Source organism: Rhizobium sp. BK251 (assembly GCF_004345245.1).
GTDB lineage: Bacteria > Pseudomonadota > Alphaproteobacteria > Rhizobiales > Rhizobiaceae > Rhizobium.
In genome coordinates this window covers 1-230,686 of the sequence record NZ_SLUQ01000005.1, presented here as the reverse complement: position 1 = coordinate 230,686, position 230,686 = coordinate 1, and the positions used below count along the sequence as shown (strand labels likewise).

The following is a 230,686-nucleotide window of genomic DNA, read 5'->3' as shown; positions in this document are numbered from 1 at the left end:
CGAGACTGTTGAGCTGGCCCTGTCGGCGCACCAGGGCGCCCCTTAGTCCTCCGTCCGACCCGAGACGATCTCGCGCTTTCCGACATGGTTTGCGGGACCGACCAGCCCTTCCTTCTCCATGCGCTCGACGAGCGAGGCGGCGCGGTTGTAACCGATGCCGAGCCGCCGCTGGATATAGGAGGTCGAGCACTTCTTGTCGCGCATGACCACCTTGACGGCCTTCTCGTAGAGGTCGTCGCCATCTTCCGCGCCCATGGCGCTCTTGTCGAAGACGGCGCCGCCTTCCTCGGCCTCTTCGTCCTCGTCCTCGTCGGCGGTGACGGTTTCGAGGTATTCCGGGCGCCCCTGCGTCTTCAGGTGCGCAACGACCTTCTCGACCTCGTGGTCGGAGACAAAGGGACCGTGAACGCGGGCGATGCGGCCGCCGCCCTGCATGTGCAGCATGTCGCCCTGGCCGAGGAGCTGCTCGGCTCCCTGTTCGCCCAGGATGGTGCGGCTGTCGATCTTCGAGGTCACCTGAAACGAGATGCGCGTCGGGAAGTTTGCCTTGATCGTGCCGGTGATGACATCGACCGAGGGGCGCTGCGTCGCCATGATCAGGTGGATGCCTGCGGCACGCGCCATCTGGGCGAGGCGCTGGATCGCGCCCTCGATCTCCTTGCCGGCGACCATCATCAGGTCGGCCATCTCGTCGACGATGACGACGATATAGGGCATCGGCGTCAGGTCCAGCTCCTGGCTTTCCTCGATCGGAATGCCGGTGCCCTTCTCGAAGCCGGTCTGCACCATCACATGGATCGTTTCGCCCTTCTCACGGGCAATGGCGACACGGGAATTGTAGCCGTCGATGTTGCGCACGCCGAGCCGCGACATCTTCCTGTAGCGGTCCTCCATCTCGCGCACCGCCCATTTCAGGGCCATCACCGCCTTCTTGGGATCGGTGACAACAGGCGTCAGCAGGTGCGGAATGCCGTCATAGACGGAAAGCTCCAGCATCTTGGGATCGACCATGATGAGTCGGCACTCCTCCGGCGTCAGCCGGTAGAGCAGCGACAAGATCATCGTGTTGATCGCCACCGACTTGCCCGAGCCGGTGGTGCCGGCGACGAGCAGATGCGGCATCTTCGCAAGCTCGGCGATGACAGGCTCGCCGCCGATCGTCTTGCCCAGGCCGAGCGCCAGCTTGTAGCTGCTCTTGGCGAAATCTCCCGATTCGATCATCTCGCGGAAATAGACGGTCTCGCGCGTCGCATTCGGCAGTTCGATGCCGATGACGTTGCGGCCGGGCACGACGGCGACGCGTGCGGAAAGCGCCGACATCGAGCGGGCGATGTCATCGGCAAGACCGATGACGCGCGAGGATTTGACGCCCGGAGCCGGTTCGAATTCATAGAGCGTCACGACCGGGCCGGGCCGGACATGGATGATCTCGCCCTTGACCCCGAAATCCTCGAGAACGCTTTCGAGAAGCCCTGCGTTCTGCTCCAGCGTCTCCTGCGACATGATCTCGCCCAGTCGCTCGACAGGCTCCTGCAGGAGTTCGCGCGGCGGGAATTCATACTCCGGCACCACGCGCTGAGGCGGGGCGACGCGCTGCACGGACTGGCGCGGCAAGGCGATGTCACGGCGCAACTGTTCCTGCTGCTGGCGTACCGCCGGCTCCGGTGGGGTTGCCTGCTCGCTCTTTTCGACCTCGAGGATGGCCGGCGGCAGCTCGACGACCGCGGGCTTCGCCTGAACCGGCGTTGAAGCGGCGGCACCCGGATCGCGTGCGACTGGAGCTGCGACAGGCTGAACCGGCATCGCGACGTTCTGGGATGGGCGGGCCTGCGCGCGGCACTCGACGATGCGGAAACGCGAGGCGATCGAGTCCGGCGCTATCTCGACACTGGGTCTCACGACGACCTGCTCGCGCCGCTGCGACACCGCTGGAAGCGGCTTTACCACCATAGACGGCTGCGGAGCTGTCTCGACTGTTCCGACATCGAGGGAGGCGCCTTCCCAGAAGGCAAAATCCGAGAGCCCGGCAAACGGTGATGTGTTGGACGTGGTGATTGGCATGTGAACTCTCGGCAAGGTTTCAGTCGGCAACGGCTGCGGCATGACGGCGACGGGCGGCGCGACCTCTGTCTTCGGTTGCGCCCTCTTCACGATGAGCCTGCGATCGTCGCTGCGGGGAGCGGGACGCGCGAGCGGGGCCTGCGCATCCATACGGCGGGCATCAAACGGGCCTTTGGCCGCCGCCTGCTGCGTATTGGTGGGCGGTGAAGTCACTGCGACCTGGGCAACAGTCGGCTCAACGTTCGACTTCGGTGAAACACTATCCTGATGCACCGAACCGGCCGCGGCTGCATCCGCCGCATCATGGTCGGCGCCCCGGCGCATTGCGATCTGGCTTTGCGGCGTGCGCGTAAAGCGGACATTCGGCGCCAGTGCGAAGGCGCGCTGCCAGGCGGGGGCGGCCGGATCGGCGAAGGGGTCTAGGAGCGGTTCCCCGTTGCCCGTCAGGGGGCGATCGGGCTCGAAGCCCTCGGGAAGGTCCGCTGAGTCGGTGTTGAAGTTGGTTCTTGGAAAACGCATGGGGCCGCCCGCATCTCGATCATGAAATTGGCTACCCCACTCGATTAGGAAAGGAAGGTTAATAAGTTCCTTCCGAACGCCCCATCACGGCACAAAGGCTGGCGCTGTGGCGCGACGCACACGCAGCGCCGCGCAACCAAAGATCCGTTATCATGCAGCGAACGCCACCAGCTTCTCCTTGTCACTCAAACGCACGAGAGACCCGTCCAGATCGGTGACTGCGCATAACAGTAGGAGATGCTGCTCGCGGTTTTCCGTTATTTTTCGGACGCGCTGTCATGTCATCGTCGTACACGGCCCTTACCGACGACGCGAACACTTCCGCTCACCCTAGGGCGTCGCATGAGATTGAAGAATCCAAAGATCGCCGTCATCGGTGCCGGTATACTCGGTTCTGCCATCACCTATAGCCTTGCCATTCGCGGCGCGGATGTGCTGCTGTTCGATGAATATCCCGAGCCGGGTTCTGGTGTCACCGGCCGCGCCTTTGGTTGGGTCAACGTCATCAATGGCACACCGACCCATTCCAGCTACACGCTCTGGCGCGAGGCTATTGCCGAGTATCAGCATCTAGAAGCCGCCCTTCCCGAAGCCCTGTCCGGCGCCCGCTCTGGTTCACTGGTATGGAGAGCGACGCCAGAAGAAACCGAGCAACTCGCCGATCTTCATGAGCGAGCGGGCGACGACGTCCAGTTGTTGAAACGGAGCGTCGTTTCCGAATGGGAACCGCGTCTACGCCGGGCGCCGGAATGCGCGGTCTTTTCACGCAATGATCTCGCTCTCGACCCGGCACGACTGGCCGGCAGCTACGTCGCAGCCGCCCTTGCAGCGGGTGCCTCGGTCCGGTTCAACGAAAAGGTCACCTCCATCGAAACCGCGAATGGTCGGGTAACCGGCATCCGGGTTTCGGACGGTATCGTCAACGCCGACATCGTTGTGATGGCTGCCGGAAGCGCCATTAATGCGCTTGCAGCGGAGATCGGTATCCACACTGGCGTTGAGACCTCGCCAGCGTTGTTACTCCGCTATAACTGTAGCTTGCCTGTCGTTAACCGCATTCTACGTGGTCCGCGTCTCGAAATTCGCCAGGCTGGTGATAACACGCTTCTTGTTGCGAAGTCCTATGTCGAGAACGGCGTAGAGAACGGTCCGCAGGCGATCGGACTGCGGACGTTGGCAGTGATGAGGGAGGAATTGGATTTGCCCGACAGCGTGACGCTTGCAAGTGCTGCTGTCGGAAAGCGCCCAGTCTTTGCCGACGGCCTGCCGCGACTCGGGTTCTTGCCACACGTCGACGGTCTCTACGTTGCGGTTGGTCATCCCGGTGTCATCCTGGCACCGCTGATCGGGCGCCTTGCCACAGAGGAAATTCTTGACGAACGCCGGAGCGACCTTATACCGGCTCCCAAGTGAGTCGCCTTGTGAGGGGCGGCTGCGCCTACCTCCCGGTCTTCACGCGCTTGAGACCTTGGCTTCATCGACTTCGGGTATGAGGTGAACGCTGGCATAAGCCAGTTTGGTGGCATTCGCTTCGCAATAGAGCAAAAATCAGTGCGCTTCGTCCCAGTTTGTCGCCGCACGTGCATCGACCTTGAGCGGCACGCGCATGTCGAGCGCGGGCATCGCGGCATTTTCCATCACGGAGACGATGATCGGCATCGCCACCTCGACGTCGGCATCCTCGACTTCGAAGATGAGTTCGTCATGGACCTGCAGCAGCATGCGCACGCGCTCGGCTAGGCCCGCCTTTTCCAGCGCCGGCTCCATCTTCACCATGGCGCGGCGAATAATGTCTGCCGCCGAGCCCTGGATCGGCGCGTTGATCGCCGCGCGCTCGTTGAAGGCCCGCACCGAAGGGTTCGACGAGCGGATTTCCGGATAGTTGATTCGCCGTCCGAAGATCGTCTCGACGAAACCCTTGTCGCGCGCCATCTGCTTGCGGCTGTCCATATAGTCGCGGATGCCGGGGAACCGTTCGAAATATTTCTTGATGTAGTCACCGGCCTCGGAACGCTCGATCGACAGCTGGTTGGCGAGTCCGAAGGCCGAAATGCCGTAGATGATCCCGAAGTTGATTGCCTTGGCGCGGCGGCGCACCTCGCTCGGCATGCCTTCGACAGGCACGCCGAACATTTCCGAGGCCGTCATCGCGTGGATGTCGACGCCGTCGGCAAAGGCCTGCGTGAGCTGCGGAATATCGGCGACATGGGCAAGCACCCGCAGCTCGATCTGGCTGTAGTCGGCCGAGATCAGCTTGTGGCCGGGCGTCGAGATGAAGGCGGTACGGATCTTGCGCCCTTCCGCCGTGCGCACCGGAATGTTCTGCAGGTTGGGTTCCGAAGAGGAGAGCCGGCCGGTCGAGGTCGATGCCAGCGAATAGGAGGTGTGGACGCGCTTTGTTTCCGGATGCACATAACCCGGCAGCGCGTCCGTATAGGTCGATTTCAGCTTGGTCAGCTGGCGCCAGTCGACGATCTTGCGCGGCAGCTCGAAGCCCGCGGCGGCGAGATCCTCCAGCACGCTTGCCGAGGTCGACCACTGCCCGGTCTTCGTCTTGCTGCCGCCGGCAAGGCCCATCTTGCCGAAGAGGATGTCGCCAAGCTGCTTCGGCGAGCCGATGTTGAAGCGCTCGCCGGCGAGCGTATAGATCTCGTCCTCCAGCCGTGCCGCGCCCTGCGCCAGCTCACCGGAAAGCCGCGACAGGATCTGGCGGTCGACAGTGATGCCGCGTTCCTCCATCCGCGCCAGAACCGGCACGAGTGGGCGTTCGAGCCGCTCATAGACCGATGTGAGGCCCGCCGCGGCCAACCGCGGCTTCAGCATCATCCAGAGCCTCAGCGTCACGTCGGCATCTTCTGCCGCATAGGTCGTTGCCCTGGCGATGTCGACGAGGTCGAACGTCACGTTGGCCTTGCCGCTGCCTGCGACCTCCTTGTAGGAGATCGGCGTGTGGCCGAGCCACTTCTGCGACAGCCCGTCCATGCCGTGGCCGTTGTTTGCGCCGCCGTCAAGCACGTAGGACATCAGCATCGTGTCGTCGAAGCTCTTCGCCTCGATGCCGTAGCGCTTCATCAGCAGGTAGTCGTATTTGAGGTTCTGCGCGGTCTTCAGGATCGCTGGATCCTCCAGCAGATCCTTCAGCCGCGGCAGGGCGTCGCGCATCGCGATCTGCCCCTCGGCGAGCCCACCGCCGAGCAGGTCGCCGACGCCGGTCTTGTGGCCGAGCGGCACGTAGGCGGCACGGATCAGCGTTCCTCTCGGATCGCGCGTGTTGTCGGCAATCGCCAGCGAGAAGCCGACGAGCTCCGCCTGCATTGCATCGAGCGAGGTCGTTTCCGTATCGAAGGCGACGAGGCCGGTCTCGCGGGCGTCGGCAATCCACTGGTCCAGCGTCGCGACGTCGCGAATGGTCGTATAACCTGCGATGTCGACCGGCGCAGAGGCGAAGAGCTCCGCCCGCGACTTGGCGAGATCGGCCGGCGCGGCCGCTTCCGTACCGGCGCGGAACTTGGCCTTTGGCGGCACGGCAACCGACGGACCCTGCACTTCGGCCGTGGCTCCGGCGACCAGGGGCTCGCCCTCTCCGACGTCGAGGTCCGGACCGTGGGCGGCAGCACCCCATTCAACCTTGACGACGGCCGCGTCGATCGCGCCGGCATCGCACTCGCAGGCTTCCGCCACACGCCGCGTCAGCGTGTTGAATTCCATGGCCTTGAGGAAAGCGATCAGCTTCGGGCCGTCTTGCCTTTCGAGCATCAGCGCCTCGAGCCCGAGTTCCAGCGGCACATCGGTACGCAGCCGTACGAGCTCGCGCGAAAGCCTTGCCATGTCGGCATTGGCGATGATCGTCTCGCGGCGTTTTTGCTGCTTGATCTCTTCGGCGCGGGAAAGCAGCGTGTCGAGATCGCCATATTCCTCGAGCAACTGGGCGGCCGTCTTCGGTCCGATGCCCGGGATGCCCGGCACGTTGTCGACCGAATCGCCGGTCATCGCCTGCAGGTCGATCATCTTTTCGGGCGGCACGCCCCATTTCTCGACGACGTCGGGAATGCCGATCTGCTTGTCCTTCATGCTGTCATACATGTGGACGGTCGGCGAGACGAGCTGCATCAGATCCTTGTCGGAGGAGACGATCGTCACGTCGGCGCCGATTGCCTCGGCCTGGCGGGCATAGGTGGCGATGATGTCGTCGGCCTCGAAGCCCTCGGTCTCGATGCATGGCAGGTTGAAGGCGCGCGTCGCCTGGCGGATCAGGCCGAATTGCGGGATCAGTTCCTCGGGAGGTGCGGAACGGTTCGCCTTGTAGGCGTCGTATAGGTCCTTGCGGAAGGTCTTCGACGAGTAGTCGAAGATGACGGCGAGATGCGTCGGCGTGTCCCCAACGGAGGTGTCGCGCGCATCGGTCAAAAGCTTCCACAGCATGTTGCAAAAACCCGCGACGGCCCCGACCGGCAGGCCGTCGGATTTGCGCGTCAGCGGCGGAAGCGCATGGAAGGCCCGGAAGATGAAACCGGAGCCGTCAACGAGGAAGAGGTGATCGCCTTTTTTCATGGTGGCATGGATAGCGTGCAGGCCCGCGAACGTCTATATAAAGTTCCAGCAGCGCTCCCCGGAGCCGGCATTTTCGCTTTCACCGAAACGTTACCAAATTGTAACGCGCCGGATTTGCACCTTCCCTTGAAAAACCACATTTGAAACCACAAATCATAGTCACCGGCGTTGATCGCGCCGCGGGTCTGAAGCCGGCCTGTCCCCCGCCTGCTCAGACTTGGACAAAGGCCTTATCCCCCTCTCCGGGCCTTTGTCCCCATTTTTAAGCCGCCATGGTCCACCTCCAGGCCATGGCGGTTTTGTTTTTTCACGGCTTCTTGACTTGCCTCTCCTGCCCTGCCGAAGCTCTATAGGCAGCGATGGATCGCCTGCGATTTACTTGTTGTGCGATCCCGGGTTTGGTCCTATTTCTAAAAACCATGGGATACAGTCGGATGGAGTCAGCGGCCTACCTCGCCGGCCAATTGGCGAAAGGTTTTTCCCGTTCGTTGCAGCAGCGCGCGGCAGGTCTCGGCTTTTCTCCCGGCCAGTTCCCCGTCCTCCTCGAACTCTGGGCCGAAGACGGCCTTACCCAGAAGCAGCTCCTCGAGCGGGTGGATATCGAGCAGGCCACCATGGCCAACACGCTCTCGCGCATGGCAAGGGATGGTCTCGTCGAACGCCGGGCCCATCCTTCCGACAAGCGGGCCCAGCTTGTTTTCCTCACCGAAAAGGCGACCGCAATGAAGGGCGATGCCGTGCGCGCCGCAATGCAGGCCGACCAGGATCTTTTTGACGGCTTCCGCAGCTTTGAACGTCAACTGCTGCTGGAATACATGCGACGCATTATTGAAAACGCCAAGAGGCCCTGACAAGCGGCCACCGCGACCAAGATTTTTCCCCTCCCGCGCCTCGAAACCACAGAAGCTTTCGTCTATGGTCCGCGCCCAAAATCATGAAGGAGTCGAAGATGACTGACTTAACGCCGGTGCTCGAGCGCGCGGACAAGAACCTGCCCTCCAGCCTGGACAACCTGTTCGAGCTCTTGCGGATCAAGTCCATCTCCACCGACAAGGACTACAAGGCGGACTGCCGCAAGGCAGCCGAATGGCTGGCCGCCTATCTGAAGACCGTCGGCTTCGACGCATCGGTCCGCGATACGCCCGGCCATCCCATGGTCGTCGCCCATCACGAGGCTGCGACGCCCGGCGCCCCGCATGTCCTTTTCTACGGTCACTACGACGTCCAGCCGGTCGACCCGATCGAACTCTGGGAGAACGATCCCTTCGCTCCTTCGATCAAGGATGTCGGCGACGGCCGCAAGATCCTGACCGGCCGCGGCACTTCGGACGATAAGGGCCAGCTCATGACCTTCGTCGAGGCCTGCCGCGCCTACAACGAAATCCACGGCGGCCTGCCCGTAAAGATCACCATCCTCTTCGAAGGCGAGGAGGAGTCCGGCTCACCCTCGTTGAAGCCCTTCCTCGAGGCCAATGCCGCCGAGCTCAAGGCCGACTACGCGCTCGTCTGCGACACGACGATGTGGGACGCCGAGACGCCGGCCATCGCCGCCTCGCTGCGCGGGATGGTCGCGGAGGAGATCGTGATCAGCGCCGCCGATCGCGACCTGCATTCGGGCTTCTTCGGCGGGGCTGCTGCGAACCCGATCCACATCCTTGCGGATGTGGTTGCCGGACTGCATGACGAAACCGGCCGCGTGACGCTCGAAGGCTTCTACGAAGGCGTCGAGGAGACGCCCGCCAACATCAAGGCTTCCTGGGACAATCTCGGCAGCACGGCCGAGAATTTCCTGGGCGAGGTCGGCCTCTCCATCCCTTCGGGCGAACGCGGGCGCTCCGTGCTGGAGCTGACCTGGGCGCGGCCGACTGCGGAAGTGAACGGCATCTGGGGCGGCTACACCGGCCCTGGCTTCAAGACAGTCATCGCGGCGATTGCTTCGGCGAAGATCTCCTTCCGGCTCGTCGGCCATCAGGATCCGGCTGCCGTTCGCGAGAGTTTCCGCGCCTACGTGCGCTCGAAGATCCCGGCCGACTGCTCCGTCGAGTTCCACGCGCATGGCGGCTCGCCGGCGATCCAGCTTTCCTATGATTCGCCGGTGCTGACGAAAGCGAAGAACGCGCTTTCCGACGAATGGCCGAAGCCTGCGATCGTCATCGGCATGGGCGGCTCGATCCCGATCGTCGGCGATTTCCAGAGAATGCTGGGGATGGAATCACTCCTCGTCGGCTTCGGACTTGCCGACGACCGGATCCATTCGCCCAACGAGAAGTACGAGTACAACTCCTATCACAAGGGGATCCGTTCCTGGATCCGCATCCTTGCCGCGCTCGCCGCCTAGGAAATTGAAAAGGGCGCGTCGCACAAGCGGCACGCCCCCGATAAACAAAAAGGCCGGAGAACGTCCGGCCTTTCGTCGTCTGCTTCCGCGCCATGCCAGTACATCCGTGGTCACGTGCAAAGCAGAGATTGCAGCCAGACTGATGGGGAAAGGTTAACCCTTCGTTAACAGCGCTCCCCGGTCAACCCTGGAACGGCAGCACCGCTTTGTGGCGCGCCAGCTTCCATTGCTGCAGAATTCGTTATTGGTGGATATCGGTGGCCGCCGGGGCGATTTCAAGAGCCCGGAGGAAATTCTTCCGTTCAAGCTGCGTTCAGGTAGGCTCCGCTACAACCCATTGAAAGAACGGAGAAATAGGAGCGCCGCTGTCAAAGCGTCGCAGCCGCTCCATGTACCTTTTGCAAGGCGGTACTCCATCCGTGGAGAAACCGCCATGTGGCGGGCGCCACATCAGATCTAGGGAGTGAAGACATGAAATACGCATATGCAGCGGCGGTCGCAGCGACCATGCTGGTGCTTGCACCGGCAATCGCCGAAGCGGCGGCCGGCTATTCGACGGCCAACGTCAACATGCGGTCCGGGCCAAGCACGCAATACCCTGCCGTCACCGTCATCCCTGCCGGACAATCGGTCGAAATCCACGGCTGCCTCGCCGACACACCCTGGTGCGACGTGTCGTTCTATGGCGGACGTGGCTGGGTGGCCGGGCGCTACGTGCAGTCCGCCTATCAGCAGCGCCGGGTCTATGTCGAGCCGCAGTACTACCGCCCGCTCGGCATTCCGGTCGTCACCTTCAGCGTCGGCAACTATTGGGATCGCTACTATCGCGGCCAGGATTTCTACCGCGATCGCGACCGGTGGGACCGTGACTACTATCGCCGTCCTGGCTATGACCGCCGGCCGGATTACGATCGCAGGCCGGACTACGATCGCCGACCCGACTACGGCCGCCGCCCGGATAATGATCCGCGCGACGCGCCGAGGGGATATCGGCAGCCGGATCCCCGCCCCGAGACCAGCAATCGGCCGGCCCGCAACGAACGGCCCCCGCGCCGACAGCCGGACCCCGTCCAGCTTGGCCGGGAGCCTTGCCCTCCGGCAAGGCCCACTTGCAACGATTGATGATCTGAATTCCGTGACCGGGCGGCCCCACGCCGCCCGGCATCCACCGGCGATACCGTCCCCTCGCCTAATCCTCAGCGCCAGCGCGGCGCGCGCTGGGCATTGTTCATCAATTCACACTCGGTCGCGAATGGCCCGAAAAGCTTCAGCAACCGGGCTTCCTCCTCCTTGTCGAGGCGGAAACGGCGCGCAAATTCGCTGACGTCCCAGACCTTTCGCGTCCCCTCCATCTCGACCTTAGGCGTCTCTACGTGCTCGCTCATTTACGCTCCTCCTCCATGCACTCCTATCACAGCTCATACTTTAGTAGAAGGCTCTAACATTGAGGTTAGGTAAACAAACTGGCCGGACACCGGGTTCCTTGTGCCAACGCACGAGAGCAAACACGCAAAGCCACGAGCTTCCCGCGGCCTTGTCTTGTGAGAGGAAGAGCTCGTGTCGCCGCCGCGCGGGTACCTATTCCGGATCCGCGAGCTCGGCCGCGGCGAAGGCCTTTCGGGCCGCGACCCGGTCGGCCTCAAGCATGTATTTCGCGAAGGAGTGGAAATCCTCGCTGTCGAAGCACATCATGACATGGCCCGATCCGCCGTCCTCGGTTGCGATCTCGAAGGTCAGCTTTATGCCACCGTTTGGGCCGTGGAAATGCGATTGTTCATAGCTGCTGATGAATACTTTGCCCTGGTGCTCCAGGGTCGCCTCCGATGCGGTGATCCCGCCGCGCCAGACTTCAGACCTTTCGAGAGGATACATGCTGCCTCCATCGCTAAACCCTGCCGGAATTCAACCGCCTATGCCGGCGCAAGGCAAGGGTTATTAGGCAATCGGAATAAGAAAACGCCGTGTCGGCGGCCGGCGACGGTCCGCCTCTCGCATTCTTAACGGCCCCTTAAATCGCCGCATTTAGAGTCCACCGCAACTGGCAATCCGCACGATCAGGTGAAGCGCGCAAAACAATCGGGAAGCAACCGCTCCGCAATGGCAGGCAAAGGCAGATCAGGTCAGAGAATTGAACCCTCCTTCGGCGACGACGAGCGCGACGAAGACGAGTGGTCGCTTGACGCCGACGATCGCGTCGCCGGCGGGCGCAGCGCGAGCAAAAGCAAGAGCAAGGCCGGAGCTCGCAGGAAAGGCCCGCCTGCAAGGAAAGCCAGGCGAGCGCCGCGCCGATCCGGCGGCGGCTTTTTCGGCTTCCTGCGTTCCGTCGTCTACTGGTGCATCGTGCTCGGCATATGGGCCGGCATCGGCATTGGCGGGCTTGTCCTCTACTACGGCGCCCGCATGCCGAGTGCCAGCACCTGGTCGATCCCCGACCGCCCGCCGAACGTCAAGATCGCCGCCGTCGACGGCACAGTGATCGCCAACCGCGGCACGACCGGCGGCGAGGCGCTCTCGCTCGAGAACATGTCGTCCTATATCCCCGAGGCGGTGATCGCCATCGAGGACCGGCGCTTCTATTCGCATTTCGGCATCGACCCCCTCGGACTTGCGCGCGCGCTCGTAACGAACGTCGTCAGCGGCCGCACCGTGCAGGGCGGCTCCACGCTGACGCAGCAGCTCGCGAAGAACCTTTTCCTTTCGCCCGAGCGGACGCTCGAGCGAAAGGTGCAGGAAGTCCTGCTCTCCCTTTGGCTGGAGCAGAAGTACACCAAGGACCAGATCCTTGCTATGTATCTGAACCGCGTCTTCTTCGGCTCGAACGCCTATGGCGTCGAGGCTGCGTCCCGCCGCTACTTCAATAAGTCGGCGCGCGACGTCAACCTCGGCGAGGCGGCCCTGCTTGCAGGTCTCGTCAAGGCGCCTTCGCGGCTTTCGCCGGCACGCGATCCGGACGCTGCCAATGCCCGCGCCCAGATCGTGCTGCAGGCGATGCGCGACCAGGGCTTCATCACCGACCAGGAGACGAAGACCGCGATGTCGCAGGCACCGTCCTCGGCGCGCAGCTATTGGTCCGGCGCCGAGCACTATGCCGCCGACATGGTCATGGACGAGTTGCCCGGCCTGATCGGCGATGTGAAGGAAGACCTCGTCGTCGACACCACGATCGACAAGGGGCTTGAAAAGGACGCCGAGAAGGCGCTCACGACGATCCTCGACAAGGATGGCAAGAAGCTCGCCGCCTCGCAGGCGGCTCTCGTGTCGGTCGACGGCACCGGCGCCATCCGCGCGATCGTCGGCGGCCGCGACTATGCCGAAAGCCAGTTCAACCGTGCCGTGAAGGCAAAGCGCCAGCCCGGGTCGTCCTTCAAGCCCTTCGTCTATGCCGCAGCACTCGAAATGGGCCTTACGCCCTATTCGGTGCGCAACGACGCGCCGATCAGGATCGGCGACTGGACGCCGGAGAACTACGAGAAGAAATACAATGGCGAAGTGACGCTCGCGACCGCCATCGCCCAGTCGCTAAACACGGTCGCCGCCCAACTCGTGATGGAGGTCGGCCCCGACCACGTCATCAAACTTGCGCATCGGCTCGGCATCGAATCCGACCTGCAGCCGAATGCATCGATCGCGCTCGGCACCTCCGAAGTCTCGCTGCTCGAATTAACCTCCGCCTATGCCTCGTTCATGAACGGCGGCTACAAGGCGACGCCGCATATCATCCGCCGCATCACCACGGCCGACGGCAAGGTCCTCTACGAGAACACCTACGACAATCCACCACGGGTGCTTTCCGAGCCGATCGTCGCGAACATGAACGCAATGATGATGGGCGTGATCGACGGCGGCACCGGCAAGAGCGCCAGGCTTCCCGGCTGGCAGGCCGCAGGAAAGACCGGCACGACGCAGAACTCGCGCGACGCTCTCTTCGTCGGCTTCACCAGCAACCTGACGACCGGCGTCTGGTTCGGCAACGACGACGGCAAGCCGATGAAGAAGGTCACCGGCGGCGGCCTGCCCGCAAAGGCCTGGAAGGACTTCATGGTCGCCGCGCACAAGGGGCTGTCGCCGGCGCCCATCTTCGGCAGCGGCCAGATCATCAGCGACGGACCGCCGGTCGCCGAACAACAGCCGGACCAGCCTGAGACCATCGGCAGTATCATCTCCGGCGTGTTCAGCGGCGAGCGCAGCGCCTATCCCCAGGCACAGCCCGGCGAACGGCCGTCACAGGACGGCTACGGCACGCCTCTTCCGCCCGGCGAAATCGACGGGCAGGCGGAAGCCGACATCATCCCGCCCGGCGAGATCGGCGAGCCTTCGAGCACCTCTGCCGTGCGCCCGCGCCGCACGACGCTTCTCGACCTGATCATGGGTCAGTGAGGCCGGATCCGTGGAGCACGATCAGCCGTTTGCGCACTCGCCTCGCAGAGGCAAAACCGATCGCGCACATGTCCTGCGCTCTGTTGGCGCAAGCCGCCCTCGCGCGGGGCTTGCAGATTTGTGCTACAGCATGTTTCATTTGCCAGATTGAGGTTCATTTCCTGCCTTGCAGTCGGTAAAACCGCTACTTATATACGCCGCATCCACCGCAGTCATGACTGCGCAATCTTAAAGACCATCCCGCTAAGGGGCTGTCAGGGAATGCCTACCGGGGTTCCGACAGCTTGCTTCAAGGAGAGAACGACATGGCAAAAGTAATTGGTATCGACCTTGGAACGACCAACTCCTGCGTCGCCGTGATGGACGGCAAGGACGCAAAGGTCATCGAGAACGCCGAAGGCGCACGCACCACTCCCTCCATGGTGGCCTTTACCGATGATGGCGAACGCCTCGTCGGCCAGCCGGCAAAGCGCCAGGCGGTCACCAATCCGACGAATACCCTCTTCGCTGTAAAGCGCCTCATCGGCCGCCGCTACGAAGATCCGACCGTCGAAAAGGACAAGGCTCTGGTTCCCTTCAAGATCGTGAAGGGCAGCAACGGCGACGCATGGGTCGAAGCCAACGGCAAGGGCTACTCGCCGGCTGAAATTTCCGCAATGATCCTTCAGAAAATGAAGGAAACCGCTGAATCCTACCTCGGTGAGAAGGTCGAAAAGGCCGTCATCACCGTTCCGGCATACTTCAACGACGCCCAGCGCCAGGCAACCAAGGATGCCGGCAAGATCGCTGGCCTCGAAGTTCTCCGCATCATCAACGAGCCGACCGCTGCGGCGCTCGCTTACGGCCTCGACAAGAAGGAAGGCAAGACCATTGCCGTCTACGACCTTGGCGGCGGCACCTTCGACATCTCGATCCTGGAAATCGGCGACGGCGTCTTCGAAGTGAAGTCGACGAACGGCGACACCTTCCTCGGCGGTGAAGACTTCGACATGCGTCTCGTCGAATATCTCGTCGGCGAGTTCAAGAAGGACACCGGCATCGACCTGAAGAACGACAAGCTTGCCCTTCAGCGCCTCAAGGAAGCTGCCGAAAAGGCGAAGATCGAGCTTTCGTCCTCGCAGCAGACCGAAATCAACCTGCCCTTCATCACGGCCGACGCAACCGGCCCGAAGCACCTGACGCTGAAGCTGACCCGCGCCAAGCTGGAAAGCCTCGTGGACGATCTCGTCCAGCGCACGATCGCTCCCTGCAAGGCGGCGCTCAAGGATGCTGGTGTCACCCCGGCCGAAATCGACGAAGTCGTTCTGGTCGGCGGCATGAGCCGCATGCCGAAGGTCCAGGAAGTCGTCAAGCAGCTGTTCGGCAAGGAGCCTCACAAGGGCGTCAACCCGGATGAAGTCGTTGCTCTCGGCGCAGCCATCCAGGCCGGCGTTCTGCAGGGCGACGTCAAGGACGTCCTGCTTCTCGACGTGACCCCGCTGTCGCTCGGCATCGAGACCCTCGGTGGTGTCTTCACTCGCCTGATCGAACGCAACACGACGATCCCGACGAAGAAGTCGCAGACCTTCTCCACTGCCGACGACAACCAGCAGGCCGTCACCATCCGCGTTTCGCAGGGCGAGCGTGAAATGGCTGCCGACAACAAGCTGCTCGGCCAGTTCGACCTCGTCGGCCTGCCGCCGGCACCGCGTGGCGTTCCGCAGATCGAAGTGACCTTCGACATCGACGCGAACGGCATCGTTCAGGTTTCGGCCAAGGACAAGGGCACGGGCAAGGAACAGCAGATCCGCATCCAGGCCTCCGGTGGTCTTTCCGACGCCGACATCGAGAAGATGGTCAAGGACGCAGAGTCCCACGCCGCCGAAGACAAGAAGCGCCGCGAAGGCGTCGAGGCCAAGAACCAGGCCGAAAGCCTGGTCCACTCGACCGAGAAGTCGCTCAAGGAATTTGGCGACAAGGTTTCCGAGACCGATCGCAATGCGATCTCCGACGCGATTGCTGCGCTGAAGACCGCTTACGAAGCCTCCGAGCCGGACGCCGACGACATCAAGGCCAAGACCCAGACCCTCATGGAAGTTTCCATGAAGCTCGGCCAGGCCATTTATGAAGCCCAGCAGGCGGATGCCGCCTCCGCCGATGCCTCTGCCGAAGGTGCCGACAACGTCGTCGACGCCGACTACGAGGAAATCAAGGACGACGACCGCAAGAAGTCCGCGTAAATCTAAACGCGGTAGGCTCAACAATGACTCCGGCTGCCGATGGCAGCCGGAACTACATTTTCCGGGGTTTGATCCTTTATGGCAAAAGCGGACTATTACGAAACTCTGGGTGTGGCCAGGACGGCAGACGACAAAGACCTGAAGAGCGCCTTCCGCAAGCTGGCGATGAAATTCCATCCGGACAAGAACCCGGATGACTCGGAAGCAGAACGCAAGTTCAAGGAAATCAACGAAGCCTACGAGACGCTCAAGGATCCGCAGAAGCGTGCGGCCTATGACCGGTACGGCCACGCGGCCTTCGAGCATGGCGGCATGGGCAACGGCGCGGGCGCAGGCTTTGGGGGCGGCGGCTTCTCCGATATTTTCGAGGACATTTTCGGCGAGATGATGGGCGGCGGCCGTGGCCGGCAGCGCTCTTCCGGCGGCCGCGAACGCGGCGCCGACCTTCGCTACAACATGGAGATTTCGCTCGAGGAATCCTTTACCGGCAAGACGGCGCAGATCCGTGTGCCGACCTCGATCACCTGCGACGTCTGTTCCGGCTCGGGCGCCAAGCCCGGTACGCAGCCGAAGGCATGCTCGACCTGCCAGGGCTCGGGACGCGTGCGCGCAGCCCAGGGCTTCTTTTCGATCGAGCGCACCTGCCCGACCTGCCACGGCCGCGGCACGATCATTCCCGATCCCTGCACCAAGTGCCATGGCCAGGGCCGCGTGACCGAAGAGCGTTCGCTCTCGGTCAACATCCCGGCCGGCATCGAGGACGGCACGCGCATCCGCCTTCAGGGCGAGGGCGAGGCCGGTGCGCGCGGTGGTCCCGCGGGCGATCTCTACATCTTCCTGTCGGTCAAGCCGCACGAGTTCTTCCAGCGCGACGGGGCAGACCTCTATTGCGCCGTGCCGATCTCGATGACGACGGCTGCCCTTGGCGGTACCTTCGACGTCGCCACCCTCGACGGCACGAAGTCGCGCGTCAGCGTTCCGGAAGGCACGCAGGCCGGCAAGCAATTCCGCCTGAAGAGCAAGGGCATGCCCGTGCTGCGGTCGAGCCAGACGGGCGATCTCTACATCCAGATCCAGATCGAGACGCCGCAGAAGCTCACCAAGCGCCAGCGCGAGCTGCTGCAGGAGTTCGAGCAGATCTCCTCGAAGGAGAACAATCCGGAATCGACCGGCTTCTTCGCGCGGATGAAGGACTTCTTCGATACGCTGAGCGACTGACGCCGGCGATCGAGGATCGGCAAAAGACTCACCACCGTCATACCGGCCTCGTGCCGGTATCCAGCGCGATCAAGTCCTTGAGCGCGAAAGACTCTTTCGCCGCGCAGACGCGCGGCGGGCTGGATTCTGGTTCAAGGCCGGAATGACGGATAACCAGGGTGCGCCGAACCACAAGAGGTTTGTCAGCAATCTTGAAGCCGGGAGCGGCAACGCTTCCGGCTTTTTCATATGCAGATCTCGGCTACGTTCGTAACCGTTCGCCATCTTTACCGTCTTGTCCTTTGCGCTAACCCCTACGGTTGTGCTTTGATCCCCCTGGAGCCCACCGATGGACCGAACGCCCGAACAGACTGCGCAGACCGTAAGTGCCGGAACATGGGTCGGCTTTGCCGCCATGTGCACCGGCATGTTCATGGCGATCCTCGACGTGCAGGTCGTGGCAACCTCGCTGCCGACGATCCAGTCCGCGCTTGCCATCCAGCCCGACCAGATGAGCTGGATCCAGACGGCCTACCTGATCGCGGAGGTCATCGCGATCCCGCTCACAGGTTTCCTCACGCGCCTCCTCTCCATGCGCTGGCTGTTCGTCGTGGCCGTCTCGATCTTCACGCTGTCTTCGGCCGGCTGCGCGGCAAGCAGCGGCTTTGCGGAACTGCTTGCCTGGCGCGTGATCCAGGGTTTTTCAGGCGGTACTCTCATTCCCGCGGTCTTCTCCGCCGTCTTCCTGCTCTTTCCGGTATCGCGGCAAAGCCTCGCCACGACGCTCGCCGGCGTGCTCGCGGTGCTTGCGCCCACCGTCGGCCCCATCGTCGGCGGCTGGATCACGCAGACCTATTCCTGGCACTGGCTGTTCCTGATCAACATCATTCCCGGCATTGCCTCCGCTCTCGTCGCCAGCCGGACGTTGCCGCGCGAGGCGATCCATCTTTCCGAGGCGCGCAGGCTCGATCTCTTCTCCCTGCTGATGATGGCCGCCGCTCTCGCGTCGCTGGAGATCGCGCTCAAGGAGGCGCCACAGCGCGGCTGGGTTTCCGGGCTGGTGCTCGGCCTCCTGGCGTTCTCGATCATCACCGCAACGGGCTTTGCGACGAGAACCCTGTCGGCCGTCCACCCGGTCGTCGATCTCGGCAATTTCCGTGACCGCAACTTCACGATCGGCTGCATATTGAGCTTCGTGCTCGGCATCGGCCTTTTCGGCTCCGTCTACCTGATGCCGGTCTTCCTCGCTTTCGTGCGGGAGCACGATGCCCTCGGGATCGGCACCATCATGCTGGTCACCGGCGTTGCGCAACTCTTGACGGCGCCGATCGCGGTTGCGCTGGAGCAGCGCGTGAATGCGCGGCTGCTTTCTGCAGCCGGCTTTGCCCTCTTCGCCGCCGGTCTTTCGCTCAGCGCCTTCCAGACGCCGGAGACCGACTACAACGAGATGTTCTGGCCGCAGGTCATCCGCGGCCTCGCCATCATGTTCTGCCTGCTGCCGCCGACCCGGCTTGCGCTCGGCAGCCTGCCGGAAGCGCGGGTGCCTGACGCGAGCGGCCTCTTCAACCTGATGCGCAATCTCGGCGGCGCGATCGGCATCGCCCTCATCGATACCGTCATCTATGGCCGTTCGCCGGTCATCGGAAAGGCGATCACGGATCGGCTGGAGGCAGGCGACGTAGACACGGCGAAATTCGTCGGGATCCCGCTCGACCTCTTCCTTTCGCGGCCCGCCGGCCCGATCGACGAGGATACCCGCGCGTTTCTCCAACCGCTCGTCGAGAAGGCGGCGCTTACCGAGGCGATCAACGAGGCCTGGACGATGATCGCACTGCTGACGGTCGCAGCATTGCTCTGCATACCCTTTGCCAGGAGAATAGCCGCGCCCGCCGCCCGGCCTACGCACTGAGGAGGCCGCGGCTTGTGCCAAATCGGCACGCTGTCCGAGGCAAAGTATATTAGCATTAAGGCCGCCTCTCGAAGCCGCTTGCCAGCCTGCGAAATCGCCGCACAATCCCGCACTCCATTGTCTTGGGAACAAACGGAGCTTTCGTCATGTCAATTTCGACGGATTCTGAACATCATGATCTCGATGTGCTCGCCGGTGCGCTTTACTCCTGGTGTGCGGAGCGCAACATCAAGCTTCACAGCCAACAAGGCCTTTCGGCCGCCAGCGCGGCGATCGACCTCTACGACGAGGGTCATCGCACGCAGGACGCGCTCCTGAGCGCGCTCCACAGCCGCGAACTCCACTAGAGCAATTCCAGCAAAAGTGCGACGCGGTTTTGCGTCCGGAATTGCGTAAGAACAAAGAGATAGAGCATTTCTGTGATTCGGAAGAAAACGGAAATGCTCTACCGCGGCTTCCGCGACCCGCCGATCCGCTCAGTCCTAGCCCGAAATCGCGATCTGTTGCTGCAGGCGCACGAAGGCGCCGGGACTGAGTTCGGCCGGCGGCCGGTAGGGATCCGAAAAGGCGTAGATGAAGAACAGGATAATGCCTGTGTAGGCGCCGAACATGGCGATCAGCATCAGGCTGCGCCGGTCGGGCTGGTAGGGGTAGTAGGCGAGCGCGATGAACACGACGCCGGAAAGCGCTGCCACCCAGAATATGCCGTTGATGGAGTCTCCGACCGTCGCCTCCCGTTGGATGCGTTGCTGCGAGATGACGTGGACCTGCTGCAGCATGTGGTCGCGCAGGCTCTCCTGGCGCTTGTTGGCGGGCGCAAGGTCGAGCACGGCCTGATAGGCCGCGTCCCACTGGTTCCAGGCGGCCTGGGACAGCCGTCTTTCGGTCGCCAGCGCCGGCCATTCCTCTTCGATCACGAGGCGCGCATATTCGCCGAGCGCCTTCTGGATCGGCAGTTTCGCCAGCGGGTCGTAGCGGCCGGCATCGAAATAGACGTCGGCCACGGCATCGGCCTCGGTGGCGCTCGCATATTTGAGTTGCTCGTACTGGAACATCTCCTGCGCGAAGACCAGCGCCAGGATCAGCCCGTGCAGGGCCGAGATGCGGAAGACGACGGAACTTGCGAGATCGCGGTCGACACCCTCAGGATCACCGCCGGTCACGCGCCGCATGAAGGAATAGGCGCCGAGCGTCGCCAGGATGGTGCCGCCGATGATGATGACGCCGACAAGAATTCCCCAGACCATCAGCTTTCTCTCCGCCCCGTGCACACCCTGCCGCCCATCGCGCAGGGCCATGTGATTCATAGCCCGCGCCCGCGAAAAAATGCAACTTGCATGCGTGGCGCACACTCGACAGGGCCAGGAAGGCCCGCGTGGGATGACGCGGCGCAACTATCGCGCTATAGAACATGCAGCGACCCATCAAGGAGGATCGTCTGATGAGAACAAGAGCCACACCTGACCTAGGCTGAACTGCAGCCCGCAGCGGACTGCACTTCCAGCCATGGCCATCAGACGAGATTGCCGCGTCCTGCGAAACATGCGAGGGCCGGCAGCGATTTCCCGAACCTGCGTCTAAACCGTCCCGAACACCGATCACGGTCTTCCGGTGATGCGCAAGCCCTTGGAGCGCCTTCATGTTTTGCTTTTTAGAGACGCTTGTCGATCCCTTTGCGCGCTCGGACGACCGCACGCCGCCTGCCGGTGTCTGGGCGTTCCTCGCCATGCATTTGCGTCCTTTCCGCCATGTCATGGCGATGAGCCTGTCGCTGACGGCTCTCGGCGCCATCATGGAAGTCTGGCTGATCGGCTTTTCCGGCCGGCTGGTCGATACGCTCGCCTCGACGACGCCGCAGCGTCTGTGGAGCGAGCATGGCACCGCCTTGCTTGTCGCCGCCGCCGTGATCCTGATCCTCCGGCCGCTGGCGGGGCTCCTGCGCGAGGGGCTGGACGACATCGCCTTCCGGCCCAATGCCGTCACGCTCATTCGCTGGCGGGCGCATCGACACGTGCTGCGCCAGTCCGTCGGCTGGTTCCGCAACGACATGGCGGGGCGCATCGCTGCACGCGTGAGCGAACTCGGCGAATCCGCAACCGGCGTGGCCTATCAGGTCGTCCACACCCTCTCCTTCGTGACCGTCTATGTCATCGGCTCGGTCTGGATGCTCGCGACATTCGACCTGCGGCTCGTTGCTCCGCTCTTCGTCTGGATCGCGCTCTACCTGGGCCTGATGGCCTATTCCGTGCCGCGGTTCCGCAGGGCCTCGGAGCGCTTCCAGGATGCCTATTCCGGGCTTACCGGGCTGTTGGTCGACAGCTACGCCAACATCGACACGCTGAAGCTCTTCGCCGGGCCGGGCGAGGATGACGCCGAGGGCCGGGAGGCGTTCGGGAACGCGCGGTCGGCCTTCTTCGCCGTGCAGCGCCTGGAAGTGACGGTCAACGCAAGCATGCTGTTCCTGTCGAGCGCCCTGATGCTCGGGCTCGTCGGCTATTCGATCGTCCTCTGGCAGGGTGGCAGCGCGCCGCTTGGCATCGTCGCGGCCTCCCTCGCGCTCAGTTTTCGCATCACGGCCATGGCCGAATGGCTCCTCGATGCCGTCTCCGCTCTGTTCAATCATGCCGGCGCGACGCGAGCCTCGCTGAAGACCGTCGCCCAGCCGATCGACATACCCGATGCGCCCGATGCGTTGCCGCTGCGCATCGGAGGCGGCGCCATCCACCTTGCCGACGTCAGCCATCACTACGGCCGGGGCCGCGGCGGGCTCGATGGCGTCTCGCTCGATATCGCCGCCGGCGAAAAGGTCGGCCTTGTCGGCCGTTCCGGTGCCGGCAAGTCGACGCTCGTCAGCCTGCTTCTACGCTTCTACGAGGTGGAAAGAGGAAGCATCGAGATCGACGGGCAGGACATCCGCTGCGTCACCCAGGAAAGCCTTCGCCGCCATCTCGCGATGGTGACGCAAGACGTTGCGCTGTTGCATCGTTCGGTGCGCGACAACATCGTCCATGGCATGCCCGACGCGAGCCAGGCCGCAATCGATGCCGCCGTGCGCAAGGCGGCAGCCGACGGCTTCATCCCTCTTCTCCGGGATCAGGCCGGACGGACCGGCTTCGACGCCCATGTCGGCGAGCGCGGCGTGAAGCTTTCGGGCGGCCAGAGGCAGCGCATAGCCCTTGCCCGGGCGATCCTGAAGGATGCGCCCATCCTCCTGCTCGACGAGGCGACCTCGGCGCTCGATTCAGAGGTGGAGGCGGCCATACAGGACACGCTTTACCAGGTGATGGAGGGCAAGACGGTGATCGCCATCGCCCACCGCCTGTCCACCATCGCCCGCATGGACAGGATCGTGGTGCTGGACGAGGGCCGCATCGCCGAGCAAGGCCGGCACGAGGCACTGCTTTCGCTGGGCGGCATCTATGCCGGCCTTTGGGCCCGCCAGTCGGGAGGCTTCCTCGGAACGGACACGCCGGCTAGCGGCGGATGACGTAGCGCACGCCGGCAGCGAGCGAGAAGGCGAAGAGCGGCCATATAGCCCAGAATATCCCATGCCAGGAGAGCAGATTGATTGCGACCAGGAACAGGCCGAGCACCACGAGGACGCCGAGGACGCGGTCGACCGAGTTCTGCCTGCGCACCCATCCAAGCGCCGCGACCATCAACATCACCAGAACCGGCCAGGAAGCCCAGAACTCCCCGTCCCAGGTCAGCAGATTGATGACGACGAGTGCTACCGATGCCACCCCGAAGAAATTCAGCCAGCGTCGGCGCGGTTGTGCCCGGTCGACCGCCATGGCAGCCATCGGCGACGGCGATGGTGACGGCGATGGTGACGGCGATGGTGACGGCGATGGTGACGGCGGTGGCGACGGCGGCGGTGGCGGCGATGGCGGCGGTGGCGCCCGCACGCCGTCGTTCCGTTGCACATATGCGGTGCGGTCGGCCGCCTCGCCGACGCGGATGGCATAGCTCGGCACGCCCTCGTCGACATTCTTCACCGCCAGCGGCCCGAGGAAATCGAAGCCGACGGCAACCTTGTTGCGCACCTGGTCGTAAACCGTGTTCGAGATGACGATGCCGCCGGCTGTCGCACAGGCCTGCAGCCGGGCCGCGATGTTGACGCCGTCGCCGTAGATGTCCTCGTCTTCGACGATCACGTCGCCAAGGTTGATGCCGATGCGAAAGAGCATCCGTCCGTCGCTCGGACGTGTGGCATTCAGGCCGGCAAGCTCGTTCTGCACATCGACAGCGGCGCGCACCGCCTCCACGACGCTCGGAAAATCAGCAATCAGCCCGTCGCCCCAGGTGTTGACGACGCGACCCTCATGGGAACGGATCAGTCGCGCCATGGCGTCGCGGTAGTGCTTCAGCGTGGCGAGCGTGCCTTCCTCGTCGGCACCCATCAGGCGCGTGTAGTCCTGCACGTCGGCGCAGAAGATCGTCGTCAGCTTGCGGCGCGTTTCAGTCATCTCGTCTGGCCCCTGTTGCGAAGTGACGCGTTGCCGATGCGGAATTGCGGTATAAGTTAACGCATCGGCAGAATTGCGCGACCATTACTTGGGCCTCGCGATCAGCGGGAGGAATGCGTCTTGGGCGAGCTGATAATAAAGTTGAATCATCAGGCATCAGAGGCCATGATAGCTTCCGGTGGAAAAAAACCAGAAGAAATCGCCCGCACGCTGCAAGATTTCAATGCCAGGCTCGTCGCACCGGTCCAGGCCGTAGGCGAATCCCGGCAGTATTTTCATGTCGAGGGCGTGAAGCCCGACAGGATCGAGGATCTCAGAAGACGAATGGCGCCTCTGGAGGGAGTGGAGGCCGCCTATATCAAGCCATCTGACGAGTTGCCCTAGGGGGAGCGGCAGCCGCGCTCCTCACCCATTGGAGGAGATGAGCAATGGCACAGCGACCTTCCAGACGCAGCCGGAACAATGCAGATGTGGCAGACGGCAAGGCAGTTCCTGCCTCCCCAGCCGAACTCGTGGTCGTCATGCATGCCGAGGCGAGCATGCGCGCTTCGGCCGGACGTTTCGAGGCGCTTTCGGGCGCCCCCACGGACACCCTGGCAAGCCTGCTCAGCGACTATGGCGCCGACATGCATCCGCTCTTCGGCCCGACGGAAGAGCGCGTCGCCGCGTTCAGCTACCAGTCCGCGGGCACTGCGGCCACGTCCGCACCCGAGGACCTCACAAGCTTCTATCTGGTGGATGCAGCACCTGATCGGATCGAGGCGCTGCAGTCCGACCTTCTGAAGCACGACCTCGTCGATGGCGCCTACGTCAAACCCGGCGCCGAACCCCCCGCCCTGCTGAACGACATGGCGCCGGCCGGCGAAGAGGCACCACCCGCCTCCCCGGATTTCAATACGCGCCAGGGTTATCTCGAAGCTGCACCGGGCGGCGTCGAGGCACGCTGGGCCTGGACGCAAGCCGGCGGGCGCGGTGCCGGCATCCGCATCATCGATATCGAAGGCGCGTGGCGCTTCACCCATGAGGACCTGACCGGCAACCAGGGCGGTGTCGTAGGCGGCACGATGTCCACCGACATCGGCTGGCGCAACCATGGCACCGCGGTCATCGGCGAGTTCAGCGGCGACGTCAACGCGATCGGCGTCGTGGGCATCGCCGCGGACGCCATCGTCAGCGCAATTTCCATCTTCGGCGGCACGGGGTCGGCGGGAGCGATCAATGCCGCGGCGGCACGGCTCGGGGCCGGCGACGTCATTCTCATCGAGCTTCACCGGCCGGGACCACGCTTCAATTTCACAAGCCGCACCGACCAGCGCGGATTTATCGCCATCGAATGGTGGCCCGACGACTTCGCGGCGATCCGCAATGCGGTCAATCGCGGCATCATCGTCGTCGAGGCCGGCGGCAACGGCGCCGAAAACCTCGACGATGCGATCTATCAGACCCCCGCGCCGGGCTTCCCCGCCGGTTGGACCAATCCATTCCGCCGCTCCAACCGGGATTCCGGTGCGATTGTCGTCGGCGCCGGCGCGCCGCCTCCCGGCACGCACACCCGCACACACGGCGCGGACCGTTCGCGCCTGGACTTCTCCAATTTCGGGGCGCTCTTCGACACGCAGGGCTGGGGCCGCGAGGTGACGACCACGGGATATGGCGACCTGCAGGGCGGCACCAACGAGGACCTCTGGTACACCGACACCTTTTCCGGCACCTCGAGTGCCTCGCCGATCATCGTCGGCGTCGCCGCCTCGCTGCAGGGCATGGCGCGGGCGCGGGGCCACGCGCCGCTCACCCCCGCCCAGTTCCGCAATTGCCTGCGCACCACCGGCTCGCCGCAGCAGGACGAGCCCGGCCGGCCCGCCACGCAGCGCATCGGCACGCGCCCGAACCTGCGCCAGCTTTCCGTCTGCGCCTTCGGCAAGGGCAAGGAACTGGCCAAGGAGGCCGTCAAGGAAGTCAAGGAAGTCGTCAAGGAGGTGAAGGAGTCCGCCAAGGAGCTGAAGGACGCCCGCAAGGAAGGCAAGGAACTCAAGGAACTGGTCAAGGAGACCAAGGAGTCCAAAGAAGCCATCAAGGAGCTGAAGGACATCCGCAAAGAGGGCAAGGAGCGGAAAGAGTTCAAAGAGGGTAAGGAAATCAAGGAATTCAAAGAAGGGAAAGAGTTCAAGGAAGGCAAGGAAAAGGACAAGGACAAGGACATCTTCGAGGGTGGCGGTGGCTTCCGCGACCGTCCTACGCAACCAACCGGATATGCCGCCCAGGAAAGCGACATCGAAGGCCGCCTTGCCGCGATCGAAAGCGCGCTTGAGGGGCTTATCCACTTCATCGGCACGGAGCTCAGGCCTGACCTTTCGTCATCCGCCCTCGGCGGTGGTGCCGGAGGCCTCGCGCAGGGCGACGAGCAGGCAAAACGCCTGAAAGACCAGAAGGACACTGAGGGCTTCTAGACGGGGCTTCGAGGCAGCACAGCAGGGCAAGCGGGAGTACGATCCGAGGTGATACTCATTCTGGCCGAAGCCGATGATTCCGACGCGCTATGGCTGCGCGCCGCACTTACCGAATGCGTGGAAACGCCGGTTAACGTGCTGACGCCGACGCAACTCGTCTGCGCCCGCTCCATCGTCCACCGCATGTCTTCGGACGGCGGCGACTTCGCCTTCGTCTTCGCGGACGGCAGTTCGCTCGGCGCCAGCGAGGTCCGCGGCCTCGTCAACCGCATGTCGAAGATGCCGACGGCCCATCTTGCCTTCGCCGCACCTGCCGATCGCGACTATGCGGCCGCGGAACTGCAGGCCTTCCTGCTCGGATGGCTCGCCTCGCTTTCCTGCCCGATGCTCAATCCGCCCGCGCCGGAATCGCTTGCGGGCGCCTGGCACAACGAAGTCGCGGCGCTGCATCTGGCGACGATCGCGGGGCTCCGGTGCCGGCCCGCCGGCATCGGTGCCGATGGTCCACTGCTCGCGCCACCAGACGCGGCAAACCTGAGGCACTTCATCGTCGACGGTCGCGTCATCGGACCGATCCTGCCTGCGGCCGAACGCGATGCGCTCGAGCAATTCTCCCATCTCTGGGGTGCGCGGCTGCTGCAGGTCGATACGGTGATCGAGGAAGGACGGCTAACATTCGTCGACGCCTCCGTCCTGCCGCGCTATCCGACCGGCGGACGCCCGCTTGTGCGCGCCATGGCGCAGGTGCTTTCAGCATGATCCTGATCATGGGTATACCCGACGAGCCACCTGTTGCCGCGGCCATCGCCGCGGCCGAGGAGTGCGGCATCGGTCACATCGTCTTCGACCAGCGGGAACACCTCGCCACCGGGCTTGCGCTGCGGCTCCATCCGGACGCCGGCTGGCAGGGCACGCTCTCGCCGCCCTCCGGCACGATCGACCTCCAGAAAATTTCCGGCGTCTATGTCCGGCTGATGGACGAGCGCTTCCTGCCTGACGTCTCCGGCCTTGCGGCGGATGCGCCGGAAAGGCAGCGCTCGGCGCGCTTTCACCTGCTGCTGCATACATGGCTGAACGTGGCGCCCATTCGCGTCGCCAGTCGGCCCCGCGCCATGCTCTCCAACATGTCGAAAACCTATCAGGCGGGCATCATCCGCCGCTGCGGCTTCGCCATTCCCGAGACCCTCGTCACCAACGATCCCGAGGCCGTCCTGGATTTCGTCGCCGGCTGCGCGGCGGGGGGCGACGAGGTGATCTACAAGTCCGTCAGCGGCACGCGCTCTATCGTCCAGACCTTTGGGCCGGAGGACCGGGCACGGCTTTCGCGCATCCGCTGGTGCCCGACGCAGTTCCAGCGCAAGGTGCGCGGCACCGATATCCGCGTCCACGTCGTCGGTAGCCGCACTTTCGCGACGCGGATCGAGAGCGAGGCCACCGACTACCGCTACGCGCGGCGCCAGTCGGGCGACGATGCGCGGCTCACGCCCATCGACCTTTCGCCCGGCCTCGAAAAAGCCTGCGTGACGCTCTCGGCCGCGCTCGACCTTCCCTTCACCGGCATCGACCTCAGGATCACGCCGGATGGCGGGGCTGTCTGCTTCGAGGCGAACCCCTGCCCCGCCTACAGCTACTACCAGTCCCGCACCGGCACGCCGATCGCCGACGCCCTCGTTCGCTGGCTTGCGGGAGGAGACCGATAGCCGCGTCGCTGGGAACTATCGCGCAAACCTGCGCGCACCGGCGACACAGGCGATGACAGCAACCGTGACGGCGAGCATCATCCAGGTGACCGGCTCATGCAGGAGGGTCGCCGCAAGCGCCAGCCCGAAGAACGGCTGCAGCAGTTGCAGCTGACCGACCGCAGCAATGCCGCCCTGTGCGAGACCGCGATACCAGAACACGAAACCGATCAGCATGCTGAAGAGGGAGACATAGCCGAGGCCAATGAGCGCAGGCGCCGCGATCCCCGAAAAGGTGGCGGGCATATAGAAGAACGCAGTCGCGAGCATGATCGGCAGCGACAGCACGAGCGCCCAGGAAATGACCTGCCATCCCCCCAGCGTCCGGGAAAGCCTTGCCCCTTCCGCATAGCCGAGGCCGCAGACGACAATCGCCGCCAGCATCAGCGCATCCCCTGTCGGCGAAGCCGCAAGGCCCTGCGTCAGGGCGAAGCCGGCCACCAGGGCGCTTCCCATTATCGAGAACAGCCAGAACGCCGGCTTCGGCCGCTCGCCGCCGCGAATGACGCCAAAGACGGCCGTCGAGAGCGGCAGCAGGCCGATGAAGACGATCGAATGGGCCGAGGTGACATGCTGCAGCGCCAGGGCGGTCAACAGCGGGAAGCCGACGACGACGCCCAATGCAACGACGCCCAGCGACGCGATGTCGCGCGAGGTTGGACGCTTCTCCCTGAAGAGAAGGAGCAGGCAAAGCGCCAGGATCCCGGCAATGCCGGCCCGCGCCGCCGTCAGGAACACCGGATCGAACTGCGCCACCGCCACACGCGTCGCCGGCAGCGAGCCACTGAAGATCGCCACGCCGACAAAGCCATTGAGCCAACCTGATGCTGTACGGTCCATGATGCACTCCGGAATCGATCCCGACCTTATCGATCAATCGCCGTGGCCTCGCCAGCCACAATCTGATACAGTTCTTCCAAACTGTTATGGTTGAGGTAGCAATACAGATGACAGAAGGCGGAGCAGCAGGCACCACCCGCGTGGCGATGGTCATGACCACGATCAGGCAACGGATCGCGGGCCGCAGTCTCACGCCCGGTGCGAAGCTGCCATCGGTCCGGGCGCTGGCGGCAACATTGAAGGTGTCGACCTCAACCGTCGTCGATGCCTATGAACGCCTTGTCGCCGAGGGTGCGATCCTATCCAGACCGGGGTCCGGCTTCTACGTCGCAAACCAGACCGCCCCGTTTTCGCTCTCCGAGGCCGGCCCGAGGCTCGATCGTGCGGTCGATCCGTTCTGGGTATCGCGGCAGTCACTCGAAGCGGGTGATGGCGGCCTCAAGCCGGGCTGCGGCTGGCTTCCTGCCTCCTGGCTTCCCGAGGAGGGCATCCGCCGGGCGCTTCGCTCCCTTTCCCGTCTGGGAATGCCCGCCCTGGCCGAATACGGCTCACCGCTGGGATTGCCGCCGCTTCGCCAACTCATCGCCCGGCGCGCCGCCGAGCGAGGCATCGAAGCCTCTCCGGACCAGGTCATGCTGACCGAGTCGGGCACGCAGGCCATCGACCTTCTGTGTCGGCTTTTTCTCGAGCCCGGCGACACGGTGCTGGTCGATGATCCCTGCTACTTCAATTTTCACGCCCTGCTTCGGGCCCATCGCGCCAGGATCGTCAGCGTCCCCTACACCCAATCGGGTCCGGACATCGAGGCCTTCGCGCAGACGGTCGCCGAACACCGGCCCCGCCTCTACATCACCAACTCGGCCATTCACAACCCGACCGGTGCGGTGCTTTCCCCCGTGACCGCTCACCGGGTCCTCAAACTTGCCGACCAGTTCGATCTGACGATCATCGAGGACGACATCTTCGCCGATTTCGAATACACGCACGCACCGCGCCTGGCTGCGTTCGACGGGCTGGACCGGGTCATCCATATCGGCAGCTTCTCGAAGACCTTGTCCGCCTCCGCGCGCTGCGGCTTTGTGGTTGCGAGACCGGAATGGATCGAGGGCCTGACCGATCTCAAGATCGCGACGTCATTTGGCGGGGGTCCGCTGATGGCAGAACTGGTCCTCAACGTCTTGAGCGACGGCAGCCATCGCAAGCATGTCGAGGGCCTGCGAAGCCGCCTATCCGAGACCATGGCCCACGTCTCCGCCCGGCTGAAGTCCATAGGTTTCACACCATGGCTCGAACCGCAGGCCGGCATGTTCCTCTGGTGCCGGCTGCCTGATGGCATCGACGCGGCTGACGTCGCGCATGCCGCACTGGAAAGGAACGTCGTGCTGGCACCCGGGAACGCCTTCAGCCTCTCGCAATCGGCAACAAGCTTCATGCGCTTCAACGTCTCCCAGACACTTGATCCCCGCATCTTCGACGTTCTGGCTCTGGCAATGAGGGCCGCCGGGAAGGTCGGGGAGAGCCGCGGCGAGGAAGCCAGCATAGAGCCACCGCTTCGGTGATCGGCCTGGATCCTCGGACCTGACCCGAGCATCCAGGCACAAGTGCGGGGACAATCCCGCGAGCCACCCCCAACAATCCCAATCGCTTAGGCGAATTCCCGCCTCCCTTCGTCCCCGTCCGGCAGACCCGTGCCTACACTTGCCGCGTCCCGTCATCGGATACACCGGAAGGTGTTCCGGCGAGGTGGGGCCGGTGCCGCAGGTCGGGGACGGACGCAAGAGCCGGCCTGTGGGGTCCGCGGAACATGGTCTTCCCCTGGCGACACGGGGCGCAGGCGAAAGGGCGTCGGACCGGCCCCTGCCTGCGGCTGCCCGTAACAGCGCGCCAGGCGCGCCTGTGTGGCGACAAAGGTTGGCGGGCTTCAAGGCTGCGTCGGATCGCATGTCCGACCGGATCTCGGGGTGCCGACGGCAAAACAGCCGGACGGCCTGCCGCTGCAGAAGGACCGAAGTCGCGGGCACAAACAGCCGAAGCGGGGCACGTCAGGGTGTCACTGTTTTATTCACTTGCCAGGCACTCGACGTGCCCCGGCCGAAACTCTTCAAGCCACGGGCCGAAGGGCCGCGTGAAGGCTCCCCGTGGGCAATGCATGGATGCCGCCCTTGCCATCGCCTGCCGCAGGGCTTAGCTCTCTGCCTCATTCGAATCCGGACACCCCATGCCGCACAAGGTCTCGCTCAGCCGCCTGAAGCTTACCGACTTCCGCAATTATGCGGCGGCGGCACTCGTGCTCGACGGACGGCATGTGGTGCTGACGGGGGAAAACGGCGCCGGCAAGACCAACCTCATGGAGGCAGTCTCCTTCCTCTCCCCCGGCCGCGGTCTGCGCCGGGCTGCCTATGCCGATGTCGCCCGCGTCGGCGGCTCCGGCGGCTTCTCCGTCTTTGCGGAGCTCGAGGGCATGGAGGGCGAGGTGGAGATCGGTACCGGCGTCGACACGACAGACGAAACGGCGGTGCGGCGGCTGCGCATCAATGGCACGGCGGCAAAGACCGTCGACGAACTCACCGACCACCTGCGCGTCCTGTGGCTGACGCCGGCCATGGATGGGCTTTTCACCGGCGGCTCCTCCGACCGCCGCCGTTTCCTCGATCGGCTCGTGCTTTCGCTCGATCCGGCGCATGGCCGCCGTGCCAGCGATTTCGAGCGCGCCATGCGCAGCCGAAACAAGCTGCTTTCCGAGAGCCGTTTCGATCCCTCCTGGCTGTCCGGCATCGAGGAGCAGATGGCGAGCCTCGGCGTCGCCATGGCGCTCGCCCGGCAGGAGATGCTCGGCCTGCTCTCGCGGCTGATCGAGGAACGGAGCGAGGCAACGCCCTTCCCCCGTGCGACGCTGGAGCTCACGGGCTTCTTCGATGGCGAATTCGGCCGTCCCGCTGTCGACCTGGAAGATGCCTACCGGCAAAGCCTGAGGGAATCCCGTTACCGCGACGCCGCCGCCGGCCGCACGCTCGATGGTCCGCACCGCGCCGATCTCCTTGTCGCTCACCGCGAGAAGGCGATGGAGGCAGCCCGCTGTTCGACCGGCGAGCAGAAGGCGCTGCTTGTCGGCCTAGTGCTCGCCCATGCGCGGCTCGTCGCCAATCTCACCGGCCATGCGCCCGTGCTCCTGCTCGACGAGATCGCCGCCCATCTCGACGAGGGACGGCGCGCAGCCCTCTTCGATCTGGTCGACAGCCTCGGCGGACAGGCCTTCATGACGGGTACCGACCGGTCGATGTTCTCCGCCCTCGGCGAGCGGGCGCAGTTCCTCACGGTCACCCACGGTAGCGTCGCACCCTAACGTTTCGTGTTCCCCAGCCCGCCGCGCGGTGCTAGCATATCCGCCATGGAACCCTTGAGCCCCGAAGAAATCGACCGCTACAAGCGCCACATTCTCCTGCCGGAGATCGGCGGCAGCGGGCAGCAGAAACTGAAGGCCGCCCGTATTCTCGTGATCGGCGCCGGCGGTCTTGGCGCACCCGTATTGCAATATCTGGCGGCGGCCGGCGTCGGTACGATCGGTATCGTCGACGACGACCGCGTCTCCCTCTCCAACCTGCAGCGGCAGGTGATTCACGATTCCGGCACGATCGGCGAATTGAAGACGCAGAGTGCAGCGGACGCCATCGCCCGACTCAACCCGCATGTGCGCGTCATCCGCTTCGAGGAACGCTTCACGGCCGAAACGGCCGAACGGCTTCTCTCCGGCTTCGACGTCGTCATCGACGGATCCGACAATTTCGACACGCGCTATGCCGTGGCCGATGCGACGGAAGTCGCGCGCCTGCCGCTCGTCTCCGGCGCGGTCGGCCGCTTCGACGGCTCGCTGACGGTGCTCAAGCCCTACGAGGCCGGCCCGGACGGGCAGCTCTACCCTTCCTATCGCGATCTCTTTCCAGCACCGCCGCCGCCCGGCCTCGTGCCCTCCTGCGCCGAAGCCGGCATCGTCGGCGCGCTGACCGGCGTCATCGGCACGCTGATGGCGATGGAGGCGATCAAGCTCGTCACCGGCGCCGGCGAGCCGCTCGTCGGTCGCCTGATGCTCTATGACAGTCTTTCGGCCCGCTTCGACACGATCCGCTATCGGCGGGCTCGCGAGGCCGCCGAATAGGCCGATGCATCTTGTCAGGCTCGATCAGACCTTCGACCGCTGGGACGAATTGCTCGACCTCATCCTGCGTTCCTTCGCCTATATGGACGGCCGGATCGATCCGCCGTCCTCGGCACTGCGGCTGACGCCGGCGACGCTGGTGGAAAAGGCAGGGCTTGAGATCGGCTTCGTCGCTCTCGACGGAGCCCACCTTGTCGGCTGCGTCTTCTGCCGTCCGGAAGGCGGATCGCTCTATATCGGCAAGCTCGCTGTCCTGCCCGAGACCCAGGGTAAAGGCATCGGGCGAAGGCTGTTGGCCGGGGCTGAAGAGACTGCACGCGACCTCGGCCTGTCGTCGCTGCGGCTCGAGACACGCATCGAGCTTGAGGAAAATCACGCGGTCTTCAGCGCCTGGGGCTTTGTGAAGACCGCGGAAAACGCCCATGCCGGCTTCGGCCGAACGACCTCGATCGAGATGCGTAAGCCGGTGCGGCCTGCCCCTCCCCTCAGCGCCACGGAAGAACCCGGTTCGGCGGCCGATGGCCGTCGATGAAGGCCCGGATGTTGATGATGACCTTGTCGCCCATGTCGATGCGGCCCTCGATCGTCGCCGAACTCATGTGAGGCAGGAGGACGACCTTGCCCTCGTTGGCAAGCTTGATGAGCTTCGGGTTGACGTGCGGCTCGTTCTCGAACACGTCGAGCCCGGCACCGGCGATCTTGCCCTCGCGGATGAACTTGATCAGCGCCGCCTCGTCGATGACGTCGCCGCGGGCGGTATTGACGAGATAGGCCGACGGCTGCATCAGCGCCAGTCGCCGCGCCGAAAGCAGATGAAAGGTCGCGGGCGTCGAGGGACAATTGACCGAGACGATGTCCACCCGGGCGAGCATCTGGTCGAGGCTGTCCCAAAAGGTCGCCTCCAGCTCGTCCTCTGTCGCCGGGTTGACACGCTTGCGGTTGTGGTAATGGATCGAAAGGCCGAAGGCCTTGGCGCGGCGGGCAACGGCCGTGCCGATCCGACCCATGCCGACGATGCCGATGCGCTTGCCGTGCAGGCGTCGCCCGAGCATCCAGGTCGGCGACCAGCCCGCCCATTCGCCGGGCTTGTCGGTCAGTATCCGCGCACCTTCGGCAAGGCGCCGCGGCACGGCGAGGATCAGCGCCATGTTCATGTCGGCCGTATCTTCGGTCAGCACGTTCGGCGTATTTGTGACGGTGATGCCTTTGCGTGCGGCGGCCTCCACGTCGATATGGTCCGTGCCGTTGGAGAAGCTCGCAATCAATTTCATCTGCGGGCCGGCCTCGTCGATGAGGGAGGCATCGATGCGGTCGGTCACCGTCGGCACCAGCACATCGGCGGCCTTCACGGCAGCCACGAGTTCGTCATGGGAGCGCGGCGTATCGTCGATATTGAGCTCGGCATCGAAGAGCTCCCGCATTCGCGTCTCGACCACATCGGGCAGTTTCCGGGTGATGTACACCTTCGGTTTTTTCTTCGTTGTCATGGCCGCTTTCGATGCCCTGTTCAGAGGTCCTTAACCAAGAAGCGAGATAGTTCTCCCGTTCCGGGCAATTTCTACCAGACCCGCACGCGAAGACAAACAAAACTCGTGGCGCCGCTGGCGGATCGTCAAGCCCTGAGCACGCAGGCCCTTGGGTGCCTGCCTGGAATTCGAGCGAACGGAAGCCGTCATGCGTAGCACAATCCTGAAGTCCTGCGTCGCGTTTGCCATGGGCCTCTTCATTGCGGCAGGCGGCGTCGAACTCGCCCATGCGCAGGCGGCAAAGGGGCCGAGCGGCCTGCCGCTGCCGCGTTTCGTCACGCTGAAGTCGAAGAGGGTGAACCTGCGCATCGGCCCCGGCACCGACTATGCGGTCTCCTGGCTCTATCTCAAGTCGGGCCTGCCCGTCGAAATCATCCAGGAATACGATAACTGGCGCCGCATTCGCGATGCCGACGGCACCGAAGGCTGGGTCAATCAGTCGCTGTTGTCCGGCCAGCGCGCGGCGATCGCAGCACCGTGGATGAAGGGCAAGGGCGAGTCGGTCTTCGTCAACATGCGACGCGAGCCGCAGCCTTCGAGCGCGGTGATCGCAAAGCTCGAGCCGGGCGTCCTGATACACATCGGCGAATGCAACGGCGACTGGTGCCTTGCATCCACCGAAGGCGGAGAGGGCTGGGTGGCGCAGTCCGAGATCTGGGGCGCCTATCCCGGGGAAGCCTTCAAATAAGACCGGCTGTCCGGCCGGCCTCGGCAAGCGACATCATCGGCCTCGGACCGATCTGCTGGATGACGATGCCAGCGGCAAGGCAGCCGAGCCTGCCGCAATCCTCGAGCGAGCGGCCCAGGGTGTAGCCGTGGAGGAAGCCGGCTGCAAAGAGATCGCCCGCCCCCGTGGTGTCGACCAGTTTCTCGATCTGGATCGCATCGACATAATGGCGCTCGCCGCCCTTCAGGATGACGGCGCCATGTTCGCTGCGGGTCACGGCGGCGATCTTGCAATCCTTGGCGATGCTGGTGAGAGCATGCTCGAAGTCGTCGGTCTCGTAAAGCGAGAGCACTTCCTGCGTATTGGCAAAGACGATGTCGACGGTTCCGGAGCGCATGAGATCCAGGAACTCGCCGCGATAGCGATCGACGCAGAAGCTGTCGGACAGCGTCATCGACACTTCGCGGCCGTTCTCATGGGCGATGCGGGCGCATTCGCGGATCGCTTCCTTGGCGCGCGGCGGATCCCAGAGATAGCCTTCGAAGTAGGTGACCTTCGCATCCGCCACGACGTCGGCTTCCACGTCTTCCGGGCCGAGCTCGACGCAGGCCCCGAGGTAGGTGTTCATCGAGCGCTCGCCGTCCTCGGTGACGAAGATCATGGAGCGGGCCGTCGGCGGAAAGGTGCCCTTCGGCTTCGTTTCGTAGTGAACGCCCTGGGCGCGGATATCGTGCGTGAAGATGCCGCCCAGCTGGTCCTCAGCGACCTTGCCGAAATAGGCCGACTTGCCGCCGAAGCTCGCGACGCCCGCTGCCGTGTTGCCGGCGCTGCCGCCGGAAGCCTCGAGCGCGGGGCCCATGCGTGCATAGAGCAGCTCGGCGCGTTCGGCGTCGATGAGGTTCATCGCTGCCTTGGTGATCTTGTTGTCAATGAGGAACTGATCATCGCAGCGCGAGATGATATCGACGATCGCATTGCCGACTGTCAGAACATCGAATCGAGTCATAAAAAGGAAGCCCCGGTTTTGTGATAGCCGGTGATTGGTATTAGCGGTTTTTGCGCGCTTTGGAAGGGAAAACCGAGCCAGGCGCAAAAAGCATGAAGCCAGGAGCGGCGTGGCTACGTCATTTGGCTGTTACTTTCCTTCTGTATTTCTTTACCATGCAACCGGCATGAGGAGCGGGGGAAAGTCCCGCCGCCGGTCGGGTGGGTATGATACCCTTCACCTCATTCGGATGCGACGCCGACCACGGATGAACTGGCGGCGTTGCAATCTGGACATATCCGGCGCGGCCGGATGCGGAAAAGCGGGCGTTGCCCGCTTTTTTTGTTGCAAGCCGTGCCAGTGTGTCGCATGCCTTGGGGCAAGCTATTTTCCCGCCGGTCGGGTTTCCGGCCAATTCCCCGCAAAAGCGCGCCCTCCCTGCATGTCCGAAATCCTGTTCGACGTCCTGCCGGTATTCATCCTGATCCTGATCGGGTGGCTGATCGTGCGCGTCGGCATTCTCGCCGCCCCTGTTGGAGACGCCCTCAGCGAATTCGTCTTCAAGATCGCCGTGCCGCTGCTCCTGTTCCGCACCATCGCCGAGGCCGATTTTCAGGGAGCATCGCCGTTTCGACTATGGATCGCCTATTTCTCGGGCGTTGCGATCACCTGGACGGCCGGCCATCTCGCCGCGACGCGGCTTTTCGGCCGCGAGGAGCGGATCGGCGTCCTCGCAGGCGTTTCCTCGGCCTTTGCCAACAACGTCTTCATCGGCCTTCCGCTCGTGGGGCGCACTGTCGGCGGCGACGGCATGGTGGCGCTCTCAATTCTTCTTGCCGTGCATCTGCCGGTCATGATGGTGGCGGGCACGGTGCTGATGGAGCACGCCGAACGCAAGCGGGCGGGCGAGCACCAGCGCGGCATCGGCCTGGTACTGAAGCAGGTCGGCTCCAATCTCGTGCGCAATCCCCTGGTGCTCGGACTTGCCGCCGGAATGGCCTTGCATCTGACGGGCCTGAAGATGCCGCTGCCGATCGACAACGTCGTCGAGCAGATCGCAGACATCGCAGGTCCGGCGGCTCTCATTTCTCTCGGAATGGCGCTGCGGAAATACGGCATCTCCGGCAATGTCGGCATTGCGAGCATGACGTCCGTCCTGAAGCTGCTTTTGCTGCCAGCCAGCGTGTGGACGGCCAGCCACCTCCTCGATCTCAGCGACGAATGGACGGCGGCGCTGGTCCTGACCTCATCTGTCCCGACGGGCGTCAACGCCTGGCTGATTGCCAACCGCTTCGGCGTCGGCCATGGCCTTGCGGCATCGACGATCACCATCACGACCGCTCTCGGCGCCATCTCCGTCTCGCTCTGGGCTTATTTCCTCGGATAGATAGCGCCTGCGCGGGATTGCCGGGCGGCTGTGGCGCAAATAGTCTATGCGCGCCCGGACAGCGCGGCTATGTTCCGGGCGGGAGATAGTTTGTCTGTTGGCTTCGCCGCCTTCCTGAAGCGGCGCAACACAGGATGGCCCAATGAACATCGCAGCGTCCTTTCCCGAAAATCCGGCTTCCGCCTATGCGCAGAAGGTATTCGTGCTCCAGGGCGGCGGCGCCCTCGGTTCCTATCAGGCAGGCGCCTTCGAGGCGCTCACGGAAAGCGGCATAGAGCCCGACTGGATCGCCGGGATTTCCATCGGCGCGATCAATGCCGCCATCATGGCGGGCAACCCGCCCGGCCATCGGGTGGAGAAGCTCAAATCCTTCTGGAACCGCGTGAGCGTCGAATTCCCGGTGGACTGGCTGATGCGCCGCGACGCCGAACCCAGCCGGCACTACCGCGCCGTCAGCTCCTGGTGGGCCGCGCTCCTCGGCGTTCCCGGCTTCTTCACTCCCCGCCAAGCCCTGCCCTGGTTTCAGAGACGCGGCTCGGCCGGCGCGACAAGCCTCTACGACACCATGCCGCTGCGGGAAACGCTGCTCGAGCATATCGACTTCGACCTCATCAACAGCAGGGCGGTCCGCCTCAGCCTCGGTGCAGTCAATGTGCGCACCGGAAACTTCGCCTTCTTCGACAACCGCGATACGAAAATCACGCCCGAGCACGTCATGGCGAGCGGCGCGCTGCCGCCCGGGTTTCCGGCGGTCGAGATCGACGGCCAGCACTACTGGGATGGAGGCCTCGTCTCCAATACGCCGCTCAGCTACGTGCTTGCCAAGGGTTCCGAGGTGAACACCGTCGTCTTCCAGGTCGACCTCTTCAGCTCCACCGGGTCCATGCCTGAAGATATCGAGGAGGTGGAGGAGCGGCGCAAGGACATCACCTATTCCAGCCGCACCCGGCTCAACACCGACATCTTCCTGGAACGTCACAAGCTGCGCCGCACTATCGCGGATCTCTATGCCCGGCTGCCGCCGGAAGCGCTGAAGGATCCGGCGATCCGCAGGATGAAGCGAAACTGCTCCGACTACGGCGTCACGATCATCCACCTGATCTACCGCAGCAAGCAGTTCCAGGCCCATTCCAAGGATTATGAATTCTCCGCTCTTTCCATGCACGAGCACTGGAACGCCGGGCTTCGCGACGCGCGCCAGTCGGTCAGCGCCGAGGACTGGCGGGTACCTCCGACGATCCAGGAAGGGCTTGCAGTCTACGACATGGACCGCTGCATGACCGGGAGCAAGATCGCGGCCGAATGACGGCCTGCATCACGGAACAGAGATGGCGGCAAAGAAAAAGCCCGGCTGAAACCGGGTTCAGCCTGCTGACAAACCTCTTGTGGTTCGACACACCTTGATTTTCCGTCATTCCGGCCTTCAGCCGGAAGCCAGCCAGCCGCGCGTCGGCGCGGCGAAAGAGTCTTTCGCGATCAAGGATTTGATCGCGCTGGATACCGACTCAAGGCCGGTATGACGGTGGTGGGTATTTGGGTGATCTCTAAGCCATCAATCGAGTTGAGGGCTTTGTCGGCAGTCTGAGCCCGGCTGAAACCGGGCTTCCGAAATCGTGCCTCTTGCCGTGCTTCTGGCAGCCCTTACTGGGTGGCGGTGGCCGCGTTCGGATCCGGCAGCGGCACCGGCGAATCGGCAAGGGTGTGCAGGTAGAGGATGACGTTGGCGCGATCGGCGTCCTTCGGCAGGCCCGCAAAGCCCATCGCGGTGCCCGGAACGTCCTTCTTCGGAGCCAGCAGGAACTTGTTGAGGTTCTCGAAAGTCCACTTCTCGGAAGAACCCTTGGAGAAGTCCTTCATGGCGGAGGAATAGCCAAAGCCCTCATGCGAGGCGATCGGGCGATCTACGACACCAAAGAGGTTCGGACCAACCTTGTTGGGACCTCCCTTGGTGCCGTCATGACAGGCCTGACACTTCTTGAATACGGTCTCACCGGCCTTCGCGTCAGCAGAAGCAAGCAGCTTGGCAATCGGCACCGCTGCTGGTGCAGCCTCGCCGCCGCCACCGCCGGCAGGGGCCTCCTCGGCGACGATCGCGAAGCCTTCCTTCTCCGGTGCCTCCGAATGAAAGATACCTTCCGACGCGATCGAAACCGACATGAGCACAAACAGAGTGCCCAGCAGCGCCCCCAACGCCATATTCATGTATGAATTCATCTGCAATGCTCCCCTTGCAGCCGGCAGATCTGAAACCGGGCCATCTTGAAATCGCGCGGAACCTATGTCTTTTGGCTGTTTGTTGCAACTGTCTAAATGCTCCAAGGCATGAGACTTTTTGACACTTTTCCGCCGGAGACAGAAGACCGAACAATGATTTATCCAAACTCAGATCAGGTGCTGGTACTCGTTCCGGCACGCATGGCCTCCACCCGCCTGCCGGGTAAGCCGCTCGCCGATATTTGCGGCCTTCCGATGATCGTCCAGGTTGCGAAGCGTGCCGCGGAAGCCGCGATCGGACGCATCGCCGTCGCCGTCGATGACGCCCAGGTTTTCGACGCGGTCACGGCTGCCGGCTTCGAGGCGATCATGACGAGCAAGGATCATCAGTCCGGCTCGGATCGCATCCACGAGGCGCTGCGGCTCCTCGACCCCCAGGGCAAGGCTGAGATCATCGTCAACGTCCAGGGCGACCTGCCGACGATCGACCCGCAGACGATTCGCGCCGCGTTGCGGCCCCTGGAGAACCCGGCCGTCGACATTGCAACCCTGACGGTCGAGATCACCGACGAGGAGGAGAAGACCAATCCGAACGTCGTCAAGGTGGTTGGCTCGCCCCTTTCCGAAAGCCGGCTAAGGGCGCTCTATTTCACCCGCGCCACCGCCCCGCACGGCAAAGGCCCGCTCTATCACCATATCGGGCTCTATGCCTACCGCCGGACCGCGCTGGAGAGCTTCGTGAGCCTGCCGCCTTCGCCGCTCGAGAGGCGCGAATCGCTTGAGCAACTGAGGGCGCTCGAGGCAGGCATGCGCATCGATGTCGAGATCGTTGACACGGTACCACTCGGTGTCGATACTCCCGCCGACCTCGAAAAGGCACGCCGCATCCTTGCCGGCGGCACTCTCTGACGGACGTTTCCAATGATTGCCAGAACCAACAAGATTGCCTTCCAGGGGGATTTCGGCGCCAATTCAGACATGGCCTGCCGCGACATGTTCCCGACGATGGAACCGCTACCCTGCCAGACCTTCGAGGATGCATTCATCGCCGTCGACAACGGCGAGGCCGACATCGCGATGATCCCGATCGAGAACACGATTGCCGGGCGCGTCGCCGACATCCATCATTTGCTGCCGGAATCGCGCCTGCACATCATCGGCGAGTATTTCATGCCGATCCGCTTCCAGCTGATGGTGCTGCCGGGCGTCACGAAGGACGAGATCCGCACCGTCCACAGCCACATCCATGCGCTTGGCCAATGCCGCAATATCGTGCGCGCCCATGGCTGGAAACCGGTGATCGCCGGCGACACGGCGGGGGCGGCAAAGCTCGTGAAGGAAACCGGCGACCGCACGATGGCGGCACTCGCCCCGCGCCTGGCCGCCGACCTCTACGGCCTTGATATCGTCGCCGAGAATGTCGAAGACATCGAAAGCAACATGACCCGCTTCGTGGTGCTCTCGCGGGACGAGGAATGGGCGCAGCGGACCAGCGAAGACGAAAAGATCGTCACCACCTTCGTCTTCAACGTCAGGAACATCCCGGCCGCGCTCTACAAGGCGCTCGGTGGCTTTGCCACCAACGGCATCAACATGACGAAGCTCGAAAGCTACCAGCTGGGCGGCAAGTTCATCGCCACCCAGTTCTATGCCGATATCGAGGGCCATCCGAACGACGCGCCGGTGCGCCGGGCGCTGGAGGAGCTTCGGTTCTTCTCCGAGAAGGTCCGCCTTCTCGGCGTCTACAAGGGCCACCCGATGCGCGGACAGCTCTAGGCGCATCCGAAAGCCGGATGCACCGCACGGTGCTCACTTGTCCGGCTCGCAGACCCGTAGCCGATGACCGTCCGGATCGAGCACGACGAAGGTCGGGCCGAAGTCCATTTCCGTGAGTTCCTGGGCGATAGGCAGTCCACGCCGCTGCCAGTCCTTGTAGTGGGCCGCGACTGCGCCCTCGCCTTCGACCATGAAGGCCACTTCGCCGCGATTGCCGATGGCAGAGGGCTGGGGCTGGACGCTACTGCGCCGCCAGAGGCCCAGGGTGAGGCCGCCATCGACCGAAAAGGCCGCGAAATTGGGAGCCGCGACCGAGGGCGGGCGACCAAGCAGATCCTGGTAGAAGGGAATGCTGTCGGCGGGGTCTTTCACATAGAGAATGATGAGGTTGGGGCTGATCATGCGCGTGCTCCGATGCGTTTCGCAAAGAGGATAAAATACGTCCGCCGCCCTGGGAGGCAGGCGGCGGAACGAGGGCCCGGCCGCTCACACGATTGCACGCGGCGCCGGGCAGAAAGGGCTATCAGCGAGGCAGGACGCCTTCGTAACGAGGCTCGCGCCCGTCCATGAAACCGAGATCGCGCTTCACGCGGTCCGGCATCGCATCGAGATCGAGTTGCGAAGAGTGGCCTGCCATGTGTTGCAGAGCGCCAATGGCATGGCGCAGGTGCCCGACCTGCTGGGAAAGCCATTCCTGCATATAGGCTTCTGTAGAGGGACGCTCGGTAACGTTATGCCTGATGAGATCGTTGCTTGCCATGATCGATCCTCCTTTGATGGAACCGATAATAGCTGCATCTGCTGACAGATTCTGGCAGCATTGATCAGACGTCCGTGGCCATTTCCTGTTGCTCCCGCCACTCCTTCAGCAGCACCGCGCGCCGGCGCGGATAGCGGGTGTCGTGGGGCACGATTTCGGCAATCCGGTCGGTCCTGAAATGTCGGAAATCCCGGCGCAATTCGCACCAGGCCATCAATAGGCGCGTGCGCTCGAAATAGCCGAGCGCAAACGGCCAGACGCGGCGCACGGAGATGGCCCCGGCCTCATCGCTATAGGTCAGCTCCAGCACGCGCTCCATGCGGATCGCCTTGCGGATCGCCGCAAGATCCGCCCTGTCCTCGGCATAGCGCTGCTTGACCACGATCGAGGTGGAGGTATCGATCTCCTCGCGAAGATCCGACGGCAGCACGGCGGCGATCTTGGCAAGCGCGTCCGAGCCGGCAACGGCAAGCCGCGGGTCAGCCGCCTTGGCGACCCAGCGCGAACCGAGCACGAGCGCCTCGATCTCGTCCTGGGAGAACATCATCGGCGGCAGCATGAAGCCGGGTTTCAGCACGTAGCCAACGCCGGCTTCGCCCTCGATCATCGCCCCCTGCGCCTGCAGGCTGGCAATGTCGCGGTAGAGCGTGCGCAGGCTGACGCCCGTCTCGCTCGCAAGCGCCGCCCCACTGACAGGCAGCCTGTGGCGCCTCAGCGTCTGGAGCAACGTCAACAGGCGTTCCGAGCGCGCCATGGCCGGTCCTAACTATTCCACTCCACCCAGTCGCGCATCAGGCGGTGGGCGATCGCGCCCTTGGGCGGTGATGTGTGCCCGGACGGAGCGGTGACCCGTTCGAGCATGGCGAGCGTCTCATCGCGGCTGAACCAGCGGCAGTCCTCGAGCTCCGCTTCGTCCCGCAGGATATCGACGGTCTTGGCCTCGGCATAGCAGCCGATCATGAGCGAATGCGGCATGGGCCAGGGCTGCGAGGCATGGTAGCGGACGCGCCCGATCTGAATGCCGGATTCCTCCAGGGTTTCGCGGCGCACGGCATTCTCGATCGTCTCGCCCGGCTCCAGGAAGCCGGCCAGGCAGGAATACATGCCCTCCGGAAAGTGCGGGCTGCGGCCAAGCAGACAGCGATCGCGCTCCTCGTCGATCGCCAGCATGATGACGACCGGATCGGTGCGCGGGAAGATGATGTGCTCGCAGGCGGTGCACACACGCTTGTAGCCGCCGATGCGGCTCTCCATCGGCGAACCGCACCGGCCGCAGAAGCGATTGTCGCCGTTCCAGCGGATGAGGCTCACGCCCTGGGCCACCTCGCCGAGAAGCATGTCGTCAAGCAGCATGTCGCGATAGAGCGAGCGGGCATCCGCGGGCTTGTACTGGCAGGCCAGTTCCTCGGCGTCGATGCGCACCGGCACCGCAAGCCGCGGCTCGCCGGTCTTGCGGTAGCCGAGCAGGATCGCCTCGTCCCAATCGGGATCGAGCTCCTGCAGCTCGTAGCGCGCAAAGAGCGGATCCAGCACCTGCCCGTCGTGCTTCAGCACCAGCTTTTCCTTGGTGAAGGCGAGAATATGGGTGCCGTCCCTCTGCAGCGCCTTTTCCACGGACTGTTCGTCGCGGTGTTCCGCTTGCCGGTCGAGATCGTTGCCGGCAAAGGCAGTGAGATTACTCGCTTCCTGATGCGGCGCATCGGAACTGAAGATCGAATGGCTCATGGCGAAAGGGCTTCCCGCAAACTTTCTATGAATCTACGCATTTCCCCAGGCTCATATGGCTGCGCCGTGCCATGGCCCCACACGGGACCGGGCCAATTCGCATCCCCCTCGAACCGGGCAATGACATGAACATGAAGCTGCCGGACCATATTGCCAAGAGCCCCGACATTGATTTTTGTCGCTCCGGTGGTTTGCTTCAGCGCGCTCGCAACCATGTTGGTTTCGAAGGTCAGCATGACCTGGTCGAGCGGCGTCAGCTCAAAGAGCTCGGCAATATCCGGCCGTCGCGGAACAAGCAGCAGCCACGGCCAGCGACTATCCCGCATCAGTCTCAATTCGCAAAGGCCGGTTACGGCCACCGGCTCGCTATCGGCCGCCAGGCGCTTGTCGAGCATGAATGCGCTCAAAGGTGCTATCCTCCAGTCTTTTCATAACGTTTAGCAGTTTTTTCGGGTCTTGGCTTGCTTTTGATGGCGATATTGCCGATATGTGCATCCGGGAGGTTGGTGGTGGACGAGCCACTCGCCAACCGGGTCAGGTCCGGAAGGAAGCAGCCCTAACGAGCCCCGGCACGGGTCATCGTGCCAGCCTCCCACCTTCTCTTCCGAAAAGCTCGTGAACCGGGCGACAAGCAGGGCGATGAGCGACACCGAGCGACAGTCACAAGATGCTGCCTCGACAGGCACCGGCTACCGGGTGCTGGCCCGCAAATACCGCCCCAAGGACTTCACGGATCTGATGGTCGGCCAGGAGCCGATGGTGCGCACGCTCACCAACGCCTTCGAGACCGGACGCATCGCGCAGGCCTACATGCTGACCGGCGTTCGCGGGGTCGGCAAGACGACGACGGCGCGCATCCTGGCGCGGGCACTCAATTACAAGACGGCCGAGATCGACAAACCGACGATCGACCTTCGCATTCCGGGCGAGCATTGCCAGGCGATCATGGAGGGCCGTCATGTCGACGTGATCGAGATGGACGCCGCCTCGCATACCGGCATCGACGATATCAGAGAGATCATCGAGCAGGTGCGCTACCGCCCGGTTTCGGCGCGCTACAAGGTCTACATCATCGACGAAGTGCACATGCTCTCGACGCAGGCCTTCAACGGGCTTCTGAAAACGCTCGAGGAGCCGCCGGAGCATGTGAAGTTCATCTTCGCCACCACCGAGATCCGCAAGGTGCCGATCACGGTGCTTTCACGTTGCCAGCGCTTCGACCTGCGCCGCATCAGCGCTTCCGATCTCGTGCATCTCTTCACCACCATTGCCGGCAAGGAAGGCATCGAGGCCGAGCCGGATGCACTGGCGATGATCGCACGCGCCGCCGAGGGTTCGGCCCGCGACGGGCTGTCGCTGCTCGATCAGGCGATCGCCCATGGCAGCGGCATCGTTGAAGCGGAAGCCGTGCGTTCCATGCTCGGCCTTGCCGACCGCGCCCGTATCGTCGACCTCTTCCAGCACGTGGTCAAAGGCGACGTGGCAAGCGCGCTCAACGAATTCCAGAGCCAATACGAGGCGGGCGCCAACCCGGTCGTCGTGCTGACCGATCTTGCCGACTTCACCCATCTGGTGACGCGGCTGAAATATGTGCCTGACGCCGCAGACGATCCTTCGCTGAGCGAGATCGAGCGGACCAAGGCCGGCGAATTCGCTCAGGGCGTCGCCGTGACGACGCTTTCGCGCATCTGGCAGATGCTGCTCAAGGGCATCGAGGAGACGGAAGGCGCTTCGCGCACGGCGGGGACTGCGGAAATGGTCTTGATCCGCCTTGCCCACGCCGCCCACCTGCCCGCGCCGGAAGATGCCGCACGCCGGCTTGCCGAATTTTCGGAGACGAGTGGCGGCAGCAAGCCCTCTGCACCGTCGGGCAATGGTGGCAGCAACGGCGCGACAGTGAACTATCAGGGCAATCTCGCGGCTAGGGCGACCGACGCGGTGCCGCGCCCACAGCCTTCCGGCCCGACCGCGATGCTGCGCGCCGTACCCAATCCCGACCCGCAGAGCATCCCTGTCGGCCGCATCGAAACGAGGCAGAGCGAGGCGCCGAAGCCCCTGGTGCCGGTCAATTCGATCGCCGATATTGCCAATCTCGCCGGCGAGAAGCGCGACGCGAAGATCAAGGCGCTGGTGCGCAATTTCGTGCGCCCCGTCCGCATCGAGCCCGGCCGGCTCGACGTCAGCCTGACCGAAGGCGCTCCCGGTACGCTGCTCAACGAGCTCGCGGTCAAGCTCAAGGAGTGGACGGGCATCCACTGGATCGTCTCGCTCAGCCGCGAGGCCGGCGAGCCGACAATGGTCGAGGCGGAAGCCAAGGCGCAGGAACAGCGCGTGAGCGACGCGCGCCAGGACCCCGACGTGGCGGCGATCCTCGCGCAGTTCCCCGGCGCGAAGATCATCGACGTGCGCGTGCGCGCCGGCGAGCCGGAAGAGGACGAGCAGGCAGCGCCGCCCGCGGCGGCAGAGTCCGAAGAGGGCGACATCCTGCCCGGCGACGACATAGAATTCTGAGACAAGACAGACGAACGAAGGGATACCGACTATGCGCGACATCATGGGAATGATGGGCAAGGTCAAGGAAATGCAGGCCAAGATGGAGAAGATGCAGGCGGAGATCGCCGAGCTTCACGCCGAAGGCAAGGCCGGCGGTGGCCTGGTCACCGTCCGGATCAGCGGCAAGGGCGAGCTTCTCGGCCTCAAGATCGATCCCTCGCTCTTCAAGGAAGACGATGTCGAGATCCTCGAGGACCTGATCGTGGCGGCCCATAAGGATGCCAAGGACAAGGCCGAGGCGCTTGCCGCCGAAAAGACCAAGGAACTGACCGCCGGCTTGCCGATCCCGCCCGGCTTCAAGCTGCCGTTCTGATCACTGCGCTTGCCGATCTAGCTATTCGCCCGGCGGATTAATGCACGGCCGATGGTTTTGGCTGGCTCGGCGCGCAGAACCAGCGATGTCGTGACCGCGCCGTAGCGGGCAATCGAATCGACAATGGTCTCGAGCTCTGCCGGCGACGGAACCAGCACCTTGAGAATGAAGCAGTCCTCGCCCGTCAGCCGCAGCACCTCCATGACGTGCGGCATTTCCGAGAACTGCTTCAGGCACGGGCGGATGAACTCATGGGTCGTCCGCAGCCGGATCACGGCCATCATCCCGAGCCCCAGGACGGCAGGATCGATGCGGGCGCCGTAGCCGGTGATGATGCCCCTCTCCTCCAGCCGCTTCAGGCGCTCGGAGGTGGCAGGTTGCGACAGGCCGATCTTGCGGCCGAGTTCGGAAACGGAAATCCGGCCGTCCTCCTGCATGATCTCGATGATCAGCATGTCGGTCGGGTCGAGCTGCTGGCCAGCTGTTGCAAGCATTTTGTTGGTCCACCTTCAATCCATCGGCGGCAGAAGCTTTCCTCCGATGGATCTGCATGTCAATCGGGCGCCACCTCAGTCATGTTTCTTCCGAGCATAGACGGATGGAAGGCGAGACATGAGCGAAGTCATCATCATGCCCGGCATCGGCGGATCGGGCGACAGCCACTGGCAGACATTCTGGGAAAAGGCTGACGGGCGCATGCGTCGCTTCCAGCCGAGAAGCTGGGACGAACCGGATCTTGCCGACTGGATCGACGCGCTGGAACGCGAGATCGCCCGCTGCGCAAGGCCGCCGCTGCTCGTGGCGCACAGTCTTGCCTGCCTGCTCGTCACGCATTGGGCTGCGCGCGGCACTGCAAAGATCGCCGGCGCTTTCCTTGTTGCCGTTCCGGACAGCAGTTCTCCTTCGTTTCCCGCGGAGGCGGCGGGCTTTGCCGAGCCGCCCATAGCGCGGTTTACCTTTCCGTCGATGATCGTCGCGAGCAGCGATGATCCCTATGGATCACTCGATCACGCATATCGCCGCGCCGGGGAATGGGGCAGCGCTGTCACCGAGATCGGCGCCCGCGGCCACGTCAACGCCGCAAGCGGCATCGGCGACTGGCCGGAAGGCAAGGCCCTCCTTGGGGATTTCGAGCGTGGGATTGCCGAGGCTAGCTTTCCAGCGCAGCCCTGAGCTTGCGGTGGATGGGTGCCGCGAGATAACGCGCCCTATCCTCGTCCGAGAGCTTCCTGCCGAAGCTCGCCATCATCTCCGGCATCGTCACCCCGGCGCCGGCGTAGGGCACGTATTCGACCGGCAATCCAGCCTCGACCGCGCCTCCGGCAAGGACACGGCAATAGACGCCCGGCCTGCCGGCCCTCGTGTAGCGCTTGACGAACCGGGGATCGCCCATCTTCGCGGCGAAGGTCGCGCAGGGGATGCGTGCCGACGTCGCCTCGAGCACGAGATTGCCGGCGATGAAACGATCACCGACGCAGACCTGCCGGTTGTCGAGGCCGTCGATAACGAGATTCTCGCCGAAGGCGCCGGGTTCCAGTGTTACGCCGAGTTCCTGCGCCCACCAGCTGAGCGTCAGTGAGCCTTCCAGCAGGATCGCCTGATCCTCACCGCCATGGTGCTTGCGGTTGCATATCGCGTCGCCGACGAGCCCTTCCTCGTCGATCAGGACCGCGCCGCCGACGGGATGCTTGTAGATGCCGGTCTTGTATTGCCTTCCCCGCAGCCTCTCCGGGCGTCCGAGGCAGACAGACAGTATTTTCATTGCAGCGACGTCCTTACGCATTTCCGTTTCGGCACGATATCGTCTAAAAGCCGCCTATGGCAAAGCGAGTCACCGGTCCCGAAATCGAGAAACTGATCCAGCTCTTGGCAAAAGTGCCGGGGCTCGGCCCCCGCTCGGCGCGGCGGGCAGCACTCCACCTCATCAAGAAGAAGGACCAGCTGCTCGGGCCGCTTTCGCAGGCGATGGGCGAAGCCTATGACAAGGTCAAGATCTGCTCGCGCTGCGGCAATGTCGATACCGTCGACCCCTGCACGGTCTGCACTGACGACCGCCGCGACCAGTCCGTCATCATCGTCGTCGAAGACGTTTCCGACCTCTGGGCACTTGAACGCGCCGGCGCGCTGAACGCCGCCTACCACGTGCTGGGGGGGGCGCTCTCCCCGCTGGACGGCATCGGCCCGGACGACCTCAACATCCGCGGCCTCATCGACCGCATCGGCGAAGGCGGCGTCCGCGAGCTGATAATCGCGGTCAATGCGACGGTCGAGGGGCAAACCACAGCACACTATATAACCGACCAGCTTTCCGGCTTCGACATGAAGATCACACGTCTCGCGCACGGTGTGCCTGTCGGCGGCGAGCTCGACTACCTTGACGAAGGTACACTCACGGCGGCGCTGCGAGCACGAACGGCAATCTAGGGAGGCAGCTTCATGGGCATTTTTGGCCGGCTTTCGATCCTCGGCGCGGCTCTCACGATCCTGTTGCATGGCCCGGCATCCGCCGCCCCATCGAAAGCCGATGTCGAGGCCCAGTTCGAAAGCTGGGTGCAGAACGATCTCTGGCCGGAGGCGCGCAAGAACGGCATCTCCGAGAAGACGTTCCGGGCCGCCTTTGCCGGCATCGAGCTGAACTGGGATCTGCCGGACCTTGCCCCACCCGGCTTTCCGCCGCCGAAGGAGCGCAAGCAGAGCCAGGCGGAATTCTCCTCGCCCGGCAGCTACTTCACCGAAGCACGGCTGCAGAAGCTTGCGATTACCGGCCGCGCCATGGCGAGCCAGCATGCCTCGACGCTCAGGCGGATCGAGAAGACCTACGGCGTGCCGGGGCCAATCGTGCTCGCCGTCTGGGGTCGCGAGACCGGCTTCGGTGCGGCGAAGATCCCCAATTCCGCGATCGAGGTGCTGGCCACCAAGGCCTTCATGTCCACCCGCAAGGAGATGTTCCGCACCGAACTGGTCGCGGCGCTGCACATTCTGGACGGCGGCGACGTCGCGCCCGCAAGCTTCAAGGGCTCCTGGGCAGGCGCGCTCGGACAGCCGCAATTCATGCCGACGAGCTACCTGAAATATGCCGTCGATTTCGACGGCGACGGCCACCGCAACATCTGGACCTCCGTGCCGGATTCGCTCGCCTCTATAGCCAACTATCTATCCAAGAAAGGCTGGCAGCGCGACCGCGACTGGGGCTTCGAGGTCTCGATCCCCGCCAATGTCTCCTGCGCGCAGGAAGGGCCCGACCTCGCAAAGCCGCTGTCGCATTGGGCCTCGCTCGGCATCAACAGGGTAACGGGCAAGGCCTTCCCTGCGGGCGAGATGAAGGCTCCGAGCATGATGCTGGTACCGGCGGGTCGCGACGGGCCGGAATTCATCGTCACGCCGAATTTCTACGTCATCAAGGAATACAACAACTCCGACCTCTACGCGCTCTACATCGGCAATCTTGCCGACCGGATCGCCCATGGCTCGGCCGCCTTCCAGGGCCGATGGGGCGATGTCGGGCACATGCTGCGCTCGGACGTGGCGACGATGCAGAAGGCGCTCGAGCGGCAGGGCTACGATGTCGGCGGATCGGATGGGCTGCCGGGCTACAAGACGCGGCGTTCGATCGGACAATGGCAGGAAAAGAACGGTCTGAGGCCGACCTGTTTCCCGGAAGCCTCGATGATCGGCAAGTTGAAGTAGCCGCCGCTCAGAGCGACAGCTTCAGCCCTTCGTGCGTCGCGACGAAACCGAGTTTCTCGTAGAAGCGGATCGCGTCGGCGCGCGCCTTGTCGGATGTGAGCTGGACCAGCCCGCATCCGCGGTCGATGCATCTGGCGATCGCCCAGCGGATGAACTCGGCGCCGAGCCCGCCGCCGCGAACTTCGCGGGCAACCCGCACGCTCTCGATCTGGCCGCGCCACATGCCGGTGCGTGAAAGGCCGGGTATGAACGAGAGCTGCAGGCAGCCAACGACACGTCCTGTCCCGTCGACCGCGACGGCAAGCAACTGGTTGGGGTCAGCCTCGATCGCCGCGAACGCCGCCCGGTAGCGCCCGTCCACCGGATCGCTGACCACCTCGCGGCTCGCGCCGATTCCGTCATCGGCAAGCAAACCAACGATCGCGGCGAGATCGGCGCTATCGGCCCTTCTGAATTCGTACATCGCATAATCCTAAGGGTCTTGATGGCTAATGATGCAGATCGACGGGCGTCTTGTGGAAGACGTCGTCGCTCGGCGGGATCGTCTGGCGCTCGATCATGCGATGCACATGCGGCCGTCCGGTGCCGCGATGAAGGGCGAGCAGCCTATCCGCATTTTCGGCATCGGCCTGGGTGCGGCGCTGATTGTGCCGGATATACTCGACCCAAGTCGCCGTATGATAGGTCTCCGTCCAGCACCCAGGATTTTCCAGGTCGCGCATCAGAGCCCAGTTTCCCGCTCCGTCTCGAATGCGGATGCGGCGGCGCTCAGTCATGAGCAACAGGAACTCGGGCACGTCCGTATCGGCGACCTCATAATCGACTTGAATGACGATCGGGCCGCTGCGCGGCTTGATATCGAGGCTGAGCGCCGGCTCGATGAAGCGGTTGAGCGGGTCGAGATTGAGGGAGGCAAAGGCCGGCATCGCAAAGCGCAACCCGATGATAATGCCGCAGAGCATGGCGACGGCCGAGGCGAGAAGCGCATTGGAGACGCCGTATCCGTCCGCGGCAGTGCCCCAGAGCCAACTGCCGGCCGCGATGCCACCGAAGGTCACTGTCTGATAGAGCGACAGCGCCCGTCCGACCACCCAGCGGGGCGTCGAGAGCTGCACGATCGTGTTGAACAGGGAAAGGGCAAGCACCCAGCAGGCGCCTGCAATCATCAGCCCGGCGCATGTCAGCCAGGGACTGGGGCTGAGGGCAGCGATGGCGGCGCTGAGCGCAAAGCCCGTAAAAGCATAGCGTACGATCGTTTCGCTCGAGAGCGTTTCCCTCAGGCGCGCGTTGAGGATGGCTCCGCCGATGGCGCCGACCCCGAAGGAGCCGAGCATGAGGCCGAAGGTCAGCGGCCCGCCGCCGACGAGATCGAGCGCGACGATGGGGAGCAGTGCCAGGATGGCGCTGGCCGTCAGGCCGAAAATGAAGCCGCGAAACAGCACCTTGCCGAGATTGGGCGACATCGCCACGTAGCGCAGTCCTGCCGAGATGGCGGCGCCGAGGTTTTCCCGCGGCAGCGTCGAAACCGGAAATTCGGGTCGCCAGCGCAGGAGCGCGTAGATGAGGGCGAAATAGCTGAGCGCGTTGACCGCGAAGGCGGCCGCAGCGCCCGCGAAGGCCACGATGATGCCGCCTACCGCCGGGCCGACGCTGCGCGTCATGTTGAAGCCCATGCTGTTCAGCGTCACCGCGTCGGGCAGGTCTGAGCGCGGAACCATGTCGCCCACCGACGCCTGCCACGACGGATTGTTGAGCGCCGTTCCGCAGCCGATCAGGAAGGTGAAGAGGAGGAGCAGCCAGGGCGTGATCCAGCCGAGCCACGCGCAGGCGGTCAGAAGCACCGAGACACCAAGCATCAGGAATTGTGCCGTCAGCATGACGCGGCGGCGGTCGAAACTATCGGCAAGCGCGCCGGAGACCAGCGAAAAGAGCATGATCGGCAATGCCGTCGAGGTCTGGACAAGCGCCACCATGTCCTCGGAGGACGAAATCATCGTCATCATCCAGGCCGCACCGACCGCCTGGATAAGGCCGCCGAAATTGGATGCCAGGCTTGCGAACCAGATCGTGCGAAAGGTTTCGTGGCGAAGCGGCGCCAACGTCGACAATGTCTGCGTCACCTATTGTTCTCTCCCGGCTTGATGTTCTCGTCCCCGGTGCCAATATATGCCCAACAGCTCGGCTTGCCAGTGCCCGCCTCGGGCCATGGAGCAGGAGAGCCGGACGCGATCCGGCAGAGACCTTGCAATCGGCGCCGGGAAAGCGTATATGGCCGATAAATTCTTGATCGTTCGATGAAGAGTGGGCCGCGAGGACCCGCTCTTTTTTATTAGCTCGATCACCAGTTATGAGAAAATTCGCAGGAGTGGACCGCTTGCCGGATCTGACAAACGCAGACAACGGAAACGAGCCGCGGCTGATCGTGGAGACCGGACTCGACCAGCGCGTTGCCGCTATCATCGAGCCTACTCTCGTCGGCATGGGCTTTCGTCTCGTTCGCGTTCGGCTGATGAATCAGAACGGCGCGACGCTGCAGATCATGGCCGAGCGCAACGACGGAACCATGACCGTGCAGGATTGCGAGGCCGTCTCGACGGCGATTTCGCCGGTGCTCGATGTGGAAGATCCGATCGATAAAGCGTATCATCTCGAAGTGTCGTCGCCCGGCATCGACAGGCCGATGGTACGCAAGTCGGATTTCGAGCGCTGGCAAGGTCATCTCGTGAAGTGCGAGACCTCGATCCTCGTCGACAACCGCAAGCGGTTCCGCGGCAAGATCGTCGAAGTCGGCAGTGACGGATTCACGCTTGAGCGCGATCAGGTGGCCTATGGCGAGGAGCCGCGCGTTACCGTTCCGTTTAGCGCGCTTGCCGATGCGAAACTGATCCTGACCGACGACCTGATCCGCGATGCGCTTCGCGCCGACAAGCTGGCGAGAGCGCAGGCCGCGAACCAGAACGACGAAGACGAAGAATAACCGATTAACGAACCGCCCAGAGGGACGGGAACCCCGCGGCGGGAAGACGGAGACATAAGACAATGGCAGTCAGTGCGAACCGGCTCGAACTTCTGCAGATCGCTGATGCAGTGGCGCGCGAAAAGGTCATCGACCGAGAGATCGTGCTCGCAGCAATGGCCGATGCGATCCAGAAGGCCGCGCGCTCCCGCTATGGCACCGAATCCAACATCCGGGCGGACATCAATCCGAAGACCGGCGAAATCCGGCTGCAGCGCCTGCTCGAGGTGGTCGAGAAGGCCGAGGACTATTCCACGCAGATCCCGCTGGAACTCGCCCGCGACCGCAATCCCGATGCCGCAATCGGCGACTTCATCGCCGACCCGCTGCCGCCGATGGATTTCGGCCGTATCGCCGCCCAGTCTGCCAAGCAGGTCATCGTGCAGAAGGTGCGCGAGGCCGAGCGTGACCGCCAGTACGACGAGTTCAAGGACCGCGTCGGCGAAATCGTCAACGGCACGGTCAAGCGCGTCGAATACGGCAACGTCATCGTCGACCTCGGCCGTGGCGAAGGCATCATCCGCCGCGACGAGATGATCCCGCGCGAGAACATGCGCTATGGCGACCGCGTGCGTTCCTATGTCTACGACGTGCGTCGCGAGCAGCGCGGCCCGCAGATCTTCCTGTCGCGCACGCATCCGCAGTTCATGGTCAAGCTCTTCACCATGGAAGTTCCGGAAATCTACGACGGCATCATCCAGGTGAAGTCGGTCGCCCGCGATCCGGGCTCGCGCGCCAAGATCGCCGTGATCTCGAACGATAGCTCGATCGATCCGGTCGGCGCCTGCGTCGGTATGCGCGGTTCGCGCGTCCAGGCCGTCGTCGGCGAACTCCAGGGCGAGAAGATCGACATTATTCCCTGGTCGCAGGACCCGGCGACCTTCGTCGTCAACGCCCTGCAGCCGGCCGAAGTTGCCAAGGTGGTTCTCGACGAGGATGCGGAGCGCATCGAAGTGGTCGTTCCGGACGAGCAGCTTTCGCTTGCCATCGGCCGCCGCGGCCAGAACGTCCGTCTTGCCTCGCAGCTGACCGGCTGGGACATCGACATCATGACGGAAGCCGAGGAATCGGAGCGCCGCCAGAAGGAATTCAACGAGCGCACCAACCTCTTCATGGATTCGCTCGACGTCGACGAGATGGTCGGCCAGGTGCTCGCCTCGGAAGGCTTTGCCGCCGTCGAGGAACTCGCCTATGTCGACCTCGACGAAATTTCGTCGATCGACGGTTTCGACGAGGATACCGCGCAGGAAATCCAAACCCGCGCCCGCGAATACCTTGAGCGCATCGAAGCCGAAATGGACGAGAAGCGGAAGGCGCTCGGCGTTTCCGACGAACTGCGCCAGATCGACGGGATGACCGCACAGATGATGGTCGCCCTCGGCGAAGACGGCATCAAGACGATCGAGGATTTCGCAGGCTGCGCCTCCGACGATCTCGTCGGCTGGACCGAGCGCAAGAACGGCGAGACGAAGAAGTTCGAAGGCCTGTTCTCCAAGTTCGACGTCTCGCGGGTCGAGGCCGAGCAGATGGTCGTGCAGGCACGCCTTCTCGCCGGCTGGATCACCGAGGAAGACCTCGCGGCCAGCGCTGAAGAGGCAGAAGAAGAAGAGCCCGAGGCCGAGCAGGAAGCATGATGAAGGCGCAGGTGCCGGACAGTCCCCTTGAAGACGACGATCTTGCAGGTGACGACATGAACGGCCGCATGTGCATCGTGACGCGCGAAAGCGGATCGCCGGACGAGTTGATCCGCTTCGTGGCAGCCCCCGACGGGACCGTGGTGCCTGACCTGAGGCGGCAGCTTCCGGGACGGGGCTGCTGGGTCAAGCCGGAGCGGTCCCTGGTGGACAAGGCGGTGGCGAAGAAGCTGTTTTCCCGAGCCCTCAAGGCGGAGGTGACGGCAAGCCAGGATCTCGGCGCCATGGTCGACCGGCTGCTTGCGGCCAATCTGGCCGGCATGATGAACCTGGCGCGCAAGGCCGGCCAGTTCGTCAGCGGGTCGTCGAAGGTCGATGGCGCCGTCAGGACCGGCGAGGCACTTGCCGTGTTCCACTCGGCGAGTGCTGCGGCAGACGGCGTCAGAAAGATAGATCAGGCCCGCAAGGCCTGGCACCTCGGAATGGAGACCGAGAACGAAATACCCTCCTTCCGCCTCTTTGCGGAGGCGGAAATGGAAGAACTGATGGGTCAGAATGCTTTTATCCATGCCGCAGCGCTTGCAGGGCAGGCGGGTGAGGGTGTAGTGAAGCGCGCAAAGCTGCTCGAACAGTACCGCAATGGCGGTCCGTCCCGGGCAACGGGCGGCGCTGGCCAGCAAAAACAATGACGCGGTCATCGGCAGCGGCCGGACGACCCCTCATTGATCGACAGTATTTGAACGACAGGGTCTGATGGACGTCATCCCTCCCTGTCCGAAGGAACGGGAACGGAATGACCGACAACAAAGACGACAAGACACTCAGCGTATCGGGAAAAAAGACCCTCACCCTCAAGCCGTCCGGGATGAGCCAGGGTACCGTGCGCCAGGACATGGGTCGTGGTCGCACCAAAGCGGTTGTGGTCGAGACCCGCAAGCGGCGTCCCCTGCGACCTGAAGACGAAAAGGCCGTGGCGGCAGCGTCGGCGGCACCGGCCGCGCGTGTGGCAGAGCCGGCGCCGGCCGTCCATCAGCCGCGTCCGCCGCAGCCACCCCAGCCGCGGATCCATCAGCCTGGCGGCCAGCAGCGCCCGCCCCAGTCATCGCAGCAGCCGCCGCGACAGGACAGGCCGCGCCCGACCGTGCTGAACGAGCTTTCCCCCGGTGAGATCGAAGCCCGCCGCCGCGCATTGCAGCTGGCGCAGGCGCGTGACGCCGAGGATGCGGTACGCCGCGCCCAGGAAGAAGCTCGCCGCAAGGTAGAAGAAGAACAGCGCCAGGTCGCCGAACGCGAGGAAGCCGCCCGCCGTGCCGCCGAAGAGGCGGAGCGCGGTCCGGCACCGGTCGAGGTCGTGGCTGAAGCCGCGCCCGCAGCAATCGAGGCGAAGGTGGAGGCTCCCCGGCCATCCCAGCCGGCGGCACCGGTCGTCCGTCGTCCGGACGGATCGGCCCAGGCCCCGCGCCCGGCAGCACCCGCTGGCGACGCTGCGGCCCGTGGCCGCCGCCTGAACAACGCGGAAGACGAAGACCGCGGCCCGCCCCGGGGTGCCCCGGCGCGCGGCAAGGTCGTCCGCCCCGAGCCTGCCAAGCCGGTCACCCGCCCGAAGACCGAAGACGAGCGCCGCCGTGGCAAGCTGACGGTCACCACGGCCGATGTCGACGGCGAAGGTGCCGAGGCTCGCGGCCGCTCGCTTTCGGCCATGCGCCGCCGACAGGAGAAGTTCCGCCGCAGCCAGATGCAGGAAACCCGCGAAAAGGTTGTTCGCGAGGTCATCCTGCCTGAGACCATCACCATCCAGGAACTGTCGCAGCGCATGTCTGAACGCGCAGTCGACGTCATCAAGTACCTGATGAAGGAAGGTCAGATGATGAAGCCGGGCGATGTCATCGACGCCGACCTCGCAGAACTCATCGCCGGCGAATTCGGCCATACCGTCAAGCGTGTTTCGGAATCCGACGTCGAACTCGGCATCTTCAACGTTGCCGACGAGGAAGGCGATCGCGTCTCGCGTCCGCCTGTAGTCACCATCATGGGCCACGTCGACCACGGCAAGACCTCGCTTCTCGACGCCATCCGCCATGCCAACGTCGTTGCCGGCGAAGCCGGTGGCATCACGCAGCATATCGGCGCCTACCAGGTCGAGCAGAACGGCCAGAAGATCACCTTCATCGACACCCCCGGCCACGCCGCCTTCACGGCAATGCGTGCCCGCGGTGCGCAGGCGACCGACATCGCCATCCTGGTGGTCGCGGCCGACGACAGTGTCATGCCGCAGACGATTGAATCGATCAACCACGCCAAGGCGGCCGGTGTTCCGATCATCGTTGCGATCAACAAGGTCGACAAGCCTTCGGCAGATCCGCAGAAGGTGCGCACGCAGCTCCTGCAGCATGAAGTCTTCGTGGAATCCATGGGCGGCGAAGTGCTCGACGTCGAGGTTTCGGCCAAGACCGGGCACAATCTGGACAAGCTTCTCGAGGCCATCCTGCTGCAGGCCGAAATCCTGGATCTCAAGGCCAATCCGAACCGCACCGCGGAAGGCACGGTCATCGAAGCCCAGCTCGACCGCGGCCGTGGTTCGGTTGCAACCGTTCTCGTCCAGAACGGCACGCTGCGTCCGGGCCAGATCGTCGTTGCCGGCGACCAGTGGGGCCGCGTACGCGCCCTCGTCACCGACAAGGGCGACCACGTCAAGGAAGCCGGTCCCGCGACCCCGGTCGAGGTGCTCGGTCTTTCCGGCACGCCGCAGGCGGGCGACAAGTTCGCCGTCGTAGAAAGCGAAAGCCGCGCCCGCGAGATCTCCGAATACCGCCAGCGGCTTGCCCGCGACAAGGCTGCTGCCCGCCAGTCGGGCCAGCGCGGCTCGCTCGAGCAGATGATGACGCAGCTCCAGGCCACGGGCGTCAAGGAATTCCCGCTGGTCATCAAGGGCGACGTGCAGGGCTCTATCGAAGCCATTGCCGGCGCGCTGGAGAAGCTCGGCACGGATGAGGTTCGCGCCCGCATCGTGCATTCGGCAGTCGGCGGCGTCACGGAATCGGATATTTCGCTCGCCGAGGCCTCGGGTGCCGCGATCATCGGCTTCAACGTCCGCGCAAACGCACAGGCCCGCTCGCTTGCCGAGCGCCAGGGCATCGAGATCCGCTACTACAACATCATCTACGATCTCGTGGATGACGTTAAGGCGGCGATGTCCGGCCTACTGTCTCCGGAACGGCGCGAGACCTTCCTTGGCAATGCCGAGATCCTGGAGGTGTTCAACATCACCAAGGTTGGCAAGGTCGCGGGTTGCCGCGTCACCGAGGGCAAGGTCGAACGTGGTGTCGGCGTCCGCCTCATCCGCGACAACGTCGTCATCCACGAAGGCAAGCTCAAGACGCTCAAGCGCTTCAAGGACGAAGTCTCGGAAGTCCATTCCGGCCAGGAATGCGGCATGGCCTTCGAGAACTACGAAGACATCCGCGCCGGCGACACGATCGAGTGCTTCCGCGTCGAGCACGTCACGCGCACGCTCTGATCGAACCGAGACTGGAAACTGGACGGGCGCCGGAACACTCTGTCCGGCGCCCGAACCATTTGGGGAAATAGAACAATGGCAACAAGACCTACGTCTTCGGCTCCCTCCCAGCGCATGTTGCGCGTCGGCGAGCAGGTACGCGCCGCAATCACCCAGGTCCTCCAGCGCGGCGAAGTGCGCGACGACCTGATCGAAAAGACCGTCATCTCGATCTCGGAAGTGCGCATGTCGCCCGACCTCAAGATCGCGACCGCTTTCGTAACGCCGCTCGGCGTCTCCGACCACGCCGGTGTCATCGCGGCGCTGAACCGCAATGCCAAGTTCATCCGCGGCAGGCTGGGACCTCAGCTCAGGCAGATGAAATACATGCCCGAGGTACGCTTCCGCGACGACACCAGCTTCGACAACTACAAGAAGATCGACGAGCTTCTCCGTTCGCCCGAGGTCAGGCGCGATCTCGATGACGGCCCAGACGAAGATCAATAACAGAAGAGACGAATGTCAAAACCACGCAAACCAAAGGGCCGTCCGATTTCGGGCTGGCTGATTCTCGACAAGCCGGTGGATTTCGGCTCGACCGAAGCCGTCTCCAAGATCAAGTGGCTCTTCAAGGCGCAGAAGGCCGGCCATGCCGGCACGCTCGACCCGCTCGCTTCCGGCATGTTGCCGATCGCGCTCGGCGACGCGACCAAGACCGTTCCCTATGTGATGGACGGACGGAAAATCTACGAGTTCACGGTCAGCTGGGGCGAAGAGCGCGCCACCGACGACCTCGAGGGCGAGGTGACGCAGAGCTGCGACATGCGGCCGACCGAAGAGCAGATCCGCGCGCTGCTGCCGAAATATACCGGGACGATCAGCCAGGTGCCGCCGCAGTTTTCGGCGATCAAGATCGGCGGCGAGCGCGCCTATGACCTTGCCCGCGAGGGCGAGACGGTCGAAATCCCCTCTCGCGAGGTCGAAGTCTTCCGGCTGACGCTGCTCGCCTGCCCGGATGCCGATACCGCGCATTTCGAGGTTGAATGCGGCAAGGGCACCTATGTGCGGGCGCTCGCCCGTGATCTCGGCCGCGATCTTGGCTGCCACGGGCATATTTCCGGCCTGCGGCGCAGCTTCGTCGCGCCTTTCGCCGAAGAGACCATGGTGCCGCTCGCCGACCTCGTCGAACTCGAGAAGATCGAGGACATGGACGAGCGCCTGGCGGCATTGGACGCCCTTCTCATCGATACCAGCGAGGCGCTCTCCACGCTGCCGCATCTGGTCGTCAACGACGATCAGGCGCATCGGCTGAAGATGGGCAATCCGATTCTGGTGCGGGGCCGCGATGCGCCAGTCGCCTGCCCGGAGGCCTATGCAACGGCACGCGGCAGGCTGATCGCGATCGGTGAAATCGGCGAGGGCGAGTTCCGCCCGAAGCGCGTCTTCGCCTGACGCTCATTTTGCCGGTCGCATGCGCGGCCGGTCATTGCCAAGCGACTGCAGTGCGATATGTCTTTCTCGGGCCATTGCGGCCCGAGAGGGGATCAGTATGAGCAAGACAGCAGTTGCGTTATTTGCATTCATTTCCTTGTTCGTTGCAGCCACGGGCGCCCAGTCCGCCGAGCGCTGGGCCGAACTTCCGGCTTTCCCGCCAATGCCGACGCCAAGAGTGAGCGGAATGGCTGATGTCAACGACATCAAGATGTATTACGCCGAGTATGGCGAGGGCGGTGACCCTATCCTCTTCATCCATGGGGGGCTTGGAAACGCCGATGTCTGGGGCAACCAGATCGCGGATTTCGCCAAGGATCATCTGGTCATCGTCGCTGACAGCCGCGGACACGGCCGCTCGACCCGAAGCGCGCAGCCCTTCGGCTACGATCTGATGACCTCGGACTATGTCGCACTGCTCAACTTTCTCAACATAGAGAAGGTCACGCTCGTCGGATGGTCCGATGGTGGCATCATCGGCATCGACATGGCCATGAAACATCCGGAGAAGCTGACCCGGGTCATCGCGCAGGCGGCCAACGTGACGACCGACGGCGTGAAGCCGGACGTGATGACCAACAAGACCTTCAGTCACTACATCGACGTGGCCGGCGAAGAATACAAGAAGCTTTCGCCGACGCCGAACGAGTATGACGCCTTCGTCAATCAGATCTCCCAGATGTGGGCGACCCAGCCGAACTGGACGGCGGCGGATCTCGCAAGGATAACTGTGCCCGTAACGATTGCCATCGGCGACCATGACGAGGCCATAAAGCTCGATCATACGGAGATGATGGCGAAGGAAATTCCAGGCGCCAAGCTCGTCATCCTGAAGGATGTGAGCCATTTTGCGATGCTGCAGGACCCCGCGGGATATGATGCGATGATCCGGGATGCGATGGCCGGCCGCTGAAAATCGGCCGTCGGAGACTCCCTCTTTCCATCGTGACTGATTTGGTTTATAGGCAGCGCCAGCATCGGGCGTGCCCGATTGCATTCGCGGCCAAGGCTGGACGGCATCCCGGCCTTTGGCGACTTTTCTTCCTCTCACCGAAAGGACCATCCGATGTCGATTACTGCTGAGCGCAAGGCTGCGCTGATCAAGGAATATGCAACCGTCGAAGGCGATACCGGCTCTCCGGAAGTCCAGGTTGCGATCCTGACCGAGCGCATCAACAACCTCACAGGCCACTTCAAGGACCACAAGAAGGACAACCACTCGCGTCGTGGCCTTCTGACGATGGTTTCCAGCCGGCGCTCGCTTCTTGACTATCTCAAGAAGAAGGACGAAGCCCGCTACAGCAAGCTGATTGCGAGCCTGGGCATCCGCCGCTAAAACTCTTCCGGCGGGCACTCGACGAGCGCCCGCCGGTTTTCTATTGGGGCCAGAGAGGCCTCGTTCGAAACGTTTCTTCTGCGCATTCACGCATTTTGCGCGGCACGAAACAAAACGGCAGACCGGATGAGCCGGACCTGCCAAAACCAACCGTTGACCTGTCATGGGGCAGGATTGCCGGATGCTTTGGTCAAGACAGATGTCTTGGCCCGGCCGCGAGAAGGTTCCGACCCGACCGAAGCCGTTATGCCGGATGAACGATTGTCCTCGCCGACGGCGCTGTTCGCTGCCGGCTTCGACACTCCGGAGAAGCCTCCCGTTGTCTTGCCCATGATGCGTCACATTTCGTGCGGTCGAAAGACATGCCCTGCCCTTCAAGGGCTGCGGCGCGTCTTCCCGCATCAGGCAAGGACAAGACATGTTCGACATTCACACCGTGGAAATCGAGTGGGCAGGCCGCCCGCTCAAGCTGGAAACCGGCAAGATCGCCCGCCAGGCTGACGGCGCCGTCGTCGCCACCTATGGCGAGACCGTTGTTCTCGCGACCGTCGTTTCCGCCAAGTCGCCGAAGCCCGGCCAGGACTTCTTCCCGCTCACCGTCAACTACCAGGAAAAGACCTATGCCGCCGGCAAGATTCCTGGCGGCTATTTCAAGCGCGAAGGCCGTCCGTCGGAAAACGAAACCCTCGTTTCCCGCCTGATCGACCGCCCTATCCGCCCGCTCTTCCCGGAAGGCTACAAGAACGACACGCAGGTCGTCGTCACCGTCATCCAGCATGACCTCGAAAACAACCCGGACGTGCTGTCGATGGTTGCGACCTCGGCTGCGCTGACGCTTTCGGGCATCCCCTTCATGGGTCCGGTCGGCGGCGCGCGCGTCGGCTATATCAACGGCGAATACGTGCTCAACCCGCATCTCGACGAGATGGACGAATCGAGCCTCGACCTCGTCGTCGCCGGTACGCATGATGCCGTCCTCATGGTCGAATCCGAAGCCAAGGAGCTTCCGGAAGACGTCATGCTCGGCGCCGTCATGTTCGGCCACAAGGGCTTCCAGCCGGTTCTCGATGCGATCATCAAGCTCGCCGAGGTTGCCGCCAAGGAGCCGCGCGACTTCCAGCCGGAAGACTATTCCGAACTCGAAGGCGAGATGCTGAAGCATTTCGAAGCCGAGCTTCGCGACGCCTACAAGATCACCCAGAAGGCTGATCGCTACGCTGCCGTCGATGCCGTCAAGGCAAAGGTGAAGGCGCATTTCCTTCCGGAAGAAGGCGAAGCCAAGTACACGCCGGAAGAGATCGGCGCGATCTTCAAGCACCTGCAGGCAAAGATCGTTCGCTGGAACATTCTCGACACCAAGAGCCGCATCGACGGCCGCGATCTCGAGACCGTTCGGCCGATCGTTTCGGAAGTCGGCCTCCTGCCGCGCACGCACGGTTCGGCGCTGTTCACCCGCGGTGAGACGCAGGCAATCGTCGTTGCCACGCTCGGCACCGGCGAAGACGAACAGTATGTCGACTCGCTGACGGGCATGTACAAGGAGCGCTTCCTGCTCCACTACAACTTCCCTCCCTACTCGGTTGGTGAAACCGGCCGCATGGGCTCCCCGGGCCGCCGCGAAATCGGCCACGGCAAGCTCGCATGGCGCGCCATCCGTCCGATGCTGCCGACCGCCGAACAGTTCCCCTACACGCTGCGCGTCGTCTCCGAGATCACCGAGTCGAACGGCTCCTCCTCGATGGCAACCGTTTGCGGCACCTCGCTCGCCCTGATGGACGCTGGCGTTCCGCTTGCCAAGCCGGTTGCCGGCATTGCCATGGGTCTCATCCTGGAAGGCGACCGTTTTGCCGTCCTCTCCGACATTCTCGGTGACGAAGACCACCTCGGCGACATGGACTTCAAGGTCGCCGGCACCGCCGACGGCATCACCTCGCTGCAGATGGACATCAAGATCGCCGGTATCACCGAGGAGATCATGAAGGTCGCTCTCGGCCAGGCACAGGGCGGTCGTGCTCACATCCTCGGCGAAATGGGCAAGGCGATCACCGAAAGCCGCGGCCAGCTCGGCGAATTCGCACCGCGCATCGAAGTCATGAACATCCCGGTCGACAAGATCCGTGAAGTCATCGGCTCCGGCGGCAAGGTCATCCGCGAAATCGTCGAAAAGACCGGCGCGAAGATCAACATCGAAGACGACGGCACGGTCAAGATCGCTTCCTCTTCCGGCAAGGAAATCGAAGCGGCCCGCAAGTGGATCCACTCGATCGTCGCGGAACCGGAAGTTGGCCAGATCTACGAAGGTACCGTTGTGAAGACCGCCGACTTTGGCGCGTTCGTCAACTTCTTCGGCGCCCGCGACGGCCTCGTCCACATCTCGCAGCTCGCTTCCGAGCGCGTTGCCAAGACGCAGGACGTCGTCAAGGAAGGCCAGAAGGTCTGGGTCAAGCTGCTCGGCTTCGACGAGCGCGGCAAGGTCCGTCTCTCCATGAAGGTTGTCGACCAGGCTACCGGTCAGGAGATCCCGAACGAGAAGAAGAAGGAAGACGCGGCCGAATAAGCCGCGCCTCCAAACCTTCATTCCGGGCGCGGGAGCATACCCCGCGCCCTTTTTCTATTCCGAACGCGAGAAGAGACCATGAGCCGCGAGACGCTGAAAACCCTGTTCCACCCCTTTGCCAGCGACACCGTCACGCCGCCCGGCGAAGGTGAGCGCGTGCTCTTCCTCGGTGCCGAGGCGGGATTTATGCTGCCCGAGGGCTTTGCGGCATCGCTGCATGCCGTCCAGGGGCTGAGGCCGCTCTACCGCCAGCTGGAGGCGCAGCGCGTCGCCACGACGCCGACGACGGAAGGCGACGACTATGATGCGGCTTTGGTGCTCTGCACGAAGCACAAGGGCGAGAACGAGGCCAATATCGCCCGCGCACTGGCGCGCGTGAAGGTCGGCGGCCTCGTCCTGATCGCAGGCGCAAAGGAGGACGGCATCCAGCCGCTGCGCAAGCGTATGGAGCAGCTCGGCCTCGATATCGAGCACATGCCGAAGTATCACGGCATCGCCTTCTGGTTCGGTCGACCGGAGGCAATCGACGACCTCGTCGCCAAGCTGGAAAAGGCACCCGTACGTGTCGACGACCGCTTCATGACGACGCCCGGCATGTTCTCCCACGATCGTATCGATGCAGGTTCCGAGCTTCTGGCTTCCCGCCTGCCGAGCGAGTTCACCGGCGATGTTGCGGATTTCGGCGCCGGCTGGGGCTATCTTTCCGCGGAACTCGCCCACAGGTCGCCGCAGCTTTCCCGCCTTGATCTCTACGAGGCCGACTTTGCGTCGCTGGAAGCCGCCAAGGCCAATCTTGCCGCGGACGCACCAGGCATCCACGCACGCTTCTTCTGGCACGACCTCGCCGGCGAGCCGGTCAAGGACAAGTACGATCTCGTCATCATGAACCCGCCCTTTCATGAGGCCCATGCCGCGGAACCTTCGCTCGGCCAGGCAATGATCAAGACGGCCGCATCGGCGCTTCGTGGCGGTGGTCGCCTGCTTCTGGTCGCCAATCGTGGCCTGCCCTACGAGCCGGTCCTTGCGGCGAATTTCAAGGAGAGCGGCGAGACCTGCCGCAATGCCCGCTTCAAGGTGCTCTGGGCGAAAAAATAACGGGGATGCAGCTATAATTCGTCGGACGGGCGATCGCTGAGGGCAACGTATTTCAGGACGCCGACAATCGACGCGCCCTTGTTCCCGCCGCCGTCCGACGGATGTGAAACGCCGTCATTGACGGGGATCTCGGCGAAGTCGAATGGACTCATGCCCTCGAGGCAGGCAACGTTGACGCCATATTGGCTCGGGTCCGAACGGCGCTGGTGATACGTGTAGATGCCGCATTTCGAGCAGAAATAGTGCTTCGCGGTCATCGTGTTGAACTGATAGAGCGTGAGTGTTTCCTCTCCGCTCAGCACCTCGATATCCCCAAACTTCGCTGAAACGGCGACGGCGCCGCGCATGCTGCAGTAGGAGCACGTGCATCTGCGTGCCGTGGCAAGTCCATTGGCCAACCGGACGCGGAAGCGGACCGTGCCGCAATGGCAGGCTCCGTTCAGTTTATCGCCTTCTCCGCCCACCGAACCTCCCAAGGTCATGCCTGCAAATCTGCGACATAGCCGCAAGGGACCAGCCGGCGCCTGCGCCGGCTGGTCCCACGCTACCATTTACTCGACATCGGCCTTACGCAGGGCTTCCAGCGTCGGCATGGAGGTGATGTTGTAGCCGGCGTCGACGAAGTGGATTTCGCCGGTGACGCCTTCGGAAAGATCGGAGAGCAGGTAGAGCGCGGAATTGCCGACCTGATCGATCGTTACCGTCTTGCGCAACGGCGAATTGAGCTGGTTCCAGGACAGGATCGCGCGAGCATCGGAAATCCCGGCGCCGGCCAGCGTGCGGATCGGGCCTGCGGAAATCGCGTTGACGCGAATGCCGCGCGGACCATAGTCGGCGGCCAGATAGCGCACGGAAGCCTCCAGCGCCGCCTTGGCGACGCCCATGACATTGTAGTTCGGAATGACGCGCGTGGAGCCGTTATAGGTCAACGTCAGCATCGCACCGCCGTCTTCCATCAGCGGCGCACAGCGCTTGGCTATTTCCGTGAAGGAGAAACAGGAGATCACCATCGTCCGGCTGAAATTCTCACGCGTGGTATCGGCGTAGAGGCCTTTCAGCTCGTTCTTGTCAGAAAAACCGATGGCATGGACAACGAAATCGAGCTTGCCCCAGCGCTCCTTGATTGCGTCGATCGTCGCATCGACGGAAGCGACATCCTCGACATCGCAAGGCAGGACGAAATCGGAGCCGACCTCGGCGGCGAGCGGCTTCACGCGCTTGCCGAGAGCATCGCCCTGATATGTGAATGCAAGTTCCGCGCCCTGGGCAGCGAGCGCCTTCGAAATTCCCCAGGCTATCGAATGGTTGTTTGCGACGCCCATGATGAGGCCGCGTTTACCCTGCATGATTGCCGTCATATTATTATCCGTTGAAGCGCTGGAATACGAGCGTGGCGTTGGTGCCGCCGAAGCCGAATGAGTTGGAGAGGGCAATGTCGATCTTGGCATTGTCGATGCGGCTGCGGACGATCGGGACGCCTTCGAATTCCGGATCGAGCGTGTCGATATGCGCGCTTTCGCCGATGAAGCGTTCCTGCATCATCAGGAGCGCGTAGATCGATTCCTGCACGCCGGCCGCGCCGAGCGAATGCCCGGTCAGCGACTTGGTCGACTGGACATGGGGCATCTTCTCGCCGAAGACTTCGCGGATCGCGCCGATCTCCTTGCTGTCGCCGACCGGAGTCGACGTTCCGTGGGTGTTGACGTAGTCGACCTCCCCTTTCACGGTCGCAAGCGCCTGGCGCATGCAACGTACCGCACCCTCGCCCGACGGAGCAACCATGTCGTAGCCGTCCGAAGTCGCGCCATAACCGATGATCTCGGCATAGATCTTGGCGCCGCGCGCCTTGGCATGCTCCAGTTCCTCGAGAACAAGAACGCCGGCGCCGCCGGCAATCACGAAGCCGTCACGATCGACATCATAGGCACGCGAAGCCCGGTCCGGCGTCGCGTTGAACTTGGAGGACATGGCGCCCATGGCATCGAAGAGGTTCGACATCGACCAGTCGAGATCCTCGTGGCCGCCGGCAAACATCACGTCCTGCTTGCCCCACTGGATCATTTCCGCGGCATTGCCGATGCAGTGCGCCGAAGTCGAGCAGGCAGAGGAAATCGAGTAGTTGACGCCGTGGATCTTGAACCAGGTCGCGAGCGTGGCCGACGCCGTCGACGACATGGCCTTCGGCACGGCAAACGGGCCAATGCGCTTAGGGCTGTGGTTCTTCTCGGTGATCTCCGCAGCTTCCACGATCGTGCGCGTCGAGGGACCGCCGGATCCCATGATGATGCCGGTCCGCTCGTTGGTGATGTCGCCTTCTTCCAGACCGGAATCGGCGATTGCCTGCTTCATCGCGACGTGGTTCCACGCACCGCCCTGCGAAAGGAAGCGCATCGCCCGGCGATCGACCATGTCTGCAAGGCTTGCCGCATCGAGCCGCGGCTTGCCCCATACCTGGCATTTGAAACCATGCTCGGCGAAATCCGGAGAGAAGGAGATGCCAGACCTGGCATCGCGTAGGGAGGCGGTGACTTCATTGGCATCGCTGCCGATCGAAGAGACAATACCCAGACCCGTGACAACTACCCGTCTCATATGTTGGACCTTTTCCTTGTTATCTTTGTCAGCACACCGGCCTGCCCAGGCCGGCGGCGATCACTCGGCCTTTTGCTGGAACAGGCCGACGCGCAGATCGGTGGCTTTGTAGATCTCCTCGCCGTCGGCCTTCATCCAACCGTCGGCAATGCCGAGCACGAGCCGGCCGCGCATGACGCGCTTGAAGTCGATCCCATATTCCACAAGCTTGGTCTTCGGGGTCACCATGCCGGTGAACTTGACCTCCCCGGTCGAGATCGCGCGGCCCTTGCCGGGTTCACCCAGCCAGCCAAGGAAGAAGCCCGTGAGCTGCCACATGGCATCGAGGCCGAGGCAGCCCGGCATGACCGGGTCTCCCATGAAGTGGCAGGGGAAGAACCAGAGATCGGGCGTGATGTCGAATTCAGCCCGGACGAAACCCTTGCCGTTAGGTCCACCATCTTCGGAAATCTGCGTGATGCGGTTGAACATCAGCATGGGAGGCAACGGCAGTTGCGCATTGCCCGGACCGAACATTTCACCCCGGCCGCAGGTCAGGATTTCCTCATAGTTGAAGCTGGATTGTCTCGTCGTCATTTAAACTCTGTTTCCCCCGTACAATGCCGATGGATGTGAACGTTTAGTCGAAGATCGGCAGAAAATGAAGCATAAGCATGGCTTACTTCATGGCCGCCACCGATAGTCAGTCAAGACTGCACGCCGCTATGTGGTGGTCGCATACAGGAAGGCCAAGGCCTCTTCCAGTGGCAAATGCGGCAAAAGCCCGAAATTCAGGCTTTTGGACGATCCTTGCGCTTATCGGCGCTATTGAAACACATCAAAGCAAAAGTTATATGGCTAAGGAAGGATATCTCTGTCGCGACGCGAAACCAGGAGTTCGTCTGCATGACGGCTGAAGCCAGGATCGGTATAGAAGCAAGGCTGCGCAAAGCAGGCCTTCGGCCGACAAGGCAGCGCGTGGCACTCGGCGACCTGCTTTTTGCCAAGGGCGATCGCCATCTCACCGTCGAGGAACTGCACGAGGAAGCGGTCATCGCCGGCGTTCCCGTCTCGCTCGCAACCGTCTACAACACGCTGCACCAGTTCACGGAAGCGGGGTTGATCCGTGTGCTCGCGGTAGAGAGCGCCAAGACCTATTTCGACACCAATGTCTCCGACCACCACCACTTCTTCGTGGAGGGGCACAATCATGTGCTCGACATTCCGGTCAGCAACCTGACCATCGACAACCTGCCGGAACCGCCGGAGGGCATGGAAATTGCCCATGTCGACGTCGTCATCCGCCTGCGCCAGAAGCGCCGCTGAACTCCACTCCCTTTATTTCATGACATCATCCGGGTGGCGTCCCGGCATGTGCTTGTAGGTCGGAAAAGTCCATCCGAACCATAGCGCGCCACCGCGCACGGCAAAAGCCGCGATGATACCGAGGCCCGACGCCAGGAAGAGCGGCATGCCGAGCGCATTTGCGCCGGTGAAGACGCCCGCGCCGATCAGCGCGGCAGTGATGTAGATTTCCGGCCGCAGGAGCACGGAAGGCTCGTTTGCCAGGAGATCGCGCAGCACGCCGCCGAAAGTCGCCGTCAGCGTGCCGGTCACGATCGCGATCGTCGGGGAGCCGGTGGCCGCCAGGCCCTTGGCCGCGCCCATGACGGAATAGGCGGCAAGCCCGACCGCATCCAGCCATAGCAGCAGGCGATAGCGCGACTCCACGAGATGGGCGGTGAAGAAGGCCACGACGCCGACGACGCAGCAGATGACGATATAGAGCGGGTTCAGCACCCAGAAGACGGGAACCCGCCCGAGAACGATGTCGCGCAGCGTGCCGCCGCCCGTGCCGGTCACTGCCGCGAAGAACAGAAATCCGATCAGGTCGAGCTGCTTGCGCGATGCCGCGAGCGCGCCGGTCGCCGCGAAGAGGGCGACGCCGGCATAATCGAGATAGGCAAGCAGGGACATGCGGGAACTCCGGAGGTCGGCGCGGGAGAAGGGCGATTTCGCCGGAAATGAATCATGACCGCAAGGGCGGCGCAAGCGCCATCGCCTTATATGCACGGCCAGTAAAGCCGCACCGACCACGCGGCCGCGCGCCACCTGAGGACATTTCCCGTGAAACCGCTCCTGACCGTCATCCTGAACGCCTTCCTCCTCCTCGCCTTGCCTGGCGTTTCGCCGGCACAGCAATCGCTGATCAGCGATCCCGAGATCTACGAGAAGAAGCATTTCCAGGAGCAATGCACGACGGCGGAATTCGGCAGCGGCTACGTGATCCGCCAGGACATCAACAATGATGGCATCATCGACGCGGTCGTGAACGAAGGCGTCCTGACCTGCGACGGCGAGAAAGGCCCGCAGTGCAACGATGACGGTTGCCCCTACAATTTCTACCTGCAGGTCAAGGAAGGCGGCTACTTCATGGTGGCGACGGCCCAGATCTACGGCTACGACTTCATCCAGCGCTTCGGCAACATGGTGCTGGTCCTGAAGATGCACCCGCGCTTCTGCGACCGGACCGACAGCGAGCCCTGCCAGATGACTGTACGCGTGCGCGGCACGAAATTCGTCACGATCTCCAGGAAATAAGCCGCCAACCGCCTATTGCGGATAGAGCGCCGACGTGCGGCCGGCGAAATAGTATCCGACCAGCCCCATCCATTCGCGCACGGCCGTCGCCATCAGCTGGGTGTTCAGCTGCGGCTGCGTGAAATCGAGACCGAGCCGGACGATGCCGCTCGTGCGATAATCGGTCGGCCAGGGCGTCACCTCGATGCCGAGCTTGCGGAACAGGCCGATCGAGCGCGGCATGTGAAAGGCCGAGGTGACGAGCAGGCAGTTCGACAGACCCTGGCTCGCCAGCAGATCCTCGGTATTGACCGCATTTTCGAAGGTCGTGCGCGACTGCGTTTCCTTGACCAGCCGATCCGGCGCGATGCCGAAGGCTGCAAAGAAGCGTGCCGAGGCGGCCGCATCCCCCTCGTAGCTGCCCGTGATCGAACCGTCGCCGCCGGACACGAGGATCCGCGACTGCGGGAACTTCTCCGCAAGCCGCAAAGCCTCGACGAAGCGGTCGGCGGCGCCGTTGAATTCGATGCCGCCGCGCGCGGTGGTCACTTCTGTCTCGAAGGCGCCGCCCAAGACGATCATGCAACGCACGTCGGCGGGATCGCCGGCAGGCCGCGCAATGCGCTCCTCGAGGCCCTGGAGGAGGTAGGAGCCGATCGTCGTGTAGAGCGTCAGGAACAGGATCACCGACGAGATGCCCGCAAAAACGACGCCTGTCGCCCGATAGCGGAAGAGCCCCGCGAGGAATGCGAGGAGCACGAAAAGGAAGGCAAGCGAGAGCGGCTGGCCGAATATCCAGACCAATTTTGATATCAAGAACAAAGACGGACCTCAGCAATCATCCCGACCGACCGGCTCTGCCTATCAGATTCGCAGCGACAATTGGCAGGAGTAATGCCTGCGCGAGGTCATTTTGCCTGTTGCAGGACGACCTTCCGAGGCGGAGCGCCATGGGCAAAGCGGCGCTCGAGCGGCCGGGGAATGAGGATCGTCGCGGCGGCCACGCCGAGCGTGACAAGCGCAACCACCCACAATGCGAGCGCGCCCACGAGGTGCGTCAGGATCGCGCCGATGATCGCACCCGTCAGCATACCCGTCCAGGGCACGATCTGGATCGCCCAGTCGACGCGGCGATCGCCGATGATCCAGCGCCCGATACCGCGCCCAAAGCGCGAGAGGGCGCCCGTGACATAGGTGAGGCCGATCGGCAGGCCCTCGATATGTTCCACTGCGGCATTCACCATGCCCATGGCCAGCACGATCATGTAGAACTGCGGCAGCAGCAGTGCCGGCCCATGCAGCATCGAGGCGACGAAAAGCAGCAGGCTGACGCAGCCGAGGACCACGAAGATGCGGCGGCGGGAGACATGCGCAAGCACGATGCCGAGCGCATTGCCGCCGATGAAGGTGGCGATCGCGCAGAGCAGCACGATCCCGTGCCGGTAATCCCCGGATCCGAAGGCAAGCGCGGCGCGCGTCGTGTTGCCGGTCATGAAGGACACGAAATCGCCCGCGAGCATCAGGCCCACGGCATCGGTCATGCCCGCGATGAAGGAAATGGCCGCAACCAGAGCCAGACCGGTGACCTTGCGTCTGGTCTTGATAATGCGGCGTCGTCTCTGTCTCGTCATGAATGCCAACCAGCGGAAGCGGCGCCGACCCATGCGCCGCCTGAAGTCTCTCGGCTTCGCAAGATATCGGTACCGCGCCCGCCGTCAAATCACATAGACGGCGGCGGCGAACAAACGCCGTGAGCGGGCCCGGCGACGGGCGGCCGAGGCCCCTCCAAGGCCACTACTGTCGGCCGAAATGGCGGCGCGCGCTCGCGATCTTGGACGGCATCGTGACGTGGCCCGAAAAATGCGACAGGAAGCTCTTCGTCCAGGCCAGAACGGTCGGCCGTCTGGAGAACCGCTCCCAGGCGGAGCCCTGCAGCGCGCGCTGGTAATAGGCCTTCATGGCGCGGTGCGGCCACGGGGGAATATCCTGCCAGGGTTTCTTCCTGCCGGTAAAATGGACGATAGCTGGCTTTCCGACGAAGGGCAGGATGCCGGTCTGGGCATTCCAGCGCAGCGGAAGCGCCAGCCAATTGTCCTCGAAAGCGATGTTGAGGACGTCCTGATCATGTGCGTCGAAGCGGTTCGGCTCCTTCTCGAAAGCCTCCCTCGCCCTTCCGACGAGATCCCGGTCGAGGCATTGCTGCCAGTCGAGGAGCAAGACGCCGGCATTGAAATAGCGCCCGCCCCGGCGAGTTCCGATCTTCTGCTGCCGCCGGCCGATCTTTTCGGGAAAGGCCATCAGGTAGTCGTCGACTGCGGCAAGGGCCTTGCCCTGCATGTCGACGCGGAAGAGTTCGTCGAGCGGTGCAACGGCAATCGTATCCGCATCGACATAAAGCAGGCGCTGGATATCGCGCGGCACGTGCCGGTCGAGATAGAGCCGGGCGAGAGTCGCCCGCGACCAGCGCCCGAAGGATTCCCTGTCATACTCCGCGGTCTTGTAGGGCAGTATCTCGATCGTCATCGCATGGAGCCGGCCGAAGGACTCGACTTCGGCGACCTGCGCCTCGCTGAGGTCGATTGCCAGGAGAAAGAGACGTGCGTCGACGGCGACAAGATTCTCATGCACGGACAACAGCGCGCAGCACGCGGCCGGCAGCATATTGGCATCCGAGCACGCTATCACGCCGAACGACGGCGGGTTCTGACCGGGGGCACTTTCAGACATCGTGGGCTCACTGGGTTTGACGCGTCCCGGCTTCGCCGGTCCAGGCCGGTGAACGCCGCATCCATGGTGTCGCCTTTCCCATTGAAGCAGGGGCGAGTCAAGCGGACGGCGGCCTGAAGTTCACTTGTCCTTCTTTGGCGCGCGGCCGAGGATCTGCCTGGCGCCTTTCGCAGAAAAGGGCTGGGCGAATTGGGCGAAGAAGCCCTTCGCGATCTTGCCGCTGATGCCGATATCGACCGGCGAAGGGCGTGGCGGATTGTGATAGGTGCCGAACAGCTGGTCCCACAGCACGAGGTTTTCGCAATAATTGGTGTTGCCCTCTTCCAGGCGCCTGGAATGGTGCCAGCGGTGCAGACGCGGCGTGCTCAGCACCCAGTCGAGCGGACCGGTCCTGACATCGATATTGCAGTGGGTCAGAAGCCCGATGAATGCGGTCACCGCGCCAATCCAGAGGAATACCGGCAGAGGAGCGCCGAGCAGATAGAGCGGTGTCTGGCTCATGGCGATCTTCAGCAACGAATCGACGAGATGGAAGCGGCCGGTGTTGATCACCCACAGGCGCTCGACGCTGTGATGCAGGGCATGGAACCGCCAGAGGGCGAGGTTTTCATGCGCCAGGCGATGGGCGATGTAGAGCCCCAGTTCCGCGATGGCCAGCCCGAGCACCACCTGAAGGAGGAGCGGCCAGAAATCCGGCCAGATGTGGAGCGGCGAGGTGAACGACGGCTGCACGACCGTCGCCAGCGCCATGGGAAAGGATGTTCCGATCGCCGCCGCAATCTGGACGACACCCTTGCTCAACAGCGTATGGGCAATATCGTTGAAGGTTTCGCCATCCTTCCGCAGCCATGTCTGCTCATAGGGCATGATGCGCTCGAAGATGGCGATGAGGATGACCACCGAGAGATAGACGACATTGAACCAGAAGAGCGACCAGTGCGTCTGGAAGGCAAAATAGCTGCCAAGCAGGCCGAGACAGAACAGCCCCGGCCACAGCAGGCATGAGGCAGCCATGTAGAGGCGCGAACCGCCGCGGACCGCCACGCCTCTATTTTCGGAATCTGCGATTGAATATTCCGTGGGCGCCATCTGACAACTTTTGAACGGAAAGACCCGCGCAGATTGCCGGGACGGCACGAGGCCGTCAATATGCTGCTTTGGGATGGGGACTTAGACGTACATGCAATCGAGGGGCCTTGAGCGGAGCCGCAATGCTAAGACTTGTGTCCGACCTGTGTAATCGAGCCGAGACGTTGGCGGAGATTATCTAAATACCAGCGCCGTAGTAGAGTCTCCGAAGAGAGGTTGATTCGAAGGTGCTGTAGTGGAATTTGACGACTACATTGACGCCACTGAAGGCAACTTCATGTTGCGACTTAGCCGGCTGACGTGAGCCGGCCAAGGGGGCGCTATCTTGAAATATCTTAGTGAGCTTTACCGGGCGGTTGGGGGCAGGCTCGTGGCCATCCCCGGCGCACTTAGCTTCCTCTTTGCGGCAACCGCCTTTCTACGGGGGCGCGTTCCGTTCCTATCGTGGCTTCCGGCCGTCCCCAGTGTTGACACAGTACCTCTATGGGTCTTGTTACTTCTCTCGCTTGTGCCTCTTTGCTCCTGGGCGCTGGTCGGCCTGACCGTCAACGCAGTACGCCTGCGAGAGCGGCTTGAAGCACTGGACGCCGCGTGGGACCGGAGCGGTCGTGACCTAGTGCCGTTGCGCGATGCGATGGAGGCCATCATCGAAAGCCTCAGCGACCAATGGGGACAGCAGCTTTCAACGGCGCAACGTCAGCGCAAGGCCGCAGCCAAGATAAGGCAGATCGGCCACGAGAACCAAATTCCGATATGGGGTCTCCAGTTGCTCGACGATGACAACAAGCAGGCGTTTCAGGAGCATCTGGTACAGATTCCGCCTCAAGCATGGAAGCGTATTATGGTGGATGTGGAAGCGGTTTTTGGTCGGGTCTCTACACCGGAGGCTCCCGTCCTTCAAACTGTCGAGGACCCCGCGTTTGCCCTGTCTGTCGATGTTCCCGAGCTATATGGCGACTTGAGAGTGAAGGCAGCCAGTATCAAGGCCGCCTTTCCCAAGTTGTAGAAGGGAACCGCCCCTATCTCACACGTTAGCCAAGATCGATTTCCCTTGCCGCTTCCCGAATACGCTGGTCTTGGAAGCCATGACTCGAGTTGAGAGCGCAGGCTGATTCCGGAGCTTGAACCACTTGCGTGCCGACGCGGGTGACGCTTGGTCAGAATGAAAATGAGTAGTCGCTGTAAAGCGTTGATCTAAAGGATCAAAGTTGACCATGGAGAATTTGGTGGAGCTAAGCGGGATCGAACCGCTGACCTCTTGCATGCCATGCAAGCGCTCTCCCAGCTGAGCTATAGCCCCATCGAAATGGTCCGGATCTCCCGGTCCTGGGACCCTTCGGAGCGTATTGCCCGTCGGGGTGGCGGCTTATTACTTCCGGTTTCTGGAGATAGCAAGCCGAAAAATGTCGGCCCGGGAAACTTTTCGTCGACCGGGCTGATGGATTTGTGGATCAGACTTCGTCGTCGTCGCCGGTGACGCCGATGATGTCGCTCATGTCGTCGTCATCATCGTCCTCGTCGGCTTCCAGGAATGTATCGTCGTCATCGCCGTCAAGCTCGACCTCGTCGTCGCCGATGTCAGGAATATCGTCGCCGGAGTTGCTTTCTTCAGCATCCTCGAGCGATACGAGTTCGACTTCCGTGTTTTCGGTATCGACTTCCGCTACATCCTCGTCCTCGGCCTTTTCAAGAACCGCCGCAGCCGAGCTTTCCTCAAAGAAGGACAAGGGCCAGGACTTTCCGGTATAAGGAGATACGACCGGATCACGGTTCAGGTCGTAGAACTTCTTGCCGTTATCCGGGTCTGTGCGTTTTGTTCCAAGTTCCGCTTTCGCCACTGTCAAAGCCTCTTGAATGGCCGAATGATCGTTCGGCAATGCCGTCTCAACCGGCGCTATAAGGGATTCATAAGGCGGTCCCCTTAATCGTTGCAGCTCCTTCTGTCAAAGCTAAACTTTACCAGCCTGCGACACAGCCAAGGATGATCTCCGATGGGGATTGTGCTAACCAGCCGAAAAATCCGCGCAGCCGCGTGCAGCGGCGGCCCGATCCGCATGAATTTGCCGAGAAACTGCCCCATTGCGAAGGAACCTGCCATGCCGAGCACCGGTGCGCCGAAACCCGCCACGTCGCGGATGTCCGCCAGCCTTTCCGGCACGGCGCGCGTTCCGGGCGACAAGTCGATTTCGCACAGGGCGTTGCTCCTCGGCGGACTCTCCGAGAGCGAAACGCGGATCGAGGGCCTCCTCGAAGGCGACGACGTGCTGCGGACCGGACGGGCCATGGAGGCGATGGGCGCCAGGGTCCGCAGGGACGGCAACCTCTGGATCGTCAACGGCACCGGCAACGGCGCGCTGCTTGCGCCGGAAGCGCCGCTCGATTTCGGCAATTCCGGCACCGGCTGCCGGCTGACAATGGGGCTCGTCGGGGTCTACGATTTCGAGACCGCGTTTACCGGCGACAGCTCCCTTTCCAGGCGGCCGATGGGTCGTGTCCTGGCGCCGCTGCGCGAAATGGGCGTGCAGGTCCACGCTGCAGAGGGCGACAGGCTGCCGTTCAGCCTGCATGGGCCGCACACTGCAAGCCCGATCAGCTACCGAGTGCCGGTCGCCTCCGCGCAGGTGAAATCCGCCGTCCTGCTTGCCGGGCTCAATGCGCCTGGTATCACGACGGTGATCGAACCGATCATGACGCGCGATCACACGGAGCGGATGTTGACGGCCTTCGGGGCGGCGCTCGCCATCGAGCAGCAATCCGACGGCAGCCGCCGAATTGCCCTTCAGGGGCGCGGCAGGCTGGTGGGGCAGGCGATCCAGGTGCCGTCCGATCCCTCCTCCGCCGCCTTTCCGCTGGTCGCGGCGCTCATCGTTCCCGGCTCCGACGTCATCATTCCGAACGTGCTGATGAACCCGGCCCGAACGGGCCTCATCCTCACGCTGCAGGATATGGGCGCAAATATCGAGATCAGCCGACAGCGCAAAACCGGGGGCGAGGATGTCGCGGATCTTCGCGTGCGCCATTCCGAGCTCAAGGGGGTGACGGTTCCGCAGGAGCGTGCACCTGCCATGATCGACGAATATCCTGTTCTCGCCGTCGCGGCGGCCTTCTCCGAGGGCGTCACCAGGATGCAGGGGCTCGGCGAGCTGCGGGTCAAGGAATCCGACCGTCTTTCCGCGGTCGCCGAAGGTCTCAAGCTCAACGGCGTCGACTGCGAGGAAGGCGATGACTGGCTCTCGGTCACCGGCCGTCCGGGCGGCAAGGGCCTCGGCAACGCGGCGGGTGATGAGGTGAAGACGCATCTCGACCATCGCATCGCCATGAGCTTCCTCGTGCTCGGGCTCGCATCGCAACATCCCGTCACTGTTGACGATACGGCCATGATCACGACAAGCTTTCCGCAATTCATCGACCTGATGCGAGGCCTCGGGGCCGATATCGAGCAGGCTTGAGAGGGAGAGAACAGATGTATCAGCCGCCGCATTTTCGCGAGGACGATCTTGGAACGCAACAGGCGCTTATCCGGCAGAATCCGCTCGGCCTGCTGATCACTGCCGGCGCATCGGGCCTGATTGCCAATTCGGTTCCCTTTCATCTGGATGCCACGGCGTCGGCCAAGGGCACGCTGCGGCTTCATCTTGCCCGCGCGAACGGGCAGTGGCGCGACATTGCCGGCGGCACGCCCGTACTTGCCGTCTTCCAGGGACCGAACGCCTATGTCACACCCTCCTGGTATGCGACGAAACAGGAGACCGGCAAGGTGGTGCCGACCTGGAACTATGCCATCGTACAGGCGAAGGGGCCGGCCCGGGTCATCGACGATGCGGAATGGCTGCTTGCCCAGATCGGCTCGCTCACCGGAGAGCACGAGGGCGTCCGGGAACGCCCGTGGGCTGTCGGCGACGCGCCGGAGGATTATGTGCGCTCCCAGCTCAAGGGCATCATCGGCGTGGAGATCGAGATCGCCGAAATCGAAGGCAAGTGGAAAGTCAGCCAGAACCGGCCGGTCGCCGACCGCCAAGGCGTTGCCGCCGGCCTCGGCGAGATGCCGGACCAGACCGAGATGGTCGAACTCGTACGCCGCTATGGCGACCTTGGAGCGGAATGAACTGCATGACCTTCATCATAGCCATCGATGGACCCGCCGCATCCGGCAAGGGGACGCTTTCGCGACGGATCGCCGAGGAATACGGCTTCCACCATCTCGACACCGGCCTGACCTATCGCGCAACCGCAAAGGCGCTCCTCGACGCCGGCTTGCCGCTTGACGAGGAGCCGGTAGCCGAAAAGGTTGCGCGCGAGGTTGAACTCTCGAGCCTCGACCGCAATATCCTCTCCAGGCACGACATCGGCGAAGCCGCCTCCAAGATCGCCGTCATGCCGGCGGTGCGGCGGGCACTCGTCGAGGCACAGCGGCACTTTGCCGAAAAGCTGCCGGGAACCGTGCTCGACGGTCGCGACATCGGCACCGTCGTCTGCCCCGCCGCACCGGTAAAGCTTTACGTGACGGCGTCGCCCGAAGTCCGGGCTAGACGCCGCTATGAGGAGATCGTCGGCAAGGGCGGCACTGCCGATTTCGATGCGATCTTCGACGATGTGAAGCGGCGTGACGAACGCGACATGGGACGGGCCGACAGCCCTTTGAAACCAGCGGATGATGCGCACTTGCTAGATACGTCGGAAATGAGTATAGAGGCGGCGTTTCAGGCGGCAAAATCGATCATCGAAGCAAGCCTGAGGCGTAATGCCTAAATAAAAGCGTGTTTTCGTGCTCTGACGCGATCCGCTCATGAAATAAGCCTGAAATTCCGTCCCCGCGCCGGATTGCCCTCGAAAAGAGGGCGGACTGGGTTCAGGTCCGTTCAACTCAAGCCAACCGGCGCAACCGTGTCCCCGAATACGGACACGCAGGAGATTTTATGTCTGTAGCTACCCCCACACGCGAAGATTTTGCGGCGCTTCTCGAAGAGTCCTTTGCCAAGCACGACCTGGCAGAAGGCTATGTCACCAAGGGTGTCATCACCGCCATCGAGAAGGACACCGCCGTTGTCGACGTCGGCCTCAAGGTTGAAGGCCGCATCGCGCTCAAGGAATTCGGCGCCCGTGCCAAGGACGGCACCCTGAAGGTCGGCGACGAAGTCGAAGTTTATGTCGAGCGCATCGAGAATGCACTCGGTGAAGCCGTTCTGTCGCGCGAGAAGGCTCGCCGCGAAGAAAGCTGGATCAAGCTCGAAGCCAAGTTCGAGGCCGGCGAGCGCGTCGAAGGCGTGATCTTCAACCAGGTCAAGGGTGGCTTCACGGTCGATCTCGACGGTGCGATCGCCTTCCTGCCGCGTTCCCAGGTCGACATCCGTCCGATCCGCGACGTCACGCCGCTGATGCACAACCCGCAGCCCTTCGAAATCCTCAAGATGGACAAGCGCCGCGGCAACATCGTGGTTTCGCGCCGTACGGTTCTGGAAGAATCCCGTGCCGAGCAGCGTTCTGAAATCGTTCAGAACCTCGAAGAAGGCCAGGTTGTCGAAGGCGTCGTCAAGAACATCACCGATTACGGTGCGTTCGTGGACCTCGGCGGCATCGACGGCCTGCTGCACGTCACCGACATGGCTTGGCGCCGTGTGAACCATCCGTCGGAGATCCTGTCCATCGGCCAGCAGGTCAAGGTGCAGATCATCCGCATCAACCAGGAAACCCACCGTATCTCGCTCGGCATGAAGCAGCTCGAGAGCGATCCGTGGGATGGCATCCAGGCCAAGTATCCGGAAGGCAAGAAGATTTCCGGTACCGTCACGAACATCACCGACTACGGTGCGTTCGTTGAGCTGGAGCCGGGCATCGAAGGCCTGATCCACATCTCGGAAATGTCCTGGACCAAGAAGAACGTTCACCCCGGCAAGATCCTGTCGACCAGCCAGGAAGTCGAAGTCGTCGTTCTCGAAGTCGATCCGGCCAAGCGCCGCATCTCGCTCGGCCTCAAGCAGACGCTCGAAAATCCGTGGGCGGCATTTGCCCGCAACCATCCGGCCGGCACCGAAGTCGAAGGCGAAGTCAAGAACAAGACCGAATTCGGCCTGTTCATTGGCCTCGACGGCGATGTGGACGGCATGGTGCACCTCTCCGACCTCGACTGGAACCGTCCGGGCGAACAGGTCATCGAGGAGTTCAACAAGGGTGACGTCGTCAAGGCCGTCGTTCTCGACGTCGACGTCGAGAAGGAGCGCATCTCGCTCGGCATCAAGCAGCTCGGCAGGGATGCTGTCGGCGAAGCTGCTGCTTCCGGCGAACTGCGCAAGAATGCGGTCGTTTCCTGCGAAGTCATCGCGGTCAACGATGGCGGCATCGAAGTAAGGCTCGTCAGCCACGAGGACATCACTTCCTTCATCCGCCGTGCAGACCTCTCGCGCGACCGCGACGAGCAGCGTCCGGAACGCTTCTCGGTCGGCCAGGTTGTTGACGCCCGCGTCACCAACTTCTCCAAGAAGGACCGCAAGATCATGCTGTCCATCAAGGCGCTCGAAATCGCAGAAGAAAAGGAAGCCGTCGCTCAGTTCGGTTCGTCCGACTCGGGTGCCTCGCTCGGCGACATCCTGGGTGCTGCCCTGAAGAACCGCGGCGGCGAATAATCGCCAGCCTCACGGCTTTAAGAATTGAAGAGCCCGCCGGAGCGATCCGGCGGGTTCTTCGTTTTCGGAGATGTCAAAGCGCCTAATCCCAGCCGGCCATGCGCTGGTAGAAGGCATAGGCTGGATCGACATCGTCGTTGAGCGCAGCGCCATCACGCCGCAGATCGCCGGCTTCCTCGCCAAGCTGATGAGGCGCATCGGGCTCGGGATCGTCTCCCTCCCCGGGTGCGGAGCCCTGCTGCTGCGGCTGTTCGTCACCTTCGGCCGGGTTGCGGTCGTTCCGTTCCGCCTCGTGCGCCCTGTCGAGGCCCCCGGCATCCTTCGCCGGAAGGTAGGGAAGTCCCGCATAGGGCATGCCCTCGCCTGCAAGGACGGGCATCCGCGAGCGTATCTCCGCGTTCTCAGATGGGGGCGGCAGGCGGTTCGCGTTTTCGGCAGGATTTCGCGCAGAAACGCGCGCCGTCGCATCATCGGTCTCGATGGCTGCGTTCTGGCGGTCGGCAGGCAAACCGGCACTACTGCCGGCCGCGGTCTGCGGCTTCGAGTCCGCGGGCTCGACATCACCGGCTTCGGGCCCTTGCGCCGTGGCGGCGGGTGCCGGTGCGTCCGGCTCGACCGGTATGGCATGTTCGGCCAGCAGCGTTGTCTTCACGAATTCGGAGGCGGCCTCCATCACTGTACCCAGAATCGCGACCCATCCACGTGGTACCGCCGCGGCAGCCGGCCTCTCGTTCAGCGGGCTGGGTGCCTGCTCGGCCGGGCGGTGGGTAAACGGTGCGCTCGCCGCCTCTCGAGGCAGCGTCTTCGACGCCGGCAAGGCTGCCGGTTCGATCCTGACCAGATGGGGCACTGTATCTGTCTTCTCGAGAGATGCCGGTCGCTGCGGTTCGGCATTGATTGACCGTTCGGCGCGGGGCGCAGACGAAGGCGAGGCCTCCTCGGCGGCAGGCGCAAGTTGGTGAGTCTCGGACGCAGGCTCCTGCCTCGGGGTGACAGGCGATTGGCGAACGGGCTCGGCGGGGCGCAGGGGCGACCCCTCATTCTGTCTATAGGAGCGGACAACCGCCCTTGCAGCAAGGTCGCGGTCCCGGGAATTCGCCGTCTCGATATGGGCCATCGCCTGAGCCGCCTCCGGTCCCTCCGGGCTCAGCACCGCCGCCGCAACGGTTCCGAGCGAGAGAGGCTGGCCTTCGGCCCGCATCAATCTTTCGGCGGCCGCCATCCGGGCGGGCGGTAGGCTTCGCACCGCTTCGGCGACACGGGCGGCATAGACAATGTCGGTTTCCCCATCATCCCGGCGCAGGCCGATGACCCTGCCGGCCGTCTCGATCGCGTCCAGAAGGCTGTCGATCATTCTCTGTCGGCTCGCCACAAGCAGGGCGTTAAGCCGTGCGGCGATCGCCGAACTCAGATCGGGGGACATGAGGCGCGTGGCGATCTCTGCGCCTGCAGGCGCCTGGCCAATGCCCTTTGCGGAGATGAGCGCCGCCTGCGGCTGGAAGGACATATCCGCGCTGGACGACGACCGAACCGGAGACAACATGGCATGCTCCTTTCTCTGACGATGAGATGGGGGAAGCAGGTCACATGACGGCCGCCTGCATGCGGCCCGCTGCATTCGCTGACAGACCCTCCTGTCCGCGCCGACGCAGCATCGCGTCGTCGAATGCTTAAAATTAAAGGAAATTTAAGCAGAATTTTCTTAACGAAACGTAACGCGGCCTTGCCCGCGCAATGCTGCGCGAGGCCGACCCCCTGTCGCGCGGCGACTAGCTGTGGGCGAAGATGTCCGTCTCTTCCCAGCCGAGCAGATCAAGCTTGGCACGCGTGGGAAGGAACGTGAAGCAGGCTTCCGCGTGTTCCATGCGGCCGTCCCGCACCAGCCGCTCCGTCAGCTTGTCGCGCAGCGCATGCAGATGGAGCACGTCGGAGGCGGCATATTCGAGCTGCGCCGGCGAAAGGACCGTGGCTGCCCAGTCCGAGGACTGCTGCGCCTTGGAGATATCGACGTCGAGCATCTCCTTCAGATTGTCCTTGAGACCGTGGCGATCCGTATAGGTCCGGCAGAGACGCGAGGCGATCTTCGTGCAGAAGACCGGCACGGTCGTAACCCCGAAGGTATGGAAGAGGACCGCAATATCAAAACGGCCGAAGTGAAAAATCTTCTGGCGCGCCGGATCGGCAAGCATTGCCACCAGGTTCGGCGCTTCCTTCTGCCCGGCGGCGATACGGATCACATCAGCCGTGCCGTCGCCCGGCGAAAGCTGGACGACGCAGAGCCGGTCGCGACGCGGAACCAGCCCGAGGGTTTCCGTGTCGATCGCAACGGCACCGGTATAGCGCCCGGCATCGGCTGCTGAGATATCCCCTTCATGATAACGAATGCTGGCGGCCATGAAACTCTCCGGGCTCCTCGTCTGTCGCTGCTAATTCCAACCCTTTCGGGCTATAGCCTAAAGCGCGGGCGGGGGATACCGCTTTCCGCCCGAGTTTGCCAGCACTTCAGAAGGTTGGAGGGGTATTGATCCAGATGAGAACCGTCTCGCCATCATGTCGGTTGCGCCAGGAATGGTATCGAGCGCTTTCGAAATAGAGGGAATCGCCGGCCGCGAGCTCGTAGAACTGATCGGCATCGAGGACCAGTTCGAGCCGCCCCGAAAGAACGTGGATGAATTCCTCGCCGTCATGCCGGTAGGCGCCCTCGCTGGTCGCACCCGGCGCCAGCACGAAACGATGGCAATCCATCACGTTGCCGCCCTCGGCGAGCAGTTGCACTGTCACGCCGGATCCCGATGTGGGCCAGGTGCGCCACTGGCCGGCACGCACCAGCGCCCGGGCCTCCTCGCCGTCCTCGCCGGAGAGCCGCGAGACGGTGGTACCGTAGTGCTCGGCGAGATCATGCAGCGTCTTGAAGCTTACGCCCTGAGAGGTGCGCTCGAGCGTTGAAAGTGCGGACGGCGTGATGCCCGTAGCGCTCGCAACCTGTTCAAGCGTCTTTCCCGCTGCACGGCGAAGGCTCCGCAGCTTCCGCCCGAGGTCCTGCGAAACGCCGTCCGCACCTGATGTCGCCTGGTGCCCTGCCCCGTCCTCGATCTCCAGTGTCTCCCTGATCGCCGCCGGATTGAGCCCCCGCCCCGTGCGGAACCAGGATATGCGCTTCAATCGGGCGATATCCGCGGCGGTGTATTGCCGATGGCCGCTGCCGGTGCGCGCCGGCACGACAAGACCCTGGCTTTCCCAGAGCCTCAGCGTCGACGCCGACACGCCGGCCAATCGCGCGGCCTCCGCCACCCTGTAGCGAACGGGCTCGGCCTTGCTCATCGGGAAACTCCCCATCCCTTCGTTGACATGACCAAAGACAGCATTGTCGGCGCAGCCCGCCGGCAAGGACTGCGACTTCAGAACGCCGTTGCATTCCTACAGAAAAAATGTAGGTTTTTTGCAAAACCTGCAACCATCATTTCGGGTGTCAGGCAGTTTCTACGAAATGGCGCGGATGCGGCCGGCAGGCTGCCCGCACCTCTTCCACTCAGGGAGCACAGCCATGCCCTTCACCGATGCCCTCATCAAACGGGTCGCCTCGACAACTTTCCTGCGCGACAGGGGCTACATCAACGGCGTCTGGACCGTCGGAAACGCGACGTCGACCTTCGACATCATCAATCCCGCAACGGGGGAAGTGCTTGCGGTGTTCCCCGACATGGGAGCCACGGAAACCAGAGCGGCAATCGACGCCGCCCACGCAGCGCAACCCGCCTGGGCCACACGGCCTGCAAAGGAGCGTGCCGCGATCCTGCGTAAGTGGTTCGATCTCATGGTCGCCAACGCGGACGATCTGGCGGCGATCCTGACGGCGGAGATGGGCAAGCCGCTCGCCGAGGCGAAGGGCGAGATACTCTATGCCGCGTCCTATATCGAATGGTATGGCGAGGAGGCCAAGCGCATCTACGGGGAAACCATTCCCGCCGCGCAGACAGACAAGCGCATGTTCGTGATCCGGCAGCCGGTCGGCGTCGTCGGCACGATCACGCCATGGAACTTTCCTGCGGCGATGATTGCCCGCAAGATCGCCCCGGCGCTCGCCGTTGGCTGCACCGTGGTTTCCAAGCCGGCGGAGCAGACGCCGCTTTCCGCAATTGCACTCGCAGCGCTCGCCGAACAGGCGGGCGTGCCGGCCGGTGTGCTCAACATCATCGTCGGCCAGGATGGGCCCGCGATCGGCCGCGAACTCTGCAGCAATGAAAAGGTGCGCAAGATCAGCTTCACCGGATCGACAGAGGTCGGCCGAATCCTGATGAAGCAATGTGCCGACCAGATCAAGAAGATGGGCCTTGAGCTCGGCGGTAACGCCCCTTTCATCGTCTTCGACGATGCGGACCTGGATGCAGCCGTCGAAGGCGCGATCGTCTCCAAATACCGTAACGCCGGCCAGACCTGCGTCTGCGCCAACCGGCTCTACGTGCAATCGGGCGTCTATGAGGCCTTTGCGGCAAAGCTTGCCGCCCGGGTGGAGCAACTTGCAGTCGGCGAAGGTTTCAGGGAAGGCGTGACGATCGGTCCGCTGATCGACGAACAGGGCATGGCCAAGGTCGAGGACCATGTGCGGGACGCGCGATCGAAGGGAGCGAAGCTGGTGACCGGCGGCTACCGCATCGAGGGACCCGGCACATTCTATGCGCCGACGGTTCTGACCGGAGTCGACCGCAACATGAAGGTGGCGAAGGAGGAGACTTTCGGGCCCGTGGCCCCGCTTTTCCGCTTCGAGACGGTGGAGGACGTCATCGCACAGGCGAACGATACCGAATTCGGACTTGCAGCTTATTTCTTTGCTGGCGACCTGAAGAAGGTCTGGCGCGTTGCAGAAGCTCTTGAATATGGAATGGTCGGTGTGAATACCGGCCTCATATCCTCAGAGACAGCGCCCTTCGGCGGTATTAAGCAGTCCGGCATCGGTCGCGAGGGCTCGCGACACGGCGCCGATGACTACCTGGAAATCAAGTACATCTGCATCGGCGACGTATAGCGAACTATACGTACGCCGCCTGCGATGCACGCTCTGCCACGGGACGGACGTAGCTTCTTTCCTGACGGCTGCGGCGGCGCCATGAATTCGGGCTCGTGCCGACGCTGCGACGGAACAGGTTGGAGAGGTGCGCCTGGTCGGACAGGCCGCAATCGAGCGCGATTTCGCTCAGCGACTTTTCCGTCTCCAGCATCAGGGTCTGGGCAAGCTCGACGCGCTTGCGGATGATGTAGGCGTAGGGTGTAACCTCGAAGCTGATCTTAAAGGCGCGGGAGAAGTGGCTCATGCTCAGGCGAACAAGCTTGGCGAGCTCTTCGACGCCGATATTTGAACCGAGCTTCTCACCGATGTGAGCCTCGACCTTGCGGCACTGCCAAGGGGTAAGGCCACCACGCGCAATGGTAGGCTCGGGAGCGGCCTGTTCGCGGCCGCGCAGCAGGGCGAAAGCCTGATTGAGAAGCTCGAGTGCCTGGCCCGGATTTTCACCCACCAGCCTCTGCGCATCGCTAAGGATGGCGGAGACACGTTCGCGGTTCGCGCTTTCGACACCGAGGAGAAGTGCGGCGGAAGCAGAGGTCGCAAGGCTGGGCTGCAATTCTGCACCGGCTGAGTGAGAGAACGTGGCGGACGACTGCATAAGCATAATCAGACCCTTTCGTATCTACATCTTGCGTTCCGGCTTTGCTTGTCCGGTGAGATGAGAGTGCATCCGACGAGGCCGATAAACCAGTTAATGGCTGCTAAACGGTGTTAAACGTGACGGGGTGGGGGCATGCGCGGAGTTAAGAGCCGAAGCAGGAAAAAGCGGAAAAAAGAAACGAATTCATGCCGGTAGGGAGAAAGAGGGGGGCTGCTCTCCGGAGGGGGGACGGAGAGCAGCCGGGGATCTGCGGGTAGGCGGGACAGATCCCAGGTCCCGGCTGGGCAGGGCCGGGGCTAGTTAAAGCGAGACTTGTGGGAGGCTTCAAGTCGTTCGCTATGTTTCGAGACTACCGGCAAAGGCCCGTGGAGGATTGAAGAAAAGCGGCATGAATTGCACGTCCCGGCCAACTTGGCCCCGGGCGAAATTGCCGCTGCCGATACTGCCTCCAAGGCCGCCAATCGACCCGCGTCAGCGCGAGAGTTCGGCGACCTTCCGCCCGAGATCTTCGGCGTAGGAATCGACTGAGAGCGGCGCGCCCGTGGCCTCTTCCAGAATCTCTCCCGGCGACTTCGAGCGGCCGTATCGATGCACATTCTCGTTGAGCCACGACCTCAGTGGGGCGTAGTCGCCGCCATCGAGGCCCCGTTCGACGGCTGGCACCGTCCGGGCCTTTGCAAAGAGCTGCGAGGACATGATGTTGCCGATCGTGTAGGTGGGGAAGGATCCGACCATGCCCGACGACCAGTGCACATCCTGCAGCACGCCGACCGTATCGTTCGGGACGTCGAGGCCCAGATAGTGGCGCATCCTTTCGCGCCAGATCTCCGGCAGGTCGGCAACCCGGATATCCCCCGCCATGAGACCGGCCTCGATCTCCGAGCGGAGCATGATGTGAAAGTCGTAGGTGAGTTCATCGGCCTCGACGCGGATCAGGCTCGGACGCGCGGCGTTGACGGCACGCCAGAATTCGTCGACGGACACATCCGAGAGCTGGTCGGGAAAGACCGCCCTGAGCTCTCCGAAATGCAGTTCCCAGAACTGGCGCGAACGTCCGACGCGATTTTCCCAGAGACGCGACTGGGATTCGTGCATGCCGAAGCTCGCCCCGCCTACGGCATAGAGATTGATGAAATCGGTTGCGAAGACCGACCGTGTAAACCGTTCGGCAATTCCCTGTTCATAGATGCCGTGGCCGGCCTCGTGCCAGACCGCGAAGAGCCCGCCGGGCAGCCAGGTCTCCCGGAAGCGGCCCGTAATGCGCACGTCCGAGCGCGTGAAGGAAATCTCGAAGGGGTGAACGGTGTCGTCCAGCCGGCCGCGACGAAAATCATAGCCGAAGCGCTCGGAGATGGTGCTCGAGAAGGCGCGCTGCTGTTCGACCGGGTAGGTGCGCTGCAACACCTCCTCGCGAACCGGCCGCGCGGCCTGGGCTTGCGCCAGCAGCGGAGCCAGGACGGAACCGAGCTCGCCATAAAGATCGCGAAGGCGTGCCCAGGTCATGCCCGGCTCATAGGTGCCGATCAGCGCGTCATAGGGATGGTCGGCATAGCCTATTGCGCCGGCGATCTCGCGCTGCATCTCCATGGTCCGCTCCAGCGTGGGCGCGAAGGCGGCAAAATCATCGGCAGCGCGCGCCTTGCTCCAGACGGCCTGCGCTGCGGTCTTCAGTTCCGTCGCCTCGGCGACGAGGCTGGCCGGGATGCGCGACAGCGTGGCGATTGCGGCGGCAGCCTGCTCCACCGCGGCCCGGCGCTCGGGATCGGCCCCGGCATCACCAAGTTCCCGCTTCGCCTTCTCGATCGCGCCCAGCATGGCATCGCCGGTCGCAATGTCACGGGCAAGACCGGCAAGCGTTGCAATCTGCTTGCCGCGCGCCTCGACGCCGCCGGGCGGCATCATGGTGCGCGCGTCCCAGGTGAGCAGGTTCACGGCGCAGAGAATGTCGTTGACCTTCGCCACCTCGCCTTCGAATGCGGAAAAGCTCATGATTTCATAACCTCATCGGATTGGATTGCGGAGGGCGCACCGAAATCGGGCAGATGACACGCGGCGCGACGGTTCGGTCCGCGCGCCGTCAGCGCCGGTCTTTCGACGTGACAACGCTCGAAGACGCGCGGGCAGCGGCTGGCGAAGGGACAGCCGGGCGGCAGATGAAGCGGGCTCGGCAGCTCGCCGCGGGCCGCTACCGTGCGGCTGCGGCGCGCCGGGTCGAGTTCCGGTGCTGCATCGAGGAGCGCTTTCGAATAGGGGTGGCGTGGCGTCGAAAACAGAGCCTCCGAGGGGCTTATCTCCACCACCTGGCCCAGATACATCACGGCGACGCGATGGGAGATGTGGCGCACGAGGCGAAGATCATGCGCAACGAAGATGACTGTCAGATGCAGTTCCTGCTGGAGCTGGAGCAGCAGATTGACCACCTGCGCCTGCACGGAAACGTCGAGGGCCGAGACCAGCTCGTCCGCCACGATCACTTCCGGCTCGACCGCCAGGGCACGCGCGATGCCGATGCGCTGGCGCTGGCCGCCGGAAAATTCATGCGGGTAGCGGTGGGCCGCATCCCGCGGCAGGCGGACGAGATCGAGGAGTTCGTCGATGCGGTGGGGGATCTCCTTCCTCGGCCGCATGCGATGCACGCCAAGCGCCTCCGTGAGGATCTGGCTGACAGTCATGCGCGGGTTGAGCGAACTGTAGGGATCCTGGAAGATCATCTGGACACGCCGGTTGAAGGCGCGCCGCTCGGAGGGCTTGAGCGCCGCAATGTCCTTGCCTTCGAAGCGGATGGCACCGCCGTCAGGCTCATAGAGCCGCACCAGGCATCGCGCCAGGGTGGACTTGCCGCAGCCGGACTCACCGACGATGCCGAGGGTTTCGCCCCGATGCACCTCGAGGCTCACATCGTTCAGGGCGTGAACTGCAAGCGGCGGCTTGCCGGAGATGCGCCGCAGAAGCGAATCGGGGCCGGCAAAGCGCTTGTACACGCCATCGACCGAAATGAGCGGGATCGGCGCGCTCATAGGATCGCCTCCGCCTTGGCCACTACTTCCTGCCTGAAACAGGCAACCTTTCTGCCCCTCGCGACAGTCTCCAGCGGCGGACGCTCCTCAAGGCACTGCGCAGCCGCAAAGCTGCAGCGTGGATGGAAGGAACAGCCCTGCGGAAGATTGGTGAGGCTCGGCGGCGTACCTTCGATCGACGAAAGCATCGTGCGGGCCACGTTCGATCTCGGGACCGAGCCGAGCAGGCCACGCGTGTACGGGTGGCGCGGACGGGCGAAGACCTCCGCGACGGTCCCCGTCTCGACGATGCGCCCGGCATACATCACGGCCATCCTGTCACAGGTCGCGGCAACCACGCCGAGGTCATGGGTGACGAGGACGACGCTCATGGAGAGCCGGTCGCGCAGATCGAGAAGGAGTTTCAGGATCTGGTCCTGGATCGTGACGTCGAGGGCCGTGGTCGGCTCGTCCGCCAGCAGCAGCTTCGGTGAACAGGCAAGCGCGATCGCGATCATGGCACGCTGGCGCATGCCGCCGGAGAACTGATGCGGATATTCGTCGAGCCTTCGCTCGGCCGCCGGGATGCCGACGATGTTCATCAGCTCGAGCGCCCGTGCCCGGCGCTCTCGGGCCGACAGCCGCGTGTGGGCCATCAGGTTTTCCTCGATCTGCAGTCCGACCGGAAGAACCGGATTGAGCGCCGTCATCGGCTCCTGGAAGATCATGGCGATCTCGCTGCCCCGGATGCGGCGAAGCTCCTCCTCGGGCATGGCGACCAAGTCACGGCCCTGCCACTCCACCCGGCCGCTCACCTTGCCCGGCTCGCGTATCAGCCGCATGATCGAGCGCAGCGTAACGCTCTTGCCCGAGCCGGATTCGCCGACGAGGCCGACGACCTCGCCCGGCGCCACGTCGAAATCGACATCGGCAGCGGCAATCGCGACCCCCCTCGATGTCTCGAAAGTCGTGGTCAATCCGCGCACGACAAGGCCAGCACTGTCGGTTGCAATCACCGTCATCGCCGCACCCTCAGAAGTTCCGCGATGCCATCACCCGCCAGGCTGAAGCCGAGGCCGGTGACAACGATCGCAATGCCCGGGAAGACCGATATCCACCAGGCGGTGTTCATGAAGTTCTTGCCGTCGGCGATCTGCACGCCCCATTCGGCCGCCGGCGGCTGTGCGCCGAGGCCGAGATAGCCGAGGCTGGAACCAAGCAGAATGGCGAGCGCCATGTCCGTCATCCAGTAGACGATTGCGGGCGTGATAGCATTCGGCAGCAGATGGCGGAAGACGATGCGCATCGGCGTATAGCCCATCACCCGCCCGGCGTCGGCGTAGTCAAGCCGCTTCTGGACCTTCACCTCCGAGGCGACGAGACGTGCATAGAAGACCCAGCCGACGACCCCGACCGCGATATACATGTTGCCGAGACCGGGACCGAGCACGGAGACGATCGCGATGACGAGAATGAGGAACGGGAAGGTGATCACGGCGTCGACCACGCGGCCGAAGAGCGACTCCGCCACGCCTCCGGCATAGCCGACGAGTGCGCCCACGATCGTTCCGAAGATAAAGGCGGGGGTCGTCGCGAAGATCGCTATCTGCATGTCGATCGTATAGGCGTGGATGACGCGCGAGAGGACATCGCGACCGAAGCTGTCGGTGCCGAAAGGATGCGCCCAGCTCGGGGCCTGCAGGAGAGCATTGTAGTCGAACGCGGCAGGATCGTAGGGCGCGAAGTAGCCAGGGAAGAAAGCGACCAGAAGGCTCAGACAGAGGATCGCGCCGCCGGAAAGCAGCGTGTTGGGCGGGCGGCGGAGTTTCACCTTCGAAAGGGCGGGGCGATCTGCAGCGAGGCTCATCGTGCGATCCTCGGGTCGAGCCAGGCCTGGACGATATCCGTGACAAGGAAGGTCAGGGAAACCAGGACGGCGAGCGAGATGGTGAGCCCCTGCAGGACAGGGTAATCCCGCCCGTAGATGCTGTCGATCATCAGTCGCCCGGCGCCGGGCACCGCAAAGACGGTCTCGGTGATGACCGCGCCGCCAAGCAGCGTGCCGATCTGCAGGCCGAAGAGCGTGACGGTGGAAATGAGCGCGTTGCGCAGCACATGCCGCAAAAGGATCACGCGCGAGCGGAGACCCTTTGAACGGGCGAAATCGACATATTCGGCATTGATGACGCCGATGATCGAGGCGCGCAGATTGCGCATCAGGACTGCCGAGAAACTGAAGGCTAGTGTCAGCGCCGGCAGGAAGAGGTGGTAGAGCTTGTCGGGCAAGGTATCGCCGTAGCCGCCGACGGGGAACCACTTCAGCTGCGCTGCAAAGAGGGTGAGGCAAACGATGCCGACATAGAAGACCGGCATGGAAAGCCCGACCTGGAAGACGCCGCGGATGGCCGTGTCAGGAATCTGCTCGCGCTTCAGCGCTGCGATGAAGGCGAGCGGCACGGCGAGGATGAGCGCGATGAGCGCCGACATGACCGTCAGCATCAGCGTCACCGGCAGCCGCTGCAGGATCAATGTGGTGACCGGAATTTTCAGGACGATCGAATTGCCGAGATCACCGGTCGCAACGCGCTTTACAAAATAGAGAAACTGGATTGGCATCGGCTGGTCGAGCCCGAGGCTTGCATTGATGCGCTCGACATCCGCATCAAGGGCGCGGTCGCCGAGCATGGCGCTGGCAGGATCTCCGGGCAGAAGCCGCACCAGCACGAAGGTGACGATCAGGATAAACACGACCGTCGGGATCATCTGGAGGATACGACGGAGAACGAAACTGAAAAGTGGCAAATCGCCGCTCCCGCACTTCCGGCATTGTCTGGAATAGGCGCGGCCCGCCCTAAGGGCCCGCGCCTTCGCAAGGTTCAGAGGACTATTTCTCGACCCAGGTTCTCGCGAAGATGTTGTTGCCGAGCGGGATCTGCAGAAAGCCGTGAACCTTCTTGCTGAGCGCCACCGGATACGGCGTCTCGTAAAGAGGCACGATCGGCCCCTGCGCATTGTAGATCTCCTGGATCTTGGCGTATTGCTCGGCGCGCTTGGCCGGGTCGATTTCCTTCTGCGAGGCATCGAACAGCTTGTCGGCCTCCTCATTCTTCCAGCCCGTGTGCAGCGCGTCGATCGTAGGCGAATAGACAAAATACGAGGTGATCTCGTTCGGGTCGGCGATATCGTCCGTCCAGGCCGCCTCACGCATCACGAAGGTGCCGTCGCGATACTGCTGGGTGCGGGTCGCATTGTCGACCTGCTGCAGCTCCAGCTTGACGCCGACCTGCGACCACATCTGCTGCAGGGCCGTGCCGATGCCGATCTCGTCCTGATTGCCAGCAAGGATGAGAATGCTGGTGCTGAAGCCGTTTTCGAAGCCGGCCTCCTTCATCAGGCTCTTCGCCTTCTCGACGTCATAAGGATAGAGCGGCTTGTCGCCGACGTGGAGCGGCGTTGCCGTCGACATGAACGAAGTCATCGGCGTGCCGACGCCGTGGGTGACGATCTGAATGATCGCTTCCTTGTTGGTCGCATAGTTCAGCGCCTGACGGACCTTGGGATTGGCGAGCGGATTGTCCTTGCCACCAAGCTGGGGCCGCACGTTCAAGGTGACATATTCTATGCGCGTCGACGGAAAGAGCTCCATATTCAGGTTGTCGGCCGACTTCAGCTCGGCCACGCGCGAATAGGGTATGAATTCCGCTCCGCCGATTTCGCCGGACGTGAGCTTCAGGATGCGCGTGGCATCGTCCGGAACGACTTCGAAGGTGATGCCATCGAGATAGGGCAGCGGCTTGCCGTCCTCGCCCTGACCCCAATAGTGCTCGTTGCGGACAAGTTTCATGGTGGAGCCGCGGTCCCAGGACTGCAGCACGAAGGGGCCCGAACCGACCGGATGCTCTGCGAAAGCCTTGGCCTTTTCCTCGTCCGTCGCGCCAGCGGAAGCTTCAAAAATCTTCTGCGGCAGGATCGCCGTATTGAAGACGGTGAGCGCGGCGAGGATTGCCGGGTCCGGATGCTTCAGCTTGAGGACGACCGTCTTGTCGCCTTCAGTCGTGACGTCATCGACCGAGGAAACCAGGAAGTTCCAGATGCCGTTCTTCGGATTTGCGGCGCGCTTCAGCGACCAGGCGACATCGGCGGGCGTGATCGGCGAACCATCCGAGAACATGATGCCGTCGCGCAGCGTCAGCGTCACGGTCATGCCGTCGTCGGCGACCTTCCAGTCGGTCGCGAGGCCGGCCTGCACGCCCTTGCCGTCGTCGGTGGGCAGGAGCAGCGTGTCGTAGAGGTTGGACAGGATCCAGATGTCGACATTCGCGTCGTTCAGGACAGGATCGAGAAACAGGCTATCGGCGTAGCGTCCATAGGTCAGGATGCCGCCTCGTTCGACGGCAAAGGCCGAAAGGCTGGTGCTGAGTAACAATGCGGCAGCAATCGCCGCCTTCGCGATTATTTTCATGACTGTTCCCTTTTTTTTCTGGCGCAACTGTCCTTATTGCTTAGGACGATTTCACGCGTTTGAGCGAGAGTCAACTAATTTGTCTGAGAGGTTCCGGTGCAGACTGTAACGGTTCTCGCTTGCCTCCCCTCCTTGCAAAGTATAATTGTAATAGTCGACTATAACAGCGCCGATCAAAGCTTCATGGAATTCTTCATCGACCGTGACCTACCGGTTCCGCTGCGCACCCAGCTGCAGGGCCTTATCGAATACGGCATCGCCTGCGGCGAGCTCGTACCGGGGGAGACTCTGCCTTCGGTGCGCGAACTCGCCGAGAAGATCGGCGTCGCGCCGATGACGGTGAGCCAGGTCTACGCGGACCTGAAGGCGGCGGGCCTGATCGATGCACGCCCCGGCTCCGGCACCTTCGTCACCGACAGCCTCCATGCCCGGCAGGCAGGGCGGCCGGACACATCGGCACTCCACCGCCACATAGACGAACTGATCGACGAGAGCCGGGCGATGGGCATCCGCTCGGCCGAGCTTGTCGCGATGGTGAGCTCCCGGGTCTTCTACCGCGACAGCATCGGCTCCCGGATGCGCATCGTCATGATCGGACTGTTTCCCGACGCGACGGCAAGCTATGCCCGTGTCATCGCCGCCCGGCTGGGGCGCGGCGCAACAGTCGAGCCGCTGACGATATCGGCGATCGAACGGAGCGCGGAGGCCAGAGCGAGGGCGAATTCCGCCGATCTCGCCATCACCTTTGCCAACAAGCATCGCGAAGTCACTACGCTCGTGCCGAACACCAAGGTCGTCAGCGTCAGCTTCACGCCATCGGAAGAGACGCGCATGGCGCTCGCCTCGCTCGATTCCCTTGCCTCGATCACCGTCGTGTCGCGCTTTCCCGATTTCCTGCCGATCATGAAGAGCGGCGTGCAGCGCTTTGCGCCGCATGTCAGCGAGGTCCTGGGCGCAACCCTGGACACACCCGGCCTCGACGGGCTGATCGCGCGTTCGAGAGTCGTCGTCTATGCCTCGGGTGCCGAGGAGATCGTCGCGCGGCTGCCGGACGGCATGCAGGCGATCGAGTATCGCCACGCACCCGACGTTGCCGACATCGAGCGCGTCGTCGTCCCCATCGTCCGCGATGCGGGCATGCTGACGCCGCCCGCGTCAGGCGACAGAACGGTCACAGACATCGAAGCATAAGAAAGGGAACCATCGTGAAAGTGTCCGAGACGAACTGGCAGCAGATAGAGGCCTATCTGAAGACCGACGACAGGGCGATCCTGCCGCTCGGCAGCACCGAGCAGCACGCGCAGCTTTCCCTTTCGGTCGATTCGATCCTTTCCGAGAAGGTGGCCTCCGATGCGGCCGAGCCGCTCGGCATCCCGGTGTTTCCGGTGGTTCCTTACGGCATCACGCCCTATTTCCTTGCCTATCCGGGCACGATCAGCCTGCGGCAGGAGACCTATATCCGCCTCGTGCGCGACATCCTCGATGGCTTGCGCCTGCAGGGCTTCCGCCGCATCCTCATCGTCAATGGCCACGGCGGCAACCAGCCGGCCGGCAGCCTCGCAATCGAATGGATGGCAGACAATCCGGGGACTGCCGTCAAGTTCCACAACTGGTGGAACGCGCCTCAGACCTACGCGAAGGTCCAAGAGATCGATCCCGTTGCCTCTCACGCATCCTGGATGGAGAACTTTCCCTGGACCCGGCTGGCGGGCACTACGCTGCCCAGCCAGCAGAAGCCGATGATCGACCTAGCGCGCATGCGGGTTATGGGTCCCGAGGCGGTGAAGGCCTATCTCGGCGACGGCAACTTCGGCGGCTATTACGAGCGGCCGGACGAGGAAATGCTGGCCATATGGGACGTCGCCGTCAAAGAGACGCGGGCACTCCTGGAGGGCGCCTGGGCATGAGCGGGCCGATCGTCATCTGGGGCGCGGGCGCGATCGGCGGATCGCTCGGAGCGGCCTTCATCCGTGCAGGCCACGAGGTGATCTTCGTCGACAGCGCCGCGGAGCATGTCGCAGCAATCAATGCCAAGGGCCTCAGGATCGACGGGCCGATCTTCCAGGATACGGTCAGGGCACCGGCCTTCCTGCCGGAGCAGTTCACCGGGATCCATGAGCGGATGTTTCTCTGTGTCAAGGCGCATCACACCGAGGCGGCAAGCCGCGCGCTCGCCCCGCATCTCGCGTCGGACGGCTATGTGGTGTCGGCACAGAACGGCCTCAACGAGCGCGTCATCGCCCCGATCGTCGGCGATCATCGTGTCATCGGCTGCTTCGTCAATTTCGGCGCCGACTATCTGGAACCCGGCGTCGTCCACTATAGCGGCAAGGGCGCCGTGGTCGTCGGCGAGCTCGACGGCAGGATCACCGATCGCATCGAGGAGATCCATGGCCTGATGCAGGCGTTCGAACCTCGGGCAGTTTTGACCGACAACATATGGGGCTATCTCTGGGGCAAGCTAATCTACGGTGCACTCCTCTTCGGCACTGCGCTTACCAACGACAGCATCGCCGACGTGCTGGCAAATCCCGCATGCCGACCGGTGCTGCGCCGGCTCGCGCTTGAGGTTTCGACGGTCGCCGCCGCAAACAACATTCGCCCGGAAGCCTTCGACGGCTTCGACCCGGCGGCATTCGGGCCACAGGCCGCGCCCGAGGATACCAATCGCTCCTTCGACGAAATGGTGGCGCATAACAGGAAGTCGCTGAAGTCCCACTCGGGCATCTGGCGCGATCTCGCGGTCCGCAAGCGCAAGACGGAGGTCGATGCGCAGGTGTTGCCCGTTGTCGAGATCGGACGCTCGCTCGGCGTGCCGACGCCGCTTGCGGCGCGGGTCGTGACGATGATCCACGAAATCGAGGACGGCCGGCGGCCGCTCGACCTCGCCAATCTCGAAGAGCTTGCTGGAGCCGACCGATGAACATCACCTTCGACGGCAAGACCGTCATCGTCACGGGGGCGGCGCATGGTTTCGGCAGGACGATTGCCGAAGCCTTTGCAAGCCGCGGCGCGACCGTCCATGCCTGCGACATCAACGAGGCGGGGCTTTCCGAAACGGTGCGCCTCTGCGGCAGCAAGGCTCGCGGGCATGTCCTCGATGTCGGCAATCGTGCAGCCACTCAAATGGTCATGGCGGAGATCGAGGCGGCATCGGGCTCCATCGACGTGCTGGTCAATAATGCCGGCGGCGTCCGCGGACAGGTCGGCCGACCAATCGAGGAGATATCCGAGGAAGACTGGCAAACGATCTTCGACGTCAACCTTTCCGGCGCGTTCTTCATGGCGCAGGCAGTGGCGCCGGCAATGAAGCGGCAGAAGTCCGGGCGCATCGTCAACATTTCCAGCGGCGCCGGCCTCGGCATCTCGCTCACCGGGATCCAGGCCTATGCGAGCGCCAAGGCCGGCCAGATCGGGCTCACGCGCCAGCTCGCGCACGAACTCGGCCCCTGGAACATCACCGTCAACAACGTTGCGCCGGGTTTCGTACGCTCCAACCCGACGACCGAGCGCCAATGGGAGGCGATGGGCAAGGACGGGCAGGAACGCCTCATGCAGAACATTGCGCTGAAGCGCCTCGGCAAGCCGGACGATATCGCGAGTATGGTCATGTTCTTCGCATCCGACTATGCAGGCTGGATCAGCGGACAAGTGATCAGCGTGGACGGCGGCAAATGACGACAGTGGAAGACTATCTCGAAAGCCATATCGGCGCTTCGGTCGAGATCCTGAAGGAATTCTGTCGCATCCCGAGCGTCAGCACCGATCCTGCCTTTCGCGCCGATATCCAGAAGGCCGCCCGGTTCGTTGCTGCGCGGCTAGCGGAAGCCGGCTTCGCCTCGGTGGAACTCCTCGAGACCGGCGGGCATCCGGCCGTCTTCGGCGAGATCATTGCGGACGAAAACAAGCCGACGATCCTCGTCTATGGCCACTACGACGTGCAGCCGCCTGACCCGCTCGACAAATGGACAACCCCGCCCTTCGAACCGACGGAGCGTGATGGACGCCTCTATGCCCGCGGCGTTTCCGACGACAAGGGGCCGCTGCTGATACCGATCCTCGTGGCGGAAGCCTATCTGAAGACGGTGGGCAGGCTGCCGGTGAACCTGAAGATCCTGATCGAGGGCGAGGAGGAATCCGGCAGCCCCCATTTCGAGGCCGCGTTGGAACGATACCGGGAGAGGCTTGCCTGCGACCTCGTCGTTTCCGCCGATGGGGCAATGTGGCGCCCCGACCGGCCGTCCATGACGGTTGCGAGCCGCGGGCTCGTGGCGCTCGAGGTCACCGTCACCGGAGCGGCCAAGGACCTGCATTCGGGGCGCCATGGCGGCAGCGCGCCGAACCCGATCCGGGCGCTGGCGCAGATGCTCGCCACCATGCATGACGCGGACGGGCGCGTCGTCGTGGCTGGCTTCGAGGATGACGCAAGGCCGCTCGATGCGAAGATCCTCGCGGCGATCGAGGCCGCCGATTTCGACGCGCATGCCTATTACCGCGAAATAGGTTCGCCAACGCCCGATCCGATCGACAGTGGCCGGGAGCTGCTCATCCGCCAGTGGCTGGAGCCGACACTGGAGTTCAACGGCATTTCGGGCGGATACCAAGGGGCTGGGACGAAGACCGTTATTCCTTCATCGGCAAGCGTCAAGATCACCTGCCGGCTCGTCGCTGGGCAGAAGCCGGAGAAAGTGGTCTCCGCGATCACCAAGCATCTCGAAGCCGGATTGCCCAGGGGATACACACTGCAGGTCGATACGAAGGAGCCGGGCAGCGAGGCCTTCTTCGTCGATCCGGATCTTCCGGCGCTGGCTGCGGCGGAAGCGGTGCTCGAAGAGCTTCTCGGGAGCAGGCCGCTCCGCGTCGCCATGGGCGCGACGATCCCGATCGGTGCCGCCTTCCGCAAGCATCTCGGCGTGGAGGCGATCTTCTTTTCCTTCTCGACCTCCGACGAGGACTACCACGCGCCGAACGAATTCTTCCGGCTGGCAAATTTCCGCCTCGGTCTCATAGCATGGTCGCGGCTGCTTCAGCGGCTGGGCGAACCAGCCAGCGCAGAAGGTGCTAATCAACTCTAGGCAGCGATGGTGGGCGTTGTGCAACACCTCCCCCGGAATGCGCCGAAGGGGCAATTTGATGCTTGAACCATGCGGCGGAATCGGCGAAGCTTAGGGTGCTAATCAAATTCTTTCGAACTGCCCGGGAGCGCGTTCGAACAATCAACCGGTCTGGAAAATACCGTGAGCAGCGATGCGTCTAGGAGCGCGACGAAGCCTTCGGCTTCGTTGGCGCACGTCAGTGCAGCAGGCTGGGGCAAAGGCCTCTTCACGCTGGTGCGCATAACCCGAATGGCATTTCGGCATCCGTGGCAGGTAAGTTTCGCGATGGGCGCCACGCTGGTCGCGAGCACCTTCCAGCTGATGATCCCGCGCCTTCTCGGACAGGCCGTCGACCATACCCAGGTGGCGCTGACCGGCGGTGCGGCGGGGCAGATCGCCCAGGACGCGCTTCTGACGACCGCGCTCCTGCTTCTCGGCGCGAGCGTACTGCGCGGTATCTTTACCATGGCGCAGAACTACTACAGCGAAGCCGTCGGCCACCACATGGCCTACGAACTGCGCCTCGCCTGCTACGAAAAGATCCAGCGCCTGTCCTTCAGCTTCCATGATGGCGTCCATTCGGGCGACCTCATCACGATCGGCATGCTCGATCTCGAAGGCGTGCGCATGTATTTCTCCACCGCCCTCGTCCGCATGCTGCTGCTGACGGTGCTTATCGGCATCGGCGCCTACATGCTGCTGTCGACGGATGTCGTTCTCGGACTTCTGGCGCTCAGCTTCGTGCCATTCGTGGCGTGGCGGTCATCGGTGACGCAGCTCCGGCTGCGCGCCACCTGGCTCGACCTGCAGGAGCGACTTTCGGTTCTCACCCGCGTCATGGAGGAAAACCTCGGCGGCATTCGTGTCGTCCGCGCCTTCGCGGCCCAGGACCACGAGATGGAGAAATTCGACAAGGCCTCGGAGAACGCGCTTGAACTCGCGCACCAACGCGTCGGAATCCGCGTCGCAAATACCAGCGCCATGACCTTCTCGTTCTTCGCGGCCATGGGGCTCGTGCTGTGGGTCGGCGGCGGAAAGGTGGCGGCGGGCGAGATGACGGTCGGCACGCTCGCCTCCTTCCTGACCTTCATGACCATATTGCAGATGCCGGTGCGCCAGCTTGGCCTGATGGTCAATGCCTTCGCGCGCGCCTCCACCTGCGGCTCACGGCTCTTCGGCCTGCTCGATCTCGACATCGCGATCAAGGATGCACCTGATGCGAAGCCGCTCAAGGTGACAGACGGCGTGCTGCGCTTCGAAAATGTCAGCTTTGCCTATCCGGCGGCGCCGAAGCGCCCGATCCTGCAGGGCGTAAGCTTCGAAGCACGGCGCGGAGAGACCATCGGCATCGTCGGGCCGCCCGGCAGCGGCAAGTCGACGATCGCCAACCTTATTCCGCGCTTCTACGACGTCTCCGGCGGCGCGGTGACGATCGACGGCCAGGATATCCGCAAGGCGACCCTGCAATCGCTTCGCCACGCGGTAGCGATCGTCCAGCAGGATTCATTCCTCTTCACCACGACGATCGAAAACAATATCGCCTATGGCGATCCCTGGGCGAAGGAACCGCGGATCGAGCGCGCAAGCGAATCGGCTCAGCTCCACAACTACGTGCTGGGCCTGCCGATAGGCTACCGCACCGTCGTCGGCGAGCGCGGTGTCTCGCTGTCCGGTGGCCAGCGGCAACGCCTGTCGATCGCGCGGACGCTGATGCTGAAGCCCGCGGTCATGGTCTTCGACGATTCGACAGCGGCGATCGATGCAGCAACCGAACAGCGTATTCGCAGCGCCATGCGGCGCTACGCCGCCGACCGCGTGACGATCATCGTGGCGCATCGGCTGAGCTCGCTCATGCATGCCGACCGGATACTCTTCGTCGAGGGCGGCCGGATCGTCGAGCAGGGAACGCACGACGAATTGCTGGCGCTCGGCGGACGATACAAGGCGCTTTACGATCTGCAGGTGCGACCGGGCGACGACGCTTTGAGCGCGTAAGAAACCGGCGCTGGAGGAAAGACATGGCCGAGGAAATGGAAACCGAGCGCTCCGACGTTCGCGAGGATGGGCGGCGGCCGCCGAGAGCGGTTGTCGGCTCGCATCGCGTCGAAGAGGAGATGTTCGGCAAGGCCTTCGACGGCAACGTCATCAAGCGTATCTGGGCCTTCGTGCATCCCTATCGCACGCAGATCATCTGGTCGGTCGTCGCCGTGCTGACCTTCACGGCCATGCAGCTCCTGATCCCGCTGATCATCCGCTATGCGATCGACCATGGCATGCAGGCCGGAGGCAACCACGAGGCGCTGATCTGGTCGATCGTCGCCTTCCTCATCGTGATCCTCATCAACTACGCTGCGAGCTATGCGCAGGAGACGCTAGTCGGCAATGTCGCCGAGGAGGTGCTCTTCGACATCCGCAGGGCGATGTTTTCCCACCTTCAGCGCGTCTCGCTGTCCTTCATGGACAAGACCGAGGTCGGACGCCTGATGTCGCGGCTCCAGGGCGACGTCAACTCGATGCAGGAGTTTCTCGAAACCTCCGTGCTTTCGGTCGGCGATATCGCGCTGCTCTTCGGCATCGTCTTCGTCATGCTCTATCTCGACTTCAAGCTCGGCCTGCTGACGCTTTGCGTGCTGCCGGTGCTGTTCGTCGTGCGCCTGTTCTGGCTGCCGCTGGCACGCAAGTCCTTCATGGCCGCCCACGAGACGAATTCGGTCGCGAACGGCGCGCTCGCCGAGGCAATTCATGGCGTGCGCGCCGTACAAGGCATGGACCGGCAGGGCGTCAACTTCATGCTTTACGACGACAAGGCGCATGCCAACCTGCTTACGCACCTGACGGCCGCCCGCTATGCGCAGGTGATGGTCCCGATCGTCGACAGCCTGACGGGCGTTGCCATGGCACTCGTGATCGTCGTCGGCGGCGCACGCGTGTTGAACCAGGCGCTCGATGTCGGCGTGCTCGTCGCCTTCCTCTTCTACATCCAGCGTTTCTTCGACCCGATCCGTTCGCTCACCCTACAATATTCGGTCATGCAGCGCGCCATGGCCTCTGGCCAGCGCCTGACCGAAGTGCTCGACGTGCCAGTCGACATCCGTGATGCTCCTGATGCCAAGGTGCTGTCCCCGCAGATGGACGGCTCGGTGGAGTTCCGTGACGTCGTCTTCGGCTACGATCCGAAGTATCCCGTGCTGAAGAATGTCAGCTTCAAGGTAAATCCGGGCGAGACGGTTGCTCTAGTGGGGCCTACGGGATCCGGGAAATCGAGCTGCATGGCACTGATCCACCGCTTCTACGACGTGCAGAAGGGTCAGGTTCTTGTCGGCGGGCATGACGTGCGCGAACTCACGCAGGATTCGCTCGGCCGCCAGATCGCCATGGTGCTGCAGGAGCCCTTCCTCTTCACCGGCACGGTCTTCGAGAACATCCGCTACCAGAAGGAAGAGGCGACACGCGAAGAGGTGATCGCGGCAGCAAAGGCCGTCGGCGCGCATGATTTCATCATGGGGCTTGCGGACGGCTACGACGCCATACTTGGCGAGCGCGGCGGCAACCTCTCGCTCGGCCAGCGCCAGCTGATCAGCTTCGCACGTGCCCTCGTGGCGGACGCCAAGATCCTCGTTCTCGACGAGGCGACCGCAAATATTGACAGCTACACGGAAATGTTGATCCAGAAGGCACTCGTCAAGCTTCTGGAGAACCGCACCGGCCTCGTGATTGCCCATCGGCTGGCGACCATCCGGGAGGCGGACCGCATCATCGTGCTGCAGAACGGACAGCTGATCGAGGTTGGCAATCATGAGCAGCTGATGGCAAACCGGAAGCTCTACTCGAAGCTCTACAATCTCAACTACGCCTCGTTCGACGACATTCCCGACACGGAGCTGGAGGCAGCGGTCACGACCGGTTCGAGCACCTGAGCGGCCGCAGACTGCCTGCCCGCTAGCTTCTGCGGGCAACCCGCAGAGTATCGCAAGCGATGCATTCCGTTAGCGAATCTGTGCTACAGATCGCCGCATCCTGCGATAGTCGAGAATGGGACGTGAGCGACGATCTTGTGCATATCGAACTGATCGCCGTCCTGGTTGCGGTAACGAGCGACCAGCCGCGCGTAATGACAATCCGGTCGGGCCACGCCCTGCCCTCCGGTCCGTTCGAACTCGGGCACAGATCGCTGCAAGCCGGCCTGCGCGACTGGGTGCGCGAACAGACGGCGCATCCGCTCGGATATCTCGAGCAGCTCTATACCTTCGCGGACAGAGACCGCGATGCGCAGGCGAACGGCGGGCGCACGATCTCGATCAGTTATCTGGGACTTGCGCGGGAAGAAACGGCCACCGTCGCCGACGCATCGGGTTGGCGCGGATGGTACGACTACTTTCCCTGGGAGGACCATCGCCAGGGGCTGCCGCAGATCCTCTCCGGCATCACCGAGCGCCTGCAGGCTTGGGCAAGGAGTGCGGATAGCGCAGCCCAGACAGAGCATCGGCTGCGCCGCGTCGCCTTCGCCTTCGGCCTGGACGGATCGGGCTGGAACGAAGATCTATGCCTTCAGCGCTACGAGCTTCTCTACGAGGCGGGGCTCGTCGCGGAATCCAATCGGCCGGAAATGGCGGGCAGCGGCACCGGCATGATCGCCGACCACCGGCGGATCCTTGCCACCGGCATCGCCCGGCTTCGCGCCAAGATCAAATATCGCCCGGTCGTCTTCGAACTGATGCCCGAGGATTTCACGCTGCTGCAATTGCAGCGGGCCGTCGAGGCGCTTGCTGGCCTCCGGCTGCACAAGCAGAATTTCCGCCGGCTGATCGAACAGCAGGATCTGGTCGAGGAGACCGGCGGCACGGAGAGCGATACCGGCGGCCGCCCCGCCAAGCTCTTCCGCTTCCGCCGCGCCGTCGTCGAGGAGCGCGCCATGGGTGGGACAAAATTGCCGCTCTTCCGCAATTGACTTTATGCTCAGCGTGAGTATATCTAGGACCATAGATATGCTCACAATGAGTATAAAGGTAGACCAGCCATGAACCATGTACCGTCGCTCTCTTCGCTCTATGACCGTGTCAGCCGTGTCGTGCCGAAAGCGGAATGGATGTTCTTCGAAGATGATGTGCGCGCGATCCTCGATCTCAAGCGCAGGCGCAATGCCGTCATCCTCGCGCACAACTACCAGACGCCGGAGATATTCCACTGCGTCGCCGATATCGTCGGCGATAGCCTCGCGCTTGCCCGCAAGGCCGTCGAGACCGATGCCGAGGTCATCGTTCTTGCAGGCGTTCACTTCATGGCGGAGACGGCAAAGCTGCTCAATCCGGCCAAGACGGTACTGATCCCCGACATGGGGGCGGGCTGTTCTCTGGCGGAATCGATCACGCCCGAGGACGTGGCGCTGCTGCGGCAGGCGCATCCGGGCGTACCCGTGATCACCTATGTCAATACGTCCGCGGCGGTGAAGGCGGCATCCGACATATGCTGCACGTCAGGCAATGCTAGGCAGATCGTCGAATCGCTCGGCGTGCCGCGCGTGATCATGATTCCGGACGAATTCCTGGCCCGCAATGTCGCCAAGGAGACCGATGTGGAGATCATCGCCTGGCACGGGCACTGCGAGGTGCATGAACTCTTTACCGCCGCCGACGTACGGCAGCTTCGGGAAAACCATCCCGGCGTCATGGTGCTCGCCCACCCCGAATGCCCGCCTGAAGTCGTTGCGGAGGCCGATTTCGCAGGCTCCACCGCTGTCATGTCGGATTATGTCGGCGCGCACCGCCCGGCCCGCGTCGTGCTGCTCACCGAATGCTCGATGAGCGACAACGTCTCGGTCCACCATCCGGATATCGAATTCATCCGCCCCTGCAATCTCTGCCCGCACATGAAGCGGATCACGCTGTCCAACATTCGTGAAGCGCTGGAACTCAACCGTCACGAAGTCACGGTCGATCCGGCGATCGCCGCCGACGCACGGCGTGCGGTCGAAAGGATGCTCGCCCTATGACGGAGATCATGCGCGGGCCGGCGGAGCGCGTCGTGATCGTCGGCAGCGGCCTCGCCGGGTTGATGACGGCGCTTGCGCTCGCGCCACGGCCGGTGCTGCTCGTCACGCGCTCGGCGCTCGGAACGGAGGCTTCGAGCCCCCTCGCCCAGGGCGGTATCGCGGCGAGCCTTGCCGCAGATGACAGCGCGGAGCTCCATCTCGCCGATACGCTCGTAGCCGGCGACGGGCTTTGCGATCCGGACATCGCGCGCGGAATCATCGCGGAGGCACCTGGCGCGATCTCCGCGCTGGAGCGTCTGGGTGTCCGGTTCGACCGCGACGCAAGCGGCGCACTCCTTTTCGGCCTCGAGGCTGCCCATAGCCGGAGAAGGATCGTTCATGCGGGCGGCGATGCCACCGGTGCGGCCGTCATGCGTGCCCTAGTCGCCGCGGTTCGCAAGACACCCTCGATCGCGGTCCTCGAAGGCTTCGAGGCGCGGCGGCTCGTCACCGAGGGATCTATCGTCACAGGCCTGCTCTGCGCGAACGGCACGGCCGCGCCTGTCCTCCCGACTGCAAGTGTAGTGTTGGCGACCGGCGGCCTTTGCGGGCTCTACGACGCGACGACCAATCCCGCCGGCAATATCGGCCAGGGCATCGCCCTTGCCGCCCGCGCCGGTGCGATCCTTGCGGACATGGAGTTCGTGCAGTTCCACCCGACCGCGCTCGATTCAGCGCGGAAGCCGCTTGCCCTGATCAGCGAAGCGGTGCGCGGCGAAGGTGCCCGGCTGCGCAACGAGAGGGGCGAGTTCTTCATGGAGAGGATCGCCGGCGGCGAACTCGCGTCACGCGACGTCGTCGCACGGGCGATCAGTGCCGAACTGGCCAGAGGCGGACGAGTCTATCTCGATGCCCGCGAAGCCCTGGGCAACCGTTTCCAGTCCCGCTTTCCGGCCATTGCAGCACTTTGCCATGAAGCAGGCATCGATCCCACCCGCGACCTCATTCCCGTTCGCCCGGCAGCGCACTATCACATGGGCGGTGTCGCGACGGACGCTGAGGGGCGCAGTTCCGTCCGAGGCCTCTGGGTGGCAGGCGAAGCGGCGTCGACCGGGCTCCACGGCGCCAACCGGCTCGCCAGCAACTCGCTCCTGGAAGCGGCCGTCATGGGATTGCGTGTCGCGCGCTCGATAGATGCGAGCGCCTATGCCTCCAGCGACGTGCCGGCTCTCGGCGCTCTTCCGACGGCGCCGGACGCCAGCGCCGTCCGCCCGATCGTCTCGCGCCATCTCGGTGTACTCCGCGACGCAGCGGGGTTGGAAAGCGCGATCGCGGCTCTGTTGGCGCTCGCGGAAGGCTGCTCAGCGGCTACCGATGCCGCCGCTGTTGCCCTGACAATGGCGGTATCCGCGCATCTTCGCACCGAGTCTCGCGGCGCGCACACGCGAATTGATTACCCGGCAAAAGATCTGCTTTCTCGTCGCCGGTTCATCACCCTTGCCGAGGCGCTCGACAGCGCCCACAGCCTCGCCACACCTCGCCTCGCCCGGAGCGCATAACATGCCCCTTTCCCCGCTTCCACGCATAATCATCGAACCGCTGGTACGCGCCGCGCTCCAGGAAGATCTCGGCCTTGCAGGCGACATCACGTCGATGGCCGTCATTCCTGCCGACCACCACTCGACGATGGTCTTTGCCGCCCGGCAGGCCGGCGTCGTCGCCGGGCTGGATGCCGCCGAGCTCGCGTTCCAGCTGGTCGATCCTGCAATCACCCTCACGCGCAAACTCGATGACGGTGCGGCCATTCTCCCTGGCGACATCATCGCGACGGTCTCCGGCCCGTCCCGCGGGATCCTGACCGGCGAACGCACCGCGCTCAATTTCCTCGGCCATCTCTCGGGCATTGCCAGCACGACGGCGGGTCTCGTCGCTGCGGTGGCCGGGACGAAGGCCGCAATCGCCTGCACCCGCAAGACGACACCCGGTCTCAGGGCGCTGGAGAAATATGCAGTGCGGGCGGGGGGCGGCATGAACCATCGCTTTGCGCTGTCGGATGCGGTGCTCATCAAGGACAATCATGTCGCCATTGCCGGCGGCGTCGCCGAGGCGATCCGCCGCGCGCGCGCCGGCGTCGGCCATATGGTGAAGATCGAAGTGGAGGTGGATACGCTCGACCAGCTTCGCGAAGCCATGGAAATTGGCGTCGACGCCGTGTTGCTCGACAACATGTCGCCGGATGAGCTGCGTGAGGCTGTCGGCATCGTTGCCGGCCGGGCAATCACCGAGGCGTCGGGCGGCATCACGCCCGACACGGTCGCCGCGGTCGCAGCCTCCGGCGTCGATCTCATCTCCGTCGGCTGGTGCACGCACAGCGCGCCAAGTCTGGATATCGGACTGGACGTCGTCGAAACGGCGGCGTGAAGGGGCGGCAGACGCCGCCTCGAAGACAACCGCTAGGCAGTCTCCGCTATGGCGGCGTACCACGCCTTCCGGTACGGGCTGAGATCGATCCCGTCCGCCCGGTACTCCGTCGCCCTCTCCGGCGGCGGAAACTGTGCGCCGGTCAGCATCGCTGCGCCATGCGCCGTACCGGTCGCGCCGGGCAGGCCGGTGACGGGGCGCCCGGTCAATGCTGCGAGCGCAACGAGATATTCCCGATTGGCCGCAAAAGGCCCTTCGACCAGCGATGTGCCCCCGGCGCCGATCAGCTCGAGGCACGCCTCCGTCATCAGCGCGGCATAGATCGATGCGGCGGCGTAGCGTTCCGCGGCATCTTGGGGCTCCTCCCCCAGCCACCGCATCTGCCTGCCGGGAAACGGTCCCGAGCCGGCAACGACATTCGGCAGGAGCATGATCTGCTTCACCACGACATTGCGAAATGCTTCCGTCATGGCCTCTGCCGAAGGTACCGGATGGCCATGCGTCAGCATCTCGAACTCGCGCCCACCCATGAAGCGCGAGGATGGCACGGCACGCCCATAGGCATCGACATTGGCGAGCGCGTCGCGCTTGGGGTCGAGATGATCGAGATCGCCACCGACGGCGAAATTGATGACCCAGGTACCCGTCGAAACCACGGCGAATGGCGCCTCCCGGCCGACGAGATGCGGCAGGAGCGAGGCGTTCGAATCATGGATGCCGCAATAGACGGGAACCGAGATGCCGATCTCTTCGGCGATCTCCGGCAGGACTGGGCCGAGTGTATCGAAGGCGGAACGGATCGGTGCCATGCGATCGTGGATGCCGAGCCTATCGACCAGCGAAGAATAGGTACCGGCCCTCGGATTCCAGAGATCGGTGTGGCAACCGAGCGAGGTGAGTTCGTTGGCGGTGACACCCGTCAGCCGCGCCGACCAGTATTGCGCATAGGTGAGGATCGTCCGGACTCTAGCGAACTCCGCGGGAAAGGCGGTTTTCTGATAGTGCAGCTGGGCGCCGACATTCAGCCCCATCGGCAGGCGCGGCGAGAAGGTTTCCGAGAAAGCAGGGCGAAGCGCATCGTAGGCGTCGCGGATAGCCTGCGGATACTCGTGCTCATAATCGATGACCGGCATGGCGAGCCTGCCATCGCTACCGAGCAGCGCGGCGGCCGCGCCGTGGGTGGTGATCGAGATCGCGTCGAAGCCGGGCGTTCTGGCGAAATCCTTCAGCGCGTTCAGCGTGAAGGCCCAGAGCGCCTCGATATCGTAATGCGGGTAAGGATCGGTTCTGATGACCGTGTTCGGCGTGCGCACGGCGGCGATTTCCGCGCCGGTCGCGCTGTCGATCACCACGACCTTGGCATTGGTCTTGCCGATATCGAGAACGGCGATGCGGCGATAATCGCTCATGGCATATGGAAGACGGTGACGAGGTCGCTTTGGACGGGTGAGTTATCCGGATTCGTCTCCATGATATCGGCCATGTGCGCCCACCATTTCTTCATGACGGGATGTTCCGGCAGGCTCGTCATCGTGTGATCCGCCGGGCGGGTCAACACGCCGAAGAGCGTATTCGTCTCGCGGTCGAGGTGGATGGAATAATCGCTGGCGCCCGACTGATGCAGCAGGTCAACCAACTCCGGCCAGATCTCGTCGTGCCGTTTCCTGTATTCGGCTTCCATGCCGGGGTTCAGCTTCATCTTGAAGGCGTGTTTTTCGAGCGTCATCGGGAACTCATGGCTTGGATGCGGCGTGCGATGATCGGGATCGCGATGGTGATGATGAGCAGCAGGCCGATGAAGATCGACATGACGATGCCCGGCACATTGAGCAGGCCGAGGCCGAAGGTGACCAGACCCATGACGAAGGCGGCGATGACGACGCCACCGATCGTGCCCGAGCCGCCGAGGATCGATATGCCGCCGAGCACGACCATGGTGACGACTTCGAGTTCCCACCCTTGCGCGATCGACGGACGCGTGGAGCCAAGACGCGAAGTCAGGCAGATCGCAGCGATACCGCTCATGACGCCGGTCAGTAGGAAGAGGATGAATTTGACACGCTCGACCGGGATGCCGGAGAAGCGGGCGGCAAAGTCGTTGTTGCCGATCGTATAGACCTGTCGGCCGAAATTCGTCGCGTGCAGCAGGATGGCAAAGAGGATCGCCAGCACGATGAAGAGCACGAATTCGAAGGAGAAGACCCAGACGACGTAGCCCTGGCCGAAATAGGCGAAATCGGCGGGATATTTGCCATAGGCCTGGTCGCCGAGCACGATGTAGGAAATGCCGCGGAAGAGGCTCATGGTGCCGATCGTGACGACGATCGAGGGCAGCTTCAGCACCGAGACGAGGAAGCCGTTGAACATGCCGCAGACAAGGCCGGTGCCGATGCCGATCAGGACAAGGCCCGGCGTACCCACACCGACCTGCGCGGCCGCACCCATGGCGGTCGAGGCGAGCGCGATGATGGCGGCAACCGACAGATCGATCTCGCCGGCAATGACGAGCAGCGCCATCGCAAAGGCGATCATCGCCTTTTCGGTAAAGTTGAAGGTGGCGTCCGAAAGATTCCAGGCATTCAGGAAGTAGGGCGACGCCAGCGAATTGAAGATGAAGATCGCGACGGCGACGCCGAAGAGCAGCACTTCCCAGCTCGACATGATGCGCTTGAACGGCGTGCCGAGCCGATCGGGAATGACGCGCTTTTCGGGAGTGGTGGAAACCATGCTCATGCCGCAACCTCCGCTGCTGCCCGGTCTCGCAGGATGATGCGGCCGCGGTTGCGCTCGCGCCGCGCGTTGAAGACGACGGCTAGGATGATGACGGTGCCGGAGATCGCCATCTGCGTGAAGGGCGAAATGCCGATGACGGGCAGTGCGTTCTTGATGACGCCGAGGAAGAGCGCGCCAAGCACGGTGCCCGCGACCGAGCCGACGCCGCCGGCGATGGAGATGCCGCCGATGACGCAGGCGGCCACGCTGTCGAGTTCGAAGCCGTTGGCGATGTCGACATAGGCGACCGCGTAGCGCGATACCCAGAGATAGCTGGAAAGGCCGGCAAGCGCGCCGGAAAGCACGAAAGCAAGGAATTTCGTGCGGCCGGTATCGACGCCCGCGTAGACGGCGGCGGTCGGATTGCCGCCCGTGGCATAGGCCGAACGGCCGAATTGCGTGTATTTGAGCAGCATGTACATCACGAGCACGATGACGATCGCTACCCAGCTCAGGACCGGCATTCCGAGAATGTTCGTGCGCGGCACGGAAAGGAAGGTCTCGGTCATCTGGTGCGCGTTCACCCAGGCGCCGCCCGAAAGCACGAAAGCCATGCCGCGATAGATGGTGAGCGTTCCGAGCGTAACGACGATCGGCGGGATCTCGAGCTGCCAGACGAGCAGGCCGTTGATCATGCCGAGCAAGGCGCCGATGAGGACAGCCGCCAGGATCAGCACCACGAGCGGCAGGCCGGGATAGGCAGCATTCATCATGGCGATCGCCATGCCGGTGAAGGCGAGGTTCGCAGCGACCGAAAGATCGATCGATTTCGTCAGGATGACCGTCATCTGCGCCAGCGCCAGGATGATCAGGATCGCGGTATCATTGAAGATGCCGGCAAGATTGGAAGGTGTGGCGAAGTCGGAGGCGCGCGTCGAGAAGACCGCGATCATCACGACGATGATGAGGAAGAGCAGGGTTTCGCGTTTTCTGATCAATCTGGCCATGCTCACCCTCATGCGTTTCCGGTCGCCGCGCGCACCAGCGCCTCCGGCGAAAGTTGATTGCGCTCGAAGAGCCCGGCCGAAAGCCCTTCCTTCATCACCAGCACACGATCCGACATGCCGACGATCTCGGGCAACTCGGACGAGATCATGATGATCGAGAGCCCCTCGGCGGCGAGTTCGCTGATGAAACCGTGGACGGCCGCCTTCGAGCCGATGTCGATGCCCTTGGTCGGCTCGTCCAGGATGATGACCTTCGGCATGGTCGCCAGCCACTTGCCGATGACCACCTTCTGCTGGTTGCCGCCCGAAAGAGTACCGACAGGCACGGAAAGCGCTGCCGCGCGAAGATCCAGTCTCTCGGCATATTTGCGGGCAAGCGCGAATTCGTTAGCCGCCTTCAGGAAGCCCTTGCGCGAGGTGCGCGCCAGCGAAGGCAGCGTCATGTTCTGGTAGATCGGCATCGGCAGCGCGAGCCCATGGCGGCCGCGCTCCTCCGGCACGTAGACGATGCCGGCGCGAATGGCGTCGTGGGGAGAATGGATTGAGACGTCCCTGCCCTCGAGCCGCAGCTGGCCCGACAGCGGCCGGGTGATGCCGAAGAGCGATTGCGCCAGTTCCGACCGTCCGGCGCCGATCAGGCCGTAAACGCCGAGGATTTCGCCCTTGCGGAGCGTGAAGGAAATGTCGCGGAATTCGGTGCGGTGACTGTAGGACTGGACCTCGAGAACCGGGCCACCGATCTTCACGTCCAGCTTTGGAAAGGCGTTCTCGACGTCGCGGCCGACCATCATGCGGACGATCTCGTCCTGCGGGGTCTCCTTCAACTTGCCATGGCCGATATCGCGGCCATCGCGGAAGACGACGAAATTGTCGGCGATCTCGTAGAGCTCGTCGAACTTGTGGCTGATGAAGAGGATTGCCTTGCCGCTCGCCTTCAGGCCCTCGACGATGCGGAAGAGATCATCGATCTCCTTGCGGGAGAGTGCGGCGGTCGGCTCGTCCATGATGACGATGCGGGCTTCGATCGAAAGGGCGCGCGCGATCGCGACGAGGTGGCGCTGTGCAATCGAGAGATCCTTGAGGCGGATCGTCGGATCGATGTTGCTCTCGAGCGAGACCAGCAGTTCGTGCGAGCGGCTGTTCATCAGCTTCCAGTCAATGGTGCGGTAGCGCGTGCGCGGCGCGTGGCCGAGGAATATGTTCTCGGCAACCGTCAACTCGTCGAAGAGCACGGTCTCCTGGTGGATGGCGGTCACGCCGGCGTCGATGGCCGCCTGCGCGCTCGCAAAGGTTACCGGATGGCCGTCGACGATGATCTCGCCCTCGTTCGGCCTGTAGATGCCGGTCAATATCTTGACGAGCGTCGACTTGCCGGCGCCGTTTTCACCGATCAGCGCAGTCACCTTACCCGGGTAGAGCGCGATACTGACGTTATCAAGCGCCTTCACACCGGGGAAGATCTGGGAAATGCCGCGCATCTCCAGGATGGCGGGCACTTCACCGGGCACTGCGGCCCTGACGGGTTTTTGAAGGACAGTGGTCATCTGCAAAACCATGAGAAAAGAGAAACCCGGCGGCGCGCCGCCGGGTGCCCAAGCAGTTCCGGAGATCAGAAAACCTTCGAGAACTGGTCAATGTTCGAGGCGTTGTAGACGAAGGGGTCGGCCATGGCCGCTTCGCTGTTTTCGCCAACCTTGATCTTGCCCATGCGGCCAGCTTCGATCTCGCTGCCCGGAGCGCCGTCCGTGTCACCCTTGACGAGGTGATAGGCGATCTGGGTTGCGGAATAGCCGAGGTCGATCGGGTTCCAGATGGCGAATTCCTTCGTAGCGCCCGACTTGATCGCGCCGGCCATTTCGGAGGGAAGGCCGAGGCCCGTCACGTAGACCTTGCCGACGAGACCCTTGTCCTCGACGACCTTGGAAGCGGCCAGAACGCCGACCGTCGTCGGAGCGACGATGACCTTGACGTTCGGGTTGGACTTCAGCAGGCCTTCGGCTTCACGATAGGACTTGTCCGAAAGGTCGTCGCCGTAGACGGTCGTCACGAGGTTGAGACCATCGAAGTCCTTGAGCTGCTTCTTCATCTGGTCGATCCAGATGTTCTGGTTCGTCGACGTCGTCGTTGCTGACAGGATGGCGAAATCGCCCTTGCCGCCGTCAAGGTGGTCCTTGACGAGCGTCAGGCACATCTTGCCGATCAGCTCGTTGGACGACGGGTTGAGCTGCAGGATGCGGCCTTCAGGAGCCACGCCGGAATCCCAGGAGATGACCTTGATGCCGCGCTGGGCTGCCTTCTTCAGGGCCGGAACGACGGCGTCAGGATCGTTCGCCGAGATCGCGATGGCATCGACGCCCTGGGCAATCAGCGAGTTGATGACTTCGATCTGGCCTTCGGCCGTTGTCGTCGTCGGGCCGGTGTAGATGACCTCGACGCCGCCGAGTTCCTTCGCGGCTTCCTGTGCGCCCTTGTTTGCGGCATCGAAGAAGCCGTTGCCGAGCGACTTCACCACGAGGCCGATCTTCATGTCGGCAGCGCTTGCCGCGCCACCCATCATGGCGACGGCGAGCGCGATGCCCACCGCGAATGTCTTTGCAAGTTTCATGCGTTTATCCTCCCACTAAGATTAGACTTCCACACCTTGCCGGCGCGTCATGCGACCGACGAGGAATCCTCCTTCGCGTCCTGCGACGCGGAATTTGCAATGATGAGCGCCACGCCGGCGTTTTCGATCATCCGCGCCGCTTCCTCCGGAATGCCCTCGTCGGTGATGATCGTCGAAACCCGCTCCAGCCCACAAAGAATGAGACTCGAGCGACGGTTGAACTTGCTGGAATCGACCATGACGACCAGTTCGTCGGCCTGGTGCATCAGCTTCTGTTCGCTCTGAATGATCTGCGCATCGGCTTCCATGATGCCGAGCGGGCCGACGCCCTGGGCACCGATGAAGAAGCGCCGCGCATAGAAATTGCGGATCGCGTCATTGTCGAAAGGCGAGAGAATCAGGCTCTGCTCGCGATAGATCACGCCACCCGGAACCGTCACAGTGTTCTTCGAATGCTTGACCAGATGTTCGGCGATGGCAAAGGAATTGGTCATGACCTGCATGCGATGGCCGGCCATGAAATGCACCATCTGGAAGGTGGTGGTGCCGCCATTGATGATGATCGCGTCGCCCGGCTCGCACAGATCGACGGCCCTGCGGGCGATTGCGCGCTTCTTATCGATATTGACTGATTCTGAAACGCGGAAGGGCCGGCCGGCGAGATTGCCGAGCTGCGGCGGATGCACCGCTTCGGCGCCGCCGCGCACACGCCTGATCTTGCCCTGCACATGCAGAGCCGCGATGTCGCGCCGAATCGTCGCCTCCGAGGCGTCCGTCAACTCGGAAATGTCCTGGATCGTGACGACCGACTTTTCCTGAACGGCGCTCAGAATGATGCGATGGCGTTCGCGTTCGTGCATGGGGCTCCTCCTGTGCCATACTTATTTCGTATCCACTAAATCCTGTCAATCAAAAACGATCATAAATCTTCATACTGCGCTGCAGCATAATCGAATTTGATCGTTTTCGATTGACAACGACAGATCTGATGCGCGATACCATCAGCGAAAACGTGCGGTTTACTGCCGCGCTTTCGAAGGAATTCCTAGGGAGGATGACATGGCGGCGAACGTCCGGCTTCTTGAAAACCGGTGGGATGATGGTTACGCAGCGGGCCTCGACGAGCCCGGCAAGCTGCTCTATCGCTCGAATCTTCTGGGTGCCGACAAGCGCATCACGAACTATGGTGGCGGCAATACCTCGGCCAAGGTCATGGAAACCGATCCGCTGAACGGCGAGAAGGTCAAGGTCCTGTGGGTCAAGGGTTCCGGCGGCGACGTCGGCACGATCAAGCTCGACGGTTTCGCGACCCTCTACCAGGACAAGCTGGAATCGCTGAAGAAGATCTATCGCGGCGTCGAGGACGAGGACCGGATGGTCGGCTTCCTGCCGCACTGCACCTTCAATCTCAATGCCCGCGCGGCATCGATCGACACGCCGCTGCACGGCTTCGTGCCCTTCACCCATGTCGACCACATGCATCCGGATGCGATCATTGCGATTGCCGCTTCGAAGAACTCGAAAGAGCTGACGAAGCAGATCTTCGGAAGCGAAATCGGCTGGCTGCCCTGGCGCCGCCCCGGCTTCCAGCTCGGCCTCGACCTCGAAGCCTTCGTCAAGGCAAACCCGAACGCCAAGGGCGTCGTGCTGGAAAGCCACGGCCTCTTCACCTGGGCCGACGATGCAAAGGCCTGCTACGAGCTGACGCTCGACATCATCAACAAGGCGATCAAGTGGTTTGCCGAGCAGACCGAAGGCAAGGTGATCTTCGGCGGCGCTGCGGTCGATAGCCTTCCAGTCGCTGATCGTCGCGCGATCGTTGCGCGGCTGATGCCGGAAATCCGTGGCCGCATCGGCAAGCAGGAGCGCAAGCTCGGCCATTTCGACGACCAGAATGCGGTGCTCGAATTCGTCAACTCCAAGCAGCTTCGCCCCCTCGGTGCGCTCGGTACCAGCTGCCCGGATCATTTCCTGCGCACCAAGATCCGCCCGCTGATCGTGGACTTCGATCCGGCCAAGCCGGATGTCGACGCAGTCGTCGCCAGCCTCGACAAGGCACTCGAAGACTATCGGGCCGACTACGCGCGCTACTACAACGACTGCAAGCATGACAATTCGCCGCCGATACGCGACGCGAATCCGGTCATCTTCCTGGTGCCTGGTGTCGGCATGCTCTCCTTCGCACGCGACAAAGCGACGGCCCGCATCGCGAGCGAATTCTACGTCAACGCCATCAACGTGATGCGCGGCGCCTCGACGGTTTCCGAATATCAGGGCCTGCCCGAGCAGGAGGCCTTCGACATCGAGTACTGGCTGCTCGAAGAGGCGAAGCTGCAGCGCATGCCGAAGCCGAAGAGCCTTGCCGGCAAGGTCGCCTTCGTCACCGGTGGTGCCGGCGGCATCGGACGTGCGACGGCTGCACGGCTGGCCAGCGAAGGCGCCTGCGTGGTGCTTGCCGACATCGATGCGGCAGCGCTTGAAACGACCGAAGCCGACTTCAAGAAGCAATACGGCGCCGACGCCGTGCGCACCGTGAAGCTCGATGTCACCAAGGAGGATGGTGTCATCTCCTCCTTCGCGGAATCCTGCGTCGAGTTCGGCGGCATCGACATCCTCGTCTCGAATGCTGGCATTGCCTCCTCGGCACCGATCGAGGCGACCGAGCTTTCGACGTGGAACAAGAACATCGATATCCTGGCGACCGGCTATTTCCTCGTCTCGCGTGAAGCCTTCCGCCTGTTCCGCAAGCAGGCGCTCGGCGGCAACGTCGTCTTCGTCGCCTCCAAGAACGGTCTTGCCGCTTCCCCGAATGCGGCGGCCTATTGCACGGCAAAGGCGGCGGAAATCCACCTCGCCCGGTGCCTGGCGCTCGAAGGCGCCGACGCCGGCATCCGCGTCAACACGGTCAATCCGGATGCGGTCCTGCGCGGCTCGAAAATCTGGAGCGGCGAATGGCGCGAGCAGCGCGCGGCCTCCTCGAAGATCGAGGTGGATGAGCTCGAGGAACATTACCGCAAGCGTTCGATGCTGAAACTCAACGTCTTCCCGGAAGACATCGCAGAGGCAATCTACTTCCTCGCATCCGACCTTTCGGCGAAGTCGACGGGCAACATCATCAACGTCGACGCCGGCAACGTGCAGAGCTTCACGCGCTAAGAACAGGCGGCGGGCTCAAGGCCCGCCGCAACCGATTTTCTGGGAGGAACCAATGGCTGAATTCAGGATTGCGCCGGATCTGGTCGCAGCGGAAAACGACAAGCGCGCTTCGGCGCTGAAAGCCGACTATGAAGCGCTAGGTGCAACGCTTGCCCGCCGCGGCGTCGACATCGAGGCGATCACCCGCAAGGTCGCCGAATTCTTCGTAGCCGTGCCCTCCTGGGGCGTTGGCACGGGCGGCACGCGCTTTGCCCGCTTTCCTGGCACCGGCGAGCCGCGCGGCATCTTCGACAAGCTCGACGACTGCGCCGTCATCAACGAGCTGACCCGGGCAACGCCGACCGTTTCGCTGCATATTCCCTGGGACAAGGCGGATGCGAAGGAACTGAAGGCGAAGGGGGACGCGCTGGGCCTGAGCTTCGACGCCATGAACTCCAACACCTTCTCGGACGCTCCCGGCCAGGCGCACTCCTATAAATACGGTTCGCTCAGCCATACGGATGCCGCGACCCGGCGGCAGGCGATCGAACACAATCTCGAATGCATCGAGATCGGCAAGGCAATCGGCTCGAAGGCACTCACGGTGTGGATCGGCGACGGCTCGAACTTCCCCGGCCAGAGCAACTTCACCAAGTCTTTCGAGCGCTACCTTGCCTCGATGGGTGAAATCTACAAGGCGCTGCCGGATGATTGGCGCCTGTTCTCCGAACACAAGATGTACGAGCCGGCCTTCTATTCGACGATCGTGCAGGACTGGGGCACCAACTACCTGATCGCGCAGACGCTCGGCCCGAAGGCCTATTGCCTCGTAGACCTCGGCCACCATGCGCCGAACACCAATATCGAGATGATCGTTGCCCGGCTCATCCAGTTCGGCAAGCTCGGCGGCTTCCACTTCAACGATTCCAAATATGGTGACGACGACCTCGATGCGGGCGCGATCGAGCCCTATCGCCTGTTCCTCGTCTTCAACGAGCTCGTCGATGCCGAAGAGCGTGGTGCCAAGGACTTCCATCCGGCACACATGATCGACCAGTCGCATAACGTGACCGATCCGATCCAGAGCTTGATTTCCAGCGCCAACGAGATCCGCCGCGCCTATGCGCAGGCGCTCATCGTCGATCGCAAGGCGCTTGCCGGCTACCAGGACGAGAACGACGCGCTGATGGCTTCCGAAACACTGAAGCGCGCCTACCGCGCCGATGTCGAGCCGATCCTCGCCGAAGCCCGTCGCCGCGCCGGCGGCGCGATCGATCCGATCGCGGCCTATCGAGCAAGCGGTTACCGGAAGAAGGTCGCAGAAGAACGCCCGGCATCGACGGCCGGCGGCGGCGGCATCGTCTGAGCCTCCCACACGCCGCCGGTAGCCAGGCGGTGGTTGCAATAAAAGCGCTTCTCATTCACCTTGTCAGCGTTCCGCACAATGGAACGGGATGGATGGGAGGCGCTTGCCATGAGCCGAAAATTCGACGCCATCATCATTGGTGCGGGCCAGGCCGGACCATCGCTTGCCGGCCGGTTGACGGCAGCCGGCATGACCGTTGCCATGATCGAACGCAAGCTCTTCGGCGGCACCTGCGTCAATACCGGCTGTATGCCGACGAAGGCGATGGTAGCCAGCGCCTATGCGATCCATCTCGCCAGACGCGGAGCCGATTACGGCGTTTCCATCGGCGGCGAGATCGCGATCGACTTTCCAAAGATGATGGCCCGCAAGGCAAAGGTGACCCTCGATTCCCGCACTGGCGTAGAGCGCTGGCTGCAAGGCATGGCCGGATGCACCGTGTTCAAGGACCACGCACGCTTCGAAAGCCCGACCGAGGTTCGCGTCGGCGATGAGATCCTTACTTCCGAGCGCATCTTCATCAATTGCGGCGGCCGCGCATCGGCGCCTGACTTTCCCGGCATCGATGAGGTCGACTACCTGAACAACAGCTCCATGATGGATCTCGCGGAGTTGCCACGCCATCTCGTCATCGTCGGCGGCAGCTATATCGGGCTCGAATTCGGTCAGATATTCCGCCGCTTCGGCTCTGAGGTGACGATCATCGAGAAGGCACCACGTCTCGTCGGCCGCGAGGATGAGGATGTCAGCGACGCGATCCGCAACATCCTCGAGGACGAGGGGATCGCATTGCGGCTGAATGCTGAATGCATCCGCTTCTCACGCCATCCTGAGGGCGTTGCCGTCGGCGTCGACTGCACTGCCGGGGCGCCCGAGGTCGTTGGCTCCCACGTATTGCTCGCGGTCGGGCGGCGACCCAACACCGACGATCTCGGTCTCGACAAGGCCGGTATCGAAGTCGATGCACGCGGCTACATCGTCGTCGACGACCAGCTTCAAACCAATGTCAAAGGCATATGGGCGATGGGCGACTGCAACGGCAGGGGCGCTTTCACGCACACGGCCTACAACGACTTCGAGATCGTCGCCGCCAATCTGCTCGACAACGACCCGCGCCGCGTCAGCGACCGGATCCCGACCTACGGGCTCTTTATCGACCCGCCGCTCGGGCGCGCCGGCATGACAGAGACGGAGGCGCGCAAATCCGGCCGCAAGCTGCTGATCGGAACGCGGCCGATGACGCGCGTCGGACGTGCCGTTGAAAAAGGTGAGACGAAGGGCTTCATGAAGGTCATCGTGGATGCGGACACGAAGGAAATCCTCGGCGCCTCTATCCTCGGTACCGGCGGCGACGAGGCGGTCCAAAGCATCCTGGACGTCATGTATGCAAAAGCACCCTACACGACGATCGAGCGCGCCGTCCACATCCACCCGACCGTGACCGAGCTGATACCGACCGTGATGGGCAGCCTTGCCCCGGCCTGACAAAGCCGGCGAAAGGCAAGTAACAGTTCCTTGATGCGCTTGATTGCCTGGACGGGCGAACCCACCTTGTATGGGTTTTCCGAGGAGCGAAGCGATGACATCAGAACGGCAGTTGAAGCTCGGCGCCTTCATGCGCCCCGTCAGCCTGCATACCGGCGCGTGGCGCTATCCGGGCGCTTACCCCGATGCCAACTTCAATTTCACGCATCTCAAGACATTCGCCCAGACGCTCGAACGGGCGAAATTCGACGCATTCTTCATGGCTGATCACCTCGCGGTGCTGAATATGCCGATCGAGGCCCTCAAGCGTAGCCATACCGTAACCTCCTTCGAGCCCTTCACGCTTCTGTCCGCGCTTGCCGCCGTAACAGAGCGTATCGGGCTCGTCGCGACCGCCTCGACGACATTCGACGAGCCCTATCACGTCGCCCGGCGCTTCGCCTCGCTCGACCATATCAGTGGCGGCCGTGCCGGCTGGAACATCGTGACGACCGCCAATCCCGACGCGGCGCTGAATTTCGGTCTGGACGAACATGTCGAGCATGACGAGCGCTACCACCGGGCGCGCGAATTCTTCGACGTCGTGACCGGGCTCTGGGACAGTTTCGCGGACGACGCCTTCATACGAGATACCGAGAGCGGCATCTATTTCGATCCCGAAAAGATGCATGTGCTGAACCACAAGGGAGAGAATCTCAGGGTGCGCGGCCCGCTCAACATCGCCCGTCCGCCGCAGGGCTGGCCCGTGATCGTGCAGGCCGGCCAGTCGGATGTCGGGCGTCAGCTAGCGGCGGAGACGGCGGAAGTCGTGTTCGCCTCGCCGCGCGACCTTCGAAGCGGTCAGGCGCTCTTTGCGGACATCAAGAGCCGGATGCAGCGCATCGGCCGCAATCGCGATCACCTCAAGATCCTGCCGGCCGCCTTCGTCGTGATCGGCGACACGGTCGAGGAGGCGCGGGCCAAGCGGCTTAAGCTCGACAGCCTGGTACACTACGACAGCGGCATCGCCTCGCTGTCGATTGCGCTGGGCCATGATGCGTCGCGCTTCGATCCGGACGGTCCCCTGCCGGAAATCCCGGAGACCAATGCCAGCAAGACCGGCCGCGAACAGGTGATCCGCCTTGCCGAGCAGGAGAAGCTGACCGTGCGCCAGCTCGCGCAGCGCTACGGCGGCTACTCCGGGCTTGCCTTCGTCGGCACGCCACAAAGCATTGCCGACGAAATGGAGCAATGGCTTTTCGAAGAGGGCTCCGACGGCTTCAACGTCGTCTTCCCCTTCCTACCGCAGGGCCTCGACGATGTGGCGAACCGGCTCGTTCCCGAGTTGCAGCGGCGTGGCCTCTTCCGCCGCGACTACGAGGGCGTGACGCTTCGTGAACATCTCGGCCTGCCGCGCCCGGAAAACCGATTCTTCGCCCAGGCCGGCGAGGCAGCACAATGACGCACGCCGCTTCGCTGGAGCGTGGCAAGGCGACGTGCTAAGCAGCGCGCATGAGCCACATTTCACAGATCGACTACGAAACCGCTTCGCCCGAAATCCGGGCCGAGCATGACGAAGAGGTACGGCTGCGCGGCCGCATGACCAACATGAAGCGGACATTGCTTCATTCGCCGGTCGCCCACCGCATCTATGCTGAATGGTTCGCGCTTCGCGAGGAGCTTCGTCCGGCGATCGACGACCGGGCCATCTGGCTTCTTTGCCTGGCGATATCGACCGAGAGCCGCTCTATCATCCCCGTCGGCTTCTTTCGCCGTGCGCTCATCAGTGCGGGTTTCAAACCAGAAACGATCGAGCCGAATGACGATGAAGCGCTGCTGATGGCATTTGGCAAGGCGATCGTCGCCGATTCCAACGCAGTGCCCGCAGCAATCTGGGAGCGGCTGAAGGCACGTTACGACGAGGCGACGCTTGTCAACCTCGTGGCCTTCGCGGGGATCATGATTGCGACGGCCGTCTTCAACAATGCCGTGGGCGTCGAAGCCGATGAGGAACTCCAGCCCTATCTCGAAGGGTTGTCGTTCCCCTCGATCGAGCGGTAGCGGCAAATGGCCCGGAGGTACGACGGTAAGTCTGAGCCTGGGCCCAAAGAAAAAGATTCCAAAATCGACAATATCTACGAAATAGGCTCTCTTATCAGGACGACTTCGCTGAGACACTGATACCCTGTCATGACGATGGAGTGTTCGATGGGAACCGTTTCGCAGCTTCACGAACGTGTCCGTCCAGCCGCACATCGCATCCAGAGCGATGAAGAGGCGCTCGAGATCGCCCGGACGCTCGCCGCCGGCTTCGCGAAGCATGCCAGTGATCGCGACATCAACCGAGTCCTGCCGCATGACGAGATGGATACCCTGTCGCAATCGGGCCTTCTCGGCATCACCGTACCCGCGGAATACGGCGGCCTCGACATTTCGAACGCCATACTCGCCGAGGTGATTGCGCTGCTTGCCGAGGGCGATCCTTCCGTCGGCGAGATTCTCCAGAACCACTTCCACGTCCTCGAAGTGCTGCGCGCCGATGGCTCGGAGGAGCAGCGGAAGTTCTTCTTCGGCCGGGCGCTCGCCGGCGACCGGTTCGGCAGGTCGCTTCCGGAGGCCGGCCCAGCGGCGCCGGACCGCACGGACCTACGCCTGACCCCGGAGGGACCGGGGCATCGCCTCAACGGGCGGGAACCCTATTCGACCGGCGTTCTCTTCGCGGACTGGCTGGCGATGTTCGCCCCGGATGCGAGCAACCGGCAGACGATGTCGCTCGTGCCGCGCGGAACCGAGGGCGTGCAGCTGATCGACGACTGGGACGGCTTCGGCCAGCGCACGACGGGCAGCGGCACCGCGGCCTTCCACAATGTCTACGTGGCGGCTGACGCCACAATCTTCTTCCAGGACAGACCGGCACGGGCAACCGTGGCTTCCGTCGGTCAGCTCGTCCACGCCGCAGTCGATCTCGGCATCGCGCGCGCCGCCTTTTCGGAGACGCTGACCTTCGTGAGGGACAAGGCACGTCACCCGAGGGGCGGCAGTCCGGGGAGCGTCGCCGAGGACGCGTTCACCGTTTCCAAGATCGGCCAGATCGCGATACGAATTGAAGCTGCTACGGCCATGGTCGAGCGAGCGGGCAAGAAAGTCGATGCCGCCCAGGTCGACGCGACCGATGCTCATATCGTCGACGCGACCCTTGCAGTGGCAGCTGCAAATGTGCTGACGACGGAAATAGCTCTGGACGCGGCGAACACGCTATTCGAACTGGCCGGAGCTGCCTCCACCAGGATCGGCCTCAACCTCGACCGACACTGGCGTAACGCACGCACCCACACACTGCAGGACCCTGTCGGCTGGAAATATCATGAGGTCGGAAACTATCACCTCAATGCAATCACGCTGCCGCACGACGACACACCGTAGCGACAAGCCACATCACGCATTGTCGGGTTCAACTCCGAGACCGAAAGCCAATTCTTAGCTGGCTATGGATTTTGTCTGCTGCTCTTCCGGCTCTTCCACGGAGCCGCCGATCGCAACGAACTGCTCCAGGGTCATGTTGTCGAGGATGGAGGCAATCGCATCCCTGACTTCCGTCATTGAGCGCCGCACGTGACAGGTCTCCGGATCGGCGCAGTCGTCGCATGCCTCATAAGCCGTGCGGCTGGCGCAGCGGATTGGCGCAAGCGGACCGTCAAGAGTGCGGATCACATGGCCGATGCGGATCTCGGAAGCTGGGCGCGAGAGGGAATAGCCGCCGCCCGGCCCCTTCTTGGAACGCAGAATGCCGACATTACGGAGCTCGAGGAGGATCGTATCGAGGAACTTCTTCGGAATGTTGTTCCGCTCGGCAACATCATTGATGAATGCCGTTTCGCCCGGGGCCAGCTGCGCCAGGTCGACGAGCGCCTTCAATCCGTATTTTCCTTTTTTCGTCAGCATGCGCGCCTGCTTTTCAGGATATGGGGAGACCGGCGGCACAAAAGGGAGCCGTCGAGCCGCGAATTGAGCCCAAAACACATCAAAACCCGCAGAGTTTTAGATAGCGCTGAAGTTGGCCCCAAACAAGGCGATAGCTCATAATTTGTATAGTTTAACTTGATGAAATCGCGTGCCTGTATCGCGCCTGCAACGCCGCTGCGTTCGGACATGCGTCTTTTGAAAAAGAAGGACGGCGTCGCAGATACTTCAGACTCAGATGGCCAGCGTCGCTCGCCGGCCATCTGGCTAAGAATCCGGGGTTATCGCTGAGAGTGCTCGGCCTCGGCGCTGCGCGAAGCCAAGGCGGCCAAATCGGCGCCACCATTGGCGTGCAGGCGTTTTCGCACTAGGACACCCATGACGCGCGCGGCGGTCTGGAACGTCATTTCGTCGAGAGGTCCTTCACCCTGCCAGGGCTTGGTCAATCTCTCTGTCACGCTTCCAACGACGTTGGCCGGCACGATATCGGTGCAGCCACGCATCGCCTCGAAAACGGCGCTGATCGGCAAGAACTTCCCTTCGAATGTCACGAAGGGCTCTGCCATTTCCGCATTCCATTCCTCAAACGCGTAAATCGCTTCGCGAAAAAGCTGCTGCAGGGTTATCGGGGCGTGCCCGTTGTGAAGTGGGGGCAGGGCATTCGTCATGTCTGTCTCCTCTCAGTTGAATTTAAGACCTCCTGCAACGGTCAGCATAGACGCGGGGCCGAATACAATGGCCCCTGCTACCGCATTACCCGACCGAGTTTATAGATTAATCGCGGTTTGGGAAGGCTTTTATCCCCGCTCCCGCGGCCAGCGTTGCCGAGAGCACCGTGCGCGGCGCCTCGCCGAACCCGAACACGGTCGCGACCGGAGGACGACATGGACCGGTCAGGTGGCTGAAAGTATGGGCAAAATTCCGACCGATGACGGCACTACAGTTCAGCCAGGAAAGACGAGAAGTAGACCGCTGGGAAAGACCGGTCCGGCGAGGTGTGATGACGCCCAGACGAGAGGCCATTTTCATCGCGCGACGTCGCCTAAAGCGAATCACGCATGGCAGTTCTTCATTCATTTGCGCTTCGCAATTCGCCGCACCGGCAGGCCAATGCCACCATGCGCATATGGCTCTCTCGTGGATCTCTGATCGGTGGATGAGACTTCGCCAATTAAGTATTGCTGAATCTAGCTCATCAGTGTCTCGTCAAGAAGCCGGATTATCGTTCGTAATCAGGAAAGCTACTGTTCAGGTGCAATCTCGAAACACGAAAGGATCACGTCATGCGAGTTTGGTTTATCACCGGTGCATCCCGCGGCTTTGGCGCGCTGATGACCAAGGAAGCTCTGGCAGCCGGCGACGCAGTGGTCGCTACCGCCCGCAACCCCGAGACCGTCACCGACGCGATCGGCAGCCATCCGAACCTGCTTCCCGTCGCTCTCGACGTTACCGATGAGGCTCAGGCCCAGGACGCGGCAGCGGCGGCCGTGAAGAAGTTCGGCCGGATCGATATCCTCGTCAACAATGCCGGCTTTGGCCTGCTGGGTGCCGTCGAAGAGGCCACGACCGACGAGATCGAGAAAATGTACGCCACCAACGTCTTTGGCCTGCTGAAGGTGACCCGCGCCGTGTTGCCCTACATGCGCAAGCAGCGCTCCGGTCATGTGCTGAACTTCTCCTCGATCGGCGGCTATGTCGGCCATGCCGGCTGGGGCGTCTATTGCTCGACGAAATTCGCGGTCGAAGGCATTTCGGAATCGATGGCTCCAGAAGTGGCGCCGCTCGGCATCAAGGTCACGGTCGTCGAACCCGGCTTCTTCCGGACCGACTTCCTGGCTGGAAACTCGCTCGTCGTCAGCCCACCGACAATCCCTGATTATGTCGACACGCCGGCCGGCGCCATGCGCGAGATCGCCAAGCAGGCCAACCACGCCCAGCCGGGCGACCCGGCCAAGCTGGCGGGGGGGATCATCGCGATAGTCAATTCACCGAACCCGCCGCTGCGCATGCCTTTCGGCAGCGACACGGTGGCTGCGATCGAAGCCAAGAACGCCCATGTCGCCGAAGAGCTCGCAGCCTGGCGTGAGCTGGCAATGAGCACCGACTTCCCGAAGGACGTCGCCTCGGCCGCCTAACCGCGCGGTGAGCGTCGGCCTCGCCGACGCTCCTGTTCGCCCGCCAGTCTGGTAGTAATGTCCTATCCGCCACAATCAAAGCGATCCCGAGGCCTCCCTCGGGATCCTCTGTATTTGGGCGAGCCCGACGATCACTCCGATTTCATCGCATCGATGACCGCCCGGAAGGCCGCCGAGATGTGGCGTCGGCTGGGATAATAGAGATAGAGATAGTCCTCCGGCTGGCACCAATCATTCAGGACCTGCACGAGTTCGCCGCTCATGATCATCTTCTCCGCGCGGTTTTCCCACACGTAGGCGAGCGCCACACCGCTTGCCGCAGCCTGCGTCATCAACTCCTGGTCATCCAGCGACAGAGGGCCGTTCGGCTGATAGGCGATCGCCTGCCCGTCCTTTTCGAATTCCCACGCGTAGCGCGCGCCGGAGGGATACATGTTCTGGATACAGGCATGGTCCTTCAGGTCGTGGGGCGTCAATGGCATGGGCCGCGTATGGAAATAGGCGGGTGATCCGACAACCACGAGGCGGAGGCGCGGCTTGATCCTGACGGCGATCATGCCTTCCGTTATGCGCTCCCCCAGCCTGATGCCCGCATCGAAGCCTTCGTCGACGATATCGACGAGCCTGTCGGTCGCAACGATCTCGAGTTGCAGATTTGGGTTCCTGACAAGCAGCGGGCCGATCACCCGCCCGAGAACGAAGGGCGTTTCCCGATACTGGTTCAGCCCCTCGAGCGCGGAGGTAATCTCGGCGAAGGCAGGGTCGAGATGCGAACGGAGGAGTTCGCCGGCCTCCGTCAGGGATACGCTGCGCGTCGTCCGGTTCAGAAGGCGAACGCCGATGCGATCCTCGAGGCCGAGCACCGCATGGCTGATCGCCGATGCCGTTACGCCCCGTTCCTCGCCCGCCTTGCGGAAGCTCTTGTGCCTCGCCACCGCGGCAAATGCGGCCAGTTCTGAAAGTTCGGTCGCCCGCATTGCTGAGCTTCATTCATCGCGCAAACAATAATGAAGAATCCTATACAGCAGCCGAGCCCATCAGTCACCTCGCCGGCCGCCGAGGTAGCCGGGCCTCCTGCCCTGCGAGACTGGCCTAAGCTGCTCGATGAGCTGGCTCGCGGCCAGGAGATCCTCGGTGTCGAAGCCCAGGGCGGAGCAGAGCGCGCCGACGACAAGGCCGTGTTCCGAAGGCGCCACGAGATCGACAAAGCAGATGCCGCCGCCGAAGCCCTCCAACGAAGCATGGACCGCCTCGAAGGACCGTCGCGCCCGATCCCCTCGGTTAAATCGTGCGATCGGTCGACAACCTGGTGCAGGGTCAAATATATCCGGCGGCCAAGGCGCTGGGGCCTTTACGGGCCGGGAACGGTCCGCGAAACGGTGCGGGCGATGGCATCGCGCCAGCCGGCGATCCTTGCCAGCCTTTCTTCGTCGCCCATGCCCGGCGCGAAGCGGCGACCGCAGGCCCAGGCCCGGCTGAAACTCGCCCTGTCCGGCCAGATCCCCGCCTTCGATCCGGCAAGCCAGGCAGCACCGAGCGCCGTCGTTTCAACCACGGCGGAACGATCGACAGGACTCGCGAGGATGTCGGCAAGCCGCTGCATCGTCCAGTCGGACGCCGACATGCCGCCATCGACGCGAAGAACGGTTTCCATCGAGTGGCTTCCCCAGTCCCTTCTCATGGCGATCAGAAGGTCGAGCGTCTGGTAGGCCACGGATTCGAGCACGGCGCGCGCAAATTCCGCTGGGCCGCTGTTGCGGGTCAGTCCGAAGATCGCGCCACGTGCTTCGGCATCCCAATACGGCGCGCCAAGGCCGGTGAAGGCCGGGACTATGTAAACCGACTGCTCGGGATCCGCATGCTCTGCCAGGACACCGGCATCCGACGCCTTGCCTATGATGCCGATTCCATCGCGCAGCCACTGCACGGCCGCCCCCGCGATGAAGATGGAGCCTTCAAGGGCATAGGTCGTCTCACCGTTCAGCCTGTAGGCGATCGTCGTCAACATCCGGTTCGACGAGAGCACGCGGTCAGGTCCGGTATTGAGCAGCGCAAAGCAACCGGTTCCGTAGGTCGACTTGACCATGCCGGGCTCGAAGCAGGCATTGCCGATTGTTGCGGCCTGCTGGTCGCCGGCGACACCAAGAATCGGGATATCGGCGCCAAGAAGGTCGGTGACGGTCGTGCCGAAATCGCCGGCGCAATCCTTAACCTCGGGAAGCATCGCAGCCGGAATGGCCAGGATGCCGAGAAGCTCGTCATCCCACCGGTTTTCGGCGATATTGTAAAGCAGCGTGCGCGAGGCGTTGGTCGCATCGGTCGCGTGAACCCGTCCACCGGTAAGATTGTAGATCAGCCAGCTGTCTACTGTTCCGAAGCAGACCTGGCCCGCTTCCGCCCGCCGGCGCAGGTCATCGACATTGTCGAGCAGCCAGCGCAGTTTTGTTCCGGAGAAATAGGGATCGAGAAGCAGGCCGGTCTTTGCGCTGAAGAGCTTTTCATAGCCGTCGACCTTCAGGCTGTCGCACATTTCCGACGTACGACGATCCTGCCAGACGATCGCCCGATGGAGGGGCTTTCCGGACGAACGGTCCCATACGACGGCGGTTTCCCGCTGATTGGTGATGCCGATCGCCGCGATCTCGGCAGGCGATATCCCCGCGGCGGCGATCGCCTGGCGGCTCGCTTCCAGAACCGTTCGCCAGATCTCGTCGGGATCATGCTCGACCCAGCCCACATGCGGGAAATGTTGGGTTATCTCTCGCTGGGCAGAAGCGACAGCACGCATCGTATCGTCGAAGATGATCGCCCGCGAGGACGTGGTGCCCTGGTCGATCGCAAGCACATAGCCGCTCATATGTTCCTCCGCTTTCGCGCGCCAGAGCCCGCCGCCGCTTGCAAGCGGCGGTTCAAAAGCCCTGTCTATTGATGAGGCCGACGCCCTGTCCGGCAGTGTCTCCGGTGCCTCGGGCGTGCAATTAAATCCGGCCGGGAGCCTCGCTCTCCCGGCCGGCGCGATAGCCGATCAGTTCGACTGCCAACTCTTGACGAGCTCGTCGTAGTTGATCGTTATCGGCTTTTCCTTCTCGTTCTCGATCTTTAGCTGCGGCGCGAGGTTGCCCTTGGAAACCGCATCCTTGTTCCAGAACTCGATGTCATGCTCTTCCGCCAGCTTCGGGCCGATGTCGCCCTGCACCTTGGCGCGTTCCAGGCGCTGCAGCACCTTTTCCTGCTCGGAGCAAAGCTGGTCCATGGCTTCCTGCGAGGTCTTCGCCCCGGAGGCCGCCTCGCCGATCGCCTGCCACCAGAGCTGGGCGAGCTTCGGATAGTCGGGCACGTTGGTGCCGGTCGGCGACCACTGGACGCGGGCCGGCGAGCGATAGAACTCGATCAGACCGCCGAGTTTTGGCGCGCGCTCGGTGAAGCTCTTGTCGCGGATCGTGGACTCGCGGATGAAGGTCAAGCCGACATGGCTCTTCTTCACGTCAACAGTTTTCGACACGACGAACTGCGCATAGAGCCATGCGGCCTTGGCGCGATCCGTCGGCGTCGACTTGAGGATCGTCCAGGAGCCCACGTCCTGATAGCCGAGCTTCATGCCGTCCTTCCAGTAGACGCCGTGCGGGCTTGGCGCCATGCGCCATTTCGGCGAACCGTCCTCCTTCACCACCGGCAGGCCGGGCGCGACCATGTTGGCGGTAAAGGCGGTGTACCAGAAGATCTGCTGGGCGATGTTGCCCTGGGACGGGACCGGGCCTGATTCCGAGAAGGTCATGCCCTGTGCTTCCGGCGGAGCATAGGCCTTCAGCCAATCGAGATATTTCTGCAGCGAGTAGACGGCAGCCGGGCCGTTGGTATCGCCACCGCGCGCAACGCAGGAGCCGACCGGCCGCGAGTTCTCGTCAACCTTGATACCCCATTCGTCAACCGGCAGACCATTCGGGATGCCCTTGTCGCCGTTGCCGGCCATGGAGAGCCAGGCGTCGGTGAATCGCCATCCGAGCGACGGATCTTTCTTGCCGTAGTCCATGTGGCCATAGACCTTCTTGCCGTCGATCTCGCGGCCGGTGAAGAACTCGGCGATATCCTCATAGGCCGACCAGTTGACCGGCACGCCGAGATCGTAGCCGTACTTGGCCTTGAAATCCGCCTTGTTCTTCTCATCGCTGAACCAGTCGTAGCGGAACCAGTAGAGGTTCGCGAACTGCTGGTCGGGCAGCTGGTAGAGCTTCTTGTCCGGCGCGGTCGTGAAGCTCGTGCCGATGAAGTCGGCAACGTCGAGGCCGGGGTTGGTGACATCCTTGGCTTCATCCGCCATCCAGTCGGTCAGCGAGCGGGCCTGCAGGTAACGCCAATGGGTGCCGATCAGATCCGAGTCGTTGACGTAGGCGTCATAGATGTTTTCGCCCGACTGCATCTGCGTCTGCAGCTTCTCGATGACGTCGCCCTCACCGATGATGTCCTGGGTGACTTTGATGCCGGTGATCGCCGTGAAGGCGGGCGCCAGCACCTTGGCCTCATAGGAATGCGTCGTCAGCGGTTCGGAAACCACCTTGATGTCCATGCCGGCGAAGGGTTTCGCCGCGTCGATGAACCATTGCATTTCCTTTTCCTGGTCGGCACGGGACAGCGTCGAAATATCGCCGATCTCCTTGTCCAGGAAGGTTTTCGCCTCGTCCATGCCGGCGTATGCGGCACCGGTCATCGCCAATAGAATGCTTGCAGTCGTCGTCAGTAAGTGCCTTCGCATGATATCCTCCCAGGGTTTGCGATAGCAGTTTCTTACGTCTTGAGGCGGCCAGTTACCCCCGGCCCTCCGTCATCACCTTGCCGTCACACGAAGCGGAACACGCCGATGGCGTAGACCACGGAAATGGCAAGAGCCCACCACAGGCTGAGCGGGACGAGGCCCAGCCATGCGAGATGAATGTATGCAGCACCCAGCAGCGAAACGAACAGCCGGTCTCCCCGCGTGGTTTCGAACCTGAGCAGCCCAACGCGCGGCGCGCCGCCGGGCGAAAAATACTCCCAGATGCTCATGCCGATCAAAAGCATGAGGATCGTCAGGAAGAACAGTGCCGTCGGCAGCGTCCACGCCATCCACGATAGGTTCATGTCCGTCCCTCCCCTTTAGACGCGGCCGAGCGCGAAACCCTTGGCGATGTAGTTGCGCACGAAATAGATGACGAGCGCGCCCGGCACGATGGTGAGCACGCCGGCGGCCGCCAGCACGCCCCAGTCCAAGCCTGACGCCGATACCGTCCGCGTCATGATCGCGGCGATCGGCTTGGCGGCGGTGGTCGTCAGCGTCCGCGCCAGAAGCAGTTCCACCCAGGAGAACATGAAGCAGAAGAAGGCAGCGACGCCGATGCCGCTGGCAATCAACGGCATGAAGATGCGCACGAAGAAACGTGGGAAGGAGTAGCCGTCGATATAGGCGGTCTCGTCGATCTCCTTCGGCACGCCAGACATGAAGCCTTCGAGAATCCAGACGGCCAGCGGCACGTTGAACAGGCAGTGCGCCAGCGCCACGGCGATATGCGTATCGATCAGCCCGATCGCGGAATACAGCTGGAAGAAGGGCAGCGCGAAGACCGCGGGCGGTGCCATACGGTTGCTGAGCAGCCAGAAGAACAGGTGCTTGTCGCCGAGAAAGCGATAACGCGAGAAAGCGTAAGCCGCAGGCAACGCCGCCACGACCGAGATCACCGTGTTCATCACCACGTAGATGATCGAGTTGATATAGCCGTTGTACCACGAGGGGTCGGTGAAGATGACGGTATAATTGCTCAGCGTCGGGTTCTGCGGCCAAAGCGAGAATGTACCGGTGATTTCGGCATTCTCCTTGAAGCTCATGTTGACCAACCAGTAGATCGGAAGGAGCAGGAAGATGATGTAGATCGTCGGCACGAGCCAGGAGAAACTGAGGGTCGATTTCTGCTTGTTCATCATATCTCGCCCCCTCAGTTCGCAGCGTCGCTGCTGGTCATCACGGTGTAGAACACCCATGAGAGCAGCAGGATGATCAGGAAGTAGATGATCGACATGGCGGCCGCAGCACCGAGGTCGAACTGGCCAACGGCCATCTTAACGAGATCGATGGAGAGGAACGTCGTCGAATTGCCGGGTCCGCCACCGGTGACGACAAAGGGCTCGGTGTAAATCATGAAACTGTCCATGAAGCGCAGCAGCACGGCAATCAGAAGCACGCGCTTCATCTTCGGAAGCTGGATGTAGCGGAAGACTGACCAACGCGAGGCGCCATCGATCTTCGCCGCCTGGTAGTAGGCGTCCGGAATGGAGGCGAGGCCGGCATAGCAAAGCAGCACCACCAGGCTCGTCCAGTGCCAGACGTCCATGATGATGATGGTAACCCAGGCGTCGAGCGGATCGCGCACATAGTTGTAGTCGAGACCGATCGCTTCCAGTGTATGGCCGAGAAGGCCGATATCGACGCGGCCGAAAACCTGCCAGATCGTTCCCACGACATTCCACGGAATGAGGAGCGGCAGGGCCATCAGGACGAGGCAGACCGGAACGCCGATGCCCTTCTTCGGCATGTTGAGCGCGATGAAGATGCCGAGCGGGATCTGGAGCGCGAGGATGATGAAGGAGAACAGCAGGTTGCGCTGCAGGGCTTCCCAGAAACGGTCGGAATGCAGCGTCTCCATGAACCAGTCCGTGCCGGCCCAGAAGAACTCGTTGTTGCCGAACGTATCCTGCACGGAATAGTTGACGACCGTCATCAAGGGAATGACCGCCGAGAAGGCGACCAGCACAAGCACCGGCAGCACGAGGAACCAGGCTTTATTGTTCCAGGTTCTTTCCATGATCAGCCCTCCCTGCCGACGCGCCATGAATCGGCATAGATGCCCACGGCAAGGGGATCGAAGGTAACGCGGGGTTCCGCGGGGATATCGGAATCCTCCGGAATGACGATCGCGATCGGCTGGCCCTCAAAGCGGGCACGCACGATCTTCTGCCGACCGATGTCCTCGATGCGCGCAATCGAGACGGGCATGCCCTCGCGGCCGATGCGAATGAATTCCGGGCGGATGCCGAGCTCGGTCTTGGCCGCGCCGCTGGTCCTGGGCGCATAGTCGAGCATGATCGTCTCCTCGCCCACCCGGACCGAATTGCCATCTATGTGGGCGGGCATGATGTTCATGCCCGGAGAGCCGATGAAGTAGCCGACGAAGGTGTGGCTGGGCCGCTCGAAGAGTTCGGCAGGCGTGCCGATCTGGACGATCTGGCCCTCGTACATGACGACGACCTTCTCGGCGAAGGTCAGCGCCTCCGTCTGGTCGTGGGTGACATAGACCATCGTGAAACCGAACTGCTTGTGCAGGCGCTTCAGCTGCGAACGCAGCACCCATTTCATGTGCGGGTCGATGACGGTGAGCGGCTCATCGAAGAGGATTGCGTTCACATCGTTGCGCACCAGGCCACGGCCGAGCGAAATCTTCTGCTTCTGGTCTGCCGTGAGCCGTTGCGCCTTGCGCTTTGCCCAGCCCGTCAGGTCGATCATCTCCAGGATTTCGCGAACCCGGCGATCGACCTCCGGTTCGGCAACGCCGCGGTTGCGGAGCGGAAAGGCTATGTTGTCGTAAACGGTCATCGTGTCGTAGATGACGGGAAACTGGAACACCTGGGCGATGTTGCGGGCCTGGGTGGAAAGGTCCGTGACGTCACGGCCGTCGAACAGGATCCGGCCATGCGAGGGCAGCAGCAGCCCCGAGATGATGTTGAGAAGCGTCGTCTTTCCGCAGCCGGAGGGGCCGAGCAGGGCATAGGCGCCGCCATCGTTCCACTCGTGGTCGACTTCCCGAAGCGCATAGTCCTTTTCGGATCTCGGATCAGGTCCGTAGGCATGGCGGATGTGGTCGAGCGTGATCCTTGCCATTCTATTCTCCATGCCCCGGCTGCGGCGCGAGGGCGATCGCGCGTCCCGACCTGTCGAAGGCCATCAGGTGGCGCGTGTCGACGAAGACCTCGATCTCGGTATCAGGGTCGATGTTGTGGATGCCGTGGGCCAGCATGACCCAGCGCACCCCGTCGTAATCCAGATGGACGAAGCTTTCGGAGCCGGTGATTTCCGACACCAGTGTCCTCGCGCGCAGCGGGGCGGCATTGGCGGTCTGCGGGCGCAGCCCGAGGTGATGCGGATGAAAGGCGATCGCCATAGGCCCGTCTGGCGTCGCGGCAAGATGCGCCGGTACCGGCAGCACGCCGGCGCCCTCGCGCCGGAACACGCCTTCGGACTTCGTGACTTCCACAAAGTTGAGCGGCGGATCGGCAAAGATCTGCGCGGTCACGAGATCGGCCGGCCGCCGATAGACGTCGATGGTCGGCGCGAACTGGGTGACGCGGCCTTCGCTGAGCGTCGCCGTGTTGCCGCCAAGCAGCAAGGCCTCGGAAGGCTCGGTCGTGGCGTAGACGAAAATCGCGCCCGACTGGGCAAAGATTTTCGGCAGCTCCTCGCGCAGTTCTTCGCGCAGCTTGTAATCGAGATTGGCGAGCGGCTCGTCCATGAGGACGAGATCGGCATTCTTCACCAGTGCGCGCGCCAGCGCCGTGCGTTGCTGCTGGCCACCGGAAAGACTGAGCGGCGTGCGGTCGAGATAGGGCGTGAGCCTCAGGAGTTCGGCAGCCTTGCGCACTTCCCTATCGATCGTGGCAGCATCCATGCGACTGATTCGCATCGGCGAGGCGATGTTTTCGTAGACGGTCAACGCGGGATAATTGATGAACTGCTGGTAGACCATCGCGACATTGCGCTTCTGGACGCGCACGCCGGTGACATCGACGCCGTCGAAATGGACGGAGCCGCTGGTCGGCCGGTCAAGGCCCGCCATCAGGCGCATCAACGATGTCTTGCCGGAGAGCGTCGGTCCGAGCAGGACGTTCAGCGTACCCCGTTTCAACAAAAGATCAGTCGGGTGAATATGGTATTCACCGCCCACCATCTTTGCGGCATTCCGCAATTCCAGCATTCCGGTTCCCGTGCCTCCTCATCGACGGGACCACATGCCGCTTATCCGGCCATCCTTGCCGGCAGCGCGGCCATGTACTCCTCCAATCCGCGTACTTCATCCTTTGAAAGGTGCAGGCCCTTCTTGGTCCTGCGCCACAGCACGTCCTCCACGCGCATGGCCCATTCCTGCCTGATCAGCCACAGCACTTCGCTTTCGTAGAGATCGCTGCCGAAATGCCGGCCGAGATCCGCCACCGCCTTCGCGTCGCCGAGAAGCGCCTGGGCCCTCGTGCCGTAGCGGCGGACAAGCCTGCGGGCATGCGCATCCGCCAGGAACGGATAGCGCCCCTTGAGCTTGGCGACCTCCGCATCGTAGCCCTGGACCGGAAAATCGCCGCCGGGCAGCGAACTCCCGGCCGTCCAGGGAGCGCCCTTGACGCCGATCGCCTCGCCAATCTTTTCCAGCGCATGTTCCGAAAGACGGCGATAGGTGGTGAGCTTGCCGCCGAAGACATTGAGGACCGGCGCTTCCGATCCGGCGCCCTCGACCTTCAGCACGTAGTCGCGTGTCGCCTCCTGCGCCTTCGAGGCGCCGTCATCGAAAAGAGGGCGAACTGCCGAATAAGTCCAGACGATGTCTTCCGGACGAACCGGCTCCCGGAAATATTCGCTGGCGGCATTGCAAAGGTAGGTAGTCTCCTCCTCCGATATCCTGACGTCCTTCAGGTCGCCGCCATAGTCGCGGTCCGTCGTGCCGATAAGCGTGAACTCTTCCTCGTAGGGAATCGCGAATATGATGCGGCCGTCCGGATTCTGGAAGAAATAGGCGCGCGGCCCTTCGAACTTGCGCCTGACCACGATGTGGCTGCCCTGCACGAGGCGAACATGGCGGGCCTCGTTCTGGCCGAGCGCGGCCCTGATGACATGGTCGACCCAGGGGCCGGCAGCATTGACCAGCATGCGGGCCCGGTGGCGCTCCTGCCGGCCCGTAATCGCGTCGATCGTCTCGATCGTCCAGGTTTCGCCTTCGCGGTGAGCCGACGTTACCCTGGTGCGCGGCATGATGTGGGCGCCACGATCGGCCGCATCGCGCGCGTTCAACACCACCATGCGGGCATCGTCCACCCAGCCGTCGGAATATTCGAATGCCTTCGTGAACAGGGCCTTGAGCGGCTTTCCGGCGGGATCCGTACGCATGTCGAGCACGGCGGTCGGCGGCAGCAGCTTGCGCCCGCCGAGGTGGTCGTAAAGGAAGAGGCCGAGGCGGATCATCCAGGCCGGGCGAATGCCGCCCTTGTGGTACGGCAGCACGAAGCGCAGGGGCCAGATGATGTGCGGCGCCATCGCCCAGAGCGTCTCGCGCTCCATCAACGATTCGCGCACAAGACGGAATTCATAGTGCTCCAGATAGCGCAGCCCACCATGGATGAGCTTGGTCGCCCCCGAGGACGTGCCGGACGCAAAGTCATCCATCTCCGCCAGCGCGACCGAATAGCCCCGGCCCGCAGCATCGCGCGCAATGCCGCAACCATTGATGCCGCCACCGATGACGAAGATGTCGTAGACGCCCTGGCTCACTTGCCCTCCGGAATAGGACTTTCGCATTGCACAAATTTTTCGGCAATGCGAAAGTGAAACAAGCTTAAAACGAAAATCTTTCGAATGTCAAACGAATGTTCTTCGTTCTCGGAGGATCACGGATTCACGCTTGGGACGTCTCGATCAGCTTCACATTGCTCTCGGCGCAGATGCGCTTTATCGAAGTCAGCGGACAGAAGTCGGTGATGAAGGTATGCACCTGCGATATCTGCCCGATGCGGACCGGGGCGGTGCGCTCGAACTTCGTCGAATCGGCAACCAGGATGACGTGCCGGGCATTGGCGATGATGGCCTGGGCAACCTTCACTTCCCGAAAATCGAAGTCGAGCAAGGCACCATCGGAATCGATCGCCGACGCGCCGATGACGGCATAGTCGACCTTGAACTGGCGGATGAAATCCACCGCCGCCTCGCCGACAATGCCGCCATCGGAGCTGCGCACCACGCCGCCGGAGATAACGACCTCGATGGCGGGAAGAAGCCTCAAGCGATTGGCGACATTGATATTATTGGTAATGACCATCAGTTCGTGATGGTCCAGCAGCGCCTCTCCCACGGCCTCGGTCGTCGTCCCGATGTTGATGAAAAGGGACGCGTTGTTGGGAATGAGACTGGCGGCGGCGACGCCGATCGCCTGTTTCTCGCGCGCGGCAATCTGGCGCCGCGCCTCGTATTTGACGTTCTCGGTACCGCTCGGAAAGGTCGCGCCCCCGTGGATCCTCGTCAGCACCTGCGCGTCGCAGAGATCGTTGAGATCCTTTCGGATCGTTTGCGGCGTCACTGAAAACCGGGTGGCGAGCTCTTCGACAAGCACGCGCCCGTTGGCCTTGGCAAGCTCGAGTATTTCCGACTGGCGTTCGGTGAGGAACATGGTTCGCCCCTTTTCGTTTTCCTTTCACTTTAACGCAAACGGAATTCGTCGCAACATCCGCGCTATGCATCGGCCGCGTTCTCTTTGCGCCCCTGAGGGCATGGCGCCCGCATCGTTTTCCGCAATATCCCCTCTTCTTTTCGTTTCTCTTACACACGCCCGACAATCGGACGTTGCCAAGTCGTTTGCCGTGTTGCATCCTCCCAGCAAGCATCAGACGTGATCAGTTTCAAAAAGCGCATCGATTGCAGCTTCTCCACCTGTGGGTTGCCATCGGGCGAATTGAGGGGAGGAAACTGTGAGGAGTGCGTCGGGACTGTTTGCTTGCGCTGTCGCTACGGCGTTTTTGATGGGCATGGAGATGCCCGCTCGTGGCGCGGATCTAGTCATCGCCATGCCGAACTGGCCCTCCGGCCAGGCCACCGCCAATATTCTGAAGGTCGGCCTCGCCAAGGAGTTCAACCTCGACGCCGAGGTTCGCGAGGTCGGCGGGCTCACCGCTTTCAAGGAACTTGAATCCGGCGACGTCGATATTTACGCCGAAGTGTGGCGACCCAATCTCGACAACCTCGTCAAAACCTACGTTACCGAAAAAGGCGCTGTCGCGCTCACCAAACGCGGCGTACCGGCCTGGCAGGGGCTCTGCGCCACGTCGGACGCGGCGGCACTGGGCATCAAAAGTGTCGAGGATCTTCTCGATCCGGCAAAGACGGCCGCGCTCGACACGGATGGCGACGGGAAAGGCGAACTGTGGATCGGCTCGCCGGCCTGGTCTTCGACGGAGATCGAGCGCGTCAAGGCGAACAGCTACGGCTATGTCAAGAACCTGACGCTCGTTGAAGCCGAGGAAGACGTCGCCATGGCAGCGGTCGACGCGGCGGTGGCAACCGGGCGACCCATGGTGTTCTACTGCTATGCTCCGCACCATGTTTTCGAGCTGCATAAGGTCGTGCGCCTGACGGAACCACCCTACGATCCCGAAAAATGGAAAATCGCATCGCGTGAGGATCCTCTCTGGATCAGCAAGTCGAGCGCACCGGTCGCCTGGGACGCAGCGCATTTCTACATCGCCTACTCCACCGCCTTCGGAAAGAAGCATCCCGAGGTTGTCCGCTTCCTCGAGCAGGCGGATTTCTCCCCCGACGAAGTCACCAACATGACATATGCGCTTCAGGTGGAACGGCAGGAGCCGCTTTCCTTCGCCAGATCCTGGGTCAACGCTCACGAAACACGCGTGGATAGGTGGGCAAAGCCATGACCGGAAACTCTAGATCGCCTCGTCCCAAACCTGGCCGCCATGCTGCCCCCGCAAGGGGCAGGAAGCTCCTGCTCGCCTTGATGGCAGCGACGCTCGCCCTCGGCGTGCCTGCGGCTCTCTACGCCCAGACCCAGATCTATGACGCGAAGACGCGGAAATGGGTCGACTACGACCGAAAGAAGGCGCGGCAATATTATGCCCGCAACAACCAGCCGCCCGAGGCCTTCAGGCGGCAGATCGTGCGGTTCCGCACCGCCGAGCAGCCGGGTACGATCATCATCGACGGCAACCAGCACTTCCTCTACCTCGTCCAGCCCGACAATCAGGCGATCCGTTACGGCATCGGCGTCGGGCGCGAGGGCTTCGGCTGGGCGGGCATCGTCCGCGTCGGCCGGATGGCAGAATGGCCGACCTGGACGCCACCGGCAGAGATGGTCGCACGCGACGAGAACGCAAGGAAATGGGCAGGCGGGATGCCCGGCGGCCCAGAAAACCCACTCGGCGCGCGTGCGCTCTATCTCTACGAAGGGGACAACGACACCATATATCGCATCCACGGGACGCCTGAGCCCTGGACGATCGGCCTCGACGTTTCCTCGGGATGCATACGCATGAACAATGACGACATCACAGATCTGCATGCACGCATCAACGTCGGCGCGAAGGTCATCGTGCTGATGCAGGGGGCCGCCTTGTACAAAGGGGTGTGAGGCGCAAATCGGGGGAGGGTGAGTTTGTCGAGTGCAAAGCTGAACCGTCATGGGGTCGCAACGGCCCTGCTATGTGCCGGCATCCTTGCCGGATGCCAGTCCGACCCCGGCCCAGACGCGCAGAATATGGCGCGAACGACGCTGCAGACCGCGCCTGCCGATCTCCAGCTCGTCTGTGCCAGCGCTGCGAGCAACGCCGCCGGGCAAGGCACCAAGGTGCTTCCGACGGGTTCCCAGCAGATCGACGCCAAGAGCTACAGCGTCGATCTCGATGCCGGCGGACGCAAGTTCCGCTGCGTGGTCGATGACCAGGGAACGGTGACATCGCTGCAGCCCGCATGACCGGAAGACGGGATGGGCGTAACGCGCCCGGCTCACCGGAAGGCGTCTAGCGCAACATGCCTCAGGTCGTGATTTTGCTTGCCAGCTGTTTTTCATCGCGGCCGGCACGAGTGTGGATCGATTCCGCCCACGAAACCGAAGGAATTCGCCAGCAATCGAAGAAGACGAATCCGCCCCTTGAAATTTTAGATCGTTTGCTCTAATTAATTTTGAAGCAATTGATCTAAAATGGAGCCGCGCCGTGGGCAGGTCGCGACAATTCAACGAGGACGAGGTTCTCGAGGCTGCGCAGAACGCCTTCTGGTCCAAGGGATACGAGGCGACGTCGACGCGCGACCTGACGGAGGCGATGGGTATTACGCCTGCGAGCCTCTACAATGCATTCGGAGACAAGCGACACCTCTATCTTCGTGCGCTCGATCACTATCTCGACCGCTCGCTGCGGGAGCGCATCAGGCGAATGGAGACGACGAAATCCCCCCATGCCGCGATCCCGGCCTTCTTTGCCGAAACCATCGAGCGATCGATCGCCGACAGCGAGCATCGCGGATGCATGTTGGTCAATTCGGCGCTGGAATCCCGGCCTGACGATCCTGAAGTACAGCGCGTCATCGCTGCCGAGAGCGAGGCGTTCGAAGCTTTCTTCCGACGCTGCCTCAACGCCGCCGCCGCAAACGGCGAGATAGAGCTGCGCCAACCGGCCGAAGATCTCGCCCGCCTCCTGCTTTCGACCTCGTTCGGCCTGCGGGTTCTGGCACGCATTCGGCCCGACCGCGCACTCCTCGAGGGCGTGGTCCGACCCGTGATGGCGATGATCGGCCTCCCGCCCCTCGAAGAGAGGACGGAGCGATGACGCCGCCGCTCGCAAGGCCCGGCGCGAGCGCGGTGTCGCCCTCCGGTCCGTAGCAACCCGCTCCCGCCTTTCCCTCAACAATCGACCGCGGCCTCTGGTCAAAAGACCGGAGCGGGGATGCGCTTGCCAATGGCATCGGCACTCCCTTCCACCCCTACAACTGCGCATGCACGGCTCCACGAGCCCCGAACCCGAAAGATCGACATGACCATCCAATCCGATCCCGTGCCCGATGTTCCGGCGCTGAGCAGTGCCGCCTGGTACGCCACCATCTCGGGCCTCAGCGGCAGCCTCGTGGCAATCGGCCTTGCGCGATTTGCCTATACACCGCTCATCCCCTCGCTCATCGAGCAGCATTGGTTTTCAGCCTCGGAAGCGGTGACGCTTGGCGCGGCAAACTTCGCAGGCTATCTGGTCGGTGCACTCGTGGGACGCCCGCTTGCGGCCGGGCTTTCGAACCGGAACGCCCTCAGGCTGCTGATGGCGCTTGCCACAGTTGCCTTCTTCGCCTGCGGCTTTCCGCTCTCCGCAAGCTGGTTCTTCGTCTGGCGCTTCCTTTCCGGGCTGGCCGGCGGCTCGATCATGGTTCTCGTCGCAACCAGCATCCTGCCGCATATACCGGCAGCACGACGCGGCTTTGTCAGCGGCATGATCTTTCTCGGCCTCGGACTGGGCATTGCCGCGTCCGGCACGCTGATCCCGGAACTCATGACGCTTGGCCTGAGGCAGACATGGATGGGGCTCGGCGTGGTCTCGCTCATCCTGACGGCAATCAGCTGGTTCGGCTGGCCGGCCTCCAACCCGCCGGCGCCGGTGGCCGCCAGCCACGCCGCCCATGCCGAGGCTCGCGCCCCCCGATCGCTCGGTGTCGTCTACGGCCAGTATGCCGCCAATGCGCTCGGGCTTGTCCCGGCAATGATCCTGCTCGTCGACTATGTCGCCCGTGGCCTGAACCGGGGTCCGGGAACGGGCGCTGTCTTCTGGGTCATCTATGGCATCGCCGCCATCGCGGGGCCCGTGCTCAACGGATACATGGCCGATCGCATCGGCTTCCGGGCCGCCTATCGCATGGCACTGGTACTCCAGGGTCTCGCTGCGCTGCTTCTGGGGCTCAGCGGCAATACTTACGCAATTGTCGCTGCAACCATCATCCTCGGCATCTTCACACCAGGCATCGTGCCCCTGGTTCTCGGCCGTATCCACGAAATCCTGCCGCATGGCCCAGCGGCACAGCGGCAGGCCTGGAGCCGCGCGACCACGGCCTTTGCGCTCTTCCAGGCGATCGGCGGCTACGGATATTCCTTCCTGTTTTCCTATTCGAAGGAGAATTATGCGCTGATCTTCCTTCTCGGCGCCACCGCCCTCGCCCTCGCCTTCGCGGCCGACTTCCTCGCGCCGAAGAGGGCGAGAGCGGTGCCGAGCATTTCGGGATAGACGGGCGGAGGCGGTCAGGCAGCCTCCGCCGCGACCGCAAAGAGTTCAGCCGGTTCCGAAAAACCCTTGAGCTGTTGCCGCCCGACCGAAACCGAGAGCCGAGCCGAAGTTCGCCAGAATGCCGAAGCCGAAGTTGCGGCGCACGAGCAGGCGCAGGTTCAAGAGCGGATGCGCGGTCTCGATCTCGATGCCTCGCCAGCTCGAGGCTGTGTTCGATGAGATGGAGAATGCGTCCACGCGCGCGTTCTGATAATCTGCTTATCTCGGGAAGGATCATCAACTCTCAGCGGATAATCGAGGGCATCAATGGATCGGCTGACTAGCCTGACAGTGTTCGGCCGCGTCGTGGAATGCGGAGGTTTTTCGGCGGCGGCGCGCCGCCTCAACATGTCCGTCACCATGGTCGGCAACCATGTGCAATCGTTGGAGGAAAGGCTCGGCGTGCGCCTCCTGAACCGCACGACGCGCAAGGTAAGCCTCACCGAAACCGGCAAATACTACTACGAGCGCTCATCGCAGATCCTTGCCGACCTCGAGGAGGCCGACCGGGCGGCCGGTGCGCTGACATCGACGCCGCGCGGCACGCTGAGGGTCTATGCCAGCTCCGCGATCGTGCGCTTCCTGCTGCCGGTCATCAGCGAGTTCATGGCGCAATATCCATCGATCTCGCTCGACTTCAATGTCGGCGAACGGATGATCGACATGATCGAGGACGGGTACGACCTCGTTATCCGCACCACACCGCCACCGGACTCGAGTCTTATCGTGAGGAAGCTGACGCCCTGGCGGCATATTCTCGTCTGCTCGCCCGAATACCTGGAAACGCATCAGGAGCCGAGGACGCCGGCCGAGATCTCCGAGCACAACTGCCTGCGCTACACCTATTATCCCTTTGGCGAGGAATGGCGCTTCGAGGACGAAAACGGCCAGCAGCAGAGCGCAAAGGTCGGCGGGAATGTTGTCTCGAACAGCGCCGAGACGCTGCGATACCTGACACTTACCGGGCAGGGCATATTTCTGGCGCCGAGCTTCGTCGTGTTCGAGGACCTCGCCGAGGGACGCATGGTGCGGATGATGCCGAGCTACAGGCCCGTGGAGTTCAGCATCAACGCCGTCTATCCGAACAGGAGCCACCTTCCGACGAAGGTTCGGCTGTTCATCGACCTGCTCGCGGAACGTTTTGTCGACCATCGCAAGTGGATGGCGTAGCGGCCGCTCGCCGCGGCAGGCCGATTGCCATCGGCCGGAAGCGGGCGATCAGGCGATCCGTCTTCCCTTCTCGTCGAGCACCTTTTCGCCGTCCTCCTTGGTGAATGGTCCCTTGTGCGTGTCGGGAAGGATTTCCAGGACGATTTCCGAGGGGCGGCAGAGGCGCGTGCCAAGCGGTGTAACGACGAAGGGACGGTTGATGAGGATCGGATGATCCAGCATCGCGTCCAGCAGCTGGGTGTCGGTCAGCGCGGAGTCGTCGAGGCCGAGCTCCGCATAGGATGTACCCTTTTCGCGAACGGCCTGGCGCACCGTCAGCCCGGCATCGGCAATCAGTTCCGCAAGCCGTTCACGGGAGGGCGGATCCTTCAGATATTCAATGACCGTCGGCTCGATCCCGGCATTGCGTATCATTGCCAATGTATTGCGCGAGGTGCCGCAGTCCGGATTGTGGTAGATCGTGGCATCCATGGTCATGTCCTCTCAGCGGCGGATTATGTGCATCGGGTGTTTCGGCAGTCCTATCAGGCATTGCTTCGACTGACGATCCAAAGGTTGTCGGTACCGCCTGGGGAGCCACCGTATCGCCTTCCTCCCACTAAAACTTCCAGCCCTCTTGTATTTATATAGGACTCCTATATATTGACGACATGGAAACGCCGAAGAACCCTACCTCGATCGAACACCGTATTCGCGAAGGCCTTTCGCGGCTGGCGACGGCCATGCGCTCCGACGACTGGGCGCGGGCGAAGGCGGCCGGAATCAATCCGACGCAATATGCGATCCTGGAACTATTGGAAGGGCGACCGCACGGTCTCGGGGTGAAGGAGATAGCGTTGTGGCTCGGCGTCTCCCAGCCGACGGCGACGGACTCGATCCTCGCGCTTGAGCGCAAGTCGCTCGTGGTGAAGCAGACTGCCGTCGAAGACCGTCGGGCGGCCCATGTGCTGCTGACAGAGCCCGGGCGTACAGCGCTTGCCGCCGGCGAGGCCGTCCACGGGACAGCCGAGATCGCGACCGAACCGCTTTCGTCGGCGGAACGGACAGGCCTGCTCATGACGCTGGTGACGATGATCCGCCAGTTGCAGGAAACGGGCGCGATCCCGATACAGCGCATGTGCGTCAGCTGCCGCCACTTCCGCCCGAACGTCCATCCGGGCGAGGCCAATCTGCACCATTGCGCCTTTATCGACGCAGCTTTCGGCCCGTCCGAGCTCCGCATCGACTGTCGAGACCATGAAATCGCAGATCCAGCGTTCCGGGCTGCCACCTGGGACGCATTCATCGAAGGATAGACCCCTCCAGGCAAAGCACGAAAGAAGGAGAATTGCACATGTTTCGGAAGTTCTTGACCGGCGCCCTCGTCGCCGGAACGGCATCGCTATGGCTTGGTTCCGCCGCAGCCCATTCCATCGAGGCAGCACCCTCGCAGACCGTAAAGGCCTCGTTCGACATCATCCAGACGACGATCGCGACGAAGGGCGATACGGCCATCTTCACGACGCGCGTGCGTGGCGAAGCGGGTGCGGAGAAGCCCGCTGCCACCGGCAAGTTCGAAGGATCGGACGTCTATGCCTATGTATGGCCGACCTCGCTCAACAGTGGCGACATCGGTTTCGAAAAGGACCAGGGGATCGTTGCGCTCGCCGTGACCTTCCATCCCGATTTCGACGACGCTGCCTACGGCGGCAAGAATCGTGACGTCTGGCATCCGCACTGGGTCGTTCTCGCCGAGGACAAGGCCTGTGCAGGCGGGCTGAAGGTCATCGACATTCCGGAAGGCGCAAAGCCGAAGGTTCCCCCGACCTGGCCGAACGTGCCGCTCTTGATCGACAGCCCGGATTATCCGACCACGCTCAAGGGCGGCAGCGTCGACGTCGCCATTCCCTTGGAACTGTTGTCGGGGATCAGCGACGCATCCTATGATGGGGTCACGGCCGGGCTGAAGATCAACGGAAACCTGCATGCGCCGCTTCTCTGCGTCGCGAACGTCTTCAAGGTCGCCTCAGGCAATCTCAGCCTTCCCGGCAAGGTCATGCCCGCAAAGTGAGACGAAGTCGCCGGTCCGGCAACTGCCATCACCGGACCGGCATATTCTTCCCTCCAGGCAAATAGAGAGAAAGAACATGACGAGGATTACCGCCACACGGGCGGCCAAGGCAACAGGTCAAGAAGGATCGGCGCGTCCCGAGACCCTCGTCCGCTTCGAAAGGAAAGAACATGCCTCGCAATGACGACAAGCTGGCGCCGGAGATCTCCGTAAGCCAATGGTTCAACACGCCAGCCCCCTTGAGCCTCGAGATCTTGCGGGGGCGGGTCGTGTTGCTGCACAGCTTCCAGCTGCTCTGCCCCGGCTGCGTGGCGGACGCCATACCGCAGATCCGCCGCATCGAGCGCGCCTTCGCCAGCACCGACCTCGCAATCATCGGCCTGCATACCGTTTTCGAGCACCATGAGGCGATGTCGCCGGTGACGCTCGCGGCCTTCCTGCATGAATACCGCATCCGCTATCCGGTCGGCGTCGACCAGCCGGGCGAGGATGGCCCTCTTCCGCTGACGATGCGCCGCTATGGCCTGCGGGGCACGCCATCCTCGGTGCTGATCGGTCGCGACGGCACCGTTCTTCACCATGCATTCGGCGTCGAGGACGATATCGCCGTCGGCGCAAGAATCGCTATGGCCCTTGCCCACCCGGCACCGGTAGCCGATTGTGAGGCCGACATCCGATCCGCCGACGGATGCGACAACGGCAGCTGCGTCATCCCATGACAGAGAAACACGCCTGAGGTTTGCCATGACGAAGATTGCGCTCGTGCTGAGGCACGTTCATTTCGAGGATCTCGGAACCTTCGCCGATCCGATCCGCGAGGCGGGCTACGAGATCCGATACAGCAATGTCGGCGACCTCGGCTTTCCGGTCGGGGATCCGCTGGAGCCCGACCTGCTCGTCATTCTGGGAGGACCGATCGGCGTCTACGAGGACGCGGCATATCCCTTTCTCGCTGCCGAACGCGCGTTCATCGAAAGGCGGCTCGCCACGCGGCGTCCGACGCTTGGTGTCTGCCTTGGTGCGCAGCTCGTGGCGGCGGCGTCGGGCGCCACGGTCTTTCCTTCGGGCGTCAAGGAGATCGGCTTCAAGCCTGTGACCCTCACGCCCGCCGGCAGCGATGGTCCGTTGCGGCATCTGCGGAATATTCCGGTCCTCCATTGGCATGGGGATACCTATTCGCTTCCCGCAGCTGCGATAAACCTTGCCTCAAGCGACCTCATCGAACAGCAGGCGTTTGCGATCGGCAGCAACATCCTCGGCCTGCAGTTTCACCCCGAGGCCGATTGCGGCGACGCATTCGAACGCTGGCTCGTCGGCCATGCGGTGGAACTCGCCGAGGCCCGCATCGATCTTCCAGCATTGCGGCGCGACGCGAAGGAGCACGGGTCTGCGTTGCAGCGCTCTTCACGCCTGATGATCGGCGAATGGCTCACCCGGTTGGAGAACCCCTGATGCAGCCGATCACACTTGCCGGACTGTTTACCGGAGAGATAAGCCCGCTTGGGCCGCGCGGCGTCCCGAGCGGCATCGCCAAGACGCCTGTCCGCGATACTCGATTCCTGACGTTCAACGGTCTCGAAGGCGACGCGCAGGGCGACCAAGTGAGGCATGGCGGGCCTGAAAAGGCAGTTCACCACTATCCTCTCGATCACTACCGGCTCTGGCAGCAGGACATCGGCGATCATGCCCTGCTCTCCGCGCCCGGCGCCTTCGGGGAAAACGTCTCGACGGAGGGTTTGACCGAGGCGTCGGTGGCTGTCGGCGACATCTTCAGGCTCGGCAAGGCGACCGTCGAGGTCAGCCAGGGGCGCCAGCCCTGCTGGAAGCTGAACGAGCGTTTCGGACGGCCCGACATGGCAAGGACCGTGCAGAGCACCGGGAGAACGGGATGGTACTATCGGGTGCTCGAGCAAGGCCCGGTTTCCCCCGGCGATCAAATCGTCCTCATTGAACGCAAATCGGCGGAATGGACGATCGCGCGTATCTGGCACGCTTTTTATGTCGACACCTTGAACAGGGAGGTGCTTGGCCGACTCGCCGAGCTGCAGAGCCTCGCCGAAGGCTGGCGCACCCACGCCGCCCGCAGGCTCGAAAGCGGAAAGGTCGAGGACTGGAACAAGCGGCTGACAGGGCTCGATTAGACGGCAGGCGGTTTTTCCAGACCGAGCTCCCAGCCCCGCCCTACCGCTTCCGAAGCCATCGGCAGGAAGGCTGCCGCGGGGGATGCCGATCGCCGCACCTGGAATTCTGATCTAATCAGTCTTGCAAGAAGGGTATTCTTTTTCCGTCATGGCGCAGGTCAGCGTAAATTTGCGTGTTTAATAACCAGTATTTTTATAGACAATATGGGCATTGATAAGCTCGTGAGGGAGAACCAGATGCCGAAGACAGAATCCAATCCGATCGATCTCGGCACAAAGGCCGCGGATTTCCTTCTGCCGGACGCGACCGGCAAGCTTCATCAGCTCGCCGATTTCAGCGACAAGCCCGCCCTGCTCGTGGCCTTCATCTCGAACCGCTGCCCATTCGTTCTTCTCATTCGCGAACATTTCGCCGCATTCGCCCGCGAGTACGCCGGCAAGGGTCTGCAGATCATCGCGATCAACAGCAACGACGAGGACGGCAATCCCGAGGAAAGCGTTGCGCGCATCGGCGAAGAGGTCGGTTATTCCTTCCCTTATCTCAAGGACGCATCGCAGGGGGTCGCAAAAGCCTATGGTGCCGCCTGCACCCCGGATTTCTTCCTCTTCGACGGCGAGCGCCGGCTCGCCTATCATGGGCAGTTCGATGACGCCCGGCCCGGCAACGGCAAGGATGTGACCGGCGCGGATCTTCGCGCTGCGGTCGATGCCGTTCTTGCCGGTGCCAAACCCTCCGCAAGCCAAGCTCCCTCGATCGGCTGCAACATCAAATGGACACCGGGAAATGAACCCTCCTGGTTTTCCAAGGCAGCCTGATCGCTTCAGGGCGGAGGCCTGGCGCCTCCGCCCTCTGTTTCCATCCTTGTAGAGATCCCCAAATGTCGCTGAAGCGTAAAGAGTTGGCGGGCAACGACGCGCTGCATCTGCAGGCGGACGTGCTCGTGATCGGTGGCGGCCCGTCCGGCGCCTGGGCTGCCCTTGCGGCCGCCGAAAACGGCGCGCGCGTGATCCTCGCCGACAAGGGTTATCTCGGCACGAGCGGCGCGACCGCACCCTCCAACACGGGGACCTGGTGCGTTCCGCCCGGCGAGAACCGGCAGCAGATCGTCGAGCGCCGATGGCAGCGGACGGGCGACCTCGCCGACCAGCGCTGGATGCTGCGCTGCGTCGACCGCGCCTACGAGAATCTCTTGAAGCTCGTCGAGTGGGGCTATCCCTTCCCGAACGACGATGACGGCAAGCTCTACATCGCCAACCTGCGCGGACCCGACTACATGGCGTTCATGCGCCGCCGCGTGCTGAAGGCAGGCGTGACCGTACTCGACCATCATCCCGCACTCGAACTCTATTCCGACGGCGAAGCCGTGACCGGCGCAGCCGGGATCGACAGGCAGCGCAACCGCGACTGGCGGGTGGATGCGAGCGCCGTCGTGCTGGCCACCGGCGGCTGTGCCTTCCATGAGCGCATCCTCGGCGCGGCCGCGCTCACCGGTGACGGCTATCTGATGGCTGCCGAGGCGGGCGCCAGCCTCTCCGGCATGGAATTTACCGGCAAGTATACGCTCGCCCCGCATGGCTCGTCGCTCAACAAGGGTCTGCCCTTCCGCTGGGCCTCGTTCTACCGCGAGGACGGCACGCCGATCCTCGACAGCGACGGCAATCACCTGATGAACGGGATCGGCGAGCGCGAGAAGGAAATCGCCCGCGCAATGATCGAGGCTCCGGTCTACGCAATCCTCGACCAGGCCGAGCCGGCGCTCCAGGGCTGGCTGCGACAGGGCCAGCCGAACTGTTTCGTGCCTTACGACCGGGCGCCGGTCGATCCGTTCAAGGACATGTTCCGCGTCGCCTTCAAGGCCGAAGGCACCGTGCGCGGCACTGGCGGCATCCGCGTTGCGACATCCGATTGCGGTACCGATGTCCCGGGTCTCTATGTCTCCGGCGACGCGGCGAGCCGCGAGGACATGACGGGCGCGGTGTCGGGCGGCGGCGCGGTCAACTCCTCCTGGGCGATCGCAAGCGGCTGGTGGGCCGGTCAGGGTGCGTCGACGCACGCCAGGCGCCGCGAGGGCAAGGCCTTCAGGGGCACCTCGAGGCCTCTCGGCGAGGCGGGACTGCGTGCGTCCGGCTCGGTGAAGAAGGATCTCGCCGCAAAGGACGTGATCGATGCCGTACGCGCCGAGGTCATCCCGCTCGAGAAGAACTATTTCCGCGAGGGAGGCCGCCTGCAGGCAAGCGCCGACAGGCTCGAGAGCCTCTGGAGCGACATTCGCAATCATCTGGCCGGGGAAGGCAGCGACCGGCTTCGCACCCGCGAGGCAGCGGCGATCGCCGCCTCCGGCCGCTGGTCGCTGACCGCGGCCCTCGCCCGCAAGGAAAGCCGCGGCATGCATCGTCGTGTCGACCTGAACGGCAACGACCCGGCCTTCGCCCGGCGCATCATCCTGACCGGCGTCGACGATATCCGCATCGGCGGCGAAACCGAAGACCGACGGGAGCTCGCATCATGATCGAGATCGTGTCGCAAAGCCGCTGCGTCGAATGCGATATCTGCGTCAAGGTCTGCCCCGCCAATGTATTCGACGCGACAGAGGCGGTCCCCGTCATAGCGCGGCAGGATGACTGCCAGACCTGCTTCCTCTGCGAGATCTATTGTCCGACGGATGCGCTCTACGTCGCCGAACGAGCGGATGGACCGATCGCCATCACCGAAGAAGAGGTCGAGAGCCGCAACCTCTTCGGCAGCTATTCGCGCGCGCTCGGCTGGAAGCGCGGCAAGCCCGGCGGCTCGGAGCTCGATCTCACTCACCGCATTCGCGTCGCCCAGGTATGATGAAAGAGACAACGACCATGGACCGCATCACAGTCACCGACGTCCACAAGACGTTCCAACTCAAGCCGGGCCAGTCCGTCAGGATCGACGGACGCGACTCCGATCGCGTGACCGTGCTGGACGGCGTCAATCTGGCGATCCGCAAGGGCGAGTTCATCACGCTCGTCGGGCCAAGCGGCAGCGGCAAGTCGGTGCTGCTCGACATCATCGGCGGGCTGACACAGGCAACCGAAGGCCTTGTCCAGATCGATGGCAACAGGATCGTAAAGCCGGACCCGAAGACGGGTTACGTCTTCCAGCAATATGCACTGTTTCCGTGGCGAACCGCGCTTTCCAACATCGAATATGCGCTGGAAGTCCACGGCGTCGCCAAGCGCGAGCGCACCGACAAGGCGCGCTACCTCCTTTCGCTCTTCGGCCTTTCCGGCTTCGAGGACCGTTTCCCGAACCAGCTATCCGGCGGCATGCAGCAGCGTGTTGCGATCGCACGGGCGCTGGCGACCGATCCGGAAGTGCTGCTGATGGACGAGCCCTTCGCAGCCCTCGATGCCCAGACGCGCGAGATCCTCCAGACCGAACTGCTGCGTATCTGGGAAAAGATCAACACGACCGTGGTCTTCGTCACCCACTCCATTGACGAAGCGATCTATCTCGCCGACCGCATCGTCGTAATGACGGCTCGTCCGGGGACCGTGAAGGAAATCATCGACATCGACCTGCCGCGCCCGCGCGACGGCGATATCCGCTCGAGCGTCGAATTCAACGCGCATCGCGGTCGCGTCTGGGAGGCGCTGCGGGACGAGGTCAACAAGGCACAGAAGGACTGGGCGCTATCGCCCGCCTACGCCCACTAGGATCGGGAGAAGCACATGGCATATCTGAGCGCGAAACCGGTTCCTGGAGTCGGATTCCTGTCGCTGGGGCGGGGCGGTGCAAAGGCGCGACCCGCCAAGGCAAGGCGCTATGGCGAACTGGGCACCTTCGTCTATGGCCTGCCGCTGCTGGTCGCCTTCTTTGCGCTCTGGGAGATCGCGCCACGGCTCGGCTGGCTGAACCGCATCTTCTTCCCGCCGTTGAGCGAGGTCTGCGAGGCCTGGTATGCAATGCTGCTTGACGGCACGCTTTCGGCCAACATCGGCATCAGCCTGCAGCGCGCCGCAATCGGCTTCCTGCTTGCCGTCGTCATCGCCGTTCCGCTTGGCTTCCTGATGGGCCGCTACACGATGTTCGAGAAGGTTTCCGACCTTCTGGTGCAGACGCTGCGCAATACCTCGCAATTCGCGCTCCTGCCAGTCTTCATCCTGCTGCTCGGCATCGGGGAAGCATCGAAGATCGCGATCACCTTCTATTCCTCGATCTTCTTCCTGCTCATCAACACGATCAGCGGCGTGAAGTCCGTCGACCCGCTGCTCCTCAAGGCGGCGCGCTCGATGGGAACGACTGATCTCGATCTCTTCCGCAAGGTCATCCTTCCCGCCAGCATTCCCTCGATCGTCTCGGGAGCAAGGCTCGCAGTGAAGTCCTCGATCTTTGCGGTGATCGGCGCGGAAATGCTGGCGGCCAAATCGGGCCTCGGATTCCTGATCCAGCAGTCGCAGCTCATGATGGAGACCGCCGACATGTACGCCGGCATCCTCACCATGACGGTGATCGGTCTGCTGGTGAACTACCTGCTCGTCTGGTTCGAGCGCTGGGCAACCGCCTGGAAGGGCAGCTCCGAAATCTCCCACATCTGATCTCACTTACACTGGAAGGGGAAACATCCATGACCAAGACCACTCTCACTCTGCTCCGCCGGACAATCGTCAAGGGAATCGCCGCCGCCGTGCTTGGGGCCAGCGCCCTTTCCGCACCGGCTCTTGCCGCCGACAAGCCGGCGGTCATCCGCATCGGCAGTACCGCGCCCGGCCATCTGAAATTCATCCTCGAGCGCCACAACGGCACGCTCGCCAAGGAATTCGAAAAGGATGGCATCGAGGTTGAGTTCATCGCCTTCACCAATGGCGGATCGGAGGCGACGACGGCTCTTGCCACCGGTGCGGTCGAGGTCATCTACACGGGCAACAATCCGGCACTGCGCGTCGCGGCCGCCGGTGCCGATGTAAAGGCGATTGGCCTGTCCAGCTTCGTCAAGGAGAACGGCTCGGCAATCATCGTGCGTGCGGATTCGCCGATCAAGACGGTTAGCGAACTCAAGGGCAAGAAGGTCGCCTATCTCAGCGGCACCGTCCGCCATTCGACCTTTGCCAAGGCGCTGAAGGACGCGGGCCTTTCGCTCGATGACGTCGAATCCCTCAATCTTGCCTTCGATGCGTCGGGCCCCGCCCTGGTGCGCGGCGATGTCGATGCGGTGGTCGAAAGCGGCGATGTCGCGGCAAAGCTCGTCGACACCGGCCAGGCGCGCGTCATTCTCGATGCCAACTCGCATCCGGAATGGTCGGCACCCTTCATCATCTCGGTCAACGGCGAGTTCGCCCGCAACCATCCCGATCTCGTCCAGCGCCTGCTGAAGGTCGACATCCAGACGGCGCGCTGGGCCGACGCTCATCCCGACGAGACGATCAAGATCTTCGTGGACGAAACGAAGTCATCCGAGAAGTCGGTCCGCCAGACCTACAAGAGCAACGTCTTCTACCAGGATCCGAAAATCACGCCGGAGGCGCTCGCCTCGCTGAAGGGCGAGGAGAAGTTCATGACCGAAGCGAAGCTCCTGAAGGGCTCTGTCGACTACGACAAGTGGATCGACACCAGCTTCCTCGACGCCGCCTACAAGGATGTCGACGCAAACCAGTAAGTCTCGCCGCACGACCATCGAGGGCCGCCACCGCGCGGCCCTCTGTCATTTCGCCAGACGCGATACCTCGGATGGTCAGAAGGGTTTTGTCGATCCCTTGGCGGGATCGGTAAACCAGCGCGGGCCATCTGCCGCCATGTAGATATGATCCTCGAGCCGGATCCCGAACTTTCCGGAAAAGACGATCATCGGCTCGTTCGAGAAACACATGCCGGCAGCAAGCGGCGTTGCGTTGCCGCGCACGATATAGGGCTCCTCGTGGATCTGCAGGCCGAGGCCATGGCCGGCGCGGTGAGGCAGGCCCGGCAGTCGATAGTCGGGGCCAAGGCCATGCTTGGCGAGCACCGCGCGTGCGGCATCGTCAAGGCTCGAGCAGGGAGCTCCCAGGCGGGCGGCGTCGAAGACGGCCTGCTGCGCCTCACGCTCGATCGCCCATGCCGCATCAAACTCGCCATTGCCGCCTTCGAGCATATAGGTGCGAGTGAGGTCCGAGTGGTAGCCGTCGATCTGGCAGCCAGTATCGACCAGAATGACGTCGCCGGCGGCCAGAACCTGGTCTCCGTCGGCGCCATGCGGCAGAGAGGTCGCAGTCCCGAAGGAGACGATGCAGAAGGTCGAGCCGCCGTCCGCGCCGGCCTTGCGATGCTGGCGATCGATGAAATCGACGACCTCGGAGGCCTTGATGCCGGGCCGCATCAGCGCATGCGCCTGCTTGTGAACGTCGAGCGTCAGGTTCATCGCGTATTGAATGAGCGCGATCTCGGCCGGAGATTTGATGCGTCGCTGTCCATGGATCAGCCGCCCGGCGTCGGCCAGCCCTTCGGCACCGAATTCGCGGACGAGCGCATGATAGAAGAAGAGCGGAAGGCCGTCGTCCAGCGCGATCTTGCCATCCTGCCCGGCGAGCCGCCGCACAAGGGCCGCGCTGTTTTCCTCCTCTTCCCAGACTACAATTTCGCCGGGCAGATGCGGCAGCGTTTCGACCCGGCTGCGCTCGAAGCCCGGAACGATGTAGTAAAGTGCGGACGGCGTCACCAAGGCGCCGAGGAATCGCTCGCTTTGATGCCAGACAAGGCCAGCAAAATAGCGAAGGCTGTCCGTCGGGCCGAGCAGCATCCCGGCAAGCCCTTCCGCCTCGAGCGCTTGCCTTAAACGCGAGAGGCGGACCTGCCTCTCATCCTCGGAAATGCGGGGCACGGGATGGGACCATGACATCTTGTCTTCCAATTCCTTTTGGCTTCAGCTTGTCTGCGATCGGCTTGCCGGAGGCGAAGCCGCTTGAACGAACATTAATGCCCTTGTAGGCAATATGTCGACAATGAAAATGCGATAGCGGAGAGACCGATGCTGCTCCATGAATACACGATCCCGGGAATGCTGATGCGCGACCACATGGTCGAGGTACCGCTCGACTGGTCGAAGCCGGAAGGCGAGACGATCAAGGTTTTCGCGCGCGAGGTCTGCGATCCGGTGAAGGCGCGCGACGACCTTGCCCTGCTCGCCTTCCTTCAGGGCGGGCCGGGCGGGAAGTCGCCGCGCCCCACCGATGGCGGGCCGCCCTGGCTCGCGGAGGCGCTGAAGACGCACCGCGTCATCCTGATTGACCAGCGCGGTACCGGGCGCAGCAGCCGGATCGAAGGCGCAACCATGGCTGCGTTCGCCGACGGCGAGGCGGCCGGCGACTATCTCGGCTTCTTCCGCGCCGACAGCATCATCGCCGACTGCGAACATCTTCGGAAGACTGTGTTCGGTGGTCGTCGCTGGGAAACGCTCGGCCAGAGCTATGGCGGCTTCCTGACGCTCAGCTATCTCTCGAAGGCGCCGGAAGGGCTTGCCGCCTGCTACGTCACCGGCGGCCTTGCCGGGCTCTCCGCAACCGCCGACGATGTCTACCGCCGCACCTATCCGCGTGTTGCCGACAAGAACGCCGCCTTCTACAGCCGCTACCCGCATGATGCCGGGCGCCTTGGCCGGATTGCCGACTACCTCGACGCCAACGATGTTCGCCTGCCGGATGGAGACCGGCTTTCCGTGCGCCGCCTGCAGACGATCGGCATCGATTTCGGCATGGCGCCGGGCTACGACAACATCCATTGGCTTGTCGACGAGGCCTTTTCCGGGCCGAAGGAAGATCGGCTTTCCGATCACTTCCTCGCATCGGTCATGGCGCTGACCTCGTTCGACGATAATCCGCTCTTTGCCGTCCTGCAGGAAAGCATCTACGGTCAGGGCGCGGCGGCAACGGCCTGGGCTGCCGAGCGCATTCGCGCTGAATACCCCGCCTTTGCGAGCGACCGCCGCCCGCTGCTTCTGACCGGCGAGATGATGTATCCGTGGATGTTCGAGGAAATCCGCTCGCTGCGGCCCTTCCGCGCCGGGGTCGAGGCGCTTGCCGCCCGGGAGCACTATGAACCGCTCTACGACCCGGCACGGCTTGCCGCAAATGACGTGCCGGTCGCGGCAATCGTCTATCACGACGACATGTATGTCGATGCCGGGCTGTCGCTTGAAACCGCCCGCCATGTCGGCAATGTCCAGGCTTGGGTAACGAACGAGTTCGAGCACGACGGCGTGCGCCAGTCGTCTTCCGTACTGAACCGGCTGATGAAGCTTGTCAGGGAGCGGGGCGGTCCCCTGCCCTCATGAGAAGGGCACGCCCGGCTCAGGAGATCTCGATCGCAACCGGGCGATCGAGATCGCGGGCGATATACTCCTGGATCTGGCGGACAATCTGCGCCGCATGATCGATCGCGAGCCGGTCGGCACGCGCAACGTCGCCGGCCTCGATGGCTGCGATCATCTCCTCGTGCTCGTCGACATACTGGCGCGGCAGGCGATCGTCGAAGGTCGAATAGTAGAGGCGCAGGATACGCCGCCCCTCATCGAGAAGCCGCGAGAAAAAGGCCGTGTAGTAGGGATTGCCGGCAAGCTCGGCGATCGCGACATGGAACTCGCGGTTCGCCTCGATCATCGCGAAGGCATCGCGGGCAGCCACGGCTTCGGCGAACTCCTGCTGCCGGGCGCGCACGCGCCGCATGATCTCGGCATCCTTCCGCCCCGCGGCACCGCGGGTCGTCACGCGATACATCAGTGTCAGCGCTTCGAAATAGGTCGGCAGGCTTGCGAAATCGATCGTGGCGACGATGGTGTTGCGGTTCGGAAGCGTCGTCACCAGCCCTTCGCCGGCAAGCCGGAGCAGCGCCTCGCGGATCGGAGTCCTCGACATCTTGAAGCGCTCGGAAAGCCGGACCTCGTCGAGCGGACTACCCGGTTCGAGCGCCATCGACAGGATTTCCCGGCGCAGCGCGGCATAGACGCTCTGCGTGCCCGAGCCCCGCACCCGCACATTCTCCGTCTCTTTCCGCATCCGATGTCCTTCTTCGAAACAAGCGTCTTAGTATTTCGTTTTGGTGGTTTTCAGCAATAGCGAGCGATCGCCGCAGATTTGCCGCTCAGTCGTCCTTGAGTTTTGTCGACAGTTTGTATATAACGCAACCACTTTCAATCGAGGACCCGAAAATGACGACAGGATGGAAGGGCGTATTCCCCGCCGTAACGACGCAATTCAACGAGGATCTCTCCGTGGATCTCGCCGCAACGCAGCGCGTCCAGGACGCGCTCGTCAACGACGGCGTCAACGGCCTGATCGTCATGGGCACCTGCGGCGAGAACAACTCGCTGGAGCCCGAGGAAAAGCGCACGATCCTGAAGGCTGCCGTCGAGGTGGTGAACGGCCGTGTTCCGGTCGTCACCGGCGTTTCCGAACTCGACACGCGCCGCGCCGTCGCCTATGCCCGCGATGCCGAAAAGCTCGGCGCCGATGGTCTGATGGTGCTGCCGGCCATGGTCTATGTGCCGAAGCCGGAAGAACTGATCGCCCATTTCCGTGCTGTCGCCGAGGCGACCTCGCTGCCGATCATGCTCTACAACAACCCGCCAGCCTATCGCGTCAACATCGGCGTCGACGTCCTGCAGGCACTCTCCGACGTGCCGAACATCAAGGCCGTCAAGGAAAGCGCGCCGGACCCGCGTCGCTTCACCGACCTCATCAATGCCTTCGGCGATCGCTTCGACATCTTCGCCGGCCTTGACGACGTCGCGCTCGAAGGGCTGATGCTGGGCGCCAAGGGCTGGGTCTCCGGCCTCACAAGCGCATTCCCGCAGGAATCCGTGCAGCTCGTTGCCGCTGCTGCGCGCGGCGACTGGGAAGAAGCCCGCCGCATCTATCGCTGGTTCATGCCGCTCCTTCATCTCGATGCCGAGCATGACCTCGTGCAGTCGATCAAGCTTGCCGAGCAGATCATGGGCCGCGGCTCCGAGCGGGTCCGCATGCCGCGCCTGCCGCTTTCGGGTGCCCGTCGCGCGGAAGTGACCGCCATGGTCGAGAAGGCGGCAGCCACGCGTCCGTCCAAGGTCCGTCAGGCCGCCTGATCCTGAAACAGCTAGAAGCCGGCAACTGCAGACATGCGGTTGCCGGCTTTTTCGTTTGCCGGCGGGACTCAGACCAGTGCCAGCGAGTGGCCAGTTACCGGGTCGAAGAGATGCATCTGGTTCATGTTGAACGAGAGCGGCATGGTCGACATTGGCCTGGGGCCACTTTCGGGATCGATGCAAGCGCAGAGGTTCGTGTCGCCCACGCTGAAGTAGACCATGGTCTCCGGGCCGAGCGGCTCGACGAGATCGATCTTCGCCTCGATGTCGGCATAACCCTGTCGCTGCTGACGATCGCTGATCGATTCCGGCCGGATGCCGAAGGTGACGGACTTGCCGGCGTGGCGCGCATAGTCAACCGCACGCGCCTCGGGGACGGGCAGCTCGCTGCCATCCGTCAAGCGCACAACCAGGCCCTTCTCCCCGAACACCAGGGTGGCAGAGAGAAAGTTCATCGCCGGCGAGCCGATGAAACCTGCAACGAACTGGCTGACCGGACGATGGTATAGCTCCTGCGGGGGACCGGCCTGCTCGATGACGCCACCATTCATCACCACGACGCGATCCGCCATCGTCATCGCCTCGACCTGGTCATGGGTGACATAAACAGTCGTCGTCGGCAGCAGCTGGTGCAGCCGCTTGATCTCGCTGCGCATCTGCACGCGCAGCTTGGCATCGAGGTTCGAGAGCGGCTCGTCGAAGAGGAAGACCTTCGGATTGCGCACGATTGCGCGCCCCATCGCGACGCGCTGGCGCTGGCCGCCTGAAAGCTGGCCGGGGCGGCGGCCAAGCAGTTCGCTGATATGCAGCGTCTCCGCTGCCTTGGTAATGCGTGCCTCGATCTCGCTTTTCGGCAGGTTCTGCTGCTCGAGGCAGAAGGAGATGTTCTCCCTGACCGACATATGCGGATAAAGCGCATAGTTCTGGAAGACCATGGCGATGTCGCGCTTGCCGGGACCGAGGCGATTGACGACCTGGTCGCCGATGATGATCTCGCCGGCAGTGATGTGCTCGAGGCCGGCGATCATGCGCAGGGTCGTCGACTTTCCGCATCCGGAAGGGCCGACGAAGACGACGAATTCGTTGTCCTCGATCTCGAGGCTGATGCCGCGCACGGCCTCATAGATGCCGTAGGACTTGACGACGCTCTTCAATTCCAATCGTGCCATCGTTTTCTCCTAGGCTTCGTGCAACCAGACCGCCATCGCACCGGCTTCGCGATTGGCCCAGAGATGATAGGGGATCGCCTTGAACGGCCGCTCTCTCAGAGAGGGCGGCGCGGTGCGATAAAGCACGTTCTCCCAGCCTTCGGTGCCGGCTTCGAGCGCAGTCCCTTCGAGCACGGTCGCACCGCCGAGTAGGTTGGCATCATAGCGCGGAGAGAGCTCGGCCGAGGCCGGCAGGCGCAGCCGCTGCGGTTCCCCGCCAAGGTCGGTTTCCTCGACGCAGTAGACGACCGGGCCGCGCTTCAGCGCAACGCGGCCGCCGTCTTCGGAGACGGCTGGATGCGCATAGATCCGATCGACCGGCATCGCGAGGGCGAGACGCACCTCGTCGCCATTCTGCCACTCGCGCTCGATTGCGGCATAACCGCTGGTCATGGAACGCTCGAGATCGACGGGCGCGCCGTTGACCGACAGTTCGGCATTGCGGCACCAGCCGGGAATGCGCAGCCGAAGCGTGAACCGGCTCGGCCGGTCGACGGCAAGCTGCAGCCGGATGTCACCATCCCAGGGATAGTTCGTCTCCTGCCTCAGGCGGACGAAACGGTTGCCAAGCGAAAGTTCGGCCGAGTTGGTGCCATAGAGATGGACCGCGAGCTCGTTCTCCCTGGTCGAGTAGAAATACTGACCGAGCGAGGTGATGAAGCGCGCGATATTCGTCGGGCAGCAGGGGCAGTAGTGCCATTTCCACCGGCGATGCTGCCCATGGCTCTCAAGGACATTCTCGTAGAAATAATGCTCGCCGTCACGCGAGATACCGGAGAGTGCGCCGTTGAAGAGCACGGTTTCCAGCTTGTCGGTGAACTTGGCGTCGAGATCGATCTGCGCCATGCGGTGCGTCCAGAAGCCGAGCGCGACGGCAGCGCAGGTCTCGGCATAGGCAGTCTCGTTGGGCAGGTCGAACTCGCGCGTAAAGCCTTCATTCGACGCCGAAGGACCGAGGCCGCCGGTCACGTAGAGCTGCCGGCCGGTCAGGTTGTCGAACAGGCGGTCGCAGGCTTCCTTCAGTGTCGGATCGTCATTCTCATGCGCAAGGTCCGCCATTGCCGAAAAGAGATACATGGCGCGCACGGCATGGCCGACGACCTGCGTCTGCTCGCGCACCGGCATGTGCGCCTGGCTGTAGGCATAGGTCGTGAAGACGTAGTCGGCGGGATTTTCGCCACGCTTCTTCGCTTCCTCGTCGTAGTAGGAAGGCATCTGGCCGCGCTCATCGACGAAATAGGTCGCAAGCTTGAGGTGCCGTGGATCGCGCGTTACGCGGTAGAGCTTGACGAGCGCAAGTTCGATTTCCTCATGCGCGTCGTAGCCGCGAAGCTTGCCCGGCTCGCGACCGAAGGTATCGATGATGTGGTCGACCGCACGGATCATCACATCGAGGAACCGGCGCTTGCCGGTCGCTTCGAAGTATGCGACCGCGCCTTCGAGCAGGTGGCCCATCGAATACATCTCGTGCAGGTCGCGCAGGTTGGTCCAACGCTTCTCCGGTTCGCGGCGGATGAACCAGCTGTTGAGATAGCCGTCTGCCATCTGGCCCTTTTCGAGCTTGGCGACAATCTCGTCGATCTGCGCCTCGAGCGCGGCATCGGGATGGGTCTTGAGGGTGTAGCTTGCCGCCTCGATCCACTTGCCGAAATCGGAATCGAAGAAATGCTGCATCGAGAGCCCGCTCGGCTGGATCGGCCGTGCCAGCGGGCCGGCCGGCTTGTCGAAATCGAGCACTTCCAGGAAGCCCTCCTCCTCCAGCCGCTTGTGCTGGGTGGGAATGGTCACGGTACGGACCGTTTCGGTCCAGCTCTGCCAGAAGCCGCCGTCGAACGTGACGCGGGAGTGATCGGCGGGCACATATCGCTGCGGTCCTGCCGGCCGGGCCGGTTGAATACGGGGAGAGGTGGACATGAGAACTCCTTGAGCGGGCTGGCCGCTGCTATTTCACCGCACCGGCCGTCAAGCCGCGCACGTAGTATCGTTGCAAGAGAAGGAAGAGCAGGATGCAGGGGACCATGGTCACGGCAATGCCGGCCTGCAGCGCGCCCCAATCGATGATGCCGTAGATGCCCGAGGAGACATTAACGAGCATGATCGGCAGGGTGAACTTGTTCTGGTCGGAGAGAAAGATCAGCGCCGCCAGGAATTCGTTCCAGGAATTCAGGAAGGCGAACATGGCGACCGTCGCGACGCCCGGCAGCGCGATCGGCAGCATGATCCGCCGCAGGATCGTCGCCTGCGATGCCCCATCGATTCTCGCCGCCTCGATCAACGCCTTGGGCACCGCATCGAAGGCATTGCGCATCATGAAGACAGAGAAGGGGAGCTGAAAGGTCACATAGATCAGCACCAGCCCGAAGAGATTGTTCTGCAGCCGGAACACCTTCAGGATCAGGAAGAGCGGCGTGAGGATCGACTGAAACGGGATCATCATCGTCGCCATGATCAGCACGAAGAGGAGCGACTGGCCGGGAAAACGGAACTTCGAGAAGCCGTATCCCGCGGGCACCGAAACCAGCACCGTCAACAGCACGGTTCCGACTGCAATCAGCACCGAATTGCCGGCGTAGACATACCAGCCGGCGCCGACATGCTCGAGGCGGCGGTAGTTTTCCAGCGAGAAGGTCTTGGAGAACAAGGCGGCCGGATTGGCGAGCGCAGCCGCGGCCGGCTTGAAGGAATTCGCGAAGGACCAGACGATCGGCATCACGAAGAAGACGGCAAAGACGAGCGCCGTCAGCACAAAGGCGAGAAAGCCGAGCCGCTCGCTCATCGGCTTGGGTGCAAGATTATAGTTCAAGCGGTCCATCAGCCCTCCTCCGGACGCTGGCGCAGGAAGACGAACTGGATGGTGCTAATCGCCACCAGCACGACAAGCAGCGCAAAGGAGATCGCCGAGCCATAGCCCAGGCGGTAAGACGAAAACGAGGCGAGATAGATCGAGAACACCGCCGAGATCGTACTGTTCGACGGGCCACCTTGGGTGATGATGAAGAACTGGTCGAAGGCAAGCATGGACGAGGTAACGTTCAGCACCAGCGCCAGCACTACCGAATTGCGCATCAGCGGCAGCGTGATCCGCCGGAAGCGGCTCCAGACATTGGCGCCATCGATCTTGGCCGCCTCGATGACATCGTTCGAAATGCTCTGCAGGCCGGTGAGCAGGATGATCATGGTGAAGCCCGCCGTCTTCCAGACGACCATCAGGATGACGACGGCGAGCGCCGGCCAGAAGCTTTCGAGCGGCCGCGGTGCGCTGTCGATCAACCCGCTGCCGCGCAGGATCTGCGCGAAGACGCCGCTGTCCGGATTGAGAAGCCACATCCAGAGCGTCGATGCCGCGCCGAAGCCGATGACGACCGGCATGAAATAGATGGTGCGGAAGAAACCCGCGATGCGCAGCGGCCGGTCGACCAGCAATGCCAGCGGAAAGGCTACAAGGAAAATCGCCGCCGTAACCAGCACGGTGTACAGCATCGTGAATCCCAGCGAATGCCAAAGCTGGGTGTCGTTGACGAGCTCTGCGTAATTGGCAAGCCCGACGAACTTGGTACGGCCGAGAAGCGGCCAGTTATAGAAGCTCATCCAGACCGTCATCACGAGTGGCACGAGGAAGAGCACGACGATGAACAGGAAGCCCGGCAGGATGAATGCGAGGCCGAGCCATCCTTTCGGCTCAGGCTCTCCGCCGGAGATTGCAGTCGCCTGGCTGCGACGCACCGAGAAATTCACGGCACCGCTCCCCTTGATGCTTGTTTGTCGACATATCCGGTGGCAACGGGGCGCGCTCGCCGCGCCCCGTTGCATTCACGGCCGAGGCTCAGTTCGGATTCGTCCGCTCGAGAATGCGGGTGAAATCCTCCTGCGTCTTGGCGATGGTTCCGTCGACATCGTCGCCGAAGATCGTGCCCTGGATCAGATTGAGGAAGGGGCCGGTGCGGCTGACGAAAAGCTCATCCGACGAGAAGGTATAGGGCGTGCGCGCCTTTGCCAGGATGTCGTAGGCGACGAGGTTGCGCGGATCGAACTTTGCATAGGCTTCCTTGGCAAGGTCGGTGCGCGAGGGCATGCCCGATTCCTGCGTGATATAGACCTGCTGTTCGGGCTGCATGTAGAAGTCGACGAAGTCGAGCGCGACCTTCTTCTTCTCCTCGCTGATGCCCTTGATGAGGGACAGCGTATCGCCGCCGGCAAAGCTCGATTCACCGCCCTTCGGGCCGGGGATCGGCGCGACATTGAACTTGACGTCCGGATATTTGCTGGTGAGCAGGTTCACGATGTAGGAACCGGTCATCAGGATGCCGACCTTGCCGGAGGCGAAGGCCTCAACCGCATTGTTGCCGTTGCCCGAGCGCGACGTCGGGTGGATAGCGCCGCCCTTCCACATGTCGCGATAAGCGGAGAGGGTTTCCCGGAGCGCCGGCGTGTCGACGGTTGCCGTGCGGCCATCATCGCTGAGGACATCGGCATCGGCGGCCCAGAGATGAGGCAGGAAGTCGTAGATCAGCCAGCTGCCGGAGTTCGCCACGAAGTAGAAGCCGTAGGTCTCGTTGCCGAGCGCGGCGATCTTCTTGGCATCGGCGGCAATCTCTTCGATCGAGGCAGGCGCCTTGTTGGGGTCGAGGCCGGCCTTGGTGAAGAGGTCGGTATTGTAGGCGATGATCGATGCGTCGGGCAGCGCCGGCACGCCATAAATCTTGCCGTCATAGGTGGCGAGGCGGATATGGGAGGGGCTGAGGGCCGAGGAATAGGGCAGGCCCTTGACGAAATCGGTGATATCCTCGAGGCCATCAGCCGCGGCGAAGGTTGGAAGATAGATGAGGTCGAGGACTGCGCCATCCGGCGCCGCACCACCGGCAAGCGCAGCACCGAGCTTCGGCACCATCTGCTCAGCGGTGATCTGGGTCACGTTGACCTTGTCGGAATGCGATGCGTTGTACTTGTCGGCCAGACCCTGGAGCACGGCACCGGACGAAGTGCGGACCCAAAGCGTGACTTCTTCGGCATTGGCAAGCGTCGTGCTGGCCAGAAGCGTGACCGCAGCAAGCGTCAACTTTAAATTGATCATGAACGTTCCCCTTTTCTTTGCCGCCAACAACCTCCCGGTGGCGTGACAGAAACGTTAGTCGACAATTTTTTAGTTGTCGACACTATGTGCGCAGCATTTTCGAAGGAATCTGATAAAACCTTTTAACATCACGATTTTTTCTGCTAAAAGGTTTTAGCACGATCGGAAGAGGCAAGCAATTTTGGTAGAGAAGGACACCCGCAGGCGGACGATTCACGACGTGGCCAAGGCGGCCGGCGTCAGCATTTCGACGGCCTCGAACGCGCTGAACGGAACGGGGCGCACGAATGCCGAAACGCGAGATCGCGTAAAACGTGTGGCAGAGGAGATTGGCTTTCGCCCCAACGCGCTTGCCCGCGGACTGTTGACCAAGCGCAGCCATGCAATCGGCATGCTGACGAACGACACCTATGGCAGGCTGACCCTGCCGATGGCTGCCGGCGTTTCGGAGGCGCTCGTCGACCACGGGCTTTCCGTCTTTCTCTGCGCAACCAACAACGACCCGCGCCTGGCGCGCCTGCACATCGAGGCGCTCATGGACCGGCAGGTCGACGGCATCATCTTCACCGCGACCCGCCTGGACCTGAAGCCACCGGTCGAGCTTTCCAAGCTGCCGATCCCCGTCGTCTATGTCTTTGCGGAGGGCCCGGCCGACAACATCAGCTTCTTTCCGGACGACGCGCAGGGCGCGCGCCTCGCTGTCGATCACCTGAAAGAACTTGGCCGCTCGCGGATCCTGCATATCACCGGCCCGGAAGACTATCTCGCAGTGCGCATCAGGGCGGCCGCCTATCGGGAGAGCTGCGGTGGAGGCGCGGAGGTGCTCTACGGCGACTGGACCGAGGAATGGGGCCATGAGGCGGTCGACACGGTCTTTTCCCGTGCCGGCGAGGGGCCCGATGCCATCTTCTGCGGCAATGACGAAATCGCCCGCGGCGTCATCGACCGGCTCCGCGACTTGAACATCGCCGTGCCGGACGATGTCGCCGTCGTCGGTTTCGACAACTGGGAAGTGATCGCGAAACAGACCCGCCCGCCGCTCACCACCATCGACATGGAACTCAAGGAGCTCGGCAGACGCGCCGGCCTGGCGATACTCGGCCTTTCGAAGGGGGAAGACATCCCCGGCGGGATCACGAGGCTTCCCTGCAGCCTCGTCGTGCGCCGCTCATCCGGTGCTTGATCGAGGCCATCGAGAGCTTGCCGCGACAACGGGGTTGCGGTCTGCCATGCGACGATTTGATCGCCTGTGCAGGCTTGCCTCGCTTGCGCGGCGTCCCGGGACTGCGCATGATGCCTGACCGCATCAGTTCCGTGTTCCCAGAATGACCCCAGAACCAGACATCGTTATCATTGGCGCGGGTGCTGCCGGCATCGGCGCTGCACGGCGTCTCGCCGGAAGCGGCCTGTCGATCCTGATGATCGAATCCCTGCCGCGTATCGGCGGCCGCGCATGGACCTTCAAGACACCGGTGGGCACCGTCGACCTCGGCTGCGCCTGGCTTCACTCGGCGGATCGCAACCCGTGGACACGCATTGCCGAGGAATCGGGATTTGCAGTCGAGCGGAGACCCAGCGCCTGGTCGCGGCAGTTCCGCGAGCTCGGCTTTTCAAGGGAGGAACAGGACGCCGCCCACCAAGCCTTTGCCGAATGGAGCGAACGGCTCGCCACGAATCCGCCCGCGAGCGATCGCGCTTCGGACGCGTTGGAGCCGAACGGCTCGTGGACCCCCTATCTGCAGGCCCTGAGCGGCTTCATCAGCGGAGACGAGCTGGAGCGCATCTCGGCCAAGGACTATGTCGCCTACGACGCCGCCTCTACCGCAACCAACTGGCGCGTGCCGGCCGGCTATGGAACGCTGATCGCGTCGAGCCTTCCGGGCAATGTCGAAGTTCATCTCGACACGCCGCTCAGATCCCTCGCGCTTGGCGGCACCGGCATCGAGCTCCAGACCTCGCGTGGCCCGCTTCAGCCTCGCGCCGTGATTTTGACGGTATCGACCAATGTGCTTTCGGGCGACACGATTGCGTGGCCGTCGGCGCTGGAGCCGTGGCGCGACGCCGCGGCCCGCCTGCCCCTTGGCGCCAACGAAAAGATCTTCCTCGAGATCGTCGGCGACAGCCCCTTCGTCCCCGAAAGCCACGTCTTTGGCAATCCCCACGATCCCGAGACGGGCACCTACTATATCCGGCCGCTGGGATCGCCGCTGATCGAATGTTTCCTGGGTGGCGCGGGCGCCCGATCCGCCGTGGCCGACGGCAAGGACGCCGCATTTGCGCGGGCGGTCGATCAGCTCGCCGCGCTCTTCGGCTCATCGGTGCGTGAATATCTTCGCCCGCTTGCCGCCTCCGAGTGGCGACGCGTGCCATCGATTGGCGGCGGCTACAGCCATGCCCTTCCGGGCCAGGCCGATGCGCGCATTGCTCTGGCGCGACCCTTCGACGATCGACTGTTCTTCGCAGGCGAGGCAACGCACCGAAGCGACTTCTCGACGGCGCATGGCGCTTATCAAAGCGGGGTGCGGGCCGCGGAAGAGGCGATGCACGCGCTGTTGCCGATGTCGAGGTGATAGTGCCGATCTATCGCGATGCGGCCGGGACCAGTCTGGCACAAAGAAAACTTCCAAGGCCGGCGATCGCGATGACGCAGGCCATCGGCCATGGCGTGCCGTCGGCGAAGGCGCCGACGAGCGCCGAGCCGAATATGCCGCTTCCATAATGCATCGCTCCCACGAGCGCGGACACCGCACCGGCGCGTTCCGGAAAGTCGGCAAGTGCGCCGGCGATGGAATTGGCGACGATCAGGCCGGACCACGAGACGAAGAGAAAAAGCGGCACAGCCAGACCCCAAAGCCCGCCCCAGTCCGTCCAGGCAGCGCCGGCGAGAATGATGCCCGACAAGGCAGCGCCTGATGTGCCATACGACAATAGTCGCTCGCTTCCGAAACGCATCACCAGGCGGGAATTGACGACGTTCGTCATCATGATGCCGACGATGCCGACTGCGAAAAGCAGGCCATAGAGCCCGGCGGGCACATGATGATAGGTGATGTAGGCAGACGGCGTGCCCGCGATATAGGCAAAGATCCCCGCATAGAAGAAGCCGCCGGCACCAGCATAGCCGAGCAGGCGCCGATGAGAGAGGAGCTTGCGGTAGCCGACCAGCGAGCGGCCGAGAGGCTCCGGATTCCTCCGTTCGGCAGGCAGCGTCTCGGGCAAGCTGAAAAGTGCGGCAAGGGTCAGCAGGCCGATGACCACCAATGTCCAGAAGATCGCCCGCCATCCGGCAAAGGCCAGGATCTGGCCACCGACGATCGGGCCAAGCAGAGGCGCGATCGCCATTACCGTCATCAGTGTCGATAGCATCTGCGCCGCACGATTGCCCGCATAGAGGTCGCGCACCATCGCCCGCGACAGCACGACGCCGGCACAGGCGCCGACCGCCTGCACGATGCGCCAGCCGACCATCGCCTCGGCACTCCCCGACATGGCGCAGCCTGCCGATCCGATGATGAAGAGGACAAGACCAATGGCGATCGGCAGACGACGGCCGTAGCGGTCACCGACCGGCCCCCAGATCAATTGCCCCAGACTGAAGCCGACGAGGAATCCCGACACCGTGAGTTCGATCGAGCCTGCCTCTGCGCCGAGTTCCTGCCCCATCACCGGCATGGCCGGAAGGTAAAGGTCGGTCGAGATCGACGCGAACCCCATCAGCGCGCTCAAGACAGAAAGAACGCGCCACCCGTGTTGCGCGGCGCCGTTCCTTGCGACGCCCTGCGCGGGCGCGGCCACTGCCGCCTCGTTCGCATTCTTCGAAAATCCGCAGTCTGCCAGAGCTTCGCCGGCTTCCGCTTCGCGCGTCTCGTCTATCGTGGTCGCTCCAAGCATCCGTTTTTATGCACCTGAGCCTGCTCAGGGTCCCTGCGGTCAGACATCGTGATGGCAGGAAGATACGGCGCGGGGATCATTTCGATTAGAGAGGATAATCCGCATGAGGTTATGGGTAAAATTCATGAGTGGGCGGTCTGGAGCCGAGAACGCCGGCGGGGTCAGGGCGAATGAGCGAGACCAGTCTCCTTATTCAGGCGGGCGGCGGCGTCACGGCCATGTACGGATCAGACACTCGACCGCCAAAGTTCGCTCGCGTTTTTCAGCGCCGCGCCTCGAGTACAACGGCCCCGGGTCGAAGGCTTAGTTCTTCAGGTAACTGATCACCGCATCCGCGATCATGCCGCGGTGCCGCCCCATCGTCCCGGGATCGGAGAGATCGCGCCGGAAGATCGTTCCGAAGGTATAGCGGTTCGAGACGCGGAAGAAGCAGAAGGCGCTGATCAGCATATGGATGTCGATCGGATCTGCCTTGCGCCGGAAGACGCCCTCCTCGAAACCGCGCTCCAGGATGCCGGCAATCGTCTCGATGACCGAGACATTGAGGTCGCGGATCGCCTCGGATCGCAACATGTGAGCAGCGTGGTGGATGTTCTCGATGCTGACGAGGCGGACGAAATCAGGGTTTGCCTCGTCGTGGTCGAAGGTGGTCGCGATCAGCGTGCGCAGCGCCTCCTCCGGCTGCAGATCGGCAAGATGCAGGTCGGCTTCCAGAGAGCGGATCTTGCGGTAGGACTGCTCAAGGACGGCAAGGTAGAGCCCCTCCTTGCTGCCGAAATAATAGTAGATCATTCGTTTCGAGGTGCGCGTCTTCTCGGCGATGGCGTCGACACGCCCGCCCGCGAGGCCGTGCGTTGCGAACTCTTCCGTCGCGACGAGCAGGATATCCTCGCGCGTCTGCTGCGGATCGTTCTTCCTGCCGTTTTCGCCGCGTTCCGCCATCTCTCCCGCCACGGTACACTTTAAGCTCTTGATTTTAGACGTCCAAGCTATGGCGACAGGCGGCATTGTCAACCGCCTGCATAGCCGCGCCTCCCAGTCATATTCCACGTCCGACGCATCTTACAACAGATTAACACTTGACATACTAACTAGTTCGTACATTTTTGAAAGCACCATTGCGGATGAGGAGTTCGGCGGTGGTTTACCGCTTGCCAGACGATGTGCCGAGTGTCTGATGCAAGGTCACGGCTGCCAGTCGGCAGCCACGCTTTGGGAGGAGCGAATGACCCGCATAATCGATTTCTACTTCCTTGTCCTCAAGGTCGCGATCGCACTGCTTCTGGCGGGTATGGTCGTGCTCGTCTTCGGCAATGTCGTGCTGCGCTACGCCTTCAACGAAGGCATCACCTCTTCGGAAGAACTGTCGCGCATCTTCTTCATCTGGCTGACCTTCCTTGGGGCGGTCGTCGCCATGCGCGAGCACAGCCACCTCGGCGTCGATTCCGTGCTGCGCCGTCTGCCACCGACCGGAGCCAGGATCGCCGTATTGCTCGGCCACGTGCTGATGCTCCTCGCCACCTGGCTGATGATCAGCGGCAGCTGGACGCAAACGCTGATCAATTGGCATGTGACGGCACCGGCCACCGGCATCTCAATGGCCTTCTTCTACGGTGCCGGCCTTGCCTTCGGGATCCCCGCCTTCCTCATCCTGCTCTGGGATGCCTTCGCGATCGCGACCGGCCGTATCGACGTGACGACGGCCGAGTTCGTCCGCGACAGCGAGGAACAGGCCGCACTCGACGAAAGACTCGAGCCGCCCCTTTCCGGCCTTGCCACGAAGCACTGAGGGAGATCGAGATGACCATTTCAATTTTCCTCGGCGCACTCCTCGGCCCCATGGCACTCGGCGTGCCGATCGCCTTCGCGCTCATCATCACCGGTGTTGCCCTGATGGCATTCCTCGGCACGTTCGACGCGCAGATCGTGGCACAGAACGTCCTGAACGGCGCCGACAGCTTTCCGCTGATGGCCGTGCCCTTCTTCCTGCTCGCCGGCGAAGTGATGAACACCGGCGGGCTGTCGAAGCGCATCGTCGATCTCGCCATGGCCATGGTCGGCCATGTGCGCGGCGGCCTCGGCTTCGTCGCCATCTTCGCGGCCTGTGTCCTTTCCAGCCTGTCCGGCTCGGCCGTCGCGGATGCAGCGGCACTCGGCGCCCTGCTCTTTCCGATGATGATCAAGTCCGGCCATGACCCTGCTCGCGCCGGCGGCCTGCTGGCTTCGGCGTCCATCATCGGCCCGATCATACCGCCTTCGATCGGATTCATCCTCTACGGCGTCATCGGCGGCGTCTCGATCACCAAGCTGTTCCTTGCCGGCATCGTCCCGGGACTGCTGATCGGCGCGGCGCTGTGCATCACCTGGCTGATCGTCGCCCGGAAGGAACAGTTCGTGCTGCCGCCCCGCCAGAGCGGCGCGGTCCGGCTGAAGGCCTTCGTCGACAGCATCTGGGCACTCCTCCTGCCGGTGATCATCATCGTCGGCCTGAAGTTCGGCGTGTTCACGCCGACGGAGGCGGGCGTCGTTGCCGCGGTCTATTCGCTCTTCGTGTCGATGGTCATCTATCGCGAACTGCCGCCTTCGAAACTTTTCCACGTCTTCGTCTCGGCGGCAAAGATCACCTCGGTCGTCATGTTCCTCGTCGCCTGCGCTGCCGTCAGCGCCTGGCTGATCACAGTCGCCGATGTGCCTGGCGATCTGGCGGCCCTCGTCGAGCCACTGATGGACAATCAGACGCTGCTGCTTCTCGCCATCATGGTGCTCATCGTGGTCGTCGGCACGGCGATGGACATGACGCCCACCATTCTCGTCATGACGCCCGTGCTGATGCCGATCATCAAGCAGGCGGGTATCGACCCGGTCTATTTCGGCGTCCTTTTCATCATCAACAATTCGATCGGCCTCATCACGCCGCCGGTCGGCACCGTGCTGAACGTCATCTGCGGCGTGTCGAAGCTGTCGATGGAAGACCTGATGAAGGGTGTCATGCCCTTCATGATCGCCGAGCTGATCGTCCTGATCCTGCTCGTCCTATTCCCGTCGCTGGTGACTGTTCCGGTCTCCTGGTTCGGGCACTGATGCCGTTGCCGGCGATGAAATTTCAACGTGGCCGCGGGGAGATAGCGGTCTCAATCTGGGAGGAAAGCATGCTGAATAAACTGACGAAACTGGTATTGGGGCTGGCCCTGCCGATCGCCCTTCTTGCGGGCGGTCCCGCAGCCGCCGAGATCCGCGAACACCAGCTCAAGTTCGCATCTGCCAACAACAAGGGCCATCCGCAGGTGATGGGGATGGAGAAGTTCGCCGAGATCGTGAAGGAAAAGAGCGGCGGCAAGATCGAGATCAAGCTCTATCCGGGCGGCGTTCTTGGCGGCGACGTGCAGACCCTTTCCGCCCTGCAGGGCGGCGTCGTCGAGATGACCGTGCTCAATGCCGGGATTCTCGCGAGCAACGTCAAGCAGTTCGGCGCTGTCGACCTGCCGTTCCTCTTCAACAGCGGCGAAGAGGCCGACAAGGTGATGGACGGCCCATTCGGCGAGAGCCTGATCAAGCTCCTGCCCGACACGGGCCTCGTGGGCCTTGCCTATTGGGAACTCGGCTTTCGCAACCTCACCAACAACCGCCACGCGGTCACCAAGCTCGATGACATCAAGGGCTTGAAGATCCGCACGATCCAGTCGCCGATCCCGATCGAGCTTTTCAACAGCCTCGGCGCCAACGCCGTGCCGCTGCCCTATACCGAGCTTTACACGGCGCTCGAGACCGGCACGGTCGACGGCCAGGAAAACCCGGCCGCCAACATCGTCAATGCCAAGTTCTACGAAGTGCAGAAGTACATGACGGTGACGCGTCACCAGTACAATCCGCAGATCGTCCTCATCAGCAAGAAGTTCTGGGACGGCCTCAACGATGAGGAGAAGGCCGTGCTGCAGGCTGCGGCGACCGAAGCCCGCGACTACCAGCGCAAGGTCTCGCGCGAGCAGGACGCCAAGGCAATGGCGGAGATCAAGGGGACCGGCATGCAGGTCGACGAGCTGAGCCCCGAAGAGACGCAGAAGCTGCGCGAAGCCGTGAAGCCGATGATCGACAAGTTCAGCGCCGAAATCGGCAAGGAGACGGTCACGGAACTCTTCCAGCAGCTGGACGCGGTGCGCAGCAACTAACCGATGACCGGCCCGCTCGCGAGGGCGGGCCGTTGCCCCTTGTAACCGACGGGATGCAGACGAAATGGCCGATACACTGCTGAAACCTCTGAAAGCCGGCCTGATCGGCACCGGTATTCAGGCGTCGCTGACGCCGGCGATGCACATGACGGAAGGCGCGGCCCAGGGGCTCGACTACAGCTACGAGCTGATCGATCTCAACCAGATCAACGCTTCACCGGACGACCTGCCGCGCCTGCTCAAGAATGCGGAAGAAAAGGGCTTCTCGGGTCTCAATATCACGCATCCCTGCAAGCAGCTCGTCATTCCCTGCCTCGATGAACTTTCAGCCGAGGCGCGCGCACTTGGTGCCGTCAACACGGTCGTGCTGAAGGGGGGCAGGCGCACTGGCCACAACACCGACTGGTGGGGCTTTGCCGAAAGCTTCAGGCGCGGCATGCCGGAGGCCGATCTTTCATCGGCGGTCCAGCTCGGGGCCGGCGGCGCCGGCGTCGCGACCGCTTATGCGATCCTCTCCCTTGGATTGAAGCGGCTGACGGTCTTCGATCGCGAGACCGATCGTGCCGTCGCCCTCGCACAGACGATGTCTGCCCTCTTTCCCGCCGCCTCGATTTCCGCGGGCGACGACCTGCAATCGGCCATGGCCGACGCGGCAGGCCTCGTCCACGCGACGCCGACCGGGATGGCGAAGTACCCGGGCATGCCCCTGCCTGCAGAACTCCTGGACGCCCGGCACTGGGTTGCCGAGATCGTCTACTTCCCGCTGGAAACCGAATTGCTGAAGCAGGCACGGAGCCGTGGCTGCCGCACGCTCGACGGCGGCGGCATGGCGGTCTTCCAGGCCGTCGGCGCTTTCCGGCTGATCACGGGCCGGGATCCGGACCCGGCGCGCATGCTCGCCCATTTCAAGGCCATGACGACCTAGCAATCGACAAGAAGCGATGAGGAGCGGCCCATGAAGACGTCCATAGCCACGGTATCGCTGAGCGGCGACCTGCGCGACAAGCTGGAAGCCATCGCCCAAGCCGGCTTCGACGGCGTGGAAATCTTCGAGAACGATTTCCTGATCTTCGACGAAAGCCCGCGCCAGGTCGGAAAAATGGTGCGCGACCTCGGCATGGAGATCACGCTGTTCCAGCCCTTCCGCGATTTCGAAGGCATGCCGGAGCCGATGCGAAGCCGCACGTTCGACCGAGCCGAGCGCAAATTCGACCTGATGCAGGAGATGGGCACCGATCTCGTACTCGTCTGCTCGAATGTCTCGCCTGCAGCGCTTGGCGGTATCGACCGCGCAGCCGCCGACTTTTCCGAACTCGGCGAGCGGGCAGCCAAGCGGGGGCTGCGCGTCGGCTACGAAGCGCTCGCCTGGGGCCGGCACATCAACGACCACCGCGATGCATGGGAGATCGTCCGGCGCGCCAACCATCCGAATATCGGCGTCATACTCGACAGCTTTCACACGCTCTCGCGCAAGATCGACGTCAACTCGATCCGCTCCATTCCCAAGGAGAAGATCTTCATCATCCAGCTTGCCGACGCCCCCGTCATCGACATGGACCTGCTCTACTGGAGCCGGCATTTCCGCAACATGCCAGGCGAAGGCGACCTGCCGGTGCTGGATTTCATGCAGGCAGTCGCCGCCACCGGCTATGACGGTTACCTCTCGCTCGAGATCTTCAACGATCAGTTCCGTGGCGGCTCGCCGAACGCCATTGCGGTCGATGGCCGTCGCTCGCTCATTTATCTCGGCGACCAGGTGAAAAGGCGAGAGCCGGAAAGTCGCCTGCCGGTACCTGTCATGCCGCCGCGGGCGGCGGTCGAAGGCATCGCCTTCATCGAGTTCACGGCCGACAAGGACGACTCACCGGAGCTCGAGGTGCTGCTGGCAACGCTTGGTTTTCGAAAGACGGCCAAGCACCGGACCAAGAACGTCACCCTCTTCCGCCAGGGTGATATCAATCTGGTCATCAATACGGACCAGCGCGGCTTCGCCAATGCATCTTACGTCGTGCATGGGACGACGGCCTATGCCGCCGGCCTGATGGTCGATGACGCAAAGGCCGCGCTCGACCGGGCGATCGCGCTCGGCGCGGAACGGTTTCAGCAGCCGCTCGACGTCGGTGAGATCGAGATGCCGGCGGTGCGCGGCGTCGGTGGCGGGCTCCTCTATTTCCTCGACCGCAAGACCGATCTCGGACGCATCTGGGAGATTGAATTCGAGCCGATCGAGGACGGGCAAAACCTGGCGGACGCAGGCCTGCTCTCGATCGACCATATGGCGCAGACGATGAAATACGAGGAGCTGTTGACGTGGCTCCTCTTCTACACCTCGATCCTCGACACCCGCAAAACGCCGATGGTCGACATCATCGATCCCTCGGGTGTCGTGCGCAGCCAGGTGGTGGAGAACGAAGAAGGATCGCTGCGCGTCACCATGAACGGAGCGGAGAACCGCAATACGCTCGCCGGCCATTTCATCGCCGAGACCTTCGGTTCCGGCATCCAGCACCTCGCCTTCAAGACGGACGACATCTTCGCGACCGCCAAGGCGCTCGCCGCAAACGGCTTCGTCTCGCTGACGATATCACCGAACTACTACGACGACCTCGAGGCGCGCTTCGGGCTCGATGCGGACTTCGCCGAGCGACTCAAGGCGAGCAACATCCTCTACGACCGCGACGACCATGGTGAATATTTCCAGCTCTACAGCCCCACCTATGGCGAAGGCTTCTTCTTCGAGATCGTCGAGCGCCGTGGTTACCGCGGCTACGGCGCGCCGAACGCGATCTTCCGAATCGCTGCACTCAGGAAGCATTTGAGGCCTGCGGGCATGCCGCGGGACGTCTAGAACCCGACAAATGCAGCCCTTTTCCTGAAAAGTGCCCCTTTGATGCAACAGGTGGCGCCTGAATTTAACCCAGATTGCAGCGAGTGCCGGCGCTTGAGTTGACCTCGAATGACTCGGCAGACATATTCGGCACGCTTGATTTGTCATAGTTCCGCTGAAACGGAGAATGCATGCACATTCGGTATCGCCTGCCAGGACGGTCAATCGCTGCTTCCCGTTTGTTGGATTTCGCGTTTTCGCCGCACATGATGGCGGGCCTGATGGCCATGCTGCTTGCAGGCGCCACGCAAGTGCAGGCACAGGAAGCCACGACGACCGCACCGGCGACGCAACCGCGGCAGCCCAGCCAGTGGATCATCACGCTCGGTGGCAGCGTCGAATACAGCCCCGACTATGAGGGCTCGAAGCACTACTCCGTAAGCGGGTTGCCCAACTTCGACATTCGCCGCCTCGGCGAACCAGCCGAACAGGATGTGCCGGACGACAATTTCGACCTCACCGTCTTTACCTACAAGGGCATCGAGCTCGGCCCCGTCTGGGGCATCCGGAGTGGCCGGTCGAGCTTTGACGACTGGCGCCTTGAAGGGCTGAACAGAATTGACTGGAGCCTGGACGCCGGCATATTCGTCCAATACTGGCCGATCGAAGACAGGCTTCGGTTGCGGGCCGAAGCCCGCCAGGCCCTTTGGAACGGTGGCGGCCTTGTCGCTGACCTGGCTGCCGACTGGTTCCAGCCGATCACGGACGGCCTTGTGGTTTCCGTCGGCCCGCGCCTGACGCTCGGCAATTCGACCTTCATGAGCCAGAACTTTGGCGTATCGGCGAACGAGGCCACCAAAAGCCGCTTCCCTGAATTCGATGCCGGTGGCGGTGTGAAGTCCGTTGGCGTGACAGTCGCTGCGACCTACACGATCAACCCGCAATGGAGCGTGCAGGTCTATAACCGATACGACCGTCTGGTGAGCGACGCCGCCGACAGCCCGATTACGAGCCAGATCGGCAGCAAGAACCAGAATATAGTCGGCTTTACCCTCAACCGGTCGTTCCAGATCGGCTTCTGACGTCGCTTGTGCCGTCGACGAGATAGTCGCGCGTCACCGGCACGATGTCGTTGCGCTTGCTGATCTGGATCTGGAACACCACAAGATCCTCGTAGCGGAAAGCGGCTTCGGCCGTCGATAGATAATACTCCCACATCAGGCAGAATCGCTCGTCATAGAGGGCGGCCGCCTCGGCCCGGCGCGCCATGAAACGTTCTCGCCAGCTGGCAAGCGTCCAGGCGTAATGCAGCCGCAATATCTCGACATCGGTGATGACGAGGCCGGCCGCCTCGATCTCGGGGACGATTTCGGAGAGCGACGGGATATAGCCACCGGGAAAGATGTACTTGTCGAGCCAGGGCGTGGTGAAACCCGGGGTCGCGGAGCATCCGATGGTGTGAAGCACCATGACGCCGTCCTCGTCCAGCAGGCTTGCGCATTTGCGGAAGAACTCGCGATAGGACGAGCGGCCGACATGTTCGAACATGCCCACCGAGACGATCCTGTCGAAACGGCCCTCAAGGCTCCGGTAGTCCTTCAAGGCGAAGCCAACCTCCGCCGCGTTCAGACCAGCGACGCTCGGCCGGCGCTTCGACGCATAGTCGAACTGCTCCTCCGACAGGGTGACGCCGAGAACATTTCCGCCCGGTGCATGCTGGGCGAGATGACGCGCGAGACCGCCCCATCCACACCCGATGTCGAGAATCTTGTTGCCCGGCTCGATGAGCAGCTTGGCGGCGAGATGCTTCTTCTTTGCCCGCTGGGCATCCTCCAGGCTCTGGCCCGGGTACTCAAAATAGGCGCAGGAATATTGCCGGTCCGCATCGAGGAACAATCCGTAGAGCCCGCCGTCGAGATCGTAATGATGCGCCACGTTGCGCTTCGAGCGACCAGGCAGGTTCCGTTGGCGAAAGATGCGCGACCGCGTCCTGATATCGTCGATGAGCCTGGCGACAAACGGATGCGTCTGGTTCTGCGCTTCCCGCAATATCAGGGCCACGAAATCATAGAGCGAACCGCGCTCGACGATGAAACGACCATCCATGTAGAGCTCGCCGAGCCTCAGATCGGCATCGATCAGAAATGCCCATTGCGCGCGGTTGTCGGTAAAGCGGACACGAACCGGCATGCCGCTCCGGTCGCCGAAGGCAAGGACGCGACCGCTCGCGGTGACCACCTCCAGCGAACCGCGCGTCACGATGCGCGACAGTGCGCGCTTCAGGACATAGTCCACCAGCATCGACATGCCGAAGCGTCGGCGATTCTCGGCTTGCTGCACTGTCATAGTATCCCCTTTGGTGTTTGTTGGCGGCGCGGTGCCAGCCGTCCTCGAAATGTCTTCTTGTGCCTCCCCGCCAGCCCCCGCGATCAGCCAGACGCCCGACAGGATCAGGCCGCTGCCGATGATCTGCAGGGCAGCGACAGGCTCGCCGAAGGCAAGCCAGCCACTGGCGACGATCAGCACATAGCCGGCGCCGGTCAACGGGAAGGCCTTGCTGAGATCCAGCTCCGACAGGATGTTCATCCAGATGAAAAAGCCGAGTATCTCGGTAAGGATCGCGGCCAGTATCCATGGCGAGGCAAGTGCGGCGTCGAGCCAGCCGAAGCCGGTGGGCGTGCTCTCCAGGCGGACGGCGCCGTACTTCAGGAAGACCTGGTACAGCGTGTTCAGCACCGGAATCGCAATCCAGGACATGTGCATCATCTTCATGAGGAGGCCTCGTCAACGGAGAAGAAGCCCGACACGCGCCGCAACAGCATTTGAACGAGCGGGTTGCGGTGGCGGAAGAACATCAGGTTCGGGGTCAGCTTGCTGCCCAGCCGCACCTTGTTCTCGTAATGGGCCTGGCCGCTGAGGTAGCGGTTCATGCCGTGATCGAGGCAATAGGCAAGGTTCGTGAACCAGCTGAGGAAATAGAGGTTGTAGGGCCGACCAGCTTCTCCATCCATGCAGAAGAACTTGTCGACGAACGTGTGTCCGTTATGGACAACGAGATTTGCGGCGAGCAGCCGGTCGCCGACGAAATAGAGCATGCAGAAGGATCGCCCCGGCATGCGTTCCAGCAAGCCGGCAAAATAGCCCGGCGTGAGCTCTTCGAACTGCAACTCGCTGCGATTGCGCGTATCATGGTAGAGAGCCATGATACGCGGTAGCCAATCGCCGATATCCGACCGGATCTCGACGCGGACAAGCTGCGCGGATTTCAGTTTTCGCCGCATGTCCTTGCGAGTGCCCGGCGACAACCGTGCCAGATAGCTGTCGATGCTGTCAAAATCGATGTCGAGCCAGGCAGTCGGCAGGCCACCGACCGCCGCATAGCCATGCTTTTCGAGCGGTGCCGCGAGTTTGATGGCAGTCGGTTCGTCGATATCCTTCAGACCGACCAGCGTGCAGCTCTCGGCTTCGGCATGACGCTCGAAGGCTGTAAGCAGTTCGGAAAACAGCGCCGCGCGCCGCGTCGCCGGAACCTCCGGATGGAATCCGACGGCGCCCGTTTCCGTGCAGGGCGAACCGAGGCAGGCAAGCCGCAGGGAGAAGAACCGGGGAAAAGCCTTTCGGATCCGGCGCACCAGCCGACGCGGCATTCCTTCGTCCATCGTCGTGTCCAGAGCATACCGGCAAAGAAATGCCGGCATCGCGGCGCAGATGCGCCCGTTCTCGGTGACCGTCACATACCGCCATTCAAAGCCGGCGATACCGGCCTCTTCGATGGCGAGCAGGCAGTCGTAATCCTCGACCTGATCGGGAAAGCAGGCGTTCCACGCGTCGCGTCCGATACTGCGGATACTGTCGGCCACATGGGTTTCGAGGCCGCCGGCAAGGACGCTCAGCCCGGCCTGTCTCGTCCCGGGATGGTCAGCAACGAGTTGAAGCATGGGGCGCCTCGAAGAATTCGGCCGTGAAGTCGGCAACCTGTCTGTGTTGTCGGTCCACGTGGATCATGTGGTAGCTATCCTTGATCCAGCGCAGCTCGTGCGGTCCGCCAATATTTGCGGAGATGTAGCGCGCATGCCTGGGATTGCTGAGATCGTCTTCGAGGGCATGCAGGATGAGGGTAGGTGTCTGCAGATGCGGCAGCCTGTGCTTGAGCGCGTTGCCGAGCCTGCGCATCTCGACGATGCCCGTGCCGGGAAAGCTCTCGAGAACGCCTTCGGTCGCCATTGCGCCGATCTTCTGTCTCAGACGCTCGTCCTTGATGCCGAGCGAAGAGGTTTCGCGAAAGTTCAGCCGATCGAGAAACGGAACATGTGCCAGCCAGCCCACATGCGGCGACAGCAGCTGATAGGAGACCGGCACGTTCCATCCGTCATAGCCGAAGCACGGAGAATAAATGGCGACGGCCTTCAGTTCTTCCGGGCTGCGATCCGCCGCCAGCATGGCGAGCTTGCCACCGACGCAGATCCCTGCTGCGAAGACAGCATCCGTCCGCGACCTGAGCAATTCAGTCCCTTCCTGTACGCTCTCCAGCCAATCCTGCCAGTGCGACCGCCGGAAAGTGTCGACATCGGCGCCGTGGCCGGCAAGCAGCGGCGCGTAGACGCTGTATCCCCGGCGATGGAGGTGGCGGGCAACCAGCCGCATCTCCGCCGGTGCGCCCGTGAGGCCATGGACCAGGAGGACGCCCCTGCCATTGGTGCCCTCGAGAAAGAAGCTCATCTCATCAGGCGTCATGTGAGGTCTCCGTCCGGCTGCCGTCGAAGGCAAGGTTCTCCTTGGCGATGAAGCCGAGCGCGTGGCAGGTGCTGATCACATGCACGCCGGCCTTCTCCTGCTCCTCGTGAATCTGCTCATGCAGGGTGCGGAGCTTGGTCCAGTGGGTGCGTGGACGGTAGTGATGCTCGGCGTGATAGCCGTTGCCGAACCAGAGCCAGTTGTAGAACGGCTTGTGGCTGCTGACCCCCCAGGCGATCGGCTCGTCCGGATCGCCGTGGAGGTGCTCGTAGTAGCCGTTGAGCGACGACAGGCAGTTGCCCAGATAGTAGAAGGGCACGTAAAACAGCAGCGCCTTCCAATCGTAGACCAGTGCAGCGAGCGCAAGGGCGAGGAAGAAATAGAGTTCGAACCGGCCCCATTTGGCTTCGAAGGGCCGTGTCCGCGCGATCGCCTTGTGAATGTCGCCGATGCTGTCGCGGAAGAAGCTCAAGAATGTGTAGGACCAGACGTTTTCCGGCTCGCCGTTTCCGCCGTAGCGGTAGATCGACAGCAGATCGATGGTTTCGCCCTTCTCGTCCGGCCTGTCGCTATTGCCGGAGTGATGACGCATATGAACCCAGTGATAGTAGGTCTGGGAGAACCCGATCGCGACCGATTCCAGCAGGCTGAAGGCGTAGTTCATCCAGCGCGGCTTGAAGTAGGGCGTGTGGATGAAGTTGTGGGATATGCTGTTGATATTCCACGAAATGGAGATGGCATAGAGTGCGCCGAGAGCGGCCGACAGCCAAAACGGCCGGCTTTCGAAACCCACGATCAGGTAAATGTCGAAGGCGAGATGCGCTATGGCAGCCAATACCGGTGCTGCATCCCAGCGTGTGTGCGCGAATATCTTCATAATCCGGTTACTCCGACGCATGCCACACCGGCGGCTACGAGAAACACTCCGGCCGCGTGGCGCAGGTTGACTTTTTCACGAAAGATCACCGCCCCGGCGAAGACCACGATCACATAGCTCGAGGCCATCAGCGGAAAGGCGATCGAAAGCGGGACCCATTCGAGCACGATGGTCCAGGCCAACAGTTCCACGGCCCAGAACACGATCCCCAGCCATATCAGCGGCTTGACGAGGAGCGACAGGTAACCGCCGTCGGCAGACTTCTTGAAGCAGACCTCCATCGCCGTCTCCGCGAAGACGCAGAACAGGATCAGGCCGATCATCGTGGGCGTCAGGCTTCCGCTCATCCCATCATCTCCGAGAGAACCTCGAGCAGCGCATGGTTGGCCGCGGAATTGATATTGCGTGCGGCGGCCGGCTTCAGGCGCATGCGCGGTTGGTCGATGAGGATCTCCGCTTTCTTCGCGACCTGCGTCCAAAGATTGCCGGCATAGTGCGGAGCCGAATAATCGCCGATGACGTCGGCGCCGATGATGCGGCAGCGCCTGCCGATCTCGGTGATCAGGCTCAGGACATAGGGAAGGCGCATCCGGCCCTGGTCCCAGTTTGTGACCGCGTCGTCGGGCGCGAGAACGTCCTTGTCGATCGTGATGTAGACGGCCTCGGTCTCGATTCTGTCGAGAAGCCAGTCGATGAAATTCTGCTCGCCGAGGTCCGCGATCGACCTCCAGTGCACGGCACCCGCATCCTGATGATGGCTGGCGCCGCGGCCATAGTCGGCGCCGACGCGGCTTGGCGGGTGGGTGTAGGGATAGAGTTCCAGCTTGCCTTCCGACAACAGCTTCAGATTGCCGCCCTTGCGTTCCGGATTGCGCAGATCATCGCTGCAGACGCCGAGGGTGATGACCTTCGGGACATTCTGGTTGTCGAGTGCGCAGTTGATCCACGATCCGCAATGCATCCCGCCATTGAACCTCACCCAATCCGGATGGTTGTCGAAGTGGATCAGCGTCGTGGGAGCCGGATGCCGTTCCAGCGCGCGCGCCAGCAGCAGCGCCGATACATGATGGAAATCGCCGGACCCCAGAAAGCAGAGCGGCGCTTCCCTGCCTGCGGATGGCAGGCTTTTGTCGAGGGTGCGGCCGAGATCGTCGAGCGCCCGCCATTTGCTCCAGAGCCGGATCGCCCTGCCGCTCTTCTTGTCGGAAACCTCGTGCGCGCCTGCGTGCAAGCAGGCGCGCACGAAATCTGGCTGCAACTCCAACGCATCATCGAGATGAAGAAGCAGCAGTTGCACGTGCTACCTCCGGACGGCGCGGGTGAAGAGCTGGTCGAGCAACGTCAGCGCCAGGTCGATCTCCTCGTAGGTGATGAGCAGGTTTGGCGCGAGCGTGATGACGTTCTTGTGGTAGCCGCCGACATCCAGCACCAGGCCGTACATCTGCGTTCCGACCTGAAGATCGCCCTTCATGCCTTCGTCGCAGAGCCAGTCCATCGTCGCCTTGTCGGGCGTGAAGCCGTCCTCCTGGCAGATCTCCGCCCGGAGGGCGAGGCCCAGTCCGTCGACGTCACCGATGATGGCATGGCGTTTCTGGAGCTGCTTCAGCCCGTCAAGGAAATAGGCGCCCTTTGCCATGACCGTTGCGCCAAAGTCTTTTTCTTCCAGCATCTTCATGGTCTCCAGCGCTACCGCGGTCCCCATTGGATTGCTCGCAAATGTCGAGTGCGTCGACCCCGGTGGGAAGATGTCGGGGTTGATCATCTCTTCCCTCGCCCATACGCCGGACAGAGGATTGAGGCCGTTCGTGATCGCCTTGCCGAAGACCAGGACATCGGGCTGCACGCCGAAATGCTCGATCGACCAGAGCTTGCCGGTGCGGTAGACGCCCATCTGGATCTCATCGACGACGAGCAGGATGCCGTGCTCGTCCAGCACCTTTTTCAGCTCGGAGAAGAAGTTCATCGGCGGAATGACGTAGCCACCGGTGCCCTGGATCGGCTCGACGTAGAAGGCGGCATATTCGGCCTTGCCGGCTTTCGGATCCCATACGCCGTTATATTCGCTCTCAAACAGGCGAGCGAACTTGCGGACGCATTCGTAGCCGTATTCTTCCTTCGACATGCCCTTGGGGCCGCGAAAGTGATAGGGAAACTCGACGAACTGCGCCCGTTCGCCGAAATGACCGTAGCGGCGGCGATAGCGATAGCTCGAGGTAATCGCGGAGGCGCCGAGCGTACGGCCATGATAGCCGCCTTCGAAGGCGAACATCAGGCTTTTGCCGCCGGTATAGTTGCGCACCAGCTTCAGCGAATCCTCGATAGCCTGCGAGCCACCGACGTTGAAATGGACGCGGCCCTTGCGCCCGAACTTGCGCTCGGCATCCTGGGCGATCATGGCCGCGAGCTCGACTTTCTCACGATGCAGGTACTGGGAGGCGACCTGCGGCAGGCGGTCAAGCTGGCGATGGGCGGCCTGGTTCAGGCGCTCGTTGCGATAGCCGAAGTTGACGGCGGAATACCACATCTGCAGATCGAGAAAGGGCGTGCCCGTCTTGTCGTAGAGATAGGATCCATCGCATTCCTCGAAAAACTTGGGCTCCGGGGAATAGTGGACCGTGTCGCCATGCGAGCAGTAGGTCTCCTCGAGGGAGCGCAGCTCAGCCTCGCTTCGGGCCAGCGGTGGGCGTACGCCGCCCGTGATTTCAACAAGGTTGGTTCTCATTGCGCGCCTTTCGTCTATGTCAAACGATGGTGGAATAGGACATGACGTGGTCATGCCGGGTGATATCGGGCAGTACTGACTTGAATGTCTGGAGGAGGTCGGTGAAGTCGGTAAAGCCGTAGAACGGGATGCCCTGCTCGATGCAGTGATCCACCAGTTTTCCCTTGGCAAAGACGATGCTTGCCTTTGCGGAAACGCAGAAGTCGCTGCGGCCATCGCCGATATAAATCTGCCGCGCCGTGCCTTCGATGACCGCACATTTGCAGACACCGGCGTCGGCGGTGCAAGTGGGGCTGCTGAAGGGAGCAGTCAGCGAATAGACGGTGCCGCCCTCGCCCCGCAGGCTGACCAGCCTGTTTGCGATGATCGGCAAGACACCGATGCCGTTATTTGCGAGGATGCGATGAATGAAATAGTCGACGCCGTCGCTGACGATGCTCACCGGCAGGCCGAGGCCCGCGCAGACATCCAGAAAGTCGCTGAAGCCGGGATCGATCGGGACCGTGTCCAAGAGGTCGTCGAGTTCGCGCTTGCTGGCGCGGATAAGGGCGATCTGTCGACGCATGCATTCGGCCGAACCGATCAGCCCTTGCTTCCATTGACCTTCGATTGCTTGCCACTCCGAACTGGCGAAGCGGGACAACACCACATCCGTTGCATCGTCGACGGAAATCGTACCGTCGAAATCACAAAATACCCGCATGCAACGCTCCTAAACCGTATCATGGGAGATTGTTTATCAAGCGTCGATGATTTCGACCTGAGGCGGAGATGAAGCGAAAATGAAAAGTGCTTATTATGTGCTTCTCGCCAGCAGCAAATCGATCTGCAGTCCGTTTCCCCAGCTCGGCGTCGCCAGGGTAATCGCCGCCGAGAGGCGATCGGCGATATCAGCGACGATCGCGAGGCCAAGCCCGCTGCCTTCGGTCTCGAGCGTATCGAGCCTGTAGAAACGTTGAAAAACCGCGTCGTACTGGTGGGGCGGAATCCCGGGACCACTGTCGCGGATCGACAGCCTGCAGGATGCCTGCTCGGAGGCGACCACGACCGCGATCCGCCCCCCGACGGGTGTATACTTAAGAGCGTTGTCGACGAGATTGCTGAACATCATGGCCAGCAGCAATTCGTCGGTCTTCACGTACGCATGCTCGTCGCCCTCCAGGGACACGTCCATTCCGCGGTCGCTGATGACGTTGCCGAACTGTGAAAGCACCGTGGCCGCCAGATCGTAGAGATTGACCGGGGCAAGTTCGATTGCGTGGTGGCTCACCCGTGCCAGGCGAAGCAACTGCTCGATCATGTGCATGGCGTGCTCGTTGCTGAGCACGAGATCTGAAATGATCGCACGGCGCTCGTCTTCGCTGTCGGCCCTGTCGAGCAACTGCAGCAGCAGCTTCATGGCGGCCTGCGGGGTGCGAAGCTGGTGCGCCGCAAGATCGGAGAACCGCCTTTCCAGCGTCAGCGAGTGGGCGAGCTTGTCGAGAAGGTGGTTTATCGAATTGCCGAGCGGCAGGAGGTCGCGCGGCAGGCCGTCCACGGGAATTGCCGAGAGATCGTCAGGCGAACGGCTGCGTATGTGGCGCACCAGTCCGCGGATGGTGCTGAGGCCATTGTTGATGCCGAGCCATATCAGAAAGCCGATGATCGGAACGAGCGCGACCAGCGGGAAGAACAGATTGAGCAGGATATTGGCGACGAGCTTCTCGCGAACCGAGACCTTTTCGCCCACCTCCATCGTGATCGCCGTATTCGGCAGAGGAGCGGAATAGATCCTCCACATATCCCCCTTGTAGGGTACAGTCGTAAAGCCTGCCTTCTGCTCGGGGAAGTTTTCCAATGGTGCATTGTTGCTGTATACGGCGACGTGCCCGTTGACCCAGCCGCGAAACATATGGGCATCCGCGTACTCGTCAGCGTCAGGACTCAACGCTGCCTCATTGCCCGTGGTGAAGTCGATATCCGGAATTTCGCGCGGGACATGACCGTTCGGCCTTTCGAGCGAGCGGCGCAGCAAAGCCAGAAGAACGTCCGTATCATTGACGAGCTGGGCGTCGTAGATCTTGTTGATCTCGCGCGTCGCGCTGTTGAACGCAAAGACCGCGATTAGCGCGATCGTGACTGCCACGACAGGCGCCACCCGGAAGAAAAGCCGGCGCGTCAGTGTCGAATTGATCATCGCTCGATCAGGTAGCCGACGCCCCGGATCGACTTGATGAACTCGGTCCCGAGCTTCTTGCGAAGATTGTAGATGGTGACCTCGGTGGTGTTGCTTTCCACCCCGCTATTGGCGTCATAGAGCGCGTACTCGATGTCGCTCTTCGTCACATACCGGCCACTGCGCTCCATCAGCAGCTTGAGCATGTGAAACTCCTTCGCAGTCGTGTGGATCTGTATACCGTCCTTGCGCACGACCATGGCGGACGGATCCACTTCGACGCTTCCACATTTCAGGACCGTCTCCGTTCGACCTTCGCGGCGGCGGATGACGGCCCTCAGCCTGGCCAGCAGCTCGTCCAGATCGAACGGCTTGACCATGTAGTCGTCGGCGCCTTCATCAAGTGCCGCGACCTTCTGGCGCACCGTATCGAGCGCAGTCAGCAACAGCACGGGCACGTGGTCGCCTCTCTCGCGCAGGCCCCTCAGCACGTCCATGCCGCTTAGCTGCGGGAGGTTGATGTCCAGGACGACCGCACCGAAATGAAGGGTCTCCAGGCACAGCAGCGCCGATTGCCCATCCCGCATCCAATCGATGCCGTAGGCATGCTTCTCCAGCGCTCTCTTCAACGTCGAGCCGAGGATTTGATCATCTTCGACAAGCAGTACGCGCATGACTCACCTCATTTCATGAATAGCAAGCGTGTGGACGGCGACCTGCGATCGCCTTCACGACTCGGTAGAGCGCAATCCACTCCCGACACCGCCGTTCTTCCGTGGCCGGCGGCAAGAAAGCTGCCTTCAATATGGTTCACTGGTCGATCTGGCAGCTCCAGCCTTGCGAATGTCGGTTCATCGCTTTCGCTTGTGTCAGCTAAGCGCTCTTCAGCGGATTTGGACTAGAAGACTTCTGCGGTTTTTTTCGGATTCATGGAGAAAGCAGCTCGTGGCTACGGCTGTGAGCGGTTGGCTCTTTCCTTGGGCATAATTTTGGACTATTCAGTCTAAAACACAGGAGAAGCGTTATGAGAAGCATTGTAATGAACGGGCCTGGCGCCCCTGATGTCATGGAGTTGGCCGAGCTGCCCGATCCCGTCGCAGGGCCGGGCGAGGTTGTCGTGGAGATCGCGGCGGCCGGAGTGAACTTCATGGATATCGGCGCGCGCCGCGGTCTTATCTGGGCCGACATGCCGAACCCAAAGGTCCTTGGCGTCGAGGGAGCCGGCCGCGTCATCGCTGTTGGAGATGGCGTCAATAGCGTAAGGCTCGGGGAACGTGTCTCCTGGGTCTATGCGCCTGGCAGCTATGCGGAACGGCTGGCGATTCCAGCGAGTGCGCTCGTACGCATACCGGATGCGATCGACGATCGAACCGCTGCAGCCGTCATGATGCAGGGCCTTACCGCCAGCCACTTCACAACCGATTTCTACCCCGTGCAGCGCGGCGATATCGCGCTCGTGCACGCCGCCGCAGGTGGCCTCGGCCTGCTCATGACGCAAATCATCAAGCTCAGAGGTGGCAACGTCATCGGCCGCGTTTCATCGGCCGAGAAGGTTGCCGTGGCGAAGGAAGCAGGCGCCGATCACGTTATCGTCGATGCCGAAGGAAACTTCGCCGAAGAGGCGATCCGCCTGAGCGGCGGCGAGGGCGTCCATGTGGTCTATGACGGTTCGGGCCCGAAGACGTTCCAGGGCTCCCTCGATGCCCTGCGCCGCTGTGGAACCTTCTGCTGGTATGGCCCCGTGCTGGGCGGCCCGGGACCGCTTGACATCATGAGCCTGCCGAAGAGCATCAAGCTCGGCTATGCCGTCTTCCTGGACCACATCCACACGCCCGCATTGCTCCGCGCCCATACCAAACAGCTGTTCGACTGGATCGAGGATGGTTCGCTGAAGGTCAGGATTGGAGCCACATACCCCCTCGCCGAAGCGGCGGCGGCGCATGCGGCGATGGAGAGCCGCGCAACCACCGGAAAGCTGCTGCTCATCCCGTGATCGCCGAAAGTCGATCGGAGCCGCCGATTCTCGCTCCGGTTTGACCTCCTCCGCCAGATTGATGCGACCGCAGCCGATAGCGGTCGCGCCCATCGGGCTATTTCCTCGGTGCCGGCGCGTTTTCGGCGAAGGCTGGGATCGCCTCGAGATTAGTTACGATTTCCGCGATATTCGGCCATTGGGCCAAGTCGAGACCAAGGCGACGGGCGGAGACAGACTGCGGAAACAGGAAGATATCAGCGACGGAAGGCTGGTCTCCGACGGCAAAGTCGCCACGCCGGCCACCGGCGATCCGATGCTCGACCGCAGCCATACCCTCTTTGATCCAGTGCCGGTTCCATCCGGCAATGGTATCGGCGTCGGCCCCGAAGCTCGCACCGAGATGCAAGGCAATGCGAGGCGTCACGAACGCGTGGATCTCGGAGGCGATGGCAAGCGCAATCGAACGTGCCTGCGCTCGCTCTTCGAGTGTCCGCGGCAGCAGCGCCGGCTCGGGCTGGAGTTCATCGAGATACTCGATGATGGCCAGCGACTGGGTGACAAGCACCCCATTGTCGGTCAACAGTGCCGGCACCAGCCCCTGCGGATTGATGTTTCGATAGGCCGCCTGGCGACTTTCCGCCTCTGCGCCAAGGATACCCACCGACTGCACTTCCACCGTCAGCTCCTTCAGGGCAAGGGCAATGCGGACGCGCGATGTCGCCGAGGAAATTTCGTTCAGGTAGAGCTTCATCACTTTCTCCGTGGCGGCTTCAGACTAGACGTTACTGCGAAGGCAGGCCGGAATGGGGTCGCAGCCGTGCCTCCGGCTGAAATGCATAGGGACCGGAGGAGGCAGCGACAAGACCCGCCAGTGGCGACGGCTCTCGCGAGGCCACGTCGTAGACACAGGGCGCGGCGAAGACGGCCGCGCCAAGCATGCAGATGATTAGCAGTTTCATTCGATCCTCCTTCGACGCGGCACGCGCCACGTCATGTGCGTTGGCGATCTGAGAGTTGGCCGCCCGACGTATCCTGCGTGTTTCCGAAATCGCCCGAAGTGTAACAAAGCGTAGTGCCCGCGAGACGAGACATCATTGCGGGCGGCGTCGCCTTGAAAACAAACGGGATTTACGTCAGCGAATGGTGATCTCCGCCGCCAGCCCGCCGCCTCTGCGATTGTAGAGCTTGAGCGATCCGCCGATCGCAGTCGTCAACTGCTGTGCGATCGCCAGCCCCAGCCCCGTCCCCCCGGTTTCGCGGTTGCGGGATTGCTCCAGCCTGAAGAAGGGCTGCATGGCCGCCTGGAGCAGGTCTTCCGGAATACCGGGGCCGCGATCCATGACGGTGATGACGATATCCTGCTCCCTGCGCTCGACGCCGATTTCCGCGGCGCCGGCGAACTTGAGAGCATTGTCGATGAAATTCGACAGGATGCGCCGAAGCGCATGCGGCTTGGTGGAAACGGTGCCGGCGATCGTGCTGACTACCGAGACAGGTTTCCCCGTGTCCTGATAGTCGTAGGAGAGGCTGTCGATGAAGGATGCGAGGTCTATGCGGGAAAACTTTTCGCCGTTGCCGTGCGCACTTCGCGCATAAGCTATACCATCCTGGACGAGACGCTCAATTTCGGCGAGGTCCAGCAGGAGTTTATCCTTTTCCGCCGAGTCATCGGCCACGTCGGCCCGCAGGCGCATGCGGGTGATCGGCGTCTGCAGGTCGTGGGATATCGCCGCCAGGATCTGAACGCGCTCGTCGAGATACTGTCGAATTCGCTCTCGCATAGCGTTGAAGGCCCTTGCGGCGTGCGCAATCTCGCTAGGCCCCTCCTCGCTCAGTGCCGGGCCTTTCCGCTCCGGATCCAGGGCATCGGCCGCAGCCGCGAAATGAGTCAACGGGCGGATCGCCTGGCGCACGGCGAGCCAGGTGCAAAGCACCAGAAGCATCATCTGGATCGCAAATACATAGGGCAGCCATCCCGCTATCGGCATGACACCTCGCGGTGTCACATCGATCGTCAGCGGGTTGCCGTCGCTCAAGGTCAGGTGCGCCTGAAGTCTTTCCGTTTCGCCGGGTATTGCCACGACGGTGAGCGGAAAGCGATGCCCGACCGCCTCTTCGATCTTTCCGGCAATCTCCGATCCTCGTCCCGACGTATCCGGCACACCGGGCAGACCAGGGCCGAGCACGAAATGATAAGCGCCGCGGCTCAGTCGCTCGAGCCATTCCGGCCGTTCACTCGCCGGAAGCCGGTCGAGAATGGCGATCGACGTTGCCAAATCGCTCTCGAGCGTGCCGAGCATCACCGCCTTGGCCGACATGTAGCGTTCGACATAGAGGACCGTGAAGGACAACCCGTAGGCGACGGCGAGCCCCACCAGGAGGATGAAGAAGAGCCGGACACGCAGGGTGCTCGGCCAGAGCCGCCGCAGATGGGCCTTGGCGCCTGCGCTCATCGGCGCGGCTCCGAGATCTCGACCGGAACGGAGAAGACGTATCCTTCGCTGCGCACCGTCTTGATATACATTGGCTCGCGCGCATCGTCCCCCAGCCGCTGCCTGAGCCGGCTCACAAGCAGGTCGATGGAGCGATCGAAGAGTTCGGCGTCACGCCCTTGCGTCAGATTGAGCAGTTGGTCGCGGTTGAGCACGCGCTGCGGATGGTCGATGAAGACGCGCAGCAGTCGGTATTCGGCTCCGCTCAAGGCAACCGCAACCCCCTCCTTGTCGAGAAGGTGGCGGGCAACCGTATCGAGCCGCCAGTCGCCGAAGGTCAGCAACTGGCCGGCCTCGCTGACCTGAAGGTTCGGCGGCAGCATGCGCGTCCGCCGCAGCACCGCCTTGATGCGCGCGAGCAGCTCCCTGGCGGCAAACGGCTTCGGCAGATAGTCGTCCGCCCCCATCTCGAGCCCGATGATCCTGTCCATTTCGTCGCTTCGCGCGGTCAGCATCAGGATCGGCGTCGCCTTATGCTTGCCGGCGCGCAGTTCGCGGCAGAGCACCAGCCCGTCGTCGCCCGGCATCATCACGTCGAGCACGATCAGGTCGACGGAATTTGCCTCCAGGAAGCTGCGCATCTGGCGGCCATCCGCGGCGACGGTCGCCTTCAGGCCGTTCTTCGTCAGATAGCTCGACACCAGTTCGCGGATTTCGCGGTCGTCATCGACGATCAGTATATGGTCGACATGCTCCATCTCTCGGCCCCTGGATCCTCTTTCCATATCGCGAATGCACCGCCTGCCATTCTTAGACGCTGATCCGGCCGCCGCGAAGCAGAGAAATGTCCCCGCAGCAGCCGCTGGCCGCTAGAACCGCGCTGCGTCCAGAACCGCCTGCGCAAATGCCTGGGGCGCCTCTTGCGGCAGATTGTGGCCGATGCCGCCGGTAATCGTCCGGTGCTCGTATTTTCCCGAGAACTTGCCCGCATAGGAGGAGGGGTCAGGATGAGCTGCTCCGTTGGCGTCACCCTCCATCGTGATCGTCGGCACCGAGATCATTGGCCCACCGGCAAGCTTCTCCTCGTAGGCATCATAACGCGCTTCGCCTTCAGCGAGACCGAGCCTCCAGCGATAGTTATGGATGGTGATTTCGGCGTGATCGGGATTGTCGAGGGCCTTTGCCGAGCGGTCGAACGTCGCGTCGTCGAAATTCCATTTCGGCGATGCCGTTTGCCAGATCAACCTTGCGAATTCCCGCGTATTTTCCCGGTAGCCAAGCTCTCCCCGTTGGGTCGCGAAATAGAACTGATACCACCAGGCGAGCTCGGCTTTCGGCGGCAGCGGCTTCTTGTTGGCTGCGCGGCTGCCGATCAGGTAGCCGCTGACCGACACCAGCGCCTTGCAGCGCTCGGGCCAAAGAGCCGCCATGATGCAGGCGGTGCGCGCGCCCCAGTCAAAGCCGGCGACGATGGCCTTGTCGATGCCGAGCGCGTCCATCAGCGCGATCATATCGGCGGCCGGCGCAGACTGCTGGCCATTCCGAGGCGTATCAGTTGCAAGGAACCGGGTCGTTCCGAAGCCGCGCAGATAAGGCACGATCACCCGATAACCGGCCGAAGCGAGCAGCGGCGCGACGTCGGCGAAGCTGTAGATGTCGTAGGGCCAGCCATGCAGCAGCAGCACAACGGGCCCATTTGCGGGGCCCGCCTCGGCGTAGCCGATATCGAGCACGCCGGCCCTGGTCTGCTTCAGCGCCTTGAAGGACGTATTCGTCCCGGGTCTGACAGGGGGCATAGGCGCCGGGGAGGCCTGCGGCGACTGGGCATGGGCGGCACCGGTTGCGCCAAATTCGACGGCCGCGACGGCCATGGCGGCAACGCCGAAGAAACGGCGGCGTTGGCGGTTGATTTCGTCGGGCATCGATCTCTCCTGTCAATTGGTCACGAGGCCAAGAAGACCGGCGGCATGTATCGCGGATGTGTCGCACGCCGTCAGCTTTTGCATGAGGATGTAGCTTTCGCGGCTGCCGATACACTCCGATACAATTCAGCCGCGCCCGCCTCATCGCGGATTGACGATGCCGGTCCGCAAAAACTGCCTCGAGCATTTTGTGTCGCTCTGTAGCGATCCCGGCCGTTTCCTACATTTCGATACCTTTTCCACGAAAGCCGGACACATCGGGGATACCTGGCCCCGACCAGATTGGCCCGTCGCTGGTCCAGGCAAATCGCCGGCCAGAGCCCGATCAACCGGTTGAAAAGGAAACAATGATGGCGCTTCTTGTCATTGCCTATCTTGGAGGTGCGCTGACCATCCTCAGCCCGTGTATCCTCCCCATCCTCCCCTTCGTCTTTGCGCGTGCGGGGCAGCCTTTCGTCAGAAGCACTCTGCCCATGCTCGCGGGCATGGCCGGCACCTTCGCAATTGTCGCGACGCTCGCAGCCGTCGGCGGCAGCTGGGCCATCCAGGCAAACGAATACGGCCGCATTGCTGCGATCATCCTCCTTGCAGTTCTGGGCGCCAGCCTGCTTTCGCCGCGTATCGCAAGCCTGCTCACCCATCCCGTCGTCGATTTCGGCAACAGGCTGGTGAACGCAACCGACCCGACGCGCTCGGCGCCGACGGTGATCAACTCGCTTGTCCTTGGCGTCGCAACCGGAATGCTCTGGGCACCCTGCGCCGGACCGATTCTGGGTCTCGTTCTGACCGGCGCGGCGTTGCAGGGTGCAAACCTTGAAACGACATCCCTCCTCCTCGCCTATGCGGCCGGCGCGGCAACCTCGCTTGCCTTCGCGCTGCTCGTCGGCGGAAAGATCTTCGCCGGAATGAAGCGTCACCTCGGCGTAAGCGAACGGATACGCCAGGTTCTCGGCGCCCTGGTGCTGGCCGGCGTCGGCACCATCGCGCTCGGCCTCGATACGGGCCTGCTGTCTCGCCTGTCCTATGCCAGCACGGCGTCCTTTGAACAGGTGGTTCTGGACCGGTTCCACGCAATGACTGCCGTCGGGGCACCATCCGAGGTCGCCGACAACAGCATGATGATCGCGGTCGCCGATACAAAGCGGCCGTTCCGCAGCAATCTACCCGTGGAAGGCCAGGCTCCCTCGCTCGGCGGTGCAGTACAGTGGCTGAATTCGCCGCCGCTCAACACGGAGCAACTGCGTGGAAAGGTGGTGCTCGTCGATTTCTGGACCTACTCCTGCATCAACTGCATCCGCACCATTCCCTATGTCCGTGCCTGGTCGGAGAAGTACAAGGACCAGGGCTTTGTCGTAATCGGCGTGCACGCCCCGGAATTCGCCTTCGAAAAGAAGGTCGACAATGTCAGCAAGGCGATGGCCGACTTCGGGATCGACTATCCGGTCGCCATCGACAATGACTACCGCATCTGGCGCGCGTTTGAGAACAGCTATTGGCCTGCCCACTACCTGATCGATGCCAAGGGCCAGATCCGCTACCACCACTTCGGCGAAGGCAACTACCAGGAGACCGAGCAGGCAATCCAGGATCTGCTGCGCGAAGCGGGCAGCGAGATGGCCGCTAGCGATCCGGTCAAGCCCGACGCGAAAGGCGCGGAGGTCAGCCCGGACCTCGCCAATATTGGTTCCGGTGAGACCTATGTCGGCTACCAGCAGGCGCAGAATTTCGTCTCGCCGGAGAGGCTGCAGCCGGACACGGCAAGCAACTATTCGATCGCCGAACCCGGCCTCAACGAATGGGGCCTGTCCGGGACCTGGACCATCGGCGCAGAGGAAGCGACGCTCGATCAACCCGGCGGCGGTATCGCCTATCGCTTCAGCGCCCGCGACCTTCATCTCGTGCTCGGCCCCGCAGCCGGCGGAAAGCCGGTGCGCTTCAAGGTGACGGTCGACGGCAGGGCTCCGGACAGCGACCATGGAGCGGATATCGATGCCGATGGGAACGGCATCGTCACCACGACGAAGCTTTATCAGCTCGTTCGCCAGTCCGGCAGCGTCCAGGCGCGAAACTTCGAGATCCGCTTCCTGGATCCCGGTGTACAAGCCTACGCCTTCACATTCGGTTAGGGAGCGCGAACGCAACTCGAGGACAGAAGTCGGGACCACCAAGGTGGTCATGGTCGCCGAAACAAGATAAATTGAGTACATGCGGGGGCATTTTCAAAGCATGCAGAACGTCGAGACGCTGTGGCGGCAGCCAGGCGGATAGCAAAGGCAACGATCGAGTTCTACGGGCGCAACCGTCCTTGTTCTGCTGACCAGGGACGGTTTCGCCCATCAGGAGGGCGCTTGGTGCAGATCGGCATTCATCGAGAAGTCGAATCGGTTCGTTTGCACGCATGGCTCTTCGCAGGGCGACCGCAAGCGAGCTTCAATTCGCCAGGGCTGCGTTCTACCCGATACGACAGTGCGCCGATCGTCGAGAATTTACGCGGCCTGGCGCTGCTGTTCATCTCCTCTCCAAGGCACAACCCTCTCAGCCAGCCGGCGCCGCGTCATCGGCGCCAAACGCTACGCAATCTCATCACTCTGGACCTGTCGAGGGTGTCATGGATACGAAACCAATCCCGCTGAAGGTAACTGGCGTTCGCTTTGCGCAAGCAGTGAAGAACTTCGCCAGCTCCGAGGTCGGTGGCAAGGCCAGAATGATGTTTGCCATGCTCGTCGCATTGTTGTGCGGCGTCAGCGGCCTGAATGTGGTCAACAGCTACGTGGGACGAAACTTCATGACGGCGATCGCCGATCGCCAGACGGCTGAATTCATCCGGCAGGCGGTGTTTTACATAGGCGTGTTTGCATCATTGACGATCGTTGCCGTCGTCGCCCGCTTCATCGAGGAGCGCCTTGCGCTGCTCTGGCGAGAATTCCTCACCCGGCGGGCGGTCAATTTCTATCTCGCCGATGGAACATACTATCATCTTGGCGTCTCGGGCCAACTCACCAACCCCGACCAGCGGATCGCCGACGACATTCGTGCGTTCACGGTTACCACGCTCTCCTTCATCCTCATGCTGCTCAACAGCACTCTCACGATCCTGGCCTTTGCCGGCGTGCTCTGGTCGATCAGTCCGCTGCTGTTCGTGGTGGCTGTCCTTTATGCCGCTTGCGGCTCGTATTTGACGATTGCGCTGGGACGCCCGCTCATCAGCCTGAACTACAACCAGCTCGACAAGGAAGCCAACTTCCGATCCGGCTTGATCGAGGTTCGGGAAAACGCAGAACCCGTCATGCTGGCGCGAGACGAGCAGCGCCAGACGGCGCGCCTGATGCAGCGGCTCGACACGGTGGTCGCCAATTTTCGCCAGATCATAGCCATCAACCGCAATGTCGGCTTCTTCACCACCGGATACAACTGGCTGATCCAGATAATTCCGGCCCTGATCGTGGCTCCTGCCTACATCGCCGGGAGCATCGGCTTCGGCGTGATCACCCAATCAGCCGGGGCCTTCGCTTTGCTTGTGGGCGCCTTTTCGCTGATTGTGACGCAGTTCCAGTCGCTCTCTACGTTCGCCGCGGTCGTCGCCCGGCTCAGCTCCCTGCTGGAGGCCATCGAACAGTCGCGAACGCCGCCGGGTTCGGGCGTCGAGATTGTCGAGGAAAAGGATCGGCTCGCCTATGAGGACTTGACCGTGCTGTCATCGGCAAACGGCACGCCCCTCTTCAAGGACCTGTCGGTATCGATCCCTTGCGGGTCGCGCGTCCTGATCACTGGATCGGCGCCGGCTGCGGGCACGGCGTTGTTTCGCGCGACAGCCGGAATCTCCGTCAACGGAACCGGGCGCACCATCCGTCCGCCTCCTGGCGACATATTGTTTGTCCCGCAACGGCCCTACCTGCCGACCGGCACCTTGCGCCAGGTTCTCGTGCGCGGTGAGAACAGGGACAAAATATCGGACGAACACATTGTCCAGCTGCTGCACGAGCTCGGCCTCGAACAGGTGCTTGAGCACGCGCTTGGCGGATTGGACACCGAGACCGACTGGGAAATGGTGCTTGCGCTTCACGAGCAACAGCTTCTGGCGCTCGCCGGCCTTCTTCTCGCAGCCCCGCGGTTCGCCTTCCTGGATCGGGTCAACACGACACTGGGGCCGCAACAGCTTGATAAGATCCTGCAGATGCTTTCCGCACGTTCGATCGGCTACATCAACAACGCAGGCGCCGAGGAACCGCGCGATATCTACGACGCGGTCCTGGAATTCCGTGAGGATGGTAAGTGGACATGGACGCCAAGCCGGGCATAGCGCATGATTTTCGAAATCGGAGCCCATTTCGGGGTTGAGCTCTGAGTTCCATTGGATTTTACTGTGTGCCAGACACGTTTGTGCGAGTATGCGGCCGCGCATTGGAACCTTGGCGCGAAACCGCAACCAATCGCGGGATGAAGCATGGAGAGCCAGGCGCGTGGAGGACCGAGCTTCGCAAATGCGGATTGTATCGGCGCCCTCGACCCTGGCATCGGCCTGAAAAATCAGAATATTTTGCCTTGGAAGATCTTACCGTAGCAATCTGGGCTCGAGGGAGGAGACCATGGTTTCGCTGAAGACGGCAAGCAGTGCGGAGAACACCGAAGCGGACAATGCCTGAGCAAAAGGCCGAGCGAATGGAGGTTCCCGTGCCAGCAGACGCTGCCGAGACGGTTCGACATGATAGCGTTGCGGGGCCGACTCCGGGGTCCGGCGTCGCCCTGCTTTCAAACGGCAGCTACGGTGTCCTGCTGACGGCCGCGGGTGCCGGCTACGGCGCCTGGCGGGGCATCGACGTAACTCGGTGGCAGGAAGACGTCACGCGCGATTGCTGGGGGCAGTTCTGCTACGTTCGCGATCTCGGCGATAACAGGCTGTGGTCGATTGGCAGGCAGCCGATTACCGAACCTGTCGATCTCTACGACAATGCCTTTCATGGGGATCGGGCCGAGTTCCGCTGCCGCGCCGGCGACATAGAAATAGCCTGGAAGGTCTGCGTCGCCGCCGACGCCGACGCGGAAGTGCGCGCGCTGACAATCAGCAATCATGGTGCGAACGAACGCACCCTCGAGCTGACCAGCTTCGCCGAAGTCTGTCTCAACAACCGTCGCGCAGACAGGGCGCATCCAGCCTTTGCCAAACTCTTTGTCGAAACACGGTATGACGCAGAGACCGGCGCCCTGTTCGCGCGTCGCAGGCCACGCGACGCGAAGGAGACGCCGGCCTGGGCCGTCCATGTTTCCGCATCGAGCCAGCAGACCCGACAGAAGCCCGAATACGAGACCGATCGGTTCCGCTTCCTTGGACGCGGCCGCACGGCCGCCAATCCCGCAATGCTCGACGCAGGCGCATCGCTTTCCGGAACGACCGGCCCCGTCCTTGATCCGGTCTTCTGCCTGCGGCGAACGGTCCGTCTCGGCCCCGGCGCTAAGGCCCAGGTCGTCTTTGTGACAGGAGCCGCGGACAACCAAGCGGCAGTCGAGGCAATCGCCGAAAGATACGCGACGATGGACGCGGTCGAGCAAGCGTTTTCCGGCGCATTGAAGAGTTTTGAGCGCGAGCTTGAAGAGTGCAGGCTGACGCCCGAGGATGTCTCGCTGTTCAACCACCTTGCCGGGACCATGGTATTCGCCGATCCGGCCATGCGGCAGGCGAACGGATTCAAGCAGGCTCGTTTGGATCGGGCCGCGCTCTGGGCGCACGGCATTTCCGGCGACCTACCGATCGCCTTGGTTCGTTTCGATATGACGCGCGATGAAGCCCTCCTGCGCGAAGTAACGAGGGGCCACGACTTTGCCCGCCGCCGGGGTCTGGCATTTGACCTCGTGCTGTTTGATGAGCGCGGTGAAAACGGCGCTGACCAGCTGAAAGGCACGTTCCTTTCAGGTCCGCAGGCAGAAATGATCGGCAAGCCGGGCGGTATATTCTTCCTTTCCGATACCGGCACCTCGAAGGAACATCTGGCGACAATCGCCGCCGCGGCCCGTCTCGTCCTGTCAGGCGGCGGCAAGCTCGCAGACCACCTCGACCGAAAATCCCCTGCCGCATCACCTCCCTTGCGGATGAGGACCGTTCGGGCAAGCGAGAACCGCGCGGAAACGCCTCCTGCCCCGACCGAGGATCTGCATTACTGGAACGAATTCGGGGGCTTCACCGAAGGCGGGCACGAGTATGTCGTTAGGGTGGACGGCATCAAGTCGCATCCGGCGGGCTTGCCACCGGCACCCTGGACCAACGTCACCGCGAATCCGAACTTCGGTTGCCTGACGACCGAAGCCGGCCTTGGCTACACTTGGTCGGCGAACAGCCAGATGAACCGGCTCACGCCGTGGTCGAACGATCCGGTCTCGGATCAGCCTGGGGAGGTCGTTTACCTGCGCGACGAAGAAACCGGAGAGGTCTGGACGCCGACACCGCTGCCGCTCGGACAGCATGCGCTCGTGACAGTCCGCCACGGCCGGGGCTACAGCCGGTACACCAATCAGAGCCGACAGCTCAAACAGGAGATGACGGTCTTCGTTCCAAGGCAGGATCCGGTCAAGATCATCCGCCTGAAACTCAGCAACGAGGGCTCCCGAAACCGCCGCCTCACGGCAACATACTTCGTCGAGTGGGTACTTGGAACGCAGCGCGCAGATGCCGCCATGCAGGTCGTGTGCGAGCGCGACGCCGAGTCGGGCGCGATCGTGGCGAGGAACCCCTGGGCCGGCGACTTCTCGGGAGAGCTGGCTTTCGCTGCCGCGAGTCCGGCGGCGACATCAACGACATCCGACCGCACCGAGTTTCTCGGCAGATACGGATCGATATCCCGTCCGGCGGCCCTGAAGCGAACCAATCTGGCGGAACGCTTCGACCCGCTGCAGGATCCATGCGCCGCATTGATGGTCGATCTTTCAATACCGCCGGGAGAGACCAGGGATGTCGTCTTTGTCCTCGGGCAGGGCGCTGACCTCGAGCAGGTGCGCAGGCTGGTTCGCGAGCATGCCAATGCCGATCGGGCGCAGCAAAGCCTTTCGGACGTATTGCACCAGTGGAATGACGTTCTGGACACTATCCGCGTGGCGACACCGGACCCCGGCATGAACTTCATGATAAACCGCTGGCTGTTGTATCAGGTCCTCGCCTGCCGCCTCTGGGCGCGCACATCCAACTATCAGTCGGGCGGCGCTTACGGTTTCCGGGATCAGCTCCAGGACGTGATGGCGCTGGTTCATAGCGCACCGAACGAGACTCGCGCCCAAATCCTTCGCGCCGCTGCGCGGCAATTCGAGGAGGGGGACGTCCAGCACTGGTGGCACCCGCCCTCCGGCGTCGGCGTGCGCACCCGGATCACCGACGACCTCTATTTCCTGCCCTTCGTCGTTCATTATTATGTTTTGACGACCGGCGACGTTCAACTGCTCGACGAAATGGTGCCCTTCATCGAGTCACCGGTGCTGCGAGACGATCAGGAGGAAGACTTCAACCGGCCTGCAATCAGCAATCAGGCCGGCACGATCTACGAGCACTGCGTCCGCGCGATGGAACACGGCTATCGGCTGGGCAGCCACGGCCTTCCCCTCATGGGAACGGGCGACTGGAACGATGGCATGAACAGGGTCGGCGCCGAAGGCAAGGGCGAGAGCGTCTGGAACGGCTGGTTCTTTCTGACTGTCCTCAAATCATTCGCCACGATCTCAGCGTCGCGTGACGATCAGGACCGCGCCGCCTGGTGCCGCGAACGGGCCGAGGCCCTGCGCACAGCCCTCGAGGACAACGCATGGGACGGTGGCTGGTATCGCCGGGCATATTTCGATGACGGCACTCCGCTCGGCTCGTTCTTGAACGACGAATGCCAGATCGACGCCATCCCGCAAGCCTGGGCGGTCATTTCAGGCGAAGCGGATGCTGAGCGGGCGTCGCGGGCGATGCGTGCGGTCCGCGACCGGCTTGTCCTCGAGAAGGACAAGCTGATCAAGCTCTTCGATCCACCCTTTGACAAGGGCTCCCTGCAACCGGGCTACATCAAGGGCTACGTCCCAGGCATCCGTGAAAATGGCGGGCAATACACCCATGCGGCAACCTGGGTCGTCTGGGCGACCGCATTGCAAGGCGACGGCGATCTCGCGCTAAAGCTCTGGAACCAGATCAACCCGATCTACCACGCGTCGACGAGAGACGAGGTCGAACGCTACAAAGTGGAGCCATATGTGGTCAGCGCCGATATCTATGGGGCCGTTCCGCATACCGGTCGGGGCGGCTGGACCTGGTACACCGGATCCGCCAGCTGGCTCTATCGTGTGGGGCTCGAGGCGATCCTTGGTTTTCACCGGCAAGGCCAATTTCTGCGGTTCGAGCCATGCGTTCCGGCAAGCTGGCCGGGCTATGAGATCACCTACCGATACGGATCCGCGACCTACCATATCCGTTTCGACAACTCCAAGGGCGCAGGCAGGGCCGTGCAGTCCGTGGCGCTCGACGGGAAAGCCGTGGCGAACGAAAGCGTGCTGCTCACGGACGACGGACGCACGCACGACGTCCACGTCATGATTGGTTAGAAATCATGTCTGAAATGCTCTCGACAGACCAAGATCTCGACCGCTTGCCGACGGAGCAGGATCTCGGTCGGCTGCAGTTCACCACCCTGTTGTACTATCTCCACTGCACGAACCCTGACAACGGGCTGGTGCGCGACAAGACGGAACCGAATGCTCCGGCAAGCATCGCGGCAATCGGCATGGCCTTGGCGACCATCCCCGTCGTCGTGGAGCGGGGCGTCATCATCCGCGAATTTGCAGCGAAGATGACCCGCAAACGCCTGAGCTACCTGATGGCCTGTCCGCAAGGACCCGAGGCCGATTCATCCGGCTACAAGGGATTCTTCTACCATTTTCTGGACATCGAAACGGGGCGCCGGGTCTGGCAATGCGAGTTGTCGACGATCGACTCGGCTTTCCTGTTCGCGGGCGCCCTTACGGTCGCCACCTATTTCGATGGCGACACCGCCGACGAAGCGGAAATCCGCCAGCTTGCCATGGCGCTTTACGAGCGGGCAGACTGGAACTGGGCGCGCGATGGGGGCGCTACCCTGACACACGGCTGGCGTCCGGAGAGCGGCTTCATTCCCTATCGCTGGCGCGGCTACGACGAAGGCCTGCTGCTCTACATCATCGGCCTCGGCTCGCCAACGCACCCATTGCCGCCCGAGAGCTTTGCTGCCTACACCGAAACCTACGAATGGAGGAACATCTACGGCCACGAACTCCTGTATTCAGGGCCCCTGTTCACCCACCAGCTGTCGCACATGTGGATCGACTTTCGCGGCATCCGCGACGAGTTCATGCGCGACCACGACAGCGACTATTTCGAAAACAGCCGTCGCGCGACGTTCGTGCAGCAGCAATACGCTATTCGCAATCCATTGGGCTTCGCGGGCTATGGGGAACATTGCTGGGGCTTCACCGCAAGCGACGGACCGGGCTGGGGCAAGCGAACGATCAACGGCGTGGAGCATGAATTCTTCGACTACATCGCGCGCGGCGCCCCATTCGGGCCGGATGACGGCACGATCTCGCCTTGGGCTGTCATCGCTTCATTGCCCTTCGCGCCGGAGATCGTCGTGCCGACGGTGAGAAACTTTGCGCGCAAGGATCTCGGCATGACCCGGCTTTACGGCTTCAAGCCGTCGTTCAACCAGACATATGGCGTGGAGACCAGTCCGACGGGATGGTGGGTAAGCCCCTATCACTTCGGGATCGACCAGGGACCGGTTGTGCTGATGATCGAAAACTATCGGACTGGGCTGCTCTGGGACATCATGAAACGCTGCCGCCCCGTCGTGAGCGGATTGCGCCGCGCGGGGTTTACGGGAGGCTGGCTCTAGATTGATTGCCGCCACGCCTAACCCACGGCCCAAATCCTCGCTTCCACGCAGGCGTCCAGAAACGCCATCCGAACGGCCTCGGAAGAGGCCATGCCCTTGTCAAAATGGTAGCAAGCCCGCAATGCGCGCTCATGCAGGACGCCGCCCTCGGTCGGCCACCGGTCCAACAGGATCTCGGCAGCCTCGCGACCACAGGTGATTTGGCGTCTGGTTCCATCGGGAAATGTGATGACAATCGCATTGGCCCAATACCGATTGAGCATGATCCTCCCCGCGTCTTTTATTGTGGTCGAGAATAGGTGCTTACAGGTGCTGCCGCAACGTGAGGCCCATCCCATTAAGGGCACGGCCGATCACAAAAACGTCAGGCACGCTGTGATCCGAAACGAACGTCCGGCCCTCGTCAGCGTGCATGCGCGAGCGTTTGAAGGGTTCAGATCGCTGACGCCATAATGATCATGAACACGAGAACCAGACACGCGAGCACCAGCGATGCGATGACGCCCCAATAGGTGAAGCTGAGCGCGCCGCAGCCGACGCCCGCGATAAACGAGAGCCATGAGACCGCGTTCACACAAGCAGGAGCCAGCGTCGCCCGCTTCGTGAGCACGTGAGCAAGCGATTGCCCGAGGCCGAAGAGCGAGCCTGTTATGAAGCTCTTGCCGGCGTCCGTGCCGGAAATATCGCGGTGCATGACATTCTGCATGCCCATCATGCCCGCAACTAGAGTCAGGGCGTGCGTCGGAAAGCCAGCTGTTGCCAGAAGGATCGCGGCGACACAAAGCACAACCTCTCCCATAAGCAAGACTCGCAGCGATCTCGAGGCTCCGTCAGATATCAATGTGCCGGCGAAAGCGCCAGCAACGAAGGCGAAGATGATGTAGCCGGCATGGGCCGCTTCCACCCACTCGCCGGCCGCGAACGCCATGCCAAAATGCGTGCTGTTGCCGCTCATGAACGATACGTAGAGGTGATTGAGCTGCTGGTACCCGACAGCGTCGAGAAAACCGGCCAAGGCCGTGGCGAGCGATGCGAAGAGCAGGGGCGAAGCGGGCCCCGCGCCTGGCGCGTCCGCGGCAGATTTCGGAAGATTGTTGATCATGAAGCTTCGCCCTCGCGGAAAAACGCCCGCGACGTCCGTCCCACATAGCTCGTTCAGACGCCAAGGGGCCGAGGCAAGCCTGAATGAGCCATGTGACGACGACTGGGCACGGTCACCCGGGCGCGACCGATCCGCCGCGTCCGGGACGTTCTGTCGTCACCTGACGAGATCGAAACGATCGGCGTTCATCACCTTGGTCCAGGCGGCAACGAAGTCGTTTATGAACTTCTCCTGTGCATCGGCCTGGCCGTAGACTTCGGCGATCGGCCTGAGCTGGGAATTAGAGCCGAAGACGAGGTCGACGCGCGTTGCGGTCCACTTCAGGTCGCCCGACTTGCGGTCGCGCCCTTCGAACGCATTCGTCGAGTCTGCCACTGCAGTCCAGACCGTACCCATGTCGAGAAGGTTGACGAAGAAGTCGTTGGTGAGCGTCTCCGGATGCGCCGTGAACACGCCATGCTGGGACTGGCCGACATTTGCATTCAATACGCGCAAGCCTCCGATGAGAACCGTCATTTCAGGCGCGGTCAGCGTCAGCAACTGCGCCTTGTCGATCAGCAACTCCTCGGGCGAAAGAACGTGATCGCCCTTCTGGTAGTTGCGGAACCCGTCGGCGGTCGGCTCGAGAAAGGCAAAGGACTCGACGTCGGTCTTTTCCTGTGCCGCGTCCGTGCAACCGGGCGTGAACGGAACCCTGACGTGGTGGCCACCGTTCGCCGCGGCCTTTTCAATGGCTGCGGCGCCGGCCAGCACGATCAGGTCTGCCAGCGAGACCTTCTTGCCGCCGGTCTGGGCATCGTTGAATGCCTTCTGGATCCCCTCGAGGGTCGCCAGCACCGTTGCCAGTTGCGCCGGCTGGTTCACGTCCCAATCCTTCTGCGGGGCAAGACGGATGCGCGCACCGTTTGCGCCGCCCCGCTTATCGGAGCCTCGGAAGGTCGAGGCCGATGCCCAGGCGGTCGAAACCAGCTGTGAGATGGGCAATCCCGACGCGAGAATCCTGCCTTTGAGATCAGCGACGTCCTGCTCGTCGATCAAGACGTGGTCGACATCCGGGATCGGATCCTGCCAGATCAGCTCCTCTTGCGGAACATCCGGACCCAGATAACGGACGCGCGGGCCCATGTCGCGATGGGTCAGCTTGAACCAGGCCCGGGCGAACGCATCGGCGAACTGGTCGGGGTTTTCGTAGAAGCGTCTTGAAATCTTCTCGTAGACCGGATCGAACCGTAAGGAGAGGTCCGTCGTCAGCATGCTCGGCGCATGATGCTTGGACGCGTCGGCTGCATTCGGAATGACGTCGGGGGCGTTCTTGGCGACCCACTGGTGCGCGCCCGCCGGGCTCTTCGTCAATTCCCATTCGTAGCCGAACAGGTTCTCGAAGAAGTAGTTGCTCCACCGCGCCGGCGTCTGGGTCCAGGTGACCTCAAGACCGCTGCCGATCGTGTCGCCGCCCTTGCCGCTTCTGAAACTGCTCTTCCAGCCGAGGCCCTGCTCCTCGATGCCGGCAGCTTCGGGTTCGGGGCCGACATGGGAAGCATCGCCGGCGCCATGGGTCTTGCCGAAGGTGTGTCCGCCGGCAATGAGGGCGACCGTCTCCTCGTCGTTCATCGCCATGCGCGAGAAGGTCTCGCGGATGTCACGAGCAGCGGCAAGCGGATCGGGGTTGCCGTTTGGACCTTCCGGGTTGACGTAGATCAGGCCCATCTGAACGGCTGCGAGGGGGTTTTCAAGGTGACGATCGCCGGTATAGCGCTTGTCGCCAAGCCAGGTATCTTCGCTTCCCCAATAGACGTCTTCCTCTGGCTCCCAGACGTCGGCGCGGCCGCCGGCGAAGCCGAACGTCTTGAAGCCCATCGACTCCAATGCAACGTTGCCGGTGAGGATCAGCAGATCGGCCCAGGAGATCTTGCTGCCGTATTTCTGCTTGATCGGCCAGAGCAGGCGGCGCGCCTTGTCCAGATTGACGTTGTCCGGCCAGCTGTTAAGCGGCGCAAAGCGCTGCTGACCGGCTCCCGCGCCGCCGCGACCGTCGCCGATGCGGTAGGTGCCGGCACTGTGCCATGCCATGCGGATGAAGAGCGGGCCGTAGTGACCGAAGTCCGCCGGCCACCAGTCCTGCGAATCCGTCATCAAGGCATGGAGGTCCTTCTTGAGGGCCTCCAGGTCGAGTTTCTTGAACGCCTCGGCGTAGTCGAACGCCTTGCCCATGGGATTGGACAGGGAGGAGTGCTGGTGGAGAATCTTGAGGTTGAGTTCGTTCGGCCACCAGTCCCGGATAGACCTGCCGCCGTGGTTCGTGTGGGCTACCGGACACGTGCCCGCGTTGTCGACTTTTGTGTCCATATCTGTCTCCATCTGTTACGTGAATGGCGCCATGCAGCGGAAGAGTGTGGTTGATCCCATGAAATATCTCACTCGCTCTGACCGCGACGAAAACCGCCCAAAAGACGCAGCGTCCGAATTCCTCGCACTTGCCACGCGCTGCAAGAACTATCGCGCCATCGCAGGATTTGGGGAACAGGAATCTGCCGCCATTTACTCAACCTCTCAAGTGCGTCGATTTCGGATACCAAGGCGCAAAACTATGGGAGGGATGCAGCGATAAAGATTGTTGATTCATCTCCTCACCAGCCTGCAGCTTTGGCGCAGACGGTGGATGGGGCATTTGGCCGGCCTCTCCAAATTCAAGCCGATTATCGCAAACCATTGAAAGCAGGCAATGTGACATCATCGTCGATGACGATCGAGCGCCTATCTTCCATGAAGTGCGGAGCCAGGGATGGGTCTGCAAAAGACCTTCGGCTGTGCTAAAAAGGCGTTAAGGCGTTCAGAACACAAACTTTCAAGCCATGAGCTGTATCGCGAATGGACGGCTTGGATTGTGCGGGTGACGACAGTGAGAAGCGGTGAAACGATCTCCTTTGGCCCCTTCCGCTTGCTTGTTGTCGAGCGGCTGCTCCTCAAGGATGGGATAAATGTCGCCGTCGGTGGCCGCGCTCTTGATATCCTGATCGCTCTTGCCGCCCGGGCTGGCGAGATCGTGAGCGAGCGAGAGCTGACACATGTGGCGTGGCCGGGGCTTGCAGTCAGTTCGACAAGCCTTCGTACCCAGATATCGACACTGCGCAAGGCGCTGGGGGAGCGCAGGGAGGGTTCGCGATACATCGTCAACGTTCCAGGTCGTGGCTACATCCTAGTCGCCCCCGTCAAGCGTACTGCCGCGTCGGGCGCCGACACTGCCGTCACCAGGACTACCCGCAGCCGCAACCTGCCGCCACCGCCAAAACTGCTTGTCGGCCGCAAGGAAGCCATCGCAGATCTGTCCTCGCTGCTCCTCTCGCGGCGTTTCATAAGCGTTGTCGGGCCGGGTGGCATAGGAAAGACCACCGTTGCAGTGGCAACGGCGCACGCGCTGCGTCAGCAGTTTGGAGAGGACGGACTTTGCTTTGTCGATCTTGGCTCGCTTAGCGACCCGAGAGATGTCCCAAATGCACTTGCATCGGTTCTGGATCGGGCTTTCCAGGGCGTTGACCCTGAAACCTACATGTGTGCCTTTCTTGCCGACAAGCGCATCCTCATCGTCCTCGATGGCTGCGAGCATGTCATTGGAGCCACGGCCACTCTCTGTGAGCGGCTATTGCCCAACGCGCCCTCATTGCATCTGCTGACGACCAGCCGCGAGGCTCTGCGCGTTGAAGGCGAGAGCGTGCATTTGCTTCCGCCTCTCGACAGCCCTCGCGAAGAGACGCCCTCGGCTGCCCAGGCGCTCGCCTCGCCGGCTGTGCAGCTCTTCATGGAGAGGGCGTCTTCCGGCGGGTATAAAGGCGAGCTGACCGACGCCGAAGCTCCTGTTGTCGCCAGCATTTGCCGCAGGCTCGACGGAATCGCGCTGGCGATCGAGCTTGTGGCCAGCCGCGTGGGCGCCTACGGGATTCAGGGAACCGCCGACCTTCTCGAAAGCGGCGCGGAATTGCTCCTGCAGGGCCGGCGCAGCTCATCGCCGCGTCACCGGACCTTGCAGGCCATGCTCGACTGGAGCTTCAAGCTCCTGTCTGCCGACGAACAAATGGTCCTGCGCCGGCTATCCGTATTTGTTGGGCAGTTCACGCTGCCCGGAGCATATGCCGTCGCTGCGGCGACCGACGGCGAGAGGTATACAGTCCCGGACGCATTCGCCCGATTGGTCGACAAATCGCTCATCTGAGTTTCCTTGTCAGGCGCCTCCGTCTCCTACCGACTGCTCGACACGACGCGCGCCTACGCTGAAGCCAAGCTTGCTGAATGCGGTGAGGAGGAGGCCACCGCCAGGCGGCACGCCTCCTATTTTGTCGCCTTTCTCAAGTCTCAGGCCCGCGAGGAACTGGTCTTCAACGGCGGCAATTTGGCGACCTATGCACCGCACATGGGCAACATCCGAAGAGCCCTGACGTGGAGCTTTTCCGATTTGGGTGATGAAGCCATAGGCATCGAGCTGACAATCCAAACAGCTCCCCTCTTCCGGGGGCTCTCCCTGATGGACGAATCCCGACAATGGTGCCTGCGAGCCATTGGCGCGCAGCGTGAAGCGGACCGCGGTACACGACAAGAGCTGGCGCTTCACGAGGCCCTTGCGATGTCATCCATGTACACCAGGGAAAATGACGAGGAGGTGCTGGCTGCTTTCGGGCGGAGCCTGGAATTGTGCGAGGCTTTGGGCGACAGGCAGCATCAGCTCTATCTGCTCGGCGGCCTCAAGGATTTTCTTACGCGTCGCGGCAATTTCGCCGGCGCCTTGGCGGCGACCAAGCGCGCCGCTCCCGTCGCAGAGAGCACGGGAGGAGCGGCCGAAAAGGTATTGATCGAATGGATGCTGGGGAACGCGTTCCATCTTGCCGGAGACCATGCAGCCGGGTTCCGCCACACTCAGCTCGGGTTCCATCTTGCTCGGGATGTTCCCGCAGCACAGCTCGATCACTTTGGCTATGACCACCAGGTGAGAGCGCTGGTTACCCTCGCGCAAACCTTATGGCTGTGCGGTTTTCCGGAGCAGGCTTGCGACGTTGCCCGTCAGAACATCGAAGAAGCGGCGCAATACAACCATCCCATTTCGCATTGCATCGCTCTCGTCTACTCGATCCCTGTGCTCCTATGGAGCGGCGATCTCGAGGGGGCGGCAGGGGCCATCGAACTCGCCATTGCACAGGCAACCAAGTATTCACTCGCCCCCTACCATGCCGTCGGCCTCACACTGAAGGGCGCGCTGATGCTCGCCCGCGGCGACGCATTTTCAGCGGTGGGCCTTCTGCGGCAGGCGCGCGAGGCGATGAGAGTTGAGCAATATAATATCGTGGCAATCTGGGCTTCGTGCCTGCTGGCCGAAGCGCTGTCCCGCTCCGGCGACACGGATGAGGCATATCTCACAATCGAGAATGCCTTGGCCCGCGCCAGGCAGTCCGGCGAGAAGTGGTGGTTGCCCGAAGTCCTGAGGATTCGCGGCGAGATTCTCCTGGCGCGTCCTCTGCTATCGCCCCATCCGGACGCAACGGCGACATCATCGCCCTCATTCAGGCCGATTCTCTGCGGCACCAGATCCCAGATCGCCTGAACGGTGCCGATAATCTCAGGACGCATCGTGATCGGTGTCGCGATATCGGCGTATTCTCGGAAATAGTCGTCCACGAGATCTACGTCGGAGCGGCGCATACCGTATGCTTTCGCCTGGACCAGCATCCTATCGGTCTTGATGTCGGGAAACGGGATTTCCTCCGGAACCAAAGTCTTCCCGTATTCGTCCAAGCGTGCAGCTTTCCTGTTGCATCTCCTTCCCATCCCGAAGAAGTATCCCGCGCCGTGATCCACGAAATCTCCACTTGCGGAGCTAACACGTGTGCGTGACGCTGGGGCAAAAAGAGGTTAAATTCGCTGGCACGCGCCAAAGCTCAATAGATTGAGCCTTGGATACGTTCGGCCAAATGCAGTTCGGCGCAATTCAGAACAGCACGTTCACGACGCGGTCATTTGAGGGTGCATGGAACGATCCGGCAAATCAGATGGCAAGACATATTGCTTCGGTGACTACCGGTTCATTCCGGACCGGCAATTGCTGACGCTCCGCGACAACCCGTTACATGTCGGAAGCCGGGCTCTCGATCTGCTCCACGTGCTCGTCAGCCACGCGGGGGAAGTCGTCGGCAAGGACGAGCTGATCCGTTTCGCCTGGCCGGACACCTTCGTTCATGAGAGCAACCTGAAAGTCAACATCGCCGCATTGCGCCGTGCTCTTCCACGAACGGCTTCGGGCCTGTCGTGCATTGCCACCGTGACCGGGCGGGGCTACCGCTTCGTTGCGCCGCTGCGCATCTATGGAGGAGACGAGCGGCAACTCTCCTTCGATCCGGCCAAGGCTTCCACCGGCGAGTTGCCTCGCCTGCCGCATGTGGTCGGTCGCGACGACGTCGTTGCGGAGCTTGCCGCCAAGCTTCAGGAAAGCCGATTGCTGACGGTTGTCGGACCGGCCGGGGTCGGCAAGACGACTGTCGCCGTCGCCGCGGCAAAAAGCCGTCTGGACCGCTATCAGGACGGTGTTTGTTTCGTGGATCTCTCCGTCATCGGCGATCCCCAGCTTGTGGACGCGACGATAGCGGCGGCGCTGGGCATCGGCGGCAAATGGGCGAATACGCTCGCCGGTATCGTAGAGGCATTTCGCAGTCATGAAATGCTGCTCGTGCTCGACAACTGCGAGCATGTTCTCAGCACCGCTTCGGCGATCGCGGACCACCTGACGCTGGCGCTTCCGGGTCTTCACATCATCGCCACGAGCCGGGAGCCGCTTCGATCGCGGTCGGAGAGCGTCTATCGCTTGTCTCCGCTCCCGTATCCAGAAGAGCACAGCGGCGGAAACCGCACGGACGCCTTGGCCTTCCCAGCCGTCCAGCTCTTTGTTCGGCGGGCAAGCGAGGCCGACGGCTACCAATTCGATGACGCGGACGCGCCCGTCGTGGCAGCCATATGCCGGCGTCTCGACGGAATTGCACTCGCAATCGAACTCGCCGCGTCGCGGCTGCCGGATTTGAAACCGGCAACGCTGCTCAGTCTTCTCGAACACAGTTTCGAGCCACTCGTCGCCAGTTCCGGCGCAACTCCGCCACGACACCAGACCCTGCTCGCGACCTTGGACTGGAGCTATCAGCTTCTGTCCAAGGATGAGGCCCGACTTCTGCGCCTCCTGTCGGTTTTTTCGGCAAGCTTCTCTGTCTCCGATGTCATCGGCGTGGCGGACCACATCGGCCGAAGCATCGAGGAGATCGCGACTTGCACGGAAAGCCTCGCGGCGAAATCGCTTTTGTCGGCCGCGCACGACGCCGGGGGGCCACGCTATCGCCTGCTCGACAGCACTCGCAGCTTCGCCGCCGAACGGCTGGACATGAGTGGCGAAGCCGCCGACGCCCGATCCAGCCACGCGCACTATCTTCTCCGCCTGTTCGAGCAATCCGAAGCGGAGTGGCAATGGCAACCGAGGAGCGAATGGACCGCCAGCTACGCACCGCGAACGAACGACTTGCGCAAGGCGATCAACTGGACTTTTGGCGATGGCGCACAGCCAGAGGTTGGCGTGCGCCTCGCCAGCGCTGCAATCCCACTTTGGGACGAATTGTCGAACGTCGCCGAAAGCCGGCGATGTGTCGAACGCGCGCTGCAATCCACGGAAGCTCTGTCGCGCTGCGCCCCCGCCGTCAAGATGAAGCTCATCGCGTCCTATGCTTCAGGTCTCAATTTCTCCGATCATCTCGGTCCCGAAGCCGACGTGGCGTGGACGGAAGCCAACCGACTGGCGCGCGAGATCGACAATGTCGATTATCAGCTTCGCACCTTGTGGGGCCTTGGCATATTGCAGAGCTTCACCGGACGGCACAGGCAGGCGATCGCGACGCTCGAGCAGTTTGCCCAACTCGCCGGCCGGGAAGACGAACGGCTGGCTGTCGCGGAGGGAGAACGGGTCAGGCTGACGGCCGTCTTCTATCGCGGCGATGTCCGGCGGGCGCACGATGACCTGAAGCGGCTCGCGCGCGACCATGCGACGACAGCGAAGCGCTCGGGCGTCGCCCGCTTCCAGATGGACCGGTTCGTGTCGATCCGGGTGGCATTGGCGATGACGGCCTGGGTGGCGGGCGATCGCGGCGAAGCGACGGCCGCACTCCGGGACGCGCTCGACCATAGCCTCGCGCTCGACCATACGGTCTCGCATTCCAACGCTCTGGCCCAGGCGGCCCTACCTATCGCCTTCTGGTCCGGGGAGACCGAGATCGCTCGCCTGCATGTCGCAGCACTTGCCCGAAATCTTACCCTGCGTGAAATTGCGATCTGGCGGCCGGTCTGCCGCTTCTACGAAGGCGCCCTCGCAAGCATGGACGGCGACCCCAAAGGCGTCGACACGATGCGCCTCGCAATCGAGCAACTCGTCACCAACAACTTCCTCGTTCGGGTGCCGATCTATCTTGCCATCCTCGCGGAAACTGCCTTGAGCCAGGGGCGCATCGCGCTCGCCCGCGACAGCCTGAACGCCGCCTTCGATCGTGCCGACCGGCAGGGCGAACACTGGTCCCGGCCGGAACTGCTGCGCGTACGCGGAATGCTGCAGCGGCTGGATGGCGATCTGTCGGGTGCCTCGGAAACCCTGCTGCTCGCCGCAGAAACCGCGAGGGAAAGCGGTGCGCTCTTCTTCCGGCTTCGCGCGTCGACGGCCTTGGCCGAACTTTGGGCGGAAGCCGACCGGCACGTGGCAGCGGCCGAACTGCTGTCGCCCATCTGCGCTGAGTTCGATGACGTGAAACCCTGCATGAACGTGGTGAAGGCGCGTCAACTGCTCGAAGTTCTCGGGCGCGGGAAAACAGGCCTGCACACTAGCTCATCCTGAACCGCTCTAGCCATTCTTGCTCGCGACCAGAGCAGGGTCGAGGACAAAGGCACTCCGTTCGGCGAGGTCGTGGATGCTGGACAGGTAACTCTTGAAATGCGACGTCTCGCGGTGCGCCGCCACCGCGGCGTTGTCGATATAGAGTTCATCCAGAACATAGCGGTCGGCTTTCGCCTGATCCCGCCAGACATCCCATCGTAGATTGCCAGGTTCCATCCTGCAGTGGGGCGCCATGCCGAAGAGGAGTGCCTCAAGCTCCTCGGCCTTGCCCGGCCTGGCAAGCAAGGTGGCCATGATCTTGACATGCGATGACATGGTCGAAGTCCTCCAATCTTGCGGCTCGACGCCAACTCAAGGCTGCGGCACCGGCTCCGTCACCACTTCACTATCGAGGAACTCCCGGTTTACCGCTTCGGCTGACGACCCGATTGCGTGATCGTCTCAGGCTTTGACGAGCTTCCGGTCCAACGCAGCGATCAGGGCCGCAGCGATCGGATGGTCCGAGCGCGGGTTCTGCCCGGTGATCAACTCACGATCCTCGATCACGTAGGGCTCGAAATCCGGACCGACCGTCGTTTTGGCGCCTGCCAGGTCCAAAGTTTCGGGCATGTGGAAATAAAGCTTGCCGTGGAGGATGTTGTCCTCGATTGGTTTTTCCTCGCTGCCTGAATAGACAGTCATCCGGTAGCCGGCATATTGCCATCCCTTCGCGAGTTCGGCTGCCTTGGCGCGGTCACCCTGGATTAGCGCCGCGCGAAATTCCTTCGCCCGAGGCATGGCCGAGATCGAGACGATCGGACCGTGGCAGAGCAGCGCGGTGGGCTTTCCGGCCGCATGGAAATGCCGAAGAATCTCGCCCGCGTCGGGATCCTGCATCAAATCGACGACCGGCCCTTGACCTCCAGGGGCGAATACGCCCGCATAGTTATCCAGCCCCTCCTCGACCACCGATCGCAATGTGCGGCCTTGGTTCGTCGAGGGATCGTTGGCAAAGAAATCCTTGCCACGCCGATACGCCGCGTCGTCGCCACCGAAATGCTGGACCGCATCGGACACCGGGTCGATGTAAGGCTTAGCACCCGAAGGAGTGGCGAGCAGAACTTCATAGCCTGCCCCGACGAGCGCCATCATCGGTACCACTGTCTCATTGAGATACTGTCCCGTCGGCCCGGTGCCGCCTCCTTGAATCTCGATACGTGTGGCGTTCGAACCCAGCACCACCACTTTTCCCTTGCTCATGAAAGCCTCCTGATGTTGCGCTGTGGACGGCGGACCGAAGCCGGCCATCCGGGGAACTGTGGAGACGATATCGTGGCGACCGCGGGACGGCTGGTTAAATGAGGTAAAAACCGAAGTGGGTCGTAACGGTTGGGATCGGCCGGCGACGCTACGCGAGTGGCTAGGTTTTCCGGAGCGGATAAGGCCCCAGGAAAAGAATCACTGTCGCGCCGGCGATAAGCAGCAGCGCACAGGCTTCGAGGATTCCCGAATAGGTGCCCGTGCTGTCGAATGCGTAGCCAAACAGGCTGGGCCCTACGAAAGCGCCTACCACGAAGATGCCGTACAAGGTTGCATAGGTCGTGGCGTAGCTCCGCATCCCGAGATAGCGGGAAACCAGATAGGCCATCAGGTCGAATTCCACGCCAGACACGAGCCCGAGCAATAGAATGGCGATGCAAGCCATGGAGAAGCTGACATCATCAAGCGAAAGGATAAGGCAGGCGACCGCGCCCAGCGTCAAAATGGCCGTGCCAACCGCGGGTGCCCAGAACCTGTCGACCAGAACGCCGCCAAGCAGCCGACCGGCGACAGCCGCTATTCCGACGAGCGAGGCGAGCTGCACGACTTCAGTTGGCGACAGGCGCAGCGAACGAAGTATGTTCTCGATGTTGGGAAGCGGCGCCGCGACGGCGAGCGACATCGGGATGAAGACGATGGCCAGTAGCCAGAACGAGCGTGAGCGGAAGGCCTCGCGTGCGGTCATGCCTTCCAACGCCGTCCCCGGCGTCGGTCCCGCGTCCATATTCCTGCTGCGCAATCCGGCAAAACCCCAAAGAACCATCGGGCATGCGACGAGTATCGGCATTGCGCCCACTACGAGGATCGCGACACGCCAACCACCGGTCTCGATCAACAATTGAGCCAGCGGCTTCACCACGAAGGCGAACAAGCCCGCGCCGGATAATGCGATGCCCAGGGCAAGACCCCGGCGCTCCTCGAAGGCACTGTTGATCACCCGCGTGAAGACGACCGGCGTCGCTCCCAACCCGAAGATCGCAATAGCCAGCCACGAGAGATAATATTGTCCAATCGAGCCGTTCGATGCCGCGAGCGTCATATAGCTCAGGCCCAGGCACGGCAGAGAGGTCGATGCCACCAGGCGCGCTCCGAACTTGTCGATCAACGTCGCGAAAAATGGCCCGATAATTAAAACCGAACCGGCCAACAGCGACAGGCCACCAAAAATTGCTGCGAACGACCAGCCGAATTCTTTCGCTAATATCGGCGCAAAGACGCCGATCGTGTAGAACGGAATGGCAGGCAGGCCCAAGGCCGTTCCGAGAAGGCCGGCCAGAACAATCTGCCAGCCGTTCCTGAACTCGGCGAAGTCCGTTCCCGTCACTAAAGACTTCCTTTCGTCGAAACCGATAGCTGAGCAATCGCATCACTGCGCAAACATGTAGGCCCAACGTATCGCTGTCAGCAACCCATGCAAGGTTCACGACAATCCCAACACCAGCGGATAGTATCCGACGGTGGCGGCCACCGATAAAAAACGTGCCGTCTCTGGAATGCCCGCTTCCAGGATGCGCAGGATGCGATTGCTGCCAAGTCGAATACCAAGAAGGGGCGCTAAGCCGTCCTTCAGTGACCTGATCGACTACGTCTGCTCTGGCCGGCAGCGGTCATCCTCGCGCTTGGCAGAATAATCGGCTACAGGCTTGAGCAACGAAAGAATTCAAGGTTTCAAGCCGTGACGAGAAACGTGGAACATACGGTCTTCCAGGGACGCGCAGGTGACCACAACGATTTGGCCATGCCAGGTGCAAAGGCTATTGGCGAAGAATTACGGCGTCGAACCGGTATTCCCCCGACCGTAATCGGCACCCCGGAGCCAGCTCTGAATATCGGGTGGCGCGAGGAGTTGGATGCAGCGCTTCCGGCGCTTAAAGAGGTACAATCCCGATTTGATGACGTGCTCGCCAGAGGTGCCGTATCGATTGCCGCGACGAGCCGCTGCGCCGTCTCGCTGGCGACGCTTCCGGCCGTGGCCAAGCACCATCCGTCGGTATGCGTCGTGTGGTTCGATTCCCACGGCGATCTAAATCCCCCCGAGGCAACTACGACTGGATATCTCGGCGGGTTGGCCTTGGCAGGGCCGCTCAGCCTCTGGGATTCCGGGCTGGGAGCAGGTCTGAACTTGGACCAGGTCGTTCTCGTCGGTCAGCGTGACCTCGATCCATACGAACTGGATTTAATTGAGCAGTACAGCATCCCGCATATCAAGCCGGGAGCTAACTTTGCGACCGAGCTTAAGGCCGCGATCGCCGGCCGTCCGGTCTATGTGCATCTGGATTGCGATGTGTTGGAGCCCGGCATTGTCCCAACCGACTACAAGCACGACGGAGGTCTTTCCCTGGACGACCTGCGTGTCTGCTGCGAGGTGATTGCGGGCCACAAATTCATCGGGATCGAAATTGCGGAGTTCCAGAATTCGTGGGAGATCGATGGCCCGCCAGTATCGCCCAGCGCATTGATGGATGCTCTGGAGCCAGTCTTGAGAACCACCTCCATTTAAACCAAGCGTCTGATTGGCGCCACAGGCGAGCATGCCCATCATCTGGCAGGGAGCGGGGTAAATGATGGGCCTCGCGAAAGTGGAAGTCCAATTCCGAATCCGTCTACACCGACGATGCCCGCTGACCAGAGCCCCATTGGCCCGTATGCCGGTGAGCGGTTCGCAGCGTTTCGGACGGCAATTCCCCGTAGCTTGTCTGATAATACCTTGCGAAAGCGCTCAGATTTCCAAATCCGCAGTCGAAGGCAACCGATGTCACAGTCGTGTCCTCGCCCGGGGCAACCAGCCTCGCTCGCGCCTCGGCTAGCCGGACCCGTCGGGCGAATGCGATCGGAGATATGCCGCGCGATCGCCTGAAGGAATGAAACAAGCTTCTGACGCTCGTGTTGACGACCGCAGCCAGTGCCTCGATCGTCAACGGTTTGTACCAATTGGCCCGGATGTATTCCTCAGCGCGCAGAACCTGCCACGGCGCAGCCTCTGCTACCCCTTCAGATAGCCGTTGACTGTAGTTGTGCTGCGAGTTGCAGAGGTAGGCGACCATCATTGCCTGCACCAATTCCGATAGCAGAATGGGCGACAAAGTAGTGCTGGGTCGGCCCAGTTCTCCAATTAGAAAATCAAGAAACCTCAACTGCACGTCATTCGAGACGATGCCTTCTTCGATGTGCAACGGTGGATCGACCGGGGCACCTATCAGACTTGATAGCTTCCGGGTCAGACCGAGAGGGTTGATCCGCACAATGAGATGTTCGAAGTCGGATGAATACCGGATTTGTAGTCGCGCACCTGGCCCTCCCATGATCCCTCTTTCGCGGGATAACGTTCCCGATGCTCGCCCAACCACTGCGTCGCCCCCACCTCGCAGCGGAAATCCTTGTAGGAAGTAGTCGGACTGATCAACCAAGACATTCATGGCGGCACCGTATCGCGCATAGGTCAAGCCAACATCTTCAATCTGGCAATGATTGAGGCGAGCGTCGAAGCGGTGGCGTTCATCCGGAAAATCTATCGACCGGACAGAAAACAGACCTGAGATACGAGTCAACAGTTCGTCCGGGTCCGTGGTTGCAAGTTGGGGAAAGTGGCCAAGCGGATGGGACGTGACGGTGTCCATAATGAATCCGTACTCCTATTGCCCAATCGGCTTTCAATAACGAGTGGCACTCTGCGGCTGCTCGTTGCAGTAATCAAGTAGCGCCTACTTCATCAATAAAATACGCTTCCGGGTAGTGTTGCGACCGATCGTGATTGCTCACGACCGATCGCAATCGAGGAGAATTGCCGGAGGAGAAAGTGATGGACGGGCGCATCGACGAAACTCAGGCTGTCAAAGGCGACTTGACCCGCAGGGGCATTACCCGCCGAAGCCTCCTGCTGCTTGGGAGTACCGCACTCGCCGCGTCCGCGATCCCGTTGCCGTCCCTGGAGCGGTCCGCCAAGGCACAGACCACCACAAGGCCTCCGAACATCCTCATTCTGTGGGGGGACGACATCGGATACTGGAACATTAGCGCCTGTAACCAAGGAATGATGGGCTACAAGACGCCCAACATCGATCGGATAGCGAAAGAAGGCGGACTGTTCACCGACTACTACGGACAGCAGAGTTGTACGGCTGGCCGCGCAGCCTTCATCACCGGCCAGTCGCCTTATCGCACAGGCCTGCTAAAGGTCGGGCTGCCTGGCGCTAAGGAAGGAATGCAGGCGGAAGACCCGACCCTCGCTGACCTCCTCAAGCCCCATGGCTACATGACGGGTCAGTTCGGCAAGAACCACCTTGGCGACCTCGACGAGCATCTGCCAACTGCACACGGTTTCGACGAGTTCTTCGGCTCGCTCTATCATCTCAATGCCGAAGACGAGCCGGAACATCCGGATTATCCGAAAAATCCGGAGTTCAGGCAGAAGTTCGGCCCGCGCGGCGTGCTCCATTCCTATGCCGACGGGCGGATCGAGAATACCGGGCCGCTCACGAAGAAGCGGATGGAGACGATCGACCAGGAGGTCACTGACGCCGCGATTGATTTTTTGAAGCGCGCCAAGGAACAGGACAAGCCATTCTTCCTGTGGTGGAACTCGACGCGCATGCATGTGTGGACAAGGCTGAAGGCGGAAAGCCAAGGCAAGACTGGACTTGGCATCTATCCGGACGGTATGGTGGAACACGACGAAATGGTCGGCCAGATGCTGAAGGCACTGGATGATCTCGGGTTCGCCGAAAACACGATCGTCATGTACTCGACCGACAACGGCGCGGAAAAATTCACCTGGCCGGATGGCGGTCAGTCACCCTTCCGCGGGGAAAAGAACACCAACTGGGAAGGTGGGTTCCGCGTGCCTTGCGCCGTGCGCTGGCCCGGCACGATCGCACCAGGGACGATCTACAACGATGTGATCGCCCATGAGGACTGGATTCCGACGCTCGTTGCTGCTGCTGGCGAGCCTGACGTCAAGGAGAAGCTGCTGCAGGGTTTTGCCGCCGGTCCCAAGACCTACAAGGTCCACCTCGACGGCTATAATATAACCGACTACCTGGCAGGCCGCGGGCCGGACCCCCGACGGGAGTTCATCTATTTCGTGGACGACGGAACGCTGGTGGGCCTTCGATATGATCAGTGGAAAATCGTCTTCGCCGAGCAACGTGCCGAAGGACTCGACGTGTGGCAGGAACCTTTCGTCCCGCTGCGCCTGCCGAAACTGTTCAACCTGCGTTCCGATCCGTTCGAGACCGCTGACCACGAAGGTATGGATTATGAACGGTGGCGCGTCGAGCACCTGTTCGTGATGGTACCGGCACAGGCTTACGTCGCCAAATTCCTTGAGACCTTCAAGGAGTATCCGCCGCGGCAGAAGCCCGGAAGCTTCTCAATCGACCAGGTGATGCAAAACCTGCAGAACTCTCCGGGGGGCGCAAACTAGACTCGGGTGAACCGACAACGATCGCGTTTTGACTGAGAACGAGGCGCCGTCGTTGAACCTGGGGCAGACGGACCCAAACAATGACCGCATTGGGCCGATAGGCGGCGAAGAGCACAGCTGGAATGCGTCTCAAGCTCGCGCTGGCAGGACCCCGCCTTGCCAGGGCAACCCGATAGCCCGCAGCCTCAATCGATATTCAAGTCTAACCCATCTGCCCAGACAATGCTTTCTATTCGATAGTGTCAGCGTACTTGGCCGCTATGTTGCGGCGGGTCGTCAGGTCTTGGGCAACAATCAACACGAGGGGTATAGCTATCGCAATCAATGCGGTCGTTCTCGTGCATGGCACTTTCGCAGCCCGTTGTCATCGCGGACTTTGTCGCAAAGGCGGCATCGTCGCTTTAGGGTGGGCAGAAAATTGGGGTTTCCAAGGAGGCCCGATTTCCAGATCGACAAATTCTTACACCACTGCCAACGGGGAATGATTTCCGCTCTTTCGGGCGACGACTTTGCAATCCCCGGCCGGATCTATGAATTTTCTTCGCATATCCTGGGAAGCTCCAGTGACTACCGGTCGTGACCCACCTCCTCTATCTCTATATCCGACACGGTCTTGACGTGGTTCACACAAGCCAGATCGAAAGGATAAGATGATGACTCTCAAGGATATTCTGCCGAGCAAGCTCGGTTTTGGCGCAGCCCCGCTCGGCAACATGTTTCGCGATATTCCGGAGGAAGAGGCGTTGGCAACCGTCGAGGCCGCCTGGAACGATGGTATTCGCTATTATGACAACGCGCCGTTCTATGGCGCCGGCCTCGCCGAGATCCGCATAGGCCAGGCGCTTGCGAACAAGCCGCGCGACCAATATGTGATCAGCACCAAGGTTGGCCGGGTCATCCTCGATGAGATCGAAGATGTCAGCGCCCGCGACCTCGGCGAGAAGGGCGATGTCTTCAAATACGGACGCCCTAACAAGATCGTCAACGACTACTCTGAAGACGGGACCCTGCGTTCGATCGAGGATAGCCTCAAGAGGCTCAACACCGATCACATCGAACTCGCCTTCGTGCATGACGTCGCCCAGGATTTTTATGGCGACGAGTGGCTCAGCGTTTTCGAAAGCGCGCGCAAGGGCGCCTTCAAAGCACTCGACCGGTTGCGCGACGAAGGCGTGATCAAGGCCTGGGGCCTTGGCGTCAACCGGGTCGAGCCGATCGAACTCCTGCTCGCGCTGGAAGGCCCGCGCCCGGATGGCTTCCTGCTCGCCGGCCGCTACACGCTGCTCGACCATGACCTTGCCCTTCAGCGCGTCATGCCGAAGGTTGCCGAACGTGGACTCGGCATTATCGTCGGCGGCCCATACAGTTCCGGCGCGCTGGTGGGTGGCCCGAACTTCGAGTATGCCCCGGCAACGCCTGTAATTCTTGACAAGGTGGCGCGGATCAAGGCAATCGCCGATCGACATGGTGTGAGCATGAAGGCGGCTGGGCTGCAATTCTCGCTCGGCCACCCCGCCGTTGCCGCCGTCATTCCGGGCGCGAGCAAGCCGGGGCGCATCGCGGAGGATCGCGCTGCTCTCGAAGAGGTGATCCCGGCGGATTTCTGGCGCGAGATTCGTCAGGCCGGCCTGGTCAATCCGGATGCCCCTCTTCCCATCGCGGGCTGAGGCATAGATTTCTCGAAAGAGCCTCGCCTATCCGACCATGGGCGAGGCTTCTGTCGTCGGATCGGCGGCGAGAAATTTCTGCATGCGCGGCACCGTGAAATCGAGGAAGGCGCGCACCCGCACCGGCATCAACTGCGCTCCCCGGTAAAGCGCATGGATGTCGTCGAAATCCGACACCGTGCTGTCAGCGAGAAGTTCGACCAGTTCTCCGCGCGCGATCGGGCCACGGACGTGATAGTCCGCAATGCGCCCTATCCCCACTCCTGCAATCGCCATTCGTCGGATCGTTTCGCCATTGTTGACCAGTAGCGAACCGCTCAGCATGCGCTCAACGATACGGCCGCCCTCCCGCATCGGCCAGACCGGATTGGCGCGGCGAAAGTTGAAGCCGAGGCAGTTGTGCTTGAGCAGGTCTTCGGGCGCCTCGGGCATACCCCACTTTTCGAGATAGGTAGGCGAGGCGACGATCCGCCGCCGAGTTGTACCGATCTTCCGAGCCATGAGATTGGAGTCGGGAAGCTTGCCCACCCGGATCGCAACATCGGTCCGGTCGAGATAAAGATCGACCGTTTCGTCCGACAGCGAGAGATCGACGACGATGCCGGGATAAGCCTCCCAGAAGGCCGGGAGGATTGGCTCGAGCGCCGCGACGCCAAAGGTGACCGAGGAACTGACGCGGATCATCCCCTCTGGCTCGGCGCCCCCTTGCGCGATCTGTTGTTCGGTTTCGTCGAGATCGGCGAGAAGCCGCTGGCTTCGCTCGTAGTAGAACTGTCCCTCCTTTGTCAGCGCCAGACGTCGCGTCGAACGTTCGACGAGCCGGATGCCCAGCCGGCTTTCAAGGCGGGCGACGAGTTTCGAAACGGTGGAGGGCGTCATGAGCAGCAGCCGCGCGGCTTCCGAGAAACTGCCGGCCTCCACGACCTGAACAAATACCATCATCTCGCCCGCACGATTGTCCATGACGTCATCCCGGATCTGAATTCACCAATGATTGGCATCATACCGCCGCATGGCCGGACTGAAAGCACCAATCTGTGAATTTACTTCTCAGATGATGGGAAGTCTGGATGTCTACTGATCCTTGGCTCGATGTGAGATTCAATCATCAGAGCAGCACGCCGGACTTGAGTTCCTCGAAGCGACTGTTCTCCACCCAGTCGAAAGGACCATCGTCGTGGCCATCACCTCTGAAGCTCAAGTCTACGTTCCCGCGCCGACCGGTGGCGCCGTGCGCTCGCAAAATCTGACACTGCTTGCGCTGGCGCTCGGTAGCTTCTCTATCGGGACCTCCGAATTCGCCAGCATGGGCATCATCCAGCTCTTCTCTGACAGCCTCGGCATTAGCGTCCCCGAGGCCACCAATGCGATAACCGCCTATGCCTTCGGTGTCGTTATCGGCGCCCCGTTGGTGACACTCGCCGCCGCACGGCTCAATCGCCGCACGCTTCTGCTCTTCCTCATGGGCCTGTTTATCGTCGGCAACGTGTTATCAGCATTCGCTTCGAACCTGGGCCTACTGATGTTGGCACGCTTCGTCAGCGGTCTGCCCCAAGGGGCATATTTCGGCGCCGGCGCCGTGGTCGCTTCCTACATCGTCGGCCCTGGCCAAGCGGGCAAGGCCTTCGCCATTGTCATGACGGGCCTGACCGTCGCGACGATCGTCGGCTCGCCGCTCGCCACCTTCCTCGGCCAGACGATCGGCTGGCGCCAAACCTATCTCGCTGTCGCGGCCGTGTCGTTGCTTGCATTCGGCGCCATCTGGCAGTGGGTGCCGCGCACCAAGGCGCTTGACGGTGTCCCGGTCATCCAGGAGCTCTCCGCCCTGCGCAAGGGCCGGGTCTGGGGTGTGATGGTCGTTGCGGCTCTTGGTGTCGCCAGCATCTTCGCGGTCTACACCTTCATCGCCCCGCTTATGACCGACGTCGTCAAGGTCACGCCCGAAATGATCCCGGTCGCCCTTGCGCTCTTCGGCGTCGGCATGACGGCCGGCAATGTCTATGGCGGCAAGCTCGCCGACCTCTATCCGGCCCGCGGCATAGTGCTCGGCTTCGGCAGCGCGCTCGCCATCATGGCAGCGCTGGCTGTCGGTGGCGCCAGTCCTTGGGTCTTCTTCCCGGCCATGTTCGGCGTGGGTGCCGCGATGATGGCCGCCATTCCGACGATCCAGGTGCGCCTCAGCCGTTTCGCTCCAGAAGCCCCGAGCCTGATGGGCGCCATGAACCTGGCCTCGCTGAACGTTGCGAATGCGGTCGGTGCCTGGGCGGGTGGTGTCACGATCGCGGCAGGTTATGGCCTCCTCTCTGCCGTCTGGGCGGGCTTCGCCCTCACTCTGATCGGGCTCGTCATTTTCGGTCTCACGCTGATACCAAAGGAAAGAGCCGCCTAAGCGGCTCTTTCCTGCGTCAAAACTCGTCCGACGTCGGCGGCTTCTATCGATGACGCCCCGTCGTTGCCTTCTTCGGATTCGCTCAGAAGCAATTGTTCTTAGATCAGGCCGTGAGGTCTGCTTCGGGGCCGGAAGGAGACTGGCCGCTTCCGGAGAAAGACCTGGAAATGCAGACTGAGGTTAGCGCTTCGTTCGAGCCAAGCAGTTGCTGTTCGAATCTCGCCCGGATCGAACCCATGGCGGCGCGACGACTTATCCCGGCTTGTTCATCGATTAGGCCAACTTCTTCAGGGCGGCTACCAGCTCCTTTGCCAATGGTCCCGCAGAGGCAGGATTCTGACCGGTGATGAGGCGGCCATCGACGACGACATGGGGCTCCCAGTTGGGCCCTGACGAGTACTCGGCGCCCTCAGCTTTAAACGCATCCTCAAGCTCGTAGGGCACGTCATCGCGTGCGTAATCGTACTCCTCCTTTTTTGAGAATGACGTAAGCCTCTTGCCGCGCACGAACGGTGTTCCGTCTCCGAGGTCCACGCCGAGTAGAGCACATGGACCGTGACAAACAGCGGTCACGAGTTTACCGGTGCTCCAGGCGCGCACAACAGCTTTATGGACATCCGCATTGCGCTGGATATCAACCATGGGTCCGAGGCCGCCCGGCACCAAGATGGCGTCGTAGTCGGCGGCGTCCACTTCGGACAACTTGCGGCTGCGATTCAATCGGCGAAAGGCTTTGCTCTCGAAAAATTCCTTCTGGGCAGAATCCTTCTCGTCGTACGCGTCATAGGGCGTCCATCCCCCAGCGGGTGAAGCGAATTCAATTGCGATTCCTGCTTTGTCGAGCACATCGAAAGGATGGGCGACCTCCGCAAAAAAGAAGCCGGTTTTGCGATTGTGCGGGCCGATTACGGCTGCGTTGGTCACGATGAACAGAACGTGTTGGGTCATGGTTCTCTCCTTGATTGAAAATGATGCGTTCAAAAACCAAATTCACCTGCGCAAGAATTTCGTCTGATTAGATGTAAGCCATCGAGAGGTCCTGAAGGACAACGGCCTTCCAAGCTCGTGCAGATCTCCATGACCGAGCCGGTGGGGCCTTGCGGCTCGACACAAACCGAGAGTGCTTGGGCGGTCCTGCTGCGGCCCATCACGACGCTTGCGGTTCTCACCGTACCGCGATGGTTTCACACAACCATCAGTGCGCGATAAGCACCATCTTCTGGTTCACCAACTCCTTGATGCCAGCGCCCGCTAGTTCACGGCCATAGCCGGATCTCTTGACGCCACCAAACGGAAGCTCCGGTCCCGTAAAGGAAGACGTGTTGATCCACATGGAACCGGTTTCGACCTGCGAAGCGAGGGTCTTGGCGCGCTCGATGTCGGCGGTGAAGATGGCACCGGAAAGTCCGAAATTCGAGTCGTTCGCAATTCTGACGACGTCCTCATCGCTCTTGACAACATGGACCTGCGCCACTGGACCGAAGAATTCCTCGAAGTAGGCGGGATTGTCCCGCGATACATTGGTGAGGATTGTAGGTTTGTAGTACGCGCCGGGCCCCTCGATCACGGCCCCACCGACGAGAACCTTGGCGCCGGCCTTTACGGCGCGCTCGACCTGCCCCGCGATATCGTCGCGGGCTCCGACGGACGACATCGGCCCCAGCCCGACGGTTTCGTCCATGGGGTCGCCGATCTTGGTGTTGGTGAACTTGTCGGCAAGTTTCTTCACGAACTCATCGGCGACCTTTTCGTGGATCAGGAATCGCTTGGCACCGTTGCAGACCTGGCCGCATCCACGGAGTCTGGCTTCCACGCCGACGGCGACGGCCTTGTCGATGTCAGCATCATCGAGAACGACGAAGACATCACTTCCGCCGAGCTCCATCACCGACTTCTTGAGGTTCCTGCCCGCGTTGGCCGCCACGATGCTGCCCGCGCCCTCGGAACCTGTAAGAGCCACGCCCTGAACGCGATCGTCAGCGATGAGCTTCGAGATCTGGTCGCCCGTCGCGAAGATATTTGTCCATGCCCCCTCCGGCGCACCCGCCTCCGCCAGGAGCTCCTCGAAAGCAACCGCGGCCTGCGGCACCATGCTCGCATGTTTCGCAAGAACGGGGTTCCCGATCGCCAGGTTTGGTCCTGCCACCCGGATCAACTGGTAGAACGGAAAGTTCCAGGGCTCGACAGCGACGACGACACCGATCGGATGATACTCGAGCCAGGCGTCACCCTTCGACGTCACCACCTTCTCGCGCGCGAGAAAGGTTTCGGCGTTGTCGGCATAGTATTGGGCGATGTCTGCGGTGATGCGCACTTCGGTGCGGGCTTCGTTGATGCGCTTGCCCATTTCCAAGGTCAGGATCCGAGCCAAGTCGTCGACGCGACCGTTCACTAGCTCGGCAAATCGGCGCAAGACTTCGAGGCGGGGAGTCCTGTCCCTCTTGCACCACGGCGACTTGTAGAGGGAATGCGCCTGGGTGAGCGCCCTTTCGATTTCGTCGTCGCTGTGGTTGTTGAATGTCTTGAGGACCTTCCCGGTCGCCGGGTTTACGCTCTGATACGCCATGTCACATTCTCCTTTCAATTTCGGGTCGCGAAAGACCGGCTCTGAAAATCTGGACACTCGGCCGCGCGAAATTGATCGCCCGATCAGAACTCCTGTGCCGTCGGACGCAGCACGATCTCGTTGATGTCCACGTCCGCCGGTTGCTCGATGGCAAAAGTGATCGCTCTGGCAACAGAGCTGGCGGGGATCGCTGACTTGTAGAATTCCATGACCGCGCCCTGCGACGTGCCGCTTGTCGTGTGCTTGAGATCGCTCTCCACAGCACCGGGTTCGATCGAGGTCACCTTGATCTTGCTGCCGATCTCCTGGCGCAACCCCTCGGAGATGGCCCGGACGGCGAACTTGGTGCCGGAATAGACTGTGCCGCCCGGCGCGAAGACTTTCACGCCCGCGACGGAGCTGATGTTGATGATGTGGCCGGCCTCCTGCTTGATGAACATCGGCAGCACCGCGGCGATGCCATAGAGCGTGCCCCTAAGGTTGACGTCGATCATCGCGTCCCATTCATCCGTATTCACTTCCGCCATCGGACGGATCGGCATCAGCCCGGCATTGTTGACCAGGACATCCAGCTTGCCAAAATCGGATGCCACCGCGTTCGCGACTGACTGGAACTGGCCCCTGTTTGCTACGTCGAGCTCATAGGCTTTTGCCTTGCCGCCCGAGGACACAATATTGGAAGCAACCTCGTCGAGCTTGCCGCGCCGACGGGCGGCGATCGCAACCTTCGCTCCCTTCGAGGCGAGCATCTGGGCGGTCTCCGCGCCCAGGCCCGTGCCGCCACCGGTGATCAGCACGACTTTTCCTTCGATATTGGCTGTCATCTTCCTTGCTCCCTTCTTGAGGTGTCGGATTGCCTCTCTTGCTCGAGTTGCGCGTCCATCGCGCACACGCCGGCCTGAGCGACAGCGATGTCTTGCTCCACCGAGCCCGCGCTTGCTCCCACGGCGCCGATCAACCGTCCCCCACGGACGACGGGGAGCCCGCCGCCAAATATGATGACGTTGCCGTCGTTACTCTGATGAATGCCGAAGAGCGGTTCGCCGGGCTGGGCCAGTTTTGCCAGATAGTCCGTCTTCTTGTCGAAGAGCCGCGCCGTGACCGCCTTCTTGATTGCCAGATCGATGCTGCCGATCAGCGCGTCGTCCTGCCGGACGAAGGCAATCAGATGTCCTCCTGCATCGACCACTGCGATATTGTAAGCGATGGCAAATTCCGCCGCCTTTGCTTCAGCCGCTGACAGCATCAGTTTGGCGTCATCCAAAGTAAGGGTCGTTATAAGCCGGGTCATCTCAGATCCTCGGGTATCTGATGACGGCTGATCGTTCTGCCGCACATTCCGTATCCATTGGAGCTATTCACACCGTTCGGGCGACGCTTTCCGTCGCTTTCGTTGGATGGAAGCTACCATCTGTTCCTGGCGCTGCGTGTAAAGGTCGGTAAACGCGCGTTAAATCTGGCATTCACCAATATTGCGCGATCCCTCGGCATCCCCCGAAAACGAAACAAAGGCAGTTGACCAACTCGCGCCAACCATGAGGCTCGACCAGCGTCCGAACAGCACAGCCGTGCAAGATTCCCTGAATTTTGCGAGGATACGCATCTTTTAACCTGCAGCCCCGACCGATCACGATAGGCTTCTCGTGGAGCATTTCTTGCTGAACGGTATGGCAAAGCGTACGCTCGCACTCAGGAGAACAGATGTCACAATCCTGCGCACATACGCTCGGCCTCTCCCGCGTCGTTCCCCAGTCCCTTGGATGTGAGGAATGCCTCGCATCTGGCACCGCATGGGTGCATCTGAGGCTGTGCCGGACGTGCGGGCATGTCGGCTGCTGCGACAGCTCGCCCGGCAAACACGCGACCGCGCATTATCGTGCCACGGCTCATCCGATTATCGAAGGCTATGATCCGCCGGAAGGATGGGGCTGGTGCTATGTTGACGAGCAACTCGTCGAACTTCCCGACAAAACGCCGCAACGCGGGCCAATACCGAGGTACTTCTGATGGTCGACGAGGGCGACGTCAGCACTGCCAGCAGCCCGATCTCTGCTACGCTAGGCGAAATCCCAGGCGAAGCATTTCCGCGCCTGACCTCGGAAATGGTGGCACGCGTTGCCCATTTCGGGCGAAGCGATCATTTCGACGGCGGAGATTACTTGTATGAAGTTGGTGATCGGGAAGTCGATTTCTTCGTCGTTATGGAGGGCGCCGTCGATGTGTTCGAAAGCGACGGACGAGCCGGACACGTGCTTATCGCCACGCACCGCCAACATCAGTTTACCGGAGAGCTACATCATCTAAGCGAAAGAGCGGTGCTGGTCTGCGCCAGGGCCCTTGTTCCGACCTCAGTCATCCGCCTACCCCGCGCCGCCCTTCTCCAATTGGTCCGCGCAGAACCGGATATAGGAGAGATTATCCTTCGCGCATTCATTCTCAGGCGTGCTCGCCTTCTGGAACACGCCGAAGGCGGCACGGTGGTCGTGGGCGATTGCCACGCCGGAGATACCGTCCGCATTCAGACTTTCCTGGAAAGGAACGGGTACCCATATCGTTGCCTGGACACTGACGCCGACGACGACGCACGAGCGGCAATGGAGTCTTTTCATGCCGACGCCGGCAACCTGCCGATCGTTGTACTGAATGGTGCCAAGGTCCTTACTCAGCCCACAAACCGCGACCTTGCAGAGGCTCTGGGAATAACCGAGCGGCTAAGTCCCTCCCATGTATATGACGTGGTTATCGTTGGTGCCGGGCCATCGGGTCTCGCCGCAGCAGTCTATGCCGCATCCGAGGGCTTGGACACAGTGGTCATCGAGGCGGTCGGCCCCGGTGGTCAGGCAGGCACCAGTTCCCGGATTGAGAATTATCTCGGCTTTCCGATGGGTATCTCGGGACAGGACCTTGCTCGGAGAGCACAAATACAGGCTCAGAAGTTCGGCGCGCGGTTCGTCGTCGCCGATGCGGCGTTGCGTCTCGACTGCTCGCGCTATCCATTCGGAGTGCATCTCGACGGAGGCGGTGTTGTCTTTGGCCGGTCTGTCGTTGTGGCGACTGGCGCAAGATATCGAAGGTTGGATATTCCCGAGTCTCAGCGCTTCGAAGGCAAGGGAATTCACTACGCGGCCACGTCAATCGAGGCGCAGCTTTGCGAAGACGCTGAAGTCGCGGTCGTGGGCGGTGGAAATTCCGCCGGGCAAGCAACGATCTTCCTGTCGTCACAGGCCCGGCACGTGCATCTGCTTGTTAGAGGCGATGGACTTTCGGACACCATGTCTGACTATCTTGTCGGTCGCATAGTCCAATCTCCCAGGATCACCTTGCACACCCGCAGCGAGATCACCTCACTCTTCGGCGAGAGTTGCCTTTCGAGCATCCGATGGCGACAACGCGGTAAAAATGAGTTCGAACATGCCGTCTCGAACCTTTTCCTGATGATCGGGGCCCTCCCGAATACCGACTGGCTTGACGGTTGCGTGGAACTCGATGATCGGGGCTTTATCCTGACTGGCGCCGATGCATCGAACAGTTCGCCCTATGCGACAAGCATCCCAGGAATATTCGCGGTTGGCGACGTTCGCGCCCAATCCGTGAAGCGGGTCGCCTCGAGTGTCGGCGAGGGCTCAGTCGTGGTGCATTCGATCCATGGCTGGCTGGCGAAAAACCCGGTGATGCCGGACGCTAGCGGCCGTAGGACGGTCGGTTGAGTAGTGCTGGTGTCGATTTGCCCTGAGAATTTACCTCTCAGGGCCAATCGACACACACAGATCGCCTCGAAAGAAACAGGGTCGCTCCCGAAGGTCTTTGGCCTGGCAGCGCCAAGCAGCATCTTGCGACTTGCTGGATGCCATCGCCGCATAACGCAAACCAGGCGGCCTCTGGTATCGCCCCGCGATCAATCGGTGAAAAGTTGTCAAACCTTTAAAGCCATGGATATCTGGCCGCGCCTGCTTTGGCGTCCATCCTGGTAGCGATTTTCCCGATCTTTAACCAGCTTTGACTGTCCACCTGCGCCGGACCCTCTAGCATCGGTGGCCTTGCACCCGATTGACGTGTCTGGATGACGTTCTGATGGAACTGCGCCCAGCGGGTTCACCAGACCGGGCGCCCCTCAGTTTACGCACGGCGTCCTGGAGTTCGATCGTCAGGCGACACTTACTAGGTTGCTCCAATACGGAGCGAATTTTTGAACTGGCTTCCAAAGTGGCGTGCTCCGTGGACGTGTAACAGTCTCAGGTCGGCCCGTCGTCTTTTGTCACGGCATCTCCGTGCGTTTGCCGGCCAGGATCAAAAGCCAGCGAAGGACCAGACGATGAAACTCAAGGAACTTCTCCCAGGGAAGCTCGGCTTCGGCGCTGCACCGCTCGGCAACATGTTCCGCGACATTCCCGCCGACCTTTGGCGCGAGCTGCGCAATGCCGGTCCTGTCGATCCGCTAGCACCGCTGCCGATCGACAATTGAGCACTGCCCCAGGCTTCTTCACCAGCGGAGGCTGGTGACTCCTGTGGCCTTAGATCTTGCCAACTGCCGCAACTTGCGGCCCGAAACACGATTGGAAGAACGATGCTGAACCAAGGATACGATGCTCAGATCAACGCGCTTGGCGTTCATTGCACCGATGCCCGGCAAAGGCGGATGTGTGGATTCACGCTATTTTCCCTTGCGCTCGGCAGCTTCTGTATCGGGACGTCCGAATTCGCGAGCATGGGGATATTGCAGCTTTTCTCTCAGTCGCTCGAGATTAGTATTCCAGAGGCTACCAACGCCATCACGGCCTACGCGTTAGGAGTGGTCGTCGGGGCGCCCCTGGTAACACTCGCAGCGGCTCGGCTCAATCGCCGTACCCTGCTCCTTGGTCTGATGGCGCTCTTTGTCGTGGGAAACGTGCTTTCCGCGAGTGCGCCAAATCTCGCAATGTTCGCTATCGCGCGCTTTGTCAGTGGCCTTCCCCAGGGCGCTTACTTCGGTGCAGGAGCCGTGGTCGCCACATACATCATGGGGCCTGGACGTGGGGGAAAGGCATTTGCTCTCGTTATGATGGGGTTGACCGTCGCCACCATCATCGGATCGCCCCTGGCAACCTTTCTCGGTCAGACGATAGGATGGCGGAACACATATCTCACCGTTGCTGCCGCGAGCGCGGTGTCGCTTGCGGCCCTGTGGGCCTGGGTCCCGACGACCCCCGAACTCGATGGTGGATCAATTCGGCAAGAGCTGAAAGCTCTTCGCAGGTTCTCCGTATGGGCAATGATGTTGGTTGCGGCTCTTGGGGTCTCCAGTATTTTCGCGATCTACACATTTGTCGGGCCGTTCGTGACCGACGTTGCCATGCTTGATCCGGAATGGATCCCAGTTGCCCTTGCCATCTTCGGCATCGGAATGACAGTCGGCAATTTTATCGGCGGACGGCTAGCCGACGCATATCCCGCACGCGGGCTCGTTCTGGGATTTGGTATCGCCTTGGTCGTCCTAGCCGCCTTGGCAACGCTTGGTGCGAACATCGCTGTAATGATGGTTGGACTATTTGGCATTGGCACGACAATGTTCATTGCTATACCCACAGTCTCAGTTCGCATGACCAAGCTCGCTCCAGATGCACCGACATTGATGGGTGCGATGAGCCTCGCGGCCTTTAACGTATCGAACGCCATAGGCGCCGCAGCAGGTGGGTTCACGATTGGCGCGGGTTATGGGCTTCTTTCAGTGGCGTGGGCGGGGTTCTGCCTCACCTTTGCTGGTCTCGCCGTCTTCGCGGTCACTATGCCACGCGGCCGGCAACTGGCGGCCGCTTAGCTCTCTATCTCCGGACTGGCGATACTGTCTTAATTCTAAGAGCTAGATCCAGTCGCAGCGCGCAAGCGGCATGGGATCAGTAGCGACGAGAGGGGCAGTGTTCAGTGCCGACGCACTCGAACGACCGCCCGGGACGGTAGGGCCTAACAGATAAAAATCACAGACCTTGGCTTTCCGCTTGTAGATGCCGGCATCACTGACGCCGCGCTTCCCACAATGTTCGGAGACCGGCGTGGCCGCCTCATGCTCCTCCAGAATCGCGATGCTCTGTTCGTCCGCAAAACGATTGCGCTTCATTCCCCGGTCCTCTCAATGGGCCAGAACTTGCGTCAAAATGGCTCATTTCGATGGGCAAGGTCGCATTCCGCGCGATTGCTAGGCCCCGCCCTTGCACGAGGTGCTTGTGCACTTGGCCGGTCTGGATGTTTGGGGCATAAATGCAAAAAAGCCCCTTTGAGGGGCTTTGTCGGGATCATGGGAAGATTGGTTGCGGGGGCAGGATTTGAACCTGCGGCCTTCAGGTTATGAGCCTGACGAGCTACCGGGCTGCTCCACCCCGCGTTACCAGGTTTTT

At 62.5% G+C, this 230,686-nt stretch carries 204 protein-coding genes, 2 tRNA genes, 1 other RNA gene and 2 pseudogenes (1 of these 209 cut by a window edge); 109 read left to right on the top strand and 100 right to left on the bottom strand.

Translation table 11 applies throughout. The features are described from left to right. A protein-coding gene (locus EV286_RS13885) for a GrpB family protein (RefSeq protein ID WP_132957732.1) crosses the window boundary here: on the top strand, window positions 1-46 show its final stretch. It extends 473 nt beyond the left edge of the window; the window shows 46 of its 519 coding nt (coding positions 474-519); its start codon lies off the left edge, out of view; it ends in the stop codon at window positions 44-46. On the opposite strand, the gene EV286_RS13880 is transcribed toward EV286_RS13885, so the two are convergent. Beyond that, on the bottom strand, window positions 43-2,580 hold the full coding sequence (locus EV286_RS13880) for a DNA translocase FtsK (RefSeq protein ID WP_132957731.1): 2,538 nt from the start codon (window positions 2,578-2,580) through the stop codon (window positions 43-45). The two genes, EV286_RS13885 and EV286_RS13880, sit on opposite strands and share 4 nt — an antisense overlap. A gap of 237 nt (window positions 2,581-2,817) precedes the next feature. Here EV286_RS13880 and EV286_RS13875 point away from each other — a divergent pair, with 237 nt between their 5' ends. Continuing rightward, entirely contained in the window at window positions 2,818-3,993 is a 1,176-nt protein-coding gene (locus EV286_RS13875) for an FAD-dependent oxidoreductase (RefSeq protein WP_132957730.1), read from the top strand. A gap of 135 nt (window positions 3,994-4,128) precedes the next feature. On the opposite strand, the gene polA is transcribed toward EV286_RS13875, so the two are convergent. Beyond that, on the bottom strand, window positions 4,129-7,131 hold the full coding sequence (gene polA, locus EV286_RS13870) for a DNA polymerase I (RefSeq protein ID WP_132957729.1): 3,003 nt from the start codon (window positions 7,129-7,131) through the stop codon (window positions 4,129-4,131). Between the two features lie 434 nt (window positions 7,132-7,565). Here polA and EV286_RS13865 point away from each other — a divergent pair, with 434 nt between their 5' ends. From EV286_RS13865 to EV286_RS13855, 3 genes are all read left to right on the top strand, one after another. Further along, window positions 7,566-7,982, top strand: a complete 417-nt coding sequence (locus tag EV286_RS13865; RefSeq protein ID WP_132957728.1) for a MarR family transcriptional regulator — start codon at window positions 7,566-7,568, stop codon at window positions 7,980-7,982. A gap of 98 nt (window positions 7,983-8,080) precedes the next feature. After that, the gene (locus EV286_RS13860; RefSeq protein ID WP_132957727.1) at window positions 8,081-9,469 is read left to right on the top strand and encodes a M20/M25/M40 family metallo-hydrolase; all 1,389 of its coding nucleotides are present in this window, start codon (window positions 8,081-8,083) and stop codon (window positions 9,467-9,469) included. 471 nt (window positions 9,470-9,940) lie between these two features. Then, the gene (locus EV286_RS13855; protein ID WP_132957726.1) at window positions 9,941-10,591 is read left to right on the top strand and encodes an SH3 domain-containing protein; all 651 of its coding nucleotides are present in this window, start codon (window positions 9,941-9,943) and stop codon (window positions 10,589-10,591) included. A 74-nt stretch (window positions 10,592-10,665) separates the two neighbouring features. Here EV286_RS13855 and EV286_RS13850 read toward each other — a convergent pair whose 3' ends face one another. Then, a complete protein-coding gene (locus tag EV286_RS13850; RefSeq protein WP_132957725.1) occupies window positions 10,666-10,854 on the bottom strand; it encodes a hypothetical protein in 189 nt (62 codons plus the stop codon). Window positions 10,855-11,047: 193 nt separating this feature from the next. Beyond that, a complete protein-coding gene (locus tag EV286_RS13845) occupies window positions 11,048-11,341 on the bottom strand; it encodes a hypothetical protein (protein WP_132957724.1) in 294 nt (97 codons plus the stop codon). Between the two features lie 225 nt (window positions 11,342-11,566). Here EV286_RS13845 and EV286_RS13840 point away from each other — a divergent pair, with 225 nt between their 5' ends. From EV286_RS13840 to EV286_RS13820, 5 genes are all read left to right on the top strand, one after another. Continuing rightward, entirely contained in the window at window positions 11,567-13,846 is a 2,280-nt protein-coding gene (locus tag EV286_RS13840) for a transglycosylase domain-containing protein (RefSeq protein WP_132957723.1), read from the top strand. A gap of 305 nt (window positions 13,847-14,151) precedes the next feature. After that, entirely contained in the window at window positions 14,152-16,065 is a 1,914-nt protein-coding gene (gene dnaK / locus EV286_RS13835) for a molecular chaperone DnaK (RefSeq protein WP_132957722.1), read from the top strand. Between the two features lie 78 nt (window positions 16,066-16,143). Then, window positions 16,144-17,283, top strand: coding sequence for a molecular chaperone DnaJ (dnaJ, locus tag EV286_RS13830; RefSeq protein ID WP_132957721.1), 1,140 nt, complete (start codon window positions 16,144-16,146; stop codon window positions 17,281-17,283). A gap of 328 nt (window positions 17,284-17,611) precedes the next feature. Then, complete coding sequence (locus EV286_RS13825; RefSeq protein WP_132957720.1) at window positions 17,612-19,171, top strand: DHA2 family efflux MFS transporter permease subunit; 1,560 nt, start codon at window positions 17,612-17,614, stop codon at window positions 19,169-19,171. Between the two features lie 146 nt (window positions 19,172-19,317). Further along, window positions 19,318-19,518, top strand: a complete 201-nt coding sequence (locus EV286_RS13820) for a hypothetical protein (RefSeq protein ID WP_132957719.1) — start codon at window positions 19,318-19,320, stop codon at window positions 19,516-19,518. 135 nt (window positions 19,519-19,653) lie between these two features. Here EV286_RS13820 and EV286_RS13815 read toward each other — a convergent pair whose 3' ends face one another. Beyond that, window positions 19,654-20,478, bottom strand: coding sequence for a DUF4239 domain-containing protein (locus tag EV286_RS13815; protein WP_245500704.1), 825 nt, complete (start codon window positions 20,476-20,478; stop codon window positions 19,654-19,656). A 332-nt stretch (window positions 20,479-20,810) separates the two neighbouring features. Between EV286_RS13815 and EV286_RS13810 the strand changes: the two genes are divergently transcribed. Next, window positions 20,811-22,658 (top strand): ABC transporter ATP-binding protein, encoded by a 1,848-nt coding sequence (locus EV286_RS13810; protein WP_132957718.1) that lies wholly within the window; start codon window positions 20,811-20,813, stop codon window positions 22,656-22,658. Here EV286_RS13810 and EV286_RS13805 read toward each other — a convergent pair. After that, a complete protein-coding gene (locus EV286_RS13805; RefSeq protein WP_132957717.1) occupies window positions 22,645-23,640 on the bottom strand; it encodes an adenylate/guanylate cyclase domain-containing protein in 996 nt (331 codons plus the stop codon). The two genes, EV286_RS13810 and EV286_RS13805, sit on opposite strands and share 14 nt — an antisense overlap. A gap of 120 nt (window positions 23,641-23,760) precedes the next feature. Between EV286_RS13805 and EV286_RS13800 the strand changes: the two genes are divergently transcribed. Genes EV286_RS13800 through EV286_RS13785 form a run of 4 tightly spaced genes read left to right on the top strand, consistent with a single transcriptional unit; the run spans window position 23,761 to window position 27,787 of the window. After that, window positions 23,761-24,024 (top strand): hypothetical protein, encoded by a 264-nt coding sequence (locus tag EV286_RS13800; protein WP_132957716.1) that lies wholly within the window; start codon window positions 23,761-23,763, stop codon window positions 24,022-24,024. A gap of 44 nt (window positions 24,025-24,068) precedes the next feature. Then, window positions 24,069-26,087 carry a S8 family peptidase gene (locus EV286_RS13795; RefSeq protein ID WP_207909831.1) on the top strand — a complete coding sequence of 673 codons (2,019 nt, stop codon included), beginning with the start codon at window positions 24,069-24,071 and terminating at the stop codon, window positions 26,085-26,087. Window positions 26,088-26,135: 48 nt separating this feature from the next. Continuing rightward, a complete protein-coding gene (locus tag EV286_RS13790; protein ID WP_132957715.1) occupies window positions 26,136-26,846 on the top strand; it encodes a hypothetical protein in 711 nt (236 codons plus the stop codon). Next, window positions 26,843-27,787, top strand: coding sequence for a hypothetical protein (locus EV286_RS13785; RefSeq protein WP_132957714.1), 945 nt, complete (start codon window positions 26,843-26,845; stop codon window positions 27,785-27,787). Before EV286_RS13790 ends, EV286_RS13785 begins: the two co-directional genes overlap by 4 nt. A 15-nt stretch (window positions 27,788-27,802) precedes the next feature. Here the strand turns inward: EV286_RS13785 and EV286_RS13780 are convergent, their stop codons facing one another. Then, window positions 27,803-28,666, bottom strand: a complete 864-nt coding sequence (locus EV286_RS13780) for a DMT family transporter (RefSeq protein ID WP_132957713.1) — start codon at window positions 28,664-28,666, stop codon at window positions 27,803-27,805. 86 nt (window positions 28,667-28,752) lie between these two features. On the opposite strand from EV286_RS13780, the gene EV286_RS13775 reads away from it, so the two are divergent. From EV286_RS13775 to EV286_RS13760, 4 genes are all read left to right on the top strand, one after another. Next, window positions 28,753-30,225: a PLP-dependent aminotransferase family protein gene (locus EV286_RS13775; RefSeq protein WP_132957712.1), complete on the top strand. Its 1,473-nt coding sequence runs from the start codon at window positions 28,753-28,755 to the stop codon at window positions 30,223-30,225. Between the two features lie 659 nt (window positions 30,226-30,884). Continuing rightward, window positions 30,885-32,009 carry a DNA replication/repair protein RecF gene (gene recF / locus EV286_RS13770; protein ID WP_132957711.1) on the top strand — a complete coding sequence of 375 codons (1,125 nt, stop codon included), beginning with the start codon at window positions 30,885-30,887 and terminating at the stop codon, window positions 32,007-32,009. A gap of 45 nt (window positions 32,010-32,054) precedes the next feature. After that, on the top strand, window positions 32,055-32,819 hold the full coding sequence (locus EV286_RS13765; RefSeq protein WP_132957710.1) for a molybdopterin-synthase adenylyltransferase MoeB: 765 nt from the start codon (window positions 32,055-32,057) through the stop codon (window positions 32,817-32,819). Window positions 32,820-32,823: 4 nt separating this feature from the next. Beyond that, complete coding sequence (locus tag EV286_RS13760; protein ID WP_132957709.1) at window positions 32,824-33,351, top strand: GNAT family N-acetyltransferase; 528 nt, start codon at window positions 32,824-32,826, stop codon at window positions 33,349-33,351. Here EV286_RS13760 and EV286_RS13755 read toward each other — a convergent pair. Continuing rightward, entirely contained in the window at window positions 33,305-34,306 is a 1,002-nt protein-coding gene (locus EV286_RS13755; protein ID WP_132957708.1) for a D-glycerate dehydrogenase, read from the bottom strand. The two genes, EV286_RS13760 and EV286_RS13755, sit on opposite strands and share 47 nt — an antisense overlap. A gap of 187 nt (window positions 34,307-34,493) precedes the next feature. Here EV286_RS13755 and EV286_RS13750 point away from each other — a divergent pair, with 187 nt between their 5' ends. Further along, window positions 34,494-35,033 carry an SH3 domain-containing protein gene (locus tag EV286_RS13750; RefSeq protein ID WP_132957707.1) on the top strand — a complete coding sequence of 180 codons (540 nt, stop codon included), beginning with the start codon at window positions 34,494-34,496 and terminating at the stop codon, window positions 35,031-35,033. On the opposite strand, the gene EV286_RS13745 is transcribed toward EV286_RS13750, so the two are convergent. Next, the gene (locus tag EV286_RS13745) at window positions 35,026-36,018 is read right to left on the bottom strand and encodes an adenosine kinase (protein ID WP_132957706.1); all 993 of its coding nucleotides are present in this window, start codon (window positions 36,016-36,018) and stop codon (window positions 35,026-35,028) included. The two genes, EV286_RS13750 and EV286_RS13745, sit on opposite strands and share 8 nt — an antisense overlap. A gap of 421 nt (window positions 36,019-36,439) precedes the next feature. On the opposite strand from EV286_RS13745, the gene EV286_RS13740 reads away from it, so the two are divergent. Together EV286_RS13740 and EV286_RS13735 are read left to right on the top strand one after the other, a co-directional pair. Next, window positions 36,440-37,384 carry an AEC family transporter gene (locus tag EV286_RS13740; protein ID WP_132957705.1) on the top strand — a complete coding sequence of 315 codons (945 nt, stop codon included), beginning with the start codon at window positions 36,440-36,442 and terminating at the stop codon, window positions 37,382-37,384. Between the two features lie 142 nt (window positions 37,385-37,526). Continuing rightward, window positions 37,527-38,690 carry a patatin-like phospholipase family protein gene (locus tag EV286_RS13735; protein WP_132957704.1) on the top strand — a complete coding sequence of 388 codons (1,164 nt, stop codon included), beginning with the start codon at window positions 37,527-37,529 and terminating at the stop codon, window positions 38,688-38,690. 335 nt (window positions 38,691-39,025) lie between these two features. Here the strand turns inward: EV286_RS13735 and EV286_RS13730 are convergent, their stop codons facing one another. After that, window positions 39,026-39,598 (bottom strand): cytochrome c family protein, encoded by a 573-nt coding sequence (locus EV286_RS13730; protein ID WP_132957703.1) that lies wholly within the window; start codon window positions 39,596-39,598, stop codon window positions 39,026-39,028. A gap of 153 nt (window positions 39,599-39,751) precedes the next feature. Between EV286_RS13730 and EV286_RS13725 the strand changes: the two genes are divergently transcribed. Together EV286_RS13725 and EV286_RS13720 are read left to right on the top strand one after the other, a co-directional pair. Beyond that, window positions 39,752-40,507: a 3-deoxy-manno-octulosonate cytidylyltransferase gene (locus EV286_RS13725; protein WP_165932844.1), complete on the top strand. Its 756-nt coding sequence runs from the start codon at window positions 39,752-39,754 to the stop codon at window positions 40,505-40,507. Between the two features lie 12 nt (window positions 40,508-40,519). Continuing rightward, complete coding sequence (locus EV286_RS13720) at window positions 40,520-41,374, top strand: prephenate dehydratase (RefSeq protein ID WP_132957701.1); 855 nt, start codon at window positions 40,520-40,522, stop codon at window positions 41,372-41,374. A 33-nt stretch (window positions 41,375-41,407) separates the two neighbouring features. On the opposite strand, the gene EV286_RS13715 is transcribed toward EV286_RS13720, so the two are convergent. From EV286_RS13715 to EV286_RS13695, 5 genes are all read right to left on the bottom strand, one after another. Then, complete coding sequence (locus EV286_RS13715; RefSeq protein ID WP_132957700.1) at window positions 41,408-41,776, bottom strand: VOC family protein; 369 nt, start codon at window positions 41,774-41,776, stop codon at window positions 41,408-41,410. Window positions 41,777-41,897: 121 nt separating this feature from the next. Next, window positions 41,898-42,134: a hypothetical protein gene (locus tag EV286_RS13710; protein WP_132957699.1), complete on the bottom strand. Its 237-nt coding sequence runs from the start codon at window positions 42,132-42,134 to the stop codon at window positions 41,898-41,900. Window positions 42,135-42,198: 64 nt separating this feature from the next. After that, complete coding sequence (locus EV286_RS13705) at window positions 42,199-42,888, bottom strand: YafY family protein (RefSeq protein WP_132957698.1); 690 nt, start codon at window positions 42,886-42,888, stop codon at window positions 42,199-42,201. Window positions 42,889-42,896: 8 nt separating this feature from the next. Next, entirely contained in the window at window positions 42,897-43,859 is a 963-nt protein-coding gene (gene nudC, locus EV286_RS13700) for an NAD(+) diphosphatase (protein WP_132957697.1), read from the bottom strand. After that, window positions 43,856-44,266: an HIT family protein gene (locus EV286_RS13695; protein WP_132957696.1), complete on the bottom strand. Its 411-nt coding sequence runs from the start codon at window positions 44,264-44,266 to the stop codon at window positions 43,856-43,858. Before EV286_RS13695 ends, nudC begins: the two co-directional genes overlap by 4 nt. A 91-nt stretch (window positions 44,267-44,357) precedes the next feature. Between EV286_RS13695 and ffs the strand changes: the two genes are divergently transcribed. The 3 genes from ffs (at window position 44,358) to EV286_RS13680 (ending at window position 46,725) form a co-directional block, all read left to right on the top strand. Next, window positions 44,358-44,455: signal recognition particle sRNA small type (ffs, locus tag EV286_RS13690), an RNA gene on the top strand. Window positions 44,456-44,498: 43 nt separating this feature from the next. Then, window positions 44,499-46,370, top strand: coding sequence for a DNA polymerase III subunit gamma/tau (locus EV286_RS13685; RefSeq protein WP_132958056.1), 1,872 nt, complete (start codon window positions 44,499-44,501; stop codon window positions 46,368-46,370). A gap of 31 nt (window positions 46,371-46,401) precedes the next feature. Then, on the top strand, window positions 46,402-46,725 hold the full coding sequence (locus EV286_RS13680; RefSeq protein WP_132957695.1) for a YbaB/EbfC family nucleoid-associated protein: 324 nt from the start codon (window positions 46,402-46,404) through the stop codon (window positions 46,723-46,725). A 17-nt stretch (window positions 46,726-46,742) separates the two neighbouring features. Here EV286_RS13680 and EV286_RS13675 read toward each other — a convergent pair whose 3' ends face one another. Further along, the gene (locus tag EV286_RS13675; protein ID WP_132957694.1) at window positions 46,743-47,219 is read right to left on the bottom strand and encodes an Lrp/AsnC family transcriptional regulator; all 477 of its coding nucleotides are present in this window, start codon (window positions 47,217-47,219) and stop codon (window positions 46,743-46,745) included. 118 nt (window positions 47,220-47,337) lie between these two features. Between EV286_RS13675 and EV286_RS13670 the strand changes: the two genes are divergently transcribed. Continuing rightward, entirely contained in the window at window positions 47,338-47,898 is a 561-nt protein-coding gene (locus EV286_RS13670; protein ID WP_132957693.1) for an alpha/beta fold hydrolase, read from the top strand. Here EV286_RS13670 and EV286_RS13665 read toward each other — a convergent pair. Beyond that, a complete protein-coding gene (locus EV286_RS13665) occupies window positions 47,876-48,487 on the bottom strand; it encodes an MOSC domain-containing protein (protein ID WP_132957692.1) in 612 nt (203 codons plus the stop codon). The two genes, EV286_RS13670 and EV286_RS13665, sit on opposite strands and share 23 nt — an antisense overlap. 56 nt (window positions 48,488-48,543) lie before the next feature. On the opposite strand from EV286_RS13665, the gene recR reads away from it, so the two are divergent. Further along, entirely contained in the window at window positions 48,544-49,149 is a 606-nt protein-coding gene (gene recR, locus EV286_RS13660) for a recombination mediator RecR (protein ID WP_132957691.1), read from the top strand. A 12-nt stretch (window positions 49,150-49,161) separates the two neighbouring features. Beyond that, window positions 49,162-50,412 carry a lytic murein transglycosylase gene (locus EV286_RS13655; RefSeq protein ID WP_132957690.1) on the top strand — a complete coding sequence of 417 codons (1,251 nt, stop codon included), beginning with the start codon at window positions 49,162-49,164 and terminating at the stop codon, window positions 50,410-50,412. Between the two features lie 7 nt (window positions 50,413-50,419). Here the strand turns inward: EV286_RS13655 and EV286_RS13650 are convergent, their stop codons facing one another. Both EV286_RS13650 and EV286_RS13645 read right to left on the bottom strand, forming a co-directional pair. After that, window positions 50,420-50,875, bottom strand: coding sequence for a GNAT family N-acetyltransferase (locus tag EV286_RS13650; protein ID WP_132957689.1), 456 nt, complete (start codon window positions 50,873-50,875; stop codon window positions 50,420-50,422). Window positions 50,876-50,900: 25 nt separating this feature from the next. After that, window positions 50,901-52,532, bottom strand: a complete 1,632-nt coding sequence (locus EV286_RS13645; RefSeq protein ID WP_132957688.1) for an MFS transporter — start codon at window positions 52,530-52,532, stop codon at window positions 50,901-50,903. A gap of 254 nt (window positions 52,533-52,786) precedes the next feature. Here EV286_RS13645 and rimP point away from each other — a divergent pair, with 254 nt between their 5' ends. The 10 genes from rimP (at window position 52,787) to EV286_RS13595 (ending at window position 65,037) form a co-directional block, all read left to right on the top strand. Further along, on the top strand, window positions 52,787-53,389 hold the full coding sequence (gene rimP / locus EV286_RS13640; protein WP_132957687.1) for a ribosome maturation factor RimP: 603 nt from the start codon (window positions 52,787-52,789) through the stop codon (window positions 53,387-53,389). Between the two features lie 62 nt (window positions 53,390-53,451). Continuing rightward, window positions 53,452-55,062 (top strand): transcription termination factor NusA, encoded by a 1,611-nt coding sequence (nusA, locus tag EV286_RS13635; protein ID WP_132957686.1) that lies wholly within the window; start codon window positions 53,452-53,454, stop codon window positions 55,060-55,062. Continuing rightward, a complete protein-coding gene (locus EV286_RS13630; RefSeq protein ID WP_132957685.1) occupies window positions 55,059-55,751 on the top strand; it encodes an RNA-binding protein in 693 nt (230 codons plus the stop codon). Before nusA ends, EV286_RS13630 begins: the two co-directional genes overlap by 4 nt. A gap of 104 nt (window positions 55,752-55,855) precedes the next feature. Beyond that, window positions 55,856-58,579 (top strand): translation initiation factor IF-2, encoded by a 2,724-nt coding sequence (infB, locus tag EV286_RS13625; protein ID WP_132957684.1) that lies wholly within the window; start codon window positions 55,856-55,858, stop codon window positions 58,577-58,579. Window positions 58,580-58,654: 75 nt separating this feature from the next. Further along, window positions 58,655-59,065: a 30S ribosome-binding factor RbfA gene (gene rbfA, locus EV286_RS13620; protein WP_132957683.1), complete on the top strand. Its 411-nt coding sequence runs from the start codon at window positions 58,655-58,657 to the stop codon at window positions 59,063-59,065. Between the two features lie 12 nt (window positions 59,066-59,077). Next, window positions 59,078-60,010 (top strand): tRNA pseudouridine(55) synthase TruB, encoded by a 933-nt coding sequence (gene truB / locus EV286_RS13615; RefSeq protein WP_132957682.1) that lies wholly within the window; start codon window positions 59,078-59,080, stop codon window positions 60,008-60,010. Window positions 60,011-60,107: 97 nt separating this feature from the next. Further along, on the top strand, window positions 60,108-60,962 hold the full coding sequence (locus EV286_RS13610; protein ID WP_132957681.1) for an alpha/beta hydrolase: 855 nt from the start codon (window positions 60,108-60,110) through the stop codon (window positions 60,960-60,962). Between the two features lie 153 nt (window positions 60,963-61,115). Continuing rightward, the gene (gene rpsO, locus EV286_RS13605; RefSeq protein ID WP_132957680.1) at window positions 61,116-61,385 is read left to right on the top strand and encodes a 30S ribosomal protein S15; all 270 of its coding nucleotides are present in this window, start codon (window positions 61,116-61,118) and stop codon (window positions 61,383-61,385) included. 418 nt (window positions 61,386-61,803) lie between these two features. Beyond that, a complete protein-coding gene (gene pnp / locus EV286_RS13600) occupies window positions 61,804-63,942 on the top strand; it encodes a polyribonucleotide nucleotidyltransferase (protein WP_132957679.1) in 2,139 nt (712 codons plus the stop codon). A gap of 78 nt (window positions 63,943-64,020) precedes the next feature. Further along, window positions 64,021-65,037: a class I SAM-dependent methyltransferase gene (locus EV286_RS13595; protein ID WP_132957678.1), complete on the top strand. Its 1,017-nt coding sequence runs from the start codon at window positions 64,021-64,023 to the stop codon at window positions 65,035-65,037. A gap of 11 nt (window positions 65,038-65,048) precedes the next feature. On the opposite strand, the gene EV286_RS13590 is transcribed toward EV286_RS13595, so the two are convergent. From EV286_RS13590 to fabA, 4 genes are all read right to left on the bottom strand, one after another. Then, window positions 65,049-65,501 carry a GFA family protein gene (locus tag EV286_RS13590; RefSeq protein WP_245500703.1) on the bottom strand — a complete coding sequence of 151 codons (453 nt, stop codon included), beginning with the start codon at window positions 65,499-65,501 and terminating at the stop codon, window positions 65,049-65,051. An 87-nt stretch (window positions 65,502-65,588) separates the two neighbouring features. Next, complete coding sequence (gene fabI, locus EV286_RS13585) at window positions 65,589-66,395, bottom strand: enoyl-ACP reductase FabI (protein ID WP_132957676.1); 807 nt, start codon at window positions 66,393-66,395, stop codon at window positions 65,589-65,591. 4 nt (window positions 66,396-66,399) lie between these two features. Continuing rightward, window positions 66,400-67,629: a beta-ketoacyl-ACP synthase I gene (gene fabB / locus EV286_RS13580; protein WP_132957675.1), complete on the bottom strand. Its 1,230-nt coding sequence runs from the start codon at window positions 67,627-67,629 to the stop codon at window positions 66,400-66,402. A gap of 60 nt (window positions 67,630-67,689) precedes the next feature. Further along, window positions 67,690-68,205, bottom strand: coding sequence for a 3-hydroxyacyl-[acyl-carrier-protein] dehydratase FabA (gene fabA / locus EV286_RS13575; RefSeq protein ID WP_132957674.1), 516 nt, complete (start codon window positions 68,203-68,205; stop codon window positions 67,690-67,692). Window positions 68,206-68,514: 309 nt separating this feature from the next. Between fabA and irrA the strand changes: the two genes are divergently transcribed. Next, the gene (gene irrA / locus EV286_RS13570; protein ID WP_132957673.1) at window positions 68,515-68,934 is read left to right on the top strand and encodes an iron response transcriptional regulator IrrA; all 420 of its coding nucleotides are present in this window, start codon (window positions 68,515-68,517) and stop codon (window positions 68,932-68,934) included. A gap of 12 nt (window positions 68,935-68,946) precedes the next feature. Here the strand turns inward: irrA and EV286_RS13565 are convergent, their stop codons facing one another. After that, window positions 68,947-69,585, bottom strand: a complete 639-nt coding sequence (locus tag EV286_RS13565) for a trimeric intracellular cation channel family protein (protein ID WP_132957672.1) — start codon at window positions 69,583-69,585, stop codon at window positions 68,947-68,949. A 150-nt stretch (window positions 69,586-69,735) separates the two neighbouring features. Between EV286_RS13565 and EV286_RS13560 the strand changes: the two genes are divergently transcribed. Continuing rightward, entirely contained in the window at window positions 69,736-70,209 is a 474-nt protein-coding gene (locus tag EV286_RS13560; protein WP_132957671.1) for a hypothetical protein, read from the top strand. Window positions 70,210-70,221: 12 nt separating this feature from the next. Here EV286_RS13560 and EV286_RS13555 read toward each other — a convergent pair whose 3' ends face one another. The 4 genes from EV286_RS13555 to EV286_RS13540 all read right to left on the bottom strand — a co-directional run bounded on the left by EV286_RS13555 (window position 70,222) and on the right by EV286_RS13540 (window position 73,929). Continuing rightward, window positions 70,222-71,010, bottom strand: coding sequence for a YdcF family protein (locus tag EV286_RS13555; RefSeq protein ID WP_132957670.1), 789 nt, complete (start codon window positions 71,008-71,010; stop codon window positions 70,222-70,224). 86 nt (window positions 71,011-71,096) lie between these two features. Next, the gene (locus tag EV286_RS13550) at window positions 71,097-71,819 is read right to left on the bottom strand and encodes a YoaK family protein (RefSeq protein ID WP_132957669.1); all 723 of its coding nucleotides are present in this window, start codon (window positions 71,817-71,819) and stop codon (window positions 71,097-71,099) included. A 163-nt stretch (window positions 71,820-71,982) separates the two neighbouring features. Further along, window positions 71,983-72,915 carry a glycosyltransferase family 8 protein gene (locus tag EV286_RS13545; protein ID WP_132957668.1) on the bottom strand — a complete coding sequence of 311 codons (933 nt, stop codon included), beginning with the start codon at window positions 72,913-72,915 and terminating at the stop codon, window positions 71,983-71,985. A gap of 120 nt (window positions 72,916-73,035) precedes the next feature. Further along, the gene (locus EV286_RS13540; RefSeq protein ID WP_245500716.1) at window positions 73,036-73,929 is read right to left on the bottom strand and encodes a sterol desaturase family protein; all 894 of its coding nucleotides are present in this window, start codon (window positions 73,927-73,929) and stop codon (window positions 73,036-73,038) included. A 400-nt stretch (window positions 73,930-74,329) separates the two neighbouring features. Between EV286_RS13540 and EV286_RS13535 the strand changes: the two genes are divergently transcribed. Next, on the top strand, window positions 74,330-75,010 hold the full coding sequence (locus EV286_RS13535) for a hypothetical protein (RefSeq protein WP_132957666.1): 681 nt from the start codon (window positions 74,330-74,332) through the stop codon (window positions 75,008-75,010). 218 nt (window positions 75,011-75,228) lie between these two features. Here EV286_RS13535 and EV286_RS13530 read toward each other — a convergent pair. After that, window positions 75,229-75,304, bottom strand: a tRNA-Ala gene (locus EV286_RS13530). 151 nt (window positions 75,305-75,455) lie between these two features. Then, window positions 75,456-75,842, bottom strand: coding sequence for a TIGR02300 family protein (locus EV286_RS13525; RefSeq protein WP_132957665.1), 387 nt, complete (start codon window positions 75,840-75,842; stop codon window positions 75,456-75,458). Window positions 75,843-76,100: 258 nt separating this feature from the next. Between EV286_RS13525 and aroA the strand changes: the two genes are divergently transcribed. The 4 genes from aroA to rpsA all read left to right on the top strand — a co-directional run bounded on the left by aroA (window position 76,101) and on the right by rpsA (window position 80,624). Then, window positions 76,101-77,453, top strand: a complete 1,353-nt coding sequence (aroA, locus tag EV286_RS13520) for a 3-phosphoshikimate 1-carboxyvinyltransferase (RefSeq protein WP_132957664.1) — start codon at window positions 76,101-76,103, stop codon at window positions 77,451-77,453. A 14-nt stretch (window positions 77,454-77,467) separates the two neighbouring features. Beyond that, window positions 77,468-78,109 (top strand): FMN-binding negative transcriptional regulator, encoded by a 642-nt coding sequence (locus EV286_RS13515; RefSeq protein WP_132957663.1) that lies wholly within the window; start codon window positions 77,468-77,470, stop codon window positions 78,107-78,109. Continuing rightward, complete coding sequence (gene cmk, locus EV286_RS13510; protein WP_132957662.1) at window positions 78,106-78,753, top strand: (d)CMP kinase; 648 nt, start codon at window positions 78,106-78,108, stop codon at window positions 78,751-78,753. Before EV286_RS13515 ends, cmk begins: the two co-directional genes overlap by 4 nt. 167 nt (window positions 78,754-78,920) lie before the next feature. Next, window positions 78,921-80,624: a 30S ribosomal protein S1 gene (rpsA, locus tag EV286_RS13505; protein WP_132957661.1), complete on the top strand. Its 1,704-nt coding sequence runs from the start codon at window positions 78,921-78,923 to the stop codon at window positions 80,622-80,624. 82 nt (window positions 80,625-80,706) lie between these two features. Here rpsA and EV286_RS13500 read toward each other — a convergent pair whose 3' ends face one another. The 3 genes from EV286_RS13500 to EV286_RS13490 form a co-directional block, all read right to left on the bottom strand. Beyond that, window positions 80,707-82,167: a hypothetical protein gene (locus EV286_RS13500; RefSeq protein ID WP_132957660.1), complete on the bottom strand. Its 1,461-nt coding sequence runs from the start codon at window positions 82,165-82,167 to the stop codon at window positions 80,707-80,709. Between the two features lie 226 nt (window positions 82,168-82,393). Next, complete coding sequence (locus EV286_RS13495) at window positions 82,394-83,020, bottom strand: ribonuclease D (protein ID WP_132957659.1); 627 nt, start codon at window positions 83,018-83,020, stop codon at window positions 82,394-82,396. Window positions 83,021-83,126: 106 nt separating this feature from the next. Then, complete coding sequence (locus EV286_RS13490) at window positions 83,127-83,945, bottom strand: MerR family transcriptional regulator (protein ID WP_132957658.1); 819 nt, start codon at window positions 83,943-83,945, stop codon at window positions 83,127-83,129. 223 nt (window positions 83,946-84,168) lie between these two features. Between EV286_RS13490 and EV286_RS13485 the strand changes: the two genes are divergently transcribed. Continuing rightward, window positions 84,169-85,647, top strand: a complete 1,479-nt coding sequence (locus EV286_RS13485; RefSeq protein ID WP_132957657.1) for an NAD-dependent succinate-semialdehyde dehydrogenase — start codon at window positions 84,169-84,171, stop codon at window positions 85,645-85,647. A 4-nt stretch (window positions 85,648-85,651) separates the two neighbouring features. Here the strand turns inward: EV286_RS13485 and EV286_RS13480 are convergent, their stop codons facing one another. From EV286_RS13480 to EV286_RS13450, 7 genes are all read right to left on the bottom strand, one after another. Continuing rightward, window positions 85,652-86,242 carry an AraC family transcriptional regulator gene (locus tag EV286_RS13480; RefSeq protein WP_165932843.1) on the bottom strand — a complete coding sequence of 197 codons (591 nt, stop codon included), beginning with the start codon at window positions 86,240-86,242 and terminating at the stop codon, window positions 85,652-85,654. A 516-nt stretch (window positions 86,243-86,758) separates the two neighbouring features. Beyond that, window positions 86,759-88,276 carry a carboxypeptidase M32 gene (locus EV286_RS13475; protein ID WP_132957655.1) on the bottom strand — a complete coding sequence of 506 codons (1,518 nt, stop codon included), beginning with the start codon at window positions 88,274-88,276 and terminating at the stop codon, window positions 86,759-86,761. Then, window positions 88,273-89,304: an oligopeptide/dipeptide ABC transporter ATP-binding protein gene (locus EV286_RS13470; RefSeq protein ID WP_132957654.1), complete on the bottom strand. Its 1,032-nt coding sequence runs from the start codon at window positions 89,302-89,304 to the stop codon at window positions 88,273-88,275. The genes EV286_RS13475 and EV286_RS13470 overlap by 4 nt, the downstream gene beginning before the upstream one ends. After that, on the bottom strand, window positions 89,301-90,305 hold the full coding sequence (locus tag EV286_RS13465) for an ABC transporter ATP-binding protein (protein ID WP_132957653.1): 1,005 nt from the start codon (window positions 90,303-90,305) through the stop codon (window positions 89,301-89,303). Before EV286_RS13465 ends, EV286_RS13470 begins: the two co-directional genes overlap by 4 nt. Next, complete coding sequence (locus tag EV286_RS13460) at window positions 90,302-91,150, bottom strand: ABC transporter permease (RefSeq protein WP_132957652.1); 849 nt, start codon at window positions 91,148-91,150, stop codon at window positions 90,302-90,304. Before EV286_RS13460 ends, EV286_RS13465 begins: the two co-directional genes overlap by 4 nt. Continuing rightward, entirely contained in the window at window positions 91,147-92,085 is a 939-nt protein-coding gene (locus EV286_RS13455) for an ABC transporter permease (RefSeq protein WP_132957651.1), read from the bottom strand. Before EV286_RS13455 ends, EV286_RS13460 begins: the two co-directional genes overlap by 4 nt. Window positions 92,086-92,167: 82 nt before the next feature. Further along, the gene (locus EV286_RS13450) at window positions 92,168-93,745 is read right to left on the bottom strand and encodes an ABC transporter substrate-binding protein (protein ID WP_132957650.1); all 1,578 of its coding nucleotides are present in this window, start codon (window positions 93,743-93,745) and stop codon (window positions 92,168-92,170) included. A 183-nt stretch (window positions 93,746-93,928) separates the two neighbouring features. Between EV286_RS13450 and EV286_RS13445 the strand changes: the two genes are divergently transcribed. The 11 genes from EV286_RS13445 to nadC all read left to right on the top strand — a co-directional run bounded on the left by EV286_RS13445 (window position 93,929) and on the right by nadC (window position 107,230). Continuing rightward, window positions 93,929-94,936: a GntR family transcriptional regulator gene (locus EV286_RS13445; protein WP_132957649.1), complete on the top strand. Its 1,008-nt coding sequence runs from the start codon at window positions 93,929-93,931 to the stop codon at window positions 94,934-94,936. 14 nt (window positions 94,937-94,950) lie between these two features. Continuing rightward, a complete protein-coding gene (locus EV286_RS13440) occupies window positions 94,951-95,652 on the top strand; it encodes a creatininase family protein (RefSeq protein ID WP_132957648.1) in 702 nt (233 codons plus the stop codon). Next, complete coding sequence (locus tag EV286_RS13435; RefSeq protein WP_132957647.1) at window positions 95,649-96,668, top strand: 2-dehydropantoate 2-reductase; 1,020 nt, start codon at window positions 95,649-95,651, stop codon at window positions 96,666-96,668. Before EV286_RS13440 ends, EV286_RS13435 begins: the two co-directional genes overlap by 4 nt. Further along, window positions 96,665-97,423: an SDR family NAD(P)-dependent oxidoreductase gene (locus EV286_RS13430; RefSeq protein WP_132957646.1), complete on the top strand. Its 759-nt coding sequence runs from the start codon at window positions 96,665-96,667 to the stop codon at window positions 97,421-97,423. Before EV286_RS13435 ends, EV286_RS13430 begins: the two co-directional genes overlap by 4 nt. Beyond that, window positions 97,420-98,820: a dipeptidase gene (locus tag EV286_RS13425; RefSeq protein ID WP_132957645.1), complete on the top strand. Its 1,401-nt coding sequence runs from the start codon at window positions 97,420-97,422 to the stop codon at window positions 98,818-98,820. The genes EV286_RS13430 and EV286_RS13425 overlap by 4 nt, the downstream gene beginning before the upstream one ends. A 162-nt stretch (window positions 98,821-98,982) precedes the next feature. Then, the gene (locus tag EV286_RS13420; protein ID WP_207909824.1) at window positions 98,983-100,836 is read left to right on the top strand and encodes an ABC transporter ATP-binding protein; all 1,854 of its coding nucleotides are present in this window, start codon (window positions 98,983-98,985) and stop codon (window positions 100,834-100,836) included. A gap of 23 nt (window positions 100,837-100,859) precedes the next feature. Then, window positions 100,860-102,758 (top strand): ABC transporter ATP-binding protein, encoded by a 1,899-nt coding sequence (locus tag EV286_RS13415; RefSeq protein ID WP_132957644.1) that lies wholly within the window; start codon window positions 100,860-100,862, stop codon window positions 102,756-102,758. A gap of 122 nt (window positions 102,759-102,880) precedes the next feature. Further along, a complete protein-coding gene (locus EV286_RS13410; protein WP_132957643.1) occupies window positions 102,881-103,789 on the top strand; it encodes a hypothetical protein in 909 nt (302 codons plus the stop codon). 69 nt (window positions 103,790-103,858) lie between these two features. After that, entirely contained in the window at window positions 103,859-104,830 is a 972-nt protein-coding gene (gene nadA, locus EV286_RS13405) for a quinolinate synthase NadA (protein ID WP_132957642.1), read from the top strand. Continuing rightward, entirely contained in the window at window positions 104,827-106,368 is a 1,542-nt protein-coding gene (locus EV286_RS13400) for an L-aspartate oxidase (protein ID WP_132957641.1), read from the top strand. The genes nadA and EV286_RS13400 overlap by 4 nt, the downstream gene beginning before the upstream one ends. A gap of 1 nt (window position 106,369) precedes the next feature. After that, a complete protein-coding gene (gene nadC, locus EV286_RS13395; RefSeq protein ID WP_132957640.1) occupies window positions 106,370-107,230 on the top strand; it encodes a carboxylating nicotinate-nucleotide diphosphorylase in 861 nt (286 codons plus the stop codon). Window positions 107,231-107,262: 32 nt separating this feature from the next. Here nadC and EV286_RS13390 read toward each other — a convergent pair whose 3' ends face one another. The 7 genes from EV286_RS13390 to EV286_RS13360 form a co-directional block, all read right to left on the bottom strand. Continuing rightward, the gene (locus EV286_RS13390; protein WP_132957639.1) at window positions 107,263-108,639 is read right to left on the bottom strand and encodes an FGGY-family carbohydrate kinase; all 1,377 of its coding nucleotides are present in this window, start codon (window positions 108,637-108,639) and stop codon (window positions 107,263-107,265) included. Further along, complete coding sequence (gene rhaM, locus EV286_RS13385; RefSeq protein WP_132957638.1) at window positions 108,636-108,956, bottom strand: L-rhamnose mutarotase; 321 nt, start codon at window positions 108,954-108,956, stop codon at window positions 108,636-108,638. The genes EV286_RS13390 and rhaM overlap by 4 nt, the downstream gene beginning before the upstream one ends. Then, a complete protein-coding gene (locus EV286_RS13380) occupies window positions 108,953-109,963 on the bottom strand; it encodes an ABC transporter permease (RefSeq protein WP_132957637.1) in 1,011 nt (336 codons plus the stop codon). The genes rhaM and EV286_RS13380 overlap by 4 nt, the downstream gene beginning before the upstream one ends. Continuing rightward, window positions 109,960-110,949: an ABC transporter permease gene (locus EV286_RS13375; RefSeq protein WP_132957636.1), complete on the bottom strand. Its 990-nt coding sequence runs from the start codon at window positions 110,947-110,949 to the stop codon at window positions 109,960-109,962. The genes EV286_RS13380 and EV286_RS13375 overlap by 4 nt, the downstream gene beginning before the upstream one ends. 8 nt (window positions 110,950-110,957) lie before the next feature. After that, on the bottom strand, window positions 110,958-112,493 hold the full coding sequence (locus EV286_RS13370) for a sugar ABC transporter ATP-binding protein (RefSeq protein ID WP_132957635.1): 1,536 nt from the start codon (window positions 112,491-112,493) through the stop codon (window positions 110,958-110,960). A gap of 65 nt (window positions 112,494-112,558) precedes the next feature. After that, window positions 112,559-113,554 carry a rhamnose ABC transporter substrate-binding protein gene (rhaS, locus tag EV286_RS13365; RefSeq protein WP_132957634.1) on the bottom strand — a complete coding sequence of 332 codons (996 nt, stop codon included), beginning with the start codon at window positions 113,552-113,554 and terminating at the stop codon, window positions 112,559-112,561. A 47-nt stretch (window positions 113,555-113,601) separates the two neighbouring features. After that, window positions 113,602-114,414, bottom strand: a complete 813-nt coding sequence (locus EV286_RS13360; RefSeq protein WP_132957633.1) for a DeoR/GlpR family DNA-binding transcription regulator — start codon at window positions 114,412-114,414, stop codon at window positions 113,602-113,604. Window positions 114,415-114,613: 199 nt separating this feature from the next. On the opposite strand from EV286_RS13360, the gene EV286_RS13355 reads away from it, so the two are divergent. From EV286_RS13355 to EV286_RS13330, 6 genes are all read left to right on the top strand, one after another. Beyond that, complete coding sequence (locus EV286_RS13355; RefSeq protein WP_132957632.1) at window positions 114,614-116,710, top strand: bifunctional rhamnulose-1-phosphate aldolase/short-chain dehydrogenase; 2,097 nt, start codon at window positions 114,614-114,616, stop codon at window positions 116,708-116,710. Window positions 116,711-116,762: 52 nt separating this feature from the next. After that, window positions 116,763-118,055: an L-rhamnose catabolism isomerase gene (gene rhaI / locus EV286_RS13350; protein ID WP_132957631.1), complete on the top strand. Its 1,293-nt coding sequence runs from the start codon at window positions 116,763-116,765 to the stop codon at window positions 118,053-118,055. A gap of 108 nt (window positions 118,056-118,163) precedes the next feature. Further along, on the top strand, window positions 118,164-119,540 hold the full coding sequence (locus tag EV286_RS13345) for an FAD-containing oxidoreductase (RefSeq protein ID WP_132957630.1): 1,377 nt from the start codon (window positions 118,164-118,166) through the stop codon (window positions 119,538-119,540). 94 nt (window positions 119,541-119,634) lie between these two features. Next, complete coding sequence (locus tag EV286_RS13340) at window positions 119,635-120,981, top strand: LLM class flavin-dependent oxidoreductase (protein ID WP_132957629.1); 1,347 nt, start codon at window positions 119,635-119,637, stop codon at window positions 120,979-120,981. Between the two features lie 50 nt (window positions 120,982-121,031). Next, window positions 121,032-121,580 carry a hypothetical protein gene (locus EV286_RS13335; protein WP_132957628.1) on the top strand — a complete coding sequence of 183 codons (549 nt, stop codon included), beginning with the start codon at window positions 121,032-121,034 and terminating at the stop codon, window positions 121,578-121,580. Between the two features lie 147 nt (window positions 121,581-121,727). Further along, complete coding sequence (locus EV286_RS13330) at window positions 121,728-122,942, top strand: SfnB family sulfur acquisition oxidoreductase (RefSeq protein ID WP_132957627.1); 1,215 nt, start codon at window positions 121,728-121,730, stop codon at window positions 122,940-122,942. Window positions 122,943-122,996: 54 nt separating this feature from the next. Here EV286_RS13330 and EV286_RS13325 read toward each other — a convergent pair whose 3' ends face one another. The 3 genes from EV286_RS13325 to EV286_RS13315 form a co-directional block, all read right to left on the bottom strand. Then, window positions 122,997-123,461: an Rrf2 family transcriptional regulator gene (locus tag EV286_RS13325; RefSeq protein ID WP_132957626.1), complete on the bottom strand. Its 465-nt coding sequence runs from the start codon at window positions 123,459-123,461 to the stop codon at window positions 122,997-122,999. 299 nt (window positions 123,462-123,760) lie between these two features. Next, window positions 123,761-124,147: a hypothetical protein gene (locus EV286_RS13320; RefSeq protein ID WP_132957625.1), complete on the bottom strand. Its 387-nt coding sequence runs from the start codon at window positions 124,145-124,147 to the stop codon at window positions 123,761-123,763. A 106-nt stretch (window positions 124,148-124,253) separates the two neighbouring features. Next, entirely contained in the window at window positions 124,254-124,556 is a 303-nt protein-coding gene (locus EV286_RS13315; RefSeq protein WP_132957624.1) for a hypothetical protein, read from the bottom strand. Window positions 124,557-124,762: 206 nt separating this feature from the next. On the opposite strand from EV286_RS13315, the gene EV286_RS13310 reads away from it, so the two are divergent. Next, entirely contained in the window at window positions 124,763-125,614 is an 852-nt protein-coding gene (locus EV286_RS13310) for an oxidoreductase (protein ID WP_132957623.1), read from the top strand. A 131-nt stretch (window positions 125,615-125,745) separates the two neighbouring features. On the opposite strand, the gene EV286_RS13305 is transcribed toward EV286_RS13310, so the two are convergent. The 11 genes from EV286_RS13305 to EV286_RS13255 form a co-directional block, all read right to left on the bottom strand. Further along, window positions 125,746-126,591 (bottom strand): LysR family transcriptional regulator, encoded by an 846-nt coding sequence (locus EV286_RS13305; RefSeq protein ID WP_132957622.1) that lies wholly within the window; start codon window positions 126,589-126,591, stop codon window positions 125,746-125,748. A gap of 60 nt (window positions 126,592-126,651) precedes the next feature. Next, window positions 126,652-126,849: a hypothetical protein gene (locus EV286_RS13300; protein WP_132957621.1), complete on the bottom strand. Its 198-nt coding sequence runs from the start codon at window positions 126,847-126,849 to the stop codon at window positions 126,652-126,654. A 116-nt stretch (window positions 126,850-126,965) separates the two neighbouring features. Beyond that, on the bottom strand, window positions 126,966-128,471 hold the full coding sequence (gene glpK, locus EV286_RS13295; protein ID WP_132957620.1) for a glycerol kinase GlpK: 1,506 nt from the start codon (window positions 128,469-128,471) through the stop codon (window positions 126,966-126,968). Between the two features lie 168 nt (window positions 128,472-128,639). Further along, window positions 128,640-130,364 (bottom strand): ABC transporter substrate-binding protein, encoded by a 1,725-nt coding sequence (locus tag EV286_RS13290; protein ID WP_132957619.1) that lies wholly within the window; start codon window positions 130,362-130,364, stop codon window positions 128,640-128,642. 83 nt (window positions 130,365-130,447) lie between these two features. Continuing rightward, window positions 130,448-130,729, bottom strand: coding sequence for a DUF2160 domain-containing protein (locus tag EV286_RS13285; protein ID WP_132957618.1), 282 nt, complete (start codon window positions 130,727-130,729; stop codon window positions 130,448-130,450). A gap of 15 nt (window positions 130,730-130,744) precedes the next feature. Then, window positions 130,745-131,566: a carbohydrate ABC transporter permease gene (locus tag EV286_RS13280; protein WP_132957617.1), complete on the bottom strand. Its 822-nt coding sequence runs from the start codon at window positions 131,564-131,566 to the stop codon at window positions 130,745-130,747. Window positions 131,567-131,577: 11 nt separating this feature from the next. Beyond that, window positions 131,578-132,444: a sugar ABC transporter permease gene (locus EV286_RS13275; RefSeq protein ID WP_132957616.1), complete on the bottom strand. Its 867-nt coding sequence runs from the start codon at window positions 132,442-132,444 to the stop codon at window positions 131,578-131,580. Window positions 132,445-132,446: 2 nt separating this feature from the next. Continuing rightward, window positions 132,447-133,517 (bottom strand): ABC transporter ATP-binding protein, encoded by a 1,071-nt coding sequence (locus tag EV286_RS13270; RefSeq protein ID WP_132957615.1) that lies wholly within the window; start codon window positions 133,515-133,517, stop codon window positions 132,447-132,449. Window position 133,518: 1 nt separating this feature from the next. Continuing rightward, window positions 133,519-134,607, bottom strand: a complete 1,089-nt coding sequence (locus tag EV286_RS13265; RefSeq protein WP_132957614.1) for an ABC transporter ATP-binding protein — start codon at window positions 134,605-134,607, stop codon at window positions 133,519-133,521. A 41-nt stretch (window positions 134,608-134,648) separates the two neighbouring features. Then, window positions 134,649-136,166 (bottom strand): glycerol-3-phosphate dehydrogenase, encoded by a 1,518-nt coding sequence (gene glpD / locus EV286_RS13260; RefSeq protein WP_132957613.1) that lies wholly within the window; start codon window positions 136,164-136,166, stop codon window positions 134,649-134,651. Between the two features lie 124 nt (window positions 136,167-136,290). Next, window positions 136,291-137,058 (bottom strand): DeoR/GlpR family DNA-binding transcription regulator, encoded by a 768-nt coding sequence (locus EV286_RS13255; protein ID WP_132957612.1) that lies wholly within the window; start codon window positions 137,056-137,058, stop codon window positions 136,291-136,293. A gap of 349 nt (window positions 137,059-137,407) precedes the next feature. Here EV286_RS13255 and EV286_RS13250 point away from each other — a divergent pair, with 349 nt between their 5' ends. The 5 genes from EV286_RS13250 to EV286_RS13230 all read left to right on the top strand — a co-directional run bounded on the left by EV286_RS13250 (window position 137,408) and on the right by EV286_RS13230 (window position 141,655). Further along, entirely contained in the window at window positions 137,408-138,316 is a 909-nt protein-coding gene (locus tag EV286_RS13250) for a glycine betaine ABC transporter substrate-binding protein (RefSeq protein WP_132957611.1), read from the top strand. 80 nt (window positions 138,317-138,396) lie between these two features. Beyond that, entirely contained in the window at window positions 138,397-139,026 is a 630-nt protein-coding gene (locus EV286_RS13245) for a L,D-transpeptidase (protein ID WP_132958054.1), read from the top strand. A 24-nt stretch (window positions 139,027-139,050) separates the two neighbouring features. Next, entirely contained in the window at window positions 139,051-139,368 is a 318-nt protein-coding gene (locus EV286_RS13240) for a hypothetical protein (protein WP_245500702.1), read from the top strand. A 241-nt stretch (window positions 139,369-139,609) separates the two neighbouring features. After that, the gene (locus tag EV286_RS13235) at window positions 139,610-140,221 is read left to right on the top strand and encodes a TetR/AcrR family transcriptional regulator (RefSeq protein ID WP_132957609.1); all 612 of its coding nucleotides are present in this window, start codon (window positions 139,610-139,612) and stop codon (window positions 140,219-140,221) included. A 204-nt stretch (window positions 140,222-140,425) separates the two neighbouring features. Beyond that, window positions 140,426-141,655 carry a YbfB/YjiJ family MFS transporter gene (locus EV286_RS13230; protein ID WP_132957608.1) on the top strand — a complete coding sequence of 410 codons (1,230 nt, stop codon included), beginning with the start codon at window positions 140,426-140,428 and terminating at the stop codon, window positions 141,653-141,655. Between the two features lie 45 nt (window positions 141,656-141,700). Here EV286_RS13230 and EV286_RS13225 read toward each other — a convergent pair whose 3' ends face one another. Continuing rightward, window positions 141,701-141,892: a hypothetical protein gene (locus EV286_RS13225; RefSeq protein ID WP_132957607.1), complete on the bottom strand. Its 192-nt coding sequence runs from the start codon at window positions 141,890-141,892 to the stop codon at window positions 141,701-141,703. Between the two features lie 69 nt (window positions 141,893-141,961). Between EV286_RS13225 and EV286_RS13220 the strand changes: the two genes are divergently transcribed. Then, window positions 141,962-142,864, top strand: a complete 903-nt coding sequence (locus EV286_RS13220; protein ID WP_132957606.1) for a LysR family transcriptional regulator — start codon at window positions 141,962-141,964, stop codon at window positions 142,862-142,864. Between the two features lie 48 nt (window positions 142,865-142,912). Here EV286_RS13220 and arsC read toward each other — a convergent pair whose 3' ends face one another. Further along, complete coding sequence (gene arsC, locus EV286_RS13215; RefSeq protein WP_165932842.1) at window positions 142,913-143,341, bottom strand: arsenate reductase (glutaredoxin); 429 nt, start codon at window positions 143,339-143,341, stop codon at window positions 142,913-142,915. A 173-nt stretch (window positions 143,342-143,514) separates the two neighbouring features. On the opposite strand from arsC, the gene EV286_RS13210 reads away from it, so the two are divergent. The 11 genes from EV286_RS13210 to EV286_RS13160 all read left to right on the top strand — a co-directional run bounded on the left by EV286_RS13210 (window position 143,515) and on the right by EV286_RS13160 (window position 152,682). Beyond that, entirely contained in the window at window positions 143,515-144,159 is a 645-nt protein-coding gene (locus EV286_RS13210; RefSeq protein ID WP_132957605.1) for a MarR family winged helix-turn-helix transcriptional regulator, read from the top strand. A 38-nt stretch (window positions 144,160-144,197) separates the two neighbouring features. After that, window positions 144,198-144,914, top strand: a complete 717-nt coding sequence (locus EV286_RS13205; RefSeq protein WP_132957604.1) for a hypothetical protein — start codon at window positions 144,198-144,200, stop codon at window positions 144,912-144,914. 170 nt (window positions 144,915-145,084) lie between these two features. After that, window positions 145,085-145,633, top strand: coding sequence for a redoxin family protein (locus tag EV286_RS13200; protein ID WP_132957603.1), 549 nt, complete (start codon window positions 145,085-145,087; stop codon window positions 145,631-145,633). 25 nt (window positions 145,634-145,658) lie between these two features. After that, complete coding sequence (locus EV286_RS13195; RefSeq protein WP_132957602.1) at window positions 145,659-146,366, top strand: glutamine amidotransferase; 708 nt, start codon at window positions 145,659-145,661, stop codon at window positions 146,364-146,366. Continuing rightward, window positions 146,366-147,055: an MOSC domain-containing protein gene (locus EV286_RS13190; RefSeq protein WP_132957601.1), complete on the top strand. Its 690-nt coding sequence runs from the start codon at window positions 146,366-146,368 to the stop codon at window positions 147,053-147,055. The genes EV286_RS13195 and EV286_RS13190 overlap by 1 nt, the downstream gene beginning before the upstream one ends. Before the next feature lie 237 nt (window positions 147,056-147,292). Then, window positions 147,293-147,871 (top strand): thioredoxin family protein, encoded by a 579-nt coding sequence (locus EV286_RS13185; protein ID WP_132957600.1) that lies wholly within the window; start codon window positions 147,293-147,295, stop codon window positions 147,869-147,871. Between the two features lie 62 nt (window positions 147,872-147,933). Next, window positions 147,934-149,565 (top strand): FAD-binding protein, encoded by a 1,632-nt coding sequence (locus EV286_RS13180; protein ID WP_132957599.1) that lies wholly within the window; start codon window positions 147,934-147,936, stop codon window positions 149,563-149,565. Next, the gene (locus tag EV286_RS13175; RefSeq protein ID WP_132957598.1) at window positions 149,562-149,888 is read left to right on the top strand and encodes a ferredoxin family protein; all 327 of its coding nucleotides are present in this window, start codon (window positions 149,562-149,564) and stop codon (window positions 149,886-149,888) included. The genes EV286_RS13180 and EV286_RS13175 overlap by 4 nt, the downstream gene beginning before the upstream one ends. A 17-nt stretch (window positions 149,889-149,905) precedes the next feature. Next, a complete protein-coding gene (locus EV286_RS13170; RefSeq protein WP_132957597.1) occupies window positions 149,906-150,742 on the top strand; it encodes an ABC transporter ATP-binding protein in 837 nt (278 codons plus the stop codon). Window positions 150,743-150,757: 15 nt separating this feature from the next. Beyond that, complete coding sequence (locus tag EV286_RS13165) at window positions 150,758-151,624, top strand: ABC transporter permease (protein WP_132957596.1); 867 nt, start codon at window positions 150,758-150,760, stop codon at window positions 151,622-151,624. A gap of 29 nt (window positions 151,625-151,653) precedes the next feature. After that, window positions 151,654-152,682, top strand: coding sequence for an aliphatic sulfonate ABC transporter substrate-binding protein (locus EV286_RS13160; RefSeq protein WP_132957595.1), 1,029 nt, complete (start codon window positions 151,654-151,656; stop codon window positions 152,680-152,682). Between the two features lie 75 nt (window positions 152,683-152,757). Here the strand turns inward: EV286_RS13160 and EV286_RS13155 are convergent, their stop codons facing one another. Beyond that, complete coding sequence (locus EV286_RS13155) at window positions 152,758-153,897, bottom strand: Xaa-Pro peptidase family protein (RefSeq protein ID WP_132957594.1); 1,140 nt, start codon at window positions 153,895-153,897, stop codon at window positions 152,758-152,760. 132 nt (window positions 153,898-154,029) lie between these two features. Here EV286_RS13155 and EV286_RS13150 point away from each other — a divergent pair, with 132 nt between their 5' ends. After that, window positions 154,030-155,328, top strand: coding sequence for an alpha/beta fold hydrolase (locus tag EV286_RS13150; protein WP_132958052.1), 1,299 nt, complete (start codon window positions 154,030-154,032; stop codon window positions 155,326-155,328). Window positions 155,329-155,344: 16 nt separating this feature from the next. Here EV286_RS13150 and EV286_RS13145 read toward each other — a convergent pair whose 3' ends face one another. Next, window positions 155,345-156,049: a GntR family transcriptional regulator gene (locus tag EV286_RS13145; protein WP_132957593.1), complete on the bottom strand. Its 705-nt coding sequence runs from the start codon at window positions 156,047-156,049 to the stop codon at window positions 155,345-155,347. A gap of 152 nt (window positions 156,050-156,201) precedes the next feature. Here EV286_RS13145 and EV286_RS13140 point away from each other — a divergent pair, with 152 nt between their 5' ends. Continuing rightward, the gene (locus EV286_RS13140) at window positions 156,202-157,113 is read left to right on the top strand and encodes a dihydrodipicolinate synthase family protein (protein WP_132957592.1); all 912 of its coding nucleotides are present in this window, start codon (window positions 156,202-156,204) and stop codon (window positions 157,111-157,113) included. A gap of 68 nt (window positions 157,114-157,181) precedes the next feature. On the opposite strand, the gene ugpC is transcribed toward EV286_RS13140, so the two are convergent. The 5 genes from ugpC to EV286_RS13115 all read right to left on the bottom strand — a co-directional run bounded on the left by ugpC (window position 157,182) and on the right by EV286_RS13115 (window position 163,392). After that, entirely contained in the window at window positions 157,182-158,282 is a 1,101-nt protein-coding gene (ugpC, locus tag EV286_RS13135; RefSeq protein WP_132957591.1) for a sn-glycerol-3-phosphate ABC transporter ATP-binding protein UgpC, read from the bottom strand. A 9-nt stretch (window positions 158,283-158,291) separates the two neighbouring features. Then, a complete protein-coding gene (locus EV286_RS13130) occupies window positions 158,292-160,235 on the bottom strand; it encodes a beta-L-arabinofuranosidase domain-containing protein (protein WP_132957590.1) in 1,944 nt (647 codons plus the stop codon). Between the two features lie 28 nt (window positions 160,236-160,263). Then, a complete protein-coding gene (locus tag EV286_RS13125; RefSeq protein ID WP_132957589.1) occupies window positions 160,264-161,133 on the bottom strand; it encodes a carbohydrate ABC transporter permease in 870 nt (289 codons plus the stop codon). Continuing rightward, window positions 161,133-162,056, bottom strand: a complete 924-nt coding sequence (locus tag EV286_RS13120) for a sugar ABC transporter permease (RefSeq protein ID WP_132957588.1) — start codon at window positions 162,054-162,056, stop codon at window positions 161,133-161,135. The genes EV286_RS13125 and EV286_RS13120 overlap by 1 nt, the downstream gene beginning before the upstream one ends. 88 nt (window positions 162,057-162,144) lie before the next feature. After that, a complete protein-coding gene (locus EV286_RS13115; RefSeq protein WP_132957587.1) occupies window positions 162,145-163,392 on the bottom strand; it encodes a sugar ABC transporter substrate-binding protein in 1,248 nt (415 codons plus the stop codon). 181 nt (window positions 163,393-163,573) lie between these two features. Here EV286_RS13115 and EV286_RS13110 point away from each other — a divergent pair, with 181 nt between their 5' ends. Together EV286_RS13110 and EV286_RS13105 are read left to right on the top strand one after the other, a co-directional pair. Continuing rightward, the gene (locus EV286_RS13110; RefSeq protein WP_132957586.1) at window positions 163,574-164,575 is read left to right on the top strand and encodes a LacI family DNA-binding transcriptional regulator; all 1,002 of its coding nucleotides are present in this window, start codon (window positions 163,574-163,576) and stop codon (window positions 164,573-164,575) included. 142 nt (window positions 164,576-164,717) lie between these two features. Continuing rightward, window positions 164,718-165,962, top strand: coding sequence for an NAD(P)/FAD-dependent oxidoreductase (locus EV286_RS13105; RefSeq protein ID WP_132957585.1), 1,245 nt, complete (start codon window positions 164,718-164,720; stop codon window positions 165,960-165,962). 10 nt (window positions 165,963-165,972) lie between these two features. On the opposite strand, the gene EV286_RS13100 is transcribed toward EV286_RS13105, so the two are convergent. Continuing rightward, window positions 165,973-167,283, bottom strand: coding sequence for a multidrug effflux MFS transporter (locus EV286_RS13100; protein WP_132957584.1), 1,311 nt, complete (start codon window positions 167,281-167,283; stop codon window positions 165,973-165,975). A 303-nt stretch (window positions 167,284-167,586) separates the two neighbouring features. Further along, window positions 167,587-168,225 (bottom strand): TetR/AcrR family transcriptional regulator, encoded by a 639-nt coding sequence (locus EV286_RS13095; protein ID WP_132957583.1) that lies wholly within the window; start codon window positions 168,223-168,225, stop codon window positions 167,587-167,589. Between the two features lie 283 nt (window positions 168,226-168,508). Between EV286_RS13095 and EV286_RS13090 the strand changes: the two genes are divergently transcribed. The 6 genes from EV286_RS13090 (at window position 168,509) to EV286_RS32490 (ending at window position 175,358) form a co-directional block, all read left to right on the top strand. Further along, on the top strand, window positions 168,509-169,072 hold the full coding sequence (locus EV286_RS13090; RefSeq protein WP_132957582.1) for a TRAP transporter small permease: 564 nt from the start codon (window positions 168,509-168,511) through the stop codon (window positions 169,070-169,072). An 11-nt stretch (window positions 169,073-169,083) separates the two neighbouring features. After that, window positions 169,084-170,364 carry a TRAP transporter large permease subunit gene (locus tag EV286_RS13085; RefSeq protein ID WP_132957581.1) on the top strand — a complete coding sequence of 427 codons (1,281 nt, stop codon included), beginning with the start codon at window positions 169,084-169,086 and terminating at the stop codon, window positions 170,362-170,364. A gap of 68 nt (window positions 170,365-170,432) precedes the next feature. Further along, window positions 170,433-171,449 carry a TRAP transporter substrate-binding protein gene (locus EV286_RS13080; RefSeq protein WP_132957580.1) on the top strand — a complete coding sequence of 339 codons (1,017 nt, stop codon included), beginning with the start codon at window positions 170,433-170,435 and terminating at the stop codon, window positions 171,447-171,449. 64 nt (window positions 171,450-171,513) lie between these two features. Further along, complete coding sequence (locus tag EV286_RS13075) at window positions 171,514-172,374, top strand: shikimate dehydrogenase (protein WP_132957579.1); 861 nt, start codon at window positions 171,514-171,516, stop codon at window positions 172,372-172,374. 30 nt (window positions 172,375-172,404) lie between these two features. Then, entirely contained in the window at window positions 172,405-174,297 is a 1,893-nt protein-coding gene (locus EV286_RS13070; RefSeq protein ID WP_132957578.1) for a sugar phosphate isomerase/epimerase and 4-hydroxyphenylpyruvate domain-containing protein, read from the top strand. 260 nt (window positions 174,298-174,557) lie between these two features. Further along, window positions 174,558-175,358, top strand: coding sequence for a MipA/OmpV family protein (locus EV286_RS32490; RefSeq protein WP_245500715.1), 801 nt, complete (start codon window positions 174,558-174,560; stop codon window positions 175,356-175,358). On the opposite strand, the pseudogene EV286_RS32485 reads toward EV286_RS32490, so the two are convergent. The 10 genes and pseudogenes from EV286_RS32485 to EV286_RS13015 all read right to left on the bottom strand — a co-directional run. Beyond that, window positions 175,305-176,622: pseudogene (locus EV286_RS32485) on the bottom strand (cyclopropane-fatty-acyl-phospholipid synthase family protein); the annotation flags it as partial. The gene EV286_RS32490 and the pseudogene EV286_RS32485 overlap by 54 nt on opposite strands. A 422-nt stretch (window positions 176,623-177,044) precedes the next feature. After that, entirely contained in the window at window positions 177,045-178,214 is a 1,170-nt protein-coding gene (locus EV286_RS13055) for a GNAT family N-acetyltransferase (protein ID WP_132957576.1), read from the bottom strand. Next, a complete protein-coding gene (locus EV286_RS13050) occupies window positions 178,195-179,010 on the bottom strand; it encodes an alpha/beta fold hydrolase (RefSeq protein ID WP_132957575.1) in 816 nt (271 codons plus the stop codon). Before EV286_RS13050 ends, EV286_RS13055 begins: the two co-directional genes overlap by 20 nt. Next, on the bottom strand, window positions 179,000-179,887 hold the full coding sequence (locus EV286_RS13045) for a fatty acid desaturase (RefSeq protein WP_132957574.1): 888 nt from the start codon (window positions 179,885-179,887) through the stop codon (window positions 179,000-179,002). Before EV286_RS13045 ends, EV286_RS13050 begins: the two co-directional genes overlap by 11 nt. Beyond that, entirely contained in the window at window positions 179,884-180,234 is a 351-nt protein-coding gene (locus EV286_RS13040; protein ID WP_132957573.1) for an EamA family transporter, read from the bottom strand. The genes EV286_RS13045 and EV286_RS13040 overlap by 4 nt, the downstream gene beginning before the upstream one ends. After that, on the bottom strand, window positions 180,231-181,184 hold the full coding sequence (locus EV286_RS13035) for an arginase (RefSeq protein ID WP_132957572.1): 954 nt from the start codon (window positions 181,182-181,184) through the stop codon (window positions 180,231-180,233). Before EV286_RS13035 ends, EV286_RS13040 begins: the two co-directional genes overlap by 4 nt. 3 nt (window positions 181,185-181,187) lie before the next feature. Then, window positions 181,188-182,609, bottom strand: a complete 1,422-nt coding sequence (locus EV286_RS13030) for an aminotransferase class III-fold pyridoxal phosphate-dependent enzyme (protein WP_132957571.1) — start codon at window positions 182,607-182,609, stop codon at window positions 181,188-181,190. 19 nt (window positions 182,610-182,628) lie between these two features. Next, window positions 182,629-183,312, bottom strand: coding sequence for an MtnX-like HAD-IB family phosphatase (locus EV286_RS13025; protein WP_132957570.1), 684 nt, complete (start codon window positions 183,310-183,312; stop codon window positions 182,629-182,631). Window positions 183,313-183,405: 93 nt separating this feature from the next. Next, entirely contained in the window at window positions 183,406-184,785 is a 1,380-nt protein-coding gene (locus EV286_RS13020) for an ATP-binding protein (RefSeq protein WP_132957569.1), read from the bottom strand. Continuing rightward, the gene (locus EV286_RS13015; RefSeq protein WP_132957568.1) at window positions 184,782-185,438 is read right to left on the bottom strand and encodes a response regulator transcription factor; all 657 of its coding nucleotides are present in this window, start codon (window positions 185,436-185,438) and stop codon (window positions 184,782-184,784) included. The genes EV286_RS13020 and EV286_RS13015 overlap by 4 nt, the downstream gene beginning before the upstream one ends. Window positions 185,439-185,788: 350 nt before the next feature. Here EV286_RS13015 and EV286_RS13010 point away from each other — a divergent pair, with 350 nt between their 5' ends. After that, window positions 185,789-186,757 (top strand): quinone oxidoreductase, encoded by a 969-nt coding sequence (locus tag EV286_RS13010; RefSeq protein WP_132957567.1) that lies wholly within the window; start codon window positions 185,789-185,791, stop codon window positions 186,755-186,757. 97 nt (window positions 186,758-186,854) lie between these two features. Here the strand turns inward: EV286_RS13010 and maiA are convergent, their stop codons facing one another. The 5 genes from maiA to EV286_RS12990 form a co-directional block, all read right to left on the bottom strand. Further along, window positions 186,855-187,490, bottom strand: a complete 636-nt coding sequence (maiA, locus tag EV286_RS13005) for a maleylacetoacetate isomerase (protein ID WP_132957566.1) — start codon at window positions 187,488-187,490, stop codon at window positions 186,855-186,857. Between the two features lie 31 nt (window positions 187,491-187,521). Further along, window positions 187,522-187,698: a hypothetical protein gene (locus EV286_RS31950; protein WP_165932840.1), complete on the bottom strand. Its 177-nt coding sequence runs from the start codon at window positions 187,696-187,698 to the stop codon at window positions 187,522-187,524. A 174-nt stretch (window positions 187,699-187,872) separates the two neighbouring features. Next, complete coding sequence (locus tag EV286_RS13000) at window positions 187,873-189,192, bottom strand: ATP-binding protein (protein WP_132957565.1); 1,320 nt, start codon at window positions 189,190-189,192, stop codon at window positions 187,873-187,875. Then, complete coding sequence (locus EV286_RS12995; RefSeq protein WP_132957564.1) at window positions 189,189-189,929, bottom strand: response regulator; 741 nt, start codon at window positions 189,927-189,929, stop codon at window positions 189,189-189,191. Before EV286_RS12995 ends, EV286_RS13000 begins: the two co-directional genes overlap by 4 nt. Before the next feature lie 111 nt (window positions 189,930-190,040). Continuing rightward, on the bottom strand, window positions 190,041-191,093 hold the full coding sequence (locus EV286_RS12990) for an alpha/beta hydrolase (protein ID WP_132957563.1): 1,053 nt from the start codon (window positions 191,091-191,093) through the stop codon (window positions 190,041-190,043). Window positions 191,094-191,443: 350 nt separating this feature from the next. On the opposite strand from EV286_RS12990, the gene EV286_RS12985 reads away from it, so the two are divergent. The 4 genes from EV286_RS12985 to EV286_RS12970 all read left to right on the top strand — a co-directional run bounded on the left by EV286_RS12985 (window position 191,444) and on the right by EV286_RS12970 (window position 200,977). Continuing rightward, window positions 191,444-193,219 (top strand): cytochrome c biogenesis protein DipZ, encoded by a 1,776-nt coding sequence (locus EV286_RS12985; RefSeq protein WP_132958050.1) that lies wholly within the window; start codon window positions 191,444-191,446, stop codon window positions 193,217-193,219. A gap of 482 nt (window positions 193,220-193,701) precedes the next feature. Next, window positions 193,702-195,393, top strand: a complete 1,692-nt coding sequence (locus EV286_RS12980; protein WP_132957562.1) for an SbmA/BacA-like family transporter — start codon at window positions 193,702-193,704, stop codon at window positions 195,391-195,393. A 443-nt stretch (window positions 195,394-195,836) separates the two neighbouring features. Further along, window positions 195,837-199,652: a glycosyl transferase gene (locus EV286_RS12975; protein WP_245500714.1), complete on the top strand. Its 3,816-nt coding sequence runs from the start codon at window positions 195,837-195,839 to the stop codon at window positions 199,650-199,652. A 5-nt stretch (window positions 199,653-199,657) separates the two neighbouring features. Further along, on the top strand, window positions 199,658-200,977 hold the full coding sequence (locus EV286_RS12970) for a glucoamylase family protein (RefSeq protein WP_132957561.1): 1,320 nt from the start codon (window positions 199,658-199,660) through the stop codon (window positions 200,975-200,977). Between the two features lie 433 nt (window positions 200,978-201,410). Here EV286_RS12970 and EV286_RS12960 read toward each other — a convergent pair whose 3' ends face one another. Continuing rightward, on the bottom strand, window positions 201,411-202,079 hold the full coding sequence (locus EV286_RS12960; RefSeq protein WP_132957559.1) for a YoaK family protein: 669 nt from the start codon (window positions 202,077-202,079) through the stop codon (window positions 201,411-201,413). Window positions 202,080-202,235: 156 nt separating this feature from the next. After that, entirely contained in the window at window positions 202,236-204,425 is a 2,190-nt protein-coding gene (gene katG, locus EV286_RS12955) for a catalase/peroxidase HPI (protein WP_165932838.1), read from the bottom strand. A 544-nt stretch (window positions 204,426-204,969) separates the two neighbouring features. On the opposite strand from katG, the gene EV286_RS12950 reads away from it, so the two are divergent. The 3 genes from EV286_RS12950 (at window position 204,970) to EV286_RS12940 (ending at window position 210,975) form a co-directional block, all read left to right on the top strand. Continuing rightward, window positions 204,970-206,286 carry a winged helix-turn-helix domain-containing protein gene (locus EV286_RS12950; RefSeq protein ID WP_165932837.1) on the top strand — a complete coding sequence of 439 codons (1,317 nt, stop codon included), beginning with the start codon at window positions 204,970-204,972 and terminating at the stop codon, window positions 206,284-206,286. Between the two features lie 6 nt (window positions 206,287-206,292). After that, window positions 206,293-207,666: a hypothetical protein gene (locus EV286_RS12945; protein ID WP_132957556.1), complete on the top strand. Its 1,374-nt coding sequence runs from the start codon at window positions 206,293-206,295 to the stop codon at window positions 207,664-207,666. 423 nt (window positions 207,667-208,089) lie between these two features. After that, a complete protein-coding gene (locus tag EV286_RS12940) occupies window positions 208,090-210,975 on the top strand; it encodes a winged helix-turn-helix domain-containing protein (RefSeq protein ID WP_132957555.1) in 2,886 nt (961 codons plus the stop codon). A gap of 6 nt (window positions 210,976-210,981) precedes the next feature. On the opposite strand, the gene EV286_RS12935 is transcribed toward EV286_RS12940, so the two are convergent. The 3 genes from EV286_RS12935 to EV286_RS12925 form a co-directional block, all read right to left on the bottom strand. Then, window positions 210,982-211,290 (bottom strand): putative quinol monooxygenase, encoded by a 309-nt coding sequence (locus tag EV286_RS12935; RefSeq protein WP_132957554.1) that lies wholly within the window; start codon window positions 211,288-211,290, stop codon window positions 210,982-210,984. Window positions 211,291-211,416: 126 nt separating this feature from the next. Beyond that, window positions 211,417-212,214 (bottom strand): DJ-1/PfpI family protein, encoded by a 798-nt coding sequence (locus tag EV286_RS12930; protein WP_132957553.1) that lies wholly within the window; start codon window positions 212,212-212,214, stop codon window positions 211,417-211,419. A 160-nt stretch (window positions 212,215-212,374) separates the two neighbouring features. Next, a complete protein-coding gene (locus tag EV286_RS12925) occupies window positions 212,375-213,598 on the bottom strand; it encodes an MFS transporter (RefSeq protein WP_165932836.1) in 1,224 nt (407 codons plus the stop codon). 351 nt (window positions 213,599-213,949) lie between these two features. Here EV286_RS12925 and EV286_RS12920 point away from each other — a divergent pair, with 351 nt between their 5' ends. Beyond that, window positions 213,950-214,774 carry an arginase family protein gene (locus EV286_RS12920; protein ID WP_245500701.1) on the top strand — a complete coding sequence of 275 codons (825 nt, stop codon included), beginning with the start codon at window positions 213,950-213,952 and terminating at the stop codon, window positions 214,772-214,774. Window positions 214,775-214,877: 103 nt separating this feature from the next. Here the strand turns inward: EV286_RS12920 and EV286_RS12915 are convergent, their stop codons facing one another. After that, window positions 214,878-215,891: an AraC family transcriptional regulator gene (locus tag EV286_RS12915; RefSeq protein WP_132957551.1), complete on the bottom strand. Its 1,014-nt coding sequence runs from the start codon at window positions 215,889-215,891 to the stop codon at window positions 214,878-214,880. A gap of 182 nt (window positions 215,892-216,073) precedes the next feature. Here EV286_RS12915 and EV286_RS12910 point away from each other — a divergent pair, with 182 nt between their 5' ends. Next, entirely contained in the window at window positions 216,074-217,696 is a 1,623-nt protein-coding gene (locus tag EV286_RS12910) for an arylsulfatase (RefSeq protein WP_132957550.1), read from the top strand. A 653-nt stretch (window positions 217,697-218,349) separates the two neighbouring features. Beyond that, window positions 218,350-219,363 (top strand): aldo/keto reductase, encoded by a 1,014-nt coding sequence (locus EV286_RS12905; RefSeq protein WP_132958047.1) that lies wholly within the window; start codon window positions 218,350-218,352, stop codon window positions 219,361-219,363. Between the two features lie 27 nt (window positions 219,364-219,390). Here the strand turns inward: EV286_RS12905 and EV286_RS12900 are convergent, their stop codons facing one another. After that, entirely contained in the window at window positions 219,391-220,326 is a 936-nt protein-coding gene (locus EV286_RS12900) for a LysR family transcriptional regulator (protein ID WP_132957549.1), read from the bottom strand. A 214-nt stretch (window positions 220,327-220,540) separates the two neighbouring features. On the opposite strand from EV286_RS12900, the gene EV286_RS12895 reads away from it, so the two are divergent. Continuing rightward, on the top strand, window positions 220,541-221,752 hold the full coding sequence (locus EV286_RS12895; RefSeq protein WP_132957548.1) for an MFS transporter: 1,212 nt from the start codon (window positions 220,541-220,543) through the stop codon (window positions 221,750-221,752). Window positions 221,753-222,025: 273 nt separating this feature from the next. On the opposite strand, the gene EV286_RS12890 is transcribed toward EV286_RS12895, so the two are convergent. From EV286_RS12890 to EV286_RS12875, 4 genes are all read right to left on the bottom strand, one after another. After that, window positions 222,026-222,700, bottom strand: a complete 675-nt coding sequence (locus EV286_RS12890; RefSeq protein ID WP_132957547.1) for a type 1 glutamine amidotransferase domain-containing protein — start codon at window positions 222,698-222,700, stop codon at window positions 222,026-222,028. Between the two features lie 247 nt (window positions 222,701-222,947). Next, on the bottom strand, window positions 222,948-224,318 hold the full coding sequence (locus tag EV286_RS12885; protein ID WP_132957546.1) for an NAD-dependent succinate-semialdehyde dehydrogenase: 1,371 nt from the start codon (window positions 224,316-224,318) through the stop codon (window positions 222,948-222,950). An 83-nt stretch (window positions 224,319-224,401) separates the two neighbouring features. Beyond that, a complete protein-coding gene (locus EV286_RS12880; RefSeq protein WP_132957545.1) occupies window positions 224,402-225,142 on the bottom strand; it encodes an SDR family oxidoreductase in 741 nt (246 codons plus the stop codon). After that, window positions 225,139-225,609: a heme-binding protein gene (locus EV286_RS12875; RefSeq protein ID WP_132958046.1), complete on the bottom strand. Its 471-nt coding sequence runs from the start codon at window positions 225,607-225,609 to the stop codon at window positions 225,139-225,141. Before EV286_RS12875 ends, EV286_RS12880 begins: the two co-directional genes overlap by 4 nt. Window positions 225,610-226,019: 410 nt before the next feature. On the opposite strand from EV286_RS12875, the gene EV286_RS12870 reads away from it, so the two are divergent. The 4 genes from EV286_RS12870 to EV286_RS12860 all read left to right on the top strand — a co-directional run bounded on the left by EV286_RS12870 (window position 226,020) and on the right by EV286_RS12860 (window position 230,112). Next, entirely contained in the window at window positions 226,020-226,325 is a 306-nt protein-coding gene (locus EV286_RS12870) for a UBP-type zinc finger domain-containing protein (RefSeq protein ID WP_132957544.1), read from the top strand. After that, entirely contained in the window at window positions 226,325-228,025 is a 1,701-nt protein-coding gene (locus EV286_RS12865; RefSeq protein WP_132957543.1) for a cyclic nucleotide-binding domain-containing thioredoxin-disulfide reductase, read from the top strand. Before EV286_RS12870 ends, EV286_RS12865 begins: the two co-directional genes overlap by 1 nt. 605 nt (window positions 228,026-228,630) lie before the next feature. After that, on the top strand, window positions 228,631-228,780 hold the full coding sequence (locus EV286_RS31945) for a hypothetical protein (RefSeq protein ID WP_165932835.1): 150 nt from the start codon (window positions 228,631-228,633) through the stop codon (window positions 228,778-228,780). A gap of 174 nt (window positions 228,781-228,954) precedes the next feature. Next, window positions 228,955-230,112, top strand: coding sequence for an MFS transporter (locus EV286_RS12860; RefSeq protein ID WP_245500713.1), 1,158 nt, complete (start codon window positions 228,955-228,957; stop codon window positions 230,110-230,112). Between the two features lie 165 nt (window positions 230,113-230,277). Here EV286_RS12860 and EV286_RS12855 read toward each other — a convergent pair. Then, window positions 230,278-230,409 (bottom strand): annotated as a pseudogene (locus EV286_RS12855) (transposase); the annotation flags it as partial. A gap of 187 nt (window positions 230,410-230,596) precedes the next feature. After that, window positions 230,597-230,673: transfer RNA gene (locus tag EV286_RS12850), tRNA-Met, on the bottom strand. Window positions 230,674-230,686 lie beyond the last annotated feature (13 nt).

Excerpts from the sequence above, each read along its gene's own strand:
- EV286_RS13160 (WP_132957595.1), top strand. The coding sequence starts at position 151,654 with ATGACCAAGACCACTCTCACTCTGCTCCGCCGGACAATCGTCAAGGGA.
- EV286_RS13730 (WP_132957703.1), bottom strand. The coding sequence starts at position 39,598 with ATGAATTCATACATGAATATGGCGTTGGGGGCGCTGCTGGGCACTCTG.
- nudC (WP_132957697.1), bottom strand. The coding sequence starts at position 43,859 with ATGAGCCATTCGATCTTCAGTTCCGATGCGCCGCATCAGGAAGCGAGT.
- katG (WP_165932838.1), bottom strand. The coding sequence starts at position 204,425 with ATGGACACAAAAGTCGACAACGCGGGCACGTGTCCGGTAGCCCACACG.
- EV286_RS13040 (WP_132957573.1), bottom strand. The coding sequence starts at position 180,234 with ATGAGCGGAAGCCTGACGCCCACGATGATCGGCCTGATCCTGTTCTGC.
- rhaS (WP_132957634.1), bottom strand. The coding sequence starts at position 113,554 with ATGAAACTTGCAAAGACATTCGCGGTGGGCATCGCGCTCGCCGTCGCC.
- EV286_RS13765 (WP_132957710.1), top strand. The coding sequence starts at position 32,055 with ATGGAACCCTTGAGCCCCGAAGAAATCGACCGCTACAAGCGCCACATT.
- EV286_RS13425 (WP_132957645.1), top strand. The coding sequence starts at position 97,420 with ATGACGACAGTGGAAGACTATCTCGAAAGCCATATCGGCGCTTCGGTC.
- glpK (WP_132957620.1), bottom strand. The coding sequence starts at position 128,471 with ATGAGCGGCTATGTGCTTGCGATCGACCAGGGCACCACGTCCTCGCGG.
- EV286_RS12880 (WP_132957545.1), bottom strand. The coding sequence starts at position 225,142 with ATGACAGCCAATATCGAAGGAAAAGTCGTGCTGATCACCGGTGGCGGC.
- EV286_RS13760 (WP_132957709.1), top strand. The coding sequence starts at position 32,824 with ATGCATCTTGTCAGGCTCGATCAGACCTTCGACCGCTGGGACGAATTG.
- EV286_RS13265 (WP_132957614.1), bottom strand. The coding sequence starts at position 134,607 with ATGCTGGAATTGCGGAATGCCGCAAAGATGGTGGGCGGTGAATACCAT.
- EV286_RS13220 (WP_132957606.1), top strand. The coding sequence starts at position 141,962 with ATGGATCGGCTGACTAGCCTGACAGTGTTCGGCCGCGTCGTGGAATGC.
- ugpC (WP_132957591.1), bottom strand. The coding sequence starts at position 158,282 with ATGGCACGATTGGAATTGAAGAGCGTCGTCAAGTCCTACGGCATCTAT.
- EV286_RS13805 (WP_132957717.1), bottom strand. The coding sequence starts at position 23,640 with ATGACTGAAACGCGCCGCAAGCTGACGACGATCTTCTGCGCCGACGTG.
- EV286_RS13020 (WP_132957569.1), bottom strand. The coding sequence starts at position 184,785 with ATGATCAATTCGACACTGACGCGCCGGCTTTTCTTCCGGGTGGCGCCT.
- EV286_RS13490 (WP_132957658.1), bottom strand. The coding sequence starts at position 83,945 with ATGAGCAAGGCCGAGCCCGTTCGCTACAGGGTGGCGGAGGCCGCGCGA.
- EV286_RS13550 (WP_132957669.1), bottom strand. The coding sequence starts at position 71,819 with ATGACGAGACAGAGACGACGCCGCATTATCAAGACCAGACGCAAGGTC.
- rhaM (WP_132957638.1), bottom strand. The coding sequence starts at position 108,956 with ATGACGCTCGAAAAACACGCCTTCAAGATGAAGCTGAACCCCGGCATG.
- EV286_RS13095 (WP_132957583.1), bottom strand. The coding sequence starts at position 168,225 with ATGGCGGAACGCGGCGAAAACGGCAGGAAGAACGATCCGCAGCAGACG.
- EV286_RS12860 (WP_245500713.1), top strand. The coding sequence starts at position 228,955 with ATGTGTGGATTCACGCTATTTTCCCTTGCGCTCGGCAGCTTCTGTATC.
- EV286_RS13685 (WP_132958056.1), top strand. The coding sequence starts at position 44,499 with ATGAGCGACACCGAGCGACAGTCACAAGATGCTGCCTCGACAGGCACC.
- EV286_RS12940 (WP_132957555.1), top strand. The coding sequence starts at position 208,090 with ATGGAACGATCCGGCAAATCAGATGGCAAGACATATTGCTTCGGTGAC.
- EV286_RS13720 (WP_132957701.1), top strand. The coding sequence starts at position 40,520 with ATGATTGCCAGAACCAACAAGATTGCCTTCCAGGGGGATTTCGGCGCC.
- EV286_RS13345 (WP_132957630.1), top strand. The coding sequence starts at position 118,164 with ATGAGCCGAAAATTCGACGCCATCATCATTGGTGCGGGCCAGGCCGGA.
- nusA (WP_132957686.1), top strand. The coding sequence starts at position 53,452 with ATGGCAGTCAGTGCGAACCGGCTCGAACTTCTGCAGATCGCTGATGCA.
- polA (WP_132957729.1), bottom strand. The coding sequence starts at position 7,131 with ATGAAAAAAGGCGATCACCTCTTCCTCGTTGACGGCTCCGGTTTCATC.
- rpsO (WP_132957680.1), top strand. The coding sequence starts at position 61,116 with ATGTCGATTACTGCTGAGCGCAAGGCTGCGCTGATCAAGGAATATGCA.
- EV286_RS13370 (WP_132957635.1), bottom strand. The coding sequence starts at position 112,493 with ATGACCACTGTCCTTCAAAAACCCGTCAGGGCCGCAGTGCCCGGTGAA.
- aroA (WP_132957664.1), top strand. The coding sequence starts at position 76,101 with ATGCCGAGCACCGGTGCGCCGAAACCCGCCACGTCGCGGATGTCCGCC.
- EV286_RS13250 (WP_132957611.1), top strand. The coding sequence starts at position 137,408 with ATGGGCATGGAGATGCCCGCTCGTGGCGCGGATCTAGTCATCGCCATG.
- EV286_RS13070 (WP_132957578.1), top strand. The coding sequence starts at position 172,405 with ATGAAGACGTCCATAGCCACGGTATCGCTGAGCGGCGACCTGCGCGAC.
- EV286_RS13050 (WP_132957575.1), bottom strand. The coding sequence starts at position 179,010 with ATGACGCCTGATGAGATGAGCTTCTTTCTCGAGGGCACCAATGGCAGG.
- EV286_RS13795 (WP_207909831.1), top strand. The coding sequence starts at position 24,069 with ATGGCACAGCGACCTTCCAGACGCAGCCGGAACAATGCAGATGTGGCA.
- EV286_RS13205 (WP_132957604.1), top strand. The coding sequence starts at position 144,198 with ATGTTTCGGAAGTTCTTGACCGGCGCCCTCGTCGCCGGAACGGCATCG.
- EV286_RS13075 (WP_132957579.1), top strand. The coding sequence starts at position 171,514 with ATGGCCGATACACTGCTGAAACCTCTGAAAGCCGGCCTGATCGGCACC.
- EV286_RS13840 (WP_132957723.1), top strand. The coding sequence starts at position 11,567 with ATGGCAGGCAAAGGCAGATCAGGTCAGAGAATTGAACCCTCCTTCGGC.
- EV286_RS13500 (WP_132957660.1), bottom strand. The coding sequence starts at position 82,167 with ATGTTGTCTCCGGTTCGGTCGTCGTCCAGCGCGGATATGTCCTTCCAG.
- EV286_RS13200 (WP_132957603.1), top strand. The coding sequence starts at position 145,085 with ATGCCTCGCAATGACGACAAGCTGGCGCCGGAGATCTCCGTAAGCCAA.
- EV286_RS13340 (WP_132957629.1), top strand. The coding sequence starts at position 119,635 with ATGACATCAGAACGGCAGTTGAAGCTCGGCGCCTTCATGCGCCCCGTC.
- EV286_RS13025 (WP_132957570.1), bottom strand. The coding sequence starts at position 183,312 with ATGCGGGTATTTTGTGATTTCGACGGTACGATTTCCGTCGACGATGCA.
- EV286_RS13045 (WP_132957574.1), bottom strand. The coding sequence starts at position 179,887 with ATGAAGATATTCGCGCACACACGCTGGGATGCAGCACCGGTATTGGCT.
- nadA (WP_132957642.1), top strand. The coding sequence starts at position 103,859 with ATGAACCATGTACCGTCGCTCTCTTCGCTCTATGACCGTGTCAGCCGT.
- EV286_RS13650 (WP_132957689.1), bottom strand. The coding sequence starts at position 50,875 with ATGTACGAATTCAGAAGGGCCGATAGCGCCGATCTCGCCGCGATCGTT.
- EV286_RS13030 (WP_132957571.1), bottom strand. The coding sequence starts at position 182,609 with ATGAGAACCAACCTTGTTGAAATCACGGGCGGCGTACGCCCACCGCTG.
- EV286_RS13170 (WP_132957597.1), top strand. The coding sequence starts at position 149,906 with ATGGACCGCATCACAGTCACCGACGTCCACAAGACGTTCCAACTCAAG.
- EV286_RS13820 (WP_132957719.1), top strand. The coding sequence starts at position 19,318 with ATGTCAATTTCGACGGATTCTGAACATCATGATCTCGATGTGCTCGCC.
- EV286_RS13125 (WP_132957589.1), bottom strand. The coding sequence starts at position 161,133 with ATGGACCGCTTGAACTATAATCTTGCACCCAAGCCGATGAGCGAGCGG.
- nadC (WP_132957640.1), top strand. The coding sequence starts at position 106,370 with ATGCCCCTTTCCCCGCTTCCACGCATAATCATCGAACCGCTGGTACGC.
- EV286_RS13815 (WP_245500704.1), bottom strand. The coding sequence starts at position 20,478 with ATGAATCACATGGCCCTGCGCGATGGGCGGCAGGGTGTGCACGGGGCG.
- EV286_RS31950 (WP_165932840.1), bottom strand. The coding sequence starts at position 187,698 with ATGAAACTGCTAATCATCTGCATGCTTGGCGCGGCCGTCTTCGCCGCG.
- EV286_RS13375 (WP_132957636.1), bottom strand. The coding sequence starts at position 110,949 with ATGGCCAGATTGATCAGAAAACGCGAAACCCTGCTCTTCCTCATCATC.
- EV286_RS13335 (WP_132957628.1), top strand. The coding sequence starts at position 121,032 with ATGAGCCACATTTCACAGATCGACTACGAAACCGCTTCGCCCGAAATC.
- EV286_RS13725 (WP_165932844.1), top strand. The coding sequence starts at position 39,752 with ATGATTTATCCAAACTCAGATCAGGTGCTGGTACTCGTTCCGGCACGC.
- EV286_RS13630 (WP_132957685.1), top strand. The coding sequence starts at position 55,059 with ATGATGAAGGCGCAGGTGCCGGACAGTCCCCTTGAAGACGACGATCTT.
- EV286_RS32490 (WP_245500715.1), top strand. The coding sequence starts at position 174,558 with ATGGCCATGCTGCTTGCAGGCGCCACGCAAGTGCAGGCACAGGAAGCC.
- EV286_RS13185 (WP_132957600.1), top strand. The coding sequence starts at position 147,293 with ATGCCGAAGACAGAATCCAATCCGATCGATCTCGGCACAAAGGCCGCG.
- EV286_RS12970 (WP_132957561.1), top strand. The coding sequence starts at position 199,658 with ATGTCTGAAATGCTCTCGACAGACCAAGATCTCGACCGCTTGCCGACG.
- EV286_RS13850 (WP_132957725.1), bottom strand. The coding sequence starts at position 10,854 with ATGAGCGAGCACGTAGAGACGCCTAAGGTCGAGATGGAGGGGACGCGA.
- EV286_RS13100 (WP_132957584.1), bottom strand. The coding sequence starts at position 167,283 with ATGCTTGGAGCGACCACGATAGACGAGACGCGCGAAGCGGAAGCCGGC.
- EV286_RS13540 (WP_245500716.1), bottom strand. The coding sequence starts at position 73,929 with ATGGCTGCCTCATGCCTGCTGTGGCCGGGGCTGTTCTGTCTCGGCCTG.
- EV286_RS13460 (WP_132957652.1), bottom strand. The coding sequence starts at position 91,150 with ATGAGCCTCGCTGCAGATCGCCCCGCCCTTTCGAAGGTGAAACTCCGC.
- dnaK (WP_132957722.1), top strand. The coding sequence starts at position 14,152 with ATGGCAAAAGTAATTGGTATCGACCTTGGAACGACCAACTCCTGCGTC.
- EV286_RS13485 (WP_132957657.1), top strand. The coding sequence starts at position 84,169 with ATGCCCTTCACCGATGCCCTCATCAAACGGGTCGCCTCGACAACTTTC.
- maiA (WP_132957566.1), bottom strand. The coding sequence starts at position 187,490 with ATGAAGCTCTACCTGAACGAAATTTCCTCGGCGACATCGCGCGTCCGC.
- EV286_RS13545 (WP_132957668.1), bottom strand. The coding sequence starts at position 72,915 with ATGTCTGAAAGTGCCCCCGGTCAGAACCCGCCGTCGTTCGGCGTGATA.
- EV286_RS13430 (WP_132957646.1), top strand. The coding sequence starts at position 96,665 with ATGAACATCACCTTCGACGGCAAGACCGTCATCGTCACGGGGGCGGCG.
- EV286_RS12870 (WP_132957544.1), top strand. The coding sequence starts at position 226,020 with ATGTCACAATCCTGCGCACATACGCTCGGCCTCTCCCGCGTCGTTCCC.
- cmk (WP_132957662.1), top strand. The coding sequence starts at position 78,106 with ATGAACTGCATGACCTTCATCATAGCCATCGATGGACCCGCCGCATCC.
- EV286_RS13810 (WP_132957718.1), top strand. The coding sequence starts at position 20,811 with ATGTTTTGCTTTTTAGAGACGCTTGTCGATCCCTTTGCGCGCTCGGAC.
- EV286_RS12915 (WP_132957551.1), bottom strand. The coding sequence starts at position 215,891 with ATGGACACCGTCACGTCCCATCCGCTTGGCCACTTTCCCCAACTTGCA.
- EV286_RS13175 (WP_132957598.1), top strand. The coding sequence starts at position 149,562 with ATGATCGAGATCGTGTCGCAAAGCCGCTGCGTCGAATGCGATATCTGC.
- recF (WP_132957711.1), top strand. The coding sequence starts at position 30,885 with ATGCCGCACAAGGTCTCGCTCAGCCGCCTGAAGCTTACCGACTTCCGC.
- EV286_RS13270 (WP_132957615.1), bottom strand. The coding sequence starts at position 133,517 with ATGGCAAGGATCACGCTCGACCACATCCGCCATGCCTACGGACCTGAT.
- fabB (WP_132957675.1), bottom strand. The coding sequence starts at position 67,629 with ATGAGACGGGTAGTTGTCACGGGTCTGGGTATTGTCTCTTCGATCGGC.
- EV286_RS13195 (WP_132957602.1), top strand. The coding sequence starts at position 145,659 with ATGACGAAGATTGCGCTCGTGCTGAGGCACGTTCATTTCGAGGATCTC.
- EV286_RS31945 (WP_165932835.1), top strand. The coding sequence starts at position 228,631 with ATGAAACTCAAGGAACTTCTCCCAGGGAAGCTCGGCTTCGGCGCTGCA.
- EV286_RS13715 (WP_132957700.1), bottom strand. The coding sequence starts at position 41,776 with ATGATCAGCCCCAACCTCATCATTCTCTATGTGAAAGACCCCGCCGAC.
- EV286_RS13670 (WP_132957693.1), top strand. The coding sequence starts at position 47,338 with ATGAGCGAAGTCATCATCATGCCCGGCATCGGCGGATCGGGCGACAGC.
- EV286_RS13665 (WP_132957692.1), bottom strand. The coding sequence starts at position 48,487 with ATGAAAATACTGTCTGTCTGCCTCGGACGCCCGGAGAGGCTGCGGGGA.
- EV286_RS13230 (WP_132957608.1), top strand. The coding sequence starts at position 140,426 with ATGACCATCCAATCCGATCCCGTGCCCGATGTTCCGGCGCTGAGCAGT.
- EV286_RS13140 (WP_132957592.1), top strand. The coding sequence starts at position 156,202 with ATGACGACAGGATGGAAGGGCGTATTCCCCGCCGTAACGACGCAATTC.
- fabI (WP_132957676.1), bottom strand. The coding sequence starts at position 66,395 with ATGACGGCAATCATGCAGGGTAAACGCGGCCTCATCATGGGCGTCGCA.
- EV286_RS13825 (WP_132957720.1), top strand. The coding sequence starts at position 17,612 with ATGGACCGAACGCCCGAACAGACTGCGCAGACCGTAAGTGCCGGAACA.
- irrA (WP_132957673.1), top strand. The coding sequence starts at position 68,515 with ATGACGGCTGAAGCCAGGATCGGTATAGAAGCAAGGCTGCGCAAAGCA.
- dnaJ (WP_132957721.1), top strand. The coding sequence starts at position 16,144 with ATGGCAAAAGCGGACTATTACGAAACTCTGGGTGTGGCCAGGACGGCA.
- EV286_RS12930 (WP_132957553.1), bottom strand. The coding sequence starts at position 212,214 with ATGAGCAAGGGAAAAGTGGTGGTGCTGGGTTCGAACGCCACACGTATC.
- EV286_RS13865 (WP_132957728.1), top strand. The coding sequence starts at position 7,566 with ATGGAGTCAGCGGCCTACCTCGCCGGCCAATTGGCGAAAGGTTTTTCC.
- EV286_RS12865 (WP_132957543.1), top strand. The coding sequence starts at position 226,325 with ATGGTCGACGAGGGCGACGTCAGCACTGCCAGCAGCCCGATCTCTGCT.
- EV286_RS13450 (WP_132957650.1), bottom strand. The coding sequence starts at position 93,745 with ATGAAAATAATCGCGAAGGCGGCGATTGCTGCCGCATTGTTACTCAGC.
- EV286_RS12980 (WP_132957562.1), top strand. The coding sequence starts at position 193,702 with ATGGATACGAAACCAATCCCGCTGAAGGTAACTGGCGTTCGCTTTGCG.
- EV286_RS13780 (WP_132957713.1), bottom strand. The coding sequence starts at position 28,666 with ATGGACCGTACAGCATCAGGTTGGCTCAATGGCTTTGTCGGCGTGGCG.
- rhaI (WP_132957631.1), top strand. The coding sequence starts at position 116,763 with ATGGCTGAATTCAGGATTGCGCCGGATCTGGTCGCAGCGGAAAACGAC.
- EV286_RS12990 (WP_132957563.1), bottom strand. The coding sequence starts at position 191,093 with ATGCCCGACGAAATCAACCGCCAACGCCGCCGTTTCTTCGGCGTTGCC.
- EV286_RS13080 (WP_132957580.1), top strand. The coding sequence starts at position 170,433 with ATGCTGAATAAACTGACGAAACTGGTATTGGGGCTGGCCCTGCCGATC.
- EV286_RS13055 (WP_132957576.1), bottom strand. The coding sequence starts at position 178,214 with ATGCTTCAACTCGTTGCTGACCATCCCGGGACGAGACAGGCCGGGCTG.
- EV286_RS13280 (WP_132957617.1), bottom strand. The coding sequence starts at position 131,566 with ATGATGAACAAGCAGAAATCGACCCTCAGTTTCTCCTGGCTCGTGCCG.
- arsC (WP_165932842.1), bottom strand. The coding sequence starts at position 143,341 with ATGACCATGGATGCCACGATCTACCACAATCCGGACTGCGGCACCTCG.
- EV286_RS13705 (WP_132957698.1), bottom strand. The coding sequence starts at position 42,888 with ATGGCGCGCTCGGAACGCCTGTTGACGTTGCTCCAGACGCTGAGGCGC.
- EV286_RS13360 (WP_132957633.1), bottom strand. The coding sequence starts at position 114,414 with ATGCACGAACGCGAACGCCATCGCATCATTCTGAGCGCCGTTCAGGAA.
- EV286_RS13495 (WP_132957659.1), bottom strand. The coding sequence starts at position 83,020 with ATGGCCGCCAGCATTCGTTATCATGAAGGGGATATCTCAGCAGCCGAT.
- EV286_RS13735 (WP_132957704.1), top strand. The coding sequence starts at position 37,527 with ATGAACATCGCAGCGTCCTTTCCCGAAAATCCGGCTTCCGCCTATGCG.
- EV286_RS13380 (WP_132957637.1), bottom strand. The coding sequence starts at position 109,963 with ATGAGCATGGTTTCCACCACTCCCGAAAAGCGCGTCATTCCCGATCGG.
- EV286_RS13165 (WP_132957596.1), top strand. The coding sequence starts at position 150,758 with ATGGCATATCTGAGCGCGAAACCGGTTCCTGGAGTCGGATTCCTGTCG.
- recR (WP_132957691.1), top strand. The coding sequence starts at position 48,544 with ATGGCAAAGCGAGTCACCGGTCCCGAAATCGAGAAACTGATCCAGCTC.
- EV286_RS13245 (WP_132958054.1), top strand. The coding sequence starts at position 138,397 with ATGGCAGCGACGCTCGCCCTCGGCGTGCCTGCGGCTCTCTACGCCCAG.
- EV286_RS13290 (WP_132957619.1), bottom strand. The coding sequence starts at position 130,364 with ATGCGAAGGCACTTACTGACGACGACTGCAAGCATTCTATTGGCGATG.
- EV286_RS13845 (WP_132957724.1), bottom strand. The coding sequence starts at position 11,341 with ATGTATCCTCTCGAAAGGTCTGAAGTCTGGCGCGGCGGGATCACCGCA.
- EV286_RS13565 (WP_132957672.1), bottom strand. The coding sequence starts at position 69,585 with ATGTCCCTGCTTGCCTATCTCGATTATGCCGGCGTCGCCCTCTTCGCG.
- EV286_RS13145 (WP_132957593.1), bottom strand. The coding sequence starts at position 156,049 with ATGCGGAAAGAGACGGAGAATGTGCGGGTGCGGGGCTCGGGCACGCAG.
- EV286_RS12875 (WP_132958046.1), bottom strand. The coding sequence starts at position 225,609 with ATGACCCGGCTTATAACGACCCTTACTTTGGATGACGCCAAACTGATG.
- EV286_RS12985 (WP_132958050.1), top strand. The coding sequence starts at position 191,444 with ATGGCGCTTCTTGTCATTGCCTATCTTGGAGGTGCGCTGACCATCCTC.
- EV286_RS13680 (WP_132957695.1), top strand. The coding sequence starts at position 46,402 with ATGCGCGACATCATGGGAATGATGGGCAAGGTCAAGGAAATGCAGGCC.
- EV286_RS13465 (WP_132957653.1), bottom strand. The coding sequence starts at position 90,305 with ATGACGGTGATTGCAACCGACAGTGCTGGCCTTGTCGTGCGCGGATTG.
- EV286_RS12995 (WP_132957564.1), bottom strand. The coding sequence starts at position 189,929 with ATGGAGCATGTCGACCATATACTGATCGTCGATGACGACCGCGAAATC.
- EV286_RS13775 (WP_132957712.1), top strand. The coding sequence starts at position 28,753 with ATGGTTGAGGTAGCAATACAGATGACAGAAGGCGGAGCAGCAGGCACC.
- EV286_RS13390 (WP_132957639.1), bottom strand. The coding sequence starts at position 108,639 with ATGAGCGATTATCGCCGCATCGCCGTTCTCGATATCGGCAAGACCAAT.
- EV286_RS13860 (WP_132957727.1), top strand. The coding sequence starts at position 8,081 with ATGACTGACTTAACGCCGGTGCTCGAGCGCGCGGACAAGAACCTGCCC.
- EV286_RS13400 (WP_132957641.1), top strand. The coding sequence starts at position 104,827 with ATGACGGAGATCATGCGCGGGCCGGCGGAGCGCGTCGTGATCGTCGGC.
- EV286_RS13655 (WP_132957690.1), top strand. The coding sequence starts at position 49,162 with ATGGGCATTTTTGGCCGGCTTTCGATCCTCGGCGCGGCTCTCACGATC.
- pnp (WP_132957679.1), top strand. The coding sequence starts at position 61,804 with ATGTTCGACATTCACACCGTGGAAATCGAGTGGGCAGGCCGCCCGCTC.
- EV286_RS13875 (WP_132957730.1), top strand. The coding sequence starts at position 2,818 with ATGCTGCTCGCGGTTTTCCGTTATTTTTCGGACGCGCTGTCATGTCAT.
- EV286_RS13180 (WP_132957599.1), top strand. The coding sequence starts at position 147,934 with ATGTCGCTGAAGCGTAAAGAGTTGGCGGGCAACGACGCGCTGCATCTG.
- EV286_RS13475 (WP_132957655.1), bottom strand. The coding sequence starts at position 88,276 with ATGAGCTTTTCCGCATTCGAAGGCGAGGTGGCGAAGGTCAACGACATT.
- EV286_RS13515 (WP_132957663.1), top strand. The coding sequence starts at position 77,468 with ATGTATCAGCCGCCGCATTTTCGCGAGGACGATCTTGGAACGCAACAG.
- truB (WP_132957682.1), top strand. The coding sequence starts at position 59,078 with ATGTCAAAACCACGCAAACCAAAGGGCCGTCCGATTTCGGGCTGGCTG.
- EV286_RS13000 (WP_132957565.1), bottom strand. The coding sequence starts at position 189,192 with ATGAGCGCAGGCGCCAAGGCCCATCTGCGGCGGCTCTGGCCGAGCACC.
- EV286_RS13255 (WP_132957612.1), bottom strand. The coding sequence starts at position 137,058 with ATGTTCCTCACCGAACGCCAGTCGGAAATACTCGAGCTTGCCAAGGCC.
- EV286_RS12960 (WP_132957559.1), bottom strand. The coding sequence starts at position 202,079 with ATGATCAACAATCTTCCGAAATCTGCCGCGGACGCGCCAGGCGCGGGG.
- EV286_RS13755 (WP_132957708.1), bottom strand. The coding sequence starts at position 34,306 with ATGACAACGAAGAAAAAACCGAAGGTGTACATCACCCGGAAACTGCCC.
- EV286_RS13595 (WP_132957678.1), top strand. The coding sequence starts at position 64,021 with ATGAGCCGCGAGACGCTGAAAACCCTGTTCCACCCCTTTGCCAGCGAC.
- rbfA (WP_132957683.1), top strand. The coding sequence starts at position 58,655 with ATGGCAACAAGACCTACGTCTTCGGCTCCCTCCCAGCGCATGTTGCGC.
- infB (WP_132957684.1), top strand. The coding sequence starts at position 55,856 with ATGACCGACAACAAAGACGACAAGACACTCAGCGTATCGGGAAAAAAG.
- EV286_RS13710 (WP_132957699.1), bottom strand. The coding sequence starts at position 42,134 with ATGGCAAGCAACGATCTCATCAGGCATAACGTTACCGAGCGTCCCTCT.
- EV286_RS12890 (WP_132957547.1), bottom strand. The coding sequence starts at position 222,700 with ATGACCCAACACGTTCTGTTCATCGTGACCAACGCAGCCGTAATCGGC.
- EV286_RS13130 (WP_132957590.1), bottom strand. The coding sequence starts at position 160,235 with ATGTCCACCTCTCCCCGTATTCAACCGGCCCGGCCGGCAGGACCGCAG.
- EV286_RS13015 (WP_132957568.1), bottom strand. The coding sequence starts at position 185,438 with ATGCGCGTACTGCTTGTCGAAGATGATCAAATCCTCGGCTCGACGTTG.
- EV286_RS13190 (WP_132957601.1), top strand. The coding sequence starts at position 146,366 with ATGCAGCCGATCACACTTGCCGGACTGTTTACCGGAGAGATAAGCCCG.
- EV286_RS13155 (WP_132957594.1), bottom strand. The coding sequence starts at position 153,897 with ATGTCATGGTCCCATCCCGTGCCCCGCATTTCCGAGGATGAGAGGCAG.
- EV286_RS13750 (WP_132957707.1), top strand. The coding sequence starts at position 34,494 with ATGCGTAGCACAATCCTGAAGTCCTGCGTCGCGTTTGCCATGGGCCTC.
- EV286_RS13855 (WP_132957726.1), top strand. The coding sequence starts at position 9,941 with ATGAAATACGCATATGCAGCGGCGGTCGCAGCGACCATGCTGGTGCTT.
- EV286_RS13210 (WP_132957605.1), top strand. The coding sequence starts at position 143,515 with ATGGAAACGCCGAAGAACCCTACCTCGATCGAACACCGTATTCGCGAA.
- EV286_RS13880 (WP_132957731.1), bottom strand. The coding sequence starts at position 2,580 with ATGCGTTTTCCAAGAACCAACTTCAACACCGACTCAGCGGACCTTCCC.
- EV286_RS13310 (WP_132957623.1), top strand. The coding sequence starts at position 124,763 with ATGCGAGTTTGGTTTATCACCGGTGCATCCCGCGGCTTTGGCGCGCTG.
- EV286_RS13085 (WP_132957581.1), top strand. The coding sequence starts at position 169,084 with ATGACCATTTCAATTTTCCTCGGCGCACTCCTCGGCCCCATGGCACTC.
- EV286_RS13105 (WP_132957585.1), top strand. The coding sequence starts at position 164,718 with ATGACCCCAGAACCAGACATCGTTATCATTGGCGCGGGTGCTGCCGGC.
- EV286_RS12935 (WP_132957554.1), bottom strand. The coding sequence starts at position 211,290 with ATGTCATCGCATGTCAAGATCATGGCCACCTTGCTTGCCAGGCCGGGC.
- rpsA (WP_132957661.1), top strand. The coding sequence starts at position 78,921 with ATGTCTGTAGCTACCCCCACACGCGAAGATTTTGCGGCGCTTCTCGAA.
- EV286_RS13740 (WP_132957705.1), top strand. The coding sequence starts at position 36,440 with ATGTCCGAAATCCTGTTCGACGTCCTGCCGGTATTCATCCTGATCCTG.
- EV286_RS12910 (WP_132957550.1), top strand. The coding sequence starts at position 216,074 with ATGGACGGGCGCATCGACGAAACTCAGGCTGTCAAAGGCGACTTGACC.
- EV286_RS13445 (WP_132957649.1), top strand. The coding sequence starts at position 93,929 with ATGGAATTCTTCATCGACCGTGACCTACCGGTTCCGCTGCGCACCCAG.
- EV286_RS12905 (WP_132958047.1), top strand. The coding sequence starts at position 218,350 with ATGACTCTCAAGGATATTCTGCCGAGCAAGCTCGGTTTTGGCGCAGCC.
- EV286_RS12900 (WP_132957549.1), bottom strand. The coding sequence starts at position 220,326 with ATGGACAATCGTGCGGGCGAGATGATGGTATTTGTTCAGGTCGTGGAG.
- fabA (WP_132957674.1), bottom strand. The coding sequence starts at position 68,205 with ATGACGACGAGACAATCCAGCTTCAACTATGAGGAAATCCTGACCTGC.
- EV286_RS13355 (WP_132957632.1), top strand. The coding sequence starts at position 114,614 with ATGGCGGCGAACGTCCGGCTTCTTGAAAACCGGTGGGATGATGGTTAC.
- EV286_RS13320 (WP_132957625.1), bottom strand. The coding sequence starts at position 124,147 with ATGACGAATGCCCTGCCCCCACTTCACAACGGGCACGCCCCGATAACC.
- EV286_RS13115 (WP_132957587.1), bottom strand. The coding sequence starts at position 163,392 with ATGATCAATTTAAAGTTGACGCTTGCTGCGGTCACGCTTCTGGCCAGC.
- EV286_RS13090 (WP_132957582.1), top strand. The coding sequence starts at position 168,509 with ATGACCCGCATAATCGATTTCTACTTCCTTGTCCTCAAGGTCGCGATC.
- EV286_RS13010 (WP_132957567.1), top strand. The coding sequence starts at position 185,789 with ATGAGAAGCATTGTAATGAACGGGCCTGGCGCCCCTGATGTCATGGAG.
- EV286_RS13415 (WP_132957644.1), top strand. The coding sequence starts at position 100,860 with ATGGCCGAGGAAATGGAAACCGAGCGCTCCGACGTTCGCGAGGATGGG.
- EV286_RS13285 (WP_132957618.1), bottom strand. The coding sequence starts at position 130,729 with ATGAACCTATCGTGGATGGCGTGGACGCTGCCGACGGCACTGTTCTTC.
- EV286_RS13275 (WP_132957616.1), bottom strand. The coding sequence starts at position 132,444 with ATGGAAAGAACCTGGAACAATAAAGCCTGGTTCCTCGTGCTGCCGGTG.
- EV286_RS13435 (WP_132957647.1), top strand. The coding sequence starts at position 95,649 with ATGAGCGGGCCGATCGTCATCTGGGGCGCGGGCGCGATCGGCGGATCG.
- EV286_RS13675 (WP_132957694.1), bottom strand. The coding sequence starts at position 47,219 with ATGCTTGCAACAGCTGGCCAGCAGCTCGACCCGACCGACATGCTGATC.
- EV286_RS13470 (WP_132957654.1), bottom strand. The coding sequence starts at position 89,304 with ATGAGCGCGCCGATCCCGCTCATTTCGGTCGATGGCGTGTACAAGCGC.
- EV286_RS13785 (WP_132957714.1), top strand. The coding sequence starts at position 26,843 with ATGATCCTGATCATGGGTATACCCGACGAGCCACCTGTTGCCGCGGCC.
- EV286_RS13305 (WP_132957622.1), bottom strand. The coding sequence starts at position 126,591 with ATGCGGGCGACCGAACTTTCAGAACTGGCCGCATTTGCCGCGGTGGCG.
- EV286_RS13745 (WP_132957706.1), bottom strand. The coding sequence starts at position 36,018 with ATGACTCGATTCGATGTTCTGACAGTCGGCAATGCGATCGTCGATATC.
- EV286_RS12885 (WP_132957546.1), bottom strand. The coding sequence starts at position 224,318 with ATGGCGTATCAGAGCGTAAACCCGGCGACCGGGAAGGTCCTCAAGACA.
- EV286_RS13315 (WP_132957624.1), bottom strand. The coding sequence starts at position 124,556 with ATGAATGAAGAACTGCCATGCGTGATTCGCTTTAGGCGACGTCGCGCG.
- EV286_RS13610 (WP_132957681.1), top strand. The coding sequence starts at position 60,108 with ATGAGCAAGACAGCAGTTGCGTTATTTGCATTCATTTCCTTGTTCGTT.
- EV286_RS13330 (WP_132957627.1), top strand. The coding sequence starts at position 121,728 with ATGGGAACCGTTTCGCAGCTTCACGAACGTGTCCGTCCAGCCGCACAT.
- EV286_RS13325 (WP_132957626.1), bottom strand. The coding sequence starts at position 123,461 with ATGCTGACGAAAAAAGGAAAATACGGATTGAAGGCGCTCGTCGACCTG.